Origin of the sequence: Acidipila sp. EB88 (genome assembly GCF_003858395.1) — a bacterium.
Taxonomy (GTDB): domain Bacteria; phylum Acidobacteriota; class Terriglobia; order Terriglobales; family Acidobacteriaceae; genus EB88.
Genome location: NZ_QWEV01000005.1, coordinates 3,803,924 through 4,034,609, shown reverse-complemented (window position 1 = coordinate 4,034,609; position 230,686 = coordinate 3,803,924). Strand labels below are relative to the sequence as shown.

The following is a 230,686-nucleotide window of genomic DNA, read 5'->3' as shown; positions in this document are numbered from 1 at the left end:
CACTCGGGGAGCTTCGTTCACGATGCCGGGCCATGCTGCGCCGGCAGGCAGCGCTGGTTCCTGACCGTGCGGCTGTTTCCCCGGTGCTCACCGTGGGCGCGCTCGCGATGGACCGCATGCTTCGCCGGGTCGCCATTGCCGATCGGCCCGTTCATCTCACGAACCTGGAGTTTGCCCTGCTGGAGCAGTTGATGCTCGCAGGCGGAAACGTCGTGACACGGAGTTTTCTCCGCGAAGCGGTGTGGCAGGACGCGGCACGCGAGACCAACGTGCTGGATGTCCACATGGGCACGCTGCGCCGCAAACTCAACAGCACAGGGAGCACGGTGCTGCTTGGCTCCGTACGCGGAGTCGGCTACTCCCTGCGCGTGGCACAGCCGCAGCCGGTGATGCCGCGGCACAACAGCATCGCACCGGCGCCGGTGCCGCTGGAACCGGTGATCCATCCGGGCGACTGGGCGGCTACGGAAGCACGGCAGCAGCGAGCGTATCAGCAAGCGTATCCAGGAGGATTGGCATGACCCCTTTCGACGCGACACGGATTTCCCAGGCACCCCTGCGCCATACCCCTGCTCTGGCGCCCGTGCCTGGGAAGAGTGGTTCCCGGCGCAGCGTCCTGCTGGTCAGTGCGGATGGTGCGGCGCGCTCTGCACTGGCGGCCGATCTGCGGATGCGCCGCTGGACCGTGCGTGAAGCAGCCGGGGCGGCAGCGATGTTCTTCCTTCTGGAGCAGGAAACTCCGTCCACCCTTGTGCTGGACGGGTGGCTGCCTGATCTCGAGGCGGAGGAGTGTAGCCGGCTGCTGACGGCGGAGTTTCCCGGGATGGATGTACTGCGGATGGATGGCACTGGCCCCGGCACGGCTGCGGCTGCCCCGCACCGGGCGGAGTTGCTCCATGTACTGCGCCACGCACAGGCCGCCCAGCAGGCGGCCCCGGTAGACGAGCCAGCCTGGGAGCGCACGGCAACCGCGGAAGTCGAGGCGATGCTGCCTCAGGACGCGGACCGGGCGATGGCGCAGGAGCCCGGGCGCGTTTGGGAAGGGAACCAGGACCCTCGCGATGCGGGGCGCGGTGCGGTGCCGGTGCAATCGTTCGCGCCGGCGTCGCTGACCACTCCCCTGGCGTTTGCTGCAGAAGCGGCACGGAGTGGGGACGGTCCTCCCGTCGCGCCGGGCCGCGGCAGTGCGCCTCTCCAAGCAGACCCCGGTGCGCCGCCGCAGGCACCTGCCGGCGAGGGCGACAACCGGGCGCAGGTCGCCGCTCAAGATGGCGAGACCACCGGCGCGGCGCAGGCGGCAACGGTCCCGCTCCCGGAGTTCATCGGCCGGGATACCCGCATGCTGGAAGTCAGCCGCAGGATCCGCCTGGTCGCCCATCGCAGCACGCCCGTGCTGGTGCATGGTCCAACGGGTACGGGCAAGGAGTTGGTGGCGCGGGCGATCCACCGGTTGAGCACACGCCATGAAGGCCGCTTCGTCGCCATCAACTGCGCCGCCATCCCCGAAGCCCTGGTCGAGGCAGAGTTGTTCGGGCATGCGCGCGGCGCGTTTACCGGGGCGGTGCACGCGCGGATGGGGCGCATCGAGGCGGCCGCGGGCGGCACCCTGTTCCTGGACGAAGTGGGTGAGCTGCCCCTGCCCGTCCAGAGCAAGCTGTTGCGCTTCCTGGAGAGCGGGGAGATCCAGAGAGTGGGCGAAAACGAGGCGGTCCGGATTGATGCCCGCATTGTGGCTGCGACCCACCGCAAGCTGGGAGCCATGGCGCTGGAAGGCACCTTCCGGACCGACCTGTTGCACCGCCTGGCAGTGTTCCTGGTGCACACACCCGCGCTTGCCGGGCGCATCGACGACATCGATGCGCTGCTTTCGCACGCGATGGGGAGACTGGGCAGGACTGAGCCTGCCAAGCAGCTCACTGCGGCAGCGCGCGCCAAGCTGCGCGCCCACGCATGGCCAGGCAATGTGCGCGAGTTGGAGCACACTGTGGAGCGGGCCTGGATCCTTGCAGGCGGCGCGCCGGCAATCGATGCAGAGTGCGTGGACTTCGGAGACTCGCTCCTGTAACTACGTCAGTGTGTGCCTGCAAGGGGCAAACGATACAGGGTGTTCCTGCCTGGTGCGCCAGGGTCGGAACGCTGTTTTGCTGCGTCTGTGTGACAGGTCGCGTTGTCTGCCATGACGACGCATGCCCCTGTAGGGACACGAAAGGGCCGCACAGCGTCCGCGGTGTTAGCCGCGGATGCAACCACGGATCCAAATCGCGGATGCAAACGTCTCCGCTGTCCCCTCCTCATGGCAGCCCGTCCGCAGCTGCTTCTCTGCGGCATGCCCCAACCATAGTTACAGATGCTTTCCGGCGTTGACGCCCAGCGCGGAAGCCGGGCGCTGAGCTACGTGGCCCGCGTCGTTGCAGCGATGCTGCCGGCAGCGTGTGCCCTGCAAAAACAGCCTGCTGGTATGCGCCGGAGCAGCTCGCTCGCGGGGGAACATGAAGTTTTCTTCATGAAGAAACCCCCAGGAAGCAGCGTCCTTGGCGGCCACTCTCTTGCACAAGTGTCCTGTCATAGGGCAGCGCAGCAGCAACATGCAGGCGAGCCCAGCGAAGCAACACGGGGGATGGGCGATGCAGGGTTTCAAGCGCAGACACAGGATCAGACACAGTCGCAGGTACAGGCGGGCGTGCAGCAGGCAGGGCTGTACCTCGGCACAGGCAACGCAGCGTCGGCAAAGCTGAAGCAGCTGCCGGCAGTGGGCGGGATGCCGGTGCGGGGAGGTCAACATACAGGCAGCCTCATGGTGGGGGGCAAGGTTCCCCAGGTGCAGCGTGTGACCGAGCCAGGCGCTCGCGGCCTCACCACTGCGCAGGAGCAGCTGTTGCTGGCGCACCTCCCGATTGTTCGCTTTGTGGCGCGCGCCATTCACGACCGCCTGCCGCAGCACGTGGAGCTGGACGAGCTGGTCAGCGCCGGTACGCTGGGCCTGGTGGATGCGGCGCGCAAGTTCAACCCGACCAAGAACGTGCAGTACCGTTCGTACGCGCAGTTCCGTGTTCGCGGAGCGATCCTCGACAGCCTGCGGGCGCTGGATTGGAGTCCCCGCGAGCTGCGGCGCAAAGGGCGTGCACTCCACGAAGCGGCGAACACGCTCAAGGCGAGACTGGGGCGCGAACCACAGGATGCAGAGGTGGCGGCTGCCATGGGGCTCTCGCTGCTGCATCTGCAGCAGCTCACGGGCCAGTTGCGGAGCCTTGAGATGGGCAGCCTGCAGACAGAGCGTGGCGGCGAAGACGGTGGCGATGAAGAGCTGCAGTTTCTCCCGGCCAAGGAGAGCGAGAACCCGCTGGCCATGCTGCTCGAAGGAGAGGCGCGCGACAGGGTTCGCACCGCGCTGGAAAGTCTTCCTGCACGCGAGCGGGAAGTGATGCTGCTGTACTACTTCGAAGAACTGACGATGCGCGAGATCGGCTCGATGCTTGGCGTGGTGGAATCGCGCATTTCGCAGATTCACCACATGGCCCTGCGACGACTCCGCGTTTCGGTAGCCGAGCTGCGCGGCAAGCCGCGAGGCTGCCCTGCACCGGCCGCGTACCAGCAGGAGCGGCTCGCGAGTTAGCTGCGACGTTCTGCAACGAGCAGAAACGGCCGCGGGCAAACGCGACACAGGCACTCGGTCGCCGGGCGAGTGCACGGCGAACAATCTTCAAGGGCGACGAACACAGGGGGAATGTGATGACAGGATGTATGCAGGGAATCGTGGCAACTGGAGCAACCGCCCGCGTGGTGAACACGTGGGCCCACCCAGGCTGCACAGGTATCGAGTATCAGGGGGAGACGAGCCCACCGCAGCCTGCGGCAGCGCCCGGAAGCGGACCCTGTGCGGTTGTCGCGTGCGCGGCCCAGGGGGTGTACCACTTCAACGGGCAGTGGGCCTGCAGCGTGGATTGTCTCGAGCAGTTGCTGCGTGCGGTTGTGATCGCAGAGCAGGCGCTGGCCGCTGCCGCTGCGCTCCATGCTGCTCCGCGAGTCAAGCTGGGTCGCATCCTGATCGAGCAAGGAATTATCAATGAAGCACAGCTGGAACAGGCGCTTCGTTCCCAGCGGTCCGTAGGTGCCGGCAAGCTCGGCTGCTGGCTGAAGCAGCAGGTGGAGTTGCCGGAGGCGGACTTTACGGCAGCCTTGTCGATCCAGTGGCAGCGTCCCGTGTTTCGGATGGGCGCATTCCAGGCTGCTCGCATGGTGAGCTATCTTCCTGCTGCCCTGATGGAAAAGCATGGTGCACTGCCGCTTCGGATCACCGGCGCGCCTGAGCGCCTTTCCATCTGCTTTGAAGACCACATTGACCTGGAGCTGCTGAGTGCGGCTGAGCGCATGCACGGGCTTTCCGTGGATGCCGGGCTGCTGACCGCAACGGAGTTCTGGCAGGTGACGCGCGAGTTGCTCGGCCAGAGACCGCCTGCCTGTGTGTCGGTGGAAGCCGCGAGCGTGCCCGGCATGACCGCTGCCATGTCCCAGTTGCTGTGCGATCCCGCAGTGATCACGTCACGTCTGGTCGCGGTCCATGGTTGTTACTGGTTGCGGGTGTGGAAGCAGGGCAGCACGGCTCATCAAACATTTGGTGGCTCTCTGGAACACGACAGCATGAGACATCACGGCATGCACGAAGGCGTCCTGGTCCCGTGCGACTTCCTGTGCAACCCGCAATGATGCACGGAGCCATCGCAGGCAGGGGAAGAACGGGAAGCTTGCTGCGGCAGACGCTGGCGGGTATCCGCTGAACGGAGCAGCGGCGGGCTCGCCCGGGCTCCGTGGGAGGGCTCAGGGCTCGTCGCTGAGTGAGCGTTCCGGCACCAGCATCGGCGCTTGTGCCGGCCGCGACCCGACCGGCGGCAGCTGCAGGGGCGGAGCTATGGATGCTGCTTCCTTATCGCTCTGAGCGGCAGGATGATCCAGCGGTACGGCTGCTACGCTGACCGGCCGATTGGTCGGCATGCTGGCGCCCTCCTCCAGGGAGGCCTTGCCCTTGCTCCGGGTACGCACTTTGAGCACGTCAGTCTGCCCCTCCTGTCGAGCAACGCGCGCAAAGGTGGCAGGGGAGTCGGGGTACCAGGTAAGGCGATGGAGATCCCGCTTGCGCACGTCCTGCACCGATTTCGGCTGAAAGCAAGCGAGGCACGTGCCGCCCGGGCGGCGGATGCTGGGATAAAGAACGCCTTGGGAGCCGATCTCCAGCAGGTGCACGGCAAGCTGCTGCGAAGTCACATAGGAGTCTGGCTGGAGACAGGCCAGCCTTACGGACGCCTCCGGTGCCTCGGCTGCCACCTGCCCGCTCGTAGCGTCGCCCCCTGTTACCTGCGGGCTGCGCAGGTCATGAAATGAACCGGCGAAGTTTGCCTGGTACTGGTCGTAATCCAGGATCTCGGGTTGATCCCAATGGATCTCGCGCAACTGTACGTCGCGATGGAAGAGCACTTCGGCCTTGGCAGTGGCCAGCTCAAACGCGGCATACCAGGCTCCGCGGAAAGGAGTCGAGAAACGCGCCCCCAGCGGGTGCGGATGAGCAAACGCTGCATTGATGATCCGGGCCGAGGGAACGCCCAGGGCAAGCTCACGCGCCGCCAGTCCCGCACGGTTGCCATGTTCTGCCAGCAGGCGCTCATTCGTGGCATTGTCGAGGGCGTAGAGCACCTGCAGATCCTCGTCCGAGTCTGCGAGACGGGTCAGCACGGAATCGCTGTAGCGCGCGGGCAGAAGTCTGGAGGCAGTTACCCGCTCAAGCACAGTGACGGGTGGGACGTAGCGCGCGAGCGGCAGCAGGCTGGGCGACGCCGGCCCACGGGCTCCGCGCAGCTCCTCGGCCATGGCCTGGAAGCTCTGCCGCCTTGCTGGCCGCACCTGGCGACGCGCGGACTTGCGTGCACCGCTGCGGGGACCCTTGGAAGTCCTGACTGTGTTGTCGTCGGCTGCTGCGCTCACGCGGCTTCGCTCCCTGCTTCAGCCGCCACGCCGGGCATCGAGCAGGCGCCGCACGGTCTCCATGGCAGGCGCTTGCCCGTGCAGCATGTACTCGAGCGGGGTGCGATTGCGAAAGATTTCGTTGGCGTTGGGCAGTTGTACCCAGCGATCCGCGAGCGGCGTGCTGAACAGGATATTGAGTGATTTGAAAATCCCAACCAGGTACGAGATACGCAGCAGCATGTCGGGTTTCAGCATGGGCGCTGTGCCACTCTTCCAGCTGTAAAACGTTCCATTGGAGACGCCGCCAAGCAGTCTCCGGGCGTCCTGATCCCGGATTCCCCAGTGCGCCATCATGTTGAAGAAGGCGCGAAGCGCAGCCGGCGCCAGCCGGCGACGCTCTTCCGCATCGCCCAGGTCCGGGAAGGCGGGCGGCGCATAGGAGCTGGAGGGATACACCGATGGGGCGGGATGGTTCGTCGACTTTGCCAACAGCTGGTTCGCCTCGCTCGCCTGAAACCTTCCGCTATTTTGCTCCAATTCTGGAGCTTTGTCACCCGGCCCATTGAGCCGGGCCGGTTTTTTCGGCTCTGTTTCGTTGGCACGCAGATGGGGATGCTGCCGATCGTCTCGGCCGCACCGCGACAGTGCTCGCGTGGTCCAGCCAGGGGCGCTGGATCTCGCCGCGACCGGGGCTGGCCGTGGTCATGTGACCGGCCCAGGGAAGCCGGAAGGGCTGATCGTCAGGGATGAAGAGTGCAGAGAACTGAAGACAAGGCCAACAGGCCAGCCGATGAAGTGGCCTGCGGTATCAATCGGTCGGATCAGGCCGGCGTGTGCTGACACGCCGAGTGATGGCACTGGCAGTTCAGCTCGGTCATGCCCTTGGTGTCACGGCAGTGATCGGAGCAGTACTTGTCGCCGCCCGGCACCATGCAGAAGCAGGCCGGGTGTGAGCACTTTTTCGGGCCTTCGGTCTTGCTGGATTTGCCAAACATAACAAAGCCTCCTGGATTCGGGCCGGCGGCATTGCCGCGGCAGCCACGTGAAGCAATATGCGCCCACGCCGCAACTCTGTGCAAGGCTCCGCGTACCAACATCTCTTAACTTTTGCCATGCCGCTGTGTGACAGTTGTCACTGCATTTTGCTGACGCTTGTGACTATCTCCAGGCGGCGACGACCCCCATACTCGGACTGTCTCTTCAGGGTCGCGGGTGCGTTCGACGCGGCGAACCAGAGAAGGGCGGAGGCATGGGCATGACGGCAATCGAGCGAGAGCTTGAGGTGCAACGATCCAGCATGGAGGAGCAGCCCGCGGCATTGCTGCAGAATGTGACCAAGCAGTACCCGGGCCACCGCGCACTGGACGGCCTTTCCTTTTCGCTGCGTGCCGGTGAGATCGTTGCCCTGCTCGGGCCGAACGGCGCCGGCAAGACAACCGCGATCCGCGTGCTGCTTGGGCTCACCTCGCCGACGAGCGGGGAAGCGCGACTGTTCGGACGAAGTCCACGGGTGCGGGCTGCGCGCACGCACGTGGGAGCGATGCTGCAGGTCGGGCGCATGCCGGAGTCGCTGCGAGTGTGTGAGCACATCGAGCTGTTCCGCGGCTACTATCCGCGGCCGCTTCCACTGCAGGAGATTCTGCGTATTGCGGGGCTGGCTTCTGTCAGTCAAAAGCTGTTCGGCGATCTCTCCGGTGGCCAAAAGCAGAGGGTGCTGTTCGCACTGGCGCTGGCTGGCGATCCGGATCTCCTGTTCCTGGATGAGCCGACGCTTGGCATGGACATCGAGGCACGTCGGGCCTTGTGGGCGGAGGTGCGTTCATTGGCAGCGCGGGGAAAGACCGTGCTGTTGACCACACATTATCTTGAGGAGGCCGAAGCCCTGGCCTCGCGCATCCTGCTGCTCAAGAACGGGCGCCTGCTGGTGGAGGGCACGCCGGGGGAACTGCGCGCCCGTGCCGGTGCTTCGCGCATCCGCTGCCGCACGCAACTGAGTGAACCCTTCTTGCTGGGTATGCCTGAGGTGAAAGAGTTGCGGCGCGAGGGCGACCGGTGGCTCCTGTGCACGGACGCGCCCGAGGCGGTGCTGCGCGTGCTGTTACAGGCAGACCAGGCGCTGAGCGGGCTTGAGGTCAGCCCGATGCCGTTTGAAGAAGCCTTTCTGTCGCTCACCGGGGACGCAGTTGCGGAACCAGCCGCTATGGGGCAGGGCGGCCTTGCTTAGCGTGCGTGGCTCTCGGGTCGTCTGCAGGCAGGGCGGCCGCTGGCGCAACGCACCCCTGGTGTCCGGCCGCGCTGACCAGGATATTGCCGAAATCAGATCCGAAACCGATGGAGGACAGAAAAATGCCTTTAAGTGGTGTCGCTGATTCTCTCCACGCTGGGCCCAACAGTAGGACGTTGCTCGCGCTATATGGCCGCGAGATACGCGCAGAGTTGGTGAAGATGCTACGCAATCGCGCGTACTCGTTCTCTGCCGTCGGCTTCCCGGTGATCTTTTACCTGCTGTTCAGTTCAATTAACCGCCATCCAGGGCCGGAAGGGCGCGAGACGGCGCGCTACCTGCTTGCGAGTTACAGCTGTTTCGGCGCCGTGGGCGCAGCACTTTTCGGCATCGGCAATGGACTCGCCTATGAGCGAGGCCACGGCTGGCTTGAGTTGAAGCGCGCAAGCCCCATGCCGCCCATGGCCTACCTTGTGGCCAAGCTGGCATCAAGTCTCGTGTTCTCGCTCACGATCTGCCTGTTGCTGGTGGCGCTTGGACCGCTTGTCAGCGGACGGATGCTCGCGAGCCCGGGAGAGATCGTGGACTTGCTCGGAGTGGTCGCGGTCGGCACCATCCCGTTCGCGAGCCTCGGACTGTTGTTTGGCCTCGCCGTGCCGCCGGGCTCGGGCCCTGGTCTTGTCAATCTCCTGTATTTGCCGCTTTCGTTCTGCGGCGGTTTATGGGTGCCAGTGGAACTGCTCCCGAAGTGGATGCAGAGCTTCGCACAGTATCTGCCGACGTTCTGGTTCTCACGTCTCGCGCTGCACGTGTTCGGCTTCACGGGCTACTCGATGCTGGTGGGCTATGGGGTGCTGGCTACGTATACTGTGGTGCTGCTGGGGATCAGCGCGCGTGTGTGGCGCGTGAGTGAAGCGAGGGCTTAACGTTGGGTCAAGCACCGCAGAGAAGCGTGCCGGCAGTGGCCTGGAAGCAGCGCCACGGTTTTTCGTGGAGCACGCTTGGCTTTCTTTCGCTGGACTCCATGCATCGGCTTCAACTTCTCTACGTCGGCTTTTGGATCATCGAGCCTGTGTACGACCGGTCGTTTCGTGGCTGGGCGCTGCTGGTGCTCGCATGCGCCACGTTCCTGCCACTGTTTACGCTTGCCCATGAGGGCAAGGCCTACCGAACGAAGGCAATCAGCACCCTGGGACTTTTGCTGCTCGCCTTCGTGTATGTGCCGTCAAACATCAGTGCGTTTGGCATCTTTGTGTATGTAGCTACCTCGCTGCCGCACCTGTTCCGGGGACGCAGCTTTGTGGCCGCCTTCCTCGCGCTGGAGAGCTGCATTTTTCTGCAGTACCGGCTGTTGCATCTGCCCCTCTGGGAGTTCTGGTCGGCCGTAGGTGCCTGCACCGTGAGTGGACTCACCGTGTATATGCAATGCAAGGCCGCCGCAGCAGATGCTCGGCTGCGCATGGCTCATGATGAGATCGAGCAGCTTGCCAAGACCGCGGAGCGCGAGCGCATCGCGCGCGACCTGCATGATGTGCTGGGACACACACTCTCGTTGATCTCGGTGAAGAGCGAACTCGCGGGGCGCCTGCTGGCGACAGACCCGGAGCGCACAGCGCAGGAGCTTGCAGATATCCAGGTCACGGCACGGCGCGCGCTGGCCGAGGTGCGGCACACGGTATCGGGATACAAGGCACAGGGTCTGCCAGCGGAGTTACAGCAGGCCGTGGCGACGTTGTCGGCGGCAGGCGTCGCGGTCACGCATGTGCCTGCATCGTTGCCCCGCCTGTCCGCGCAGCAGGAAGCCTCGCTTGCGTTGCTGCTGCGAGAGGCCGTCACTAACATCGTGCGGCATGCCGAGGCGCGCCACAGCACCATTTTGCTGGAGGCAAGGTCGGGCTGTGTGGAGCTCGAGATCGCTGACGACGGTCGCGGCATGCAGGGAGCCGAAGGCAATGGGCTGCGCGGCATGCGCGAACGGGTGCGTGACTTGGGCGGCACGATCATGCTTCGCTCCGGCCCCGGTCTTTCTGTGCGTATCATCGTTCCAGTTGAGCCTGCTCAACTGGAACCGTCGCCGCGTGAGCAAGCCCGGTCATTCGGAGTTGCCGCGGGCACTGTTTCTTTCCCGTAAACCTCCGCAGGGTCTCAACCGGTACTTTCCGCAGCCTCTTCCGGCACACCAACGGCTTCCGTGCTGCTGAACGCGGGAGGAGAAGCGGGACGCCCCACGAGGTAGCCCTGGAGATCCTGGCAGCCCGCGCATCGCAGCAAGCGCCGCTGCTCCTCGGTCTCGACGCCCTCGGCCGTAGTGGCTAAGCCGAGGCTCTGGCACAGGCCGGTGAGGGCCCGTACGATGGCCAGCGATTGCTCCGTCTTGCCGAGTTCCTGCACAAAGCTGCGATCGATCTTCATACGCGTGATCGGCAGCGTGCGCAAAAGGCTCAGCGAAGAGTGCGCCGATCCAAAATCGTCCACGGCAATCAGGATGTCTCTAGCGCGGAGCTCCTCCAGGGTGGCTTGCGCAGCGGCAAGGTCGCTGATGATCGCTGTTTCGGTGATGTCCAGCTCGAGGCGCCCAGGGGACACGCCGGTCCGTGCGAGCACTTCATCAATCCTCCGCACGAAGTCGGGCGAGCGCAGCTGCGCGTGCGACACGTTGATCGAGATGGAGAGAGTGTCCGGCCATCTTGACGCCTCGACACAGGCGGCGTTCAGGACCCAATCGCCGATCTCGACCATCAGGCCGTGCTGCTCGGCATAAGGGATGAAGTCAGCAGGGAGAACCTGGCCGCGCGTCGGACTGTTCCAGCGGAGCAGGGCTTCGTAGCCGGTCACGGCATTGCTGCTGGCGTGGACTACGGCTTGATAGTGCAGCGAGAACTCGTTACGGCCCAGAGCCGCGCGCAGATCGCTCTCGAGCGCCTTGTGCTGTGCGATCTCGATGTCCATGCCTGGTTCGTAGCGGCGATAGGTGCCGCGTTTTTCCCGCTTGGCCGCATAGAGTGCGAGGTCCGCGTTGTGAAGCAGCATTTCCGGAGTGCAGGGCTCTCCCCCGGCGAAGGCCACGCCTGCGCTGGCGCCGATTGTGACGGTAAGGCCATCGATCGAAATAGGTCGTTCAATCTCGCGGATCAGGCGTTCGCTGGCGGCGGCGGCATCCTGATCGCTTTCGCAGTCCACAAGAAGGATTGCAAACTCGTCGCCGCCCAGTCGTCCGCCCACATCAGTCTTGCGCAACTGTGCCGCGATGCGCTCGGCGACTACCTGCAGAACCTTGTCTCCTGCAAGGTGTCCCAGCGTGTCGTTGACCGGCTTGAAGCGGTCGAGATCCAGGTAAATCAGGACTGAGCATGAGTCCCGGCGCAGGGCTGCCTGTACCGCATCACGGAACGCGGCGCGATTCAGCAGGGTTGTCAGCACATCGTGATGGGCCAGGTGAGACATCTGGTCCTCGATCTTCTTCCTTTCCGTTACGTCGCGGGTGATTTTCGCAAATCCCAGCGCTGCACCCTGCTCATCGCGGATCGCATCGATCACAACGTGTGCCCAGAAGCTGCTGCCATCCTTGCGCAGTCTCCAGCCTTCGCCTTCGAATCGTCCGCTCTCCATCGCGGTCGCCAGCGCCTGTTCCGGCAGTCCCCGCAAACGATCTTCCGGCGTGTAGAAGCGGGAAAAATGCTGCCCGACGATCTCATCGGCCCGATAGCCCTTGGTTCGCTCCGCGCCGGCGTTCCAGTTGCTCACGATTCCGCCTGGGGACAGCATGTAAATGGCGTAGTCGGTGACGCCCTGCACCAGCAGCCGGAACGTCCTCTCCTGCTCAGCCACTCGGGACTCTCGCTCCCGCTGCTCGGTCAGGTCACGGACGATTTTGGCAAACCCGAAGGTTGTTCCGGCCTCATCTTTCACCGGCTGTAGCACGACATGGGCCAGGAAGCGCGAGCCGTCCTGCCGCACGCGCCAGGCTTCGGTTTCGAAGCCGCCGGTGTGCAGGGCCGTGCGGAGCGCCTGCTGGGGCAGATCCTGCGCGCGCTCCTCCTCGGTGTAGAAGATCGAGAAATGCTGCCCGATGATCTCGTCCGCCCTGTACCCCTCGCACCGTTGCGCACCGGCGTTCCAGTTCAGAACGAAGCCGTCCAGGGAGAGCAGGTAGATTGCGTAATCGGTAACGCTCTGGACAAGCAGCCGGTACATAACATCTTCAGAGAGTATCGACATGAGGGATTCGTGGGAGGCAGCAGCGTTGCCTGTTTTAGATAGGCATTAAACGCCATTCTTCCGGTAACTGGTAGTTATTTCCACATTCGCCCGGGGGACCATCCCGAAACAGAGTCGCCCATGCCGTATTGGCTCTTTCCGCCCGGTGTTGCGCCGATAGGGCGGCCGACGAGGCGGTTCCGAGGTGGGAGCTGGCGCCCCGAGCTGGACCCGGCAAACAGCCGCTACACTAACAAGGAATGAAGCATAGGGTAATCGAGCACTACGAACTGCAGCGACGCCTGGGCCAGGGCGGCAGCGGCGTCGTCTACCTGGCGAACGATACCGAGTTGATGCGCCCGGTCGTTTTGAAAATTCTGAAAAAGGGTGCGCTCACCTCGGAGCAGATGCGAAGCACCGTGCTGCGCGAGGCGCGGCTGGCTTCCGCCATCGAGCACCCCAACGTCTGCGCGATCTACGAGGTTGGCGAAGAAGGGGAAGAAGCCTTCATCGTCATGCAGTACGTGCCGGGGCAGCCGCTGGACAAGCTCATCGCGCGCGGACCAGCGACGATCCAGCTGGTGCTTTCGGTCGGGATCCAAATCGCCGACGGGCTCCATGCGGCGCATTCGCTCGGCATCTTCCATCGCGACCTCAAGCCGGCCAACGTGATTCTCACGGATGGCGGCCTCATCAAGATCCTGGATTTCGGCCTGGCGCGGCGGCTCAGCGTCGAAGATGCCGAGTTCGACCCGTCGGTGACCAGCACCCGCAAAGGCGGGCCGCTCGCCGCAACTTACACCGCGCGTGGCGGCACCATCGGCTACATGGCGCCCGAGCAGTTTGTGACCGGCCAGTCGAGCGTGAGGAGCGATCTTTGGGCGCTGGGCGTCATCCTGTATGAACTGGTGAGCGGCCGGCACCCGTTCAGCCGCCCCGACGGGGACGAGTTTCAGAGCATTCGCGCGATCCAGTTTGTGGATCAGCCGGCGCTTTCTCAATGTTGTCCGCAGGCGCCGCTGGAGCTCGAGTCCGTGATCAACACGCTGCTTGCCAAGACGCCGGCAGACCGTTACGCGAGCGCCGCCGACACCCGCGAGGCACTCAAAACCATCATGAAGACCATGCAGCTGGAGTCCGGGATTATTCCCGGGGAAGCTGCGGCCACCCTGCCGGTCTCTGCCGCGGAGACAGAGAAGCGCACCACGGGCTTCCTCTCGATGCTTGCTGAGCGCTTCCGCGACTCGCCGGACACGGCAGGTAAGCAGAACAGCATCATGGTGCTGCCATTCACCAACCTCGGGTCGGAACCGGTCGCCATCCTGTACGGGTCGGCGCTGGCCGACGCCATTGCGGCAAGGCTGGCGCGTATGCCGTCGATCGTAGTGCGGCCTTCGAGCGCTTTGCTGCAGATGAGCACGCCGCAGCAGCTTGCACAGATGGACCCGCTGATGATCGGGCAGAAGCTGCTGGTGCGGTGGGTCCTGGCCGGATCCTTCATGCGCTCCAAGGAGGGCTTCGACCTGAACTGGCAGTTGATCGACGTGCTCAACCAGAGCGTGGGCGGCGGCGGCGGGATCAGCGTGCCTTCCTTTGACCTGATCGCTGTGCAGAGCGAGATCTGCAATGACGTGTTCGCTTCGCTGCAGGGAATCGGGCAGCTCAAGATCGCCGATCGCTCGTCGCCGCGGGGCAGCCGGCTCACCGGCCAGGCCTCCGAGGAGTACTTGCAGGCTCGCGCCATGCTTTCCGCATTTATGCAGCGCACCGGCAGCCGCAGCGACCTGGACCGGGCGCTGGAGCGGTTCGAGCATGTGACCGGCGAAGACGCGCCGTTCTCGGCTGCGTGGAGCGGGTTGGGCATCACCCACCTGCAGTACGTGCGGCATGGCTTTGGCGGCCACATGCACGTCATCGCGGCGCGCAAGGCGTTTGACCGCGCGCTCGAGATTGACCCCGGCTCTGTGGAAGCCAACCTGTACCGGGTCTACATGCTGCTGTCGCGCGGCGAGAAGGAAAGCGCCCGCCACGGCATTGAGCACCTGCTGCATACCGCTTCCAACGACGCGCAGGTCCACATCATCGCCGGCATCACCATGCGGCTCGACGGCATGTATGACCACGCGCTGAAGCAGTTCAACGCGTCGCTGCAACTGGACCCGTCCAACGCGCCCATCATCTACAACCATCGCGCGCGCGTGTACCAGTACCAGAACCAGCTGGAGCTCGCCAGCGACGAGCTGGAAAAAGGCCTGGCGCTTGAGCCGAAGCACCCGCTGTTGCGGACCTCAGTGGCCTACCAGCGTATGCGGCAGAACGACACCGCTGCCGCGATCGACATCCTGGAGCGCGTGATCGAGGATGACCACAGCATGCGCCTGGCGTATCCGACGCTCGCCATGTGCTACGTACAGGCAGGCGAGCGCGAACGGGCAGCCGAGCTGATCGAGGAGAACTCCATCTCCGCAGCCGAAGCGGACAGCGAAATGGCCTACCGACTTGCGACGTACTTTGCCGTGGAAGGGGACGAAAGCGAAGCGCTGCACTGGCTGCGCCGGGCGATCTACCTGGGCAATGAAAACTACCCGTGGTTTGCGCAGAACCCGGCATGGAAGCGTCTCAGCGGCCACACGGATTTCGAACGGATTCTAGAGGATCTGAAGCGGTCGTTCCGCAAGAACCAGAAAAACTGGAAGCGGTTGCTGGACCGCATCCCAAGCTGAGGCGGCTCTGCTGGCTAACATGATCGGGCCGAACAAGCGGACTAGCCCGAGTTGTGCAGCGACTCCGCCTGCGCGACCCTGGCACTTTTCGCGTGCGCGTTGCTGTCCCACTTGCGCTGCAGCCTGACCCGCTGCAGCAGGCGGCTGAAGCGATCCCGCCAGCGACGGCTGCTTTCAGCCCGCAGCAGCGAAGTCACAAGCTGCGGATCGAAGTGCTTGAGCTTCTCGTGATTTGCCGTACCAACCTTGAGAAAGCTCTTAAGGTTGGGTTCGTGATGGATCAGGCTGCGCACAAAGCGCGTGCCGTGCAGCACCGGATGCACAAACATCTGCTCGCCCAGGCCGTCCAGAGCGGACTCCTCGAGAGGCGGCCACCAGTCGTAGTGCTTGTCCGGACCATACGTCGCAAGCGCTTCCATGTGCAGCCTGGCGTTGCGGATCTCGTTCGGTAGGAACGCCTCGTTGTTAGGCCAGAACGACAGCCTACCCGCGGCGAATGCCTTGCTCATGACCTGGCGCCGGGCCAGCAGCAGCGCCAGTGCGCGATGCGAAAACACGGCAAAGCAGGAAAGCGCAACCAGCATGTCCGGTCCGTAGATATCGAGGTGCGCGCTGTACCACGGCCACTCCGATGCCCGCTTGCGGATGGGAAAACCAAGGTAGTCAACCTCGTCGCGTGCGAGTGCGTCGATCAGGGTGTCAAGGGATTGGCGAATATTGGCGTCGAACTCGATGGTGACGTAGTAGTCGTAAGCCGGGAGCTTGGAAAAGGCAACGTAGTGCGGGTAATCGATGTTGTACCAGAGGATGGAGCCGTGCGTGGTGATAGGCGCGAGTTGCAGCGTCTCGATGTCCTGCCTGGTTACGCCCAGGACATGGTCGTGGGCGATCGGCGGGGCGGGCTGGAAGGTCTCATCCACCAGGACGTAGATATCGCCTCGCCCCACGACGGCTTTCAAACGATCGAGCTGCCGGCGGGTAAAGTCATCCCAGAAATGTGTTTTGAACAGCACCGCGTAGCTCTGACTCATCGAAGCATCCTGTGCTGCAATTTCTTGCCCCATCCCAGGACCGCGGTTCAGGCCGCATGCCGACAAGGAAGCTTGCACGAACAGCGTCGCTGCCTGTCTGCCATGCTGCAGGGACTCAAGGAACAGTTTCAGTATAGAGATTCATGCTTGCCAATTCCATGCCCAAGCATGTAAAACACGGGCGTCAGTTTTGCCGCTATGGAGGACTATAGCGATGGTTTGGGTAACCCCTGCCACATCTTTGGTGCGCACCCCTTGTGCTGCGTGGGGTTCCGTCGCGCTGCCGGGTTCAGAGCAGCACAAAGGCGCCCCGCGAAGGGCGCCTGCTTTGCTCGCGCACGCCGGTTAGTTGCGGGTGGGCAGCAATTCCATGGGCTCCGTCAGGCTGAAGACGACTTCCGACCCCTGCTCCACGTGTGCGGACTGGGGCTTCTGCAGCAGCATGTGCGTGGTCACGATGCCTGCGCCTACCAGCGCGCCTGCGCCTGCGCCCACAGGACCACCCAACACGCCACCAACGATCGCGCCGCCGCCAGCCCCGGCGCCGTACTCGGCCAGGTCCTTGGCCACGTGCATCGTTGGCTGAATGCCGCCTTCCTGGTCGGTCCGGGTGTTGGCCTGCGAGGTAGAAATGGCCTGTGCCATGAGGTGGTACGCGGTGCCATCCGGAAGGATCACGGCATCGGGCCGTAGCCGGATGGTGGCATGCGCACCGAGGCGATGCCCCTGGCTTACCTGCGTGACGCGGCCGCGCAGCTCGGAGCCGAGCGGGATAACCACCCTGCCGTCCTTGTAGACGTCGTTGGCGACCTGTCCACGGAAGGGCTCACCATCCTGTGTCTGCTGCGTGCTGAGAGCCTGCAGCAGGCGCACGCGGATGTTGGTTCCCTCGGCAAGCTGGTTGGCCGGGGATGGCACCATGCCGACAACGCCCTCGTCCGGATCGGTCGGGCGGCTGATCAGGTGTACCCCGTGATCGGCGTTGGCTGGCTGCGCATCACTGGTACTGGTGATTGGTCCGTAGTCAGGGTTCTCGGCCAGGGACCGGCTCACGGGCTGCGCAGCCACTGGGGGCTGCTGCTGCACCGGGGCAGGCGAGGGCGTACCAGGCAGCGGCTTGCTCGGTGCGGCGACCACGTCGTCGTTGGCCACGATCGTGTCATCGGACGGCGGGCGTGAGACGCCGGAATCCTGGTAGGCAGGTGCGGTCGAGGCTGACTGGGCGCGCAGGCAAGGCGCATATGTTGCGGCGCACAACAGAACGGCAGCCATTGCGAGCGGATGTGCGATCCGGGTTCGCGGCGAAACCGGGCGGAACATTGAAAGAAGAACAGACGTCATCGCAACACACTCCAGGAAGAGGGCGGCCCAAGGGCAGCGCACCATGCAGCGCCAGCCTACATGGTTGTTGGTGCGCCGCGCGAACAGAAGCGCGCCGACAGGCGGGATGCGAACCACAAAGGTAAAGTCGTGGCAGCAGAAGACTTGCTGACGCAGGCATTGCCTGTGCAGGTTTGTCGGAGCGTTCCGGTGCGTACCCAAGCCGACGAAGTTGCTTCGCTGGATAGCTGAAGCACGATCAGTTCGGAGGGCCACGCGCATGAAGATTCCGGCAATCCAAGGGTCGCCAGCACAAACGCGGTAGGTTCGTTTGTTAGAATCGGCATGTTTGCGGGGTGAAGTTGCCCTGCCGTATGCCAGAAACTGAGGGAGCTGCCCATGGCGGAGTTCATCGAGCACATTGGGAGCGCCAGCGAGGGGCAGACGCCGATCCGCGTGGATCGGCGGCCACGTCTGCCAGAACGCTTACAGCACTACATCACTACAAGGACACACATGACTGAGATTGTCGCCATTCACGCCCGGGAGATCCTGGATTCCCGCGGCAACCCCACGGTGGAAGCAGAAGTAGTTCTGGAAGGCGGCGTTCGCGGCCGCGCTGCTGTGCCCTCGGGCGCCTCGACCGGCGAGCACGAGGCCGTGGAGCTGCGCGACGGTGACAAGGGCCACTACCTCGGCAAGGGTGTTCTGCAGGCTGTTGAGAACGTGGAGAGCGCGCTGGCACCGGAGCTGACCGGTATGGACGCCTCAAACCAGCGCCTGCTCGACGCGACCATGATTGCAATCGACGGCACGGCGAACAAAAGCAAGCTCGGCGCCAACGCGATCCTGTCGGTGTCCATGGCCGCCGCACGCGCCTCGGCCACCGCGCTGCACCTGCCGCTCTACCGCTACCTGGGTGGCGTCAATGCCTCGATTCTGCCGACGCCCATGATGAACATCCTGAACGGCGGCGCGCACGCCGACAACAACGTGGACTTCCAGGAGTTCATGGTGATGCCGGTCGGCGCCGAGCGCTTTTCGGACGCGCTGCGCTGGGGCACCGAGGTCTTCCACACGCTCAAGGGCGTGCTGAAGAAGAAGGGCTACAACACCGCGGTGGGCGATGAGGGTGGCTTCGCGCCGTCGCTCAAGTCCAACGAGGAAGCGATCGAGCTGATTCTGGAATCGATCGAGCTGGCGGGCTACAAGGCGGGTGAGGATATCGCCATCGCACTCGACCCAGCAGCGAGCGAGTTCTACTCCAAGGAGTCAGGCAAGTACATCTTCAAGAAGAGCGATCGTCGCGAGCTTTCAAGCGAAGAGATGGCGCGTTACTGGGAGAGCTGGGCGCGCCAGTACCCGATCGTCTCGATCGAGGACGGCCTAGCGGAAGACGACTGGGACGGCTGGAAGTTCATGTCGGAGCTGCTCGGACCCAGCATCCAGCTCGTGGGCGACGATCTGTTCGTGACCAACACCGAGCGTCTGCAGCGCGGCATTGAAGAGGGCATCGCGAACTCGATCCTGATCAAGGTTAACCAGATCGGCACCGTCTCTGAAACGCTGGAAGCAATCGAGCTGGGCCGGCGCTACGGCTACACCTCGATCATCTCGCACCGTTCCGGTGAAACCGAAGACACCTTCATTGCGGATCTCGCGGTAGCCACGGGCGCAGGCCAGATCAAGACCGGCTCGGCCTCGCGTACTGACCGCATCGCCAAGTACAATCAGCTCCTTCGCATTGAAGAGGAACTGGGCCAGACTGCTGAGTACCTGGGCCTGGAAGCCGTCAACTTCGGCGAATAGTTTTACTGCTGAAGCACCGGGAGCAGGTGCGCTCGACCATGAGCGCACCTGCTTCTCCTGCACCGGTCCGCATCGATTCTGACCGGCGCCAACTCTTCTCGAACGGAAAACGCATTCCGCACTTCAGGAGTTTCTCTTTGCACAAGTTCGTCGTTGGCGCTGTTGCGCCATTTCTGCTCGCCGTCTCCGTGATGGCGCAAACCTCCGCCGCTCCTGCCGCCAAGCCCGTCCCGCCGCTCCCCACCGCTGGCTCGGCGAAGCCTGGGCAGCCACCGGCGCCCGCGCATCCACTGACGATCGAGCAGGCACACGAGTTGATGCAGTTGACTGGTGCAGACCAGACCAAGTCTCGCTTGATTGAGAACATCATGGCGTACTTCCAGCGCGCGTTCCCTCCCTTTGTGCCGGCGGATGTAAAGACCGACATGAAGGCGAGCCTCGACAAGATGGACATCGAAGGCCCGATCGTCACGACCTATCAGCGCTACCTTTCGACCGAGAACGCCACGCAGATCATCGCGTTCTACAAGACCCCGGCCGGTAAGGATCTGCTTGCGATCACGCCTTATCTCTCGAGCGAGATCCAGCAGACGGCTCTGAAGAATGGCCAGGACACCGCACGTGCGGTGATCGAACGCCACAAGGCAGAGATCGAAGCTGCGCAGAAGACCTACGAGCAGCAGCACGCTGCACCTGCGCCGACACTGGGCGCACCTGCGGCTCCGTCGGGCACCGCGCCGACTACCCCGAAGAAGCCACAGCAGTAACCTGAACCAAGAAGCCTGGCGGTTGGTGGCACCTATGCCACCTCGCCAGGCTTCGCTGCATCTGCAGTTTGTGCAAGGAGGCCTTCCCTATGTCCCTCAGCTCTGCTGGCTCCGCCTATAAGCGCCCGCTGGTTCTCGCCATCCTGGATGGATGGGGCATCAGCCCGCGCGAGGAGAACAATGCCGTCGCGCTCGCCCGCAAGCCCACGTACGATCGGCTGCTGCGCGAGTTTCCAAGCACACTGCTGCGAGCGTCAGAACACTTTGTCGGCCTGCCCGACGGGCAGATGGGCAACAGCGAGGTAGGCCACCTCAACATCGGGGCCGGTCGCGTGGTTGAAATGGACATCACCCGGATCGATGTGCTGGTGGCAGAGAATCGCCTGGCGCAGGAGCCAGCGATTGCTGCTGCGTTTGCCCATGCGCGTGAGCATGGCCGCGCTTTGCACCTGATGGGCCTTGTGTCGGACGGCGGCGTGCATGCGCACCAGAATCATCTGTACGCACTGCTGCGCGCGGCGAAGGAACAAGGTCTCGAGCGCGTGTATGTGCATGCATTTCTGGATGGACGCGATACGCTGCCCACCAGCGGTGCCGGGTATCTAGAGCAATTGCTTGCGAAGATCCACGAGTACGGCGTCGGCAGGATCGCGACTGTGTCGGGCCGGTATTACGCGATGGATCGTGACATGCGCTGGGAACGCGAGAAGAAAGCCTCCGACGCCATGATCGCGGGCGTGGCCGAGGGCGGTGCGTACGAGGACGCCGTGGCGCGCGTGCGGGAGTGTTACAGCAACAACACGAAGGATGAGTTTATCGTGCCGTTTGTGGTTACAGATGGAGGCAAGCCGACGGCCACCATCCAGTCGGGCGATGCCTGCATCCTGTTCAACTACCGGGCTGACCGGGTTCGGCAGATTACACGCATCCTGGCGCGCAACAGTGGTTTGACCAAGGATGACGGGCGCGAGCTGCCGCAAATCGCGGAGCAGGACGCCGCGATTCCGCGCAACGAGATTCCCTCGGACCTGTTCTTCGTCAGCATGACGCAGTACGAGAAGAACTTCTCCGTGCCGCGCGTGATCGAGCCGCAGTCCATGGATAATCTCCTGGCCAACCTGCTGGCCAAGGGAAATTTGCGCAACCTTCGCATTGCAGAAACGGAAAAGTACGCACACGTCACGTACTTCTTCAACGGCGGCATCGAGAAGGCGTTTCCTGGCGAAGACCGCGTGCTGGTGCCGTCACAGAAAGTGGCGACCTACGATCTGGCGCCAGAGATGAGCGCTGCAGGCGTTGCTGACGCGGTGATCAAGGCGATCGACGACACGGCGTTTGATCTTGTGGTCGTGAACTTTGCAAACGCCGACATGGTGGCGCACTCCGGCCAACTGGCCCCGACGATTCGCGGCGTGGAAACCGTGGACAGCTCGCTGGGCAGAATTTACCAGAGCCTGCGTGCGCGGGGCGGATCGATGCTGATCACGGCGGATCATGGCAATGCCGAGCAGATGGTAGACCCGGTTTCGGGGGGCCCGCATACGTCGCACACGACAAACCCGGTACCGTTCATTCTTGTGGATGAGCAGGCCAGTGAGTACACGCTGCGCGAGGGCGGCTCCCTGCGGGATCTTTCTCCGACGATCCTGGGCCTGCTCGGACTGGACCAGCCTCGCGAGATGAGCGGGTCTGATCTTCGCGTGCGCAAAGGGTAGTCACCTCTCTGCACGCGGTCGGCGTGGAAATGCAAACCTGCTCTTAGCTAAGTCGCAACGCAGCAAAGGCCCCGAGGAAGCTCGGAGCCTTCGTTTTTAGAACTGTTGCAGCCTGGGCGCTAGTACACGTCGAGCTGGTAACGCTTGTTCTTCTTCATTTCCGCAAGGTATGCCTGCGCATCGTCCGGGGTGGAGTTATGCCCCTTGGCGATGGAATCAAGCAGTGCAGTCTCCACGTCCTTGGCCATGCGCGTCGCATCGCCACAAACGTAGAAGTACGCGCCGCGCTCGAGCCACTGGAACAGCTCGTGCCCGTTCTCGGTCATGCGGTCCTGCACGTAGACCTTCTTCGGCTGGTCGCGTGAGAACGCCAGGTCGAGGCGTGTCAGCACGCCGTCTTTCACCATGCCTTCAAGGTCGTCCTTGTACAGGAAATCTGTCTCGCGGCGCTGGTCACCGAAGAAGAGCCAGTTCTGTCCCGTGTGTCCGTGTGCCTTGCGGTGCTGCAGGAACGCGCGGAACGGCGCAATGCCCGTCCCGGGGCCAACCATGATGACAGGTGCGGTGGGATCCTCGGGAAGCCGGAAGTTGTTGTTCGCATGCAGAAAGATCGGCATGCTTTCGCCTTCGGGTGCACGCTCGCCCAGGTGTCCGGAGCAGAGTCCCTGGCGATCACGATTGTGCGTGTGGTAGCGGATGACGCGCACGATGGTATGCACGGCATCATTGGCCATGGCCTGCGAGGAGGCGATTGAGTACATGCGCGGTGTCAGCCGCGCGAGCACGGTGAACAGCTGCTGCGGATTGGTGATGCCGCCCGGATACTCGCGCAGCAGGTCGATGAACTCGCGACCGTATACCCATTCATCCGCCTTGGAGCGATGTTCCGCCTGCGACAGGAGTTGCAGGTCCGCGTGCTGCACAAGCTTGCCGTACTGCACCACCGACGAGCGCGTAAGCTTGCCGATGGCCAGGCGCGTGCGCAGGGCTTCCTCGAGCGAGATCTCTTTCTTGTAGTGGTCGAGCACGCGCTCATCACCTGTGAGGTGCAGAGCCGCGAGTACCTCGGCCACTTCCGACGGGCGGTTTTCCGGAACGATGCCAACGGCATCGCCCGGGGTGTAGTCCATACCCGGTTCTAATGACAACTCGATGTGGCGGGTCTCTTTTTCAGACACGGGATCCGTCATGCGGCTGTTCACCAGCATGCGCGACATAAATGGGTTATTGCGCGTGTACTTCTGCTTCTCTGTGCTCATAGTTGGTCAGGCGCGCTCAGTGCGCATCCTTGAAATTATATGCGGCTCGCTCCTCGCGAGTGATCGTTTGGGTCAGAGTCGGGCCACTTTCAAGCGCAAATCATGGCTAAATGGCTTAGGCTGACAGGGAAGGAGCCTTTTCTGCATGGCTGACAACGCTCTTCTTGTACCGCCCGGACCGTTCAGCGCTTACCTGTTTGATCTGGATGGCACCGTGGCCGATTCCATGCCGCTGCATTACCGCTCCTGGTCGCAGGCAGTAGAGGAGCAGGGAAACACCTTTCCGGAAGACCTGTTCTACAACCTGGGCGGCATCCCGCTGCCGCGCACGGTGGAGATGCTGAACGAGCAGTTTGGCTATCACATGGCGCCGGCGGAAACAGCCCGCCGCAAGGAAGAGCTCTACCTGAGCATGCTGTCGGAGATGCAGCCAGTCGCCGCGGTGGTGGAGCACATCCACGCACAACACGGCAAGATTCCTTTCGCTATCGTCTCCGGGTCGCCCCGTGCGTCGATCTACAAAACGCTGGAAATCCTCGGCTTGCTGGACCATTTCAAGGTTATCGTCGGCGCAGAAGATTACACCCACGGCAAGCCGGATCCAGAGCCTTTCCTCACGGCCGCAGCCCGGCTGGGTGTCGCGGCAAAGGAGTGCCTGGTGTGGGAAGACGCGGATGCGGGCATTGCTTCAGCGGAGGCAGCAGGCATGCAGTGGGTGCGGATTCCGCACTCTTTGCTGCGGGGCGCCACTCAGTAAAGCAAGCAACATGAAACAAGCCTGCCGATGTTCAGGCAGGCTTGTTTTGTTTCAGGAGTTCTCAGGCGCCGGCAGTTCAGCGGGGACCGGGGCCACCGCGCATGATGTGTTGCACGCCTGCCTGGTATCCGCTCCGGAAGGCCGCGCGGTAATCGCGACGCAGGCGCCCGGGCACGTTGTCGGGATGGCGGTATTCGTCGCGGTTATTGACGTTCGGCTGGCGATGGTTCTCGAAATCCTTACGCGCGCCCTCAACGCCATCATGGAAGCCGCGCCGCTGGATGTCGCTGTACGCCTGGGGTGGAGCGTCCCAGCCGCCCTGTCCGTAGCCGCCCGGCCCGCCTGGTCCACCTGGACCCTGACCATAGCCTTGCGGGGGTGGCCCCTGCGGCGGTCCATACTGTGCGTGCAGGGCGGACGTGCCGCCTATGAAGCAAAATGCAAACCCGGCAATGGCAATACGGCGGAAAGTGTTCATCTGGTTTCCTCTCGTTCTCAACCGCAAACCCATGCATAGATGCATGCCGGGCAGTCAGTGTTGTCGGCAGGGCATTGCGTCTACCGGTCCGCATCGCAGGCGTCAGAGCCAGGCAGCGCGGAGAGCGAATCTGCGCTCTGGTCCGTGTGATCCTTGACGCTGGTGCCGCTGACGCCGGCGGCCCGGGCAGCATCCAGCAGGAAGTGCAGCTTCAACGCCGCCTCCGCATAGCCGAGGCCGGCAGCCCTGACATTGGAAATACAGTTGCGATCCGCATCGGTGAGCCCGGGCCGAGGCCTGTAAGTCATGTACAGCCCCAGGCTGTCCGGTGAGCTGAGCCCTGGGCGTTCTCCCAGCAGGATCACCACGGCTTCCGCCTTTCGCAACGCGCCGACCTCGTCCGCCAGCGCTACCCGCGCCTGGCTTGCCAGGATGATCGTGTCGATCGACCAGCGCGCTGCATGCGCGATGAGGCGCGAGCGGAGCGCACACAGCAAGGGCAGCGCATGGGTCGCAGCGGCGCGCGAGGAGAGCCCATCGGCGACCACCAGGGTCAGGCGCTGCGCCGACGTTGCGTCGCCCAGTGCGGGCGCAAGCGTGGCGCGGCAGTCGGGATGAAGCCTACGCCCCAGGTCGGGCCGTCGTACGTATTCCTGCCGCGTTGCCGCCAGGCTTTCCACTGCCGCCGTTGCAAAACCCGCCTGGCGGAGCGCCCCGGCAAGGGCGGCAAAATCAAGTGCGAGGTGCACCGCGTCGCGCGCCTGGGCATGCGCCATCTGGAAGTCCAGGACTTCTGCAGTGGGCAGGCTGGCGCCGGCACGGCCCAGTGCAATGCGGGCGGGTGTGTAGCGGCGCAGGTCCTCCCATGGGTCGGGCTCCACGGTGGAAAGTTCGCCTGCAGGCGAGAGTTTAGGAGCAGGCAGCTTGCCCACACGCGGGACAGGCAGGCCGCCACGCATCATCAGGCCAGGCCCCGAGGTCGCGACAGGTGCGGGAGTTCGCTGCCCAGTCGTGACCACAGTCCGCTCCTTGAACCCGGCACCAGCCGCCCGGTGCTGTCCGTGATGCCCATGCGTTGGAGCCATTGTTCGAACTCGGGCGCGCGTCGGCGATGCAGGACCTCGCGCACGTACAGCGCATCGTGGAAGGAGGTGCTCTGGTAGTTCAGCATCACGTCGTCTGCGCCGGGCACCCCCATGACGAAGTTCACCCCAGCCACGGCCAGCATGGTCAGCAGCGTGTCCATATCGTCCTGGTCGGCCTCGGCATGGTTGGTGTAGCACACGTCGCACCCCATGGGCAGTCCCAGCAGCTTGCCACAGAAGTGGTCTTCCAGTCCGGCGCGCAGGATCTGCTTGCCGTCGAACAGGTACTCCGGCCCGATAAAGCCAACTACCGTGTTTACAAGCAGGGGCTGAAAGCGCCTCGCCACGGCGTACGCGCGTGCTTCGCATGTCTGCTGGTCGACCCCTTGGTGCGCGTCAGCCGAAAGAGCGCTGCCCTGGCCGGTCTCGAAGTACATGACGTGGTCGCAGCCGCTTTGCCCGCGCAAAGGCGCGCGTGCCAGCGCCAAGGCTTCTGCCTGCGCCTGCGCGAGCAGCGCAAGGTCGACGCCGAAACTTCGATTCGCCTTCTCCGTTCCAGCTATGGATTGAAACACCAGGTCGACCGGCGCACCCTGTCGCATGGCCTCGATCGTATTTGTCACATGTGTAAGTACACATGTTTGCACCGGGATGTCGTGCCGCTCGCGGAACTCGTCCAGAGCGTGCAGCAGGCGCACCGTGCCGGGAACGTTGTCGCCCGCCGGATTGATCCCGATCACCGCGTCGCCGCTGCCGTACATCAGGCCATCGAGGACGGAGGCGAAGATGCCCCGCAGGTCATCGGTCGGATGGTTCGGTTGCAGGCGGGTGGCCATGCGGCCGGGCAGGCCCAGCGTGTTGCGATATTGTGTGACGACGCTGCACTTCTGCGCGACCAGCACCAGGTCCTGGTTGCGCATGAGCTTGCACACCGCGGCCGCCATCTCCGGCGTGATGCCCGGCGCAATGCTTCGGAGCGATTCGGCGTCTTGCGCGTACGCGAGCAGCCACTCGCGAAAGCCGCCGACGGTAAGGTGCTGTACCGGCGCGAAAGCGGCGAGGTCGTGCGTATCGACGATGAGCCGGGTGACCTCGTCCTGTTCGTAGGGGATCACGGCTTCCGACAGAAAATGCCGCAACGGAACAGCAGCCAGGGCCATGCGGGCCGCGACCCGCTCCTGCTCGGTTTGTGCCGCAAGACCAGCCATGGCATCGCCCGAGCGCAGCGGACTTGCCTTCGCCAGGAGCACTTTCAGGTCGGCGAAGCGGTAGGTGCAGCGATCGACGGTATGCGCGAAGGGCATAGGTTTGCCTGAGCCATCGTACTCGACGTTTGCAGGAAAAAGCTTACGGGTGCTGCTGCTGCTCTTCTGGCTGCGCCTGCCCGCCGCGGCCCGCGATTCGGAAATACAGGTAGCCAAGCGCGAGCAGGGCCACGAAGAGCACGGACACCACGTGGTTGTACCAGAGCAGGCTGGCCAGGCAGACAGCGGAACCGGCGAGCGCCCACAGCGGGAGCAGCGGGTAGCCAATCGCGCGGAACGGCCTTGACATCCGCGGCTCGCGCCGCCGCAGGCGAAACAGGGACAGCATGCTGACGATGTACATGACCAGCGCTCCCAGCACCGACATCGTTACGATGTTGGCGGTCAGCGGCAGTCCGCCAACTTGGAGGAAGGAATCGCTGAAGATTGCGGCGACGCCCACCGCGCCCCCGGCCAGGATGGCCAGCCAGGGCGTGTGCAGCCTTGGGTGGATGTTGCTGAGACAAGCGGGCAGGTAGCCAGCACGCGAAAGCGCGAAGATCTGCCGGGAGTAGGCCAGGATGATGCCGTGAAAGGAAGCGACCAGCCCGAACAGCCCCAGCCAGACCAGCATGTGCAGCCAGCCACTCCTGGCGCCGACCACCATCTTCATGGCCTGCGGCAGGGGATCGTTGATGTTGGCCAGAACGCGCCAGTCACCCGCTGCACCGGCGAACAGCATGACACCCAGCGCCAGCAGCACAAGGGTCGCCATGCCGGCCAGGTAGGCGATGGGGATCGAGCGCCTTGGCTGCCGTACCTCCTCCGCCGCCATGGCTACGCCCTCGATGGCGAGGAAAAACCAGATCGCAAAGGGCACCGCAGCGAACATGCCGGACCACGCATGCAGGCTGAAGTGCGTGGTGAACTGCCCAGTTTGCGCGTTGCTCCAGCCGCCTGCGGCGAAGTTGCTCCAGTGTGCCCCGGGCGCAACGACCGCCATAAACACCAGCAGCTCCGCAATGGCAAGCACCGTGACTACCATCTCGAAGCTCGCGGCAATCTGCACGCCGGCGATGTTAAGCGCCATGAAGACCAGGTATGCGCCGATGGCGGCCGTGCGTGGAGCAAGCGCAGGGAACTGCACGTTCAGGTACGACCCGATGGCGAGCGCGATCGCCGGCGGTGCGAACAGAAACTCGATCAGGGTCGCTGCCCCGGCCAGGTAGGCAACCTGCGGGCCGAACGCCCGCATGGCATACGCGAACGGGCCACCTGCCCTGGGAATCGCCGTGGTGAGCTCTGTAAACGAGAAGATGAAGGCACAGTAGATCGTCGCCACGAACAGCGTGGTGGCGAGAAAACCCAGTGTTCCCGCGCTCGCCCAGCCATAGCTCCAGCCGAAATACTCGCCGGAGATGACGAGGCCAACAGCGATGGCCCAAAGCTGGGCGGTGCCCAGTGTTGCATCGAGCCTGGCGTGTGGTTGTGGCAGGGTGGCACCTCGGTAAGTCTGTCGCTTGCTGCCGGCTGGCCCAATCGTATGACGAGTCGGGACGCTCGGCGCTTCCATTTCGAGTGGCTGCTCCGCACGATAACCAGGCTTGCCGTTGCCCGATGTCTGTTGGCAGCGGCAGCCTTCACCGGTGCGAAGAGCCGCCGCGGGTGTTACAGCGCGAAAAATCTTTTGCTGTAACGTTACGTTTTTGGCGAATCACGCGTTACGCAACTTCTACTCGTTTGCAATTGGTAAAAGCGTAATCGATGCAGTGTCTTTCGAGTTGCGGCGCTGAGCGTTGCAAAAGTTTCGTACAAAGACAAAAAAGCGCCAAAAATAAGGGTTCTGGAAAACGTTTGCGCGCTCTTGGTCACGCGCAAAACCGCACGATCTGCCTAGGCAAACCGCAAATGACGCTATAGGATGCGAGACAGAAACAAAATGATGCACAGGGTCGTGATTGCGATAGTGCTTGCGTCGTATTGAAGCGGCCTTCGGGAACGAACGTGGCATGTCTGTAACTACACCTGCTACGTATGCGGCTATCTGACTGTCGCGGCCAAATGGTCAAGGCGCAGCCTTGACCTCTACATAAAAGCTAAGGGGCACTTGCGGCGGCGTGCAAACCCGCGCCGATCGCATTGGGACCTCTTGCGTCAAAACTGATCCGCTGGGAACAAAACCCCTTTTTCGAGGCAGGTAGAACTGTGTCTACACACATCATTGTGAAATCGCTGACCTTCACTGCTGCTTCTTTCGCGGCGCTCTCCGCTTTCGGGCAATCCTCCAATCTGCCCGTCTTCAACGTGGCCGCTTATTCCGCCTCCGGCACCACGGGAACCAGTTCCTGCTCCGGTCAGGCAGGCAGCAACGTATTGACGAACTGCCAGTCGGGCAGTGCGAACTTCCAGGTCGGGCAGGGATTGAAGATCATCGGCGGTGGTATCGCTTCGCAGGTTTCCGCCGTGACCAGCGCTCCCACAGTGACCAAGCAGGGCACCGGAGCCTCCGGCAGCCACACCTACTGCTACGTGGTGGACACGGTAGATCCGCTGGGCGCCATCAGCGCGCCCAGCCCGCAGGCATGCGTCTCCGGCGAGCCAACACTCAGCGTAAGCACCACCTGGAACCTGCTGAGCACGCCCAACGCCACGGTCTCCGGACCATCGCCGGTCTTCCTGTGGTACGTCTCGCAGGACAGCGGCCCGTTCCAGTTAATTAGTTCAGCCGGGTTCTACTCGTACACGGACGACGTGGGGCAGCGCCCCGGCACGCGCGGCGGATGGCCGAACAACCTGCCCTCGGGCAATCCGAACATCGCCAAGAACGAAGACTTTTTCAGCTATGTGACTGGTTTCACGGACAGCGGAGCGACGCTGGGCGATACGCTCACCACTTCGTTCCAGAACCTGACTACGCAGCATGACGACACGCGCGCCGTGCAGAACGCCATCAATGCAGCAGCGGCGGCCGGCGGCGGCATCGTCCAGCTCAACAACGGCACCTACAATCTGCAGCGTCCAAGCTTTCCTTTGAACGGCACGGTGGACTATCCCACCTACACGACCAGCCTGGCATCGACCTACTGGTTCACGCCCTACAGCTACCTGCAGATCCCCAACAGCATCGCCGGACGGGTGCATATCCAGGGCAACGGCACCGCCACAACGCTGGTGACCACGCCGGATCTGAGCACGGCGGCAAGCCTTTTCGCGATGGGCAGCTATCAGCGCCCGACTATCTCTTCGGGTGTGCTCAAGATGAACGAAGTGCAGAAGGGAGCGACCCAGCTCACGCTGAGTGGCGGCACCGGCTCGCTGAAAGCGGGCGACGATATCTGGCTGTACACGGGTTCGTTCAACGGCACGCCGTGCCCGGATGTGAACGGAACGGCCGGTCAATGCCACTACTCCGAGCTGAACACCGTGGCTGCGTTGAGCGGCAACACGGTGACGCTGGCATGGCCTGCTTCCAAGCACTACTACGACGATGGCAGCAGCTCGTTCGGGCTGGTCAAGCTTCCGCAGACCGCGCACGATATCGCCCTGCAGAACTTCGCGGTCAACACCTACACCCCCATTCTTGGCACCGGCATGGTGTACTCGCTGCTTGTCAACAACGTCACGATCAACGGCTTTGTGAACCATGGACCGTTTGGCGGCGGCTTCAAGCGTGACGTCACCTTCGAGAACTCCACCTGGGGCTTTGGAGCAGGCGACGCCTCGTACGACAACACGGATGAGTACGACCAGTTCACGGACGTGTTGTTTCAAAACGACACGATCACGGGCTATGCGGCGACGGGTGCTGAATCCGTACAGGGCTCGGCACGCATCTACGGCACAGAAGGTTCCTCGCAGTTTGTTTTCAAGCAGAACCACCTGATTAATGCCTCGCTCTACTTTGACGAAACCACCGACGATGTGGTGTCCAACAACCAGTTCCTCAATGGCATGCTGCAGGTTGGTTCGGCGTATCGCTCCAGCCCGTTCGCAACTGGACCCGCACAGAACCCGGAGTTCGCATCCTTTGACTCGCAGGCTTCTGCGACGATCAGCGGCAATGTCTTCACTTCCACCCTGCCGTTTGCGCCGCCGCTGTTGTTGAGCGTGGGCCACTTCGACTCGGCGAGCGTGACCAACAATGTGATCACCTACACTGGCGCGCAGACCATGCTGCCCGCCATCACTGCCTACTCCGGCACCATCACCGGCAATGTCGTCACAATGACGAACACGGGCAGCAACGTCGGCATCGCGGTACTGCCGGATGAAAGCCCCAACGTCACAGCAGCAGCATTCCGCGTCACCAACAATGCTTTCACCGGCCTTGGCAGCACCTCCATCGGCGTCTACGTAGCAGATCCAAACTTCACCGACACGGCACAAATCTGTGTGGAGAACAATCTGGATGTGATCCTGCTGGGGCTACCGCTCTACGTCGCAAACAATGGAGATGTAAACCTCGGCTGCTCCTAGCGCGCGCATCCACAACTGAACCGCAGCACAACATGGCACCAGCCGGTACTTACGGCTGGTGCCATGTTGCTTGTGTACCGAGTGCATGCGCGTCAGAACTGTTTCAGGTGATGCGGGTACCAGGTGATCTCGCCCCACGCGCTCAGGTCCGTGTTGTTGCCGGTGCGATAGATCGGTGCTTTCCATGTCTCATACTGCGCAGCAATGTGGACCGACACATCCGGCGACAGACGTTTCACCAGGTCGCCCTTGTACTGGTTCTGGGTGGTGCCGCCCGGGATAAAGTCCTTCGCAGCCTTGTCGCCGCGATACGAGATCTGTAGCTGCTCCGAAGGGGAAGGGCGGTAGGTGAGCCATGCCTGCCCACCCTTGTTCTCGCGACCAATCGCATCGGTGAAGAGGAAGCCCTTGTTGGTGGTGCCCTGTTGCTGCACTGCTTCGTAAAAGTAAAAGCTGCCGTGAGTCGACCGCGACGTGACGGTGTCGGTTGACGCCGCTTCTACGCGGAGGTCGAGCTTCGGCGCGAACGGTACATGGGAGAGATACAGGCCGGGCCGGATCGCCGCACGTCGCGGTGCATCCACCGGGTTGATGTCGTCGTGGGCAAAGGAGTCGGTGTAGAGCGTCAGCCACTCGCGAGCAAACGGCAGCCGGTACGAGAAATCAAAAGCGCTGAAGCGAGCGCCCGGATCCTTGGCGGAAAACTTGGTGGCGTGGTCGGTGTTCTCGACGCTGAAAAACGAGCGGAGAAAGGTGTGCAGGGTGACCGGCTCGTGTGCTTTGCCGCCCCAGATCACCGTGCGCTCAATACCCATTTCAAGATTGCGCGTGGGGTGCACGCTGAGCTTTTCCGCATGCACGTACGGATGATTGGGAGCGGTGTGCCCCTGCAGCGAACCAATCAGGAAATCGTAGCGGATGGGACCAACGAGATAGTGCAGCAGCGGAATATATAACGGCTCAACGCGGTTGATGCCGAAGGCGTAGATGTTGTCGGCGTTGGTGCTCCAGGCAAACGCGCCGCCCTGGCCGGGGCCCCACCAATGATCTGTCTTGCCAAGAGAGATCTCGTGGTCGAGCGCGTGGTACGACAGGTTCGCCTCGATCACGCGCACATGGTTGACGGTCGCGAGCGGCCCGACGGGCAGCGAGTCCTGCTGCGGCACACTGTTGAAGGGAATGAAATCGACCTGCTCGGAAAGCAGCGCACCGAGCGCCGCCGAGTAGCCCTGCGCAGCGGGAGCATGTTGATACTCCACGCGACCGGCGAGCGCGAAGCGGCCTGCTTCTGCGCGACCGCTCAGGCCACTCACGTTGTTGACGCCAGCCTGGTAAGGCCGGCCGTAATCGTTGTAGACCGTCTGGCCAAGATGGTAGCTGTCGTTCAGCGGCGTGTTGGTGATGCCGAGAAAACGGGTGTACACGGTATCCAGCTCAGCATGCGCGCCGGTGAAGAAGCGATCTCCTTCCAACTCCCGGCGGATCGCCTGCTCGATCCGTTCGGCTTCGAAGCCTGCAGTAGTAGTGCTTCCAGAGATGCGATTCTCATCGTGATCCAGCATGTGCAATACGCTCAGTCGCGTCCAGGGCCGCAGCCCAAGAAAACCAGTATCAAGAAAGCCGAGAGAATGTAACCGGTCCAGTGCTGGATACATCCAGCTGTCCATGGGGATCTCTGCCGAGCCCTGGCCATCACGCTGCTGGGTTGGCCACGTCATCTGGAATGAGCGTGGCAACTTCAAGGGCGCTTGCCCGTCACCGGCATCCTGCTGTGCACCGGACACGTTCTGCGCCGCAGCCACGCTGAAGGCGCACGACGCTGACAGCAGGCAGAAGGCTGCGGCAACTTTCACGGTCACCTCAAGGCCGCGAATGGGCTTCAGCCACGCGCAGCGTTGCAGATCAACAAAGAGTTTGGGATGCTGGCCAAAGCCTAGATCAGGCGTTGCGGAAACACAAGGGGCTTCCGCAGTTCTCTGGTGCGCTGTCGGGTGAGAGGTGTTGCTAGGCTTCCGTGATCTCGCGGATCAGGCGCCGCTCGAGCGCACGGTGCCATGCTTTGGCAAAGGCTCCGCGCTTGCGCAACATCTGCTCGAGCCTCGCGAGGGTTTGCTCTGGCTGCGCCTTTGCACCGTGCGGCATCGCTGCGGCTGGCAACCCTGCCACCGCTACACACTGCAGATGGCTCGGGCCCGATGCGGAGCGTGCGCGGGTGCTGCATTCAAAAGCGACGCGGTAAATTGCAAGCGCGTCTTCCCGATCCACGGGGATGGTTGGATACAGCGGGGCGGGTTGTGCCGGGTTCGCTGCTTGTGTGCGCTGCGTGGTGGCGGCGTCGGTGATGAACAGCAGTGGTAGAGCATGCACAGCCGCATAGTGGGCGGCGTGCGCCCACGTGGTGGGGAACTGCTGCTGCTTGCTCTTACTCCCGCGCGGCTGCGAAGGCGATGCCCTCAGCGAACGCGGTGGCAGCACCACGCACACCAGCGCTCCATCCCGCTGCAGGGGCGCGGCCGTGGCCGCTCCGAGCACATACGCTACCGCGGCTGTTTCGCTCGTGGGGAGTGGCAGAACGCATGCAGCCTGGTCGCGGGCAAGTGTGTGCGCCTGCGAACGGTAGCTCAAGTCGCGCAGAGTCCGCAGAGTGCCAGCGCCACGCTGGGGCAGCACCAGCAGATCCGTCGGACGAAGGTTGGCAAACAACCCGGCTGCAACACCTGCACTGACGCCGCCTGGCACATCCGCTTGTGAGGACGCAAGTGAGCAACGAAGAGCGCTCGCGTACAACTCCTGCAACAGCTCATCCCGTACCCGCGCCTCCGCCTCTTTGCTCATCGTTTTCCCTTGACCACGATGCGCGTCGTTGCGCAAGCGGCAGTTTTCAACACAAATGTGAATAAAGCTGTGCAACGCAGGCCATCCTGGCACTTCCGCGCAGTGTTCACGCGGCTTTCACCATTCTGCACCATTCCTGCAGCAATGCTCTTCGAAAAAGTGAACTTTGCTGCAATGGTCGGCTGCCTGGAGGCCTGCATCACGACGAGTAGTCGGCGTTGATGTGCACGTATTCGGTGGTGAGATCGGTGGTCCAGAAACGGCAGCTTCCATCCCCGACGGCCAGATCAATGGCGATGGTGAAACGCCTCTCCGACATCGCTGCGTGCACCGCCGTCTCGTCGAAACGGGGCGAGCGTTCTCCCCGTTCGCAGACCGGCAGGCCTGCCAGCGTAATGGTGAGCTTGACAGGGTCTATCGCGACTCCACTGGCGCCGATGGTGGAAGCGAGACGCCCCCAGTTTGGGTCGTTGCCGGCCCAGGCTGTCTTGACCAGCGGCGAATGCGCAATGGCCTTCGCGACCACCAGCGCGTCCGCGTCCGACGGGGCTCCCGTGATCTCCAGCGTGACCACGTGTGTGACACCTTCGCCATCCTCTACGATCGCAAGGGCAAGCTCATGGCAGATGGCATCGAGGGCCTGCCGGAAGCCGGCGTGCTCAGCCGGCACCGGGATGCCCGCTGCGCCCGAGGCGAGCAGCAACACCGTGTCATTGGTGGATGTATCGCCATCGATCGAGATGCGGTTGAAGCTCGGCTCGGCGCCGCCCTGCAGCATGCTGCGGAGCGTGGCAGCGTCTGCGAGCGCATCGGTAAACAGGTAGACCAGCATGGTTGCGTGCGGCGGGCTCAGCCGGGGGTGAATCATGCCGGCGCCCTTGGCGGCGCCCGCAAGCCGCACGATCTTTCCGTCGATCACAACCGCGCGGTGCGCGACCTTGGGACGCGTGTCGGTGGTGAGAATCGCCCGCGCGAACGCAGAGAAGGCATCGGCGCCGGATGCGAGCGACGTCTGCAGTTGCGGCAGCGCGGCGAGCAGTTTATCTACCGGCAACGGGACCCCGATAATCCCGGTTGAGCTGGGCACAACCTCGGCAGCAGGGCAGGCGAACAAAGCAGCCGCGGCCTGGCACGTGGCTTCGGCCGCGGCCAGTCCCTGCGCGCCGGTGGCACAGTTGGCATTGCCGCTGTTAACGATCACGGCGCGTACCGCGCCGCGGCTCTCCACCAGGTTGCGGCGGCCCACTGTAACCGGCGCTGCGACCACCAGGTTGCTCGTAAACATGGCGGCGGCCGTGGTGCCGCCCGCCGCCTCGGCACAGGCAAGGTCGATGCGTCCACTCGGCTTGATGCCGGCCCGTGTTGCTGCAAACCGAAAGCCGAGGGGCACAGCATCGGCGGGAAGAAGAGGGTCGGTCTCGGCAGTGGCGGGGGTGGTGATATTGTGCATGGTCGCTCTACTCTAACGAAAGCGGCGGCCGCGCTGCACGGTGGCTGTCCCCCTCGATACACCGACGTGCGCGCCGCTCTGCGAAGATGAAAAGGTGACCCCAAGCGAACCCGCGCACTCGACCACGCACGATCCTGAGAGCTTTCTCTCCATGCACAACGTTTCCGTTGCCCGCGGGGACGCCATGGTGCTGCATGCACTTTCGCTGCAGATCCGCCTGGGCGAGCACATCGCGCTGCTTGGTCCAAACGGGTGCGGCAAATCCACCCTGATCAAAACGCTTACCCGCGAGCAATACCCCATGGTGCCGCTTCCCGGGGAGCCACCCATGCACCTGCGCCTGATGGGCAAGGAACGGTGGGATCTTTCGCAGCTGCGTTCCTCGTTCGGCGTAGTTTCGGCTGACCTCCCGGGGGAGCGTACGCCGCATACGCCGGGTCTCGATGCGGTCATCGCCGGCTTCTTTGGCGCCTCGGCGCTGTGGCCGAACCACGTGGTCACGGATGCCATGGAGACACGTGCACGCGAGGCGCTGGAGTTGATGCGCGCAACCCACCTCAGCAGCAAGCTCGTGGGCGCGATGTCGGCGGGCGAGCAGCGCCGCGTCATGATTGCGCGTGCGCTGGTGCATCGCCCTGCCATGCTGTTGCTGGACGAGCCTTCCAACGCGCTCGACCTGCGTGCGCAGCATGAATTGCGCCTGGCCATGCGCTCTGTTGCGCAAACGGGCACAGGGTTGATCCTGGTCACCCATCAGCTCGGCGACATCATCCCGGAGATCGAGCGGGTGGTGCTGATGCGGGCCGGGCGCATCCTCGCGGACGGCACCCGCGCAGAGCTCCTGCAGGAGCAGGTACTCACCGACCTGTTCGAGGTGGAACTGCGCCTGACGGAGCGCGACGGTTTTGTGCACGCATGGTGAGCAGCGGTTGGCAGGTGCGCCCGCGGGTTGGTTTGCGTGAGCCTAAAACCGTGGTCACAGCAAGGCTTGACCCGACGCGGAACCCGGCGCTAATCTCGGGTTACACAAGAAAGGAGGGCGATCCTATTCATGAAAAGTGACTGTTATTTGTGCACCATCGCAGTACGTGAGGTGACTGAGGCTTAGGGCTCCTTCCAGCTCTAGACCTGGCGGTAAAAGGAAGTACACGCCGAGGCCCATCTCAAGAGCCCGTTGCGCAGGATTGGGTATGCGCGGCTTGCTTGGCTTGAAGGATGCCTCAGGTCAATCTCAGCAGTGCACCGGCAAAGGGCCTGCTCCCAAGGGAGCGGGCCTTTTGTTTTGTGAGCAGCCACTGGAGCTGCTTTCCCGTTGAACAGGACCGGTGTCTCTTCGCGCTTTCGAGCTTTACAATGAATGCATGGAACCACTCGTCATCGCAGGCAAAGCCTTCCAGTCGCGGCTGATTGTGGGCACGGGCAAGTACAAGGACGGCGCAGAAACGCAGGCTGCGATCGAAGCCTCCGGCGCGGAGATTGTCACCGTGGCCGTGCGCCGCGTCAACCTCGACCGCACGCGCGAATCGCTGCTCGACTTCATCGATCCACAGCGCTACTTCCTACTGCCGAACACTGCCGGGTGCTACACCGCGGACGAAGCAATCCGCGCCGCGCGCCTGGGCCGGGAAGTTGGCTTGTCCGACTGGGTCAAGATCGAGGTCATCGGCGATCAGGCAACGCTGTACCCGGACGTGCAGGCGACGCTTGAAGCCACGCGGGTGCTGGCCAAAGAAGGCTTTACCGTGCTTCCGTATACCACCGACGATATCGTGTTCGCGCGCAGGCTGATCGATGCAGGTGCGGCAGCGGTGATGCCGCTGGGTGCGCCGATTGGATCGGGGCTCGGCATCTCCAACATCGACAACTTTCGCATCCTGCGCGAGTTGATCCACGAAGTGCCGCTGATCATCGATGCTGGGCTGGGTACCGCTTCGGACGCGGCGCTTGCCATGGAGCTTGGCGCCGATGCCATCCTGCTGAACTCCTGCCTCGCAGCCGCGCAGAAGCCGGTGCTGATGGCTGAAGCAATGCAGCATGCCGTGCTTGCGGGACGCCAGGCGTACCTGGCAGGCCGCATGCCGCGCAAGCTGTATGCCACGGCTTCGTCGCCGCTGGAAGGCATCTCCCGCTAGCACGCACCGCGCGCTACACTTGAGGCCACATGCGTGTCTTCGGGATTGACTGCGGTACAGAGTGGACCGGCTACGGCGTGGTCGAGGTAGAGGAAACGGCGCGGGAAAGTCGCTTGCGGCCAATCTGCGCCGGCGCCATCCGCCTCTCCAAAAAAGACACGCTGGCGGCACGGCTGGAGCGGGTACACCACGAGCTCTGTACCCTGATCGCCCGCCACGAGCCTGACGCCGTCGCGGTGGAAGAAGTCTTCCACTCTGTGAATGCCCAGTCGGCCCTGAAGCTCGGCCATGTACGTGGGGTCGCACTGTTGGCAGCGGCTTCGAGCAGGCTGCCGGTGTTTGAATACGCTCCGCTCAAGATCAAGTCTACGGTGGTCGGCTATGGCCTGGCGAAGAAGGAGCAGGTCCAGTTCATGGTCGCGCGCCTCCTGTGCCTGGCGGAGGTCCCTGAGCCTGCCGACGCCGCCGACGCCCTGGCAATCGCGATCTGCCACATTCATCATGCGCAAACGGAGGCAGGGATGCAGGCAGGTGGAGCGAACGCGGGCAGATCCGGCATGACTTTACCCGCAGTCCTCGTTGCTGCGCAGCCTGCAGCTATTCGGGCGAACCTCCTCACAACGAAGCGTGCAACGGCAGCGCGCCGGGCGCTGTGAAGGGCGCGATCGCTGCCACCCTGTTGCTTTGTCTGCCGGGCTCCATTGCCATGGCACAGCAGTCGGCCGACACTGCCTCGGTGTCTTTCTCCTTCAGTAACCCGGCGCTGCAGCCGCCGCAATACAGCTTCGTGGTCCACACAGATGGCACAGGGCGCTACCACGAGGGACCGCCTGGGAACATCGATGCTGCCGCCGCGGTACCTGGCAATTCAGACACGACAGATCAAGACGTGGTGATTGATGCCAAGCTAACGGCCCTGCTCTTCATGCTTGCGCATAAGCATCACCTGTTTGCCGAGCATTGTGAACTGAACCAGAAGAACGTGGCGTTCACCGGCACCAAGGTCCTGGGCTTTGCAGGTCCCGAAGGCTCAGGAAGTTGCTCGTTCAACTACGCCAAAGACGCACAGTTGCAAGCCGTGGCCACATCGCTCATTGCCGTGGCGTATACGGTAGCGCAGGGCAGGGTGCTGCAATCGCTGCTGCTGCACGACAAGTTGGGACTCGAAGCAGCAACGGCCGTGCTCGCCCAGCAGCAGGCCAATGGACAGGCGCTGGACATCGAGAACATTGCGCCTGTTCTGCGCGCCATTGCAGCGGACCCGAATGTACTGAATCGCACCCGCACGCGTGCTGCTGCGATGCTGACGATGACAACCACGCTCCGTGAACGGTAGGCTGGCTTCCTTGTGGATGAGCCCATGAACAGAGAGGGATATCTGAACAGGAGCTGCGCGACTCCGCACATGGTCCCGGGTTTATGTTGAGGGAATGCGAATTACCATGACGGTCGCTCGGCGGTGGCGCTCACAGCACAGGTTCAGGACGGCTCGCCGGCTTCACGCAGGGGCGAGCCTGGTGGGCTTGCTTACGCTCGGCTTTTTGCAGCAGCCGGCTTCGGGGCAGGTTGCCGTCGCTGCGATTGCTGACGACACCTCTATCCCCGGCGCCAGCTCGGTTGATGCGTCGGTTCCGGCCCAGGCCAGCCCGCAGCCTACCGCCCTGCCGGCCCGGTTGAGCCTTGTGGAAGGGCCGGTACGCGTGTTGAGCGTGCCGCCGCAGTCGACACCATCAACCGCATCACAAGGTACCTTGCCGCCGCCGCCACCTGCAGACGAACTGTTCCATGACGCCACGGCGAACATGCCCGTTCTTGCGGGCATGCAGGTGGAAACGGGGGACGATGGTCGGGCAGAGCTGCAATTTGACGACGGCAGCATCGTGCGTCTCACGCCCGGCAGTGCCGTTGTGATCGAGTCGCTCGCAGCAGGCGGCGAGCAACTGCGCGCGATGCGTGGCCTGAGCTATTACGAGCTGCCGGAGCAATCAGGCGGCGCGCTGTCCGTCCAGGTTGGCCCGGATGCCGTGCGTGTCCCGGCAGCCAGTCTTTTGCGCGTGGATCTCGACTCCACGCCGTACCAGGTGGCCGCGCTGCGTGGTTCCGCGCACGTCAACAGCCCCGGTTCAGACGTTGGTTTCGAGATAAGCATGGGGCAGACGGCCACGCTCGATCCCGCGTCCGTGACCGCATATGACCTGCAGCCGGATCTTGCCGCCAGTTCGTGGGACGCATGGAACACGGACCGCGACAGCGCGGTGGCACTGATGGCTGCCAACCAGACCAATGCACGGGTGGGCAATGGCGATGCTGCCTCCGCCTCGTGGAACGACCTGGACTACTACGGCACCTGGTACAACGTGCCCGGAGCCGGTATGGCCTGGGCGCCCGACGGCGTCGATGCCAACTTCGACCCGTATGGACAGGGCGCGTGGGGGTACTACACCGGCGTGGGCTATACCTGGATCTCGGCCTATCCCTGGGGCTGGCTGCCGTATCACTGCGGGGGGTGGAGCTACTTCAACGGGTTTGGCTGGTTGTGGCAGCCGGGTGGCGGCTGCGGCGGGTTTGGAGGCGTTGGATGGTACCCATACACCGGCGTCCATCATGCTCCGCGTGATTACCGGATGCCTAGGGGACCGCTCGATCCGCGGCTCCGTGCGCGCCTTGCCAGCGGCGTGCCCATTCCGCGCGCAATGCCGCTTACAACGGTCGAGCGCGGGCCCGCATTCCAGTTTCGGCAGCTTGGCGGTTCGCGTCCCGAGCCTCGCGTTCTGCCTCTCAATAGGAACCCCGACAGCGCCCCCGTCTACGCTGCAACTCTGCCTGTTGCGCCGGTCGGCACAGTGCAGGCGTATCGCAGCGGAGGCTCTGCTTTTGCAGGTGGCGGAACTGGCGCCTCGCCGGGGCCGCAGGCACAGCACACTGCGCCCTTCCACATGCAGTACACCCCACCAGGCATCGTGAGTCCCCCGACACACCTGGTGGCGCCCCAGGCGCGTGCCATTGCGCCCGCGCCGCACATCGAGGCCCCTCCGGCTCACGTCGCCGCGCCGCCAGCCGCGCGGCCTAAATAGAGGGCAGGGCAGCCCTGGTCGCTGGCATCCTGGCTTCGCTAAGACGCCGGAAGACGCCCACGAGTTCGGCAGGGCTCAGCTCTTCAGCACGCGTCGTGCCCCGGGCGGCGGTGCCGGGTTCCATAAGCGCGGCTTCGACAGAAGCCGGCTCGTAGCCGCCGGCGCGCAGGTTGTTGCCCAGCGTCTTGCGCTTTTGCGCAAAGCAGACGCGGATAAATCGCAGGAACGACTCGCGCTCCACTCCGAGTTCTGCCCAGCGTGGTTTGAACTCAAGCCGCACCACGGAGGAATGCACCGCGGGCGGTGGATCAAACGCGGAGGGTGGCAGGGTAAACAGCAGATCGAGCTGTGCATGCAGCTGGCACAGCACCGAGAGCGCTCCGTACTCGCTGTGCCCGGGCGTTGCACACATGCGCTCGGCGACCTCGCGCTGCACCATCAGCACCGCTCGCGAAAGCACGTCTTCGTGCGCGAACAGGTGCTGCAGGATGGGTGAGGTGATGTAGTAGGGCAGGTTGCCAATCACGGCGAGCGAGCGGGGGCGCCCCGCTACCAGCGCGGTGAGGTCCACCGAGAGTACATCCGCCACAACGATCTCGATCGCGGCCTGGTTGGCAAAGGACTTGCCGAGTGCCCCGGCGAGCAGGGGATCGACCTCCACCGCAATCAGCCGCTCCGCCTGCTCGGCGAGCAGCGACGTGATGGCAGCCTTGCCCGGGCCGATCTCGAGCACTGCGCCGCGCACCAGCGGCCCGAGTGCCGCGACGATCTGTTGCTGTGCTTGTTCATCCACCAGGAAGTTCTGTCCCAGCCTGGATTTCGCTTTTGCTTTCATCGCGGCTTGTTCTGTTTCCTTGCCCGTAGCGTTGTTGGTGCGCCGGAAGCCCCGCGCTGCACGCATCCTTTAGACTAAGCCTTCGCGCTGCTTCGCCATGCTGCCTGGTACGAGCCGAGCACAGCAGCCGGGAGGAACCGCACATGAGCAGTCACATGCACATCGTCTTTGCCGCGTCCGAGTGTGTTCCCTTTGTGAAGACCGGCGGCCTTGCCGATGTGATCGGTGCCCTGCCGGCAGAGCTCGTGCGGCAGGGGCATGCCGTCACGGTGTATCTGCCGCTGTTTCGTGCTGTTTCCACACAGCTCACCGCCAAGCGCCAGATCCTCATCCAGAGCCTGACCATCCCGTTCAGCGACTACAACCGCTTTGTATCCGTCGTGGATGGCGGCACTCGCGACGGGGTTCGCTTCCTGTTTATCGATTGCCCCGAGCTGTTCGACAGGGAAGCACTGTATGGCACGGCGGCCGGCGACTACCCTGACAACTGGGAACGCTTCGCATTGTTCTGCCGGGCGGTGCTCGAGAGCAGCAAGCAACTCGGTGTGCCGGATGTTTTCCATGCCCACGACTGGCAGGCCGCGATGCTGCCGGTGTACCTGCACACTGTGTATGCGCAAGACCCTGCGCTGGCGCGTTGCGGCAGCGTGTTCACGATCCACAACGCGGGCTATCAGGGCTGGTTTTCTCCCCAGACAACCGAGCGCCTGCTGCTGCCCTGGGACCTGTACCGCATGGACCGCCTGGAGCAGTACGACACCTTTAATTTCCTCAAGGGTGGCCTGGTGTTTGCCGACGCTCTCACCACGGTGAGCCGCAAATATGCGGAGGAGATCCAGACCGCCGAGTTCGGCTATGCGCTTGAAGCGACCTTCCGGCGACGTGCTGCGGATCTTCACGGCATCCTGAACGGCGTAGATTATGACCAGTGGGACCCGTCGCACGACCGGTTTATCGCCGCGCACTATGGCCCCGCGAATCTCGCCGGAAAGGCCCAGTGCCGCCGCGATCTGCTGCACGCCTTCGACGCGCCGGACCTGCCGGAGACTACCCCGGTCCTGGGCATCGTGTCCCGCTTTGCCACGCAGAAGGGGTTTGACCTGCTGGCCGAGATCGCCGAACGTCTCGCCGAGAGAGAGCTCTTCCTGGTTGCGCTGGGAACAGGCGAGCCGTTTTACGAGAACCTGCTGCGATCCCTGCAGGAGCGCTTTCCCCACCGCTTTGCAGTGCGCGTGCAGTATGACAACACGCTGGCGCACAAGATCGAGGCCGGCGCTGACATGTTCCTGATGCCGTCCCGCTACGAACCCTGTGGCCTGAACCAGATTTACAGCCTGCGCTACGGAACGGTGCCGGTGGTGCGCGCCACCGGCGGGCTGGATGACACTGTGGCTGAGACGGTCAATCCGGGCGAAGGCACGGGTTTCAAGTTCCACAGCTACGAAGCTGCGGACTTTCTCCATGCGATCGACCGAGCCCTGGGCTGCTTTGCCGACCAGGCAAGCTGGCAGCAGATGATGCTGCGCGGCATGGCCGTGGACTACAGCTGGAAGCAGCCTGCAGCGGAGTACATTGCGCTGTATGAGTCAGTGGTACGACGCAGGTCTTAGGAGGCTGGCTCGGGCCCTAGAAGTAGAGCTTGCTTGCCGCCCAGTGCGTCTGAAAAGACTGGAACCGCTCGTGGCACACGTAGATGTAACCCTGCTCCCAAGGCATGGCGTAGGGGCCCGTCAGCCGCTCTGCAACTGTGCAGCTGCGGTACCTAAGCTGCATGGCTGCGGGGGGCATGGTGGTAACCACAATCATCTCCTTGCCGGTGTACTGGCCCGGGCCCCACAGCCAGAAGTTCTGATGCCCGCTGATGACCGGGGGCAAGCCGAGCGGCGGACCCAGGATAGCGATGGCGCTGGCCTGTCCATAGTTGCCAGTAAGAATGCCGGTCTGCTGTTGTTCGGCGGGCGGCAGCGCGTGGTACACCCTGCTCACATCGTCCACCAGCGCCTGCCAGCCGAGTTGGTCGGCAAAGAACTCCGGCAGGGGCGTGGGCGCATGCTGCTCACTCTCAATGGGCGCGAAGTGCATGATGCGGGTGAACTGGACGTAATAACCCGGGGAGAGCACGGGCACGGCAAACGGGACGGTCAGGGGCACGGTCACCAGCAGCAGGGCCGCGTATGCACCCAGTGCCAGCCGCGCAACGCTGGAACCCGCAACCCACTCGGCCCAGAACACTGCGCCCGCGGCGAAACACAGGGGATAGATCGGAGCGAGGTAGTAGTCCTTGGCATGCAGAACAAACATGATCGCCAGAAACACCACGTAGAGCACGCCGGCGACGCGCCATGGGCGTGCGGTCCGCCCCGCCAGCAGCCACGCTACACCTGGAAGCCACAGCGCCAGGTGAAACGGCGAGAGCATCATCACCTGCGCAGATGCAAACTGCCAGGGGGGCAGCACCGCATCCTTGCTGCTGTGCTGCACGTCTTTGAGCCACTCGTAGGTGGGGAAGTGGTGAACCACCTGCCACCACAGGTTGGGCAGGGCGAGAAGCAGGGTGACCCCGACGGCCACGAAAAAACCGCGGCGGCGCAGCAGGTGCCGGGCCGGCGTTGCCGCTAATGCCATCAGGAGGGCGGCGATCAGGAACAGGGCAGACGCCTTGTTTTCAAGGCCCAATCCGGCGCTGCAACCGAGCAGCAGCCACCACGGCATCGCGTCCGGAACGGCCAGCAGCCGCAACACGGCAAGCACCGCGGCCATCCAGAAAACGGGATCCCAGGCGTTCATGGAGACGAAGCTCTGCGTCGCCAGGAAGACGGGCGCTGTGAGTACGCCGAGCATGGCAAGGGCCGCAGCCGCGGGGGTTCCACCGAGTGCCCTCGCGATCAAACCCGTGAGCATGATGGTCAGCGCGCCGGCGAAGCCTGGCAGCAGTCGGAACAGGACTAAATGCTTGTAGCCGAACAGGTGCTCCGCCGCCAGGGCCTGCAGCGCTACCAGCGGTGGCTGATCCACATAGCCGGCAGCCAGGCGGTGAGCGCACTCCAGGTAGTACAGCTCGTCGCGGTAAATGCCGTAACCGGCATGGACGGACAAGGCTGTGAGTGCTGCCTGGGCAAGCATTTTGAGCACTGCGAAAAAAAACAGCAGTGGCAGGATGGAACCGGCCGTCCAACGCGAACTCGACTCGTGCTCCGACAGCTTGCCGGACAGAAGTGGTTGCACACGAGTACTCATCCTTACGACTCTACCGGCCATCGGGTTCCTGTGCGAACGTTCTGGAGCGCCGGCGTGTCCGCCACACACGAAAGCTGCTCTCTTGGTGGTTGTGAACGGACAACCCGGCTGTCAACCGGGCAACACCGGCAGGATGCTTTCGCCGCCTGCCGCGCCAATCTCCTGCACGAGCTCTGAGACGCCCGGCGTTGCGTCGCCTTTACGGAAGTGCGCCACGATGCCCTCGGCCGTTTTGCGCGGCACCACGGCGGTCAATGCCTCAACGCCCGCAGCCTGCACCGCGCGGACGCTGCCGAAATGTTCCACCAGCCGGATGCGCGTGCGGGCACCCACGCCCGCGATCTCGAGCAGTTCTGAAGAGCGATCCCGCATCTCACGGCGCTTGCGATGGTAGGTGATGGCGAAACGGTGCGATTCATCGCGAATCCTCTGGATCAGGTGAAGCACGGGGGAGCGACGCTCCAGCACTACCGGCTCGTCTTCGCTGCCGTGCGCGTTGCCGTGGACGTAGATCACCTCTTCACGCTTGGCGATGGAGGCCAGCGGCTGCGTGGTAAGGCCCAGTTCCTCGAGCGCACCGGCTGCGGCATGCAACTGTCCCAGGCCGCCGTCCACGAGGATCAGGCTCGGCATGGGCCGGTTCTCTTCCAGCAGACGCTTGTACCTCCGGGTAATAACCTCGCGCATGGAAGCAAAATCGTCAACGCCTGTGACGGTCTTGATCTGGAACTTGCGGTAATCCGCTTTCTTCATCCCGCCCTGTTCCCACACGACCATGCTGGCAACGGTCTCGGCTCCCTGGATATGCGAGATGTCGAAGCACTCGATGCGGGTCGGTGTTTCCGGCAGCATCAGCACATCTTCGAGCGCCAGGGCAATCGCGTTCTCGCTTGGCTTCATCACGCGGAACCGCTGGTCATAACTCTGCTTGGCGTTGGTGCCGGCCAGGTCGAGCATGGAACGCTTCTCACCCCGCTGCGGCACGGCGATCTCGACTGGCCGGCCGCGCTTGGAGAGTGTGGACGCAAGCAGCGCCCGGTCCTTGAACTCGACCGGCGTGTAGATGAAGTGCGGCACGTACGGCTGCTCGAGGTAAAGCTGCTTGAGCAGCGAGGCGAAGAATGCGCCCGCATCGAACTCGCGCTTCTCTGTAGCGGGTGTGAGCATGGGCATGGACACCGTTGCAGCCCCGCCGGCAGCCCCTGCTTCGTCATCTTCGATCAACTCAAGGTCGGGAATATCTTCCCAGAAGAATTCACGTCGATCCACGATCTTGCCGGCGCGCACGTGGAAGAGATTGACCGCGAGCATTCCGTTCTCGTAGTGGTAGCCGAAAAGGTCCGCATCGTCCTCGTCTGCCGAGGCGATGCGCTGTTTGTCCTGGAGTTGATCCACCGTCGTGAGGAGGTCGCGATACTTGCCGGCAAGTTCATACAGTTCCTGGTCGGCTGCGGCGTGCATCCGGGCTTCGATCTGCTTGCCCAGTTCCGCGCCGCGCCCTTCCAGGAACATCTGCGCATCGCGCACACTTTCCCGGTACTGTTCCGTGGTTGTAAGGCCCTCCACACACGGCCCGAGGCAGCGCTTGATGTAGTACTGCAGGCAGGGGCGCGGGTGGTAGCGGTTCAGGTCGACCTTGCACGAGGGAAGCAGGAACGACCGGTGGAGCAGCTCGGCGATGCGGTAGGCCAGGTTACCTGGGAAGTATGGACCGTAGTACGCGCCGCCATCCTTGCGCAAGCGACGCGTCACAAACACCTTGGGGTGACGATCCCCCATCGTGAGCTTCACGTACGGATAGGTCTTGTCGTCGCGCAGCAGAATGTTGAAGCGTGGTTTGCGCTGCTTGATGAGATTGTTCTCAAGCGCCAGCGCCTCTCCCTCGTTGCCGACCAGGATGTAGTCCACGTCCACGGCGGCGCGCATCAGCGAGCCAGTCTTGGCGTGGGCCTGCGAGGCTTCGAGCAGGTAGGAGCGGACCCGCGAGCGCAGGTTCTTGGCTTTGCCGACGTAGATGACGGTGCCTTCTACGTCCTTGTACAGGTACACGCCGGGCCCGGTCGGGAGGGTCCGGATTTTGGCTTCTAAATCCATGGAGTACCTTCTATCCTAGCGCCGCGGCGAGCTGCACTGCCGATCAACCTTGCCAGGCAGGCGGAGTTGGCAGCGGACCGTTACAGTGCGGTAAAAACTACCTGCGCAGGGCTGCTTTTGGCACCCTTCGCGGGTGCTACCGCGCCGGCTCTCGCGCGCAAAGCCGGTGCAATCAACGCATGTATCCTGTGATCGGGTTTGGCATGCGAGGTGCATCATAAACTCCGCTCGCTGCCAACGATCGCATCGCAGCAAAGGATGGTTCGCATTGAAGGATCTCGCTCTGCATCAATTGGCCGCCCCAGGCCGCGTTTTCAAGACTCTGACGTACCCACTCGCATGCGTCCTGGTCCTCGGCTGCGTGTGCGGCTGCAGCACCAAGAAGTATGTGCGGAATCAAACCGCCCCGGTGATCCAGCAGACCAACGAGCTGGATGACAAGACCGCGGCCAACAACCGCTCGCTGCAGGACCTCGACAAGCGCACGGGAACTGGCATTGCCAATGCGCAGAGCAGTGCGGATAGTGCCCAGCAATCCGCAACTGGCGCGAGCACGGTAGCAAATCAGGCCCAGCAGAGCGCGCAGGATGCGGTGCATCGTGCCGGCAGCCTGAGCAGTGTTGTGGCCAACCTCGACACCTACAGCAAGGTTGACGACATCTCACTGAACTTCGCTTTCAACAAGGCTGAACTGAACCGCAGTGCCAAGGCTCAGCTGGATGAACTGGGACAGAGACTTGGATCCCAACGCTCCTACATCCTGCAGCTCACGGGCGGAACAGACTCGGTGGGAAGTGCAACCTACAACTACGAACTCAGCGACAAGCGGGCAGATGCCGTGGTGCAGTACCTTGCGTCGCGGTATGGTGTGCCTGCACACCGGTTCTACCTCATCGGACTGGGCAAGGACAAGGCTGTCGCGAGCAACAACACGGCAGCAGGCAGGGCTCTGAACCGGCGCGTGGAAGTGCAGTTGCTTTCCAATCAAACTTCTGCCGATGCCACCAGCAACTCCTCTACAGGAACGGCGGCAGGTCACCCCTAGGCTCCTCCCCCGGAGAGACGCAGCTGCCCTTACAAAGGCAGCTGCGCAACATGCGCCTTCCGCACGTCGTTCGCCGTGAAGAGAGCAAAGAACGGAGCGCCGCCCAGGGCAGCCTCGACTGCGCCGCGCCCGGCGGCCTCGGTGCGCTCCACTAAGCAGGCTGCGCCGATCACCTGGAAGCCTGCCGCGCGCGCTGCTTCGATGGCGTCGATGGTGGAAGCGCCCGTCGTGCAGACATCATCCACGATCACGACCGGGGCACCCGGCTCGAAGAAGCCTTCAATGCGGCGCTTCATGCCGTGTGCCTTTTCTTCCTTGCGCACCAGGAAGCCATGCACCAGCGGCTGCGTGCTGTCTTCGTGGCCGCGCTGCGCGCTGGCAATCGCGATAGCAGAAACCACGGGATCGGCCCCCATGGTAAGACCGCCCACCGCTGCCGGTCGCAGGCTGTGCGCATGCAGCAGGTCAAACAGCGCAAGACCACACAGGCGGCCACCCTCGGCATGCAGGGTGGTGATCCGACAGTCGATGTAGTAGTCGCTGGTTGCGCCCGAAGAAAGCTGGAAGCTACCGAGCTTGAAGGAGATTTTCGCGAGCAGGGAAAGCAGCTTCGTGCGCGGGTCGGCATCGCCGTGGGGATGCGCCTTGGTGTGTGTGCTGGTCACAATCGTGCTCCGGGGCTTGAACAGTATGGTGAAAGGTTAATGGGCCAGGCGATCCAGGTGGCGGAAACCGGAGGTCTGCACCAGGATCCCGGCAAACAGTGTGAAGTTGTAGGCGGAGTGCACCAGCGTGCTGCTGGCCAACGAGTCCAACCTGAGGCGCACCACGCACAGCACGAGCGAGATCAACCCGATCAAAGCGACGGGAGCCCAGGCGTGTGAAACCTGCTGGCTGTGCAGCAGCGCAAACGGCAGGCTCGTAAATACCACGGAAAAGGGAACACCGAGCCAGAGTACCGCCGATGGTGCCAGGTCTCCCTTTTGCGAGAGCCATCGAAAGGCATTCAGAAACGCCGGCAGCAGGAAGCCGCGGAATACCAATTCTTCGAAGAGTGGAGCGCCCGTGACCCCGAACAGCAGCATCATCCACGCGCCGGCCGGCGAGTGCATCATGTCCGCCATGATGGGCGGATCCTGCGGCATGGGCAGCTGGCTGCCCAGCAGCGCGATCAAACAGCCGCAGCCAAGCCCGCACAGAACAAGACGCCCGGCGTAGCGTTTTGCCACAGCTAGGTTCCAGTGCACCCCAGCAGCGAACCCCCGGTGCCACATGGCGCGAAAGATTGGCACCGCCGCGGCGAGCACCAGCAGGTAGCCTAATGCCTCTGACGGAATGAGCCAGCGCGCGTCATTGCGCATTAGGTCGGCATACCCGCGCAGAGAGTGGTGCCCTTCCACGTGCAGCTGCTGCGCCGCCAGCAGCGCAAGAAATTGGCCCGCTGATACCAGCACAACCGCGAGCACGATCAGCAGCAAGGCATGCCCCAGGTGCGGGCCAATCGCCACGATGCCTGGCGCATCTGCCTGCGGGAGAGGTTGCGGCGGGTGCTCCTCTGGCCTGGGTGGTGTCGCTGGTCCCTCGGGTGAGATCACTTCGTCACTTTCCGGGGCTTTGCGCTGCTTGGGAGTTTGGCCGCCGCTTTGGCTTTGACGTCCGCAGGCTTTGTCGCTTTCGCCGGTTTGGTCGGTTTCGTTGTGGAAACCGCTCGGCTGGTTCCGCGCGCGCGCTTTTGTGCCGGCGCAGCACCCGCGCTGACCGGCACGGCCTCGCTGTCCGGATCGATCTCTGGATTACCCTCTGCAACACTGCCTGCGGCCGGTTCCGGAAACTCTTCGATGTAGCGCTTCAGAAATGCGCCCGTATGCGACTCCGCAACGGCTGCAATCGCCGCGGGAGTACCCTCCGCGATGATGCGGCCGCCGCCCTCGCCGCCTTCCGGTCCCATGTCCAGGATCCAGTCCGCGTTGCGGATCACATCAAGGTTGTGCTCGATGATCAACACCGTGTTGCCGAGATCGGTGAGCTTGTGCAGGACCTCGAGCAGCTTGCGTACGTCGTCGAAGTGGAGCCCGGTGGTTGGCTCGTCGAGCAGGTACAGCGTCTTGCCCGTCTGGCGCTTGGACAGTTCGCGCGCCAGCTTCATGCGCTGGGCTTCTCCGCCGGAGAGAGTCGTCGCCGCCTGCCCCAGGTGGATATAACCAAGACCTACATCCACCAGCGTCTGGAGCTTGTTGCGCACCTGCGGTATGTCTGCGAGCACCGGCAGGGCGTCCCCGATCGAAAGCTCCAGCATGTTCGCAATGGAGTAGCCGTTGAAGCGAACGCTCAGCGTCTCCTGGTTGTAACGCCGGCCGTTGCAGATATCGCACAGCACGTACACGTCGGGCAGGAAGTTCATCTCGATGCGCTTCTGCCCATCGCCCTGGCAGGCTTCGCAGCGGCCCCCGGCAACGTTGAACGAGAAGCGCCCGGGCTTGTAACCGCGTTCGCGTGACTCCGGCAGCATGGAAAACAGGTCGCGGATCGCGGCAAACACCCCGGTGTAGGTGGCGGGGTTCGACCGCGGCGTGCGCCCGATCGGCGACTGGTCAATGCGCACAGCCTTGTCTATCTGTTCGAAGCCCTTGACGCGGGCGTAGCGCCCGGGCTCTTCGCGGGAGCCGTACAGCTCCTTTGCCAGCGCACGGTACAGCGTGTCGTTGACCAGCGTGCTCTTGCCCGAGCCGGAAACGCCCGTGATCACGGTCATGACGCCGAGAGGGATGCGCGCGGAGACATTCTGCAGGTTATGCGAGACCGCCCCTTCGATCGCGATCCACTTGCCGGCAAGTCCGCGCGGCGCCTCGCGATGCATTACGGTCGCCTGTCCGGACAGGTACCGGCCGGTGAGCGAGTCAGCGCTGGCCATGATGTCTGCCGGCTTGCCCTCGGCCACCACGTAGCCACCGAGTTTGCCTGCTCCGGGGCCAAGGTCCAGCACGTAGTCGGCATGGCGAATTGTGTCTTCGTCATGCTCCACCACGAGCACCGTGTTGCCGAGATCCCGGAGAGATTCGAGCGCAGCAATCAGGCGCATGTTGTCGCGCTGGTGCAGGCCGATCGATGGTTCATCCAGCACGTACAGCACACCGCGCAGGCGCGAGCCGATCTGCGTCGCCAGGCGGATACGCTGGCCTTCGCCACCCGAGAGCGTGGCGGCATTGCGGTTGAGGGAGAGATAGGAAAGACCAACCTCGTTCAGGAACTCGAGACGCTCCACCACTTCGCGCCGCAGGCGTTCAGCGATCAGCGCATCGCGCGATGAGAACTCCAGTGTTCGCGCGCTTTCAAGCGCCCGGCCCAGCGGCATGCCGGTGAACTCGGCGATTGAGAGGCCGCCCACTTGCACAGCGAGCGACTCGGGACGCAGCCGGCGGCCCTTGCAGGTCGAGCATTCGGAGGCCGACATATACCCCAGCATCCACTCGCGGTAGCTGTCGGAGCGTGACTCTTCCAGCGACTCGCGCAGCCACTGCAGGATGCCGTGGAACCCCGTGCGTGGTCCCTCGGCCTTGTCCGGTCCGTGCAGCAGGATGTCCTGCTGCTTCTTGCTCAGTGCTTCAAACGGCTGTTTCAGGTCGATTTTGTAACGGGTGGCGGCCAGCTGAATCAGCTTAAGCAGGTACTGGGACGAAGAGCCTGGGCCAAGCGCTCCGTCGAGCAGGGGCTTGGACCAGTCGGTTACGACCTTGACCGGGTCGAAGTCGTAGATCGAGCCAAGGCCGTTGCAGGCCGGACAGGCTCCATAGGTGCTGTTGAAGGAGAAAGAGCGCGGCTCGAGCTTGGGCACATCCAGGCCGCAGTTAGGGCAGGCCATCGACGAAGAGTACAGCTGCTCCTTGTTTGCGCCGGCTTCTGCCGTCGCTGAAGCGGAGCCAGCCCCGTGCACCTGGATCACCACCAGGCCGTTCGCCATCTGGAGCGCCTTGGCGATCGAGCCTTCCAGACGCTTGCGGTCCATCTCCGGCTTTAGCACTAGGCGATCGATCACCGCCTCGATGGTGTGATTTTTCCGGCGCTCCAGCGCGATGGGCTCGGCAAGGTCGCGCAGCTCGCCATCAATGCGGGCGCGAAAGCCCTGCGAATCAAGCGAATCCAGCAGGTCCTTAAACTCACCCTTGCGGCCTCGCACCACGGGCGCGAAGATCGTGACGCGCTCGCCCGGCGCCAGTGCCAGTACGCGGTCGGTGATCTGCTCAAGCGACTGGCGCGAAATAGCCAGACCGCAGTTCGGGCAGTGTGGGATCCCGACCGATGCGTACAGCAGACGGAGATAGTCGTAGATCTCCGTGATGGTGCCGACCGTGGACCGGGGGCTGCGGTTGGTGGTCTTCTGCTCGATGGAGATCGCGGGGCTCAGTCCTTCGATCGAATCCACATCGGGCCGCTCAAGCTGGTCCAGAAACTGCCGCGCGTAGGCTGACAGGGTCTCAACGTAACGACGTTGTCCCTCCGCGTAGATCGTGTCGAAGGCGAGCGAGCTTTTGCCCGAACCCGAAAGGCCAGTGATGACGGTGAGGGTGTTCCGCGGGATGCGGACATTGATGTCGCGAAGATTGTGCTGCCGCGCACCGCGGACGGAGATATGCGTGATCGCCATAATTTGTCGTGTGGAGATCAGATGCCCGGGAGGGGCCGAGGAAGCAAGGCACTGCCTGCGGTGCCTTCGGTGATCCCTCCCCAGCTTATTGACAGAGGTTTATACGGTCAATCCGGCGATTTCTGTGAGAATCCTCACAGGATAAACATTGGGATGGGCAAGCGTCAGATTTCCGGGGCTTGGCATCCTAAGCTTTGGGAGACAGTCACCTATGCAGGATCTTCTTAATCTCTTCATGCTGGTCTGTGCCATCATGGCTTCCCTCGGATTTGGCGTCTTTGTGGCGCACTCCCTTTGCCGCGCGGCTTTCAGCCTGTTGAAGCTGCATGCCGGATCTGTTGCGGAAGGCCGGATGAGCGCGAAGCTTGAAAAGGCATCTGCCCTCTAGGTTGACGCACGGGTCTCTGCGCCTGGCAGGCATGTAGCTGCCCGTGATCCTCTGCATCGCTCTCCCGGAGCGTCTCGCGCCAGGCCCGATTGAACCAGATCCAAACGCCAGGGCGCCTACTCCGGGATGGAGCTTGGCAGCGGCCTTGGATACTCCTCTTCAAACACAGTACGTACCCGCGGGAAGCGACCGCCGTTAGTCTTGGCTTTGCCCTGCGCATGCCCGATCACCAGCAATGCGACCGGTTCATAGCTGAGCGGCAGCTTAAGGCTGCTGCGAACGCGCGCCGAGTCAAAGCCTTCCATCGGTGCCGTGTGGTAGCCCAGCGACTCCGCAGCCCACATCATCGTGGTGAAGGCAAGCATTACCTGTCGGTTCAGCCACGCGCTGAGATTCGGATGATCCCGCAGGTAGGTCGGGACATTGCTGCGCACTTGTTCAAGGTAGCTCTCAGGCATGCCGCCCTCTCGCCCCAGGCGAAGCATCTCCTCCATGTCCCCATTGCGCCAGCCGTCCGCGTCCCCACAGGCAACGATCACGACCGGTGCTTCTTCAACCTTGCCCTGGTTGAAGCAGGCGATGCGCAGACGCTTCCTTCCTTCTGCGCTGCGTACAACGAAAAAACGCCAGGGCTGCAGGTTGTAACTGCTGGGAGCCTGCAGGCCGGCGCTGAGGATAGCCTGGAGGTCCTCCTCCGGCACGGGGGTGCCATCAAACGCGGGGGTAGAACGCCGCTCCGCGGCCAGCTGCAGAAAAGGTTTAGGGGCAGAGCGCATCACGGCAATACTAACGCGGACATAGGTTGTTCCACGGCAAAGGTCTGCCCGGCAGCTGTGCTTTCGTAGACCCAGAGACCGTGAAAGTTCGACCTGAGCTCGGGATGCTGCTGCAGCAGGGCGGTCATCAGGGTCAACGCGTCTTTACGCGCGGTTACCGGGTCGCTTACGCTCTCGACTTTCGCGTCGATCCGCAAGTCCAGCGCATGCAGGGTAGCGTCCGCGCGCAGGCCTGTGATTGCGAAGCTCCGGTCCCCGGCGGGCAGCATCATGGGGTTCTTCCCCGGCAGTCCGGCAGGCTCCACGGCGGCAGTCTCCCGGCTGAGCTTCTGCAGGTTGTTGCTGGTGAACAGATCGGCCGGCCGCGCGAGGTAGTCGGCGGCCTGGTCATAGAAAAACGCGCTCCAGGGCTGGTTCCTGCTCTTGAACACGCGCGCCTGCTGCCAGAACCATGTGCTGTCATGGCCATCCATGGTGAGCGGCCGCACGAAAAAGCCCGCAAGCTGCCAGTGTGGGGTAGCCGTGCCGGTGTTCTGCAGGATGAGTGCAAACTGCTGCGCCTGTGGCACGCCCGTGGCATGCAGAATCGCCAGCGCGAACTGACCTTTCGGCAGCTCGCTTAGTGTGACGGTGACCAGTAAGGGCGCGCCAGGAACACTGCAGAAGAACTGGACATCATCTTCGGAACCCTTGAGGTCGTCCGCGTTGAGCCCGTAGAGGCTGGTCACGGTGAGCGTCGCGCCCTGCAACTGCGCGGTCAACCCCTGTACGGTGGCGGCAATGCCGTCGAAGTTGCCGGCAACACTCGGAATGGTCGCAGCTTTCAGCGCCGCGGCATCTCCACGCAGCACTGCTCCGCCCAACTGGTGCGCCGCATCAAAAAGAGCGGAACGCTGGTCGCCGGCAAGGGCCGCGCCAGTAGTGCAGGACACTGCGTGCGCCGTGCGGCCATATGCAGCCGGCAGAAGCAGCAGCGCCAGCACCATGCCGACCCGCACCGCTGAGAACCTCCGCCCCTTGGTCACTTCGAAATACCTCACGCACGCTGATAACCGCCGCATTGCACTGCTAGTCTAGTACAGAGAAGCGCTGATCATTTTTTGCAACACCGGCGTCGCGTTCGGGTTCTCCGGAACTCGGCGATGCAGGATTGATGGCTCCCGTGAGTGAGCGTTTGGCTGCTCACGGCCAGCCAAATGAAAGCTGTATGGGAAGGACGAGCATGCGTCTGGGACCTCGTAGTGTTGCGGCAATCTGCTTTGCCGGCTGTCTGCCGGCGGCCCCGGTCCTCGCTCAGGTGCCGACTGCGCCCGGCTTGGCCCCTGCCACAGCGGTGATGCCGACCGCACCAGCACAGCCGAAGCTGCTGTCCATGCTCGACCAGCCTCCCACGCCGGCACAGATCGATCTCAGTTCCGGGCGCTTGACCATTCGGGCGACCAACAGCAGCCTGCTGTCGATCCTGCATACGCTTGAGAGCCAGACCGGAACCAAGGTTGAGGGTCTCGGCAGGGATGAACGCATCTTCGGCGTCTACGGTCCGGGGAACCCGCAGGATGTCCTTGGCGCGCTCCTGGATGATTCGGGCTACAACGTTCTGATCTCCGGCAGGCGGCCGGATGGTTCTCCGCGCGAAGTGATCCTGAGTGCGCGCACTACGATTGCCCCGGGCGCGGCCGCCGCGCGCACTCCGACCCAGGCTGCTGCCGAAGACGACGAACAGGAACCGGTCGAACAGCCCCCCGTGCCGCAGCCTTTGGCGAGCCCATTGCCCGCCGCCGCGGCATCGTCACCGCAGCAGATCAAGACTCCGCAGCAGATGCTGGAGGAGCTGCAGCGGCTGCGTCAGTCGGCCACACCGCAGCAGGGCGGAACCACAACACCGCAGCAGTAACCTCGTCTATCGCATGGGCGCGGCTTGAGGTGTGAGCACCGGCCAGTCGTCGCGCCACTCAACGTGCTCGACCCACAGGTTGAGCGCGCCCTGGTTGCGGCGGTCTAACGCATGGAAGGCGAGCCATACATCCTCGCCCTGAAGCAAGAGGCTGCCGCCACCCGGTGCGAGCCAGTGTTCGTCGCTGGTGAGCAGGATCGTGCCGCCGCCCCTGAGCAGCGGGCTGCCGTCCTCCGCAACAAACGGACCGTGCGGGCTGCGCGAGCGCCCCACGATCTGCTGGTAGGTATCGCGCTCAATAGGCATTGCACAACAGATCCCGACCGAGGCAAACAGGTAGTACCAGCCGTGATGTGCCACCATGGCACTGCCTTCGATTGCGCCCTCGCGGTCCGAGGGCTGCTCGGCCAGGTGGTAGCGAGTGCTGTTGGCCACCAGTCGACCGGTCGATGCTTGGACTTCCTGCTGGAAGATGCCATGCCAGAACGAGCCATACGTGAGCCAGATGCGTGCAGGGTCGCCGGGGTCCACCAGGATGGCAGCATCGATCGCGTTGAAGTCGTCGCCGGTGTGGGATCGCAGGATGACGCCACGATCTGTCCAGTGGAAACCAGGTGCTGCGGGATCGAGCGTAGGACTCGTGGCCAGTGCGATGGCGGAGTGCTGCGATCCGAGGCTTGAGACCGTGTAGTACAGGTGGTACTGGCCATTGAAGTAGGAAATGTCCGGCGCCCACAGGCCGACGGCTTCCGGAAACTCCTGCCTTGCCCACTCCGGCATGGTGGGAAATACGTAACCGCAACTGTGCCAGACAAGCAGATCGCGAGAGCAGCGCATCGCGAGAAGCTGCCGGCTGTGCAGGAACGGCAGGTCCGTGGTGAACGCGACATAGGTGCCGTCCGCCGCGCGCGCAAGGCTTGGATCGTGCACCGGGATCACGTCGCTACTCGCTGGATTGCTCGAGGCGAGCGGATTGTAGTATCGCGAAAGCCCCAGGGCAGCACCGTGCCGCAGGCGGTGTTCGCCATGGCCACAGCCTGACTGCAGGCCGATCAGCAGCAAGGCACTGCACGCGGCCAGCGAAAGATGCCGACGCGGCACTTACTCTGCTTTCCAGCGGTACATCTCCGGCTGTGGCAGCCCGAAGTGTGCCAGCACCCGAAACGCAAACTGCCGCGCCATCTCTGTTGAGTCGATAGGCCGGTTGTAGAAAGCGGGAATGACAGGGAAGATCACCGCGCCTGCATCCGCGGCGAGCGACATGTTGCGCAGGTGGATCTTGTTGAAGGGCGTTTCGCGCACGCACAGGATCAACGGCCTGCGCTCCTTGAGGCAGACGTCCGCGGCGCGGCCGATGAGGTTCTGCGCGAAACCGTTCGCAATGCTCGCAAGCGTGCCCATGCTGCAGGGCAGCACGATCATCCCGGCCGAAGGGTAGCTGCCGCTCGCGATGCCGGCGCCAATGTCATTCTCGACTAACTGTTCAATCTTGGTGGACGGGGCGCCGAGCAGCTTCTCAATCAACTGGCTGCGGCCGCTGAATCCCAGCTCCTCGGCGAGCACGCGCAGCGAGCTTTCACTCGCCACGCAGTGCACTTTGTCGACCCGTGCATCCTGCTCGAGCGCAAGCAGGAGTTGCTGCGCGAATGCCGCGCCGCTTGCACCCGTAATCCCGACCGTGACGTGCACGTTAGCTCCTGGCTTCGCTCACTTTGAAGACGCGAGAGAAGATAGCGTCCACGTTGCCGAGCTGTCGGTGGAGATCAAACGTTTTGGCCAGCTTCTCCGGCGAGAGCAACGCGGTGATCTGCGCATCGGTGGCCACGAGGTCACGGAAGACCAGGTCATCCTTCCAGGCGCGCATCGCGTAGCCTTGCACCAGCCGGTACGCATCTTCACGCAGCATGCCGGCCTCTGCAAGATCCAAGAGCAACTGGCCGCTGAAGATCAGGCCGCCGGTACTCTCGAGGTTGCGCATCATGCGTTCCGGGTACACCAGTAGCTGGTCGATCAATGTCGCTGTCTTGTTGAGCAGGTAGTCGGTGAGGATCGTCGAGTCGGGCAGGATCACGCGCTCAACCGACGAGTGCGAAATGTCACGCTCATGCCAGAGTGCGATGTTCTCGTAAGCAGCCTGTGCATTCGAACGCACTACCCGGGCCAGGCCCGAGATCTGCTCGGACAGGATGGGGTTCTTCTTGTGCGGCATCGCCGACGAACCCTTTTGCTTTTCCGAGAAAAACTCCGAAGCTTCTCGGACCTCGGTGCGTTGCAGATGCCGCACCTCGGTTGCAATCTTGTCGAGCGTCGAGGTGATGATCGCGAGTGTGGAGATGTAGTGCGCGTGGCGATCGCGCTGCAGCACCTGCGTAGCCACAGGCGCGGGCTCAAGCCCGAGCTTTGCGCAAATCGCTTCCTCGTGCTCCGGCTTGAGGTGCCCAAAGGTGCCCACTGCGCCCGACAACTTGCCTACGCGCATTCCTTCCGCGGCTGCGTCGAAGCGCACGATGTTGCGCTCGGTCTCGGCGTACCAGTTCAGCAGCTTCAGGCCAAATGTCGTGGGTTCGGCATGGACCCCGTGGGTGCGACCGATCACTGGCGTGTGCTGGAACTCGAGCGCGCGGCGCTTCAGCACGGCGGCCAGGGCGACCAGGTCCTCGCGAAGGATGGCCGATGCGGACTTGACCTGCAGTGCCTGCGCGGTGTCGACGATGTCGTTTGAGGTCAGCCCGTAGTGCAGCCAGCGCGACTCAGGCCCGATCTTTTCAGCGACCGCGGTGGTAAATGCGATCACATCGTGCCGAACTTCAGCCTCGATTGCTTCAATCCGTTCCAGCTCAAAGTCGCCCCGGTCACGAATGGCGGCAGCGGCTTGCTGCGGCACGATGCCTGCGTCCGCCAGCACTTCGCTTGCTGCAACCTCCACGGCAAGCCATGCGCGGTACTTGCTCTCATCCGTCCAGATCTTGCCCATCGCGGGCCGCGTGTAGCGTCGAATCAATGCGGGACTTCCTTCCTTGCAGCCTTGATTGTAGTGGGTGTTTTCCGGCGCAGCCGGTGGAACGTGCATCCTACGGTGGTGAGTTCGACACGCACAGGGGAGACGTTCATGGAAGAAGTAGTGACAGTAGCAAACTTCTCAGAGCCACTCGAAGCCGAGATGGCGCGAGGTCGCCTGGAGTCCGCGGGTATCCAGGCTTTTCTGTCCGGTGAGAATGCACGCATCCTCGAGCCCGGTCTCGGGCCGCTGCAACTACAGGTGGAAGCCAAGGACGAAGCCGATGCGATCGCGATCCTCAACGATGCCGGCGAAGAGCTCGCCGAAGCAGGGCAGGGCGTTGTGATCCACCCGAACGAGCTGCCGTAACCAGCACCGACAGGGCCGGGGTTAAGCGCGCCGAAACGGCGGCGCTTACTCCGGTACGCCGAACCGGGCGCTCATCTCCTCGTGTAGAAAGCCCTCGCCAGGCCGATAAGGCTGCACCCACTCGCCATCAATCACAAACTGTGGAATAGCGCGCTTGCCAACGCGACGCAGAACCTCGTCTGCAGCGCCAGGCGTTCGCTCAATGTCGATCTCGGTGTAGGGGATCTTGTGCTTGTCGAGGAACCGCTTCGCCTCGCGGCAATCCCGGCACCATGTGGCGGAGTAAACGAGAAGGTCCATGAAGCAGCATGATATACCGGGCCGCCCGAAAGTTCAGCCTTCGGCTTCCGCTGCTGTCGAGGTGAGGCTGCCTTTCAAGCTGCGCCTGCGCGCGCGGAAGAACTGCTGGAGCACCCCGCCGCATGCATCCGCCAGGATCCCGGGTGTAACCGGCAACTGGTGATTCAGCTCCGGATGATTCAACACCTGCAGCATGGAGCCGGCAGCTCCCGTCTTTGGGTCCGCGGCCCCATATACCAGGCGGCCTAAGCGCGCATGAATCATGGCGCCGGCGCACATGGCGCAGGGCTCCAGCGTGCAGTACAGCGTGCAGTTGAGCAGGCGATAGTTGCGAAGCTGCTGCCCCGCGATGCGCAACGCAACCACCTCGGCATGCGCCGTGGGGTCGTGGTCGCGCAGCACGCGGTTTTGGCCGCTGGCTAACTGCTGGTCGCCCAGGAACAATACCGCGCCGACAGGGACCTCGCCTGCTTCGGCAGCAAGGCGTGCCTCCGCGAGCGCCAACGCCATTCGTCCGAAGTCGAGGCGCTCAAGATCGAGGCGCTGCAGGGCGTCTGGTTGGGCGTCGTTGTGGATGTTCCCGGCCATCAGCCTGCGCTGGCCGCCCCGAGCACCGGCGGCTCGCGGTCAATCCACCGGCGGAACACGCCCACCAATCTTTCGACATCAAGCCCTTCGCCCTCGAAGTGCTGCCCGGACAGCGCGCACCTGAGCCACGCACCTTCAAATGAGCACACGGACATGCGCCGGGGCGCGTGTCCGGACGCCGCCGTGCCGCGCAGATCGATCCGCAATCGCCAGCCCGGTTCCCCGGGGCCGCGCGTGCTGCTCTCAATCGGCGGTAATGGCTCCAGCAGCATGCCCTTCTGGTGTTCCCATGTGCCGTTGCATTGTTGTTGGTACCACGTCCCCAGCCACTCCAAATCGTCGATTGCCACGGCCTCTATGTGCCTTTGTTGCCGGCGGGCTGCTGCTGCGTCATGCAGTGCAGCGCGCCGAGTCCCCAGATGAAGTCGCCGCAGTGGGTGCCCTGAATCACGTGAGCAGGGAACAACTCCGCCAGTGTTTGCAGGGCAATACGGTCGTTGGGATCGTTGAATGTTGGCACGAGCACCAACCCGTTCGCAATGTAAAAGTTGGCGTACGAAGCGGGAAGTCTCTGCCCTTCAAACACCACCGGCGCCGGGCATGGCAGCGTCGCGATGCGGAACGGCTCGCCATCGAGCGCGCGTGCTGCGTGCAGCCGGTCAAGGTTTTCAGCGAGCGGCAGGTGGTTCTCGTCGGCAGTGTTCGGCTCAACCACCGTCACGATCGTGCGCTCGTTCACAAAGCGAGTGATGTCGTCGACATGGCCATGCGTGTCATCGCCGGCAATGCCGCGGTTGAGCCAGAGTACCTGGTCGATGCCGAGGTAGTCATGGAACACCTGCTCGAGCTGAGCGCGCGACAGACCCGGGTTGCGTGCCTGGACATCACTCAGCAGGCACTCCTCGGTGGTGAGCAAAACCCCTGCGCCGTTGGTGTCGATCGATCCGCCTTCGAGCACGACGCGGTGCTCCGCGGCCTCCCCGTTTGCTGACATGGCGACGCGCGGCTGCCACTCAGGGAGCGCCAGCAGTTCGGCAGCGCGGCCCGGCAGCGCATCGTCCAGTTGCCAGTCGTTGTACTTGGCCCACGCGTTGAAGTGCCAGTTGGTGATGGCGACCTCCTGCTGCGCGTTCTGGACAAAGATCGGCCCGGAGTCGCGCGTCCAGATGCGATTGGTCGGCCACTGGTGAAAGTGCACCGCAGCAAGCTTGGCGCCGGTGCGCTTCAACAGGCTCCGGACGCGCTTTTCCGCGGCGGCATCGTTGACCAGGATGTGGACCTGCTCCACCTTTGCCAGGGCGCGCACAATGTCGCAGTATACCCATGGAATCGGCTGGAAGCGGCCCGGCCAGTCTTCCGGGTTATGCGGCCATGCGATCCAGGTCGCCTCGTGCGGCGCCCACTCGGCCGGCATGCGGAAGCCGGCCTGCTGCGGGGTTTCGAGCTCGGTCACTTCACATCTCCCAGGGTGGAGGCATCCAGAAAGCGATGCACGATTGGCTGGTACGAGTCGATGCGGCGGTCGCGCAGGAATGGCCAGTTGCGGCGCTGCTCTTCCATGCCCTTCATATCCACCTCGGCGATCAGCACTTCTTCCTTGTCGTGCGAGGCCTTGGCGATCACGCGGCCGAACGGGTCGGCGATAAACGAGCCGCCCCAGAACTCCAGGCCCGGGCCATCGACGCGGTTGCCGCGGATGTCGCCATGCTCGATGCCCACGCGGTTGGGCGCGGCCACGTACACGCCATTAGCGATGGCATGGCTGCGCTGGATTGTCTGCCACGCGTCGTACTGCGCGGCGCCATGCTCGGCTTTCTCATATGGGTGCCAGCCGATCGCCGTCGGGTAGAAGAGCACGTTCGCCCCCTGCAGCGCGGTGATGCGCGCACCCTCCGGGTACCACTGATCCCAGCAGACCAGCGTGCCCACGCGACCCACCGCGGTGTCAAAGGCTCGGTAGCCCAGGTCACCCGGCGTGAAGTAGAACTTCTCGTAGTAAAGCGGGTCGTCCGGGATGTGCATCTTTCGGTACATGCTGGTGATCTGTCCGTCGGGTCCCAGCGTGACCGCCGTGTTGTGATAAAGCCCGGCTGCCCGGCGCTCAAACAGCGAGGCGATGATCGTCACCTTTTCCTCGCGTGCTACCACGGCGAGCCGCTCGGTGCTTGGCCCTGGGATCGGCTCGGCGAGATCGAACAGGGCGATGTCTTCGCGCTGGCAGAAGTACTGCGCGCGGAACAGCTCCGGCAGACAGATGACCTGTGCGCCCTCACGGGCAGCCTTGCGCACCCACTCGGCGGCAAGCTCAAGGTTCTCGTCCGGATCGGGCGTGCAGTGCATCTGGACCAGGCCGATGCGGAAGTTCAGGGAAGTTGGCATTGTTACAAGTTCCTCCTGCTTGGACGATGCGAGCGAAACACTGCTTGCCGTACAACGCATGCGCTGGAATGAGCAAATGATGGGTGCATGCGCGCTCGCTCAAGAGGCAAGCCACGACAGGTGCAGCCGCGTTCTGGCCGAAGCCTTCGGACACCCTAGCACGCCCGGAAAACGAGCGCCCCAAGGGCCCATGAATTCAAAAGCCCCCACGCGCGGCGGAGTTGACAGGCCGCTGGATGCGTCGGGTCACAATCTCTTAATGTATCAAGCCTGACCACCCGGCTCCAGCGCCAGCCGGCTGCCGGGCGCTAGCGACGGCCAGGGGTATGGCGCGGCGGGCGCTGCATCAGGAACGGCACCGGCACCAGGCACACGATGATGACGCTGAGCAGCCAGAATGCATTTTGGTAGGAGAGCATGCTGCTCTGCCTTTGCAGCTGCTGGTAGGCCTGCCCCATCGCCACGTTGGCGCTGTTGGGGCGACCTACCATGTCGAGCCCTGCCTGCGTCTTCGCGATAAATCCCTGATAGGCCACACCACCGGCATACGCGTGCTCGCTCAGATTGGACTGGTGTGCCTGCGCAGTGCGCTCCAGGAACGTGGTCAGCATCGCGGTACCGAACGAGCCGCCCAGGTTGCGCGCGAAGTTCGAGAGCGACGAGATCTGGTTGTTTTTCTCCCGCGGCACCCCGACGTAGTTCAGCGTGCTGATCGGAATAAAGATGTATGCCAGGCCGATCACCTGCAACGCGCGCCACCACATCACAGTCTGGAACGAGACATCCAGATCGATGCGCGTGAGGTTGTAAAGACCTGCTGCTGTGAGCGCGTAGCCGATTGCAACAAGCCAGCGCGGATCCGGCACCTTGCCGACCACGAAGCCGGCGACGGGCATCATGGCCATCATGACCAGGCCAGCCGGAGACAGCGCCATGCCGGCACGCTCGGCCGTGTACCCCAGCAGCGCCTGCAGAAACTGCGGGATCAACACCGTGGTGCCAAACAGCACCATGCCGAGCACAAACTGCAAGGCGACCGAGGTGCCGAAGTTACGGATCCGCAACAGCTTCAGGTCCACAATCGGGCTGCGATGCCGCCACTCCCACACCACGAAAAAACACAGGATCACCACGGCCGCGATCGCAGCGGAGGTGATCTCCTGGCTCCCGAACCAGTCCTTCTCCTGGCCCTTGTCGAACACGAACTCGAGCATTCCCACGCCGACGGCGACGGCGACGAGGCCAACGAAATCGATCGACTGGGTCGCGGCAACACGCATGCGCGCAATCATCTGCGGAGGATCCTCGACCATGCGGGAGGTGAGCACCAGCGACAGGATCCCGATGGGCACGTTGATGAAAAAGATCCAGTGCCAGTTGTAGTTATCGGTAATCCAGCCGCCCAGCGTCGGCCCGATGGCCGGCGCGACCACCACGGCCATGCCGTACACCGCGAACGCCTGCCCTCGCTTCGCGACAGAGAAGGTGTCGGCAAGGATGGCCTGCTCGCTGGGCGCGAGACCGCCGCCGCCAAGCCCCTGCAGTACGCGGGCAAAGATCAGCAGCGGCAATGACGGTGCGAGACCGCACAGAACGGACGCGCCGGTGAACAGCGCCACGCACGTCATGTAGAAGCGCTTGCGCCCGAAACGATTCTGCAGCCAGCCAGAGATTGGCAGCACGATTGCGCTGGCTACCAGGTAGCTGGTCAAAACCCAGGTTGCCTCGTTGCTGCTCGCACCCAGCGAGCCGGCGATATGCGGAAGCGCGACGTTGGCGATGGAAGTGTCGAGCACTTCCATAAACGTCGCGATCGTAACGGTGAGCGCGATAAGCCATGGGTTATGTCGAGGCTGCCAGGCAAGCGTGTTGTCAGCGGAAGGCAAGGCTCAGCAAACTCTCGGGGGTGCAAAAGACCCAAATCAGGGTAGCAGGGATGGTTCGTGTCGCGGGCGAGCGCGGGTAAGGGCGACGCGACGGACGGCCAGGGACGGGCTGGCTTGGCAGAGGCGCCTTGGTGGGAAAACCTGCTTCAGTATGCGTGCACAAAACTAAACATTGGCTGCGCGGCTTGCACGAAGGGCCAGCAACAACTTTGCCGTGGTCACGGCCTGCCCCGCATGGCGCTGCGTGTGGTCAGCGAGGTGGACCAGCAGGCCGCCAAGTGTTGCCGGCAGGCCTTTCGCCCCGACCGCTCGTGGAGCTTCCAGTTGATCGAGTGGCAGCCGGCGGATCCGGCCCGCGGCCTCGCGCAGGGCACTCTCGAACTCGGCCAGCATTGCCTGCGTGCTCATGCCAGGCTCCAGCTCAACGGAAAGCGCGGCACGTTGCATCAGGTTGAGCGGCGCACCCTCGGCATAGGTCAGCAGTCGGTCCAGTGAGTGTGCCATATGCCGCACGTGAAACGCATACGGCGTGAGCCCAAACGGCGTCGCGTGGATCTCCTCGTCCGTTAGCTGCGGCGTCCAGTGTTCGACGTTCTCCCGCGCGAGTTCGAGAGCATGCAGCACGGCTCTCGGGACGGCGGGCACTGCCGACAGGGTGTTGCGCAGCCAGGGCTCCACCATCCGCTCCGGTTGGGTCGCATCTGCCATGTCCACCATTCTAACGATCGCGCCTGCCCTCAGAGCCCATGCTGCGAACGGAAGGCCCGCACCACTTCCACCACATCCCGGTGCTCGCCATCGACCTGTTCGTTCATCGCGCGCATGTCGTCTGCCGAGATCTTGCCGGCGAGATCTGCAAACGCCCCACGCAGCTGGGGCCAGTGCGCAAGCGCTGCCTGGCGAACCAGCGGCACAGCTTCGTAAGGAGGGAAGTAGTGCCGGTCATCAGCCAGCACCCTGAGGTGGTTCGCGGCGATCGGACCGTCGGTGGAGTTGCCGGCGATGATATCGACCTGGTGCGCGGACAGCGCGCGGTAGAGCAGCCCGAGATCCATGGTGCGCGGGTCGCCGGCAAACTGCAGCCCGTACGCCTGCTTGAGCCCACGCAGCCCGTCGGGGCGCTCTTCAAACTCGTAACCAACGCCAAGCTGCCACTGCGCCGCCGCGGACACGGCCTGCGACAGAGACCGGATCGAAGCAGCTGCATCCGGTCGCACGATCATCGCAAACGTGTTCTCGAAGCCAAGGGGCTCGGTCGCCACCACGTGGTAGCGCTGCGCATATAGGCGGCGCACAATCGCGAGTGAGGCGGCCTGGTTCTGTGCAGGGTCGGGCATATGCACGAGCGGCTGCTTCAAAATCGCGGTAAGCGCGGTGCCGGTGTATTCCACATAGGCATCGATGCGGCCCGAGATCATCGCCTGCTGCGCGATGTACGAGCCTGCCAGGTAGAACCGGCGCTCGACCTTGAGGCCGGTGCGCGCCTCGATGTGCTGCGCCAGCAGTTCGCCCAGCACTACCTGCTCGGTGAAGTTTTTGGCGCCGATCACCGGGCGGTCAAACCGTGGCGGGGCGCAACTGGCAAGCATCGCCAGGGGAACGAGCAGCAACCCCGCGAGCCCGGGCCTGTGAAGCTTCCAGCGTCGCATCACCTGTCCCGTCCATGCACCTTGTATTTAGACTCGGCCAGGCCCAGCAGCGTATCGGCGGCCAAGGCGAGCAGGGCCGCGGGGATCGCGCCGGCGAGCACTAGGCGGTTATCGACTGAGGCCACACCACGAAAGATGAACTCCCCCAGGCCACCGGCGCCTACCGCGGCTGCGATGGTGGCGATGCCCACGGCGGTTACGGTGGCGGTGCGCAGGCCCGCAAGAATCACGGAAGCAGCCAACGGTAGCTCGACCTTGATGAGTCGCTGCCAGCCGGTCATGCCCAGTGCATGCGCCACGTCCACGACTGCCGGTTCCACGGTGCGGATACCCACATAGGTGTTGCGCAGGATCGGCAGCAGCGCATAGCCGGTCAACGCCACGATCGCGATGCGGGATGCCCGCTCACCCAGCCAGGGCAGCGGCAGCAGGAAGCCAAAAAGCGCCAGCGATGGGATGGTCTGGATGATGTTGGCGGCGGCAAGGACTGGCTTGGCAAGTTTCTTGTATCGGGTCAGCAGGATGCCCAGCGGCACGCCGATGCCCGCAGCCAGCAGCAACGCCGCGCCGGTAAGCCACAGGTGCTCGAGCGTGAGCGTGGCTATCTCGGTCCAGTGTTCCTGGAGGAAGCCCGCGGCCAGCAAAGGGGCAAGGCCGGGCGCAGTCATGCCGTGACCTTGCGTTCGCCGCGGTGAAATGCGCAGACATATTCGGCAACCGCGTGTTGTTGCGAGTGCAGAAACTCCGCCGGGGCGAGGTCGGCCTCGATCCGTCCGTCGCACACCAGCACGATGCGGTCGGCGAGGTACATGGCTTCATCAAGGTCATGGGTGACCAGCAGAACGGTCTTGGGCTGCCCGCGATCACGCAGGCGTTGCAGCAAGCCACGCACCATGTCCTGCATCTCGGCGCGGGTCAGTGGGTCGAGCGCGCCAAACGGCTCGTCCATGAGCAGAATCGGTGGCTCCGCCGCGAGCGCACGGGCCAGGCCGACACGCTGCCGCTGTCCGCCGGAAAGCTGGTGAGGATGGCGCTTCGCGAAGCGTGCGGGGTCAAGCCCGACCGCGGTCAGCAGCTGCCGGACCTGCTCCGCGAAGTGCTGCCTGGGATGGCCGGACAGCTCGGGCACCATGGTGATGTTGCGGGCGATGGTCAGGTGCGGAAACAGGCCGGTGTCCTGGATGACGTAGCCGATGCCGCGGCGTAGCTCGACCACGCTCTTCTGGGCAACGTCTTCGCCGTGCACACGGACCGTACCGGAAGTCGGCACCGCCAGCCGGTTGACCATCCGCAGGAGCGTGGTTTTGCCGGAGCCACTGCGCCCGAGCAGTGCCGTGACGGTGCCTGCTTCAAGCTGGAGAGAGACGTCGTCGAGCAGGGCGCGCCCCTTATTTTCGTCGCCCGGTACCACCAGGTGGACACCCGAGAACTCGATCGCTGCCGCCACGTGCGCTCCCTTGCCTGGGCCGGCTGGAGCGTCGGAATTTTCCTCCAGCGCTCCGAAATCGGCTCTAAAGCTCGTCCTCGCCAGCAGGGTCGAAGCCCTGGTCTATCTCCGGGGAAGCTGGATCGTCCTGGCTCAGGTCGGCGTCAGTTGCCGCTGCCACGGCCGTGGATGGAGGCGCACCCTTGACCCGGACCACCGTGATTTTCGCAAAGCCTTCCTTGAAGGATGGTGGCCTAAGTCGTTCAGCCATCTTCTGCATTACGTCTTCCGACACCATGCGCTCGCGGCGGCGGTTGCGGTCCATGCAGACCTCGAACGGCACGTCGAAGAACACGGCGTGCACGTCGTAGCCAAAGCTTTTCGCCATCTTGATCCACTGGCGCCGCTCATGCGGAGAAAGGTTGGTGGCATCCACGTAGTTCCACGGCATCTTGGCAATGAGCCGGGCGCGCAGCAGCGAGCGCAGGGTCGAGAAAACGAGACCCTGGTAACGCTGCTCGGTGATGTCGTCGAACAGAATGGTGCGCAGCATATCGCTCGAGAGCGGCTGCACGGCGCGGCGCTTGAACCAGGTCGTCTTGCCCGAACCGGGAAGCCCGATGGTGAGAACCACAAAACCTCTTGGCGCCCTAGGGTTGGAAGCCTGCGCCGCCGGGGGCGGGGTGGAAGGTGAGTCCGGCTGCGTCTCATGCACCAGCTTTCCCTCCGGTTCTGCAAGCGCCTGTGCTCCTGCGGGTTCGTCGATCGCAGCCTCGTCGGCTGCCTCAATTTCAGCAGGAGCGTACGGTGCATCGGCAAACCGGCCCACCGGCTCTGCCAGCACAGGAGCCGGCGTCTGTGCCGGCTTGGCTGGTTCCGGCACACTGTCTGCATACGAGGGCCGTAGGGGCGCCAGCTGCCCCTGGGGCAGTTCCTGGCCTATCTTTCCTGTGGACTCCGATTCGTTCGGGCCCTTTTTTCCGCGTCGTCTCATGATTCGTTCGCGCCACCATTCGCGCATGCCTTGGATGGTACACAGGTCAAAACCGTGCTGCAATCGTTGTGCAATTTTGGGCGCCCGCCGCGCTCCACTGCCTGGCGGTTCCTGTGCACGGTTGTTGCTGCAACCCGTGCGGGTCTGTCATCTCGCACCGGGGCTGCCTGCGATGCTAGCATCAGGTTTGCAGTTTGACCGACGAGGAGCACATCGCAATGGCAGTGAAGGTAGGCATCAATGGTTTTGGGCGAATCGGCCGCAACGTCCTGCGTACCGCTCTTGGAAACCCAGAGATCGAGTTTGTCGCGATCAATGACCTAACCAGCCCAGTGACCCTGGCGCACCTTCTAAAGTACGACTCGATCCTGGGCAACCTCCCCAATGACATCCAGGCCACCGAGGGCGCAATCACCATCGACGGCAAGACCATCAAGGTGTTCGCCGACCGCGATCCACAAAAGCTGGACTGGACCTCGACCGGTGCCGAGGTGATCGTCGAGTCCACCGGCCACTTCACCGATGCCACCAAGGCCTGCCTGCATCTTGGCGGCAGTGTCAAGAAGGTGATCATCTCGGCACCGGCCACCAACGAGGACATCACCATCGTCCTGGGCGTGAATGGCGACAAGTACGATCCCGCGGCACACAACATCATCTCGAATGCGTCCTGCACCACCAACGGTTTAGCTCCGGTTGTTAAAGTGATGCATGAGACGTTTGGTATTGTCTCTGGCATTATGACGACGATCCACAGCTACACCAATGACCAGGTGATCCTGGACTTTCCGCACAAGGACCTGCGCCGGGCGCGCGCTGCCGGGCTGTCCATGATTCCGAGCTCGACCGGCGCGGCCAAGGCGTTGAAGCTGGTCATTCCCGAAATTGCGGGCAAGCTGGATGGGTTTGCCATTCGCGTCCCGACCCCCAACGTCTCGTTGGTCGATCTCACCTTTATCGCCGAAAAGCCGGTCACGGCTCAGTCTGTCAACCAGGCATTCAAGACGGCATCCGAGACCAATCTGAAGGGCATCCTTGGGTATGCGACCGAGCCGCTCGTTTCTGTCGACTACCGCGGCGACTCGCGCTCATCGATCGTGGACTCGGAGTTGACCAAGGTTGTTGGGCAGTCGGTCAAGGTCCTGTCCTGGTACGACAACGAGTGGGGCTACTCGAGCCGGGTGCGCGACCTAATCCTCTTCGTCGCAGGTAAAGGGCTGTAGCCCAACCTGCATCCATCCCGCAGAGGTTGCTGACGCGCCTCTGCATGTCTTTTCTGTCGGACTTTTCCCGTTTCGGAGTACACCGTTCTCATGCCCAAGCTTTCCATTCGCGATCTCGATCTCAAAAACAAGCATGTACTCATCCGCGTTGATTTCAACGTGCCCTTGAGCGAAGACGGCTCCGAGATCACCGACGACACCCGCATCCGAGAGACCCTGCCTACCATCCGCTACGCGCTCGAACACAAGGCAAAGCTGATCCTGGCCTCGCACCTGGGGCGTCCCAAGGGGAAGCCGAATGGCAAGTACAGCCTCCGCCCGGTGGTGGATCGCCTGCGCCTCCTGCTGGACCATTCCATCGGGGAGAAGATCAACGTAGCCTTTGCGCCGGACTGCGTCGGCGAGATCGCCGAGGAGCTTTCACGGCAGCTTGAGTCGGGGCAGGTTCTGCTCTTGGAAAACCTTCGCTTCCACCCGGAAGAAGAGGCCAATGACCCTGCCTTTGCGAAGAAGCTCGCCTCCCTTTGCGAGATTTACGTCAACGACGCGTTTGGCACGGCACATCGCGCCCACGCCTCGACTGAGGGCATCACCCATCACGTCAAGCAGGCGGCTGCTGGCCTGCTGATGGAGAAGGAACTCAACTATCTAGGCCGTGCACTCGGACTCGGCGACAGCGCCACGGTTCCAGCCAAGCCGTTCATCTCGATCCTGGGCGGAGCCAAGGTCTCGGACAAGATCGGAGTGATCGAAAACCTGCTCGGCAAGGTCGACGCCCTGCTGATTGGTGGCGGCATGGCGTACACCTTCCTCAAGGCCAAGGGGCAGAACATCGGCAAGTCGCTGGTGGAAGCCGACAAGGTGGAGCTTGCGGGCGAGATGCTCCGCAAAGCCGAAGCCAAGGGTGTTCGCTTCCTGCTGCCGACAGACCACGTGCTTGCCGACCGCTTCGCTCCGGACGCCGCAACGCAGATCTTCAGCGGCACCGGCGACTTTCCCGCGGAGTGGATGGCGCTCGATATCGGACCGGAAACCGTGAAGACCTTTGCCGCCGAGATCGCGGGCGCCTCCACGATTGTCTGGAACGGCCCGATGGGCGTGTTTGAACTGCCGAAATTCGCCGCCGGGACGACGGCGGTAGCCCACGCCGTGGCTGACAACAAGGGAGCCGTTACCGTGGTCGGTGGCGGGGACTCGGTGGCCGCGGTGCAGCAGGCCGGGGTCGCGAGCGAGATCAGCCATATCTCCACCGGTGGTGGGGCCTCGCTTGAGTTCCTCGAGGGCAAGAAGCTGCCCGGGGTAGAAGCGCTTACCGAGAAGTCCTAGTCCACGTACGGGTTGCCGTTGGAATGCAAAAGGGAGCCGTCTGACGGCCCAACGCCAGGAGAAGTCGAAATCGCTAGCACGCGCAAGCCGCTGATTGCAGCCAACTGGAAGATGTACAAGACGCCAGTTGAAGCCTGCGCCTATGCAGAGACGTTTCTGCCGCTCGTGGCCGGGCATACCCGCGACGAAATCGCGATTTGCCCGCCGTTTCTGGCACTGGAGCCTCTCGAGAAGAGCGTGCGAGGCTCGGGGATCTTTATCGGAGCCCAGGACATGCACTCGGAAAAAGAGGGCGCCTTCACGGGTGAGATCTCGGCACCGATGTTGAAGTCCATCGGGGTCTCGCACGTCATCCTCGGCCACTCCGAGCGGCGCCACTACAACTATGAGAGCGACTGGGATGTGAATCGCAAGCTGCACGCGGCGATCCGGCAGCAGGTTACGCCCATTGTGTGCATCGGCGAGGTGCAGGAAGAGCGCGAAGAAGGCCGCACCAATGACGTGCTGCTGCGCCAGATCAAAATCGGGCTCGAGGGCATCAAGCCTGACGAGGCTGCAACGATCGTCATCGCCTATGAGCCGATCTGGGCTATCGGTTCCGGCCAGTCAGCCTCGCCCGAAATTGCAGACGAGACGCATGCATTTATCCGCAGCGCTGTGCGGGAGCGGCTCGGCAACAGTGTCGCCGACGGCATGCGCATCCTGTACGGGGGCAGCGTCAAGCCGGAGACGACCGCCGCGCTGCTCAGCAAAGACGAGATCGATGGGGCGCTCGTGGGTGGGGCCAGCCTCGACCCCGAGTCCTTCGCGAAGATCGTCAAGTACTAGCAGTCCTGCTGTGGGTTCACCTTTGGACAGAAAGAGCGTCTGACTCGCGCGGGAGACTCGATCTTCCCGCAGCATCAGCTCTCGGTTTCGTCCAGCACGCCGCCAGCCGGGTCCACCGTGATCTCACCGATGCTGGGCCGAAGCGCTGCCGCCAAGTCGCGCGGATAGGCGGCTGCCGTCTCTTCCACAGCCAGAAGGTGACCCATCTTGTCACGCTTCACATCCAGGTAGTGCTCGAAGCTGTCTTCGACCGGAACGATCGCGGGCACGCGTTCGACCACCTGGATCCCGGCGCGCTCAAGCGCTGCTACTTTTTCCGGATTATTCGTAAGCAAGCGCACCGCCGGAACCTTGAGCTCATGCAGCATGGCCGCCTGTAGTTCGAACTCGCGGCAATCAGGCTTGAAGCCGAGTTCCACGTTCGCTTCCACGGTATCGCGCCCACGTTCCTGCAACTCATACGCCTTGAGCTTGGCCATCAAGCCAATACCGCGGCCTTCCTGCTGGTCATACAGAATGATCCCCGCGCCCCGCTCTGCAATGGAGCGCAGCGCAAGCTCCAGTTGCAGGCGGCAGTCGCACCGGAGCGAGCTGAACACGTCGCCCGTGAGGCACTGGGAGTGGATGCGGACAAGGGGCGGCGTGCTGTAGATGTCACCCATGATCAGCGCCACGGCTTCCTCGTGTTCTTTCAGAGGAGCAGGGCGCGACTCATCGCACGGGGTGTGTCCTGTGAGCTCGCCCGTGAATCCCAGAATGCGGAACTTGCCCCAGCGTGTAGGAAGAGCGGTGTCCGCAACCCTGGTAATTCGTCCTATCGACATCGCTTCATTATACGAGGCTTAGCCCGCGGGCCTTTGAAGCAGCGCGGGAGGGTAGAGTATTGGGATGGTGGACGCCAAGCTGATCCTTGTCACCCTGCTGATCAAGCTTGGTGTTGCGGCCGCTGTATCGAGCGCGCTGGGCCGCTCGCGGTCCTTTCAACGCATGCTGTTTGCCGAGAACCGGCGACCGGCGCAACAGCTGCGCCTGATTCTTGCAATCTGCGTTCCGCTTGCGCTGGGCGTCTGGATCCGCGTGACGGTCCCGAACTTCCTGGCGGCCGATATCGCGTTCGAGACCACCATCATTCTCGGGGTGCTGCTTGGGCCGCTTTCGGCGATGCTCGGCGCCATCCTGCTCTCCATCCCGGCCGAACTGCACAGCGAGTACCTGACACTGCCTTTTTACCTGTTGGTGGGGCTTATCTCGGGCCTGTTTGCGCAGGTAGCCGATGCCGAAGAGCTCTGGTCCTTCTCTCCGTTTGTGGACCTCAGTATCTACCGCTGGATCCGCCGCAACTTTCACCAGCCGCGTTTCGACCGGCAGATTCTTCTGCTGCTCCTGATCGTGACGCTTGAGGCGGCGCGGGAGTGGCTGGCGCACACTGCACCGCACCGGCTCTTTGCCCTGCATACCCCATCGTGGCTGCTGCGGGCCTGTGTGTGGGCTTCGGCGGCGATGGTGGTGGGCATCCCGCTCAAGATCTGGAACGCCATCCGCATCGAGCTGAAGTTCGAGGAGCAGAAGCGGCTGGTACTGGAGGCGAGGCTTGATGCCTTGCAGCGGCAGATCAACCCGCATTTCCTGTTCAATACGTTGAACTCCATCGCCACATTGATCCGTGTCCGACCCGAGCAGGCCAGGGAACTAATCGTGAAGCTGGCGAATATTCTCCGTGCCTTGCTCAAAGATCACGACTCCTACGTGCCATTTCGCGAAGAGCTCAGCTTTACCGAGGACTACCTGGGCATCGAGGTCGTGCGGTTCGGGGCGGAAAAGCTGCGCATTGTGAAGGAGATCGATCCGCACACGCTGGAGATCTCCGTCCCGAGCATGTTGTTGCAGCCGCTGGTGGAAAACAGCATCAAGCACGGGCTGGAGCCGAGGATCTCGGGCGGGACCATCACTTTGCGTTCCAGGCTGGAGCCGGGCCGCTTTGTGATCGAAGTCGAGGACGATGGTGTGGGGATTGCACCCGAGCGCTCGCTTAGAACCGGGGTGTTGACGCAGGAAAGCAACGGCATCGGCATGCGCAATGTGCGGGAACGTCTCGAGGTGCTTTACGGAGATGCCGCGGTGTTCGAGATCACCAGCCGACCGGGCCGGGGCACGCGCGTCACGATGCAGATGCCGCATCGTGACGTGCCCGGACGAAATTAGGCTTGATTTGTTCTAGGCAGCGCCACCGCCGGCGATGATGCGCTCGTAGAACGCTTCATACTGCGGAATGATGCGCGAGGCGCAGAAGTTCTGCTGCGCTGTCTGGCGCGCTGCTGTGGCCATCTGGTCGAGCAGCGCATCGTTCTGCAGCAGCTCGATCGACGCGCGGGCCATGCCATCGACATCACCTACGGCCAGCAGTCGGCCATTCCTGCCGTCGTCAATCAGTTCCGGCACTCCGCCCTGCAGCGTTGCCACCGTCGGCACGCGGCAGGCCGCGGCCTCGAGCGCTGCCAGTCCGAAGGCCTCGAGCTGGCTGGGCATCAACATAATGTCCGCCAGGGGAGCAGCCGGTAGACGTCGTCCTGCTTGCCCAGAAAGTGCACCCGCTGCTGCAGTCCGAGCGAGTGGACCAGGTACTCCGCATTGGGCCGGTCCGGTCCATCGCCCACCAGCAGCAGGTGCGAACCGACTTCTTTGGCCACCTGGGCGAACGTAAGCACCACATCCTGCACGCGTTTGACAGGCCGGAAGTTGGACAGGTGCAGCAGGATCTTTTCGCCGGGTTGCGCATAGCGGGCGCGCCCGGCCGCGCGATCGTCCTCGCTGAGCGGCTTGTAGAGGTCGCAGTTGACGAAGTTCGGCACCACCTCGATGGGGCGCTGAATCTGAAACTCCAGCAGGGTCTTCTCGCGCAGGTAAGAGGAGATCGCGGTGACGCCGTCGCTGTTTTCGATGGCATAGCGGGTCACCGGCAGGTAGGAGCGATCCTGGCCGACCAGGGTAATGTCTGTGCCGTGCAGGGTCGTGACGAATGGAAGCCGCCGGCCGCGTGCCTCCAGCATCTGGCGTGCGAGCAAAGCGCTGACTGAGTGCGGAATGGCATAGTGCACGTGCAGCAGGTCCAGGTCGTAGTACTCCCCGACCTCGCTCATGCGGGTGGCCAGCGCAAGGTCATACGGAGGGTACTCGAAGAGCGGGTACGTTGGTACCGCGACCTCGTGGTAGGAGATGCCCCGCTCGCGCCCGGACAGGCGAAACGGCTGCTGATACGTGATGAAGTGGATCTCATGTCCCTTGGCGGCCAGCTCAATCCCAAGTTCTGTTGCTACAACTCCCGAGCCGCCATAGGTCGGGTAACAGGTGATGCCAATCTTCATGCAGATCTCCAGGCGTAGTTCGCGCTTGCAGCATTGGACGCAAGGCAGGGAACGAAGCTCCAAAAGCTCTCGGCCGATAGCAACGACGTCACAACGTGGTGAAATCGATCAATGAATGTGCGCCCAAGGGGCCGGTTTCGTCAGGGATCACCTCGGCCAGCGCCGCGCGTTCCACCTCCCGGGCTCCTTGCAGCCGGGTACGCTGCGCCTGAAGTTCGGCGTCCACGTAGCCCGGGTGACAGACCAGCTCGTAGGCTGCAGTGGGTTCGCCCCGGCGGGCGAGCGCGGCAAGGACTGCCCGTAGAGTCGGTGTATCCAAGCTCCCCGTGGCGAGCACACCCAGCGCCCCGGAGGTGGTCCGCAGCCCGGCGCGCGTTACCTCTTTAAGGAAGACGTGCCGATAGCGGGCCAGGAGGCTGACTTCAAGTCGTCGCGTCCAGGGCGCGCCGTGCGTGGCAGCCCGAGCCCACTCCGGCTCAAACGGGTTGCGAACAGCCTTGACGCCGCATTGCAGTGCCGCACGCAACACCGGCCGGAGCACGCGCGGAAACATGTGGGTGTGCTTGTGCGTGTCCACGTGGGTCAGCTGGATGCCGCGCTGCTGCAGGGCCTGGATTTGTGCCACTGCTTCGGCTTCGATTTCGCGGTCACGGATGCGCCCCCGTTGCAGGTCGGCAAGAAACCGCAGAAGCGTGGGACGGAAAACTGGAAGCTCAGGGCAGTCCGGGGCCAGCAGGGAAGGAATTGCAGAGAGTTCGGCAGCAGGTCGGCCGTCTACCAGAACAATGTGGCAACCCAACGATACCCGGGTCGATAGACCTGAACCAAGGGCATTGCCGGTCGCCATTGCGGTGGCGGAGGATAGAGCTCCTAGGGTATGCAGCGCCTGCACTGCCCGATTGATGCCGCCGGTGTATCCATAATCATCGGCATTCACGATCAGGCGGCTCACTCCCCGAGTGTAGCAAGCTGCTTTTGCGAATCTTTTCGCCTGCAGCCCAGGAGGTCGCCTTCTTGCTGGTAAGATCAGCCGAGAGCGTCACGCTGGTCTCTCACGGCATCGGGCGGTTAGCTCAGTTGGTTAGAGCGCCTGCCTTACAAGCAGGATGTCGGGGGTTCAAGTCCCTCACCGCCCACCATCTCATGCCGCGGCTGACCTGGCGCAGTGCAATCCGCACTTGCGGCCACATCCGTCACCGCCGGTTTGCGGGACTGCCCTGTGTTTTCCAGAAGTGCTTGTCCACCCAGGCTTGATCGGGCGAGGCTTGAAACGGCATTTTGGGGAAGACAGACCGCACCAGGAAGGCCGTCGGAAACCATCAGAAAGCATTTTGGCGCGGCATCGTAAACCGCTTTTTGATGCACGGACAGATGCCCAGGGTGCTCTTATTGGTACAAGTATGTTTGACCGCCTTGGGCAACTTGGCTACACTCAGGTGGAACTAACGGCCTCCATGCTTCCAGAAGTGCTCGATCGCTAGGCTTCCACGCGGCAGCAGGAACCAGCGGTACCCAATGGCAGGTGCGTTGGTGGAAGGTACATGTTCCACCAGGCACAAAAACCTGCTTGCGATGGGGTCGAGGCAAGACTTGGAGCGATGCATGCAGCGGCGTAATGAAAGGCATAGGCATCTGGCGCACTCTTGGTACAGCACTCTGAAGCTCCTGGCACAGCGACCAGTGGCAGCGCACGATGATGGCGGCACCTCCTCTTTCAAATTTGCATTCCTCTCCCCCGAATGCTGCTGAGCCTTTTCAGTGTTCGCGCTTTCTCTGATCCTCTCGAGGTAACTGCAGGCAGTACGATCTTCCAGGAAATTGCCCGCTCGCGTTCCGCAGTTCACTGCCGCCGTCAACCCATGCACAGCAGTATCCACGCCCAAGGAGCTTACTAAGATGGAAGGCCCCGCAGTTCAACCCGAGCGGCAGGTTGCGGCTGGACCGCAACTCGCACCGGAACAGGCGATCATCACGCCGAGTGACATTCGCAAGATTCTGATCAAGCGCAAGTGGCTCATTCTTGCCGGTATCGTCGTCGGCCTGGCATTCGCCGCCGTCTACATCCTGACCACGATTCCGCAGTACGAAGCCATCGCCTTGATCGACATCAACGAGGGGCAGCAGAGCAACATCGGCATCTCGGAACTCGTGCAGCAGGAGCAGGGGGGCATTGAAGCGGACCTTACCCGGACCGCAACGGAAATCGCCATCATGCAGAGCGACACGGTCTCGCTCGACGTGATCAACTCGCTTGACCTGTACCACAAGCAGCCGTTCGCGCAGGTGTTCGTGCGTCAGCCGTACAACGGCAAGCTGACGCCCAACCAGCGCATCGAGATGCTCTCGATCTTCAAGGGCTCGACCAAGATCGCCACCAAGCCAGGCACACAGCTTGTGGAAGTGCGCTTCCGCAACCAGAGTCCTGCAGTTGCCGCCTCGGTTTCCAACGCGATCGTAGATCGCTACATGGACCGCAGCCGACGCGCACGCTACGAAGGAACCACCCGGATTTCGGAGTGGCTCGCCAAGCAGCTGGAGCCGCTAAAGAACCAGGTCACCGAGTCGCAGGATGCACTTTCCACCTATCAGAAGCAGAACAACCTGATCGGTGTGGACTCGAATGGTTCGGGGCAGGACCTCACCATCGAGGACATGCGCGTCGCCAACCAGCAGCTTTCGGAGGCCCAGGCGGACCGGGTTGTGAAGGAAGCGCGCTACCGCATGGCGATGACACGCAACCCCGAGTTGCTGCTGTCGGTCGCACCTTCGGCAACGCTGTCGCAGCTTCAGCAGCAAGCCGCGGCCCTGACCGTGCAGCAGGCGCAGCTCCAGTCGAAATTCGGACCGGAGTGGCCGCGGGTCAAGGAAGTGCAGGGCTCGCTCGTCCAGGTACGCAAGGCGATCGACGTAGAAATCAATAACATGCAGCAGCGCTTCCAGGTGGAGTATGAAACCGCGCTGAGCACCGAAAACCTGATGCGCAAGCGGCTTGAAGATGCCAAGCAGCAGGCATACCAGCAGAACCGCTCTTCGGCGGAATATCAGATTCTTCGCCACGGAGCCGACTCCGCGTCGGATCTCTACGATGCTCTGCAGACGCGCCTCAAGGAAGCCGGCATTACCGCTGGTCTCAACGCAACACAGATCGACATCGTGGATCGGGCCGTCACCCCGGCGCTGCCAGTGTTCCCGGTCAAGCGCAATGACGCGGCGATCGGCCTGGCTGCCGGCCTGGTTCTTGGCCTGGCCCTGGCGCTATTCGCAGAAACTATTGACGACACCATCCGCACGTCGGACGACGCGGAATCGGTTGTGGGTCTCCCATCGCTTGCGGTCATCCCCCACTTCGAGCCTGCACAGAAGAAGGGTGTTTCGGCGGCCGGCACTGCAGCGGCCGAAGCGGAACGAGAGCGCATGGCCCGAGTCTCGCCCGATCTCATCTCCTACACCGAGCCGCAGTCGTATGTGTCGGAGGGTTTCCGAACCCTCCGGTCCTCGATCCTGCTTTCGGCAGTGGACCGTGAGCCCAAGCTGATCCTCTTGACGAGCTCCTTCGCCACGGAAGGCAAGAGTACCTGCGCAGCAAACCTGGCGATCTCCTTCGCGCGTCGCTCGGCACGCGTCCTGCTGGTGGACACGGATCTGCGCAAGGGCACCTTGCACATGAAGTTCCGCACCTCGAACCGGTTCGGGTTATCCACCCTGCTGGTACGCGAGAACGAGGAAAGCTCGTACGAGAACCCTCTGCCTGACCTGCCGAACCTCACCCTGGTCACGCGTGGCCCCGTGACCGTAAACCCGGGTGAAGCCCTTGCATCCCGCTCCATGGAAGAACTACTGCAGCGCTGGCGCAGCGAGTATGACCACATCATCCTGGACAGCTCGCCCGTTCTGGCTGTGGCGGACACTCTCAGCATTGCGCCCCAGGTGGATGCCTGCTTTATCCTTGTGCGGTCCGGCGTGACCCGTAAGAAGGCCCTGCTTCGTACCCGGGAACAGATGCGCCGTGTGAACTCGCGCGTGCAGGGCATCATCGTCAACGACGTCGATCTGCGGCTGGAGAACTACTACACCTACTCCAAGCGCTACAACTACAGCTACAACTCGACCTATGGTGCGGGCTACGGCGGAGGCATGGATGCTGAACAGTAAACGGCTGCGGACCGCAACGCTTGCCTTGATGGTGGGCACGCTCTCCGTCGCGAGCCTCTATGCGCAGGTTCCCGCTGCGGCGACTCCGCTTCAGGGCAGCGCCATGGGTTCGGACGCGCAGATGGGCTCGGCCGATGGAGCCCCGTCCATCATGATCGGACCCGGTGACCTGCTCAACGTTGCTGTCTTTGAAACTCCCGAGGTAAGCACGTCGGTCCGCGTCAACCAGAACGGGGAAGCCAATCTCCCGATCCTGGGCCCGCTGCACCTTGCGGGTCAGACGACGAGCCAGGCCTCTGCGATGATCGAGGATGCTTATCGCACACGTGGGCTACTTCTGAACCCGCATGTGACTGTGTCCGAAACAGAGTTTGCCTCCCAGGGTGCTTCCATCCTCGGCGAAATCCGGCAACCCGGTGTGTATCCGACGCTGGGGTCGCGCCGCCTGCTGGATATGATCTCGCTTGCCGGTGGCGTGGCTCCCACAGCCGGACGTCTTGTTTCGATCGTGCACCGGAACGACCCGCAGCATCCGGTCCAGATCGCTCTCCAGCCGACACCCGCCTCGGTGCACGCGCAGGAGAACCCGGTCATCCTGCCGGGGGATACCGTGATCGTTGCCAAGGCTGGTGTGATCTACGTGCTGGGCGATGTGCTCAGGCCGGGTGGCATCCTGGTGGATAACAATGAACGGTTGTCCATCATTGAAGCCCTGTCTCTTGCCGGGGGCATGAACAAGACCGCCGCTCTTTCCAAGACCAAGCTGGTCCGCAAGCTACCAGCCGGCAGGGAAGAAGTGGACCTGGATCTGAAACACATCCTGTATGGCAAGCAGGCTGACGTCCTGGTCTCCGACGGAGACATCCTGTACGTACCTTCGAGCCTCGGCAAGACCATTCTGTACCGCGGGATCGAAGGCGCCTTCACGCTCGCTGCAAGCGGTGTGATCTTCACCCGATGATCGCAGTGCCAACGGTGACAGTTACGGGACTCGTATGATTCAGACCAACTCGCTTGTACAGGTAGGGCGGCGTACCTTGGTGCGGTATCCAAGGCCACGCCGCCTCGGCTCGCTGTTCATCCCACAGCGCCGCTCCTACCTGTTGATCATGCCGATGATCCTGCTGTCCGCCTCGCTGATCTGCTTTGCGACCGGCAGTGACTTTTCAATGATTCTAGGTGCGCTCACGCTCACAGGCGTGTCCGCATACCTGCTTTTCGATCTTCTCGGCCGCCGCGCTCCGCTGCGGGTCTCGCTCGTTCTGGCGATTACGCTGGGCCTGGCCTACGGGCTTGGCACGGTCAACACCTGGTACACGCTGCCGCGCGGCGACGCCACGCTCGGTGAGTTTCTGCACAAGGACACAGAAGACCTGGCCCATGCCATGGCCTTTATCCTGATGTCGATCGCCAGCCTTGTGGGTCTTGGGGAGCTGTTCGAGACCCCAATTTTCGGGGAGGACTTTGAGCTCCGCTTCAACAACCGTTCGGTGCTCTTCCTGACTCTCGGAACCGCCGTCCTGGGTGCGTCGTTCCTGCACGGATCAACTGGCTTCATGGGCGCCGCCACCGAAGAGGGCGCGGAAGCAGGGCGGCTCGGCTACCTCGCCAGCCTGTCAGAATGGCTTTCGGGTTCGCTGCTCGCGCTCGCCGTGTGCATGTCGCTGAACATTCGCGGTCGTTTCCTCAAGCTCTACACCCGCGCGCTAAGCATTCTTCTGTTCATCATGGTTTTCCCGCTGGGCCGCCGCATCATGATCTTTGCGGTGGTGCTTTCACTGCTGGCGCTCAGGCTGGGCAGGTACAAGATTCCTTATTCTCCGCTGAAGAAGATCGTCCTGCTTGGCCTTCTCGGTGGGGGTGTGTATTTTGCGACCATCGGGTTCTTCTATCTGCGCGTTGCGGGCTATGGATTGGCTCGCCCCACCCTGGCGCAACGCGTCAGCGCGGCGATCCAGTTGGCTCATGACAAGAGCTACGCCGATATCAAGGAGGATTTTTCCAAGAACGTGCAAACCCGTACCTTCCTTCTCGGCTTTATCGGGGATCTGGTCGGGTTCACCTCGGCGGAGCCGGGTGCACATGGGACTGACATTTCAGGACAGCTGCAGCTCGCCATCCCGTCTCTGCTGTACCCCGAAAAGAATTTGAACTTTTCCGAGGAAAACCTCGCGAACGAGCTGTTCGGCGCGCACTATCTCGATGAAGCCAACTCGATCTACAGCACCGGCGCAGTGGACTTCGGCTTCTGGGGCATCCTGTTCTATCCATTGGCTGCGGTGATCATGGTTCGCGCCTTTTTCGAGTTCATTGGCGAAGCCATGCCTTTGTTTGCCAGCAGCTTCGTGATAATCGCTTCGCTTTCTGTCATTCTTGAACCAGAGACTGCTGCGGACTCCTACTTTCTCCTGATCCGCAGCGGCATTCTGTTTGGCTCGGTGGTCTGGGCAGTGATGTCCCTGCCAGAGTTCCGAATCAAGAATGTGGGGCTGTGATGAAGAGGGCACTCGTTCTATCGCGCACGCGCATGCCTTTGCTGATGGTCGGGGGGTTCTTCCTGCTGCACTCCGTGGCGAAGGCCCAGCAGACGCCCACCTCCATCTCGGACGGTTTAAGCAGTCCCGTCGGTGATACGGATCTGGGTGAGGGCACGCAGATCCCGTCTGTAACATTTACTGGGAATGCAGAACATTCCAACGTTAACGACCCTACCCACTCCCAGCTGGAAGGTTCCCAGCTGAGTGCCACTGCGCTGAGTTCCGCGACTGTCTCCCCCTATGTCGATGCAACGCCGAACATAGGTGTTCTCACCGATGCGCAGTCCACCATGGACCGGGGCGGTGGTGGGGGTGGTCTGCGTAACCCGCTGTTTTCCAATCAGCCAAGCACGATGAGCGCCTTTGCGGCGCGTCCTCAGCTGCTGGGCTCCGCTGCTCGCGATCCCCGCAGTCCAGACGATCCTAGTGATCTCGGAAATATCTACGCCAGGCAGCGGCTGCCCGACTATGGCACCAACCAGGCGTTCTCGGGCGTGGGCGTTGTTGTGCCGACAACGCCGAGCGGTGTTGGTTACTCCTCGCTTTATCCCACTTCCGGTTCCACCGTGACCCAGGATGTGTACTTCCTGTCCGACCCGGTTATCAGCGGCATCGACAACGGGTACCAGGTGCATCCCGTGGTCACCTCCGACACCTTCGCGGAACCGAGCTCGCAGGTTGCGACCACGTTCGCCATGAACTCCGGCGATGCCACAAATTTCCAGTTCGACGACGGACAGAGCCCGTCGCTGCAGCCGCCCCTGCATGTGGGCGAGGTGCAGCGGTCTTCGCTGGAACCCGCCTACGTTTCCTCCCCGACAGGCTTCCCGGATTCCACCCGGGGCATGGCCGGCTCCCCCCTGGAGGCCACGTACGCGCATTCCCCGCTCGAGCCGAGCGCAAGCCCCTCGATCTCACCGTTTGCGCCCGTCAGCGGCGGAAGCTTTTACGGACAGCGCTACTCGTTCCAGCCCAGCCTGCACAAGGCGTCTTCAATTCTCGCGACCAACGACTTGTGGACCGCGGAGCGTGAGGCTCGACGGGATAGCATTACCAACGGCACGTCCATCATGGACAACCTGGAACGGGAGCGGCAGAGCACGCGGGAAGCCGAAAACCGCGCTGCGGGCCGCAGACATCGAAAGACTTTGCAGGAACTGGATACGCCCAACCAGCAGCAGGCCTATCCACGCCAACTCCTGCCCCCTCCGAAAATCCGTTAGGTTCCTGCGAACCTCCTCGCTAGAGTACTTGCATACCCGTAACGCACACGATGCTGGCTGTTTAAAGGAGTACCCGCTCGCATGAAGAGTCCTGTCTGTATTGCTGTTGTTGGTTCAGGCTATGTAGGTTTGGTGGCTGCCGCCTGTTTCGCCGAGATAGGCCACAAAGTTTTCTGCGTCGACAACGACGAAAGCAAGATTGCCATGCTGCAGGCTGGCGGTGTGCCCATTCACGAGGAATATCTCCGGGAGTTGCTGGAACGGCATCATCCGACCTCTATCACGTTCACGACTGATCTTGCCGGAGCCACCCGTGAGGCGCAGGCCATCTTTATCGCGGTCGGGACGCCCCAGAGCGGCACCGGCTCCGCCGATCTGTCGTACGTCGATGCGGTGGCCAGCGAGATCGCGCGATCCATCGACAGCTACAAGGTGATTGTGGAGAAGAGCACCGTTCCGGTGTACACCAACGAGTGGATCCGCCGGGTGGTGGAGCGCAATGGTGTGCCGCGGGAGTTGTTCGATGTGGCCTCCAACCCGGAGTTCCTCCGCGAGGGCACCGCGGTAGTGGACTTTCTGCATACGGATCGGATTGTGGTGGGCACGGACGCGCCGCGGGCTGCTGACCTCCTGAGCGCAATCTACGAGCCACTGACAGGCGGTAGCTACTACCAATGGGCCAACAGCGTGCCGGGCCACTGCCACGTCGGCAACCTGCCACCCATCGTGCATGTCTCGACCAAGGCTGCGGAGTTGATCAAGCACGCTTCCAATTCGTTCCTCGCGGTCAAGATCTCTTTCATGAACGTGGTCGCCAATATCTGCGAAGCAGTTGGTGCCGATGTACAGCAGGTGGCGTACGGTGTCGGCCTCGACGCCCGCATCGGGCCCAAGTTTCTGCAGGCAGGCGTCGGCTACGGCGGCTCCTGCTTCCCGAAAGATGTGGCGGCGTTCCGCTACGTGGCCGAGCAGTTCGGCATCTCGTTTGGCTTGCTCAGCGAGGTAGAGAAGATCAATGCCGAGCAGAAGCAACGTTTCTTTCAGAAGGTCCGTTCGGCCCTGTGGACATTCCGCGGCAAGAAGCTCGGCGTGCTCGGCCTTGCCTTCAAGGGCGGCACCGACGACATCCGCGACTCACCCGCAATCGAGATCGTGGAGAAGCTTCTGCAGGAGGGTTGCGCTATCGATGCGTACGATCCGGCAGCGATGGAGCGCACGGCCGAGATCCTGCCCCCGTCTGCAAACATGCATTACGTCGGCGATGCTTATGCAGCGGCTGAAGGCAAGGATGCTTTGTTGATCCTCACGGATTGGCAGGAGTTCGCCGAACTTGACCTGGAGCGTCTGCATCAGCGCCTGCGCTATCCGATCATCCTCGATGGCCGCAACCTCTACAAGCCTGAGCACATGGCAAGTCATGGCTTCAGTTACATGAGTGTCGGCCGCCAGGATGCCCAGCCCGGACGTGAGGTACTCGTCAAGGCAGGATCGTTCGTGGAGCCGAAGCGCGCGATTTAAACCGCGCGCGTGCTCTACGGAGAAGTCGATGGTTTGTAAAGCAGCCATTACCAAAGGCAAGCGGTTGCTTGACGCACGCTGCTGAGCCAAGGATACTGAGGCCAATCCTCCGGACTCCTCAGCAAGGCTGACGGACTGTCAAGAGTGTCAGCGAGATTACAAACAGTGCCGTCCAGCGCCAGTAGGCTGTGACATGGTGAACGAGTCAAGTTTCTTAACAGGGAGTAAAGGTCGCTTATGAAGCTCAAAAACGAAAAAGTAGTTGTCTGTGGTGCTGGCGGGTTCATTGGCGGCCATCTTGTGAAAGATCTTCTGGCGAACGGCGTGAACGTGGTCCGCGCGGTCGACATCAAGCCCCTGGACGAGTGGTACCAGACCAGTGACGGCGTCGAGAACCTGTCGCTCGATCTGCGTGACCGGGCGAACTGCCAGACTGCAGCTGACGGCACCGAAGTGGTTTTCCAGCTGGCTGCAGACATGGGCGGCATGGGATTCATCGAGAACAACAAGGCGCTCTGCATGCTGAGCGTGTTGACCAACACACACATGCTGATGGCCGCACGCCAGGCTGGGATTGAGCGCTTCTTCTTCTCATCGTCTGCCTGCGTGTACAACGGCGAAAAGCAGACCAACCCGGACGTGGTTGCACTCAAAGAAGAAGATGCGTACCCAGCACTGCCCGAGGACGGTTACGGATGGGAGAAGCTGTTCTCCGAGCGCATGTGCCGGCACTTCGAGGAGGACTACGGCCTCACCGCCCGCGTCGCCCGCTACCACAATGTGTACGGCCCCCTCGGAACCTACGAGGGCGGCCGTGAAAAGGCGCCCGCTGCGATGTGCCGCAAGGTCATCGAGGCCAAGCAGAGCGGCAAGCATGAGATCGAGATCTGGGGCGATGGCCACCAGACCCGCTCGTTCATGTACATCGACGACTGCACCAAGGGCACGCAGGCGATCCTGGAAAGCGATATCGATGAGCCGATCAACCTTGGTTCAAGCGAGCTGGTGACGATCAACCAGCTGGTTGACATCGTTGAGGACATCGCGGGCATCAAGCTTGAGCGCAAGTACAATCTGGGCGCGCCCAAAGGTGTCAACGGCCGCAATTCCGACAACACGCTGATCCAGAAGTACATGGGTTGGGAGCCGTCCATCAAGCTGCGTGATGGCATGGCAAAGACCTACGCGTGGATCGAGAGCCAGATGCTCGCCACCGTCGGCAAGTAAGGGACGGCAGAGCAATCGATCGCATGGCAACAGCCAACGCACTATCGGATCCGGCGGCACGCTCCCGCGTCCGCCGGATCCTTATCTATCGTCTTGGGTCGCTGGGCGATACCATGGTCGTCCTGCCATCCTTGCACCTTGTCGCACGGCTTTTCCCCAATGCCGAGCGGCGCATGCTTTCGAACCACCCTGTGCATGGAAAAGCAGCTCCGGCCTCCGCCATCCTCGACCACTCCGGCCTGATCACGGGCTACATGAGTTATGCGGTGGGCACCCGCAATCCGTGGACCCTCGCCAAAATCGCCCTTTCCATCCGTGTCTATCGACCTGACCTGCTGGTCTATCTCACCAAGCCTCGTGGCGAAGCCGTCATTGCACGCGATCGCAAGTTCTTCCAGTTGATTTGTGGTGTGCGCAACATCGTGGGCCTCCCGGTCGGCACGCTGGGTGAGAACCTGCCGCCGCAAGGCACGGGTGGACTGTGGGAGAGCGAAGCCGCGCGACTGGCACGTTCCGTCGCTGCGCTCGGCCCGCTCGATGTGAACGACCTGTCCAACTGGGATCTGCGACTTACTCCTGAAGAGCAGGCGAAAGCTGCACAGGCTCTCGCACCTTTAGCGGGGAAAGCGCTCATTGCGTGTGGACCCGGAACCAAGATGCAGGCCAAGGACTGGGGTGCGGCCTCCTGGCGTGCGCTGCTCGACAAACTGGCCGCGGCGCACCCAGAGCACGGCCTGATCCTCGTTGGCGCCAAGGATGACGCGTCGGTGAGCGATGAAGTATCGACCGGTTGGAGTGGTCGCGTTCTGAACCTCTGCGGTGCTCTCGCTCCCAGAGTAACGGCGGCGGCATTGGCGCGTACTGAGCTCTTCCTGGGGCCCGATTCCGGACCAATGCACTTTGCGGCGGCTGCTGGTGTGCCTTGTGCCATCGCGTTCGCCTCGCGGACGGAGCCTGGCATCTGGTACCCGGCAGGCCATGGACATCGGGTTGTGTATCACCCGTTGCCATGCTCAAACTGCGATCTCGAAGTCTGTACGGTCAACCAGAAGCGTTGCCTCACGAGCATCTCGCCGGATGAGATGTTTCAGGCCGCCGAGGCTGCCTGGCGGGATGGCCGGGCACGCTCCACGGCCGCGGCAGCGTACACGAACTAACGGGATACACCCCGGCGCAGCGCCGGGAGAAAGAAAGTCCATCATGTATATCGTCACCGGCGGCGCCGGCTTCATCGGCAGCAACCTCGTTCATGAACTCAATCGCATCGGCATCACCGATATCCTCGTAGTCGACAATCTTGCCGACGCCCGCAAGACGCTGAACCTCCATGGCGCGCGGTTTGTGGATTACATGGACAAGCATGAGTTCCGTCGCGCGCTTGCCGCGAACTCGCTCGGACTCCCGCGGGTGGAGGCGATCCTGCACCAGGGCGCCTGCTCCAACACTCTGGTCGACGACGGAATCTACATGATGGACAACAACTTCACGTATTCCAAGGAAGTGTTGCGCTATGCGGTCGCGATGGATGCGCCGCTGGTGTACGCATCCACGGCGGCTGTGTACGGGCTGAGTGGCCCGGGCAAGTTCTCGCCGACCCATGCCAACGAGAAGCCACTCAATGTTTATGGCTTCTCGAAGCTGGTGTTCGACCACTATGTGCGCGACCTGTTTCAGAAGGGCGCCGTGTCCACCACGGTTGTCGGGCTTCGCTACTTCAACGTGTATGGGCCGCGCGAACAGCATAAGGGCCGCATGGCCTCCGTCATCCACCACTTCACCAAGCAGATGCTGGAAATGGGCAAGGTTCGCCTGTTCGCCGGTTCCGGCGGGTACACGGATGGCGAGCAGCGTCGCGACTTTGTGTACGTGCGCGATCTATGCCGGTTGAACCTGCTCTTTGCGGGCATCGGCGTACCGGCTGCCGAGCAGAAGAAGTACCACGCCATCGTCAACGCAGGCTCCGGAACCTCGCGGACCTTTAACGAAGTCGCGAAGTCATTGATGGCGGTGCACGGAGAGGTGCCGATCGAGTACATCCCGTTCCCGCAGGACCTTGATGCACGCTACCAGCACTTCACCGAGGCTGACCTTGATGCGCTGCGGCAGACTGGCTGCACCCTCAAGTTCACGCCGCTTGAGGAGGGGGTCCGCGAAACCTTCGAGTCCCTGGCCGAGATCAACGCCTAGGGCTTTCGCGAACACGGTACAGCGATACCGCACGATGGAGCGAGAGCGGACCTGGCTCCGCTCCGCTGCGTAAGAACCCGCGCCAGCGCCGGGCGTGGGTTCTTGCTTACTGGTCGCGCAGGATCAACTCCACCGCCGCGCCAAGCGATGTGCTCACCGCATCAGCAAGCGTTCGTCCACGGTCTGCCCCGGGCTTTTGCCGTTCGGGCTCCCCTTCGATGAAGATGGTGCGCATGCCCGCGCGCTGCCCGGCCTCGATGTCTGACACGGAATCGCCGACCATCAGGCTGGTGGCGTAATCGATCTCTGGGTGCAAGGCACGCGCCTGCTCAAACAGCCCTGTTTTAGGCTTCCGGCAATCGCAGACACCCTTGTCGTGAGGGCAGTAGAAGAAGCCGTCGACCCGCGCATCGTGGGCGCGTAGGTCTTCCTGAAGCCGCGCATGCAAGTGTTCCACGTCGCGGGTAGTGTAGAGGCCAAGGGCAACGCCACGCTGATTCGTGACGACATATACGGCGATGCCGGCAACGTTCAGCCGGTGCAGCGCCTCCTCGATGCCAGGCAGCGGGTGGAACAGGTCCCAGCGGGAGACATACTCGCCTTCGGGCGCCTTGCGGTTGAGTACACCATCGCGATCAAGAAAGACTGTCTGGATACCTCTGTAACTAATTGCCGTCTTCACACGGGATATCATAGCGAAAGCGTCGCCCCGCGACACGCGGGGCACACGCAGCACGACCAGAAGAGGGTGTATGACGACGACGGAGCTGACGGGCGAAGCGGTTTTCAATCAGGCTTTTGATGAACATCTCCAGGTAATCCAGGACCTTAAGGCGCAACAGCCGGTGCTGGAAACAATCGCCCGCGAGATGACAGACGCGGTCATGGCCGGGAACAAGGTGTTGTGGTGCGGCAATGGCGGCTCGGCTGCCGATGCGCAGCACCTGGCAGCAGAGTTTGTCGGCCGCTTCCGCCGCGAGCGCAAGGCGCTTGCCTCGATCGCGCTCACAACCGACACGTCCATCCTGACCTCTATTGGTAACGACTACGGTTACGAACAGATTTTCAGTCGCCAGGTGATCGCACTGTGCGAGCCGGGCGATGTGGTGGTCGGTATCTCCACCTCGGGCAACAGCCCCAACGTTGTGGCGGCGCTGGAAGCAGCGAAGCAGGCTGGCGCGTATACCGTGGCGTTTACCGGCCAGGGTGGCAACAAGATGGCCGGCATTGCGAACGCGGCCATCTGTGTACCCACCAAGGATACGGCGCGCGTGCAGGAGGGCCACATCCTGTGCGGCCACATGCTGTGTGACTGGATTGAACTTGCCTGGTGCCAGCAGAGCGGCGCGAAGAAGGACGGGTAACTCGGATGACTGGTGGGTTGAGCGCAGACCGTATGGATGACCTGCACCCGATTGTGACCCGCGTGGAAGGCGACTGGCGCGAGACGCGTGTACTCGTGATCGGCGATGTGATGCTGGACCGCTATATCTGGGGCGATGTGGAACGCATTTCGCCGGAGGCGCCCGTGCCCGTGGTGCGACTGGCGCGCAGGAGCGAGCAGCCCGGCGGTGCCGCCAACGTCGCCATGAACATTGCCGGCCTCGGCGCCAAAGTGACACTTGCCGGGTTTGCCGGGAACGATGAAGAACGTTCTGTCTTAGAAGCCTGCCTCGACAGGGTCGGCGTGGATACACAGCTCACCATTGTTGACGGGCACCCTACCACCTCGAAGCTGAGAATCCTCGGCGGTCAGCAACAGATCCTGCGTCTCGACGTGGAGAAGACCAAGGGCTACCCGGAAGACGCCTACGCGAGCATGCTGCGGGGCATCATCGCGGTGCTGCCCGAAGTTCGCGCCGTGGTGCTTTCGGACTACGCCAAGGGCGTGCTGTCGGAACAGGTCTGCCGCGAGGTGATCGATACCGCCCGCAGGCTTGGGATCCCCGTGCTTGTGGATCCGAAGCATCGCGACTTCAGCCGCTATCGGGGCGCAACCACCATCTGCCCGAACCTCCAGGAGCTTTCGGTTGCAACCGGGATTCCGCCGAAGGAGATCGAGCCATTGCTCGAAGCGGCCACGGCGATGCTGCCCGCGCTTGAACTCGATTACCTGACCGTCACGCTGAGCGAAAAGGGGATAGCGGTCGTTCGCCCCGGCGGAACGGACACGTATCCGGCTGTGGCTCGCCAGGTGTTTGACGTCTCCGGCGCGGGCGACACGGTGATCGCAACCCTTGCACTTTCACTGGCCAGTGGCCTGCCGATCGAAGCCGCGGTACGCCTTGCCAACATCGCCGCAGGCGTAGTCGTCAGCAAGGTGGGCACCGTGCCGATCACCCGCGACGAGCTGATCACGAGCCTGATGCCTGAGATCGAGCTGCAGGCTTCGGAAAAGCTGCTGGAGTTGGCGCACCTGCAAACCCGCGTGGGTGCATGGCGCTCCAAGGGGCAGCGCGTGGTGTTTACCAACGGATGCTTTGACCTGCTGCACGTGGGGCACATCACGTTGATGGAAGATGCACGCCGCCAAGGCGATCGCCTCGTGGTTGCCATCAACAGTGACCGGTCCGTAAGTGAACTCAAAGGCCCGACGCGGCCGGTTGTGCAGGAGCGTGACCGTGGGCGCGTGCTGGCTGCACTTGCCGCGGTCGACGCCGTGATCGTGTTCGACGAGCCGACGCCGCTGGAGTTGATTATCGCGCTCAAACCGGATGTCATCGTGAAGGGTGGCGATTACGTCGAATCCACCGTGGTAGGGGCAAAGGAAGTGCGAAGCTGGGGCGGAGAAGTCAAGATCGTTCCGACGGTCGAAGGCTTTTCTACCTCCAAGCTCATCGCGAGGGCGGCCACACCTTCGCGCTAGCCGCGCGTGAACGAGCCTGCCTAAAGCAGGGCCGGCTCGTTCACGCCGTCGCGCTGAAACATCTGCCGCATGCACCGCAGGGCCTGCCGGGTGCGCTCCTCATTTTCGATCAGCGAGAAGCGAACATGCGCATCGCCGAACTCGCCAAACCCGATACCGGGGGAGACGGCTACCTTGGCTTCTTTCAGGAGCCGTGTCGAGAACTCGAGTGAGCCGAGCGGCACTGCATCTTCTTCATGGCTGCGGTATTCGCCGGTGCGGTAAGCCTCGGGGATCGGCGCCCACACAAACATCGTGGCCTTGGGCGATGTCACCTGCCAGCCCATTTTGTTCAGTCCGGAGACAAGGTAGTCGCGCCGCCGCTTGTAGATGCTGGTGATGTCGGCAACGCACTCCTGCGGCCCCTCGAGTGCAAGGATGCTGGCCACCTGGATCGGCGTGAAGGTGCCGTAGTCGGCGTAGCTTTTGAGCCGGGCCAATGCTGCGACCAGTTTCGGATTGCCGACCATGAAGCCAACCCGCCAGCCCGGCATGTTGTAACTCTTCGACAGCGTAAAGAACTCCACCGCGATGTCCTTGGCGCCCGGCACCTCGAGCACCGACGGAGCGCGGTAGCCATCGAACACGATGTCAGCGTACGCGAGATCGTGCACGAGGTAGATGCCATGCTCCCGGCAGAGCGCGACCACCCGCTCAAAGAAGGACAGCCCGACGCACTGCGTCGTGGGGTTCGCCGGAAAGTTCAGGATCAGCATCTTCGGCTTGGGGTACATGAGCGGGATGCTCTGCTCGAGCTCCGCCAGGAACGTGTCCGTATCGTGGATCGCAACCGAGCGGATGCTCGCGCCTGCGATCACTGGCCCGTAGATGTGGATCGGGTAGCTGGGGTTGGGCACCAGCACGATATCGCCCTTGTCGAGCGTTGCCATGCACAGATGCGCGATGCCTTCTTTCGAGCCGATGGTGACAATCGCTTCGGTGTTTGGATCGAGATCGACATTGTAGCGGCGGCCATACCAGTTGGTAATTGCCTTGCGCAGCCGCGGAATGCCCTTGGACAGCGAGTAGCGATGCGTTTCTGGCCGCTGCGCTGCCTCGATCATCTTGTCCACGATGTGCTTTGGCGTCGCGCCATCGGGATTGCCCATGCCAAAGTCGATGATGTCTTCACCGCGACGGCGCGCCTCGGCTTTCAGTTCGCCGGTGATGTTGAAGACGTAGGCAGGGAGGCGGCTGAGGCGCGGAAACTCGTTCAAGTCAAACTCCAGTACGGGAAAGTCCCTACCAGCTTACGACACGTCCGCTGCCTCGAAGCGGCCCGATCGTATCCTGGCAATGCGGGGGCTTCTTAACTTGAGTCGCCAGCAGCGCTGGATACGGCCCAAGGCATGAAAGCGGGCGAATGACGCCCGCTCCCTCTCAGCAGCGCACGATCTTGTCGCTTTCGATCCCCTTGGTAGCATTGCGCGTATCCACCACGAGCTGCGCCTCCGCCACGATCCGCGCGTAGTCATACTCGGAGTGGTCAGTGGCGATCAGCACGCAGTCGTACTGCCCAAGGTCGGTCAGGGGCGTGCAGTCCATGTTGAGGTCATACTGGCGACCGCGACCCACGTGCGCGAAAAATGGATCGTTGTAACTCACCATTGCGCCCCGCGCACGCAGCATCTCGATGATCGGTAGCGAAGGGGATTCGCGCAGGTCGTCGATATCGCGCTTGTACGAGAGGCCAAGCACCAGCACCTGGGAGCCATTCAGCGGCTTGCGGCGCTGGTTCAGCGCCTCCATGGTCTGGTCGATCACGTACTGCGGCATTGCCTCGTTCACCTCGCCCGCAAGCTCGATGAACTTGGTGCGGAAGTCGAACTGCTTCGCCTTCCACGACAGGTAGAACGGATCGATCGGGATGCAGTGGCCACCCAGACCCGGCCCGGGATAGAACGCCTGGAAGCCGAAGGGCTTGGTCTTGGCCGCATCGATGACCTCAAACAGGTCGATGTCCATGCGCTGGCAGAGCTGCTTCAGTTCATTGACCAGTGCGATGTTGACGCAGCGGTAGATGTTCTCGAGCAGCTTGGTCATTTCCGCCGCCGCCGGGGAAGAGACGGGGACGGTGGTGTTGAAGATGGTGCCGTACAGCGCCGCTGCCAGCTCCCCGGCGGGCTCGCCGTAGGAGCCGATGACCTTAGGAATGTCGCGCCGGGCGACTGTCTCGTTGCCGGGGTCCTCGCGCTCCGGCGAAAAGGCTACGTACAGCCCTTCCTGATCGCCGCGAACCACCTTCAGTCCGCCGGCTGCACCTGCCTCCAGCAGTGGAATCAAAACTTCTTCGGTGGTGCCGGGGTACGTGGTGCTCTCAAGCACTACTAGCTGGCCCGCTCGCAGAAAAGGAGCGATGGCGCTGGCGGTCTGCTCGATGTAGCTGAGATCTGGTTCGTGGTGCTCGGAGAGCGGCGTTGGCACGCAGATAATCACCGCATCCATTTCGCTGACAGCGGCAAAGTCGCCCGTGGCGCGGAAACCCGAACGCTGCGCCGCCGCGATCTCTGTTCCGGGGATACGCACGATGTAGGAGCCGGCTGCGTTGAGCGTCTCCACCTTTTTCGGGTCAATATCGAAGCCGGTTACCGCGAAGCGCTCTTCGGAGAACAGAAGGGCCAGGGGAAGGCCGACATAGCCCATACCAACAATGCCGATACGGGCGGTGCGATTCTGAACGCGATCGAGAGCGGAGGAATGGAGAGAATGGGTGCCGGTGAGGGTCGCGGCAGTACTGAACTGTGCCATAAGTGTCCTTCTCTCATCATACTTGCAGCACCGGTGCTCAGTGGCGGCGCGAAGCGGATCGCGGATGTCCGCGCATCCTGTTCAGCCGGCGTCCAGCGTAGCGGAGCCATTGCTCAAAACCGTACATCGCCTGCGTGGGGATGGACTCACCTGCCGGTGCTCCTCCCGGCCATGAATTGACGAGGTTGTTGCATGTCACGACGCGTCCTGCTCCCTTTTCTGCTTTCGGCGCTTTGCCTTCCGTCCGCCCTTGCGGTCGCCCAGCAGCCTCCCCAACCCGCACCGGCGCCCGATGCCAACACTATTCGCCTCAACGTGGTGGTTGCGCCGTCGAAGGGTGCTCCCATTGCCGGTCTGCACCAGCAGGACTTCACGGTCTTCGACAACAAGAGTCCGCAGACGATCACCGGCTTTCACGCCTACACGGGTCCGAACGCCCCGGTTGAAGTCATCCTGGTCATCGACGCGGTCAATACCAGTTACATCACCATTGCCTACGAGCGTGAGCAGATCGGCAAGTTTCTAGAGGCCAACGGCGGCCATCTGGCGCACCCCACTGCGTTGGCCGTGTTCAGCGATCGCGGCAACCAGGTGCAGCAGGGCTTCACCACGGACGGCAATGCCGTAAACACGGCCCTGAAGAGCTTCACCATCGGTCTGCGGGATATCCGCCGGTCGGCAGGGATTTATGGAGCCGATGACCGCCTGCAGCTTTCTCTCACCGCGCTGCAGCAATTGGCCGCCCGCGAGTCCGCTCGTCCCGGACGCAAATTGGTCTTGTGGCTCTCCCCCGGCTGGCCGATCCTGAGCGGCCCTGCCATCCAGCTCACCAACAAGCAACAGGACGCGCTGTTCCGCACCGCTGCGGATGTTTCCACCCAGCTGCGGCAGGCGCAGATCACCCTGTACGCACTGAACCCGCTGGGCGTGGGCGAAAGCCTGGGGCGCTCCCTCTACTACGAGGAGTTCCTCAAGGGTGTCGACAAACCCAGCAACATGCAGATCGGCAACCTGGCCCTCCAGGTGCTCGCCGTGCAGAGCGGTGGCCTCGCGCTCAACTCCACTGGGGTCGCCGATCTGCTGCAGCGCAGTGTGGCGGACGCGGAGAACTACTACGAGCTGGATTTCTCCCCCATCCCGGGAGAGCCGGACCACCCCTACCACCAGGTCGATGTGAAGGTCACCGAGGGTGGTGTGGAGGCAAGGGCGCGCACGGGGTACTACGCACGGCCCTGATCGTTGGCCGTGCTACCGGCTCGCGTCCACTGCTGCCGCGGCTACACTGGGGATTCATGAGCAATCCCCAGCCTGGCCCCACCAACGCACTCGCTTCTGCTGCTTCCGCGTATCTCCGCTCCGCCATGAACCAGCCCGTCCAGTGGCGGGAGTGGGGTTCCGACGCCTTTGCCGAGGCGAAGCGGCTGGACAGGCCCATCCTGCTGGATATCGGCGCGGTGTGGTGTCACTGGTGCCACGTGATGGATCGCGAGTCCTACGAGAATGCCGCGCTGGCCGCGGTGATCAACCGGAATTTTGTGGCGATCAAGGTCGATCGCGATGAGCGGCCTGATGTGGACGCGCGCTACCAGTCGGCCGTGCAGACCATGGCCGGGCAGGGCGGCTGGCCACTTACCGTGATCCTCACATCGGACGGGCGCCCGTTCTTCGGCGGCACGTACTTTCCACCCGGGGAGGTGGAAGGTAGGCCGGGTTTCCGACGCGTGCTGGAAACACTGGCCGGCGTCTGGCGGGAGCGCCGTACCGAGCTGCACCGAACGGCTGCCGAAGTGCTCGAAGCGGTAGAGGAAGGCGAGTCTTTCGCTGGGCATTCAGGTTCGCTGGGCCCCGGGCTTGTGGACGCGCTGGCCGGCAGCATCCTGGGCGACTTCGACCGGGAGCACGGGGGCTTTGGCAGCTCGCCCAAGTTTCCACACCCTGCCGCGCTCGACCTGCTGCTCGACCTTGCGGGGCGCACCGGCTCGAGCGAGACGCGCCACGCTGCAGCCTTTACCCTCGAGGCCATGGCGCGCGGCGGCATGTACGACCAGCTCGGCGGCGGCTTCCATCGCTACTCGGTCGACGAGCGCTGGGTAGTGCCGCACTTCGAGAAGATGCTGTACGACAATGCCGGCCTCCTCGCGAACTATGCGCATGCTTTCCAGTCGTTCGTGGAGCCGGAGTTCGCGCGGGTGACCGTCGACATGCTGCGCTGGATGGACGGCACGCTGAGCGACAGGGAGCGTGGCGGCTTCTACGCGTCTCAGGATGCCGATATCACGCTGGACGACGATGGGGACTACTTCACCTGGACGCGCGCAGAGGTGGAAGCTGTGCTCGAGGACGTGCCGGCCGAATCAAGCCTTGCCGTGACGTATTACAACGTGCGCACGCAGGGCGACATGCACCACAACCCGGCCAAGTGCGTTCTGCATGTGCCACGACCCTTTGCGGAGGTCGCCTCCACCGCGGGCCTCGAACCCCGGCAGGCCGCGGAGCTGCTGCGCGCGGGGCATGCCAAATTGCTGGCAGCGCGCGCGCAGCGTCCCGCGCCCTTTATCGATCGCACCCTCTACACCGGCTGGAATGCCATGGCCGTCAGCGCTTACCTGGCCGCTGCCGATGCCCTGGAACGCCCGGCAACCCGAGACTTCGCCCTGCGCACACTGGATCGGCTGCTCGACCAGGGTTGGGACGCAGCCGCGAAGCAACTGCGACACGTGGTCGCGTACGCTGATGGGCACACGCCGGCCCGCTTCGCCCCGGCAGTGCTGGATGATTACGCCCTGATGATCCACGCGTGCCTGGATGCCTGGCAGGCCACTGCCAGCCTGCGCTACTATGCCGCTGCGGAAGAGCTTGTGGCGAGCATGGTCGATCGCTTTGCCGACCGGGCAAACGGCGGGTTCTTTGACACGGCGCAGGGTACCGGGGAGCTGCTGGGTGCGTTGCGCACCCGCCGCAAGCCGCTGCAGGACGCACCCACCCCGGCTGGAAACCCCAGCGCTGCTGCGGCGCTGCTGCGGCTTGCTGCGTTGAACGATGACCAGAACCTGCGCGACCTGGCGGAAGACACTCTGGAATGCTTCGCCGGCATCGTAGAGCAGTTTGGTTTATACGCGTCCAGCTACGGGCTTGCCCTGGAAAGGCTATTACTGCCACCGGTACAGATCGTTGTTATCGGCGAAGACGAGCAGGCGCGCATCCTGGCTGCGGCAGCGTCGGCACGCTTCGCTATCAACAAGAGTGTGCTTCGGCTCAAGCGGGAGCAGGTGCGGGCCGAAATGCTGCCTCCTGTGCTTGCGGAGACGCTGCCGCACCTGCCACAGCTGCTGCAGGCGGCGAGCTTCGCCGTGGTCTGCCGCGGAAACACCTGCCAGCCTCCTGTCACGGACGCCGAGGCCCTGCTTGTTGCGTTGCAGGGTACTTAGAAAACACTTGTCGGCAGCGTGGGCGCCGCACAACCCACACCCCTCGCTTACATGCCTTCGCCTGTAAACGGATTGATGTCCTGTGGCTTGAGCGTGGTCGGATCTGGGGACCCCGCGGCTGCGTGGTGGTTCGTCGCCGGCTGGTTCCCGGCTGCCAGTGTGTGAGGCGCCTTGATGTTGTATACGCGGTTGGGGTCGCCGGGCAGCATGTCGTGCTCGACCAGCGCCGCGCGGATCCGGCGCTGCAGTTCGCGCTTGGCACCCCACTGCTGGTTGGCGAGCGTCTTGATAATCACGGGGTAGGTCACGACCGAACCCTTGACGCTGTCGACTCCGAGCAAAGTCGGGTCCTTGAGGAACGCGTCCTTGAACTCCGGATCATTGCGGACGCTCATGGCTGTCTCGGTCAGGACCTTGATCACTTCGTCCGAGTCTACCGAGAAGTCCACATCAACGTTGATTGTTGCGACTGAGAAGTCGCGGGTCTGGTTCGCAACCGTGGTGATCTGCGAGTTCGGGATGATATACAGCGTGCCATCGCCGTCCCGCAACATGGTTTTGCGCAGGCTCATCGCCTCCACCTGCCCGGAGAGCCCGGCGATCTTGATCACGTCCCCGACGTTGTACTGGTCCTCGACCAGCACCAGCATGCCGTTCAAACAGTCCTTTACGACGGTCTGGCAAGCCAGGCCAACAGCGACACCGGCGACGCCGGCCGAGGCAAGCAGTGGGGCCAGGTTGAAGCCGATCATGGGCAGAATCTGCAGCACGGCCAGAAAGCCGATGACGCCGACGCCGGTGGCACGCACCACCGACGAGAGCGTCCGGGCCTGCGAGATACGGGTCGCCGCCGCTGCATGCTTCTCGGCCATGCGTGCCATCCGGTCCGTGAAGTAGGTAAGCACCCGGATCAGCACCCAGGCAATCGCGACGATGATCGCGACTTTGGGTAGCACGTCGATCAACAGGTGTTGAGCCGTGTCAAAGAGCTTGTCGGGCGAAAAAAGGTCGGCGAGGCTGTGCCGCTTGTGGTCAGCCGAAGCTTCGGAGAAAAGGAGTAGCATGCGATTGTTTCTTCCTTCCCAGGTGGGTGCGCTATGCGCAGTGGCTCAAGTTTAGACGTACCGGTTGCACACTCGGGTCGCAAAGTCCGTCTGAGCAGATTCCGGAGAGGCGCCGTCCGCACCGCTGTCTGTGCCTTGCTCCTGAGCGGAGCAATGGGCGGACTCTTGCGATCAGACGGAGTGGCATATGCGCAGCAACCCAACAGCCCTGTGCCGCCGGACGGCTCTAATCCCACGATGCGGGCCGGGCGCAACGGCGACAGCGGGGGAGAGGGCCAGCATTTGCAGGAGCAGCTCGCCGACCGCCGAAACAGCGAGCGGCAGAAGGAGCTGGTGGCGGACACGGAAAAGCTCTTCCAACTCGCCCAGCAGCTTCGCGACGAAGTAGCCAAAAGCAACAAGGATCAGCTTTCGATCCCGGTCATCAAGCGTAGCGAGCAGATCGAGAAGCTCGCCCGGAGCGTACGGGAGAAGATGCGAGGTTACTGAAGCCTTGCTCGGGTTCGACCCTGGGCTGGCGTCGAGTTATAGACTGGAGCTTCGGCCAGGGTTCATCGAAACAGGGACCAGCCGGGTAACACAGGAGGAGCTGTATGGCGGTGGGAGAGATTGCGGTACGGGAGCCAGCCGGGGCGGATGCTGCAGGTGCTGCGAAACAGACAGAGCCTGGTCTGCACGGGAATGCCGGCGCACCGTGGGCCGGCCTCAGCCCCGAGCAGCTCGTCCACATCTACCGCTTCATGCTGCTGTCGCGTCGGACCGACGATCGCGAAATCCAGTTGAAGCGCCAGCAGAAGATCTTCTTCCAGATCTCCTGCGCCGGGCATGAAGCACTGCTGGTCGCCGCGGGCATGGCATTCCGTCCAGGCTATGACTGGTTTTTTCCCTACTATCGCGATCGCGCACTCTGCCTCACGCTGGGCTCCACCGTGGAGGATCTGCTGCTGCAAGGGGTCGGCGCGGCGGATGACCCATCAAGCGGCGGCCGGCAGATGCCCTGCCACTGGGGGAATCCGCGGCTCAATATTGTCTCTGCTTCCTCGGTCACTGCCACGCAATGCCTCCACGCCATCGGCTGCGCGGAAGCAGGCCGCTACTTCGCGCGGCATCCCGAAGCGGCGGCTTCGCACAAGGGCGACTACCGCGAGTTCAAGGACGTCACCTTTCATGGCGATGAGGTCGTATACCTTTCGATCGGAGAAGGCTCTACAAGCCAGGGCGAGTTCTGGGAGTCGCTCAACACCGCCTCCAACCAGAAGCTGCCGGTGGTGTACGTCATCGAGGACAATGGCTATGCCATTTCCACTCCGGTCGAGGTAAACACGCCGGGCGGCTCGATCTCGAAGCTGGTGCAGAACTTCCCCAACTTTTTCTTTGCAGAAGTCGATGGAACGGACCCGATCGCCAGCTACAGCGCCCTGGTGGGAGCCGTGGCATGGTGCCGGGCAGGGAACGGGCCGGCCTTCGTGCATGGGCACGTCGTGCGCCCTTACTCCCACTCCGAATCGGATGATGAGCGCTCGTACCGCAGCGCAGAGGAGATCGCAGCCGACGCGGCGCGAGATCCCTTGCCGCGTTTTCGCGAGCGCCTGCTGCGCGAAGGCATTGCCGACACGGCCACGCTCGAGGCGCTCGAACACAGCGTCGAGGTGGAAGTGCACGAGGCATCCGACCGAGCCGTGAATGCCGCGCTGCCGGAGATCAGCAGCATCCTGCGGCACGTCTATTCCGAGCGGTACGACCCGACCAGCCCTGGGCTGACGACTGTCTCGCAGGCGAGCGCGGACGCGAAGCCGCGCACTATGGCGGACCTGATCAACAGCTGCCTGCACGAGGAGATGCGACGCGACGAGCGCATCGTGATCTACGGCGAAGATGTTGCTGATGCTTCCCGCGAGGCGGCATTGCGCGCCGGCGAGATCAAGGGCAAGGGCGGAGTCTTCAAACTCACAGCTGGTTTGCAGACCGAGTTTGGCGGAGAGCGGGTGTTCAACTCACCCCTGGCTGAAGCCAACATCGTCGGCCGTGCGCTGGGCTATGCCGTGCGCGGCATGAAGCCCGTGGTCGAGATCCAGTTCTTCGACTACATCTGGCCGGCGCTGCACCAGATGCGGAACGAGCTTTCCAATCTCAGGTGGCGTTCGAATGGCACCTTCTCGGCGCCTCTCGTCATTCGCTGCCCGATCGGCGGCTACCTGACGGGCGGCTCCATTTACCACTCGCAGTCAGGCGAGGTGATGTTCACCCATACCCCGGGCATCCGGGTGGTAATGCCTTCCAACGCGCTCGACGCCAACGGGCTGCTGCGCACAGCGATCCGCTGCGACGACCCGGTGCTGTTCCTTGAACACAAGCGACTCTACCGCGAACCCTACGGGCGCGCGGCGGATCCAGGGCCGGACTACACCATTCCTTTTGGCAAGGCAGCAACCGTCCGCTCCGGCACCGACCTTACCATCATCACCTATGGCGCCGTGGTGCCTCGTGCGCTGCAGGCAGCGCAACGCGCCGAGCGTGAACTCGGGCTCCAGGTGGAACTGATCGATCTGCGTACCCTCAGCCCTTACGACTGGGACGCCATTGCCACTTCTGTTGTAAAGACCAATCGCGTGCTGGTCGCCTACGAAGACATGCAGAGCTGGGGCTACGGAGCCGAGATCGCGGCCCGTATTGGAGACGAACTGTTCGATGATCTGGACGCGCCCGTTCGGCGGGTCGCGGGCATGGACACGTTCGTCGCCTACCAGCCGCTGCTTGAGGACGAAATCCTGCCGCAACCGGACCGGATCTTTAAGGCAATCGTCGCACTCGCCAGCTATTAACCGCATGTGGGGTAGGAGCAGGCATGCTCCTTGTTGCATGTAATCCGTTTCATCGAAATGATTTAGATTCAGTTCTTGAAGCTTTGCTTGAAGGAATCACGGCAGTCAATAATCCGTAGCTGAAGAGAAGCTGGGCTGAGATCCCGGGCTGGCTAATGGAGGTGCCGCAGGATCACCGGCATGGTGATCAGAATCAGCAACACTGCCAGCAAAAGCACGATGCCGAGTCCCCCAGGATCCAGCTCAGCTTCACCTGTGGGGATGACTCGCCCGCAGGCGTCACAAAGCCGGTGACCCGTGTATCCGATGAACCGCGGCGCGACCTCGCGGGCTGCCGCCCGTTTGCTCGCGCCGCTTCGGCGGCGGTGAGTTTTCGAAGCCGATTACTCATCAGATAACACCTCGGCGGGAAGGTCACCCGCTGCGAACGTCCAATCAGAAAAGAGACTGCTATGCGTTTGGTTCATCTGTGTCGCTTGGATGAGGCGCCGGCTCCCGGCGAGCTCCGAGAGTTTACGGTGGAAGGCCGACAGCTGTGTGTGGCCAACGACGGCGGCAGGCTCGCCGCCGTCGATAACATCTGCCCCCACCGGCAAGGCCCACTGGCGGAAGGACAGCTGGAAGCAGGCAGGGTGCTGTGCCCCTGGCATGCCTGGGCCTTTGACCTGGTGGATGGCGTGGCTGAGCACAACTCCGCTGCGAGCGTGGAGGTGTTCCCGCTCGAAATTGAGGATACGGATGTCCTGGTCAAGCTTGCCTGAGTGGGGGAGGTAGGGCTCAGGCCTTCTTCTTGGCGGTGCGCTTGACGATCTGCTGCAAAGACACTTCGCTGAGCGAGCGAAGCAGTGCCGTTTCTGCGCTCGCGAAGCTGCTGCGGAGCTCATTGGCGATACGCTTCGCGTCGGCCCCGCTCACTGTTGCGTCATTAAACATGGAGCTCTGTTCCGCCGCACGGTAGATGTCGGCAAGGCTGATGCTTGCTGCTGGACGCACCAGCTCCGACCCACCGGACGGTCCCTTGTGGTTGCGCACCAGCGAAGCGAGCTGTAGCTGGGCGAGGATGCGACGGATAACCACGGCATTGGTTTGTAACTTGGCAGCTATCGACTCGGAAGAATGGAGTTGCTCAGGCTGCCTTGCCAGGAAGACCAGCGCATGTACGGCGGTTGCGAAACGTGTGTTTGTAGCCATTGCGGTTGCATCCTATAACGAACAATTATTGGGTTGAAGTTAGTGAGTTATAGCCTGAAGGTAAACCCAGATGAAGGCTATGTCTATTCATAACCGAACAGCTGCGCGGAGAACCCGTGTTCACTCGGGTGGGTCGTACGGGAGTGCCGTCGCCGTACATGCTAGCATCAGCTTTCAACTGTGATGGCACTGGAGGCATGAGCGTTGCGAATCCTTTTTGTCGGAGATGTATTTGGGCATGCCGGCCGTCATATCGTGCAGGAGCACCTGCCTGCGCTTGTGACAAATCATGAGATAGATCTACTAATCGTCAATGCCGAGAACTCTGCCGGCGGCTTTGGCGTCACTCCTTCGACAGCCAACGAGTTGTTTGATCTGGGCGCTCATGTGCTAACTACCGGCAATCATGTGTGGGATAAGCGGGAGATTATTGACTATCTGCAGAGTGTTCCGGCTGATAGTCACGATCGCCCGCGACGTGTGCTGCGCCCGGCAAACTACGTGGAAGGCACGCCCGGCTTCGGCTGGTACCAGGGCAAACTGGCAGACCAGCAGGCCTATGCGGTGATCAACCTGCAGGGGCGCGTCTTTATGGCTTCAAACGATGACCCTTTCCGGACTGCGGATCGACTGTTGCAGCAAATCACTGCACCGGTCATCCTTGTGGACTTTCACGCCGAAGCTACAAGCGAGAAGGCAGCCCTTGGCTGGTATCTGGATGGTCGCGTCACCGCCGTGCTTGGTACGCATACGCATGTGCCCACCGCGGATGATCGAGTGCTTCCAGGTGGCACCGCTTACCAGACAGATGTCGGGATGAGCGGTCCATATGGAAGCGTCATTGGAGTCGAAAAAGAAATGGTCCTCCACCGGTTTCTTACGGGCATGCCCGCGCGCTTTGAACAAGCCAAGGCAGATCCGCGTCTGAGTGCGACCCTGGTGGAATGTGACGGCATCAGCGGCAAGGCTCTCTCCACGCGCAGATTTCTTCTGGGCGAATGATGTGGAAAAGTGTGACAGCCACAGGCGCGATCTTCTGTTCGATTTCTTACACAGGTACACACAGAATAAGCGGCACAGGGGCAGGAGACTGCGCCATTGCGCCTGCAAGGTAACCCCGCGATGCCCGTCGGCCGGCGCAAAACACGGCACTCCGCATTAAGATCAAAACAATCTCGGAATGGTCTGCCACGACGAACCTCTCCAAATACAGGCTGAGTGCATGTGGGCAAGAAGGGTGGGACAGTGACGTTCAAACATGTCGATTCTGTTCCGCTCAGCCCAGCCAGCCGGGGCTCGCTGCTCGCGGTCATCCTTCTGGTTCTGCTCGCCTTCTCTGGGGGTGTGGCTCGTGCTCAGTCCTACACGTTCGCGCACTTCGGGCAGGAAGATGGCCTGCTGAACCCGGATGCAAGCGCCATCGTGCAGGACAAACGCGGGGTGCTGTGGGTAGGCACCGAAAACGGCGTCTTCCGCGCCGATGGTAACCATTTCGTCCAGGTGCAGAGTTTTGCCGACGCAGTATTTGGTGCTGTGCTCGCCATGCACGTGGATGGTGCAGGGCGCGTGTGGGTGATGGGTGCGAAACGGCTCGTTTACTTCGATAACAACGGCGCACTCCATGAGGTACCTGACCTGGCGCTGAACGTCGTGCTTGATGAGAGCGCGCGGCTTGCCTCGTTGCCTGATCAACCGAATACCCTTTTTATGTTGCACGGCGGCCTGTTGCAGGAAGTGCACAGCAACGACGGCAACACTGGCTGGACAGTGCAGACCGCCTTACCAGAAGCCCAACTCCACGATCTGCCGCAGCCCGCCGAAGTGCACAGCCTGGTTGCTGATCCCAAACGGCATGTGATCTGGGCAGGGTGCGGCAAGGCACTCTGCGCGCTCAGGCCGCCTGGTTCAGAGTCAGCGGATCCAGGTTCGCTGCTTGAGGTCTGGGATGGAAGGCGCAACATCCCCGCCGATACGTGGTCGCGCCTGTTGCTGGCGCACGACGGTTCGTTGTGGGCGCGCAGCGCTCACGATGTGATCCGGCTCGATCCAGAAACCTGGCAGGTTACACATTTCGGCAACCCTTCCCCGCATGTGGTCCAAAGCTTCAGCGAGCCGGCGCTTGTCGAGGACCCGGATGGCGGCATGATCGCCAACACCACGGACGGGCTCGCTCGCTTAACAAATGGCCATTGGCAGCAGCTTTCTTCCGCGAATGGTCTCCCGTCAAGCGAGATAGCCACCATGTTCTTCGATCGCAAAGGAGGCTTCTGGCTTTCTCCGGTCGGGCAGGGCATGTGGCGCTGGCTGGGCTACAAAAACTGGCAGAACTGGACCCGCTCAGCCGGCATGGCTGGGGATGTGGCCTGGTCCACGCTGCGCGACCCCAAGGGCCGGCTCTGGGCCACATCGACCAACGACGTCAACCTAATTGATGAGGCGGCAGGCCGCGTCATCCCGCAGAACGGGGGCAAGGCGGTCGGAGCCGTGCAGACCATGACGGCGGATGCCCGTGGCCACCTGTGGCTGGGCGGGAATGACGGTATCCTCATGGACTTTGATCCGGCGACCCGCCAGACCCGCTCCGTTGCACGAGACCTGGGCTACATCTACGCGGTGCGGGCAGACCTGGGCGGAGGCGCGGGCGTCGTTGCGGGTCAGCGAGTCTGGATCTGCACAGCTACTGGTGTCGGTTACGTTTCAAGTGAGGATGGGTGGACGCATACGCACATGCTGCATGGTGGTGGAGCTCCGCCCTCGAATGCCTGGAGTATGGCGGAAGCCAAGGATGGCACGTTCTGGTTCTCGGCTGCCGGAGGCCTGTATCGCCTCGTTAACGGGACGTGGAGCCACGTGGTGGTCCCGGATGGAACGAGCCTGATTGACTATCCCGCGATGTATGTGGCTGCCGACCAGACGCTGTGGATCCAGGCAGCGCTTCCTCATCCGTTACTGCATCTGCGGCTGGAAGGGAATCGTGCCGTCATCATCGGCTCGGTGTCTTCGGATATCGTGGCCACCGATGACCTGAGCTTTATCACCATCGATCATCGGGGCTGGATGTGGGTGGGCAGCGATCTCGGGATCTATGCTTTTGATGGCAAGCGCTGGGTGCATTGCACGCAGGAAGATGGTCTGCTCTCTGACGACACCGACACCAGCGGCGTCTACGAGGATCGCGACGGGTCGATGTGGTTTGCCACCGTCAGTGGTGTTTCGCATCTGCTGCACCCGGCACAGCTGTTCGACGTGGCGACGCCAACCATTGACGTGCAGGATGTTCGGATCAACGGGCACAAGCTGGAACCGGGCAAGAACCCCAACTTCAACCTGCGGGCGCCGGAGCTGAGTGTCGATCTCTTTTCCACGAACTACCAGCGTCCTCGAGCCGTTGTCTTCCTTTACCGCCTGTCGGGTCGCGAGGACGACTGGCAGGCAACCGGTCCGGGCACTCTGCACTTTTCTGGGCTCCGTGCCGGCGAGTACACCCTGAGCCTCCAGGCAATGGACAAGCGGGTGCATGCTTTCTCCACGCCGATCGAGTACTCCTTCACGGTGCTGCCGCCGTGGTATCGACGGGATCGCTCCAAGGTGCTGGCTTTGACGCTGCTGATGCTGCTCATCGCGGGCGGCTGGAGGTTGAGCCTGCGCAACCTGAAGCGCAATGAAGCGCTGCTGCAGCAGAAAGTCGACCTGCAGACCGCGCAGCTCCTCGCTGAGAAACAGGAACTGGAGCGAGCACAGTCGAGGCTGGTAGAAACAGCCCGGCGCGATGCACTCACGGGTTTGCTGAACCGGTCCGCAATCTTCGATGTGCTGGCCAGGATGCGGCGCGTGGCTCTGGCAGCCAAGACGCCTCTCAGCGTGGTCATGGCCGACCTCGACCACTTCAAATCCATCAACGATCGCTATGGACACACGATCGGGGACGTGGTGTTGCGCGAGTGCGCGGCACGTCTCCGGGAAACGCTCCGCCCCGGCGATGCCGTGGGTCGCTATGGCGGAGAGGAGCTCCTCATTGCTATCCCGGGGTTAGACGCCGAGCATGCGATCGCGCGCTTGGAAGAAGTGCGTGCGGCCATTGCATCCCGGCCCATCATCCACGGCGAGCTCGTGCTGTATGTCACATGCTCGTATGGCGTGGCCTGGGTAAACCATGAGCAGCGCGACCTGGAAGCCCTGGTGCATGCTGCGGACGAGGCCCTGTATGTGGCCAAGCAAAATGGTCGCAACCGGGTGGAGTTCGCTTCACCGGACAGCCCGCACGACTCTGTGCTTGGCCGCGAGCTACCCGGCAAGCTTTAGCGCGTTTCCGGCCGCAGCAGCGGAAACAGGATCACATCCCGGATCGATCGAGCGCCTGTCAGGATCATGGTGAGGCGATCGATGCCGATGCCCTCTCCTGCGGTGGGCGGCAAGCCGTAAGAGAGGGCGCGGATGTAATCCTCATCCATGGCATGGGCCTCGTCGTCACCCCGCGCACGTTCCGCCAGCTGCTGGTCGAAGCGGCGTCGCTGCTCGCCGGCATCGTTCAGCTCGGAGAATGCATTGCCGACTTCGAAGCCCCCGATGTAGAACTCAAAGCGCTCGACCCAGTCCGGCTCCTCTGGCTTGTTCTTGGACAGCGGCGAGACGGCAACAGGGAAGTCGTAGATGATCGTCGGCTGGATCAGGTGATCTTCCGCCACGGTTTCAAAGATGGTCGCGATGGTTTTCCCGGCGGGCTCGTCGGCCTTGCTGTCGACGCCGATATGAGCCTCGCGCAGGCGACGCACCAGCGTCTGCACCTTCTCTCCGGAGGCGAAATCCTCAAATGCTGGGGCGGCACCGCACTGCGTGGGCCAGAACGCGATGATTGCTTCGCGCATCGAGTATCGCTGCCACCGGGACAGATCAATGGTATGGCCGTTGAAGCGGCACACGGTGGTGCCGTTCACGGCCATCGCGGTTGAGGACACCAGCTCCTCCGTCAGAGTCATCAGGTCGTAATAGTTGGAGTACGCCTGGTAAAACTCCAGCATCGTGAACTCGGGATTGTGCTGCGTGGAAATGCCTTCGTTGCGGAAGTTGCGGTTGATCTCGTAGACCCGGTCCAGCCCACCGACTACGAGGCGTTTGAGGTACAGCTCCGGGGCAATGCGCAGAAACAGGTCAAGATCAAGCGCGTTGTGGTGCGTCGTAAATGGCTTTGCGGCAGCCCCACCGGCGACCGGCTGCATCATCGGAGTTTCTACTTCGAGATACCCGCGCTCATCAAAGAAGGTGCGCAGCGCACGCAGTACCTGGGCGCGCTTTACAAACACATCGCGGACGCGCACCGGATGCTGCGGGCTTTCTGCTCCATCGACGGTCGCTGGCGCAGTGTCCTGCGCCGCCGCCAAGACGGGAGGCTTGCCGGTCTCGTGCTTGTCGTGCTCGTTGTGCTCAGCGCCGGCGGCCGCGGTCTCAAGCTCTAGCTCGGTGTTCATGAAGAGATCCACGTAGCGCTGGCGGTAGCGGAGTTCTACGTCGGAGAGTCCGTGGTACTTCTCGGGCAGCGCGAGCATCGCCTTGCCCAGAAAGGTCAGCGTCTCTACGTGCACGCTGAGTTCGCCGGTGCGGGTGCGGAACAGGTAGCCGCTCGCCCCGATATGGTCACCGGCGTCCAGGAGTTTATAGAGCGCGAAGCCTTTCGGCCCCACTGCATCCTGCCGCACATAGATCTGCAGGCGGAGGCCGCCCTGCTGCAGATGAGCGAAGCCGGCTTTGCCCTGCGCGCGGATCGTCATCAGCCGGCCGGCTACCGCGACATGGATCTTCTCAGCCTCGAGCGTCTCAGCCGAAGCATCGCTGAAGCGAGCCCAGATTTCCGGCACGGTGTCTGTGGTGGCGTAGCTGTTGGGGTATGCCTGCTGGCCGAGCGCCACGATCTGCTGCAGTTTTTCCTGCCGAAGCGCGTAAAGACTGCGCTCAAATTCCGATTCCATCACGGAGTGTATGTCCTTCTGTCGAGAGGTCTAGGTCAGTATAGAGGGCGCCGCTGTATGGTCAGAGCGCGTCGGCGCGGACCTTGGTAGAGTTGAAGAGTGCCTGGTATGCCTTCATCGTCGTCACAGCCCGACCCGCCACGCAGGCAAAGCGGCAGCATGCAGGCGCTGGTCAAGGCTGAAAAGCTCTCGCAGGTTGCCTTTGCGCTTCCTGTCTCCGTGCTCGTTGGCTGGCTGCTGGGCGCGGGTCTCGACAAGCTGCTGCACCAGCACTGGATCTACATAGCAGGCCTGCTGCTTGGAGTCGTCGCCGGGTTCATCCAAGTCTTCCGCATGATCAATGAGCCGGGACTTCTCTCTGCCACGGCCTACGACAAGAGCGCGCCCAGGGGCCAGGGGTTCAGCGACAAAGAAGGTAAAGACGACTGGAAGCAGGACGCATGACAATGCCTGAGTACCCGGCACAGGAAACGCCCATCGTCGCAAGCCCGATCCCGCCTGAGATTACCGATGCTCACCTGCGCAGCGCTATGCTGCGCGCGATGCGCCTGGTAGCCATTTTTGGGATCGCGCTGGCAAGCATTGTGCTCCTCACCAGTGGCTGGCAAAGCGCCGTGCTGCTGTTGATCGGCGCCGCGATCTCGGTCAGTGGTTTGTGGGAATGGCAGAAGCTCATCGCCCTGCTTTCCGCCAAGCTGGACAACCAGCAGAAAACAGGGGGCGCCCGTGTCGTAGTGGGCTTTTTTGTTCGCCTGTTACTTGCCGCAGTCCTGCTCTATGGTAGCCTGAAGAGTCTTCATGGGGGCTCTGTGTATGCGCTGGTCGGTGGACTTGCGCTTGCGGCATTTGCCCTTGCCATTGAGGCGGCACGACTGGTTCGCACCCGCTAGTTCTGCTTGATTGTGTTGCCCGTGCACATTTCTGTTGCAAGTGAAGGATGCATGCTTTTTCTACTCGACGCCCTGAGCCGCTTTCTGAACGGGTTATTTGCCGGCCCTGTTGTTGCCCTGCTTCTACATTTCGGGATCCACCCGGCTAAGCCAAACACCCCGATCAGCAACGCGCTGATTCTGGAACTCGTTGTCGCGTGCGGGCTGGTACTCTTCTTCCTGCTCGTACGCGCCAGCCTCTCCGTGGAGAAGCCGGGTGTCCTGCAGATGACCGCCGAGGGCGTCTACAACTTTGTCGACGAGCAGGGACACTCCATCATCGGACACGATCACACGCGCTACATGCCGTTTGTGGCGACGATCCTGCTGTTCGTGCTGTGCTGCAACATGATCGGACTTTTGCCCGGCATCGATACACCTACCTCGAGTCCCGCGGTTCCGCTTGGCCTCGCCCTGCTGACCTTTGTGTATTACAACGCGGCCGGCCTCTTCACCCAGGGACCCTGGAAGTACTTCAAGCATTTCCTCGGGCCGGTGTGGTGGATCTCCTGGTTCATGCTGCCGCTGGAAATCATCTCGCATCTGGCACGCGTTCTGTCGCTCACGGTTCGTCTTTACGCCAACATGTTTGCGAGCGATCTGCTGACGATGGTGTTTTTCTCGCTCATTCCGATCGGCATTCCGATCGTCTTTCTGGCGCTGCACTTTGGCGTCGCACTGATCCAGGCTTACGTGTTCATGCTGCTGGCAATGATCTATCTGTCGGGCGCCACGTCGCATGAGGACGAAGGCGCCGTCTAAGGAAGCCCCTTAGCGCGCCAACAGGATTCCTGCCGGGGAGTGGCTTCCCGCCCTGGCGCACGGGGAAGGCTGACAGCGTGAGGGAGCAGGCCGCGCGCCTGCTTCAACCACCCACTGCCGGTTTGAAGATTCACATAGGGAAGCGACAAGGAGAACTACCCAATGAAGCAGCTACAGTACCTTTTCATGACCCTTTCCGTCCTTCTGCTGGCCTCGCCGGCATGGGCGCAGACTGGCAACGGCGGTGTTGCCTCGTTCGTTCCGCTCGGTGCTGGTCTCGGCATGGGCATCGCTTCCGGCCTGTGCGGTATCGGCCAAGGCAAAGCGGCAGCCTCTGCCACGGAAGCCTTCGCCCGCAATCCTGGCGCACGCGCCGGCATTCTGCTGTTCTACGTTCTGGGTCTGGCTTTCATTGAGTCCCTCGCACTGTTTACGCTCGTGATCGTTTTCGCCAAGGTCAAGTAACTCGAACGTTTCGCGACGCGGTGGAGATTCCACCTGTGGCGAAGTTGAAAAGGCTCCTGCACTTGCAGGAGCCTTTTCAATGCGCGTGACCCACCATCAGAAACAACTTCCAGACCATCCAATCGCCCATGGCTGCTCTGCTGCGGTTTGACCAGATAACGAAACGGTACGGGCGGCAGGTCGCCCTGGACTCCCTTACCCTCACCGTGGAAGCAGGCGAGATCTTCGGCTTTGTGGGCCCGAATGGCGCGGGCAAAAGCACGGCCATTCGCATCGCGATGGGTTTTTTGCACGCCAGCGCAGGCCGGGGAGAACTGCTCGGTGTCCCTTTTGCCCAGGCCCGCGCGGCACGCGCAGGGGTCGGGTATGTGCCGGACGCGCCTGTCTTCTTTGCATCGACGCCGCTCGAGGCGGTGCTTTTCGCAGGCCGCCTCAACTCTGAGGATGCCGGGCAGACCGATGCTGACTTGCGGACGCGAGCCCTGGAACTGCTGCGCTGGCTTGACCTGCCTGTGAGTTTCAGTGGGTGGCGAGCCGCAGGCAAGGCGGACGCCCGCAAACTGTCACGAGGCCAGCAACAGCGTCTCGCCATTGCGCAGGCGCTGGTCAGTCATCCGCGCCTGCTGGTGCTGGACGAGCCAACCTCTGCGCTGGACCCTCCCGGCGTGTCGCTGGTGCGGGAAGCACTTGTGCGCTCCCGGGCGGAGGGGACGGCTGTCTTTTTCTCTTCCCACCAGTTGCAGGAGGTAGAAACCCTGTGCGATCGCGCTGCGTTCCTGGCGGCGGGCAAGCTGGTGGCTATGGGCAGCATGGCGGAGTTACTCCGGGAGGGCGACTGCGTGTCTATCACCGTGCGTAGGCTGCAGCCGGAAGACCCATTTGTGCGGCTTCATGCATCTACCTTGTCGCAGGCGCACTCCATAGCGGTTAGTGGAGATCTTGTCTTCGTGGTGCCAGTGCACGAGCAACAGTGTTTTTTAGAGCAGGCTTGGCTGGCCGGAGCAGAACTGGTTGAAGTCGTAAGACAACGTCGGAGGCTGCAGGAACTTTTCGAGATGAACCGTCGGGCATCTGAGTCGGGGTACGTATCGGGCGCACAGAGTGACAATCCCACTGACGAACTGAGGGAGAGACCATGAGCACCGTGCATATACAACGCATCCTCTTGGTCGCAGGGATGTTGTTGCGGCAGAGCCGAATTCTGTTGCTGCTCCTGCTGGTTTGGCCCCTTGCCCTGTGTGCCATTCTGCTGGCGGCAGATCATGGAAAGCCCTCGAGCGAGGATGTATCCGCGATCCTGCAGCAAGAGCTTTTCTACGGCTTGGCGCTGATTGGGCTCGGCGCCAGTGTCGCCCTAGGCACCGAGCAGCGCGCTCACCGCACGCAACAGGTGCTCAGCCGTGCGGTGGGCCGGGCTGAATATCTGCTTGCCCTGGGCCTCAGCGCGTACCTGCCGTTTGCCGGCTATGTTGCTGTGTGGGCGCTGAGCGCTGCGTCGTTCGCCGTATTGCTGAAGACGCCGATGCCACTCTCCGCCATCGTTGCAGAGCTTGCGGCTGGTCTCCTGTTATGCGCGTCGGGTCTCTTTTTTTCCGTTGTATTTGCCCAGCTCATAGCTACTGCCTGTACCGGTGCCGTGCTGGCGCTGCTGATTCTGGCAGGGACCCATGGCATCGGCGGTCCCGCAGGGCTTTTCGGCTGGCTGGCGGATCAGCAGACCGGAAGCCCGCTCGCAGTTGCGCTGCAGAGCGCGGAAGTACTGGTTCTTGCCGCAGGGGTGTGCGCTGCCGCGTGCACTGTATTCGCCCGAAAGGACCTGCAACTCCACTAACGCAAAAGGCCCGGCAGACAAGCTGCCGGGCCTTTCACCTTGATTACAGTCACGAATCATTGCACCACTGTTGCCTTGGTTTCCACATCAAGCATCGGCGGGTGAGCCGTCGTCATGGACGATCCCTGGATGCCGAATGTCAGCGACGCCGCTCGTGCTGCGCTCAACACCCGGCCGGGCATGATGCCGAGCATGAGGGTTGAAACCACCGTCAAAAGAAGAGCGAACAGCATCGAGATCTGAATGCGTGGCATCTGCTCAAGCGGCATATTCTCGGATGGTTTCGAGTAGATCGCTGCCAGCAGGCGAAGGTAGTAAAACGCCGCCACGCCGGAATTGATCAACCCGATGATCGCGAGCCACACCAGCCCCGAGTGCAGCGCTGCGGCAAAGACATAGAACTTGCCAAAGAAGCCGCCGGTGAAGGGAATGCCGATCAGCGAGATGAGGAAGAACGCCATTGCGCCGCCCATCAGCGGAGAGCGATAGCCTAGACCACGGTAGTCCTGCACCGTGGTGAGCCGGTCTTCATAGCCGCCTACGTGCGAGATCACAGCGAAGATACCGACGTTCATCGCGGCATAGGTGACCGTGTAGAAGGCCGCCGCAGCAACGCCGTCCGTGGAAAGCGCAGTGAAGCCAACCAGCAGGTATCCGGCATTAGCGATCGAGGAGTACGCCAGCATGCGTTTGACGTTGCGCTGCTTCAGCGCACCAAGGTTGCCGATCGTCATGGACAGCACAGCCATCCACCAGACCAATGGCTGCCAGTGGGCGTACAGCGTGGGAAAGGAGACAAACAGGATGCGGAGGAGCACCGCAAATGCCGCCGCTTTGGGTGCCGTGGACATCATGCCGACGATCGGCGAAGGAGCTCCTTCGTAGGTATCGGGCGTCCACACGTGGAAGGGAGCCGCGGACACTTTAAAGCCGAGGCCGATCAGGATCATGCCCACGCCGAGCGTAGCGATCAGCGGGGTGGTGCTGCCCGGAAGCTGCGCCGCGATCAGCCCGATGCGGGTTGTGCCAGTTGCGCCGAAGACCAGTGCGATGCCATACAGGAAAAATGCCGTGGCAAAGGAGCCAAGCAGGAAGTACTTGATGGAAGACTCGGGCCCCTTGGCGGAGTGGCGACGGAAGCCGGCAAGGATGTAGGAGGAGATCGAAGAGATCTCAAGCGCGATAAAGATCAGCAGCAGCTCGACGGCAGACGTCATGAGCATGGACCCGACCGCGCCGAAGATGGTCAGCGCGAACAATTCGCCGAGGTTCTCCTGGTCGTTCGTCACTGTGTCCAACGTGACCAGGAGCGACGTGAGCACGATCCCGGCGATCAGGATATGGAAGAACCCGGAGAAAGCATCCGTCTGCACGGTGTTGAAGTAAGCCGTGCCAGGTGCGAGGTGCAGCTGTTGAATCGAGGCGAACAGCGCAAGCAGGGTGCCGAGGACGGCAAGCCAGCCCATGGACTTGCGGGTCGCAGCCCTGGGCATGATCGGGTCGATCAACATGATCAACACACCCGTCACCGTCAGGATGACTTCCGGCAGGATGCGGAGTAGCTGGGGGTTCATTTGGCCTCCGCAGTGTGCGTCGCCGGAGGCAACGCTGTGAATCGTACTTCGCTGTGTGCTGCGTAGTGGAGACCGAACGGGTTCGATGCAAGCCCGCGCACCGCAGGCTCAATCGCCTTGATCCAATAGGGAGACAGCGTACCCATGACGAGCATCAGCACCATGAATGGCCACACGGCAAGGTGTTCCCGCGCGTTGATGTCGCGGATGGTGGAGCGGCCCTGCACCAGCGCCGACTGCTTGCCGTAGAAGACGTTCTGCACCATGGTCAGCAGGAACGCAGCGCTCAGGATGACACCGGTGGTTGCCACCGCGGCCCAGCCTGTATGCGTGGCAAAGCTCGAAGAAAGCACCAGGAACTCGCCCACAAACCCGTTTAGCAATGGCAGTCCGGCCAGCGAGAGCGAAGTGATCACAAAGAACGCGACCATCCAAGGGAGGCGTGCAGCCAGACCACCATAGGCCGGCATCTCGTAGGTGCCGTAGCGCTCGTACAGGAACCCAAGCAGGAGCAGCAGCGCGCCTCCGGAAAGTCCCTCGTTCAGGGTCTGGTATACCGCACCATCAAGACCGGCTACCGAAAAGCAGAAGATGCCGAGGATGCAAAACGATAGCGCTGCCAGAGTAGCGAAGGCGGTGAGGCGTTTCAGGTCCTTCTGTGCCAGCGCGACCAGCGACCCGTACACGATGCCGATCACGGCAAGCGCGATCATCCAGGGAGCGAACAGGCGTGCCTGTGCAGGGAAGAGGCCCAGGTTGAAGCGCAGGATGGAGTAGAGCCCGAGCTTGCCGGCCACGACCATGGCCATCGCCGTGGGTGCTTCGGAGAACACATCACCAAGCCAGCCATGCAACGGAAACACCGGGACCTTGACCGCGAAGGCGAACAGAAATGCGAAGGCAGTCCATGCCAGTGCATTCTGTGTGATGCCGAGCTGTCCGGTGGCCAGCATGTGCTGCAGCGTGACGAAGTCGAACGTGCCGCTCTTGGCATAGAGGTACAGGATTGCGACCAGGAACAGCGCCGAAGGGATGAACGTGTACAGGAAGAACTTGATCGCGGCCGCCGGACCCTTGGTGCGTCCGAACATGGCAATCAGGATCGCCATCGGGATCAGCGAGAGCTCCCAGAAGCCGTAGTAGAGGAAGATATCGAGCGAGGTAAACACGCCCAGCATCGCCGTCTGCTGGAGCAGGAAGAAGAAGTAGAACTCCTTCGAGCGGGTCGAGATCGCGGTCCAGCTGGCCAGCACGCCGATGGGCGCAAGGAAGCCGGTCAGCACGACCAGCCAGAGCGAAATACCGTCGATGCCCATGTGGTAGCGGATGTTCGGGCTCGTGATCCAACTGTAGTCCTCTACGAACTGAAAGGAGCGTGTGCCGTAGTCGTAATGAGCCGGCAGGTGAAGCGTGAGCGCAAAGGTCAGCAGCGAGACCAGCAGTGCGCACCACTGGATCACTTTGCCTTGCCGCGGCAGCAGCGCGATCAGAATCGCGCCAAGTGCCGGGACAAAGGTCGTGATGGAGAGGATGTGTTCGTTCAGCACCAGTTCGTGTCCTTCCAAACGCTAGCGGGGCAGGTGAGTTCCAAAGCCAAAGAAAGTGAGTACCAGCAGGAGCGCTGCCCCGGCAGCGAGCCAGCCCGCGTAGGAGCGAATATTGCCGGACTGCATACGCTGTGCCACGGAGCCAAGTCCCTTGATGCCGGTCCCGAGCCCGAAGCCCGCACCCGTGATGATGCCGGTGTCGACCACGCCGCCAAGGATGTAGCGCGAGATAAACAGCACAGGGCGCACCAGGATCGTGTCATACAGCTCATCGATCCGGTACTTGTCGAGTAACAGCAGGTACAGCCCACGGAAGCGCGCGGCAAGCTCGCCGGGCAGTTCGGGACGCTTGAGGTAGAAGAAGTACGCCACAGCAAAACCGCTCAGCGCCGTCAGCGTAGAAATCAACGCAAGCGTGATCTCGAGTGCGCCATTCTCCGCCGCCTCGGGAGACCCGACAACCCGCAGTACGGGCGACAGGAAGTTGTGGAGGAAGTTGCCTTCGCCCGGCAAGCCGAGTGCGCCACCAACGACCGAAAGGATGGCCAGGATCACCAGCGGCAGCAGCATGACCCATGGACTCTCATGCGGCTCGCCGTGTGCACCATGCGGGTCGGGCGAGTGCACTGTGGCATGCGGGGCGGCGTGAGTGGTAGTCGCTTCCGCCATGCCCTTGGAGGCCTCAGGCGAGTGGGTTGGTTCGGGCGTATGGGGGTGAGCGAACTCAGCCCGGCTTGCACCGAAGAAGGTCAGGAAGTACAAGCGGAACATGTAGAAGGACGTGAGACCGGCAGTCAGCAGCCCGACAAGCCAGAGCAGCTTCGCTCCCGCCATGGGCGAGGTAAAGACCTGGTACAGGATCTCGTCCTTGGAGAAGAAGCCGGCAAGCGGCGGGATACCGGCGATGGCGATCACGCCCGCCGTCATGGTCCAGAAAGTGACGGGGATCTTGGAACGCAGCCCGCCCATCACGCGCATATCCTGCTCGCCCGACAGTGCGTGGATCACGGAACCGGCGGCGAGGAAGAGCAGCGCCTTGAAGAAGGCGTGGGTGACCACGTGGAAGATTGCCGAGGAGTACGAAGCGACACCACAGGCAAGGAACATGTAGCCAAGCTGTGACACCGTCGAGTAGGCAAGCACGCGCTTGATGTCGGTCTGCATCAGGCCGATGGTGGCGGCGAAGAAAGCCGTGGCGCAACCGATGATCGCGACGGTACCGAGGGCAAAAGGCGAACGGTCAAAGATCGGGTGGGTACGAGCCACCATGTACACGCCGGCCGTGACCATGGTCGCTGCGTGGATCAGCGCGGATACAGGCGTGGGGCCTTCCATGGCGTCCGGCAGCCATACATACAGCGGGATCTGCGCCGACTTGCCGGCGGCGCCTACCAGCAGGCAGAGCGCGATCGCCGTGAGCCAGCCGCCGTGCAGCGCGGGCTGGGTCGCCAGTTCTGCCAGAACAGCCTGAAAGCTCAGCGTGCCGAAGTGCAGGATGACCAGGAACATGGCCAGCAGGAAACCGAAGTCGCCGATACGGTTGACAATGAACGCTTTCTTGCCGGCGTTCGCCGCGGAGTCGCGATCGAAGTAGTAGCCGATCAGCAGGTACGAGGCCAGACCCACACCTTCCCAGCCCACAAACAGCAGCAGGAAGTTTTCAGCAAGCACCAGCGTCAGCATGAAGAACATGAAGAGGTTGAGATAGGCGAAGAAGCGCCAGAAACCATCCTCATGCGCCATGTAGCCAACGGAGTACAGGTGGATCAGGAAGCCCACGCCGGTGACCACCAGCAGGAACACCATGGTGAGCTCGTCGACCGAGAATGCGAAATCTGCGTGGAAGCCGCCGGCCACGATCCAGTGGTTCAAGTACTCCACGTGCGGCAGCGCGAGCGAATGAAACTGCAGCGCAATGTTGGCAACTAGGCAGAACGGAAGAAAGGTAAACAGGAGCGCGACGGCGGACACCACGGGACGCGAAAGGCGGCGGCCGATGGTGCCGTTCAGCAGGAAGCCGAGGAACGGCAGCAGTGGAATCCAGAGCAGGTGGAGCGAGGGGGTGCCGTTCATAGTTTCATCAGGTCCACTTGGTCGACGTTGAGCGTGTTGCGCGCGCGGAAGATCGCGATGATGATGGCGAGGCCTACCGCAGCTTCCGCCGCGGCGACCACCATCACAAAGAAGACGAAGAGCTGACCTGAAACCTCGTGTCGCTGATGCGAGAACGCCACAAACGCCAGGTTCACGGCGTTGAGCATCAGCTCAATCGACATGAAGATGGTGATGATGTTGCGCTTGACCAGGAAAGCGCCCACGCCGATCGAGAACAGGATGGCGCTGAGGACGAGGTAGTACGCAATAGGGACAGTCATGGGCTAGTTCTGCTCCTTGCGGGCCAGGGCCACGGCGCCGAGGATGGCGATCAGGATCAGCACCGAGGTGACCTCAAAGGGAAGCAGCAGGTCGCGAAACAGCACCCGCGCCAGCGCCGAGGTGGACACTAACTGGTCGCCCAGGGCGGTCGTGCCGAGGTGCACCTTCTCGGACAGGTACACATACGAGAGCAGGCACACCAGCGCGACTACGCCGGGAAAGCCTGCAGCAGAAGCGACCCGGCTCGTGCTCTTCGCGCGATCTTCTTCCCCGGCATTGAGCAGCATGATCACAAAGGTGAACAGCACCATGATGGCGCCGGAGTACACAATGACCTGGGCAGCGGCAAGAAACTCTGCGCCGAGCAGGAGATACAGCACCGCAAGCGACACCATGACCACGATCAGCGAAAGGGCGCTGTTAATAGGATGTCGCTGCAGCAGGAGATTGAGAGCGCCTGCTACACAGAGTGCGGCGAAGATGAAGAACAGGACAACGTACATGCTGGATCCACACTCACTACGCGATCGACTCGCAAGGTTTCTGCTGGTTGCGGTGCGGCCCTAATCGACCCTGGCCGACGTCGGTTCAAGCGAACTTGAGGAAATCAAATTGTAAACCACTCTGTTGCAAGGCGGCGCCTCACCCTTTTACGGGTGAAGCGTCGTGCGCCAGGCAAACCAGAGACTGGTTGCGACGATATTGAGAACCGCCAGGGGCATGAGGAACTTCCAACCGAAGCTCATCAGCTGGTCATACCGGAAACGCGGCAGCGTGCCACGCACCCAGATATAGAGGAAGAGAAATAGGAACACCTTGAACACGAACCAGCCGATCGGCAGCAGGGCAGCGATCACCGGGCCCCCCAGGTTGTCGGGGAGCAGGTGACCGAATGGGCTTGACCAGCCGCCGAAGAACAGCAGCGTCGCCACGCAGGCGACCGTGATCATGTTGGCGTACTCCGCCATGAAGAACATCGCGAACTTCATCGACGAGTACTCGGTGTGGTACCCGGCGGCCAGCTCGCTCTCTGCTTCGGGCAGATCGAACGGGGTGCGGTTGGTCTCGGCGTATGCCGCCATGAGGTAGATAAAGAAGCCGACAAACTGCAGGCCGCCAAAGAAGTTCCAGCTCAGCAGGCCGTGGGCGGACTGTACATCCACGATGTCGCGCAGGCGCAGCGAGCCGGCACGCATCACCACGCCGACCAGCGAGAGACCCAGCGCGAGCTCATAGGAGATGAGCTGTGCCGAGGCGCGCAGCGAACCCAGCAGCGAGTACTTGTTGTTGGAGGCCCAGCCGGAGAGCGCGATACCGTAGACGCCCACGGAGGTGACGCCCAGGATCACCAGCAGCCCGATGTTGACGTCGGCGATATCAAACAACTGCACGCCGTGGAACGAGGACATGCCGCCGAACGGCACCACCGCGATCGAGGTCAGCGCGCAGGCCAGAGCAATCACCGGCGCCGCGATATAGAGCGGACGATATACCTCTGTCGGCAGAAGGTCTTCCTTGAGGAAGAGCTTGAGCCCGTCGGCGAGCGGCTGCAGCAATCCGAAGGGACCGACACGGGAGGGTCCCCAGCGGTTCTGGATGCGGCCGACGACCTTGCGTTCAAGCAGAACCGTGTAGGCCACCGCGGTGAGGTAGATCACCAGCACCACGGCAATCTTGATAAGGCTCAACAGGGTAAAGATCAGGATCGTCGACACGCGTTTTGCCTTCCGTTCATGGTAAGTTTCAGAGCACTTTCAGCAGGGCTGTTGTTCAATCGGCCGCGGTTTCGGCCGGGCTTGTTTCGCGACTCTCCATGACCTCGTGCAGCACCTTGGAGTATCGCCCCAATGTACCTGAAGTAAACAGGGTGTCATTTGCCGGAAGCACCAGGTCGGCCCGATCGGCAGGGAAGTTCGCGATCTGCACCAGGTCTGTACGCATCGCCTTGTCCGCGCCCGAGAACAGCTCGAAGCGGGAAATGGCATACGACGGCACCAGGCGCTGGATCTCGTCAAACGTTGCGAACGGATCGAACGGGCTCAGCTTCGGCTCGTAGTTGTTGGCCGCGAGCCAGACCGCATGGCGGTCGGCCTCGCCGGACTGGGCGCCGCGCGATTGTCCCAGGTCCGCGCGCAGACCCTTGCCGAACGGAACCATGGACTGCGCACGCGCACCCATCTTATCCGCGATACGCACGATCATCTCGAAGTCCGTACGCACGCCCGAGGTGTCCGACGCCTTCTTGACCAGCTGGATGTCGCCGTAGGTGTTGGTCACGGTGCCGGACTTCTCGTATAGGTTGGCCGCCGGTAGCACCACGTCGGCGAGCAGCGCTGTTTCGGTCAGGAACATGTCCTGCACAACCACAAACGTGTTGGCAAGCACGGCAGGCTCGACGCCGTAGCGCGACACCGGGTTGGAGCCGACGACGTAGAGCGCGCCCAATTCGCCGCGTCCTGCTGCGTCCATCATCTGCACCAGGTTCATCCCCGGCTCGGTCGGCAACGGTGCGCCATACTCATCGGCGAACCCTGCGCCTTCTGCCGCGGGTGCGTACCCGGGAAGAAAGTCAGGCAGCACGCCCATATCCGCCGCGCCACGCGAGTTGACGTAATCGCCCAGCGCCGCAACCTTGCAGTTGGGCAGGGTGAGCGCCCAGGCGACCAATGTCTCGAGGTCGCGGCCGCGGAACTCGGAACCGAATGCGATTACCAATTCCGGCTCGGCCAAGAGGGCTTCGCGGAACTTCGTGGCTGTGTCGTTCGGAACAAACTCCGACTCCTGGCCCGCCAGGTAGCGGATCAGTGCGCCATACCCGTGTGCCGGGATCTCGATCGCCGCCTTGGCCTGCCGGCGGAGCTTGATGTCGGCATGGTTAGCAAGGTACAGCCGCGAACGGTTGGTGCGCACATTGGTGCGGATGTTCCAGGCGAGCGCCGGGTGCTGCTCGGTTGGATCGTTGCCCAGCACCAGCATGGCCGGCGCCTTTTCGAAATCGCGCAGGCTGGCAGCCTTGTTAGCCGCGCCACCCAGGGCCGCGAGGAGCGCCGGGTAGTCCGCGGTGCGATGGTGATCGATGTTGTTGGTCTGCAGCACCATGCGTGCAAACTTCTGCAGCAGGTAGTTCTCTTCGTTGGTGGTGCGGTTCGAGCCGATCACCCCAATGGCTTTGCCGCCGCGCGTCTGCCGCACCTCGCGCAGGCGCTTGCCGACATGCTCGATCGCCACCTCCCAGGTGGTGGGCTCCAACTTGCCGTTAGCCTGGCGCACCAGCGGCTGCGTCAGGCGATCTTCCCGGTTCGCAAAGTCGAACGAGTAGCGCCCCTTGATGCACAGGAAGTCGCCATTGATGCCGCTCTTGTCGCGGTTGTCGCCACGCACGATCTCGGAGCCGGCGTTGTCCTGCCGCGTGCCCAGGGTCGTCTTGCAGCCATCTCCGCAGTGGGTGCAGATCGTGGCCGTGTGGTTCATCTCCCACGGGCGGGTCTTGTAGCGGTATGCGCCCGAGGTAAGCGCGCCCACCGGGCAGATGTCGATGCAGGCGCCGCACTCTTCGCAGTCCAGATGGTCGCCGCCATTGGGCGCGATCACGGAGCTCGAGCCGCGGTTCTGCACACCCAGTGCCCACACATCCATGCCCTCGCCGCATACACGCACGCAGCGATAGCAGAGGATGCAGCGCGGGCGGTCGAAGAACACGACCGGCGACCACTGCTGCTCTTCCTTGTGGTTCTTGGTCTCGACGTAGTTCGAGCCAGACGCGCCGTACTTGAACGTCATGTCCTGCAGTTCGCACTGGCCACCCGCGTCGCAGACAGGGCAGTCGAGCGGGTGGTTGCCCAGCAGCAGTTCGAGGATGCCCTTGCGCGACTGCGCAATCTCCTCACTCTCGGTCGTGACAATCATGCCCTCCGCGACCGGCGTGGTGCAGGCGGTCTGCAGCTTCGGCATCTTCTCTACCCGCACCACGCACATGCGGCAGGCGCCCTGCAGCGAAAGACCCGGATAGTAGCAGAACGCGGGGATCTCGATGCCGACCGACTTGCAGGCATCGATCAACAGCGTGCCTGCCGGCGTGGTGATCTGCTTGCCATCAACGGTGAGATTTACTGTCTTTACTTCAGCCATGAATTTCCCTTTTTCGCAGTGCGCTTCTCTAGTGAGCGGCCAGCTGAACGAGGTTCGGCGCCTGCTGCAGAACCAGGCCGGGCGTCGGCGGGTTCTCGCTCAGGAACGCTTCGAACTCATCGCGGAACTTGGTGATGAACCCGATGGTCGGCATCGCCGCAGCATCGCCGAGCGGGCAGAAGGTGCGACCCATCATGTTTTCGGCCAGGTACTTGATGTTGTCCAGGTCCTTGGACACGCCATTGCCCTGGTAGACGCGCGTGATGGTCTTCTTGAGCCAGTCGGTACCTTCACGGCACGGAATGCACCATCCGCAGCTTTCGTGCTGGTAGAACTTGATGGTTCGCAGCGCAAATTCAACGATCGAAACAGTTTCATCCAGCACCACAATGCCGGCCGACCCTAGCATGGTGCCGGCCTTGGCCAGCTGGTCGAAGTCCATGCCCACATCGATCTCGTCCGCCTTGAGCACTGGCGTAGAAGAGCCGCCCGGCACGACCGCCTTGAGCTTCTTGCCGCCCTTGATGCCGCCAGCCACCTCGTAGATTGCCTTACGCAGCGAGTAGCCCATGGGCAGCTCGTAGACGCCAGGCTTTTCTACATGGCCCGAGATGCCGAACAGCCGTGTGCCGCCGTTGCGGTCCGTGCCGATCTTGGCATACTCCGCACCGCCGAGGCGCAAAACGTGCGGCACGCTCGCGATGGTTTCCACGTTGTTGATCACCGTAGGTCCGCCATACAGTCCAACCACAGCAGGGAACGGAGGACGGATACGCGGCACGCCACGTTTGCCTTCCAGCGACTCCATCAGCGCGGACTCCTCGCCGACCTCATACGCCCCGGCGCCCGAGTGCGACATGCAGTCGAAGTCAAGACCTTCGATGCCGAAGATGTTCTTGCCCAGGAAGCCCTTGGCGTAGGCATCGGCGATGCACTTATCCATGATGTCAAGCAGGTAGCGGTACTCACCGCGCATGTAGATGAAGCCCTGCTTGGCGCCTACGGCAAGGCCGGCGATGATGGTGCCTTCGATGATCGAGTGAGGATCGTACTCGCAGATCGGGCGGTCCTTGCAGGTGCCCGGCTCGCTTTCGTCGCCATTGACCAGGATGTACTTCGGGCGGTCCATACCCTTAGGCACAAACGACCACTTGAGACCGGTGGGGAAGCCGGCGCCGCCGCGGCCGCGCAGGTTCGAGGCCTTGACCTCGTTGATGATGGCTTCAGGACCCATATCAATCGCGCGCCGTGCCTGCTCGTAGCCGCCTAGCTCGATGTACTTGTCGATCTGCTCGGCACCCTGGCCGAAGCGGAATGAGATGACCTTGACTTCGTCGGGATGGGAAACCAGGTACATGGTGCCTCCGAAAAACCGTTACCACTCTTGAACACTACGAATGTTGCGCGCTGCTATCTCGAGCGCTCATTGGGGGCGTGCGAGCTGCCGGTACTTGTCGATCGCTGCATCCATGGAGGCAGGGGTCACGTCTTCTACGTAGTCGTAGTTGACCTGCACGGCAGGAGCCCAGCAGCAGGCTCCGATGCACTCCACTTCTTCAACGGAAAACAATCCATCGGGCGTGACGCCCTTGTTCTCGTGCACCCCCAGTTTGTGCTGGCAGTGCTCGAGGATCTCGTAGCCGCCCCGCAGCATGCAGGAAATGTTGGTGCACACCTGGATGTGGAACTTGCCGAGGGGCTTCTGTCGCAGCATGGAGTAGTACGACAGCACATTGCGTACATCAAGCTCGGTAATGCCAACCCGCACGGCGGCTTCTGCCACAACAGCGTCGGAGCAGTAGCCAATCTCATCCTGCGCATACAGCAGCATCGGGATCAGGGCTGACCGCTTTACGGGATACAACGTCACGAGGCGATCCAGGCGTGCGGCCAGTTCCGCGGAGAAGATGGTGGTGGGTGTGCTCATCGTTGGGATTCCTCTTCCACTTGTTGCCTAGCTTACAGCCATCATTGCCAGGGCTTCCGCAACCTGGTCCATCTCAAGCAGCCCTGTTTTGCCGCTCCACTCGAAACGTGCATCCAGGTGCATCCGGAAGCTGCCTTCATCGAGCGGTATAGCCAGGGCGTCCGGATCAAAAGCCGTGCGCTCGTTTGTGTCTGCAACGGCCGGGTACACCGACCAGGTTCCCTGGCCGGTCTCCGGATCCAGCGCCAGATTCACCGTGTGCTCTGCCGCCACAATCTGCAATGCAAGCGGGGAGCGTTCATGAAGCAGCGCGAGGGGTACATCTGAACCCTCGCCTGCCGCAGCCAGGTACGCCTGCAGCAGCGAGCGAAACGAAAGCCAGAGCTCTTCGCGTGTCGCCCGCTCGGTCGGGTTAACGATCAATTTCGCCCAGCACGATGTCGATGGAGCCGATCACGGCAACCACGTCCGCAAGCAGACGCCCGCGACACATGGTGTCGAGTGCCTGCAGCGTGGCGAAGGACGGGTTGCGCATGTGCACCCGGTAGGGCTTTGCCGTGCCGTCGGAGACGACGTAGTACGCCATCTCGCCACGCGGTGACTCGATCGCCTGGTACACCTCGCCGGCCGGGACAGGGAAGCCCTCGGTCACGATCTTGAAGTGATAGATCAAGGACTCCATCTCGGTCTTCATCTTTTCGCGGTCGGGCAGCACGATCTTGGGGGCGTCGGCGGTTACGGGGCCTTCCGGCATGCCGTCCAGCGCCTGCTGGATGATCTTGACCGACTCGCGCATCTCCTCAAGTCGAATCACGTAGCGGGCCCACACATCGCAGTCATGCGAGATCGGGACCTTGAAGTCGAACTTCTCGTACGAGGAGTAGGGCATGTCGCGCCGGAGATCCCAGTCCACGCCCGAGGCGCGTAGCGGGGGCCCGGTGACCCCCAGAGCGATGGCATCGGCGGCGCTGAGGTGGCCGACACCCTTGAGCCGGTCGACCCAGATAGGGTTACCAGTCAGCAGGTTCTGGTACTCGTCGATCTTGGAAGGCATGCGCTTGATGAAGTTCTGCACGATGGCAAAGAAATCAAGCGGTGGCTCGAGCGAAATGCCCCCAATCCGAAAGTAGGAGGTCATCATGCGCTGGCCGGCTACATGCTCAAAAATGCGGAGAATGTCTTCGCGCTCACGGAAGGTATAAAGAAAAACCGTCAGTGCGCCGATATCCATCGCATGCGTACCCAACCACACTAGATGCGAGTTCAACCGGGTCAGCTCGTTCAGCATGACGCGCAGCCACTGAGCGCGTGGCGGAATTTCAAGCTGCAGCAACTTCTCCACGGCCAGGCAGTAGCAGAGATTGTTGCTCATGGGGGACAGGTAGTCGATGCGATCGGTCAGCGGGACAACCTGCTGGTAGAACTTCGCCTCGCAGGTCTTCTCAATCCCTGTGTGTAGGTAGCCGATATCGGGGACGATCTTGATCACGGTCTCGCCATCAATCTCGACCACGAGCCGGAGCACCCCGTGCGTGGACGGATGCTGCGGGCCCATGTTCAGGATCATGGTCCTATCTTTGGTCGGATCTTCCGGACGGGCTGCGAGCAGCGAGGATGTTTCTGTGAACTGACTCATCAGCGATATCCCTCCACGGGGAAGTCCTTGCGTAGCGGGTGGCCTTCAAACTCGTCCGGCATCATGATGCGACGAAGGTTGGGGTGTCCGTGGAACCGGATCCCGAACAGGTCGAACACTTCGCGCTCGTAGAAGTCGGCCGAGGGCCAGACCGGCGTAATCGAGTCCGCGCCGCCGATGATCGAGTCGACGAAGATGCGGAGGCGTACGCGTTCTTTCAACGTGTGCGAAACGATGTGGTAGCTAACCTGGTAACGCGGTTCGGCCGGCAGCCAGTCCACGGCGGTGACATCTTCGAGGAAGTTGTAGCCGGCCTGCTGGACGGCGGCTGCGGCGGCGCGGATGTGTTCAGGCGCTACCGTCAGGGTCAGCTCGCCACGGTCGTACGTGGCGTCAAAGGCAGGGCTGGCCAGCATTTCAGGTGTCATGGAGCGCACGGCAGGATGGCTGCTCATGGAGGAGAGAACGGAGTCTTTGTCGAGCACAGGGATCGTCACGGTCTACAGGTCCGCCTTGTCTGAGGACCAATCGAGAATGCCCTTTTTCCAGATGTAAAAGAAGCCCACCATCACGAAGCCGAGGTACACCAGGATCTCCCAGAAACCAAACATGCGCGAGCCCGTAATCGCTGGCAGCTGGCGATAGATCACCGCCCAGGGAAGCATGAAGACTGCTTCCACATCGAACAGGATGAACAGCATGGCGACCATGTAGAAGCGCACCGAGAAGCGGCCGCGTGCGTCGCCCTCGGCCGGAATGCCGCACTCATAGGCAGCCAGTTTAGCCTTGCTGGCGCGATGTTTCCCAATCAGCCAGGAGCCTGTCGCCATGCTGCAGCCCATGCCGACCGCGATCAGCACCTGAATCAGCAGCGGAAGATAGTTCCAGAAGTAGTGAGGAGCAGAAGACACAGAGGGTCACCTTTTGTGCAGCCTTTCCTTCAATCTAGAAGGGTGGTCCCAGCGCGTCAAGGTGAGGCTGGCAACCACTTCTCTCCCATGAATGAGCGGCGTCCCGCTCGTTGGGCAAGAGCAGCCTCCATCCGGACGCGCACACTGGGTGGTGCACACGTCCCGTCGGGAAGAAGTCCGCAGCATGGGGTGCGACACCAAGGCGCCCTGGTGCCAGTACAGGAATCCATCGCAAAGCCCGGTCCGAAGTGGGGCGGCCCGCTTTTTTGCAAAGAAAGCTCTCGTGTGTTTGCAGGCTCAAGCCGATACAAGGGTTGACGGAAAGGAACAACACCGATGCCAAACACCCTGATGCCGCATGCACCCCAAACGCAACCTCTCGCGGAGCCTCAGCACTTTCTTCAGCAGCCAGCCCCGCTGAAGCGCACCCAGGTACGGCAGAAAAGCATGCAGGAACTGCTCGGCACGCCGAGCAAGGCTGAAGCGATCCACGAGGCGGAGGATGTGCCGGAAATGATGGCTGTTCCTGGTATCTTCCTCGGTTTGCGCGTGGCGCTTCTGTTCAACCTCGGCCTGTGTATCGCCGCCGCCGTCGGCTATGAAGTTTGGACGATCGCTACCAAGTAAGACGGCGAAGTCTACAGCCAGCAATGTGTGCCACTGCCTGCGAAGCAGCAGGCAGTCCCAGGCAGCAGCGTCGCTGCCGCAGCTGCTACGAGCCGCAAACTCGGCCGCTGCGGCACGACGGAGCCAGATGCAAACAGGCCGCGACCTACCTGTCTCACTTTACCGGGTCGCACGCTCCAGAGCACAAGCCCGGAGCATACTCTCAGCGCGGGCTGGGACGCGCTCCTACCATGGCCGCTTCCACGAGGCTTCGCACACCCAGAGCGCAGTTGCGCATCGAAAAGCGCTTTTCAAACGAAGCATCCGTTCGCTCGATAATCGCCGCGCGCTCACCAGCGCTCAAAACGAGCCAGCGCTCCATCAGCCGTACGGTGCCAGCCTCGGTGTCTTCCTCCACAAACCCCGTGCCATCCTCTGTCACGTAGTCCCAGATGTTGATCTTGTTTGAGATCAGCACGGGCAGACGGCAGGCGATCGCCTCCGCGATGGCGATGCCGAAATTCTCCTGGTGCGACGGCAGGATGAAGACCTCGGCCGCGTGAAACGCGCCCCACTTGAGATCACCCTGCAACATGCCCGGCCAGTGGATGCGGTCGGCAAACCCGCGCTCCTTTGCCACGGCCTCAAGTCCCGGGCGGAGCCCGTCCGGGTCCGGCCCAGCAACCACGAGATCGAGACCCGGATGCTGCGCTGCAATGCTGCAGAAGGCTTTTACCAGCAGGTCGCAGCCCTTTTTTTCGTGGATGCGGCTTAGGAACAGCAGAAAGCGTCGCCCGCGCAGCGCGGGAGAGGCTGTAAGAAACGCCTCACGCTGCGCACCAGGCTCACCCTCCGGCCGACTCGTACCAAGGGAGACCACCGCACTTTTCCACGTATGCGGCGAGAACGATTGCGGGGCCAGCTCGCGCTCGGCTTCGGTCGTGAAGATCACGCAGGCGGCATCACGAAGCACGGGGTACTGGAACAGCCGCCAAAAAATCAGCTTCTTGAGGTGTTTCAACGGGTACCGCTTGCGGAACCATGGGTCCAGCATGCCGTGCGGAAATACCAGGTACGGCACGCCGGCCGAGCGGGCCGCTTTGCGCGCAGCAATGCCGGGATACTGCCACAAGCCGTCGATGATCACAGCATCGTAATTTTTTGCATTTTGCTGCAGCCAGCGGCGCGCCGCGGCACTGTACCCAAAGGTGGACTTGACCGCGCCGACTGCGTGCACCGGGAATGGGTACCGGCCCAGATAAGGCGAACCCGCCGTATCCAGAGACAGCACCTCCAGCTCAACGCCTACCTCGCGATACCCCTTGGAGAGCTGGAGCAGGTTCTCCTGCGGTCCGCCCGCCGCCGGTGAAAGATCATGGATGACATGGAGCAGACGGATAGGAGATGTGTGCACGCTTCAGCCTTTATAGGGAGGTGCAGGGCACCAAGCGCCCTGCAGACAGGAAATGGGTAGCAGTTTGGTAAGGGTCCAGCCGGCGGTACCGGGTGCATCCATAGCGAAAGAATACCTGTGAACGCGCGCTTTAACCATGAAGGAGAGTACGACCGTGCGCGGCAATCACCAGGTCCTCCTCAGCACGCACGATGCGCACCGGAACTTTGCTGTTCGCCGTGCTGATGCAGTCCTCACTGCTGCCTGCGCCGTGACGCACATTTGCTTCTGCGTCGATCCGGATCCCGAAGGGTGCCAGCTTCTCCAGAACAGCAGCCCGTAGAGGGGCGCTGTGTTCGCCGATACCGCCCGCGAACACCAGCAGATCCAGTCCATGCAGCGATACCACCAGGCCAGCGATGGCTTTTGCTACTGCGATGGCAAACAGGTCGAACGCCAGTGCGGCTTCCGCGCGGCTTTGAGGGGTTCCGTCGGGAGCATGACTCTGCTTTTCGAGCTGCTGCATATCGCCCGAGCCGCCCGCGATCCCGGCAAGCCCGGCCTCGTGGTTCACCATCGTCTCGAGATCATCCAGGGACAGCCCTGCGCGCCGGGCCAGGAACAGCAGAACCCCTGGGTCCAGGTCGCCGGTACGTGTTGCCATCGGCACACCGCCTGCAGGCGTCAGGCCCATAGTGGTGTCCACGGAGCGCCCCCGGAGCACGCCGCACAGGCTGGACCCGCCGCCCAGGTGGGCGAAGACGATCCGCTCCGGCAGCGGGTCGCTTTCCGTCTGCAGTTGCCGCACCAGGGATTCGTACGAAAGCCCGTGGAAGCCATAGCGCTCCACGCCCTCGGCCGAAAAGCGCGATGGGATCGGAAGCTGCTTGGCCACCGCCGGCATGGTCTGGTGAAAGGCGGTATCGAAGCAGGCAATCTGCGGCACATCAGGAAACAGCGTGCCTGCCTGCTCCAGCAGTTCGATGGATGCGGGCAGGTGCAGCGGCGCGAAGTGGATCGAGGCCCGCAGCGTTGAGAGCACATCCGGCGTAACGCGGGTGTGATTTCGAAGTCTTGGTCCACCGTGCACGATGCGATGGCAGACCGCAGCCGGGTGCGCGCCCGGCTGTTGCGCCTGCAATGCCTGGCGCACCGCCTCAAGTGCCTCGGCCTGCGAGCCAAGGGCAGCTGCATTGGAGGCAATCTCCTTCCCCTCCCCATCGTGCAGCGCAAGCGAACCCTTGCCGGAGCCGATTCCGCTGGCTTCGGCGGTGAACAGGGCCCGCTCTCCCGCGAAGTTAACCCCCGCTTCGGGGACAAACAGCCCTGCTTTCAAGGAAGACGAGCCGGAGTTCAGCACCAGGATTCTCTGCGCCGATGGACTCACCTGTTCCCGGTGTTCTGCCGGAGCCGCACTCATGCGTTGTCGCCCCCGGTCTGCTCCTCGCTTGCGGATCCCTGGCTGCCACCGCTTACCGGCCGGTCGCCCCAGGACCAGTCGCGCACTTCTGGCATGTCTTCGCCGTACTCCGAGACGTAGAGTTTGTGCTGCTGCATCTTTTCCGAGTGGATCTGCTCCGCATCGGCGAAGTGCTCAGACAGCGATGGCGTGCGGCGCACCGCATCCAGCACCAGCGTGAATCGGTCGATGTGGTTCAGCACGCACATGTCGAACGGGCTGGTCGTGGTGCCCTCCTCGCGGAAGCCATGCACGTGAAAGTTCCGCTCATTGGCGCGGCCATTCACAAGCGAGTGGATCAGCGCAGGATAGCCGTGATGGTTGAAGATGACTGGCTTGTCTTTCGTGAACAGCCGGTCGAAGTCCTCATCAGGAATACCGTGCGGGTGCTCGCTCGGGTGCTGCAGCGTGAACAGGTCGACCACGTTGACGACACGCACGCGCAGTTTGGGATAGCGGTCATGGAGAATCGATACCGCTGCCAGGGTTTCCAGTGTCGGCACGTCGCCGGCGCAGGCCATCACCAGGTCGCACTCCGCGCCCGGCGTGCCCGCGCCGTCCGGTCCGGTGCTGCCATCGTTGGAAGCCCACGCCCACACACCCAGGCCTGCCGTGCAGTGGCGCACCGCATCCTCCATCGAGAGCCAGACCGGTGCCGGCTGCTTGCCGGCAATGATCAGGTTCACGTAGTTGCGGGAGCGCAGGCAGTGGTTGGCGACCGAGAGCAGGCAGTTCGCGTCAGGTGCCAGGTAGATGCGGACGACTTCCGCTTTCTTGTTGGCGACATGGTCGATGAAGCCGGGATCCTGATGCGAGAAACCGTTGTGGTCCTGCCGCCACACGTGCGATGAGAGCAGGTAATTCAACGAGGCGATCGGTTTGCGCCAGGGCAGTTCGCGCGACACCTTGAGCCACTTGGCGTGCTGGTTAAACATGGAATCGATGATGTGGATGAACGCTTCATAGCAAGAGAAGAAGCCATGCCGGCCGGTGAGCAGGTAGCCTTCCAGCCAGCCCTCGCACATGTGCTCGCTCAGCACTTCCATGACGCGGCCGTCTACAGCCAGGTTCTCGTCCACACCCTGGTACTCGGCGTCCCAGCGCTTCGGGGAAACTTCGTAGATGTTTTCGAGCCGGTTCGAAGCGGTTTCATCCGGGCCGAACACGCGGAAGTTGCTGTTCTTCAGGTTGGCCTTCATCACGTCGCGCAGGTAGGTGCCCAGCACCCGCGTCGCCTCAGCCTGCGTTTTGCCGGGCTCTGTGATCGCAACCCCGTACTCCTGGAATGACGGCATCTCCAGCGGTTCAAGCAGCAGTCCGCCATTGGCGTGGCGGCTCATGCCCATGCGCAGGTTGCCCTTGGGGGCAAGATCAGCGTAGTGCTTCTGGAACTGCCCGTGTTCATCGAACAGCTCTTCAGGCTTGTACGACTTCATCCACTCTTCCAGCAGCTTCAGGTGCTCGGGGTTGGTACGCACCCCCTCGAGCGGCACCTGGTGCGCGCGCCACGTGCCTTCAATCTGCTTGCCGTCGACCACTTTCGGCCCGGTCCAGCCCTTCGGTGTTTTGAGGATGATCATCGGCCAGCGGGGACGCGCCTGTTGCGCGGAGCCCTCATCGCGCGCTGCTTTCTGGATCGCGCGGATCTGCCCGTAGGCGTGATCCAGCGCGTCTGCCATCTTCTGGTGCATCTCCATCGGGTCGTCGCCTGCAACCACAACCGGGTCGTAGCCATACCCGACAAACAGCGACAGCAGCTCCTCCTGCGGAATGCGAGCCAGCACAGTGGGGTTGGCGATCTTGAAACCGTTCAGGTGCAGGATCGGCAGCACCGCGCCATCTGTCTTGGCGTTCAGGAACTTGTTGGAGTGCCAGCTTGTGGCAGCCGGACCGGTCTCCGCCTCACCATCGCCGACGACGCAGGCGACCACGAGCTCCGGATTATCGAACGCCGCGCCGTAGGCGTGCAGCAGGGAATAGCCGAGCTCGCCTCCCTCGTGAATGGACCCCGGGGTCTCCGGCGCCGCATGCGAGGGGATCCCGTAGGGCCAGGAGAACTGGCGGAACAGCCTTCGCATGCCGTCCTTGCTGCGCTCGATGTTGGGGTAGACCTCGGTGTAGGTGCCTTCCAGGTACGTCTGCGCCACGAAGCCCGGTCCTCCGTGCCCCGGACCCATGATGAACAGCATGTCGACTGAGTGCTCGCAGATAACGCGATTGAGGTGGGTGTAAATGAAATTCAGCCCGGTGGTGGTGCCCCAGTGCCCGAGAAGGCGCGGCTTGATGTCAGCCGGGATCAGTGGCCGGTCAAGCAGAGGGTTGTCCTGCAGGTAGATCTGGCCGACCGTAAGGTAGTTCGCCGCGCGCCAGTAGGCGTGCATTTTCTGGAGCAATTCCGGGTTTAATTGGGACATGTATCTCTCTCCACGGGCACTCTATGACCACTGCAAAGCATGCGGGTAGCATGCACCCCCTGCATGGACCACAGGTGAATTCAGCTGTCCGCCATCTGCCTGTTAGTGATGCAGAATGAACCGGATAGGGAGCCCAAGCGCCGATCTCTCGAGGTGTGATAGATTTTTTGAAGGCCGGAGAGATGGCAGAGTGGTTGAATGTACCGCCTTGGAAAGGCGGCGTACTGGAAACGGTACCCAGGGTTCGAATCCCTGTCTCTCCGCCATACGTGTGTTTAAATCCACGACCGTCGCGCTAAACTCCACAAAATGAGCTTCTTTAAAGAGCACGGAGCGCGTACAGCGCGTGTGGTGTCGTCCTGCGCGCCCGTGTGCACCCTGAATGTCTTGCAAAATCTAGGCTGTAGTGCAGCGTTGTATGACAACCAGGGGCTCTATCTTCAATTCTTGAAATCGTCTTGCAAGGACCTCGCATCGTCTGCGAAGCAGACGTACTTGTTGAGCAGTTTCGCCTCAGTCGAGTTCCTGGCGGTGTAGGCGATCTCGACGTCACGGAGCCTCTTCTTACAATAGTTCTCTACCTTGTCCCTGCCATGATCGGTCAGACGAGGTCAAGACCAACACTTCCAGTACACACTCATGGAGAATGCAGTCGCTCTTGGCCGCATACATCCTGTATCTTCCGGATTGTGCCTACCTCCCCAGGACGTACTACCTGGTTGTCATCGATGAGGAATACGGTAGCTTTTGCGGCGTCTAAGACCTCACCGATCTGGGGAAGGTCGCTGCATTGTCTGCTTTGGTAAACCGCTTGTTGCTGATCGCGCGTATCCGGTGAGCCTCGTCGCAGATCATCACATCGACGTCATTGTACTGAGCTGTTGGATAGCTGTTAAAAGAAATTGACCTGTTGCGGAGCGCGCGTTCCGACGATCTCTCCCGCACGGTCGTCATGACGGTCTTGGATCCAACCACGTAATAAACGCCGTAACGCAAGTTAATGATGTGCCAGGATTTGGATTCCATTCACTGGGGCGCGAACCTGGTCGTCGGTCGATTGGCCATGGATTGAAGTCAAGTGAAAGTTAGAGCCGGTGCAATCAGTAAAAAGCACGTAATTGCCTGTCGATCCTCCAGATGCCCGAGTGAACGTTCCTGAGAAGTCTACCCCTGCATCTGTCCCGCGAATGGTGCTACCTTCCTGCTTTTGCTCCTGACACCCGTGGATGACACCATCCGTTCCCATGCTTGTCAGCCGATACAAGGAGGAGCGACTGGGGCCTGGCTTACTGTCCGACCCTGCATTAGCTCCGTCGAAGTAAACAACCACATCGTAAATCGCGAAACTGGCAGGTAACCCGCTCACTGAAACTGAGTTTGGGAGGGTGTTGCTACTGTCTAGGTAGCCCCTCATCATACGATTGTTACCAGGTATGTTAGGGATGTTTATAGAGTAATGATACGGCGACCTCCAAGTGGCGACGGCTGGAGTGTTCGAACCATTTCGATCAATAAGGTCGGGGAGAATCCCCGCGATCGCCTGATTCCAGTAAGCTTGAGGAACGAACCCCGCTATCTCCGTACGAGCCATAAACTCGTCATCTGTTCCTATGAAGTTGATCCCGATGCTGTTGGTGAAGGGTGGATGGGGTGTTTCATAGTTAGTTCCTTGCACCGGAATGGCCTGGGAGAGGCCGATATGACCTTGCCATGTGAGCGCAGCCACAATCAGCAAGTGTGCGCCTGCCGGAATGTCGCGCCAAGTCAGAGAGTATGGTGCCTCGATCGAGATTGCAACGGGTTGGTCATCGACAAAGAGTCCAACCAAAGCTACTTCGTCGCTACCGCCGGCAACCACATTGACGTTTGGCAGTATGGTCAGTGAAGTGCCAGACGCGACTGTTTCACCGGGAGTGGGAGATGCAAGTGCTACGAGGGGCGCTGGGGAAACAGCACCTCTCGCAGGCAATGGGTTCGCAATCGACGCAAGCGCGCTTGCTACATTGCTGACTGCTCCGGTCTCGTTTGGCAATGCGGGACCATTCCATGCGGGATTCAGGACTCCATATGTCTCTTCACTGCCGCCGAGCCTTTCGGGATTGAGGCTGCCCGATTCGGTCCCGTTGATCGCCCACCAATCCCAGCTAATTCCTTTCTGCTGAATGTATTGCCGGATGCTCGCAAACCAAAGGCCGCTGGAGTTTGGCGCAGTGTCGGAAATACAGTTTGTCGTATCATGGCAGTTACCGAATTCGCCAATCCAGATAGGAGCGGTATAGGGCTGATCCGGGACCGCAATGTAGCCCCAAGCGATATCGAACTGTGCGGCTAGATCCAAAGCGCTTGCATAGTTGCTGTGATCAAACGGGTAATCGTGCGGTGAGTAAACAAGCCTGTTTGCGACAGGTAGCTTGATCGGAAGTGCAGCGACTTCGGTAAGATCTAGCGAGTAATTGATGCCCTCCACCATGATTAACAGGTTTGGATTGGTGGCAAGCACGGCGGCGGCACCTCGCTCGGCCGCCGCGTGCCAATCTGTCGTAGGATTACCGCCCCAAGTCGCCCTGATACGAGGCTCATTGCGCAGGTCCACTGCAATCACCCTAGGATTGTCTAGGAACCGAGTCACCATTCCCCTCCAATCGGCGATCCAAGAGCTCTCTGGATAGTCGCTGTTGTACCAGAGGTCATTTCCATCATCGCCGCAGCACCATTCAGCATTGCTATTGTGGTTGTCGAGAATGACGAGCAAGCCTTGCGCGGTCAAAGCCTGGACAACCTTGCTAAACACAGCTAAAGGTGTCAGCCCCTCTAATGCTGGATTCGCTGCAATCGCATACTGAGGGACAAAGGAGCTGTTTTCGTAAAGCTGATTCGACCAAGGGAGCCGGACTGCATTAAAGCCGAGACAGCGAATACGTTGTGCGATCGCTTCCAGCGGTTCGAGTTGTAGGCCGCCAACGACGGATTCTATGGTTTCGGCGCCATACCAGGCGACACTGCTCAGCCGAATGGGCATGCCGCCAGCATTCACTATTTGATTACCCTGGGTATGAAGTGGTAGATGTGGCTCCGGTTGACTGAGAGAACACGGTGGAGTGATTGTGATGTCGAGCGGTTCGGAAGATTGCGCCTGGGATGGGTAGCCAAGAACCAGAGCAACAAGGAGTAGTAGGATTATCTGCATAAGACTAGCCCGTGATAAAGTGTCGGAGATGAGAGCCCGCCTCCCAGATAAGCGCAACCTACCTAGCTTAATCAAGATATGTCTATGATTATTCTCATAGCTTCTCGATAAGGTGGAAGTGTACCGGGGATCTTGTCAGGTGTGTGATGCTCCCTCTGTAGGGACACGCCAGGAGGCGCTAGGGAGTTGCGAGGGTGGCATGTTGGTTCCGGCGGCTAAGATCGCAGAGAACTTAGCCAGAAAACGGCGGCAACGAATCCTGTAGCACTTTTACGAGGCGCTCTTCGTTGAGTAGATCTTTCACGGATTGCTCCATGGAAGTGCAAGGCCCAACGCCGTCTGGGGTTGCCCTGATGACGAGATCGGGATTGTCGACGAGGCAGCGTCTCGCAGGCTGACGGCTAGCGCCTTGCGTTCCTTCTCGAACTCTCACCGGTAAAGACCCTCGCAACCGGAAGCTAATGCAGGCGCGCTCTATCGGTTCTCGCAGGTGATGGGTGTGCCATTTGCTTCGAGCTAGTAAAGAGAGCCGACAGCGGCCAACCGAATCTTCCCCGTTACAGGCATGAGATCGCCAATGCGATGCTCCTCCTGTTCGGCTACAAAGCCATGTACGTCATCGGGCAGGCAATCTCGGTCGATGGCTGTAGGGTTAACCAACTCCACGAGTCGCACCGAGCTTCGAATGTTCAGCTTACGGAGGTTGCCGCTCCAGATTAAGGGTGTCCGAAGACAGCTCCATCAGCGCTGGTAAGCCATTTACGTGTCATGCCCGTCTTCACGCTGATGCCCAGCGGGGACTTACCCCCAAACCCTGCGGCCCGCGGATTTTAAGTTGATCTTGAAGCACGTCTGAACATCAAGCAGCGTTGGAACAAACCAGGATAAGAGTTGCACAGAGCGGATGTTAGGTTCACTGCCTGTCTTGCGTACAGATGCACCTAGATGCACATAACTGCAAGTGAACAGCCCCCGAACGAGGGGCTGTAGCCACCAGGCGCTCGGTAGGTTTCCGGGGGCCTTTTTTTCTACAGACAGCTGCTTCTTAGAACCCTACCTTCCCAGCTAGGTGGCCGGCGCGGAAAAGGTCACTTCTCCAGCGACTGAGCGCATAGATAGCCGATCAGTTGTTATGGCGCCTGCATCCTCCGGCAAGCGGTGACAAGCGTGATCCAGAGACGATCCGCACAGCGGCCGGCCCAGTGTTGTGTTCTGGCTTGTCCCTATTTCATTCCAGCCGACTAACGATGGGGCTACCTGCGGATCGCTGTAAATAGCCAAACATAGCTTCTGTTCCAGACAGTAGCGATTTGTGCTACGCGGAGGGATAGGGATGCAGCGGAAGGTGCGCCGCATTGCAATCTGCGCATCACGCCATGGTCACACGCTTGGGAGCAGAGACAATCCCGTGACTTCATCGTGACAAACGGAGTGCGTGGTTAAGTCAGACTCAATTGGTCGCATATCAGCACGTGCTGGTTTTAGCGCGCCTGGAATTTACGACTTAAGGAAGACCATGCCCCCTTTTAACACCAAAACCCTTGTCTTTGCCTGCATTCTGATCTTTTCCGCCTCGCTCTCCACCACTGCACAATTGGCTTCGGTCCATGGCGTCGTCGTCGATTCGTGTGGCCACGCGATCGCCGGCGCACGAATATCACTAAGGAACGATGACACAAAATTCTCCACGGTCAGCACCGCCGACGGCGCGTATGTGTATTCTCCACTCGAAGGCGGCATGTATACGTTGAGTGTCGAGAGCGCAGGCTTCTGGCGCGTTGAAGGCGCATCGCTCGACGTTGCTGCAAATGGTTCTATCAACCACGACGTTCAGCTGCAGCTTGAGTCTGCGTCGCAGACGGTCACCGTTCAGGGCAACGTCGATACTCTCGAGCAGGTGCCATCCGTTGGCAAAACAGGCACAATGCTCCAGGACATGCCGCAAAGCATCTCGGTTATTGGCCACACTCTTTCCGAGCAACAAGGGGATCTGGCCCTAAAGGACACGTTGCGCAATGCAAGCGGCGTTGTACAGGGCGGGAGCGATGGCTTCGGATTCGGTGACCGCTTCCAAATTCGCGGCCTGGAGGCCCGTATCTACAACGACGGCTTTTCGGATGGCGACGAACGCAATGGCATTCCACACTCTCTCAACGGAGTGGAACGGATCGAAATCCTCGAAGGGCCCGGCTCCGCGCTTTTCGGCAGCGGGCCGCCGGGAGGCACGATCAACCTGGTGCACTACACGCCCTCTCCGAACTTGCTCGCCGGCATGCAGTTTCAAACGGGATCCTTCGGACTCTTCTCGGGGTCGGCGTACATCACTGGCAACACCGCCGTACACGGTCTGAACTACCGAATCGATGGCATGGCACAGCACCTGGATGGCTTTCGATCCCTTGCTGCTTCGGACTACGAGCTCCGTCCCGTGTTCGGTCTGACCAGCGGCCACAACCTCCTGCTCCTGGCTTTTGATGGGCGCGATCTGCAGAGTACACCTGATCCTGCGGGCCTCATCTACGTCAATCACACGCCGATCACCAGTGTGGGACGCGATGCGAAATACTCCACACCATTCAGCTTTGCTAACCAGCCGATTGGCCGCTTCACTGCGTCCGATGTGTGGCAAGCAGCGCCTTCCGTGACGGTGAACAATCGCGTTTCCTACATGTATCGAAACCTGTCGATTCTTCGAAATGGGGATGGCGGCACAGTGGCTGGCACTGCTTTTACCGGCCGACAGCTGCGCAGTCAACATGACACGCTCCACGACTTCGATTACGAGATGGAACCGGTCGTCACCTTTAAGACTGGCTCTGTTCGCAACACGCTGCTAACCGGCGTGGAAGTGCAGCACCAGAACGTCGTTTCGAACCGCTCGACTGCAGACTTGTCGTCCATCACGAACATCTTCAAGCCTGTGATTCCTGAGTCTTCTCGCAGCGGCCTGACCTTCCTGCGTGATGCGAAGCACTCGGGCTTCCTGGATGGGCTCAACGCAAACTATCAAGGTCTTTACGCAACAGATCAACTAGACCTTACCAGACGCTGGAAGCTTCGCATCAGCGGCCGGCAGGACTGGTGGCAGACCGCGCTCACACCCAGGGTGAACGTGCCCGGCCGCAGCCTTGGCAATGGGCAGCTCATCGAACCGCCTGGCGTTTATGGCCGCAATGACACGCCATTCAGCTGGAACGTCGGCACCGTCTACCGCATACTGCCGGGAGTCTCGCCCTACTTTGGCGTAGCACACAGCAACCTTGTGAACTTCACTTCTGAGGCCACACAGAACGGCGTTGAGGCTCCCGAAACCGGAACGCAGTATGAGGCCGGGGTGAAGGTTGGGGCCATCAATGACCGCATCCTGGTGACAGCCGCGGCGTTCCATGTCATGCGCAACAACGTGTTCTCCCTGGTAGGCGATATCCCTGTCTTCAACGATCAGCTCACGCAGGGTGGTGAAGGTAACGTGGACTTGGCGCTTTCGCATCACTGGAGGCTCAATGCCAATGCGACCGGCATGCACGCGTCATTGAGCGAGAACCCCTCCAACCCTGCGGCTACGGGCCGTCGGCCACAGGGTGTACCGGATCGCATCGTGAACCTGTGGACGAGCTACGAGCTTTCGATGGGTACCGGTACTCACGTCACGCTGGCTGGCGGGTTCACCAATCGCAGCAGCATGTTTGCGGACCTGCTCAACACAAACTCCATCCCCTCGTACACCAATGCCGATGCGGTCGTGAATGTCACCGCACCGTGGTGGACCGGGAGTTTTGGTGTGCGCAACCTGGCGGACCAGCTCTACTTCACGGCTGCGAATGGAGCCGGTGGCTTCGTAGGCGACTCGCGCTCTTACTTTGGCAAAGTACAGTTTCACCTCAGGTCGGCAGGGGACCGGTGAAGAGATTGTGTTGGATTGTTCTCGACCATCCGTTGGCTGCGTTCGTATGACACTTTCCTGACAACTCCATGACATGCGGTGGCAGGTCTTGCTTGTAACGTCGAACAGGTTGGGGCCTCGTCTCCGGCAGCGGCGTGCGACCTGGACTCCGGGCACACCGTCAGGGAGGTACACATTGGCAAGCGGTTCTGGTCCCGCTCTTCGGTCAGCTACAGAGCCCACCGCAAAGCGTGCTGCGGTCACACTCCGTGTGGGCACTCCCAGGAGCGCGTCAGGTAAAAACGGAACACGGACACCTGGAGTCGCGAGCGCTCCCTGGTCGCATCGCGACAGCGACCATCAGATCCGGGAAGCAGCCCTCCTGAGCTTCTGCGACCCCATACCCGCCGCAGCAGCAGAGCTACTGCGACTGCGCTCTTCAGAGTGGCGGAAGCTGCTGACCTGGCTCGACATCAGCGGGCTGGCGGTTTACCTTCTCGATCGATTGGATGCGCTCGAATGGAGCACTTCTTTGCCTCCTGCTGTTCTGCAGGGACTGCGTCGTCGCATGGCAGAGAATGGAGCACGGACGCAAAGCATGATCAGGGAATCTGTTGCGATCCAAGAAGAGTTTCAAAGTGCCAGCATCTCCTACGCCGTGCTCAAGGGTGTCTCATTCTGTCCATCCTCTGTGCCACGCCCTGAGCTTCGGCACCAGTTCGATCTCGATTATCTGGTTGCTGAGGAGGATGTAGCCGACGCACGCCGCCTGCTCGAGAAAAGGGGTTACCGGCTCTACGCCGTCAGCGGCAAAAGCTGGGAGTTCAAGGCGAACGAGCGGCCCACCCTTTCGATCAAGGATCTATACAGGGCATCTCCGGGCTATGCAGTGGAGCTGCACCTCGAACAACGGAACCGGCATGGTGCTGGTCCTGCTGGACGGCTCAGCCGCGTGCTGCACAAGGAGTTGTACGGCATCAGCATGCCTGTCCTTGCGCCGGTGGACCTGTTCCTGGGCCAGGGCCTGCATGCTTTCAAGGATGTGTGCAGTGCCTTCTCGCGTACCGCGCACCTTCTTGAGTTTTATCGCCATGTGATGACACGCAGAACCGATGCCGCCTTCTGGGAAGAGCTTGCATCCACTGCCGCGGAGGATCGCAGGGCCGCTGTCGGGATCGGCGCCGTCGTATATCTGCTTACCGACATACTCGGCCTCTTCGCGCCTCCGGCGTTGACTTCCTGGACTGTAGACACCCTGCCTCCAAGGATTCGCCTGTGGGTGGATCGCTATGGCCGGCAGACAGCGTTAGGCCAGCATCCGGGTACCAAGCTGTATCTGTTGCTGCAGCACGAGCTTGAGGTAGCAGGTTTGCCTGCGGGTCGCTCCAGCCGCGCTGCGTTGTTGCCCTCGAAACTGCCCCCGCCCGTGATGAAGGCGCTCCAGGATGAGCCGACAGGCATTCGGATTGCCCGCTACCGGCTGCAGCTAGACGTTCTTTGCTCAAGGCTGCGCTTCCATCTTCTGGAAGGGGCACGCTATTCACTGGAGGCCTATCAATGGCGCAAATGCCTGAAGCAACACCACTTGTGAGAACAGAGCTACGTCCCGCAGCGCAGGCATTCGATGCGATCGCTCCGCTCTTTGATGAGCGCTTCGGTGCATGGGAAAGTGTCGCTGCTCAGCGCCGGGCTGTGCGCTCGCGATGGCTGCAACAATTTCCTGCTGGGGGCCGGCTGCTGGAGATAGGCGGAGGTACTGGCGAGGACGCATCCTTCATGGCACGGCACGGCTTCCGCGTGTTGCTCACCGACCCATCCCCGACGATGGTGACGCTGGCCACAGAAAAGCTTGTGGGCTTTGGCTCCACTGCGGAGTTGGTGGCAGCAGAGGATTTTCCGGAGTTCGCACGCGGGTACATCGCAAGCGGAAGGCCCTTGTTCGACGGTGCGTTTTCCAACTTTGCGCCGCTCAACTGCGTAATCGACCTTGAGCCCGTTGCTTCTGCCCTGGCGAGACTGTTGAAGCCCGGCAGCGTAGCCATGCTCGTGCTGTTCGGCACCCTGTGCCCGGGAGAGATGGTAGTGGAAACGCTGCGAGGGCGTCCGAAGCTTGCTTTGCGGCGCCTGAAGCGCGGCGTTGTTCCAGCGCGGCTCGCCAAGCATAACTTCGAGGTGATCTACCATCGCGCCGCCCAACTCGAACGTGCGTTTGTACCTTGGTTTGAGCTTGAGCGAAAGGTGGGCATAGGCGTGATGGTGCCGCCGAGTGCTGCGGAACCATGGATCTCGAGTCACCCACGTCTGCTGTCTGCGCTCGAGGCAATGGATCAAGCGCTTGCTTCGCCGCTCGCAGCCTTTGGTGATCATGTCTTGTACCAGTTCCGGCGAGCGACGTACACCGGGTGCCGCAAATGTAAGTCGTGAAGCGGCTTACCTCTTCTCTGCACCAACAAACCGACCACGGCATTGTCGAGGAACGCGGCAAAGGCTCGCTCCGAGCGACCCACAACTACACCTGTCCAGGCAACCTCAACAGCGTGCTGAAGGCTTATGACGATACAACACCTGGATCATCCACTCACCCTGATCAAGACCGCGGAAGTAAACCTTCCCACCCGGTGGGCCGACTTCAAACTGCTTGGCTTTGAAGACGCTCGCGGAAAAGAAACAGCGCCAGAGACAGCTCTGGCGCTGATTCTCGGGGACATTCACAGCACACCCTGCATCGTGCGCATACATTCGCAATGCACGACGGGCGATGTGTTCCATTCGCTCCGGTGTGACTGTCACGACCAGCTGCACCTTGCGCTGCGCACGATTGCCGAAGCCGGTCATGGCATGCTTCTGTACGAGCACCAGGAAGGCCGCGGCATTGGTCTCACAGAGAAGCTTCGCGCCTATGCTCTGCAGGAACAGGGGCTCAACACTATTGAAGCCAACCTGGCACTGGGCCATGCGAACGACCTGCGGGACTATCGATTCGTCGTCGATATCCTTCGCTACCTCAAGATCAATGCGGTGCGGCTAATGACGAACAACCCTGAGAAGATAGCAGCGGTAAAACTCGCGGGCATCAATATCGTCGAGCGCCTGAGCGCCGATGTGGGCTTTGGTGTTCACTCGGCCCGCTACTTCGCCGTCAAACGCGACCAGTTAGGTCACTTTCTCGAGCCGAGCGCCGTCACCTGAACGGAACTCGCTGCCAGCTCTCTAAATTCCGGTACAGATCTGTTCAAGACGATGATGCTGCGTAGATGCCTGCGCTTTGTGCCGAAGCGGCGAAACACCACACTTCATTTCTCCGGACAGCAAGCAAAGAGTGACATTGAGTTTACATCTCCGAGACAAAAGCAGCGCGCTGAGAAGCCTAGGCTTGGTCTATGAAGCGCATCTGTATCGCACCTGTGTGCACCGTGCTCTGCCTGATGCGGTGCCCATCGCGACAGCATGAGGTGAGCCTTGGCTAGTGTCCTGCTGACCCACTCCTATCATCTTCCCTACGACCCGAAACAAGTGCGTAAGATGCAGCCGTACACGCCGATCGGCACGCTCTACGCCGCGACCGCGCTGCGAGACCACGGGATCACCGTTGCGGTATTCGACACGATGTTGTTGGAGCCCGAGGTCGCGTTTGCGGACGCGCTTCGGCGGCACCGTCCGAAGATCGTGGTCGTCTACGAAGACGACTTCAATTTCCTCTCGAAGATGTGCCTGACGCGCATGCGCGACGTGGCATGGAGTATAGCGGCGGCCGCTAGAGAGACTGGCGCGATCGTGATCGTGCACGGCTCGGACTCTACGGATGACCCTGACCTTTTTCTCGGTCGTGGGTTCGATTACGTGTTGTGTGGCGAGGCAGAACAGGTGCTGGTCACGCTATGTTCCTCGATCCTAGGCGGGACGGAAGCTCCACCTTTGGATGGCGTGATGACAAATAGTAAGCAAGGCCACAGAGGGCAGGGGAGGGAGCGCCTGGCAAGAAACTCTGCGTGGGCACAGCTCGCGCGCCCTGCGCGAGAACTGATTGATCTGGAGCCGTATCGCGCAGCGTGGCAAGAAGCGCATGGCTACTTTTCCACCAACATGGTATCCAGTCGAGGCTGCCCATTTCAGTGCAATTGGTGTGCCAAGCCGATCTCGGGCAATCGCTTTCATCTACGTGCAGCTGCCTCCGTGGCCGAGGAGATGCGATCGTTGAAAGACGTCGGCGTTGAACACATCTGGTTTGGTGATGACATCTTCGCCTTGAATCGGCACTGGGTGCAGGTATTTGCGGCGCAAGTAGTGAAGCAGGATGCGCGGCTACCCTTCAAAGTCCAGTCGCGCGCTGACCTGATGCACGAAGACACAGTAGAACACTTGAAGGCATCCGGCTGTGCCGAGGTGTGGATGGGGGTTGAGTCCGGAGCGCAGACGATCTTGGACGCGATGGATAAGAATCTGAGACTTGAAACTGTCGTCATCGCGCGCGAACGACTCAGAGCAGCTGGCATTCGCGCGTGCTTTTTTCTTCAGCTTGGTTATCCGGGCGAAGGCTGGGAGGAACTGCAAAAGACCGTTGCCTTCGTGCGTAAGACGAGGCCCGACGATGTCGGGATCTCCTTCTCGTACCCGCTGCCGGGAACCGTTTTCTACAACCGTGTTCAAGCGCAGCTTGGGGCGAAGCGTAACTGGGCTGACAGCGATGATCTATGCATCATGTTTCAGGCTACCTACACCACCGAGTTTTATCGCGCGGTACGCGACGCCATTCACGCTGAGGTGGACTCCTGGAAGGCCCGCTCGGAGGGAAGTCACGTGGTTGCCGACGTCGACGCTCTTTGGCGTGCGGTCGAGACTTCGGAAGCTGCAAGTCGATGCGAGCAACCGTTCGTCTTTACGGATTCAGCAAATGCAGCCGGTGTGGTCCACATCCTTCCCCTGGATCAGCTCGCCGGCTCAAGGGAAGCCTGATGTCGAGAGCAAACGCCAGCGTGGAAAGTGCAAGCCTGCACTTTTTGTCGGAGGAACGGGTGCGGGGAATATCCCCCCTCGATCTCAAGCTGCAGTGTCCCCGCTGCGGCACATCGCTCGCAGGGCTCCAGTGCAGGATCTGCGCTCTTGATCTCAGCCCTGTAAAGGGAATCACCCCCGCGTTGCCGCCGGAGCGTGCCGCCTACTATGCTCGTTTTGCAACAGAGTACGAGCGTATCCGTGCAGCCGAGGGACGGGGCAGCCAGAGCGAAGCCTTCTACCTTGCATTGCCCGACAAGGACCTAAACGGACATAACAGCGGGCAGTGGAGGATTCGTGCGGCAAGTTTTCGCTGTCTCAAGCAGCACGTGCTGAAGAACTCAGCAGACCGCTGCGCTGTGCTCGACCTTGGCGCCGGCAACTGCTGGATGAGCTTTCGCCTGGGCCAGATAGGGTACCAAACCGTCGCAGTGGACCTGCTTGTCAACGAGAACGACGGTCTTGGCGCCGCGAAGCACTACGAACGTTATCTCACCACGCCAATCCGATGCTTTCAGGCCGAAGCGACCCATCTACCTTTCTGCTCCGCACAGTTCGACTATGTTCTCTTCAATGCCTCATTTCATTATGCGGAGGACTATGAGGAGACCCTGAGGGAGTCACTTCGCTGCCTCAAGGTTGGGGGCAAAATCGTCATCATCGATACGCCCTGGTACTCGCGCGAACAGAGCGGAAAGCAGATGTTGGCAGAACGTCAGGCCACATTCAAGCGCCGGTTCGGGACGGCTTCGGATGCTGTGAGAAGCTTGGAGTTCCTGACGGACGAGCGCCTCGCCCATCTTGCAAAGAGGCTCGATCTTGCCTGGGAACAGCACTCGCCAGACTACGGCTGGAAGTGGGCCATCCGGCCATGGATCGCGAAGTTGCGCGGTCGGCGCGAGCCTTCTCGCTTTCGCATTTATGTGGCCACGAAGCGTGCTTGAACAAGGTAGCTGCAGACCATCGAGCAACGCAGGCTGGATTCACGGAGCACGGTGGTGTTTCAGTGCCCGCGAGACAAACCCCGCCACGCTGCAGATCAAGCAAGGGCGAATCGCTCAGATCAGGAAGGGTGCGGCCGCACCACGACGCACAAACCAGGCAGATCGCGACCTTGATCTGGCCGGTATGCTCATCCTTCCCGGGCTCATCAACGCACATGATCACCTGCAGTTTGCCCTTTACCCGAGGCTGGGTGGAGCACATTACCAGGATTACGTTGAGTGGGGCAAAGACATTCAACAAAGGCATGCGACCACCATTGCGCAGCAGCATAGGTTGCCCAAGTCGGTACGCCTGTGGTGGGGAGCTCTGCGAAACCTTGTCTGTGGTGTAACAACCGTAAGTCACCATGACGCCCAATCGCCTGAGTTCGAGAGAATAGATTTCCCGGTGCGCGTGCTGCAGCGCTTTGGTTGGGCGCACTCCATAGCGCTTGGTGGCGATCTGAGGCGGGCATGGCTCGCGACGCCACGTGGCGGCCCGTTCATCGTGCACGCCTGTGAAGGTGTCAGCAAGGAAGCGAGTGATGAATTGCTGGCGCTCGATCGCCAGGGATTGTTGGACAGCAGCACTGTTCTGGTCCATGGTCTGGCCCTTGATGACGAGCGACTAGCGGTTCTGCAGGCGCGGCAGGCATCGCTGATCCTGTGTCCGTCCTCGAATGAATATCTCTTCGGGAGGCTTCCGGCGAACAGGCTTTTCTACCAAGGAGAGAAAGTAGCCTTGGGCAGCGACTCGCCACTTACCTCCGCCGGCGATCTCCTGGACGAGGTACGCTTCGCCATGCTGCGCTGCGCAGTTCCAGCCGAACGAGCCTATGCAATGGTTACCGACACGCCCAGATCGATACTGCGCCTTGAAAACGGCGAGGGAAGCATCCAGGTAGGCGGGGTCGCAGACCTGATCGGCATCCGCGATACGGGAAGCGATATCCTGGATCGGCTAGGCACACTCTCCAGCGATGATGTCGAGTTGGTGATGCTCGGCGGTTGCGTGCAGCTTGCATCTGACGAGCTCTACCGGCGTCTTCCAATGGTGTCGACAAGGGGTTTGGAGTCTCTGCGCATCGGAGGCAGCATCCGCTGGCTGCGCGCGCCGGTAGCAGAGATGGTGCGAAGTGCGGAAGCTGTGATGGGTTTCGGCAAACTGTTGCTTGGCGGCAGGCCGATCGAACTTCCGTAGAGCCTTTTCGCTCGCCTGCCGATCTACCGCTGCAAGGAGCCACCAGTCCACAGCAGAGGCGATATCAAGCCATCCTGCGAAACAGATATGCGGCCACCAGCTTCAATCCTTTGTCTTTCCGGTACGCCTTGAGCCCGATACCCTGCGCATAGAAGCGGCGCACGGATGTCCCCACCGCTCCTTCATCAGAGGCAACAAGCGACAGACCAGTCGCCTGCGCGATGCCTATATGGTCGCGGTGCACGTAGTGCTCGATCTCGTGCACGACACCCGCCTGGTCCGTAAAGCTCCTGCGGTGGCCGGCTGCTGCAGCGTCCGAGTGGAAGTCCGTGACGAACACGTGGCCGCCAACGCAGCACACCCGGGCAAGCTCCTGGTACGCGTTCGTCGCATCTGGAAGGTGCCCCAGCACGAGGCGGCACCAGACCATATCAAAGCTCTCGCTCGGAAAAGGCATCGCTCTTACATCCCCTGCAACTACGTTCCGCGCGCCGCCCGCGGCCAGCATCTCGGGACTGGCGTCGAGCCCCACGGCGTCTGGGATCGCAGCGATGCGCCGCCCGACGCCACAGCCGGCATCGAGAAGCCGCCTGCGTGAAAGCTGGCCAAGCATCCGCTGCGCAAGCTCTTCATCGAGACAGCTCGTAGCCGTTTCAGTTCTATAGGTGGAAGCCCAGTGCCGATAGGCCTCCCGTGCCCCGAGAGGCGTCACGCTGGTGTGGGCCCGTATCCGTCGCGGCGCGAGGATGCCGAGGCTGCGAAGTGTGCTGCTGATGGCATTCCGTGGATCCAGCATGAGCCCTGCCCTCGTGCGCGCTTTGCATCTTCGGACCTCGCTCACTTGCTTTTGCAGCGGAGACAACGAGGCGACAAGCCAGAAGGGAAGAGCAGCACAGTTGCTATTGTGCGAGTGATCCAGCGTGCCTGTTTCACCCGCATGTCATTCCATTGTCACGATGATGCCGATGCAGGGATTGCAGGTTGGTATGGTGATCGCCAAGGACTACGCTTGGAACATGCTGAAGTTGACGGGAGCGCGGCGGTCTCACTTCGGAGTGCTGTCGTTCGCAGGCACGGGTCACCTGAACCCCATCATGACGCTTGCGCGTCATCTTGTCAGGCGCGGCCACCGCGTCACCTTCTTTCACACGTCCGATCTTGAAGAGAAGATCCTGCAGAATGGTCTGGAGTTTGCATCGATTGGCTCTGTCGAGGATGCGGGTGTGCGGCTGATTCGCCCGGCCCGCAAGGCGGGAGTCGCGGCCCTTCGCTATCGGGTTCATCGTACCGTTGCAGAGATGGAACAAGTTTTGCGAGGTGCGCCGGAAGCCATGCGGCGCGCCGGCGTGGACGCTCTGCTCATCGATGAGATTGCGATGGCCGGGCCCACCGTGGCGGAGATCATGAAGCGGCCGTACTTCATCATTTCGACCTCGGTGCCTCACAACTTTGGGTGGTCGTCTCCAAATCGCTTCACGCCGCGACTGTCATGCGTAGCTCGTTTGCAACGCGCATTGCTGGAGGTCTCGACGGTCCGCATGCAGGGGCCCGTGCGTTTCCGCCTTGATCGATTCAGGGGCAGTGTTGGTTTAGATTTAGTGGCCAGGATGAAGAATACTCATCCCGCGCTGGCGCATATCACCCAGTTGCCCAGGTGCCTGGACTACCCACGCAGTGTGCTGCCCGAGAACTTCTACTATTGTGGTCCGTTCGTGGACGATGCGCGTGCACCCGCAGACTTTCCGTGGCATCGACTCGACGGCAGGCGACTGGTCTATGCATCGCTTGGGTCGACACTGAAAGGAGATGCCGCAACCTTTCGCATGATTGCGGAGGCGTGCAGCCGAACGCAGCTCCAGCTTGTGCTCTCGCTCGGCGGTCGCCGCGACCCACAGATGTTCCAAGATCTTCCTGGCAGTCCCGTTGTGGTAAGCGATGCACCACAGCTCGAGATCCTGAAGAAAGCTGAAGTAGTCATCACGCACGCCGGGCCGAATACCGTTTTCGAGACGCTGTTACAGGGTAAGCCGATGATTGCGTTACCGACCGCGTTCGACCAGCCGGCTGTGGCCGCTCGGCTTGAGCGTGCGGGCGCCGGCATCGTTCTACCCATCGCAAGACTCTCCTCTGCCAAGATCGCGGGCGCGATTCATAAGGTACTAAGCGAGCCGACCTTTCGCACGGCCGCCCAATGTTTGCAGAGGGAGATGCTCTCGGTACAAGGGTTGAGTCTCGCTGGAGACATCATTGAAACGGCGTTGCAACAGGATGCACACCGGCGCGCTATCAGCGCCTAATCGTCTTCGTCGATACCCGCTGAGGCGGACACGTCGATGACGAGCGCCTGACATGCCCGTGACATTGCTGTCCGACAAACGGACTATTGTGAATCGTGACCTTCAAGCAAACTAGAAGTGTGTCTTGGGCAGAGCGCATCGCTCTCTGCTTAGCGGTGTTGTTCCTCGGACTCCATACATTGCCACGTGCCTGGATGACGCTCAACACAGACTTTCCGAACTACTATATGTCGGCACGCCTGGCGCATGAAGGCTTCGACACGTCACGCATGTACGAGTGGCCGTGGATCGAACGTGAGAAGGATCACAGGGGCGTGGACATCCGAGTGATCGGCCTTCTTCCAATCACTCCATTTTCCACGCTTGCGGTCTGGCCGCTTGTCTGGCTGCCGCCTCTTACTGCGAAGCATCTATGGATCCTCTTCAATCTTGCACTGCTTATTCCAATCGGCTGTATGCTGCGCTCCATTGCAGGTTTGAGCTACCAGCGCGTCGCGCTGATTCTGGCACTCAGCTTCCCGCTGCAGCGCAACCTGCTTTTCGGGCAGTTCTACATAGTCCTGCTTTTCCTGATCGTCGCGGCATGCTGGAGCTATTTGCGTGGTCACCGCGCTCGGGCGGGCGCTCTGATCGCACTCGCTGCCGCCTGTAAAGTCTTCCCGGTGTTGCTGCTCCTCTTCATTTTGCAGCGCCGAGACTGGAGAGCACTCGTCGCTGGCATCGTAACGGGTCTTGCTGCCGTTGTAGCCTCTATATCCGTGTTCGGACTCGCGGCGCACCGCACGTGGCTTGAGGAGATCCTGCCGTGGGTCATGCATGGAGAAGGGCTTCAGCCCTACGCACCAGCTGCTTCCATCACGGGGGTGCTGCACTGCCTGCTCTTGTCCGAACCACAGTGGAACCCGCATCCTTGGCAGGACTCTCCACTTGCCTACGCTTTACTCGCGCCCGCGTCGCAGATGCTTCTGCTCGCTCCAGCGATACTGATGATCCGCAAGCGTGCTGCCAGCAGGCAGCGGATCCTTCTGGAGTGGTCCGCCCTGCTCACAGCAGCGCTCACTATCTCCACGATCCCAGCCTCTTACAACTTTGTCCTGATTGCGTTGCCGATCTGTGTCCTTGCCGCGGTCATGATCGAGAAAAAGCAGCGTGGCTCACTGATAGCCTTGGCCGCTATCTACCTGGGCATCGGCTTTCCTATGCCCAGTCCGCACGGCCCGCCCGGCCCGCTTTGGCTGCTGTATGAACCGAGACTGCCGTTGATGCTGATCCTTCTCGCTTGGATCTACTTCCGGATGTGGCGAGATCGGCCAGCAGGGCTGGACGCCCGGGATTGGAGCCGCTACGCCTGGGCTGCGGCTATGCTTGCCTCTGTCGTGCTGGGTACACGGTCAACGCTTCACCGCGAACGCGACGAACGTCTAGAGTACGCATATCGTCTCCCTGTTGCAGCGCAGGGCTTTGCCAACGCGCAACCTCAATCTTTCCGTGGCGGCGTGCTCTACTCGGCATTCTCGTTCGATGGTTACCGCCTTGTTGCGCAGAAGGGAAGCGGCCGGAGTTCTCCGTCGTTTGGCGATGCGTCGTATGACTACCTGTCGTTCACTGGTCTCGGGCGTCAGGTTCTAGCGGAGAAAGCATCGGTCGCAGGCTCGCAGATTGTGGATCCGCACGATCCCTTGCATTCACTCGTCCAAAACGCACGCGACCCCATGTACTCAAAGGATGCAAACACCCTTGCCTACATTCAGGACGAACGCGGGCGCGGCCGCTTGCTGTCTCGTTCCGTCGCCACGGCTGATAGTGGAGCAGGGAGGGCGTTGAGCCCGGAAGGTTACAACGTCTTCGAAGCATCCTTCTTATCGCCGACCGAGTACGCCTTCTCGGCAGTACAAGGTTCAGAAGAACCACGGATCTATCTTGAAGAAACATCGCGACTACATTCGCCGGTGCGGTTGAGTGACGCTCGCTATCCTGCACTTTCTCCGGACGGACGATGGCTCGCCTACAGTCATCTCGAACAAGGATATTGGAACCTCTGGCTGCTTAACCGCGACACAGGACAGCGCCGACGGATCGCTGACGTTCCGTGCAACCAGATCGAACCATCCTGGGAGCCTGACGTAAAGACGCTGCTGTACGGTACTGACTGCGGGCGAAGCATCTGGTTTACCGCCGTTGCCCGCAGGCAGGTGATTCCTTAGCGAGAGACAGCTGCTAGTGCTTGGCGAATAGCAAGCTCAAAGGCCCCTGGCGAGCTGGTCCACTTGTGCAATTGCAGCAGGCAGTTCGCAGTACTCGAGCGAGTACGTCGGCACGTTGGTAAAGATCTCAAGTTGTTTCGCATGGCGGGCGCGTAGGTCTCCGGCGGAGAAGAGATCCTGCTGCATGCGCTCGGTGGCGGTTCCTTTTGGCAATGCTGCGAGCCTGCCCTGCGCGCCAGCAAACCTGTTGAGGTAGATGATGGCATCTATGCGAGCATCCGTGGACGTGCTGTGCAACGGGAGCTCCGCGACCGGGAGCTCAATCGAGGGCTTGCCTTCCATGCGGGGAGTGGCCTCTCGATCGGCGAGCTCGGGGAATAACTCTCTTGCGGTCGGACGAAAACGTACCCGGTGTGCGTGCCCGGTGACAAGCGGGTATTCCAACCCATTGATCAGGTAGCTCGTGTCATCCGATGTGTAGCACCAGCCCGCACGCGCGCAGGCATACGCCAGGGTCGACTTGCCCGCCCCCGAGTCTCCGCACAACAAGATGCCCCTGCCGAAGCGGCTCACGCATGCTGCGTGGACATCAGTCACGTGTTTTGCACCCAGCAGCAGGTAGACGATTTTCTCGAGAAAGTTCGTGCGCAGGTAGCCTGGGTTCATCAGGGCGGCTTCAGAAAGCCACGCGAAGTTGATGCCGGTCTCTAGATCGAGCAGTGCCTGATTGTGTGTATCTGCTACCAGTGAGTAGAGATGGTTGTACTCGCGCCGCGTCGGTTCAGAAGGCAGGAAAGCGTCACCCCCTCTGCTGATGCCGACTCGCACCTGCAATTGCGTCGTAGCGCGACAGGAGGAGATGTGACCAAAGCACTCGATTGCTGCTCTCAGCACTGCCGGGTGATTCGTAATGACTTCGACTGCGAAGCCTAGCGGGTAAAACGTCTTGCTTAGCGGTAAGTCCATGCTGGAGCGCAGCGCATCCTGCGGTCTCGAGGCTTGTGGTGCATCTGGTTTACTCACGATTGTCGCTGCTGCCGTCGTACGCACTTGATCCTCCTGCAGTTCCTGGTGTGCAGTGGCGCTTTCCTCCGCTTCGTTGAGGGCAGAAGATACCTCCCTGTGTGGGTTCTGCGTGCGCATTTCACCTTTGCTGCGGTGAGCTTACCGAGACTGCTCACAGGACTTGTCACTCGGTCGTAAAGCAAATGTCACTGCCCGATGCGTGTGGCGCCTCGCAGGCAGACTGTCGGGCCCTTTGATCGTCGTGGGACAAGGTCCACCCTGTCCATGACATTCCTCTGACAATGAGCAGAAGATCCCGAGACACATGCACGCGCTGGAAAACATATCGTGATAACTGTGTAGCGCTGAATCCTAGCGACATAAAGGGAATCCACATGCAAGCATTCTCCGCGATCGAAAGTGCACACCTCACGCGCGAGACTCTGCGGTCTCAGCTGGCACAGGATGGTTATGCCCTCATCCGCCAAGTATTGCCCAAAGCTGCAGTACGCGCGGTATTGAGTGATGTTGCGAGCGTCCTCTACGCCGCCGGCTGGCTTGAATCACAGGCTGACCCTCTTGAGCGAATCGCCAAGGAAGGTGCAGCGTGCGGAGACCCGGACCCGGCTTTCAAACGCACCTACCAGCAGGTGTTTAACTTGGAAAAGCTTCACGCTTTGCCGCATGAGCCTGCGCTGCGCCGGGTCATGGATTTGCTTGTAGACGAACAGGTCCTTGTTCATCCGAAGCCAATTGCAAGGCTCATCTTCCCAAATTGCGAACGTCTCGTCGTGCGTCCGCATCAGGATTATGAATTCATGGGCGGCGATCCTGAGTTCTACACGGCATGGATCGCTTTGCATGATTGCCCGGTCGAAGCAGGGCCTCTGCGGATACTCGCAGGTTCGCATCGGTTTGGTATTCAGTACCATGAGCATGGGAACCTGCATGTTCCCGAGATCCCCGCGGAGCGGGCAGCTGGCGACACGTGGGTAGGTGGCCAGGTGAACGCTGGCGACGTTCTTATTTTTCACAGCCTGACGGTGCATGCCGCCTCGCCGAATCTGTCGCAAAAGCTTAGGCTTTCCCTGGATTGTCGCTTTCAGGATGCGACGCGCGTCCTCAACCCATCGAACCTCGTCTTCGCTGGCCAATCCGGAAAATCCTGGGGGAAGACGTACTCAGGGTGGCAATCGGACGCTTTGCAGTTTTATTGGAAGCGACTGCCTTTGCGACTCAAACCGACGAAGGCTGAGCTCGAAGCCCTGGCGCAGACAGCCGGGCAAGACGCAGCCCGTGAGAAATACGCACGCATGGCGAGCCAGCTCGCGTAAACGCCAACGTAACCTGACGAGTGCTGCAAATGCAGAAGGTGCGATGGCAGCCGCCTCGCACCTTGGGTCCCGCTAGACACCAGCCGCCCAGCATCGCAGCTATCATCCAGTCCTTTCCGGTGCCGCGTACTCAGTAGGTCTCGACCATTCGCCTGTTTGTTATGCCTGCAGGCGTTCGAACCCCCAGCAGTAGTAAGCGAAAAAGCGCAGGGCTCCTGACACAAGCAGCCTTACGCTTTGACGTTTCCGCTTATGGATTCAAAAAGCGCAGCACTGCTTCTGCATCTGTCTGGCTGAGTTGTGCGCGAACGCGCATGTGGCGCAGCACGGTTCCAGCGATACGTGGCGACACGCTTTCAGGTGCCCTGTGACACCGGGAGCAGTTCTGCGCGAAGATGAGGTCGCCGTTGTCAGCATCATGCGAGGCTGATGCTTTCGCCGGCGTGTTTGGAGGCGGCGCCGTCTGGCTGGGCGCTGGCGGGGATGGACGCGCCTGCGCCTGCATCGCTGCAGCGGTTGCTACGAGAAGCAAACCGACCAGGAATACACCACCCGAGAGATAATTCGGTTTCATCGTTACTTTCCTTTCCAGGTGGGGAACAGGAAACGGTAGACGATCCCTGTCTCCCATAGGTTGCTGTTCCCAGCGGCCGAGAAGACTCGCGAGTAGCTCGTGAGGATTCTGGTGTTATGTGGCAGATTGTAGTTCAGTCCGAAATCAGCTCGCTGCGTGTTGGTAGCCGGTAGCGTGTCGCTGGCAGCGTTGTCTCGACGGAACGTCTGCTGAAATCGGAAGATGGGTTCGATGCGACCTACCCAGCTATCCAGACCGCCAAATGCCTGCGAGCGATAGTCAACCCCGACCCAGTACCCTTGCGCATGATGGCCGCGCGCATACTCTGAGCGCAGGCGGAAAGCTGTGTCCTTTGGCTCCCACCACGCGTGGGCGCCGTAAAAGTTCTCATGCACGCCTTGGAGCTGGCGTGTGTAGGAAGCGCCAACCTCGAGCCGCTTCTCCGGCAGATACAAACTCAACCGCCCGCCGGCAGCCCGCCCGGCATTAAACTGCTGGTTGCTACTACGCGCAGAAAAGTAAGCAGCATAGTCGAGCGAATACTTGCGACGCGAGAGAGCCGAGCCACGCAGTTGCGCACCAAGGCTGGTACCGCTCGAAAAGTCAGCGATGCTCTCGATCAGTGGACCATCCTGAAAAGGATTCACCCATATCTGCGAGAGCCGTTCATTGAACACATTGAACGGCGTAAGGAAGCTGCCTGCCACCACGGTCAGGTGCCTGGACGCGAGGTAGTCAAGCTGCAGGTACTGCAGAGCTATGAACTCTGCATGGTCGTAACCATGCACGCTGGGGTTCGGGAAGAAGTCCTCACTCAACAATGCCCTGGACTCGATGAGGAACTTCTTGCCGATTGGTGCGGCCAGCACGGGTTGAATCTCGGGTAGATAGCTCGTCTGGCCGCCGGGGGTGTTGGAGAAAAAGCCGGCACCTCCAGAAATGAGAGGCGTGTCTTGCGCGTGCGCAGGCTTAGCCAGGCTGATTACAGCGAGGGCCAGAGCAGCAGCCTTTGCGAGTCGCGCCATCTGCGGAGAGGGTCTGAAGTGCGGAAGCGTTCGCGCCATGTATGCAAGGTAGCGAAACGTGTTGGATGACGTGTCTCCGGATCGTCGGCCTGCTGTAACTCTATTGTCACCGTTAGATCGTCGGGTGTGCTGCTGCCCTTGCGCGCTCCTGCGCCGCAGAAGGCGTCCGCATCCATGAGTGACAGTCGCGCCGCGCAGTGACCGCAGATGATGCTGCACTTAGCCCGGCGACCAAAACAATGGAATGACAATTTGCAGACCGACGCATGACACCGCGCACCGCAGTCCTACCTAGGGTCAAAAGGAGGCGCCGGGTGCTCGTCATCTCGGCCGATCGGACCGGTGTATTTATATGCTCGCGAAGCGATTCATCCTTTTGCGCCATTGCTCTCCACGCGCTTGTATCTTCTCCCTGACGTTTTCCCTCGGTGCGATCTGCCTCTCAACATGCCCCGCGGGTGCGCAGGTGCTCACGAGTTCTGACTCAGCGCAGACGCCGTCACCCTCGTCCTCATCTACAGGCGAAGATGCGAGCGCCTCGTCGGTTGCATTCGGAGGCAGCTCGGACACGGTGGATGACCGTGCCACGGCTGGTGCCTCCAGCAACCTGGATGCACCGGGTGCAGCGCTGCCGGCAGACAGGATCATCACCATCCTGCAGCAGAACCCAGACCTGCTCATGGAAGTCAAAGGGCAAGTCGCCGATCATCTGCAGCAGCAGGGTGCGCAGATCGAAGCAAGCAACATCAGCGATGATCAGCTCTACAACCAGATCTCGTCGAATGTCAGCGTGCGTGCGCAGATCACCACCTTTCTGAAGGCGAAAGGTGCGATCCCTGCGGGCAGCCTGCAGAGTGCCGGAGTAGCAAGTGACGCCTCGGATCCTTCTACGGCGACAGCGCGCTCTTCTTCCGAAACGCAGATGATAAGGGCACAGGGGGCGAACGACGCGGCGGCGTCCGGTGCTTCCAACCTCGTGGCAGATGCCGAGGCCCTGCCGGCAGACTCGACCCAGATGACGATCCGCTCGCAAAGGGACGTGCTACGTGGCCGCGAGGAAACAACCGCGTCGACCGATGCGCCCAGGACGCTTCATCAGCCAACGCCGTACGATCTTCGCTCCATGCACGACCTGTACACGCAGATTCCAGAGCAATCGACGCCTCTGAAGCGGTTCGGTTCTGAGGTGTTCGTGGCGCGCTCTCTCTCGCCAATGGGTCGAGGCACATCGAGCGGCGATGCGCCGCTCGATGTGCCGCTTGGGCCGGACTACGTCGTTGGCGCAGGCGACGCACTGACCATCAACCTATGGGGCGGTATGACGCAGAGTCTGACGCGCGTCGTTGATCGCGAGGGCCGCGTGCTTCTTCCAGAAGCCGGCTCGGAGCAGGTTGCTGGGCTCTCGCTGGATCGGGCGCAAAGCCTGATTGAAGGCGCTCTCAAGGCGCAGTACCACAACGTCCAGGTCTCCGTGACAGTCTCCCGGCTGCGTTCTATTCGTGTGTATGTGGTGGGTGACGTCCAGCGGCCAGGAGGCTATGACATCAGTTCACTGGCGACGCCGCTGAGCGCACTGTATGCGGCAGGCGGCCCAACCTCCGTAGGGTCGCTGCGCACAGTGCGCCACTACCGTGGCCAGACGCTGCTGGAGGATGTGGATCTCTACGACTATTTGCTGCACGGCGTGCGCAAGGGTGATGCGCGTTTCGAGAGCGGCGACACGCTACAGATCCCGCCTGCGGGCCCGCAGGTTGCGATGTCGGGGGCTGTCAAGCGGCCTGCCATTTACGAGCTGCGACCTGGAGAAAGCACACTTTCGTCCGCCATTGAAGACGCGGGTGGGCTTACTGCCGCTGCCTCGCTCAGCCACGTCACCATTGAGCGCATTGACGCGAACCGCCAGCGCGAGACAGTGACACTGAATGGTGCGAGCGGGACTGATACGGATGCAGACCGTGCCGCAGCGGAGAAGTTTCCTGTGCAGGACGGCGATCGCGTGCACATTGCGCAGATCCTTCCATACAGCGCGCGCGCCATCTATCTGCAGGGTCACGTCGTGCGCCCTGGTCGCCTGCCTTACAACGACAGCATGCGCCTCAGTGACGTTTTGCATAGTTATCGCGACATGTTGCCGGAGCCTGCGACTCATGGTGAAATTGTGCGCCTTGTGCCGCCGGACCTGCATGCCGTGACGATTGCCTTCAGTGTTCCTGAAGTGTTAATTGGCAACGAGAACCAGGCGCTGCAGCCCTTCGACACGGTGCGCATCTTCGGCCGCTACGAGGTCGACGCACCCAAGGTCACGATTCACGGCGAAGTTCTGCGACCCGGCACCTACCCGCTTTCCCAGGCAATGACGGCGGCGGAGCTGGTCCGCATGGCCGGAGGCTTCAAGCGTGATGCGCTGCTCGACACAGCCGACCTCACAAGCTATGGAGTGCAAGGCGGCAACCGCATTGCCGGCGCATTGACTACCCTTCACATCGGGGCGGCCGTGGCCGGGACAGAACCTGCAGCCGACGTACCGCTCAAGCCGGGTGACATCCTCACTATCCACCAGATCACGGGATGGAACGAGATTGGTCAAGCTGTAACCGTGGAAGGTCAGGTTCGCTTCCCGGGCAGCTACGGCTTCAAAGAAGGTGAACGGCTGAGCTCAATGCTGCTGCGTGCGGGCGGCATTCGCGACACCGCTTACCCGGAAGGCGCGGTGCTGATCCGCGAGCAGGTGCGCGAGCTTGAAGAGAGCAGCCGCGAAGAGCTGATCAAGTCCATCGAGACGAATTCTGCCGCAGCGCGCCTGGGACCGGCTCTCGGTGCAGGCGACACAGGGGGTACGCTTTCGCTCATCAAGGCGCAGCAGGAGCAGGCAGTCGCACAGCTGAAGAGCCACCCAGCGACTGGACGTATGGTGATCCATATCAGCGCTGACATTCGAAGTTGGGCCAACACGGATGCAGACATCGAATTGCGAAGAGGCGATGTGCTTACGATTCCGAAACGGCCCGGATTTGTGCTCGTAAGCGGCCAGGTCTACAACGCGACAGCACTTACCTTCACGCCTGGCAAAACGGCGGCTTGGTACCTAAGCCACGCAGGCGGCACCAACGGCACAGCCAACCGGGGCGAGATCTTCATCGTTCGCGCGAATGGTTCAGTGGTCGGGCGTCATTCGGGCGGGTGGTTCGATGGCAATGTGCTATCCACCAGACTGGATCCAGGCGACGTCGTGGTGGTGCCGCAGAAGATCCTCGGCGCTTCGCTCCTGTGGCGAAATCTTCTGGCAACAGCACAGATTGCTTCTTCGATCGGCATAACAGCCGGTATTGCCGCAGCGGCCCTGTAAGCGCGATGAGGCGTCAGCACCTGCACACGTTTTTCATGGTGATCCTATTGGCACTTGCAACTTCACACTCCGAGGCACTCTCAGGACTGCAGGATGAGCTTGGACGGGACCCGGCCAACATGGCTTCCTCCTACGTTCCTATCGATAGCTGGGTCTATCCCGCGTTCGAACTCCTTGCGGCGAAGGGGCTTATGCAAAGCGCCTTCTTTGATCTTCGTCCCTGGACACGCCTCGACTGTGCTCGCCTCGTCGAGGAAGCAGAGGCTCTGGCGGAAGATCAACACATCAGCGACGACACGACCGGGACGCTACACAGCCTGCGGCAGGAGTTTGTCCTTGAGCTTGCGCGAAGGACTGGCGATCGAAACGCGGAGCTTAAGGTCGAATCGATGTATCAGCGCTCAACTTCGATCGCGGGCAAGCCGCTTACAGACGGCTACCACTTCGCGGAAACGCTGGTGAATAACGATGGGCGGCCTTTCGGACAGGGGACCAACCTGTATTCCGGCATCGTGATGCGGGCGACGGCGGGTCCATTTGCCGCTTACCTGCGGACCGAGGCGCAGCGTGTTTCCCTTGCTTCTGCTCCCAACGCGCAGACGCTGCAGCAGATTGCTGTTGCCGACTTCACGCCGGCTGGTGCTGCGGGACCGGTATCGGGCTTCTTTCGGAGCAGGCTGCTCGATGCGAACGTCTCCTTCGCCTTCAAGAACAACCAGTTCACATTCGGGCAGCAGACGTTATGGTGGGGGCCAGCAGGCAGCGGCGCCACGCTCTTCACCAACAACGCCGAGCCGGTCAACATGCTGCGTTATGATCGCCTGCGACCGATCGAGTTGCCCGGATTTCCTCGCCTGCTCGGCCCCATTCGCGGACAGTTTCTCGTCGGTCGTCTCGCGGGCGCTCAGTACGTGCACACCGCGGAAACAACTTTCGGAACACCGGGTAGTGCACTTGGCAATCAACCGTGGATCCACGGCGAGAAGATCACCTTTGAGCCGACACCGAACTTTCAATTCGGCGTCTCGCGAACAGTTCTCTTCGCGGGCAAGGGTGCTCCGCTCACCACGTCGACGTTTTTGCGCAGCATGTTCTCTACCGGCAATGCGAGCGAGCAGAAGGACCCCGGCGACCGGCGGTCTGCCTTCGACGCGCAGTATCGGATTCCAAGACTGCGGCATTGCCTGACCGGATACTTCGACGGCTTCACGGATGACGAGCCTTTTCCTCTGCTCTACCCATCGCGTAGCGCGTGGCTCTCCGGGTTCATGTATCGCTGCGTTCCCGGTTTACCACACGTCACCGTGCGCGCCGAGGGACTGTTGTCCCCGCAGAGGAGCCTGTTCCCCGGCTATTACTACTTCAACGTCCATTACCTCAGCGGCTACACCAACAACCGCCAACTACTCGGCAGCTGGATCGGCAGGGAAGCACAAGGTGAGCAGATCTGGACCACCTGGCAGATCACGCCGCGTTCCTCCGTTGAACTCAGCGGCCGCAGCATGAACGCTAGCAGCGATTTCCTCCATGGTGGATCGTTGCGCGACCTGCGCGCGACTGCGGAATTAGCCCTCGGCGCTGAGTGGCAGCTGCACGTTGAAGATCAGGTGGAGCAGTGGCACTTTCCGCAGCTTCAGGCGCAAACACAGCACAACAACGAAGTCACCCTGCAGCTGTCATACAGGCCGTCTGGACATGGGAAATGAAGACAGAAGCTTCCGTAGTTTTGCTCAAAGAGGACAACGCCCCGATACCAGCACACTGGGCAGTGCGAGCCATGCTCCTCTGGCAGCACCGAAGGCTGCTGCAGCGAGTGGCCGTTATCTCGCTCGTCGCCAGCCTAACGATCGCCTTCCTTATTCCGAAGCAATACAAAGCAACCACCAGCATTATGCCTCCCGATCAGCAGAGTTCCGGCGCAATGATGCTGGCTGCCCTGGCTGGTCGCGGGGGTGGGTTGGGCTCGCTTGGCAGCCTTGCCAGTGGGCTGATCGGCGGACATGCGACCACGGCCTTGTTCGTAAACCTGCTGCACAGCGGAACCGTAAGCGGGCACTTAATCGACAGATTCAACCTGCAGCACGTGTACCACTCTCGCTACCGCATCACGACTGCCAAGCACCTGGCGCGCCAGACCAAGGTGGTCGATGACAAGAAGAGTGGCGTCATCACGATCGAGGTGGAAGACACAGACCCTGTGCGCGCTCGCGACCTGGCGCAGGCCTACCTCGACGAGTTGAACCAGCTTGTCACCCGGACCAGCACCTCTACCGCGCGCCAGGAGCGGATCTTCATCGAGCATCGCTTGCACTCTGTCGAGAGTGACCTTGAGAAAGCGCAGCTGGAACTGAGCGCGTTCTCGAGCAGGAACAGCACCATCGATATCAAGGAGCAGACACGCGCCATGGTCGATGCTGGCGCGCGCGTGCAGGGCGAGTTGCTGCTTGAGCAGTCTGGTCTGCAGTCCCTGCGGCAGATCTACGGCGAGGGCAATGTGCGCGTGAGGGAAACCGAAGCGCGGATCGCTGCTCTCCAGAAAGATTTGACACAGATGACAGGCTCCTCTGCGCCGCTGGCGCCGGCAGACTCTGTTTCGGCCCTAGGGGGAATCTACTCCGGAGCGGGCGACAAGGGCGAACTCTACCCACCACTTCGCCAATTGCCTCGTTTAGCCGTGCCGTACGCAGATCTCTATCGCCGGGTGAAAGTGCAGGAGACCGTCTTCGAGCTCCTCACGCAGCAGTACGAGATGGCGCGCATCGAGGAGGCCAAGGACGTTCCTGCCGTCAGCGTGATCGATCCGCCTGGGGTGCCGGAAAGAAAGGCCTACCCTCCGCGCTTGCTGCTGACGCTGTTGATGACCGCGTTCTGCTGCGCCGTCACTGCTGGGTTCATCCTGCTGCGCGAAGGCTGGTCCAACCTGAGTGCAACTGATCCGCGGAAGGCGCTTGTAGCCACGATCATGCCCGTGATGCACGGGCGGCTTGTGCCCGACTCTTTGCGCAGAAGGGTGGAAGTATGAACAGGAACGCCACCAATGCGTTCTATGGCGTGCTTGACTACGCGTCGTACCCGCTTGGCATGCTGGCGGTTGCGCCGCTCGTCCTGCGCCACTTGGGCGCAGCGGAGTACGGGCTCTGGATGGTCAGCACCTCCATCATCAGCGCAGGCGGCATCATAGCCTCCGGCTTTTCCGATGCAGCCATCCAGCGGATCGCAACGCTTCGCAGCGCAAACCAGATCATGCAGATCGGGGACGCCGTTCGCACCCTGTTCGCGGTCAACCTGACACTGGCCTGTGCGCTTTCGCTGGCGCTCTGGCTCGCCGCCCCTACCCTCAGCGAGCATCTTGCGAAATCGCCGCTCACCGATATGGAGGAATGTGTCGTGTGTCTGCGCATCGCGAGCCTGGTAATGCTCATGCGCGGCATAGAAACCGTCAGCGTCAGCACGCAGCAGGCGTTGCAGGAGTATCGCGGCACCGTACAGGTCAGCACTGCCGTGCGTATCCTGACACTTGGCTCTGCCGCGGGACTTGCTCAACTCGGGCAGCGAACCGGGAGTGTCCTAGGCGCCACAGCCGTAATTTTTGCGCTCGGGACCTGCACGCAGTTCTGGCTGCTTCGCAGGTTTTTACCCGCCGTCATTCTCTTGCCTCGTTTCGCTTCAGGCGAGTGGCAGAAGCTGCTGGCTTCCGGGGTGTTTGTCTGGCTCCAGGCTGTGGGCAGCGTTGTGTTTCGGCAGCTCGATCGCATTGTTCTTGGCGTCGCCCTGGGTGTGCGCGCCGTGGCGCCGTACTCCGTGGCCATCCAGATTGCGGAACCGCTGTTTGGCCTCACCGCATCCGGGTTCAGCTTCTTCTTTCCTTACCTGTCGGAGCGCTCAGGCACTCTGTCCGGCGTCTCACTGCAGCGGCTCGTGCTCAAGGCGTTTTTCGGCAATCTGCTGATGGTCTCTACAGGCGCAGGTTTGCTGTTTTGGCTTGGCAGCCGCTTTCTGCAATCCTGGATTGGCCCTGCCGTTGCAAAGAATGCCATCTCCATCCTTCCGCTGATCGTGATCGGCGCTGCTCTTTCAGGGCTCAGTGTGACGGGCACGTATGCTATGCAGGCGCTCGGTCTATTCCGCACCGTGGCGTGCATCAGCCTTGGCAGCCGGGCGCTTTTGTTGCTGCTGATGCTTTTTATGCTGCGCACGCATGGCCTGCGTGGGCTCGCCGTTGCCCGCACATGCTACGGGGCTTTGTCGCTGCTGGTATACGTTCCGTTGCTCTGGACGCTGAACGCACGCGCAAGAACAAGGCGCACCTTGGCTTCTTCGGCTGTACTCCTGCAGGAAGGAGTGTCCCGGTGAAGGTCGCCATCTCCGCGGTACAGTTCTCATCCCAAATGTCGGGCGTGCAAAGACATGCCGCCAATGTCGCGCGTTGCCTGATCTCGCTGCCTGACGTGGAGTTGGTGCACTTCGTGATCGGTCCATGGCAGAGGGCTGCTGTTGAGGACAGCAACCTGGCCACGATGCCGCGCGTCGAGCTCCACACCGCTGATGTCAAGCAGAGCCTTGTGGATCGCAATCTCTGGCACTACCAACGCCTGCCTGACCTTGTAGGCCGGCTGCAGCCCGATGTGATGCACCTGGCCTTCCCGGTGCCCGTGCAGTCTGCAGCCTTTGCTTGTCCGCTCGTGGTAACGCTCCACGACGTTTACCCGTATGAAATACCCGGCAACTTCGGCTTTCCCAAGGTGCTGTTCAATCAACTGATCCTGCAACAGTGTTTGCGCAGTGTGGACGCGATCGCTTGCGTCTCGAACACGACCGCCAGCCGCCTGCCGCAGTACACGCCAGCATCGGTCTGGGCAAAAGCGATCCGCATTTACAACTGCGTGGAGCCGGAGAATACCTGCGCAACCTCGTCACCCGTCTTTGGATTGAGCGGCAAACCCTTCCTGCTCACGGTCGCCCAGCATCGCAAAAACAAGAACATCCCATTGCTGCTGCGAGTGCTGCACTGCCTTCTCGCCCGGCGCAGTGTCGATCAAGGCATGAAGCTGCTCGTCGTCGGGATCCGCGGCCCAGAGACGCAGACGATTCAAAGGCTTGTGACGACCCTGCATCTCGAAGACCGCGTCGTATTTGTCGAGGGAATCAGTGATGCCGAGTTGCAGTGGTGCTATCGCAACTGCGAAGCGCTGCTTGCTCCCTCGGAAACAGAAGGGTTTGGACTGCCAGTCGCTGAAGCGCTCCTGGCTGGTTGCCGCATTGCTTGTTCTGACATTGCAACCTTTCGCGAGATTGATCCCGGCGCTCACTGCCTGTATGTCCCGTTAGGGGCCGGGGCCGAGGCGCGCTTTAGCGACGCCATCCCGCGTCTGTTGCAACAACCTTTGCCAGCGCCCCTGCCACTACCTCAGTTCTCTGCGGGCGTCCTGGCCGGGCAGTACCTCGCGCTCTACAAGACGCTTTTGGCTGCACCTTCACGCTTCAGGGCTTGCACAGCCGCAAAGAGAGCAAGTCCTATCGGCGTAGCTGCGAGCGAGGGGCCCTGATGTGAAAGCAGACAAGACCCGAACCGGGCAGAGAAGAGACGTACACGACGGCCCATCGCAGAGCCGCTTCATGCCGAGCGCTACGGTATAGAACCAGTACACACCACGCAGCGCAGCCCATGGATTGCTGCCCTGCTCCAACAATCTTTCATCATCTCTCAACGACGCAGGAGGCATTCCATGCAGAACACACTTTCTCTCGATTACAAGGTTGAGACCATCACGCATGAGCGCGACAGTACGCTGCCCTCCAGCCAGCAAAAATGCCTCGATCCGTCGCAGGAGTTGTGCAAGCATGCGCATGCCGATGTGCTCGGCATCCATGTCTCCGCCATTGACATGCGCCGTGCACTGGAACTGTCCCAGCGATGGATTGAACGTGGGCGTCCCGGGTACATCTGCGTGACCGGGGTGCACGGCGTAATGGAAGCGCAGAAAGATCAGAAGTTGCGGGCTATCTTGAACCACGCGATCGTCAACACGCCCGACGGCATGCCGATGACCTGGGTAGGACGATTGCAGGGCTTCTCCGAGATGGACCGCGTCTATGGTCCGGGATTCATGGCGGAAATGTGCCAGATGTCAGTCGAGAAAAACTATCGCCACTTCTTTTACGGTGGGCAGCCGGGCGTGGCTGAGGAACTGAAGGCAAGCCTCATGGCGCGGTTTCCCGGCTTGCAGGTCGTCGGGACCTATACCCCACCGTTTCGCGCACTGAACCTGTACGAAGAAGAAGCTTTGCTTGCGCAACTGCGCAGTTGCAGGCCACATATCCTGTGGGTGGGCCTCAGTACCCCCAAGCAAGAGCGCTTCATGGCTGAGTATGTGGATCGGTTGGGTGTGCCTCTTCTGGTCGGTGTCGGCGCCGCTTTCGATTACCACACGGGTCGTGTACGCGACTGTCCCGAGTGGGTCAAGCGCGCGGGCCTGCAGTGGTGTCACCGCTTAGCGCAGGATCCCCGGCGCTTGTGGCGCCGCTACCTCACCAACAACCCAGCCTTTCTGTGGAAGATCACGCGCCAGCTGCTGAAGTCCCAACCTACCGAGCACGTCTTGTAGCGCTGCGGTGCGGGATCGCACTAAGCAAGCGCATCACAGCGACGCTGAGACAATCTCCTGACAATTGGCTAACCAACCCATGACATCTGCAAGGCCGCCTGCCACCTACTCTAAAGCAGCCGGGTAAGTTGTTTCCGGGACGCACAGGAGCACCCTAGAAGGCCTGAGCAGGTCACTCGTTTAACTACACATACAGGTTTAAGGAATATTCATGAAAGCTAGATTTGTGTTGCTGGTTCTGCTTGCCGGGGTCTTCACTGCAGGACTGTTCTCGACTCACAAGGTCAAGGCGCAGGCAGCTCCCAAACGCATCGAGATCACGGCAAAGAAATTTGCCTTCGATCCGGGAACGGTCACGCTCAAAAAGGGCGAGCCTGTGGTGCTCGTCATTAAGAGTGCGGATGTCGCGCATGGCCTCCGCTTCCGCGAGCTCAACCTCAATGTCAAGGTCGGCAAGGGTGGCACTGCCGAACTGCCGCTTACGCCGGACAAAACAGGCGACTTTGTAGGACACTGTTCTGTGTTCTGCGGTTCAGGTCATGGCGAGATGACAATGACTCTGCACGTGGTGGATTGATAATGCAGTTCGCGAGGGGAGCTTTGTCCGCTCTGTGCCTCGTGGCAGCCCTGTCTGGCTGCAAGGCCGATGCTCCGAGTGGCCTTGAGACAAGGACTGCCACCTTCGCCAAACACCATATCTTTATTCGCAATGCAAGCCAGCGCAACCCACAGCAGTACACGCATGACAGCTGGCAGGATGGCAAAGAGGCATTCTCGCACTACTGCGTCGCATGCCACGGTGCAGACGGGCAGAACACCGGCGTTCCCTTTGCCACTCATCTTTCCCCGCCGGTTCCGTCACTGGCCTCGGCAGAGGTGCAGAGTTACACCGATGGGCAGCTCAAGTACATCCTCGACTACGGCATTCGACCCTCGGGTATGCCGAGCTCCAAGGGTACGCTCAGCGACGACGAACTCTGGTCCATCGTGATCTTCCTGCGCCATCTCCCCAAGTTGGGCAGCCAGGGTGTTCCTGATATGTACACGCATTGACGAGGGCATTCGCCCGAAATGGCCAATGGTATGAGGGGCATGCATAACAGCGAGCACAAGCGCGAAGCAGTAAGCACGCTGGCAGGCCTGTCTGGAGCACGGGACATGGCTGCCATTGCGGGCTTCTTTTTCGCCCTGCGTCTCGCCACCACACTCCTCTGCGTTCGTGTGTTCGGGCTCTCACCGCAGGCTGCTGCCGGGGCCAAACTGGGCCTCGGCTTCCTGCTCCTCTTCCTTGTTGCGCTCACTACGCTCGGTGGCAGTGACCATGGCTGGCGTTCGATACTGCGGCCGTCGAGCGTGCGATGGGTGCTCGTGTTCCTCGCCTTCTCGGCGAGTAGCCTGCTGTGGAGCGAGACCGGCAGTCTCGCTACCTCACTCCTGTACTGGTGCGGTACCGCCGCCGATGTTACAACCGTGTTGCTGCTTCTGCGCTCTGGCAACGTCGAGGACACCGCGGCGTCCCTGATGGAAGGCTACATCTGTGGTGGCTGCCTGATCGCTTTATGCGGCTGGTTGATGCCGACCCAGTACGATCTTCGGCTTGGCGACGAAGACTACTTCAACTCCAACTCCATCTGCAACGTGTGCGTCTTTGCCGTCGTCTTCGCGCAATACCTCATGCGCACCCGGCAGGCAAGGTGGGGAGTTGCCACTTTGTTTCTCGTGCTGACGATCCTTCGCAGCCTCAGCAAGTCCACCATCACGGCCTTCCTGGTAGCGGAGATTTACCTCGTCCTCAGCGATAATGCTATGAGTCGCCGCACAAAGAAGTGGCTGACCATCGGGGCAATCGCGGCGGCACTCATCTTCTGGGGACTCTTCAAGGCGTACTACGACTTCTATACCACCAATGGCAATCAGGCCGAAACCCTCACTGGACGCACCGCGATCTGGACGTTTGCCGCCGCCGGTGTGCTGGAAAGCCCTTGGATCGGGCATGGCTTCGACTCCATGTGGAACGTGGTTCCGGCATTTGGCACATTTGAGGCAAGGCACGCCGAGAATGAGCTGCTGGAGCAGCTCTATTCGTACGGTGCGGTAGGGCTGCTCGTGCTTTGTGGCGTGTACGGCGCGCTCTTCCGCAACATACGGCGGATGGGTTCGCCAGCATCCAGAGTCATTTGGGCGTGCATGGTGGTGTTTGTGGTAGTCCGGGGCCTTGCGGTGGCAGACGCATTTGACCTGCTGCTGCCGGTATGGACCGTTACGATGACCGGCCTGCTTGTGCAGGCTCAAAGAGCTGGCAGCGAGTCAGCGTCGCCAGCACTTCGACGGGCCACAACCCCGGCAGCACACGCTTTGCCGACGATCTGACCTGTGCCGCCCACACTGCAATCGTCATGCGGCGTGTATTTGTCGAGTTTTCACTGGCGCGTCGACAGACGGATCAAACAGAATGGGAAAGGGTTACCCATGACCATGGATATTGAAACGAGTGAGTACGTACTGGACCCTGCACCCGCACAACCAGAGAACCTCGGCACGATTCTGGTGATTGAAGACGATCCGCGCATGCAGAAAGTTCTTCGAAAGATCTTTGTGGACGAACGCTACGCCGTGGTTGTCGCCGGCGATGGTCACACAGGTCTCGAGCTGTTTCGCAGCGAGCGGCCGATTGCAGTCGTGCTGGACCTCATCCTGCCTGGAATCTCCGGGCGGGAGCTTTGCCAGACACTCAAGAGCATCTCGAGCCAAACACCCGTTATCATCCTGAGCGCCATCAGCGAGGTCGTGGACAAGGTTCTGCTGCTCGAGCTTGGCGCCGATGACTACGTGACCAAACCCTACAGCCCGCGCGAGTTGATGGCGCGCGTGCAGGCAGCGATCCGGCGACAGAGAAAGCCGCCCGTCGCAAGCACCTTCCGCTTTGGCAGCTGCGAGGTCGACTTCAAGAGCATGACAGCCTGGCGCAGTGGCACGCCTGTGGTGCTCACCGCCCACGAGTTCAAGCTGCTGAAGTTCTTTACGGAGAACCTGCACCGCGTGCTCACGCGGGAAGTGCTTCTGAATGAAGTCTGGGGCTATAACGCCTATCCGACAACACGCACCGTGGACAACCAGATCCTGAAGCTCCGGCAAAAGCTCGAAACCGATCCCGCCACGCCCAAGCACCTCCTTACGATCTATGGCGCAGGATACAAGTTTGTTCCCTGAGCGCCTGCTTGCGCGGTCTACCTCCGCGGAGTTGCGCACCCTTGGAAGCACTCCACACGCTCGCCCGGGAATCCGCACGCAGGTGCTGCTCGTCCTTGCCATGGCCATCGTCACCGTCACTGTCACGGCCATGTGCCTGTTCCTCATCCGTCAACGTCTGCGCGCCCAAGTCACTGATGATCTCTCGCATGACCTAAGCCACTCGGTAGTGGCCTTTCACAACCTGCAGGCCGAGCGCCTCTCGGCCCTTGAGCGGGAGAATGCACTACTTGCCGAGCTGCCGACCCTGAAAGCGCTCATGACGAGCGGCGACGACCTGACGATCCAGGACGGTGCCACCGATTTCTGGCAGCTAAGTGGCGATGACCTGTTCGCGCTCGCCGACCCGGGCGGCCGCACGATCGTCGCTTACGCCAGGAACGCTGCCGCGGACGAATCCATGCGTGCCGCGATCCGGTCGCTCATCTCCTCGCCCGGGAAGCACTACCTCATCCACGGCACGTCGCTCTACGCCTGTTCTGCCAAGGCTCTGTACTTCGGCAGCGACGAAGCAGGGACCTTGCTGGGCTACGTCATCAGCGGACTGTCCATCGACCGTGCTGTGCGGCAGATCAGCCAGCCGACCAGTGTCGAGGCCACGTTTCTCAGCGGTGGACGGGTTGTTGCGAGTACGTTGAACGCGGCTGACGAGGCGGCCCTCATAGCCGCACCAGTTACTCCGGGCGCCAGTACGAACCCGCACATGGTCCGCCTCGCCCGGGCCCGATTCCTCTCCGCTGTCGAAGATCTTTCCCCACAGGCCACATTACCCCTGCAACTGGTCGTCCTCAAATCGTTAGAGCCTGCTGAGCGCTGGATCGTACGCGTTGATCGCACCATCCTGAGCACCGGGCTGCTGGCTCTCTTTTCAGGCACAGTGCTGATGATCATTCTTTCTCGGCTTCTCACACGTCCGCTGGAAGAGTTATCCACCGGCGTTCGCGCCTTTGGCCTGGGCGACACGGATTTTCGCATTCCCCGGCACGGCACCCGTGAGGTGCGACAGCTCAGCGAAGCCTTTGCCGCTATGTGCGCAGAGATCGAGCAGGCCAACCGGGCGCGGCTTGAGTCCGAACGGCTCGCAACCATCGGGCGCATGGCAAGCTCGGTGTCGCACGATCTGCGCCATTATCTCGCGGCGGTTTACGCTAATGCAGAGTTCCTAGCCTCCGACCGCCTCTCGCTCGAAGAAAGGGAAGAGATCTTTGCCGACATCCGCACCGCGGTGCTTGGAACCACGGACATGATCGAATCCCTGTTGACCTTCAGTCGTACCGGCAAGAGCTTGCGGAGTTCGCCCGAGCTAGTGACGACCTTACTTGAGAGTGCAACGACGCTGCTGCGTGCGCACCCCGATTCGCAGGGGGTCAAGCTCATCGCGCATCTCGGGGAACCAACCAACACTGCGGCTTTTGTCGACGCGAAGCAGATCGAGCGGGCTCTTCTGAACCTGCTGCTGAATGCGTGCCAGGCAGCCCGGATCGTGGGCAACAGCGCTATGGTAGAAGTCACCCTTGAGGTGCAGCCTCAGTACCTCTCTGTGTATGTCAAAGACAACGGAATCGGGGTGCCGGAGGGGATCCGTGAGAGCCTGTTCGACCCTTTCGTAAGCGAAGGCAAGCAAAAGGGAACTGGCCTCGGCCTCACCCTGGCGCACCGCATCGCGGTGGAGCACGGTGGAGGCGTCACTCTGTTGCGGAGCGTCCCGGGCGAAACGATCTTTCAACTTAAGGTAGCGCGTGTTCTTCAACATGACGACGACCCTGCTTCACCCAGCGCTGCCTCGCAGCGATCAGGTCACCGGCTATGAGAAGTTTCAGAACTAGTCGAAGGGAGTCCGCCTTGCGTAACAAGTGGGTATGGCTGCGTTCGCTGTCGCTCTCTTTCTGGTTGCCTTTGCTATCGCCGCTTGCGGTGGGTATGCCAGCGCAGGTGATGCATGCGCAGGCCGCAAACCAGGTTGACAGCAGCAACCTGGCGGTGCAGGTGCAGTTGTTGACCCGGGCCATGGAGCACGCGCAAGCCCAGCTCGAGCAATCACAACAACAGCTGCAACAGATTCAGCAACAGCTGTCCGGGCTTCGTCAGCAGATGGCGCTGCACGGTTCCGCCGGCACGGCGCCTGCGGGCAGGTATAGTGCTGGCACAGATGCAGCATCAGGTGCGGATCCGCAGGAGGCGCAGAGCCCCGAGGCGGCCGCACTCGCAAAAGCGGTGGATGACCTGCGCGAACGCCAGGAGATGCAGCAGGCGCAGATTGCGGCGCATGAGCAAAGCAAGGTGGAGAGTGAGTCGAAGTATCCGGTGCGCATCACGGGCATGCTTTTGCTGAATGGCTTCGTAAATACACGGAACGTCGATGTAGCTCCGACCCCCACGCTTGCGTTGCCGGGCGCGGGCAGCACCGGTGCCTCCGTCCGGCAAACCGTGCTGGGCATCAATGCGCAGGGGCCCCATGTTTTCGGCGCGCGCAGCTCGGCCGAACTCCGCGTCGACTTCAGCGGCGAGTCGCAACCCAGCAGCGCCGCTACACCCAACTATGCGGGCTACTACAGCAGCAACGCCACCTTCCTCAGGCTGCGCACCGCACATGCCGGCCTCCAGTGGGCGCATACCGAGGCTTTCTTCTCCCTGGACAAACCACTGTTCAGCCCTGACTCGCCAACCTCTCTCACTGCGGTCGCTGAACCTGCGCTGGCCTGGTCGGGCAACCTGTGGACGTGGAATCCCCAACTCGGCGTCACACGGGATGTCCCCTTCGCCCGCTCCCGCGACCTCCGGTTGCAGGCAGGACTCATCGATGTCGGCGATGCGCCGCTTCCTGCGGTGACGACGACCGCGGTGATGCAGGGGCAGGCGCCATCATTGGCGGAGCGAAGTCGCTGGCCCGGTCTGGAAGCCCGAGTCGCACTCCTTAGGTCCACTACACCTGAGCAAGGCAGCCATATCGGGTTCGGCGAATACTTCGCGCCTCATCTTGACCCTAACGGCCACCGGTTCAATGCCTGGGCTGGAACCCTCGATGGGCGTTTGCAGCTGCCCTTGGCATTCTCGCTCAGCGGGAGCTTCTACCGGGGGCAGGCACTGGGCGGACTGGGCGGTGGTGCATACAAGGACCTCACCTACTCCGTGGGCCAGACCTCAGGCAGCGCATACTACTATCCTCTCAGCGATGTTGGCGGCTGGGCTCAGCTTAAAGAACGGGTAAGCGAGAGGTTCGAATGGAACGTGGCTCTCGGCATTGACGACGCTTTTGCCAGCGAACTGCGACGCTACGCGGAGCCGGGCGGAACGATCTATAACTCGCTCGCGAGAAATCAAACCTACACTAGCAACGTGATCTACAGCCCGAGCACCTACGTACTCTTTTCCATCGAGTTCCGTCACCTGGTAAGCTCACCGATCGATGGTGGTGCCGCAGCCAGCAACGTCATCGGGCTCGGCGCAGGATACCGCTTTTGATGGGCAGGCTACTTATCCCGTGGTTGCTGGTTTCCTCCTTGTGCCTGCCAGCGCCAATGGCCGCTGCACAGAGCCGCACATTGGCCGCCTCTTCGGCCGAGCTGCACCTGCGGATCGTGTCACCAAACGGCAGTCCTCAGTCGAGCGTACCGGCGGCGGTGTGGCTCATGCCACTGGAAGGAACCCCAGCGCGGCCATTTTTGCCGCATGGCCCGTACACACTGCTGCAGAAAAAACGGACCTTCCTGCCGCACCTGCAAGTCATCCCGGCAGGGAGCGTCGTTCAGTTCCCCAACGCCGACCCGTTCTTTCATAACGTCTTCTCGCTTTTTGATGGCAAGCGCTTCGACCTCGGCCTCTACGAAGCAGGCTCTAGCAAGTCCGTGACGTTTTCACGCGTAGGCGTTTCCTATATCTTCTGCAACATCCATCCTGAGATGAGCGCGGTTGTGCTAGCACTCTCCACGCCCCTGTATGCGCTGGCCGACGCCAGCAACGCAGTCGATCTTCGCGATATCCCGCCTGGTGACTACAGTCTCAACTTCTGGATTGAAGGTGTGCCTCAAATGGCGCTCAGCAGGTTGAGTCAGCAGCTGCATCTAGCTCCCGGTAGGACCGATCTCAGGGACCTGAAGGCGCCGATCAGCCGCAAAGATGCTATCCAACACTCCAACGAGTTCGGTATGCCTTACGTCCAAGAGCCAGAGAAGCCTTACTAGAGCGACTATCCCGCAGACGCGTGGCAACTAGGCGCTAGCCGTTCCAAGCGCGGCAGCAAGGGTCCACTGGATGGAAGCAGTGAGGTCGGTTAGCATCTCCACGTGTCGCTTGCGCGGCCGACTATGCTCCTAAGCGGCGCTGTCGCGGTTACCGGGTTGATCGTCTGAGAGCGATGGCGGGCTGACCGAATGAATAGACCGGATGGCCAGCCTGCAGTCTCCTTCCTGCCCCTTACGGTTGCACCTCTATCAGCTTTCTCCCTCGAATGTCCGCCGAAGAAGCTCCCACCCGCAGCTCCACCCGGTCGGGCTCCAGCGTCCACCCATGCGTCACCTCATTCCAGTACCGTAAGTCGTCCGCCTTCAGCGGTATCGTCACCGGCACAGTCTGCCCAGTCGCCACATGCACCCGCTGGAAGCCTTTCAGTTCCTCCAGTGGGCGCGCAACCTTCGATCCCTGGTGCGACACATACAACTGCACTACCTCATCCCCGTCACGGCTTCCCGTGTTTGTCACATCGACTGTGACATTGTCCGTCTCGCCAGTACGCATTGTTGACTCGCTTACCCGCAAGTTCCTGTACCTGAAAGTTGTGTAACTCAAACCAAACCCAAAAGGGTACAGGGGCGTTCCCTTGCTGTACATGTAAGTTCGCCCATCCCGGATGTTGTAATCCATCATCGGCGGCAGCTGATCTTCACTTGCAGGCCAAGTCGTCGTCAGGTGCCCCGCCGGGTTGTACTCTCCAAAGATCACCTTTGCCAGTGCCGTCCCCTCATCCTGCGACGAGTGCGTCATGTGCAAGATCGCCGGAACGTACTTCTGGCTCCAGTTGATTGTGTACGAAAACGAAGAGACCAGCACCATCACCGTCCGCGGATTCACTGCAATCACCTGCTTCACCAGCTGCTCTTGCTCCAACTGCAGCGACTCGCGATCCCGCCCTTCGCGCCCATCGCTTGGTGTCGAGCAGGCCAGCGTTCCCCCGCCATCCACCGTTGCATGCCAGTCGCGCCCCATATCGGCTCCGCATGTCGGATCATTACCCACTACCACAATCGCCACATCCGACATCCGCGCCGCATTAATTGCCGCCTGGTTGTCCTCATTCGCCGCGTAGTTGACCCGCACATATGGACCCAATGCTGCCTTGATACCATCGAGCGGCGTCACCGCATAGGGCGGGGTCCCTCCATACCAATCCCAACGTACCGAGTCTGCAAGCGGCCCGATTACCGCGATTGACTTGATAGACTTCCTCTCCAGCGGCAGCGTTCCACCCTCGTTCTTCAACAGGGTCACGCTTTCCAGCGCCATTCGACGCGATACATCGCGATCTTTCTCGCTGTCCCAGGGCTCGGCTACCGACTCCGCTTGCGAGGTCGCCTTTGCATTTGCAGAGGCAGGCACCCCCGCCGGCGGCGTTCCGTCCGCATTCATCTCCGTCGGAGCCACATACTCCACGCCCGGGTCCAGCAACCCCAGCTTCAACGACACCAAAAACTTTCGTCGCAGGAGCGCATCCAGTTCGGCCTCGGACACCGAGCCTTCCTTTACCGCTGCCGTTGTCTCATCCTTCCACTGGTCCAGAAATTGATTAATGCCGGCATGAAGACACGCAATCACCGCACTCTTCTGATCTGGATACTTCTTGTGATCGGTCCACAAGAGCTTCACAGCCCCACCATCGGAGGACAGTACGTCCACTCCCCACTTCTCCTCCACAATCGACTTCAGAATGGGGTTGACCACCATCGGTGTTCCATTCCACGCGTTATAGCTTGCCATCACTCCGCGCGCGCCACCCTCAGTAAAGCCCATCCGGAACGGCACTGAGTAGTACTCCCAGAAAAGCCGCTCATCAAATATCGAGTTCGACTTCGTCCGCAAGTCCTCGTTAGAGTTCGCCAGAAAATGCTTCAACAGCGCCGCCGCCTGCCAATGGTTTGGGTCCGGCCCCTGGAGCCCCATCACGAAATGCACCACCATCGACCCGTTCAAGAATGGGTCCTCGCCATACACCTCTTCAGTCCGTCCCCAGCGCGGATCGCGAGCTAAATCCGCCTGCGGCCCCCACAACATCAGCTTTGGCTCGTTGTACTTGGGGGAGTCAGAAATAAATCGCCCCTCGGCCCCTTCTACCCCGGCAGCCTCTTGCACCAGCGCCGGATCCCAAGTCTCTCCCATCCCCGGCGGCTGTGGAAACTGCGTCGTCGGGATCATCTGCCGATTCTTCCTGTAGTCCCCGCGTTCCACGACTCCGTGAATTCCCTCCGATGAACCGAAGCTGCGAATCTTTAACCGGGGCACCGATGTATTTGTTCCAAGGCAGGCGATCTTTTCCTCGAGCGTCATCTGCTTCAGCAAATCATCAATCCGGGTTTCCGGCGCGAGCGAGACATTCCGAAAAGCCGGCTCGCTACCATCAGCTGTTTGCGCCGTCAAGGGCGCACAGGAGAGGGAAGCAGCACATGCAGCGACTAGCATCAAAGCTTGCATCTTCAAAGTGATTTTCCTAAAGACAGAGATTTTGGCCCATTCTAGGGTCCGCGATAGATAGGGATCAACTCCCCGCGGCTGCCACTTTAATCACGCAAAAGGAGACCCCAGAAGGTCTCCTTTGCGTAAAGAATACTTGCGGATTAAAAGTTGTACTTAAGACTCAGCTCCAGGATACGACGACCCTCCCGTAGGGGCGAGTAGCCGAAGTTTTTTGTCGAGGGCGAAAGAGTTGCAGAGTTTTCCTGCGTCGTCTGCGTGTTGTTGCTCAGATTCAGCGTGGTTTCGTTTCCATTTACATCCGAGTTATTGAAGCTCGAATTTGCATGGTTGATGAAGTTAAACGCCGCGATGCGAAGCTGCACATTCTGCGACTCTGCGATCTTGAAGTTCTTGGTGGCGGTGAGATCGGTGTCCGTAAATGCTGGCGCGTGGATGTACGGGAACACGTACTGCCCATTCACGCCAGGGCGTGCCGGCAGTGCAAAGCACGCGCTGTTGATGGTTTGATGGGGAGCGGTCTTGATCGACGGATCGCATGTCAGGACGGGCTGCAGGAGGTAATCGGGAGTTCCAAGCAGTGCGGCGGCGCTGACGTTGGTTACGGCCGAAGGCTGTACGGAGGGGTCACCCAGTCCACCCCCCAGTCCGAAGTTGGGGCTAATGACGTCCTGAGCGTTTTGCCCTGCCTGGATTTGCGTGATGCCCGAGATTTGCCAGCCGTTGGTAGCGCCGCCGATGTAGCGGTTTTTCACAAGACGACCGAAATCGTAGGAGTAATTGGCATTGAAGATGTGGGTGCGGTCGAAGCCGAGCGCGCGGTAGTTGTTGTGCACGTTGATCGGGTCCGCGGGGGATGAGGTTTCGCCATCAGCGCCGACCGAACCCAACGCCTTGGAGAAGGTGTAGTTCAAGCTGTAGTTCAGCTTGCCCTGCTGCTTGGCCCAACTTACTTCAAGGGCGTTGAAGTTTGAGTAGAGTCGATGGCTCGCTGCCTCGATGTGCGTGTAAAAGGGGTACTTGCGAAATGCATTCTGCTGAGCGGTGCTTAATGCGCCGGCAGCGATCGTAGCCGGGCCGACGTTGGTCGGAATATTGCCGCCAAATAGCGCTCCGATCGGCAGCGCGTTCTGGTCGTCGACATACACCCCATTGTTAGCTCCGCTGTCGAGCAGATGGTCAGAACGGTTGCCGACGTAAGAGATCTCAAGCGTGCTGTTGAGGGCTAGCTTCTGATCCACGGCAAAGTTATAGGTGTACACCTGAGGCTGCTCGCTGTCTCCTCGCAGGAACGCAGAGGGTGAGCTGTTCTGCGCGCCGCCGCCACCCGAGGCGATCGGCAGATTCGTCGCACTGATGGTGGACAGCAACTCATAGTTCGCAGTGCTCAGATATTGCCCTTCGGAGGTCCCTATGCCCTCGGTTGCGTCGTTGAACGAGTCGTGCGCGCGGTAGATGCCGTAGCCGGCGCGTACCACGGTCAACCCCGTTCCACGCGGATCCCAGGCGAGGCCAACGCGTGGCTCGTAGAAGACGGCACGCGTGCCCAGGCCACCCTTGGGGATGCTCGGATCAATGCCGTGCCACAGAAAGCCCGGCAGCGGCGCCGCGGCCGTGGGCACGCCCGACCCATAAGCTGTTGGATCCCAAACTGGCACACCATCGTTGCGCGTGTCGGTAAAGGGCGTGAGGTGCTCCAGCCGAAGTCCGATGTCAAGCGTCAGGCGCGGCGAGATGCGCCAGTGATCCTGCCCGTAGCCGGAGATGTTCCAGAAGTACAGATCAGGATGCACGTTGATGTTCTGCTGGGTGAAGGTTGCAACATGCCCTTCGAGGAAGTTGGCAAGGTTGTTGCCGACATTCGTGCTTGCCGCATCGTTGGCGGTTGCGGGACCGGTGTTGTGCACCAGGCCCGCGACCGGATCGGTAAACGCATTGAAAGGAAATGCCGTGCTGCTGATTGTGCCGTTCGGGGTCTGGAAGGCGTTGACTTCGTTGTTGTTTGTCAGCTCGGTGAAAAAGCCAATGCGTACCGTGTGTGCTCCAAACAGAGCTGTCAGGTTGTCGCCGCCGCCGCGGATCCATTTCTTGGCATAGATGCCGCCGTAGGAGGTATCGGGCGTGCGGTTAACGGGCAGATTGCCGTAGTCCTCGAGTGTCGGATACTGCACATCGCCATTGGCGTAAATGCCGTGATACGGATAGCCGATCGAAGCAGAGTTGAAGAGACTCTGATCTTTCGCCACGAAGTTCTGCAGCAGATATGCTCCCTGACCATATAGCTCGTTTGTGAGCTTGGCATTGACGATGGTGGTCAGGTTGAAGGAGCCAGTTTCCGAGTTGATGGTGCTCAGCAGCCCGCCGCCAGGAAGGTTAGTCCCGCCGAATGTACCGCGAGCCGAGTAGTACTCGTTCTGCGGAACGCCGCTGCTGCCTGCTTCCTTGGTGTAGACGAGGAACAGGCGGTTCTTATCGGAGATTTGATCATCGACACGCGCATGCGCTTCCCACAGGTTGTTGTCAGTGAGGTTGGTCGTGATGTAGTTGTAAGTGCCGTTGCTGGCCTGGTTCGGCAGCGGCAGCGTGTTGTACAGCGCCTGCGCGCCGGGATCAATGAAGTTAGCCGGGATCTGGCCGTTGGTGATGGCCCCGCCATTCGGGGTCTGCTGTGGAATGGCGCAAACGCCCGCGTAGGTGCCGTTCTGGCAGGCCGATCCATTGCCCACCGGGGTGTAGTTCTGCCCGAGATACTGCTGAAGCTGGGCAGCGCTGAAGTCGCCGGTGCGCATGCCGGCGGTGGGCACAAGGGCTGTCAGCACTGCTGAGCCTGCGCTGCCGTATGCGTAGACATTCCGCTGGGCATAGTCTTCCGCGCCGACAAAGAAGGTCAGGTGCTTGCTCTTGTTGAAGTCAAGGCCGGGAATGGCAACCGGGCCTCCGAACGTGAAGCCCGGGTACACTTGGCGGTCCGGCGGCTGGGGCTGGGCGGTGTAGTTCGAGATCCAGTCATTGGAGTTGAGCTGGTTGGTGCGCGCGTAGGTATAGAGCGAGCCATGGAAATGGTCGCCGCCCGACTTGCCGACTGCATTGATGACGATTGGACCGTGCGCTGTGTCCGCGCTGAAGCTCGAAGTCTGTGCCTTTACCTCGGCCACGAACTCGTAGTTGATGTTCTGGATTGCCGCACCAAAGTTGCCGGGGTCCGTCACGTCCGCACCATCCGTAAGAATGGCCACTCCATTGAGCGGGGTTCCGTTGCCGGAGTACGAGCCCGCGGCCCCGTTCACGCTGACCTGCGAGGGATCATACGCGCGGTTGTCCGTGCCTGTGGTGGCAATCGCAAAGCCAGGCAGTGTCTTGAACAGCTCTGTTACATCTCTGCCTTCGACAGAGAGGTGCGCGATCTGCTCCGCAGAGATCAACGAGCTGATCTCGCCCGAGTCGAGGTTGATCTGGGTATCCGCGGTGACCGTGACGTTCTCTGCAGGTCCTCCGCCGGCACCTAGGTGAATGTCGCGCAGCGACCGCTGATCGCCTGGATCCACGTGGACGCCGTTGGCCGTGTAGTTCTGGAAACCGGCCACTTCGATCGTGACCTGGTAGTCGCCGGTCGGGATGGACGGAAACGAGAATAAGCCTGCGCCGTCGCTCTGCACGGTGCGCGTCTGGCCATTCAACGTGTTCTTGATCGTCACCTTCGCGTTCGGGATGACTGAGTTGGCCGTGTCCTGCACCGTGCCGGAGATGGTCGCGGTGGTGACCTGAGCCAGGAGACCAGTGAACGACGAGAGGAACACGGCGGTGGATGCCGCAAAGAGTCGAATGCGGTAATTGGAACGCGGCCGTGAGGCGGATCGGATGGTGTATTGCATCATGGAACTCCTTGAAGTCGCTCTGCGTCGGCCAGAATTATGGCTCCGACTTCTAAAGCAAGCGATGTTATCTGCTTGCAAAAGCATGCAGCGAGCGAACCGGACTCGTCGTTCGAGCGCGTGATCGCTGCGGGTAGCAGGTTTGTTTGTTATTCCAACAATTTGCCAACGAGACGATAACATCTCAGGGCAAGACTTGGAAAGACAGGCTGCTGCTCCATTGCAGGTCGTAGCGTCGGATCCCTTGATAAAAGACCTTGGACGAGTCAGGAATTCCAGCGCAGCCGATCAATCTTGCAATGGCCCTTGCAATAAGCAGGCAAAGGACGAAGACTCGCCCCTATGAAGCAGGGACTCGGTCCATCTCTCGGCTACGAAGAACTCCTGGAAGATCTGAAAGACCGCATCCGCGAAGCTCAGGTTAGGGCGGCCATGGCCGTAAGCAGGGAACTGGTCTTGCTCTCTCGGACCGTCGGTCGCGAAATGAACAACCGCTTTGGGCAGCAAGAGTGGGGCATCAGGATTATCGATCGGCTCGCTGGCGACCTACAAGATTGATTTTCATGCGTCGAAGGGTCTAGTCCGCGCATCTTCGATCCATGCGTTCGCCCTGCCGAGGCTTAGCCGGAGCCCGAGATCTTGCAACAGCTAATTGCAATGCTGCTCTAGGGCCACAATGTCCGTGTGCTCGAACAGATAAAGAACCGCGCCACGCGCGAGTGGTAACTTCGCGCTGCGCTCGCATACGGTGAGTCAAAGCATCCGGTCACTCAGATTGACACGCGGTTGCACGAGCGGGAAGCGGAGGTACTCACCGACTTCCAACGCACCCTGCCGCCGGCTCAAACCTGCGGAACAAGTTCCCAAGCTTCCCGAGGCCAAGTCCGTCGATACAAGCTTGTCTAGACTTAGCTTTACTATCAAACGCTTCAGCTTTCAGGACTCCTGTTCCGGTTCCTTCAGCCGCTTCGCCTGGTCCACCTACAGCCCGCCGTACTCCTTTGGCCAACGGAGTACGTCTGCTCCACAATCCCTGCTTCCTTGCAGGCTGGTGCTATCGTCTTCCCGTTCGATATGGCCATTTCGATCTAGCGCAGCATGTTTATTACCTGCTCACGCTGGTACTCTTGCCTCGTCCCTATGCTCTCCTTGTCCAGGGTCTCTCTTATCCACTGGCATCTTTCAAGCCGGGCACTCCACATGCACTTTGACCGACAGCAGACCACAAGCTAGCTGACCGTTCCTGCTCTGCGCTTCTTCCGCAATGTTTCTTCGCTGAAGAGCGAATTCATCTTTCCCTATAACCCGAACAGAAGTGCCACCCGCTCTGCCGTTGTCTTGAACGTGCGGCCAGATGCAGCATCGACAACGCGATCCAGTGCATTTTAAGATTCGCCAAATTCAGCGGCATTGAAATAAAGTCGTAGAGACTTGCAAGATTCAAACCAGGATGTAGCTTGCGTTCTCGAAGATGGCCTGAGTCGCTACCTTTATCAGTCCCGCGAGGCTCGCCGTTGCGATCCGGCTGCGGCTCATAGTCATTGCTGGATCGGTCCACTTCCAGCAGCTCGCAGGCCCGGCGTTCACGCAGACCATGTTCGGCCTGCACGAACGCCACCTCAGCCTTAAACCGGCAAGCTCCACCCGTTTTTTCTTGTGACCGATTTCAGCGCTTCCTTGTCCAGGGTTAGGTCCGCCACCAGCTGCTTCAACCGCCGGTTCTCATCTTCCAGGCCCTTCAACCGCTGAACCTCGGCCACTTCCATGCCGCCGTACTTCGACTTCCAGGTATAGAGTGTCGCCGTGCTGATCCCATGCTGCGACACAGACCCAGCCTTCAAATCTGCCTCGTGCCGCTTCAGCATCCCGATGATCTGCTCTTCACTTCATCGACTCTTGTTCATCAAAAAGTCCTCTCGTTTAAGCTATGAGAGAACTCCAGTTTTAACTGGCAGAGATTATCGGAGGCACGTCAGCAGGAATTACTTTCGATCAGGCTTTTCGCGTAGTCGTTGCCCAAATCACGCATCACGGTGTGAACGTGTAACTTGTATCCCCCTTGATTGCCTTGTGGGGCGTGTTCAACCAGGAGAGTGGGGCCATGAAGACGGAAGTAAGATTCACCATTCATATCCGACTCATGTGTTGTCGGACCGCTCCAGGCAAACCGTGTTTCAGGCAATGATCGACGAATCTCTTCCAGGCGTTGAGCGCAGTGTGCCTCGTTGAGTACGCCCACCCACTCACTGGCAAGACTGAACAGAATCGCCCGCTGCGCTTCCGATAAAGAAGAACCCAGCACCCCTTGAGGGACGAGCTTTGCGTCCGCGTGGCCAGGTCCAAATACCAGGTCGCTCACATCGTGTTCGATCCTGGCGGCTTTCAACTGCTCGGGTGTGAGCGTGGCCACAAGATCAAATGCCTTATCATTCTCGCGTCCCAGACCTCGGATTGTCTTTCCGTTTTTGATGAACTTCGAAGGCAGGATGCCTGTGTGGAGCGGTGCGCAAACCGCCCTGTTGCCGACGAACGTGATATTGAGACCAAGATGATGGCCGCCGAACTGAAGCATCCATGGCGAGGATGCGACCGGCTGCCCGAAGAGTGCTACCGTGTACGCACCGTACCCGGATGCGTAATTTGTTCCTTCATCGCTTAGTTCCTGATCGGCGGCCATGATGTCCAGCACCTTCTGATAGCCCATCGGGCTAAGGACCGCTTTAAGCAGCCCGTGAACAGAATCCCGCTCAGGCCCCGCTAGTTCCCCCATGCGAAGGCCTGGACGTGGCACATCGCTGACAGGGAAATTCGTCCACATGGACTGGCCGTACTTCTCACCGACGAAGGCGAAACCCGCAGGCCCACCTCCACCCGGGGGGCCGCCCGGACCGCCGCCTTGGCCAGCCGGGCCTGCTGGCGCTCCTGCTGGTCCGCCCGGGCCAGCAGGGCCACCTGCCCCACCCGGACCTCCGTGCCTTACGAACTTAGCGAGCGTTGGGGTCTCCTTCCGGGGAAATGGAAAGAGTATGCGAGCTTGCCGCTCCGGTCCAAGCGTGTGCAGAAGGAGCGATGCCGCAACACGAACCGTCTCGGAGCGTTCTGAAGGGCCCGCAGATGAGCCAGCGGGCAACAAACCCTGACCCATTGCTAAACGCCGGAGGAGAAAAGAGCTTCCTGCGGCTGCCGTGGATGTTACGAAGAGACGTCGATCCATAGGGTTCTTTCTCGTGGCGATTTCGAAGCACACAGCACACAGGTGCGAACATGCGGCGGTTTGTCAGTCCAACTTCTTCCTAGGATAGACAGGTACTCTCGAGGCAAGCTTACATCGCATCCTGCATTGGCTTGGATTACAGTTCACCAGTAAGGTGTCCGCGATTTTGATAAAGGCTTACGCCTGCACCCCACTGCATCGCCTTGAAGAAAGGGAGCACCAAGGCCCTTAAAGATGCCTGTGCGACAGACGGCAACCTTGGGCGGAAGACGAGGAGCGAAGCCTTCCGAAATTATGCGAAGAGTTTCTGCCGAACGTATGACAGATATCATTACGGCTGTCGGTCTCGCAAGGCCGCTGTATCAAGCAAGTAGTTTCCATCAAGCGCAAGGTCCATCATCATGCGGTAAGACAATCGAAAACTTTAGCGATGACCTTCCTGATGGATCTCTTGGTCATAAGGTGAGGGTCAAACTCCGATTCAAGCAGCAAAGCGGAAAGCATTGGAAACACTGAATGAAAGGCTAAAGCCCTGCTGATTGAACCTTTTCGGTCGCCCGCAGCCCCAATAATCTTCGCGTATTCAGCCTCTCGGCTGAGATTCGACGACCACTCTAGGTTCTTGTAGCGCTCTTTCGATTCCGGATGGCGCAGCATGAACAACTTGAACTCCAACTGCAGAAGCGCCCAGTCTTTATCGTCAGCGCGGTTCATCACGAACTGCCGCATCAACTCGATATTCTTCTTCATGTCGCTCGACCACGACTGTCTCAGTCCATCCCGATACACCTGCCGGTGATCCACAATCAAGGCTAGAAAGATTTCTTCTTTGCTCTTAAAATGTCCGTAGATTGCGCCTTTGGTGCGGCCTGCGAGCTCTGCAATCTCTTTTAGATCCGCTCCCTCGTATCCATCACGCACGAAGATGGTCTGGGCGGCACGCATGAGGAGTTCGCGCGTTTCTCTCGTTCGGAGTTCCTGTCTGCCTATCTTCAAGGTTGCCGGTCGCTCGAGTGCCACCACCGCGCCATCACTCACAAGAAGCTCCTTTGTCTACGCTCATCATGCTTTGGCCGCCTCGGATGTTCCAGGCGCTTTTTTGTCGGCGGCCTTTAGTGCTTTTTCGTATTTCTTCTCGAGCGACTTCGCCACATGGTCCGCAACATCCGTACTCTCGCCTTCGCCTCGCAGCGTGGATTTGACCGCTTCATTGATCGCCAACTGGCCGGTTCTATCCGTCAGTTGCGCATTGAAGGCGATCTGCGTTGTGCCCACAAACATTCCGATAGGGCCAAGCTCCGCCCGCTTCACGGAATTTCCTTCCTGGAACGCGGTAACACGAAGATGCACCGTGTATTGCGGGCAGAGACCCGCTGGCATCGTTTCTCCCTCACGGTAGACGCGGGTGACGCTCTGAGCTTTCTTAAACCGTTCCATAACGTGCTCGTACACCAGACCCTGGTAAACAGCAGGAACTTTCGCGCCGTCCCAGTCGGGAACCAAGACAAGCATGCTGCCCGGTTCTGTGAGCCCTGCACCACAATCGGAAGCAATGGGTATCCGAGTTAATTTCGGAGCAAGTGCGAAACTCTCAAGGGCACCATCCGCCTTTCCTGCTCCGAGGAAGAACACGGCGGAGTGAGCTCCGCCTCGCGAATCGTTGAACTCAACGGTCAATATATCGATGCGGTGATGCGCAACGGCTGCAACAGCAAGACCCCCTCCGTCCGGGATTGCCATGCGCATAATTCTGCCGGTCACTCCCCAAGCTCCACTCGCTGATCACCGGCACTGACAGCTGTAATGGTGCTACGTGGAATGGTCGCGGTGCTCCCTTTTCCTGTGAAGGTGAGGCCGCTTGCGCTTAACGTCAGAATTCCCGTCCTGTGCGCCTTGACGTCTGGCAGACCGTAGATGTGCTGGGCCTTGTCTGAGGTCCACGTAGAGCCTGTTCGGTCAAGCTGGACGTTTGGCGATGGTTTAGCTGCCGGGGAAGTCTGTGCCGGTAGCATCGTAGGTGCGGAGAGTATTACCGTGTAGAGAATCGCACGAAGAGTGGTCCGGGGATGCTGAGACATAGGGACTCCTTGCCATAGCATATTCCGACAGGAATATATCTACCGGCAGGAATATATTCGCATGCGTAGCCTTACGGCGCAAGGGTCTCCGCTCTGGCTTATCGAGGTCTTCGCGGCCACGTAACCTACAGACAAGCACTACGTTCGCAGGGAAGGGCTATAAGCGGTCCTGTCTCGCCTCCGCCAACTTCGCGTAGTGACGCCACGAACGCGCACAGGCCAGATACGAGAAATCACGAGTCGCAGGGGAGCGCGGTGGCGGCAAAAGCGGCGAGGCGATCAAGCACCAAGTGCAGCGGATCGGCACAGGCAAGGCGACTGCTGATCTATGCGAAATCGGGAAGTGTGAGACCAGCGTCGAACCTAGCCATGGTCGAATGAGACGCGGAAGGGCGACGCACGTACGGCACCGGCCAGCGGCAAGCCAATGCTTGACGCTCGCCGCTGCCTCATCACCGGAGAGTCTACGTCTGGCGCTTGCGCGTCGTAACAAGGTTGTGCTCTCTTCTGAGACTCTGTCGGATAATGATCCTATGACCCCCACCTCGCAGGCGAGCGCTACTATTCTGGACGTACTGGAGGCGCGGATCCAACTCCTTTTGCCGCCGATATACCAGCAGACTTACAAAGACGTGTCGCCTCGCTCCATGGGCTCCGCCGCGCTGCGATATGGAGCCGATGGGCGCGTACGTTGGAACGAGATCTGGGGATCTTTCTGCGATCTTGCCATGGCTGGTGGACCACCACATCGTGGTACGTTGCTCGAGCCTGCCAGTGTGCAGGAGATCGCATTGGTAGCGGCGCAGTATAACGAAGTCGTCAGCGAAGTGTGTCGTGGTCTCCGGCTTGTCACGGGCCTGCATGTGTACCCTGCGCAAGTGCCCGGCTGGGTCTCGATCGACTGCACCAGCGTGGCGATGGCCGCTTGGTTAGCACGTGCCATCGTGATGGAGAATGTTGCAGCACGAGCTCGGGCCTTGTTCTGGAGGTGCCAGCCGCGCCTGCTTATCGACTGGAGAAAGAGATTAAGAACGTAATCACCTCGGTCGCGAAGTGCATGCACTATTGGTCTGAACACATGTCGTATGAGCAGCAGGGCAGAGTGGGCGACTTGCTGCGGACCATGCAAGACGAGATGCCACTGGTAGAGCCGTCGTATGCAGAATCTCACGGGGACGAGCAGCAAAAGCTCTTGAGTGTTCGAGTTGCTGAAAATATCCTTCAGCGCACCGGGCTGCGCAGCTCTCTTCGGCACTGTGCACGTTGGCTCAGCGTTGGCTGCGATGACGCGTCACTTGCCATTTCCATGATGCGGCTGCTGGCGGTTCGGAATGTTGTGGTGCACTGCGAGGGCACGCTGCTCTATGTTCCGCTCAACACATCGGTCGACCCGTCGGGAACGATGACCGCCGCCCTCATCACTTCGACTTATCAGATGGCTCGTTGAAGGCGCCGATCCTCAAAGCGGACCGATGACTCAAGCCGGGGGACCTTGGCCCCTCGGCGGTCATGATCTCTGCCGGTGTCACCGCGGCGGTGCGCCTGTTCCGCGAGCCATGCATTGAGCGTCTCAATGCTTGGACTCGGCTGTCAGCGAGACAGTGGGTCTACCACTCGCGGTAGAGCTGCGTTTGGCACTGACGATAACTCACGGGTTGAGCCTTCTGGCCGGACACTACTTGGAATGATTAGGGTCAGCGAGCACCTGAGTCGAACCTTGCTCTGCCAGGGTTCTCCGAAGGTCCTCTGCCAGCAGGACCGCTTCGGCGATTTCGCGCATGGATTTACGTCGCTGTCTGCTTTCGCGTTGCATGGTTCGGTAGGCGTCTTCTTCAGAGAGGCCGAGGTCGCGCTGCAGAAGACCCTTTGCGCGATCGACTGTCTTGCGAGTTTCAAGTCTATTCGTCAGTTCGGAGTTTTCCGTTTCAAGACGTGCGCGCTCGATCTCCGCGCCAACCAAAAAGCCGATCGTCGAGAGCAGCCGAATCTGCAGGTCGCTGTGTATGTAGGCTTCGCGATGCTGCAGGTTGATGACGCCGACCACCCGATTAGCGCACAGGATCGGCGTGGAGAGGATTGCCTCGAAGCGGTCTTCTGGCAGGTTGCCGAACGATGAAAAGCGCACGTCTTCAGAAGCCCGGGTGGAGATCGCAACCGGTTCGCGATGCTGCGCCACCCAGCCGGTCACACCCTCGCCGAGCGACATGCCAAGCTTGTCCAGCAGGCTGGCATGCGGGTTCTTCGAGGCGCGCAGAATCAGCTTGTCCTCTTCGCGCGTGTAGATAAAGCACGAATCGCAGGGGATGACGGTGGCGACAAATGCGACGACGCGGTCAAGTACCAGGTGCAGCGGGTCAGCAGAGGCGATGCGGCTGCTGATCTCATGCAGGATGTCGAAGTGTGCGAGGCCATCGCGAAAACCCGCCATGGTGGGCGTAGACGGGGAAACCTGGCGCACCGGTCGCACGGCGCGAGAGCGGGTAAGCGATGGTTGACGCTCGCCCGGCGCCGCATCGCCAGAGTGAAATTCTGCGTTGTCTCGGCGCTCCCGCTTCTCAAGCACGACCCGCCCGGCGTACTGGGCTGCCTCGTTGACCAGAAAACCCATCTTGGGGCGCGAAGGCTCAAAATCAGGCTTGATGCCGTAGTGCTCGAGCTCTTCGGTGGTAGTTGGCCCAATCGACAGCACCGCTATGCCTTGTAGCGCCATGCGCAATTCGTTGCCAAGCGCCATCTGTTCCGCGATGAGGAAGAGATGAATCACCTGCACGGCTGTCATAAAGAGAGCTACGTCCACCATGCCATGGATTACTGCCAGCACTGTCTCGCGCAGGGGGCAAGGTCTTCCGGCAGGCCCCATTGGTATACCGGCACCTTGGTGACCGACGCACAACGCTCGGCCAGGGCGGCGATCAGTTCGGGATTGGTCGCGCCGTACTCCTGCACGGCCACACGCATGCTCGCGAGGGATGGACCGAAAGCAGACTCCACGGCCTGCATCAGCTCCCGCCAGGTGGTCGGCTCGGCGGCTGTAGCTGCAATCGGGATGTCGAGTTCGCGCAGAGCCGCCTGCGGCTTTACGCCGCGCGCTGCTACTGGCGTCGTGCGCAGCGCAGCCACAACCTGTTCGCGGTCGAAGCGCGTAGCGATGATGTCGAGCATGGCGCGTACTCCCACGCCGGTGAGAAAGATGACGAGATCGAACTGCCGCCCAAGCAGCTTCTCCGCAAACTCAAAGCACGGCTGGTTCGACGCAAGCGGAAGCTCGCGCATGGCAGGCACCACAAAGGGCTCGCCGTTGTATGTGCGAATGAGCTTCTCGACTTCCCTGGCTCTGCGGGACTCCAGCGACAAGACGCGGAGCCCTTCAAAACTTGCATGTGGCATCGCGAATCCTTCAAGCGGGCAGCCCGATTGTGAAGCGTTGACCGCCTGCTACGACCCGGCGTAAAAAACCTGCCGCAGGAAGCATGGCGAAGCTGGCATGAATGCAGAATCGTATGCTGGCTATCGTATCGCGAGTCGGCGCGAAGGAGAACTGTTCTTGTTTGCCTTTGTTTGTCGCTCTTGCGCCGGGCCTCTGCGGCTTTATCCATGCGTTCAACGGATGGTTGAAGTGGCACACCGCCTTGAAGTGTCGCAACTGCGCGTTCGTCGGGCGCGGATGGATAGATCGCCTTCACCACGGACCTGCCCACCGCTCGTCCGTAGTAGGCCAAAAGCGTTACGTGCGGCTTGACGGGGTAGTTGGGGCTGGTGTCGTAGAACGTCCAAAAGCTGGTATGGCCGTCGCCAGGGCGCCCTGGCACAGAGATTGCCTCCGGAGGTGAGTTGCAAGGACTGCAGACCGACGCTGAGCCTGGGGTTGGCGTTCATGTTGTACACCCCCCCTGATCGGTGCGGGCGACCCATGCGGTGAGGTCCCAACGCCAGCCACCTGGTTGTGCGTCTGCACCGTCACACGATCGTTGTCCATTACAAAAGCCGAAACTAGCAGTCAGTCTTTGCCCAACGCGGTTCGACTGGAGCTACTGCAGCGTGGCGCTCGCCGGCAAGGTTTTCTGCCCGTCAAAGAACTCAAACCTGCCAGGGCGCAGCGTGTTGGCGTCGCGACAAGAATGGTAGCGCAGGTGGCCTTGTTAGAACGAGGCAGCGACCGGGCTGGTGTCGCTCGCGTTGCTGGCGTAGAAGGTGCCTCCCAGCTCAAGCTACCAGTCAGAATGTCGCAACCGCTGTTGCAGGCGAGCCGCAGCAGCGATCCACGTGGCCGCATGCGGGGTAGCTACGAACCACTCCCACGCCTCTACGCGGGTTCCGTCACACACGGTGGCCCTAAGAGGCATGGCGACCGGTGGCGAAGCAGGAGCAGGGGATTGCCAGTACGCGACATCAGAAAGGAGAAAACAGAAAACAAGCACGCAAGGGCGCCACAAGGAGAGCTCCGAAAAGTAAAACAGAAGGCGGCCGCAAAGCAGGAATGGGCATGCGCGGGCATGCAGCCGCAGCCTGCAGTTTCGCCGAGCCCGCGCATCAGGTCGCGACCGAGTTGTTGTTTGACAGAGAACAGGGCTCGTGACGCACCGGGCGCGCGGCTTTGAGGCAGGTCCGAGGTCTCTTTGTACTTGGTGCATCGATGTTTAACACAGGATCCTTTTGCCCACAACGAAAAGCTCGGGCGCCTGCTGAACCGCACCACAAACCGCGTGACGCGTCAATCGCATCGTCCGCTTTTTGACCTGCTCGTAATTGCAAAAGTGGTCTTGCGCCGCCCAGAGACTGCTCCTATACTCAAGGCTCCGAAACACACTGCAGCCTGGATTGCCGCCTGTGTTCGGATGCGGGTGCCCCGACGCACCCATCGCAGATCCTGTATCGCCCAAGCTCCGCGACGAGCCTGAGTCCACTGTGTACCCGGTGTTGATCTCGGCTGTTGCCTGCGTGCTCATCTTCCTGCGCTTGTTCCTGCCCTGCACATCGTTCAGCACACACCGTGGCTCAGGCTCTGTTGCCTACCTCTGCCCTCTATCTGCGCCGCATCGAGGTTGCTGTATGTCTTCATTGTCTGACCATCCACCGGCGTCTGCGCCGCAGCCGTTCAGCGCCGAGCAGACGCAATACCTGCAGGGTTTCTTTGCAGGCGCAATGCAGCGGGGGGCACTCCCCTTTGCCGGGCATCTACCAGGGGGTGCCATCACTAACGATCCTGCGACCGGCGTTGCCAACGCTGCCGTCGAGGCCGAACCCACCGTTTACGGCACGCCTGTGAGTGACCTGTGCCGCGAAGAGCAGTGGAAGTACGAGCGCAACCCGCTTGACGCGTGGGATGAACTGTTGGCGCATGCTGCGGAAGATCGCGCACCGGATCTTGAACACACCTTTCGCTTCAAGTTCCATGGGCTGTTCTATGTCGCGCCGGCGCAGGATTCGTTCATGGTGAGGCTTCGCATCCCGGGGGGTGTCCTCACCTCAGCGCAGGCGCGCGGACTGGCAACGATGGCTGAGCAATGGGGTCCCGGGCGCTGCGACATCACCACGCGCGCCAATCTGCAAATCCGCGAGATCGCCCCGCGACATATTGTGGATGTGCTGACGACGCTGCAGGCCCTCGGACTCGGCTCGCGTGGCGCCGGCGCAGACAACATCCGCAACATCACCGCCTCACCGACCAGCGGGTTGGACGCACAGGAGTTGATCGAGACGCTGCCCTTCGCCACCGCGATGCAGCACTACATCTCCAACTCGCGCGACATGTATGGGCTGCCCCGTAAATTCAATATTGCGTTCGACGGCGGCGGTGCTATCACTACGCTGGCAGACACCAATGACATCGGCTTCGTCGCAGTTCGCGTTTCCATGGGACGCGGGGTGCCGGCAGGGGTGTACTTTCGCGTGCTGCTGTGCGGCATCACCGGGCACCAGCAGTTCGCCACAGACTGCGGTCTGCTGCTGCGCCCCGACCAGATAGTGGCAGTGGCAGCCGCGATGGTGCGCCTTTTCGCCGAGAACGGCGACCGCACCGATCGCAAGAAGTCGCGGCTCAAGTACCTGGTGGACCGCTGGGGCGTGACCAGGTTTCTTGAGGAGACCGAGCGCCGCCTGGCTTTCCCGGTCATCCGTTTCCCTGCGGAGGAGTGCGAAGCGCGCGGCCCGATCGATAGGGCGGGCCACATCGGCGTACACGCACAAAAGCAATCAGGCCTGCAGACTGTTGGCGTGGTGGTGCCGGTCGGCCACCTGGCGGTCGCACAATTGCGCGACCTTGCCAAGATTGCCGACACGTGGGGCACGGGCGAGCTACGCCTCACCGTTTGGCAGAACCTGCTGATCCCTAACATCCCCTTTGCTTCGCTCGCAGCGGTTGAGCAGGCACTGCTGGCCGCTGGGCTCGACTGGAAAGCCGGTCGCTTCCTGAGCGGAACCGTGGCCTGCACCGGCAATCAGGGCTGCCGCTTTGCCGCCGCCGACACCAAGCGGCATGCAGTCGAGCTTGCCCGCTCGCTCGATGCACGCTTCACCCTTGCGCAGCCCATCAATCTCCACGTCACCGGATGCCATAACTCCTGCGCGCAGCATTACATCGGCGATATCGGGCTGATGGGCGTCAAGGTCGAAGGAGAAGAGGGCTACCAGGTGAATCTTGGCGGCGGCGCAGACGGCGACCAGGGTATTGCCCGCGAATTGTTTGCGGGGGTGAAGTTCACCGAACTGGTGCCCCGCATGCATGGACTTTTTCACACCTTCGAAAGCCGCGGCACAGCAGACGAAAGCTTTCTCGCCTTCGCCCGTCGGCACAGTGTCGACGAACTTCGCGCGATGTGCACGGCACAGGAGCCGCTATGACCACTGCAACGGTTCCGTTCATTCCTGACAACGCCCCATTCTCAACAGAGCAGCGCGCATGGCTCAACGGCTTTCTGGCAGGTCTCTTCTCGCAGGCGCCCGCGCAGCAACCGGCCCCGTCGCCCGCGCTTTCGCTCACCGTGCTGTATGCGACGCAGGGCGGCACCGCAGAGCGCCTGGCCAAGAAAGTTGCGAAAGAACTCAAAGCGAAAGGACATACGACCGAGCTGTTCTCGCTGGAAGACATGCCGCCGGCCACACTCGCCGACAAGGAACATGCACTGATACTCGCCAGCACCTATGGTGAAGGAGATCCGCCCGATGCGTGCCGGCGTTTCGCCGATGCCATGTCTGCACCCGACGCCCCGCGCATGGAGAAGCTGCGCTACTCCGTGTTTGCTCTCGGCGATCACTCCTACGAGCATTTCTGCAAGTTTGGCGTGGACCTCGATGAGCGACTTGCCGCACTTGGTGCGGAGCGGCTCATGCCTCGCGTGGAAAGTGGCGTAGATGTGGATGCGCCGTTTGACCAATGGAAAAGCAGTTTGAGCAGCCGCCTGGCTGAACGCGTCGCGGGATCGAGTGGCAAAAGTGCGCCGGCTTCCATGGTCGCCACGGCAACATCCGCTGTAGCACCGGGCGTGGGCGCAGCAAAGATTGAGCCACTCCACACGCGTGACCATCCCTTTCTCGCACCATTGCGTGCCCGCACGCCGCTTACATCCGGCCACTCCTCCAAGGTAACGATGCACCTCGCGTTCGACATCGAGGACGCGCAGATCGAGTACGCTGCGGGAGACTCCTGCGGCGTTGTCCCGACCAACGACCCAGTCTTGGTGGCAGACATTCTTGAGGCGCTGGCCTTCGACGCAGGCGCAAGCATCGCGTTACCCAAAGTCGGCGAGGTATCGATGGAGCAGGCGCTGCTGCACCATCTGCAGCCGACGCGTCTCACGCGCAAAATCGTCCAGGCCTTTGCAAGCAAGTCTGGCAGCAAAACGCTTACCGCACTGCTGCCGGCCGAGCAGTCGGCACACCTTGAAAGCTTCATGTACGATCGCGGGCTGATCGATCTATTGCTCGAGTACCCCGGGCTCATCACGGAGCCTGCGGAGATTGCGGCGATGCTGCCACGCCTGTCGCCGCGCCTGTACTCCATCTCTTCAAGCCCGGCCGCGCATGGCCGCGAGGTGCACACAACGGTGGCGGTAGTGCGCTACAAAGCGCACGGGCGCGAGCGCGGCGGTATCTGCTCCACCCTGCTGGCGGATCGAACCGGGGTCGGTGCGCGGTTGCCGATCTACATCCAGGCCAATCCCAAATTTCGCATTCCTGAGAACAACCACACGCCAATCATTATGGTTGGCCCAGGCACAGGTATCGCACCGTTTCGCTCGTTCCTGTACGAGCGCCGCGCACTGGGTGCAAGCGGTAAAAACTGGCTGTTCTTTGGAGAGCGCAGTGCGAGCACGGACTTCCTTTACTGCGAGGAGCTGCGTGCCATGGCAGCCGACGGTCACCTGACGCGTCTCGACACTGCGTTTTCACGTGACCAGGAACACAAGATCTACGTGCAGGACCGCATGCTTGAGCGTGGGGCCGAGCTGTGGCACTGGCTTGGCGAAGGCGCAGTGTTTTACGTGTGCGGCGATGCTTCGCGCATGGCCAAGGATGTGGATGCCGCACTGCATACGGTCGTTGAACAGCATGGCGGCATGGATCGCGACGCGGCCAGGGAGTACATCAGCCAGTTGCACGACGAGCACCGCTATCACCGCGATGTGTACTGAGACGCCGGAAATCAGGAGTGTTCCCGGGTAGAGTTCCTGGCCATCTTTTTTCATTATGGTCACCGCAAAGAGCGCGCGATCAGCAGCAAGACGCATATCGGAGATCCACTTGGCCCTGCCACTCCACGAACGCGCTCTCGAATCCGACAGTGAAGAGCTGGTGCGGATGACGCTGCTCGAAGGCGGCGCGTCCCCGCAGTTGATCAATCTGCTGATCCCCCGGCGGCCACTTGCGCCCGGCGAGCAGTACCGCTTCCACTTCGACATGACGAAGTGTGTCGGGTGCCGGTCATGCGAAGTCGCATGCAACGAACAGAACGGCAATCCCGCTGACATTAAATGGCGGCGCGTGGGCGAACTGGAAGGGGGCACGTGGCCCGACACCCAGCGAACCTATCTTTCGATGGGCTGCAACCACTGCCTCGATGCGAGCTGCCTGAAGGGCTGTCCCGTCAACGCTTACACCAAGGATGCCACTACCGGGATCGTGCTTCACTCGGCCGAAGCCTGTATCGGCTGCCAGTACTGCGTATGGAACTGCCCATACGGGGTGCCGCAGTTCAACGAGGATCGTGGCGTCGTGGGCAAGTGCGACATGTGTCGCGGCCGCCTGGAAGATGGCTTGGAGCCGGCCTGTGTCAACGCCTGCCCTGAAAATGCGATCGAGATTGAAATCGTGAACAAGGCAGAGTGGCGCGCGGAGCACTCACTCGGCGACGCGCCCGGCATGCCTTCGGCCGACCACACAATCTCGACCACTCGCATCACGCTGCCACCAAAAGCGCCCGCAGCCATCGACGATCCAAATCCGTCCGAGCTGGAGCGCGTGGACCGCTACACTGTGAGCCCGGAGCACGGGCACCCCACGCTCGTCGTGATGACCACGGCGATGCAGGGAAGCTTCGGCGCATGGACTGCAGCGCTGCTGCTGCACGCGCTGACCCCGCTGAATGCCACACTGCTGCTTGCAATCACCTTTGCCGCGATGAACGTCGCGGTGCTGCACCTGGGTCGCCCCGCGTATGCATGGCGTGCGCTCAAGATGTGGCGGCGTTCGTGGTTGAGTCGCGAGGTTTTGTTGTTTGGATTGTTCTTCGGCGCCATGCTTGTCTCGGTCGCGTGTGCCTGGGGGGCGGCGTTTCAAGTGCCGCACGCAGCAAACTTGTTGTTGTTTGCAGGCTGGTCCACGGCGTTGCTGGGGCTCGCGGGCACTGTTGCGAGTGCGTTCATTTACCTGGTGCCGGCGCGGCCCGCCTGGAACATGAAGCAGACACCTTTGGATTTTGTGCTGTCCGGGGCCATGATCGGCGCTCTGTTGCCCGCGGTGCTTGCCCGCGTGACCACTCCGCTCGTGCCACTGGTGCCCTGGTTGCTCTCCTGGATGGTCCGTTCTGCGCAAGCTTTAAACAACGTGTTCATGCCTGATCGGCTGCAACATGTTCTCACTCGCCTTGTTCCTAGCATGCAGCCGCACGGTCTGCTGCTATCACTGAATGGCCCTGCATGGGATGCACCACTCGGGGCGGCGACTGCACTCTGCGTATCCTGGATCGCCAACCAGCTTTGGCGTGCTGGTGCCCTCGCAAAGTCGCCCATCATGGAATCGCGCGCAAGCTGGCGCCTGCTGCGATTGCCGCGCTTCAGCAGGCTGCTGATCACTGCGCTCGCGTCTGCGGCAGCCGCGCCATTGCTAGTGGCCATAGGCCTGCCCATCGTCGCGCTGCTTGCAGCTGTGCTCGCGGTGGCCAGCGCGCGCTACCTGTTCTTCGTCTCCGTGGTGCCTCGCAATATGGGCCTGACCTTCTTACGCACGAGGCACACATGACACTACTCGGCAAACTCGGCCGCACGCTCGGCTTCGATACCAACCGTGCAAAGTACCGCTACAGTAAAGATCCGCGCTTTGGCTACGTATCGGAGTCGCGTGTTGCGGACACCTGGACCCGCACCACCTGCGGTTACTGCTCCGTCGGCTGTGGCATGCTGGTTGGCACGCGCGACGGCAAAGCCGTTGCAGCGCGCGCCATCGATACGCACCCGGTAAATCGCGGCAAGCTTTGCCCCAAGGGCCTGAGCGAACACCACATTCTGGCCGCACCCGGCCGCGCCACCACGCCTCTGCTGCGCAGGCGACGAGGCGACGAACTGGAAGCTGTCTCATGGGATGAAGCGCTCACGGTAATGCTCTCCAAGGTCGCCGGCGTGCAGGAGCAGTACGGGCGCGAGGCATTCGCGGTGGTCAGTACCGGCCAGCTTCTGACCGAGGAGTTCTACACGCTGGGCAAGCTGGTGCAACTTGGCTTTGGCACTTCGAACTACGACGGCAATACCACCCTGTGCATGGCCAGCGCGATCTCCGGCTACAAGCTCTCATTCGGTTCCGATGGGCCGCCCGGCTCGTACGCGGACATGGAAGTGGCCGATGTCATCCTGATGATCGGCTCGAACATCGCCGACAATCATCCGATTCTCTGTCAGCGCCTGGGCAAGCATCCGGGACAGGTCGTGATCGTCGCAGACCCACGCGTGACCAAGACCGCGATGATGGCTGACATTCACCTGCCCGTTAAACCCCGCTCCGACATCGCGCTGGTGAATGGCATTGCGCACATTCTCATTCGGGATGGACTGGTGAACCAGGCTTACATCGACGAGCACACTGAAGGCTATGAACAGTTCTGCCGCTTTGTGGAGGACTTCACCCCGGCGCAGGTAAGTGAAACAACCGGTCTTCCGATTGCCTCAATTGAGCGGGTTGCACACCTGTACGGCACGGCCAAGGCAGCCTTCATCACCTGGACGATGGGTGTGAATCATTCTGCGCAAGGTGCAGTCACGGTAGCCGCGATCAACAATCTCGCGTTGATCACGGGCAACATCGGACGCGCTGGCGCGGCACCTTTCTCGATTACCGGACAGTGCAATGCCATGGGCTCACGCGAAGCTGCGTTCACCTCGTCGCTGCCCGGCTATCGCTCCTGGGAAAAAGCAGAAGATCGCGAGGAGCTTGCGGGCATATGGGGAATCGACGCAGACCGCATCCCGACAAAGCGCGGCCTTGCGTATCCCGACATCATCGCCGCGGCGGCCGACGGACAGATCAAGGCGATGTGGTTCATCGCGACCAATCCCGCTGTGTCCTACCCCAACTATCGCCTGCTTGAGCGCGCGATGCGCGCGGCTGAGTTCGTCATCGTGCAGGACGGCTTTCATCCCACGCCCACCGCTGTTGAGTTCGCCGACCTGGTATTGCCGGGCGCAATCTGGGGCGAGAAACAAGGCACTTACACCAATTCGGAGCGACGCATCGGCAAGGTCAACCCGGTGCTTCCGCCGCCCGGGGAGGCGCGTGCCGACTTCGATATCTTTCTTGACATTGCGCATAGGCTTGGGGTGAAAGAGGAACTGTTTCGCGGCTGGACCAGCACGCATGATGCCTGGCTGGAGTGGCAAAGGGCTTCGGCTGGTCGCATGTGTGACTACAGTCCTTTTACCTGGCAGGCGTTGGAAGACGAAGGCGGCCAGCAGTGGGGTGGCGAGCGACTATACGCGGACGGCATCTTTCCCCGGCCCAATGGCCGCGCGCTGCTGCACTGCGTGCCGTGCCTGCCGTTCTCTGAGCAGCCCGACCGCGAATTCGATCTCATTCTCAACACCGGCCGCACTGTAGAGCACTGGCACACACGCACCAAGACCGGCGCCGTGCCGATGCTGCACGGCATGGTGCCGCACGCATGGCTGGAGATGAATCCGGAGGATGCGCGGCGCCTGCGGCTGGAGCCGCACGACCGGGTCACCATCCGCTCGCGGCGCAGCGCCGTGCCCGATGTGGAGCTGCGCGTCACGGGCATCGTGGCTCCCGGACAGGTCTTCATGCCGTTTCACTTCACTGAGTGGAACTCCAACCTTGTGACGCTCGACGAGTTTGACCCGATCTCGCGCGAACCCAACTTCAAGCAGTGCGCCGTACGCGTCGAGCGTTACACGCCGCTGTCCTAAGCCCCGGAGTTGCGCGAAGCGCTTCAACACTATGCAGCACAAACTATGCAGCACAAGCGGCCACGCCGCCGCCGCACTGCACAGCACGAAAAAGGGTTTCAGGGCGCCCCAGGACGCGCGCTCTCCCCGGCAGCAATCAACTTTTCCTCGGAGAGCTATCCATGGCGAGCACCAAGATCTTCCTCAAGTCAGGCCACCCACCCACGTTGCTGGCCGCGTTTCTTTACTTCGACTTCTCGTTTGCCGTCTGGGTTCTCAATGGCGCGATGGGACCGTTCATCTCAGAGCAATTCCATCTAAGCCCTTCGCAAATCGGTCTCATGGTTTCGGTTCCGACGCTCGCCGGCGCATTCATGCGCTTTCCTCTCGGTGTAATTTCGCAGTACATCGGGCGAAAAAATGCAGCGATCGTGGAGATGTCATCGATCATCATCGCGCTGCTCTATGGCTTCTTCTTTGTGCACACGTTCAACAATGTACTCGCCATGGGCGTGTTGCTTGGCATCGCGGGAGCTTCGTTCGGTGTTGCACTTTCGCTCGGCTCCGGCTGGTTTCCGCAGCAATATAAGGGTCTCGCTATGGGGATCGCCGGCGCCGGCAACAGCGGCACTGCGCTGGCTGCGTTGTTCGCTCCCCGCCTGGCGATGCATTTTGGCTGGCAGCATGTGTACGGCTTTGCCGCAGCGATGATGCTGTTGCCTCTTCTTGTTATGGCTATCTTCGCCAAGGAGCCGCCGGATGTGGAGCATCAGTCGCTCGGGCAGCACCTCAAGTGCCTGGTGGAAGCTGACGGCTGGTACTTCAATCTGATCTACATCATCACCTTCGGCGGCTTCATCGGCCTGGCGACATACCTGCCGTCCTTTTTCTACGCGCAGTTCCACGTCACCAAGGTGCAGGCCGGCACCCTCACCGTGCTGGCGACGCTTACTGGCTCATGCACCCGCGTGCTGGGCGGCTGGGCAGCGGATCGCATCGGCGGCATTACAACGCTGTCGGTCGTGTTCCTGATCGCGATTGCCGCGCTGTTTTCTCTCACTGCCACGCCGTCGCTGGTGCTCACCACCGCTCTGTTCATGCTGTGCTTCGCAGCACTCGGCGCGGGCAATGGCGCAACCTTTCAGCTGGTGCCCTTGCGCTGGCCGGTCACTACGGCGGTAGCCGGCGGCATGATCGGCGAGATTGGTGCGCTTGGGGGCTCGATCCTTCCAAACCTGCTCGGCCTGTCGAAGCAGCATACCGGGTCTTACGCGAAAGGGTTCATCGCTTACGCATTGTTGGCGACCGGGATCCTGGTCATGCTTCGCATGGTGTCACGCTCTTGGACCAGGCGGTGGGTGGGGCCCGGAGGCAGAGCGCGCATCGCATCCCAGGCGCTTGACTCCGTGAGTGGGGTAAACCACGAAGTTGAGTCTGGCCGGGCGTATGTCTAACCTTCGATTAGCCAGGTTTCCGGATTAAATACGCGAGCGTCCCCCGGAAAGTCATAATACGCGTCCAGCATTTCGCACTGGCTCACGGGCAGAGAGCCCTGTCCAACCCCGACCCGGGCTCTCTGCTTTGCTACGCAACGGCGGCGGCAGGTGGTCGCCCTTTTGGATCTGCGCTGGCACAAGCCAGAGGATCTGCACTGATCCGCAAGGCTGCTCTGGTGTCGGCATCTCAAGTGCGTCATCCAGTGGAAAAGGGTAACGCCGTTTGCGTTGCCGGCTTTGTGACCACTTCGCCGAGCAGGGTGTTAACACTCAAGGATGCCACGACGAGCCTTGCTGGAGTCGCCATAGGTCGATGGCATACAAGTGCCAGCGCCACCACCAGAGACGTAGCCTGTGAGCCTGGCGATGACGAGTGGACAAGATGGCGAGCCTGCTTCTCACGGCAGCTGAGGGTGCAATCGACAACCTTTTTCGGTAGCGTCGTAGTCAAGGTGCTCCATTCGCACAGCATGAAGAGCCAGTCCCCAGGCGTGAGTTCAATCGTGGTCGATCGCGTCTGCACGGTGCTCTGCCTGCAGCCAACTCAGTCTGCAGCTGCCGCACGGTATCGAGCATTCTCTCTGCTACAACTTCGTCAAAGCAGCAGCCTCATCCGGATACAGCGTCGCGTACTTGGTGATGCCGACCATCGTGAAGACCTTGGTGAAGTGCGGCGTCAATCCCGAGATCGCGATCGTCTGACCCGCGTTGCTCGACGCGATCAGCACCTGAATCACCAGGGCGATGCCCGACGAGTTGAGATAGTCTACGCCCTTGAAGTCGAGCAAGATCTGCCGATGCGTGCCCTTATCGAGTGCTTCATAGCGCCCCAGCACCGCATCCCTTGACGAAGACGAAACATCCCCGGAAAAGCGCAAAACAGTCACGGGCTGACCGCTTGAGCCGGCCAGCTGCTGCTCGGATACCTTGGTGGTCGCCTGCATCGTCCTGCTGCTCCTGTAGGTTACTTGGCTTGCTGCTCCGGATTCATGCGAATCACGAGCCGCACAAAGCTTTGGCCAACGGGACTCGGTACCCACTCGGCTTCATCCACCAACGCCTGGATCAGAAACATGCCCATGCCGCGTGCGTCTTCTTCTCCGGTCATTTTGCGGTCGATGTCTGGAACAGGGGCCGGCGAGGTCATCCCCGCGCCGTCATCGTGTACTTGTACTTCGAGTTCGCTGCCATGCATTGACAGCACCACGCCTACCGGCAGGGAAGGGTTGTGACGGTTACCGTGTTCGATCGCGTTGATGCAGGCTTCTGCGATTGCGGTCTTTAGATCTTCGACGCGATCCTCGCTGAACCCCATCAGCCTGGCCATGCTTGCCGCCGTGCCCATAGCGACTTTTTCAAAGCCGAGTCGCGAGGGGATAAGGACTTCCACGTTGCTGCCTGCAAACTTCCTGCTTGTTGTCATGCGCTCTCCTGCAGCGTGCCACCGCCGGTATGGCCAAGTGCGATCGCGGACATGTCATCTCCCTGCGGCGTATGCCCGGTAAACTCCAGCAGCTCCCGCCAGATAGTGGACAACGTTGCCTCGCAACTGTGCCCGGAGCAATCCGCGAAGAGCTGCGCAAGTCGTTCCGCGCCAAACTCCTCTTCTGCACAGAAGGCTTCGGTGAGTCCATCTGTATACAGCAGCATGCGCCCTCCGAGCGGAAAATCGAGCTGCTCGCTTTCATACTGTGTACCGCTCAGCATGCCGAGTGGTGTGCCGCTTGCCTTGATCCAGCGCGAAGTGTTGTTTGGCGCAAGCAGCAGCCCTGGATTGTGCCCTGCATTCACACACGTGATCGTCGCAGCCGCAGGGTCGAGCCGCACAAAGATCGCCGTCACATAGCGTCGACGTGCTTCCGCGCCTTCTTCCCAGTGCTGCTGTGAGAGCCTTGCGGCCAGATGCTCGAGCGGCAGCCCCTGCAACGCGAGCGCGCGGAAGGCAGCGCGAAAAACCATGCAGATCAGCGCCGAGGCAAGGCCCTTGCCCGCCACATCCGCAACTACAAGCAGCAGCGTGCCCGCGGGCTCCGGAATGACATCGAGATAGTCGCCGCCCACCTGGTAACACATGCTGGAACGTACAGCCACCGCATAGCCTTGCAGAGCGGGTAACACCTGCGGCAAAAGGCTTTGTTGGATCAGCCTTGCTGCATCGAGGTCCTGCGTAAGCCGTGCGTACTCCAGATTGCGCTTGTGGTGCAGGGCATTCTCCGCTGCGAGCGCTGTCTGGAGCATCAAGCCCTCGAGGAAGTCCGACTCGTAGAGTGTAAGCGCGCGGCCTTGCGGCGGCGCAACCACTAACTCCGCGATGAGCTCACCGGCAGGGGTATGCACGGGAAAGCGCGGATAGTCGCGCGAACCCGAAGCCTGCTGAGGCAGCATGTCTCCGGCACTTACTTCGGCGCAGTGCTCGCAGCCAACAAACCTGGCGCCTTCAAGTTCAAGCTCAAGTATCGCAATCCGGAGCGCTTCGCGCAGTACCTGGTCAAGCAGGATCGTGGAGTGGACCCGCCGCGAGGCCTCGAGCAACGCCTGCAGGCGCACGACCTGCTGCTCGAGCGCGAGCGTGGAACCGTCGGGTAAAAGGAAGCTGGAGGCTGGCGTCATCGGCATTCCGATTCGTGTGGGCCATTCTATGGGCGGACCGACTAAGTCGTCAGAAAAAATACAACACTCCTTCCAGTGCGTCAGCAGGAGAAGAGCCGCATGCGGGCGTTAGGACAGACTGTGCATGCGCCCGCGCAGCACGGATGCGAAGGCGAGGCCTCCGCTGGGCCAGAGTACCGACGTGAGCGAGGTGACGTGACGCAATCAGCGCTGGCCGTTCGGCTCCGGCTTCAAGCCACACGGCCGCCCGCCGTCCGCTCCCAGGTGCGCTCTATCCACTCAATGCATCCTTGGGTGGCGAGAGTGCCGGGAATGCTCTGGCGCACGCGCGGTGTTTTGTTGATACTGGGCGCGTCGTCGGAGGAGCTCATGCAGAAGAGCCGGTTCCGCTCACGCCTAAGTGCGATCTTCGCCGCCATCGCGATCCTGTGGCCCGGATGCCTGGGCACTCGCCTGAGCGCGCAGGCCATTGACCTCGATGCTGGTCGCTTTCCCATCACCTCGATCGCGAACAACTGGCGCACGCACCCGGGCGATGATCGCCGCTGGGCGCAGCCGGACTTCGACGACAGTCACTGGAAGGTCATCCAACCTGATCGCGACTGGATTGCGCAGGGGTATGCCGAGCAGAACAACCTGGCATGGTTCCGCTTGCGGTTGTCGGTCCCGGCCCACACGGACTCGCTCGTGGTGCAGTTGCCGCGCCTCGAGAAGAGCTACCAGCTTTTCGCCGACGCCCGGCTTATCGGGCAGACAGGCCGCCTGCCGCCGCAGCATGCGATTGCTGTTACAGGGTCCGCGCGCGTATTTACCGTGCCGGTCCACCCCTCTGACAGGCGGCAATTTGTCACCCTTGCGCTCCGCCTGTGGCAGTCTCCACAACTCGTCGGCATCAGTGCGAACGTCCTTGCAGGCCGTGCTTACGCGGGAGATGCCGCGATCGTGCTGCGACAGTTTGCCCAGGTCAAGGCAGCCGCACTGCTCAGCCGCGGCAGCGCGTACACGCAGGAGATCATCGTGCTGATCGTAGGTGCTGCCACGCTGCTGATGTTCTGTCTTACGCGCCAAAGCTTTTACTTATGGTTCGCCCTGAATATGTTGTTCTCGGCATGTGATCTGCCCATGCACCTTCTCTCACAGCACTTTGCCTGGGGCTTTCTGCATGTTCTCTATGGGTACATGCTGCTGGATCTCCTGTTGTTCGCGACCTTCGCGTTGTTCGTGCTCCGCGCCTTGAACCTCAAGAGCCATACGCTTTCCGCGGTATGCCTCGCGCTGTGCCTCGCTTCCGAGACAGGGCCACTCCTGCTTCTCGTCAACCGGGCCTCGCTCGTCTGGGCAGACGGTATTTACGCGCTGTGCAGCACTGCCCTAGACCTGCTGTTGTTCCTGCTGCTGATACGCGGTTGGCGCACGGGTTCGGCCGATGCAAAGCTGCTGCTGCTGCCGTACACACTCGGAGCCTTGATCGGTGCTTCCGGCAATCTCGGCCACTGGTTTGTGGACCTGCACGTACCGCATGCCGATGCCCTGATCTCCGCTGACGTTGAGCTGCTGCGGGAACCGTTCGCCGTCAGCCTCAACGATATCGGCAACATCGTCACGCTGCTCGGGTTGCTTACCGTTCTCGTCTACCGTTTCGCCCAAACCTCCCGCGAAGAGCAGCGACTTGCCGCCGCCCTGCAGGCTGCGCACGATATCCAGCATCGGCTGGTCCCCGTGGACCTGCCCCAGCTCGGTGGCCTGCACAGCGAGATCGTCTATCTCGCAGCCGAGGAGGTGGGTGGCGACTTTTGCCAGGTTCTGCCGCGGCCCGACGGTTCGATCTTCATTGCAATAGGCGATGTCAGCGGCAAGGGACTGCAGGCGGCGATGCTGGGCACGCTCGCGGTGGGCGCGCTTCGTTCCATGGCCGATGAAGACATCGGCCCTGCAGCGGCCTTGCGCCGACTCCACCACGCCGTGCTGCGAACCGGAAGCGCCAGCTTCATCACCTGTCTTTGCCTCAAGCTTGCACCTACCGGCGAGGTGTTACTGGCCAACGCCGGTCACCTTTCGCCCTATCTCAACGGGCAGGAGGTTGCGACTGCCGCCGGGCTGCCGTTGGGCGTGCTGGCGCAAACTGAGTACCTGGAAACAACACTGATGCTGCCGGCAGTGGCCCGCCTCACGCTTCTTTCGGACGGAGTGGTCGAGGCGCGCTCGCGCAACGGCGAGCTCTTCGGCTTCGATCGCACCATGCGCATCAGTCAACAGCCCGCGTCAGACATAGCCGCGGCCGCGCACAGGCATGGCCAGGAAGACGACATCACTATTCTCACCCTGGACTGGTGTCAGCCGACATTGGCATCCGCGTAGCGGAGCCGTGCGCAGCGTGCGGCGGTACGACGCGACTGATGCAGATCGCAGGTTCAATCTGCCGAGCACCCGTGCAGCGGTTTCTTCCAGGCCTCGCCATCGTCAAGGCCCGCAGCAGCTGGTGCGGCTGGCGAAGCTCACGGCTTGGCTGCTTCGGCCGTATGTCGCCGAGATCGCAGACGCGAGCAGGACGCGTTCCTGAACCGCGGCGCACTGACACACGCACGAGGGTTGCGATGCTGAGACATGCCGTGTGCGCGGCATGTCTCAGCGTCCATTACTGCTGTTGAAGGAAGCCGCTTAACAGCGTGGAGCTGCCGTGCGGGTCGGTGGACAGGAGATACAGCTTGTTGCTCCCCACGGCGTAGCCAACGAAGGTTTTCGGGCTGTCTGAAGGAAGGCCGCTGCTTTGCACTGTGAAGCTGTAGCGTCCGCTGGGGTCGGGACCTCCAAGTTGCGCGGCGAAGTTAAGTGTTGCGGCAACCGTGCCGGCAGAGTTTTCAACCACGCTGCCGCTGCCGCTATAGCCCGGGTAGCCGTTGATGGTGAAGCCGGCGGGGGAGACGACCACCGAGCCCAACAACGAGACGGCACCGGAGGCGTGGCCAGCCGACTGGCAGGCCGCTGGCTGGCAACCTGTTTGCCCTTCGAGCGCAAGTGTAAATCCGGCACTGTTCAGCGTTGGGTTGGTGGAGGTGACGAGCTCGGCCGTTCCCTCGCCACCGATGCCCTGCGGGCCATAGGGCAGCAGGGTCAGCGTGTGGGCGACGCCCTTGGTATCAAAATCGCCGAGGGTCATGAAGAAGTCCAGGAGCAATCCCTGGGCATTGCGAACGTGCAGTGTGCCGCCATCCGGGTTCAAAACGGAGTAACTCCCAGTAATGGCTGACTGCGCAACCGAGAGCGAGGGAGCGTTGATGTCTTCCTCACCGGTGAGACCGCCGGCGCCGTCTGCTTTCAGCACGCCAACAACAGCACCATCCTGCGCGACCCCTGCAATGGTGGCGGATAGGCGGGAACGGAAGGCGTAAGTTCCTGCAAGGCTGCCCTGCTGTGGCCCTGCAGGGGTCACGGTGATCTGGCTGGAGCCCGTTGCTGACAAGAAGGGCAGGTTGTCAGCGAGCTGCGCAAAGATGGCGTAGGAGCCAGCAGGAAGGCCCGTGGTGGTGAGACGCGCTACACCATTGGTGACAGTGGCGGACAACTTGATGCCCGGCCCGGCAGCTGGGCCGCCGCTGTAGGTGACAACCTGCCCATTCTCGGAGTAGCCGTCAGGCGTGGTGGAGGGCGTGATGGTGGCAGACAGCGTAACCGCCTGGCCGGCTGCCACACTTTGCGGGGAGACTGAAAGGGTAACGGTGGGATCAACCGTCTGCCCGGTGACCGCGATGGTCGGCGAGATGCTGGGCAGGTAGTTGCTGTTAGCCGTGGTGAAGGCCGCAGTCAAGGGCAGGGTAGTACCGGCAGGCATCTGCACATTGTTAATGGTCACGGAAGCCTGCTGGTAGCCGGAGCGATTCAGCAGCACCAGTCCTCCTGCCTGGGAGTAAAGAATATCGGGGCGTCCATCACCATTCAGATCCCCATTGAGGCTGGGGGACATGGGCACTTGCTCGCCAGGAGCGAACACGGAGAGGATGGTGTCCGAGGTGCCGTTAGTTGGTTGGATCAGGATCTGCGGTTTGAGCGCATTGCTGGAGACGTCAGGAACGGTGCCCACCAACAGGATGTCGGAAAGCCCGTCACCATTGACATCCAGAGTGTCGAGGGAATAAATGCCTTCGCCTCCCGCGTCATAGGTGAAGCCAAAAATGCGCCCCGGGCTGAATCCGCCATGGCCATCTCCGTTAAGCGCCTGACCATAACTCCCTGATCCGCTACTGGCCAGCAGGGCCAGGTCTGCGATGCCATCGCCGTTAAAGTCACCCAGCGCAATCAGTCCAGGTGTGAAGCCGGCAAGGGTGTCTGGCATGGGGATGATGCTGGCTGCGAAGTTGCCATCGCCCTTGCTGAGGTAGGTGGAGAAGATGGGCTGCTGGCTACCCTGCACGTAGCTCGTGCAGACAAAGTCGGCCTTGCCGTCGCCGTTGTAGTCGGCTGCGTAGATGAGGGGGTTAGACGGCAGCAGGTTGGGCGATGCAAAGGTGGTGGGGTAGCTCAATTGAAAGCTGCCATCGACCCGCTGGAGCGCCACGGCGAGCGCCGGTGTCGCGGTGCTCCCCACATAGACGAGCAGATCTGGAAGGCCGTCGCCGTTGTAGTCTGCGACAACTAACGAGGCCATGCCGGTGCCCACAGTGAGGGCCACGTCGATGGGGCTGCTGCTTTGGAAGGTGCCATCGCCCCGACCCGTGGCGAAATGCAGCTGGTAGTTGTTGGTCAGCTTTTCCAGGGTCACGAGATCCGCGTGGCCATCGCTGTTCCAGTCCGCAGTGGCAAGGGCCACGCAGGAGGTTGCGCACAGCCCCGGCACCTTGTTGGCGGCAGTCGGGGAAACAAAGGTGCCGTCACCATTGCCGGCGGAAAAGGAGACGGAGGCCTCTGTGGTATCAGTGAGCGCCAGGTCCGGTACGCCGTCTTCGTTGAAGTCCGCCAGTACTCGCCCTGAGCCGCTGACTACCCTGGTGCCGCGCTCGAGCGCGTCCGAAGCCGGCGAGCCTGAGGTGACGCTTTGCGAGACCACGGGGAACTTGCCGGATGGCGTCGCGGCAGTGATGGCCACGGTACCGCCGGGGAATGGCTGCCCCGGAGGAGTAGATACAGTCGATTGCAATGTGTAGACCGACTCAGTAAATGTGCCTTGTGGCGTGAGGCTGACGCTGGTGGCGAGATGCGTGGTGGCAGCACTGACCGCAACACGGACGAGAGAAGAGCTACTGGTTGCCGCAGTGGTGGTGCCGAGGAAGCGGGCGACCAGGCTGTGCGTGCCTGCGCCGAGCCGCAGCTTGAGCCTGGCCTGCGACGCGGTGGTGAGTTGTGCGAGCCCGAGGAGGTTGGCACTTGCTGCACTGCAGACGTTGATCTGCGTGGTATCGCAAAAGGCAACCTGCCCCCCCCGCGACGCGGGCAAACCTGTGACAGCGGCGGTAAGCACCACCGGTGCGCCTTGCGCGACACTTGCAGCACTAGGAGTAAGCACGGTTCGGGTAGCGGCGACCTGTGCCCGGAGGCTTGCAGTGAGGGCGGCGCCGACAAAGACCACGGCTACGAACAAACGGAGACGAGACACGAAGGGCAAACCCATGAGGAAACCTCAACATAGCGGCTTGAACAGGTAGGGAAGGTAGAGACTGCGCGAGCACAAACGCTTTTCGGACCAGAAAAGGCAGGTGTAAGTATGGTGGCTCGATCCCTGCCGTACGGCTGTAACTTCTATCCATGCATAGGCCTTGCCCAGCGTGTGGATGGATGGCAGCTACCCCTAGGCAGCTATCCGTAAGTCGTTGGCTGGGGTCGATGCGCACACTGCCCGTGCACCCGGGGCCCTCAAAGCGCGGTCAGCTCTGTATTCCCTGTGCGAGCTGTGCTCACAGCCATCCCCGGACGAGACAGGCGACTATCGTGTGAACGAGCAGGACGCCTCTCTTTCTGGCTTAGCCACTTAGTGACTGCGGACTCTTACCAGCTCGGGAAGAGATAGACGCCTCTTACACGGGCTGTAGGTGCGACGAATGAGACCAGGGCAGCCATCATACCCCAACGCACCATGAAGGTACGACGCGACACGATGCGGTAGGCATGCGCGGTCGCCTCGGGCACTCTGGTGCAGATTCTGACTGGGACAAAGCGCCTGCATGTCGCGCGGCGGGGTGCCCTCACAGGTTCTTTGCTTCAACTTCCTGGGTCTGCCGGCTTGCCAGTATCGGGGCCATGGTTTCAAACACGCCATCTTTGCGTACAAACTTATGAAAGAGCAGGGCGGCCGCATGCATCAGGATCAATGCATAGAAGGCAAGGCCGAGACACATGTGCGCCCGGCGTAGCCAGGCGTACTCCTGGGCATCGACTGGCAAAATCGGCACGAGATGAACGTTGCCGAACAGCAGCACCGGATGCGAGGCCGCGGACAGCATGGCCCACCCGATGAGCGGCATGGCGATCATCAAGGCGTAGAAGAGATATTGCGAAAGATCGGCAGCGAGCCGCATGGGCGCAGGCATATCCGGCGGCAGGGATGGAGCGCCGTACACAAAGCGCAGGGAAAGCCGGGCAAGTGCGAGCACGAGAATCGCGATCCCAAGCGGCTTGTGGATCTGGATCAGGACCAAGTACCGGGGAGCAATGGTCGAGACCATGCCGACACCGATGAACAGCATGGAAAGAATACAGACGGCCATGAACCAGTGCAGAAATCGCTGGGGTGCAGCGAAGCGCCGGGGGGCGGTCATTGCCGGGCTCCAGCCGCCGTGTGCGGGTAGTCCTTCTGTTCTGCCATACGGCGGTCGAACGACACGCGATAGGCCGCGGAGCGGGCCGCAGGGAAGCCGTCGTCGGAGGTGCTCATCCCGGAGGGAAGCACCGCAGGGTCGAAGTTGATGTCACGACACGGACCATCGGCCTCTGCTTCGATCTGCTGTGCTGTGAGCGTTCCAACATCCACGGTTCGGCGATTGGCCGGCCACGGCTTTGTGGGGTCCGCGGTGGGGTCTCCCGCGTCTGCAACCGCGACCACCAACTCCCAATGCTGAGGGGCTGCGTCGACCCGCTGGACGATGTCCTGTTGCAGGAAGTCAGGAGCGCGCTTGGACAATTCGTCGGGAGGCAGGATGACGGGTTTGTTCGCTGGGAGCAACGACCAGCGAACAACGCGCTTCGTTCCCGCTGCGTCCGCAAAGACGAAGGAGTTCAGGCTATTGAATCGATCCTCGGTCCAGCTCTCTGTACGCGGGTGACTCTTTGCCCATCCGACAAAGCGGAGCGTCTCTGGGTGGGCACCGAGATAGCGCTTGATCGCGTTGGGGTCCTTATCAGCAGCGGCGCTGATGAAGTGGAAGAATGCGTCGGGCGTCGCAGCCGCGAAGGCAGGTGCATCAATCATTGCGCTGCGCCACTCCTGGCCGTCCGGCGTAGTGATGCGGAAGCTGAAGCCACGCACTTGTGCCATGGCATCGGGCATGCGTGGATCGCCGCCGGCAAGGTTCAGGCGGCCTACCACGGGGTAGCTGCCCTGCGTGAACACCATGGCTTTCGAGAGAGCGCTACCGGCGCCATTGGCGGTGAACGTTCCGGTGAAGCATATCCCCTTGATGTGATTGCGGCGATGCCCCAGCGCCGGACCGGCGGGAGGCTGCAACGCCGTGACCACCCTCTGCGGGGTGATGCGGTGCGGCGACAACCAACCCGCGGTGTACGCAAATGCTGTAGCAGCCACGGCCACCACCGCCGCGATGCCAAGCAATGGACCTGTCGGTAACGTGGTACGCCCCGCGCGCGTGAGACTCAAAAAAACCTCCGAGAGACTGTGGTCGTTTACAAGGTGCGTCGCAATGTTGCGCACCGATCGTCCTCGCCGTGCCGGAAGCGAGTAAGCAGGGCCTGTCCAGCGACTCGACCAACACCATAGATGATGGTGTTCAGTCGCGCAACCACCATTCCGCAACGCCGGCGTGAGACTGGATCCCCTGTGTATCGATGATGAAGCGCAACCGTGAACGGCGCGAGCCGTTTCGTCGCGCGCAGTGCGGCTCCACGAGTGCTCTGCTCCGCCTCAGCCGTGACAATGACCGTTTGCCTTACAGATTGCAGTCTACGGCAAGGACGCGTTCTGTTCTTTTCTGTTCCTCCGCGCCCAAAGCCGGCGTCTACTCAAGTACAGGAGATTGATCGATGCGTTCAAGGATGCCGCGTAGCTTGCTGGCGGGTTTAGCTTCAGCAATCGTGTTGTTAGCCGTTCCGCAAATTCGAGCCCAGGCCGCAGCGCACCCGGTGTTGCTGGCACTCTCGAAGTCGGACCATACGCTGGCCATTGTCGATCCGGCAACGCTCAAAGTCATCACCAGGATGCCCGTTGGGCCGGATCCCCACGAAGTGATAGCGTCTGCGGATGGAAAACGCGCCTGGGTTTCCAACATGCTCAACAGCCAGGGCCACGAGCTGGATGTGCTCGACCTGATGAACCACAAGGCACTGCCCAGCATCGATACCGCGCCCATGCTCGGCTTGCATGGACTGGACTTCCAGGGCGGCAAGGTCTGGTTCACGGCCCAGGGCGCCAAGGCGATCGGACGCCTGGACCCCGCGACCGGCAGGACGGAGTGGATCATGGGCACCGGGCAGGATTTCACCCATCTCATCCGCGTCAAGCCTGACGGCCAGACCATCTTCGTTTCCAACGCGCATTCGGCCAGCGTCAGCATCCTCGAAAACCGCGTGGTGCCTCCGAACCCGATGCATCCCGGACCACCCGGCCCCCCACAGCGCGACTGGACCGTCACCACCATTCCGACCTCGTGGGGTACCGAGGGCTTCGACGTATCGCCGGACTGGAAGGAGTTGTGGACCGCCGCGGCGAGTGACGGCAAGCTCTGGATCATCGACACTGCGCACCGCCGGGTAGCGGCATCGATCGATGCAAAGCTCAATGGCGCCAATCGCCTCAAGTTCACGCCCGATGGCAAACGCGTGCTGATCTCCATCCTCTCAACCGGCGACCTGTTTGTGTACGACGTGGCGTCGCGCAAACAAGTCAAGCGGGTAAGCCTGGGGAAAGGCTGCGCCGGCATACTGCTCGATCCCGACGGCTCACGCGCGTTCGTGGGCTGCACCGCGGCGAACTACGTGGCGGTCGTGGATTTAAAGACATTGACCGTGACGAGCCACCTGGACGTAGGCGGCGGACCCGATGGTCTTACCTGGGCGAAGCGTCCTTGATGAAAAGAGCGGTGTTGTTTAGGAGGTCGTTGTGAGAAGGCGAGACTTCATGGCGGGGAGCCTAGCGGCTATCTCCGCTACAGCGACGTCGTCGGGCACCAGGCTGGGCGCCGTTTCTGCTCCCCACCTTTCAATGACCGAGCAGCCTGGACACTTTCTGCTGTCACTCGTGCGTTATGCGCGGCCCCTCGCAGGAAAGCTGCCCGGAGACCAGTAAGGGGACGCCGACGTATTATCATCAGGCCGGAGTGGCGAGAAGCGCATTTCACGCGAACTGCACTCAGAAGGCGGAGACGGGGACGCCCTCCGCCTCTGTGCGCCTTGCAGGAGGCCAACATAAGCTTCAGACATCCAACACATGACTGATGCCGGACTCATCAGCGAGTCAGGTCTTCGCTTTGTGGTGTGTCGTCGGCTTCGCGCCCCAACCGGCAGCCTCGCATACTCTCTTCAGCCTCGGTTAAGCTTGGCCGCATACGATGCGGGTATGGCTCCTGCTACGAAGAAGTATCTGAAGGGGCTCTGTCTCAGCCTCCTGTCGCTCACCGCCCTGCACACTGTTCGGGCGGCAAGCCTTACGGTCACAGCGCAATTGATCAGCGAGGCGGGTGCTCGCCAGGCCGTGGATACTGCCGAGCGGCAAGCTGTGGCGTTGCACGCGCCGTGCGCCGTCGCCGTGGTGGACAGGAGCGGGATACTGGTCGCTTTTTTGAAGATGGATGGCGTACGCGATGGCAGTCCCGAGCTTGCGATCGGCAAGGCGAGAACATCTGCACTTCTGCAGCGCCCCAGTGGAGAGACCGAAACCAATGTCAATCAGGGCCGCATCGCATTTGTGACCGCCGGCTTCATGACCCTGCGCGGCGCCGTTCCACTTATGAGTGGCCACGAGGTTGTTGGAGCGATCGGCGTCGCCGGCCTGAACAAGGACACAGATGTGACTATCGCGGAATCAGCAGCGGCCGCATTTGCCGCCGCTGCCACGCACACGGAACCTGCAGGGCCCCCACGCTAGCTACCAGCAGCCCACCACATTTGCAGTCAAACGCAGGCGGAACGAAGCATCTCCGCCGTTAGTACAGGCGGCCTGCTCCCGCCGTGCAAGTGCGCCTTTTATACATCAGACTTCCGTGCTCTACCTGTGTCGCCCCACCGTCTACGTCTAGGACAAGCGTGGCGCGACAGGCGCGGTTCTTGGCTGCCTGCGCGTCCACTGGTAGTACAACGCCGGCGTGAGCAACAGGCTTGTCGGCACCGAGAACAACAAGCCACCGACCACGGCAATTGCGAGCGGCTGCAGCATCTGCGAGCCGGCGCCTATGCCGAGCGCAAGGGGAGCCATGCCGCACATCGCCGCGACTGCGGTTGCGAGGATGGGCCGCAAGCGCCGTCGTGCGGCTTGGACGATGGCATCGCGGGGCGACAGTGCTTCCTCACGGGCGCGCTCGTCCGCATCAAGCAGCAGGATACCGTTCTTGGCTGCGATGCCGATCACCATGATGAGGCCCATAAAGCTGGCCACGTTGAAGTCAGTACCGGTAACGGCCAGTGCGAACAAGACGCCGGTGATCGAGAGCACGGAGCTGACGAGTATGGCAGACGGAGCGGCAAAGTTGCGGAACTCTGTGAGCAGCACACCAAACACAAGGGCAAGCGCGAGAAGAAGCACCCGGGCAAGGTCGGAGAAGGATCGCTGCTGCTCCTGGTATGTGCCGCCGAACTCGACTCGTACCGAGGCGGGGAGATGCATGCCGGCGATTGCAGCCTTGACCTTTGCCATGGCGCCACCGAGGTCCGAACCTTCAAGGCGACCGCTGACGAGGTCAACCTGTTCTAGATTCTCGCGGCGGATTTCATTCTGCGGCGGCAGTTCACTGATCTGAGCAAGATCGCCAAGGCTGGCGGTATGGCCGGCCACGGACCTGAAGAGAGTGTTCCGGATCGCGTCGAGTGAAGCACGGTGCTCACTGCCCAGTCGCACGCGGATAGTGTAAGGGCGCCCGTCCATGATCAGCGGCGCGTTGGTCGGCAGGCCGTCCAGAAGGGAGGTGGCATCTTCCGCGACCTCCTGCGGCGTGAAGCCAAGCCGGCCCGCAATCGATGGGTCCACCTGGAAGTACGTAGCGGGTCCGCTGAGCGTGTTGTCAATGCCGTTCTGCGTGTCCACCACGCCCGGGATAGCTGCTATCGCCTCCTTCACCCTCGGAGCGAGTGTGTGGAGCAGTACTGTGTCGTTCGAGAAAAGCTTGATCTGGATGGGCTCGGGTGAGTTCGAGAGATCGCCAATCATGTCTTCCAGCACCTGCACAAACTCCACATCGAGCTGTGGCGCTTGCCCGTTGATCTTTGCGCGCAGGTCGCTGCTGATCTGTTTGAAGCTGCGGCGATGGCCTGGTTTCAGGCGTACAGAGATGTCGCCGGTGTTGGCTTCGGTGACTGCCGCGAGGCCGAGTTGCAGACCGGTGCGTCGGGTCGTGATCAGGACGTCCGGATCCCCATGCAGCACACGATCCACCTTGTCGAGGACCGCGGTCGTGGTAGCGATGGAGCTGCCTGCGGGCATGATGTAGTCGATCACAAAAGCGCCCTCATCCATCGCCGGCAGCAGGTTGGAACCGAGCCGCCCGTACGCAAAGTAGCCAGATACCAACAGCAGCGCGGCGATAGCCAGGATGGCCAAGGAGCGATCCAGAAGCCGCTCAAGCAGCCAGCCATGCACGCGAAGAGTGCGTCGCATGATCGCGCCGTGCGTCTCGGTTCGCACGCCTGTTGCCATGCGAGCCCCAGACTCGTGCAGAAGCACGAGCGAAAGTGCCGGTGTGAAGCTCAGCGCAAGCAGGAGCGAGGTGAGCAGGGCAGTGCCCATGGTCATGGCGAGCGCGCGAAAGAAGCTGCCGGTAACGCCCGTGACACCGATGAGAGGAAGAAAGATAACGATGGGCGTGATGGTCGAACCGATCAGCGGAACCATGATTTCGCGCAACGCAAGACGAACGGCTTCGACCCGGGACTCACCTTCATCACGGTGCACCACGATGTTTTCCACGACAACGATTGCATCATCAATGACGAGACCAATGGCTGCGGCGAGGCCTCCCAGGGTCATGAGGTTGAAGCTCTGCCCGATCGCCCAAAGGAAAAGCACGGTAATAGCCACGGTTACAGGAATGACCATGCCCGCGACCATGGAGGCGGCCCAGTCACCGAGGAAGAGCCAGAGGACTACGCAGGCCAGCAGGAGGCCGGCGAGGATCGCATCGCGGACGCTGGCGATACTTTCGTGGACCAGTTCAGACTGATCGTAGAATGCCGTGAGGTGAACGCCTGCAGGTAGCGTCCTGCTCAGGGAGTCGACCTGCGTGGCCACCGAGCCAGCTACCGCCACGGCGTTGCTGGAAGGCTGCCGCGTGATGTTGAGCAGCACGGCTGGCCGTGCATCTGCGGCCACGGCCGTGTACGCAGGAAGCGTTCCTGAAGCGACCGTGGCTACGTCGGCCAGGCGAACCGGATTGCCGCCGGCGGTGGTCTTCACGATGAGTTGGCCAAGCCCGTCCGTGTCATGCGCCTGGGCGCCTACCAATCCCAGGATGAGCTGGTGATCGGCTTCATACAATCCAGGAGAGTCGATGATGTTGGAGCTCTGCACAGAGTTCACGATGTCCGGAACGGTGGCGCCGGTAATCTGCAATTTGCCGAGATCGGGGATGATGTGGAACTCCGGGACCTGGCCACCTTGCACGCTCACTGTGCTGACGCCCGGGACACGGCTCAACGATGGCTTCAACTGATAGGTGGCCATCTGCCACAAAGCTGTCTGGGAGACGCTGGCTCCTCCGCGCTCGTCCGCGGTGAGCGCATAGGCAACGATAGGGAATGTGGCAAACGTCAGCCGGTTCGTTGTGATCTTCGCAGTAATGGGCAGTTCAGACTGCACCTTGGACAGCGCGGCATCGGTGAGTTGAAGGGTTTGGAACATGTCCACATTCCAGTCAAAGAAAAGGCTGACCTCTGCGGAGCCCCTGCTCGTAGTGCTGCGTACCGTCTTCAGTCCGGGCACGGTGTTGACGGCTTCTTCAATGGGCCTGGTGATTGTGACCTGCATCTGCTCGACAGGCATGACGCCGTTATCGATGCCGATCACGATGCGGGGAAAGGTGGTTTCGGGAAAAACAGAGATAGGAACCTGGAAAGCCGCGTAGATGCCGGCGGCCGTGAGCAGGACCAGGCAGAAGAAGAGGGGCTTGGCTGCCTGGATGAGCCAGAACTGCCGGTTGGACGGGGGCGTCATGCTCATCTTTCTGTTCCCGCCGATGGCTTCTCTTCGGACCTGCCTGCAGGGCTGTACGTGACCCTGGTTCCGTCGTCGAGCCCGTAGCCTCCGGATGTGATCACGAGGTCGCCTGCGATAAGTCCGTCGGTGATCTGGGCGTGCTGACCGTCGATAATGCCGACGGTGACATCGCGGCCCTGCGCGGTTCTGTCGGCTGCGATCACCCGCACCATCGATCCGCCACTCTCCGCGGAACGCTGCACCGCATCTTTGGGTACGAGCATCGTCCGCACAAAGGTGCGGCCCTGGATCGTGGCATGCACTGCCGTTCCGACCTTGAGCGTTCCGAGGGGATTCGCAACCTTGAGCCACACTTCAACGGTGGTACTGCCTGGGTCGATAGCCGGACTGATGAGAGCAACGCTCGCGTGCACGGGCTCTACCTCGCCGGGCACCGCGATGGCCGCTTCTGCGTTGAGCGTTATCTGCTGCGCCTGCCCCTGCGGGATGTGTAGTCTCGCGAGCAGAATGGACGTGTCCATTACTGTGACGAGAGCAGAGCCGGCCGCAGCGGTTTCGCCCGCGAAGAGGGGGCGCTCCGTCACCACGCCCGAAATCGGCGTGCGAAGGACAGCATAGCCGAGCGCGGCTTCTGCTCCGAGATACCTGCCCTTGGCGGAGGTGAGTTGCCCTTCCGCGGTTTCGAGTAAGGCAGCCCTGCCGACCCGCCGGAGGGATGCAAGCTTCTGTTGCGCAATACTGACGGCGGCTTTCGCCTGCACCACGGCAGCCGCGGCGGTGTCGACATCGCGGCCGGGAGTGGCGCCTTGCGCGAACAACTCGGTGCGTGCATCGAGCACGCTCTGAGCCAGCGCGAGCGTCGATTGTGCCTGTTCCAGATTGAGGCGAGCCTGGGTCTCCTCCTGCGGTACCTGCTGCTGCGTTGTGGCGGTGTAAGCGCCTTGCGCGGCGGTCAAGCTTCCTTTGGTATCGAGCGCTGCAGCGGCAAGGTCCTGGTGCTCCAGAACAGCAACCACCTGGCCGGCCCTGACCTTCTGTCCGCGTTCCACATAGAACGCCTTCACCGGAGCGGTCACCCGGGCCTGCAGGGCTGCCTGGGCCTGCGGAGCCAGTACCGCGTCGGCGTGGATGATCTCAGTAATCGAGCCTTCGGTCGGGTGCTCTGCCGCTACCGCAACGACCTTGTTCCCGGCATCTGCGGGCGCCGCCTGTTTGCAGCCACTGAGGGGAAGCAGCAAAGCTAACAGCAGGGCTGCAGTCGACCAGCAGCGCAACCCGTACGCAACGTCTTTGATCATGATGGAAGTGTCCCGGTAAGCAGTTGCAGATCTGCGAGGGCTTGCTGATAGCGGAGCGTGCCGTCTGCCTGTGCAATCTCGGCCGCGGTAAGTGTGCCCTCTGCGTCCACAACTTCAAGCACAGTGGACTCACCCGCGGTGTAACGCAGGCGCGTGAGTCTTAGACTTTCGCGTGCCGTGTCTACCGAGACCTGGAGCGACGCGAGCTGTTGTTGCGCCAGCGAAGCCTCGTTGTACGACTCATCCAGTTGTGCAATCAGCGTTCGTTGTGCGGAACTGAGTGCGACACGGGCGGAGTCACGCAGGATCTGTGTCTGCCGGATCCGGTGCTGTGTGGAGAACCAGTCCCAGACCGGTATGTCGAGCGTAGCGGAAGCAGAGTAGCCAAGGTTTCGGACGCCACCCGGACCGTTCACTGCAAACTGCTCCGCATCGATGCCGTAGGTGTAATTAAGCGCAAGATCCGGAAGATAGGCGGCCTGGGCTGACTTGATGTTGAGATTGGCAGAGCGAAGGATTGCAAGTGCGCTCTGGAGCTCGGGGTTGCCGGACTCGGCTGCAGCTTCCACGTCGGCCCTCGTCGGCAAAGTCGCAGGCGCTGGGCTGATCATTTCGTAGGGCGTCCGCGGGTCAGGGAACAGGAGCACCGCGAGCACAACGCGAGCTTTCTCGGCCGCGAGCACAGCGTCGGCCAGGTCGCGCCGGCGTTGCTGCTCGGTGAGTTCGGCCTTGAGCACGTCCGCATGTGCCCCTTCACGCTGGGCCTCACGCTGCACGGTGAGCTTCACAAAGCTAGTGGCTTCATCCGCTGCTCGCTGCTCGACCGCAGCTTTGTCGCGAGCCGTTGTGGCTGTGTAAAAGAGTGCAACCACGGTGGCAGTGAGGCCGCGGCGGCTGATCTCAAGCTCCGCACTTGCTATGGCGGCGGCAGCAGCGGCACGGTTCACTTCGTTCAGCTGCGCAAGCCCGATTGTCTCGCTTACGACCGCCTGGCTCGAATACTCATGCACGGCATTGTTGGCGATGAACCTGGGCGAGGACTGCGAGCCCACAGGACCTGCCTGGTTGTGCGAGCCATTCGCCTGCGTAAAGAGGTAGGCGTTGTGGTAAGTCACCGTGGGCAGCAGCGCCGCCCTAGCGATGGAGCGATCGATCGCGGCGTTGCTGCTGGCAGCCCTCGCTGCGGCGAGCGCCGGTTCGCTGCGGCGGGCGCGCGCGATGGCTTCATCCAGGGTGATCGCGGCGGGAGCAGCAGTGGCCTGCTGTGCGACAAGGTTTTGCCCCGCATACGAGAGGAATGTCAGGGCTGCGAGCAGGATCGAGAAGTGACGCATGCGCGCGCCTATCGACCCACAACCAGCACGACGAAGGAGCCGGCGAGTGGCGTTGGTCGCGCCTTGGGAGTCGCTGGATCAACTGGCGCAAACTTGGCAGTGACGAGATAGACCTTGCCATCACCCGGGTCAAAGCACATGGTCCTTGCGCCCTTCTCTGTGGCGACAGTCTGGAGAACGGGATAGCCTGCCTTCTCGGCATCGACGATAGTTAGCGTGCCTTCGCCGTTCGACGAGAAGGCGAGCTTTCTCTTCGCGTCGTAACCCGCCGCGTCGGGACCGTCGCCGATCGGCGGCGTGGCGAGATTGCTGCCTGTGGTCGCGTCGGTCACTACCATCTTTTCACCGTTGCACACGGAGAAGAGGCGCATGCCAGCCCTGTCGATTGCCATGCCGGATGGAGAACTACAGCCAGCCAGCGGCCAGGTCGCAGTGATCTTCATCGTCTTCGCGTCCAGACGAACAATCTCATTCTTGTCCTCGATATTGACGAAGATGTTGCCCTTTCCATCCGCCTGCGGAAACTCGGGCTTACCCGGCAGTGGGATGGTGCCGACCGGCTTCTTGAGCACTGCGTCGATAGCTGTCACATCGCTGCTGCGGCCGTTGAAGGCCCACACTGTCTTCGTCATCGGCTCATAGGCAATGCCGTCAGGGTTCGTGCCTGCTGGAATGTGTGCAGTGGCAGCCAGGGTCGTCGTCTCAAACGCAACGACCTGGTTCGCACCGCCGTCTGTGATGAAACCGCTTGTACTGCCAGGGATCAGCGCGACGCCGTGGGTCCTGGTCAGGCCCGCAATCTGGCCTACGACTTTGCCGGTGCGTGTGTCCAGCACTTCCACCCTGTCGGTGTGCGTCAGGTACAGACGATGATTTGCCGGGTCTGCGGCAAGGTAGTCCCAGCCACCCGCACCGCCAACTACCCAGCGCTTTTCGACGTGGAACGTCTTCGCGGCCGAGACAGCGCCGCAGCTCACGGCAGCAAACAGCAAGGTGCAAAGAAAGCGAGAAGCAGCACAGCTGCGCATGCATAGTCTCCAGGCAGGGGAAACCTCCTTCCTGCGCTTTTGACTTTGCCATAGGCAACCTTAAGAAAGGCTGAAGCAGCCTGCTGTCCCAATCAGTCGCGAGCGCGCAGGCCACGAAAGCCTGCGCATCAACGGTGTGCACCCTCGTGCTTCGGCAGCCCCGCGATCAGTGTCACAGTGACGAGGGTGCCGTGTTCCCGGGAGCTTTCAATCGAGATCTCGCCTCCGGCTGCTTCTGCGATGGCCTTGCAGATAGACAAGCCGAGCCCCGTCCCGCCAGTGTTTCTTGATCGCGAACGATCCTCCCGGTAGAAGCGTTCAAACACGTGACGCAGGGCTTCCGGCGCGATGCCCGCACCCGCGTCTCCGATCTGGAGCAACACCTTGCCTGTGCGGCCCACCTTCGCGGAGACCGTGACACATTGGCCTATGGAGCTATGCTGCACCGCGTTCACCACCAGGTTCGATACCAGGGTGATCGCTCGCTCGTGCGCAAGCTCAATCCACGTGCCTTGCGGACAATCTGCGGATAAGGCAACATCGCGCGCTTCAGCCAAGGGGCGCAGTTGTGCAAGTGCCTCGGCAATCAACCCGCTTAACTCGACAGTCGCTTCGCAGGAGGTAGACTCCGCTTCTGCGCTGGCGAGTTGCAGCATTTGCGCAACCAGTGCTTCCACACGGGTGTTGTCTTCGAGGATCCGCTCGAGCCCGGCAACGTACTCGTCGGCCGTTCGCCGCCGCAACATCAGCAACTGCACCGACGAGCGGACCACCGCGATGGCTGTCTTGAGCTCGTGTGCAGCATCCGCAACAAATCGTTGCTCCCTGGCAAACGCTTCACGAAGCCGGAACACCGTATCGTTCAGCGCCTCGGCCAGTGGACGCAACTCAAGCACCTGCATGACGCCGGCAGGTGCTGTGAACACCAGCGCTGGTGGTGAGAGCTGGGCGGCAGCATCAGCAAGCTCCGTCAGTGGCCGCAGCGCCCTCTTGAGAAGCATTGCGACGAACAACATGCTCCCCGTGGTGGCCAATGCGATGGCAAGCAGGTAGAACCGCGCCGCTTCCAGGACCTCGTGCCAGAGTTGTCCTTCGGGTGAGGCGTACAGGATTGTGACCGGCCGCTGCAGTCCCTTCCCGTTGCTCTCTGCACGGTCGATCACCCGCAGTGCTTCCCGCTCCAGGATGCGATAGGTGCTTCGGCCAGATTGCGCGTCGCGGTACTGATCACCATGCCTGCTGATCAACGCAGGAGGCGCCCCGGGAGAGCTACCCAGCAGTCGACCGCCCTGGTTATAGACGGCATACACGTCGTCGTTCGGCAACCGCAGTTCCGACGGGTCGATCAGCACATTATCGTTCGGGTCTTCCGCATCCTGGATGGCTCCCAGCAGGGAATCGGAGCGGCCCTGGAGCCTGACGTCAAAGGCGTGCAGACGTACCTGGCGCTCATGGAGCAGCGCTCCTCCTCCGAGCAGCGCCCCGCAGAGCAATTGGGAGACCACCACGATTCCGACACTTTGCCGAACGAGCGAGCGGCTACGCAGAAGCGTCACGCCCTGCCTACCAGCCGGTAGCCCCGTCCGCGCAGGGTTTCCAGCACCTCGGCTTCAGTCGCTGCGCGGAGCTTTTTGCGGAGATTGGAAACGTGCGCTTCGATCACGTTGGAGTGATGCTCCCAGGTGAAGTCATAGAGATGCTCGAGCAGTTCCCGCTTGGAAATCACCAAGCGGGGGCGGAACATCAGGTACTCAAGAATTCTGTACTCGATGGGCGACAGCTCGATCTTGCGGCCGCCATGCGACACACTCTGCTCGCCCGTATGCACCTCGAGATCGCCGAATCGAAGAAGAGGTTCGCTCACTCCTTTGCCGCGCCGAATCAACGCGCGAGCACGCGCAATAAGCTCCCCAAGGTCGAAGGGCTTGGTCATGTAATCGTCCGCGCCTGCATTCAACAGGTGGATAGTGTTCCCGGTCTCACTCACAGCCGTGAGCACAAGCACCGGGGTGCGGTTCCTTGCGGCACGAAGCTGCCGCACCACTTCCGCTCCGCTCAGCCGTGGGATCATCAGGTCAAGTACGATCAGATCGTAGTCGGCCGCCGAGCAGAAGTGAAGCGCATCTTCACCATCACGTGCAATGTCCACCGCGAAACCCGGACCCTCGCGCAGACCATCGGCGATGTTCTCAGCCAGCCGGGTTTCGTCTTCCACTACCAGAACCCGCATCGGGTGGACCTCCTGCAGCGTAAGCTGCATTAAAGCAGAGCAGGAAGGCTCGGGTGCAGACAACATGACATGGTTGCTTTGGGCTGTGCTCTCAGCGATATTCGCAGCCGCTACCGCGCTGCTCGCGAAGCTCGGCGTCGCGAACATCGACCCAAACCTGGCCACCGCGGTGCGCACCACAGTCGTTGTTGTGTTCGCGTGGGTTGTTGCTCTATCGCTCGGTACGCATGGCGGGCTCGCGCATATCGAGCGTCGAAGCTGGTTATTTCTGGTCGCTTCCGGCGTGGCAACCGGGCTTTCATGGCTGTGCTACTTTCGAGCGCTTTCCATGGGCCAGGCTTCCAAGGTCGCACCGATCGACAAGCTCAGCGTGGTCTTCGTCATCATGCTCGCTGCACCCATCCTCGGGGAAGCGATTACCACCCGTAAGCTGATCGGCGGTGCGCTGATCGCGGTGGGCGCCATCGTGCTTGCCTGGGTATGACGATCGCGCTGCGTCGGCATCGCCGTCAATATGGCGCGTGGAGTGCTACCGCGAGACCGGCTTTAGCAGCACTGTGCGTGCAGTGGCGCGGGGCGCTCGGCCGGAGTGGGCTTTTCAAGCTTCAGGATAGTCTCGCCTGGAGTTGTGCCACTCCCAAACTGACAGTCCGCGTACGCTCGAACTGCGCTTTGTACCTGCGCAGCCTGACCAGCTCATCGATGTCTTCAGTGCTGCCGTAGTAGCGGTAAACTTCTCCCGCTTCGTCAAAGACGGCGCTGCCGCGTGAGCGTACCCAGCAGGTTTCACCGCTCTTGAGCACTACTCTCCATTCAATGTCCATGTCTGTCTTGTGCGCAATTGCATCGCGCACGTAGCTGACCACGCGCTCCCGGTCTGCAGCGTAGATCGTCTCCAGGTAGCCGGAGGCTAGGGTGGTTTCTCGGGTGTAGCCGGTGAGCCTTTCCCACTGCACACCCACGTCGAGCACATTGCCGTCGCGATCAAAGATCCACGGTGTCTGGGGATTGCGATCGATCAGGGTGCGGAAACGCTCTTCACTGCTACGCAATGCTGTTTCGTCCTGCTTGCGCAGCGTGATGTCCACCAACGCCATGGAGATGCCGATGACCTCGCCGGCCTCGTCCCTGGCCGGCGAGTACGAGATTAGGATGGTTTGATCAACGTCGCCCGGCACGAGCCCGGGGCGCGTCACTTCAAGGCCGCTCAACGCCTCGCCTGCGAGCGCGCGCTTGAGGTAAGGCTCGTAGAGCGGGAACCAGCGAGGAAAAACGCTCTCCACGGTTTGCCCGATCATGTCGGAGGCGGATGTCTTGTTGATTTCGGCAAAATGCTGGTTGAGGTTCAGGTAGCGCAGGTCGCGGCTCAGCAGGCACAGACCGACTGGTGCGCCGTCGTAGATAGCCTGCAAGTGCGCCACGCGCTGCGTCGGGCTGGCCTCAAGGCTGGCCAGGTGCTGGTCATTGCCGGCGACGGACCACTTCGCGCTAAGCTTGGGCTGCGGTGCGTGCACCACCTCCCCGATCTTTGCCGCCGGCGTGGGCCGGCCATAATGCCACCCTTGGCCCACGTCGCAGCCGAGATACAGCATCAGGCTTGCCTGCTCCTCACACTCGATACCTTCGGCAATAGTGGTGAGATTCAGGCTTTGCCCTAGCCCGACGATGGCCGCAACGATCTTGCGGCTGTCGCGCGAGTGGAGCACATCCGATACGAAGCTCCTGTCAATCTTCAGACCGTTGAAGCCGAGCTTCTGCAGGTGTCGAAGGTTGGAGTAGCCGGTCCCGAAGTCGTCGAGCAGGAGCCGGCAGCCCAGTTCTTTCACGCTGCCGAGATTCTTGCGCGCGCTCTCGAAGTCATCCACCAGGGCGGTCTCCGTGATCTCGATGCTGAGTCGACGCACCGAAAAATTCATCTCCGCAGCCGTGTCCGCAATCAGGCAGCAGAGCCCGGGATCCTTCAACTGCGAAGGCGAGATATTGACGGCGAGGCGCAACGGGTCAGGCAGGTCGGCGCTCGCTCGCAGCGCCTTGCTTAGGACCTGTCGGGTCAGCTCGGCAAGCAGGCCGCTCCGCTCGATCGTCTCAATGAAGGAGTGAGGAAGGATGGAGCCGAGTTCCGGATGCTGCCAGCGAGCCAGCAACTCGAAGCCCAGCAGGCGTCCGCTGCGCAGCTCGCGCAGCGGCTGAAAAAACGGCACTACTTCGCCGCGCTCCAGAACCCCTTCGACGACCTTGCGAGTGATAAGCATGCGCCTCCAAAACAATCCAGCCGTGGCTGCGACGCAGAAGTGGCTTCGCAGCTGAGCCTTGCTGCTCGACCCTTGTAACTCACGAGCTGGAAACAAGTACGACGAGGCAGTTTATCTACGCCGTAAGAAAGCTGCGCGCAATGTTCAATAGCAGACACTTGCCAAGCCGTTGCAGGCGGCTAACATGCCTGCCATGACGTTGGTGGTGACTCTAACTGACGCACTATGCTTTATCAAGTTCCGCTGGTTACATTGGTGAAGAAAACCGATCCAACTTATTGGCGGAACAGGAATCAATTAGGCTTCCGGGACGTTGCGCGCGTATTGGATGCTTGAACCGCGCAGATCATACGCGCAAAACGTCGATCAAGCACGTCGACGCATGTCTGGCACTGCTCACGCGGGCGGCTGGATGTCTGGTTAGTTGTCGGAAGGTTTGGCGACCCGGTCGACCACGATCACATCGACCGACGCTCGCCTTGCTGACAACCGCAGTCCCAGTTGTTCCTGCATCGCCGTAAAGACGTCCGGCAGCGCATCCGCGTCCTGCGCGGCAGCAGGGGCATCCGCCGGATGCCACCTAAGCCTGAGATCAAAGCGCCCCGATAGCCCGGTCTGGTCGATCACCGGGCGGTCTACCACGCCCTGCTGCATCGCTTCGGCCACCTGTGCCATCGTTGCATTCGTCGCCCCCATGTTGCCTGGTCCGAACCCAAGCATCGGAATCTGGCTGGCATCGGCTTCGCTCCTGGTGAACTTCGGGCCGCCTTTCGCGACGGTCAGTGCATACACGGCCATCTCACGCTTCTCGTTGTGAAACCTGAGTTGGAAGCGATCGGCCATAAGCTTTCTCACCATGACGCGCCACTGCTGGATGCTAGGCTCCCCGTTGCCATTAGGTTGGGCCGCAATATCGTATGTCGCTGTGCGGAACCAGTCGGGCGCACCCGCTACCTCTTTTTCCTGCACGCTGTACGCGAACTGCACCAGCTGATCCAGCGTTGCAGCCACTACGGAGAACCGGCGATGATTGAACATGAAGCGGGGACCACGTTCTTCAGGCCTGCTCGGCTTGATCGTGAAGACTTCAAACTCGGGATTCGAATCGGCAGCCATAGCAGCCGGCTGTGGCGGCGGCACCGGGATTGCCCACGCTGTTGACGGGCTTGCGCGCAGAAAGATCAGCGGCTGCGGATTGGGTCCCTGATGCCATTTGCCAGTAATCGAGTTTCCGTCGGGCCCGAGACTTCCCTCAAACATAGCGAAGCCAAAGTCCAACTGCAGCAGCGACCCATTCAAAGTGGTGGAGAAACCAGGCGAGCCTCCTCCCGGCTCAGAGAGGTTGTAAAACGTAGACCGCAGGCGCCCGTTCGAGGTACTGGTGATCTTCACAACAAAACGGTAATCCCTGTCCGTGTGCAGGGTACCCTGCCAGGTAGCGGCGATGCTGTCCGTGGCGCCGGCGGACTTTGCTTGGGCGCGCACGTCCGACGGGCGCAGCACACCCGACAGCACAGGCACCGAGAGCATCGCAATCAATGCAGCGCTCAGCAGGAGCTTGCCTCCTGCGCTTAGCCTTGTACCAGCCCTGTTCGTTAGAATGCGGACAATGCGCTGCTTCAGTTCAGAGCCTGTTACGCCGGACACGCAGACCAGGGGAGACTCGGCGTAAAACTTGCACACGTTGAGAATTCCCTCGGCATATACCTCCGCCTCATTCCCAAGCTGCAACACCGCTTCATCGCATGCGGCTTCGCGCTCAGCGATGAGTCGTCGTTCGATCCACCAGACACCGGGGTGAAACCAGAACAGCACTTCCACCAGCATGTGGACCGCGCCGGTCAGGTTATCCCGTCGCTGCACATGACACACCTCATGTGCCAGGATGGCATGTAGCTGGTCTTCTGGCAGGCGCTTGTGTATCTCCAATGGCAGCAGGAGCTTCGGTTGGAAGAGCCCCACGACTGCGGGACCGATTCTCCGCGAAGTGAGAAACACCGGGACTGCGATCGGAAACAAAGCAGGAGCGGCATCGCGTAGCGTGACATGCATCTCCCACCAGTTTCGCAGCCAGCGCAGGAGCAGCAGCACCGCACCGCATAGCCACAACGCCATGAGTACCTCCAAGGCCGAAGATCCATGGTGCTGAACCTGCGCAGAGGAAGTGGGCGGAGATAGCCACATGCCGAACGTGTCTGCCCCGTGCGTGGGCAGCTCGGCGGGTTGCTCCACTTTCACGATCACGTTGCTCCACGATGGGTGCGGCATCGCTGCGGCGCTCGCAGGTAGAACCCACCTTCCCAAGGCCGCTAACACCGAGAAGGGAAGCAGGAACTTCAGAGAAGCCGCCATCCAGATCCAGTAGCGAGTCCCCGCCCGGTTCTTTCGCAGCCGAAGCGCGAGCCCCCACGCTACCAGGACCACCAGTGTCGATTGCCATACATGGTTCACCACCTGCGCTGACCACGCATCACTCCACGCGCTGCCCACCATAACTATTTCTCCTTGGGGAGACCTTGCGCAACATCTTTTCCGCTTGTTTCACATCCTCGAGCGACAACTTGCCGCCCTCGATCAGGTGCGCCATCAACAACTGCGAGCGACCGCCGAAAAGTGCCAGTAACTCATCCACCAGTCGGCGCTGCGCCGCATCACGCGTGATGGCCGCGGCAAACAGGTGAAAGTTGCCGACCTTTCTGACCCGCCGTAGGATCCCTTTTGCTTCCATCCGGTACACCGTTGTTTGAATCGTGGTGTACGCCGGGCGGCCTTTCTCCGGAAACGTCTCCTGGATCTCGCGCAGCGACGGTTCACCCATCGCCCACAGCGCTTCCATGATCTGGTACTCCAGTTTCGATAGCTTCGGGGTAGACACAACTGCCTCCTACACACGCTTGTAGGTTTATTTACTACAGCTGTGTGCGATCGTCAAACCGGAACTTCAATGCAGCGCGCAGTTCCCCGGGCGCAGGGCATTCTCGCCGCGACGCAAAGGTCGCGGGGATCTTGGTGCTACTCCGCATCAAGCCTGGTCTCTCCGTTCGGCAGCGAAGAAATCGTGAGGCGGTTGCGTTCTGCTGAAGCTCGGCATAGCTCAGCAGCCCAGGATCATGGAAGCGTCGCGCCGTTTGCGCACGGAGGCGCGGCGCTCTCGTTCGGGTGTGGCTTCTCCCAGCTTGGAAGAGTGTCGACGTTGCTGACAACAGCCGGCGCCGGACTCCTTGCCCGCAGGTATGCGTCTGCAAGGTGAAGCTTCGCGTTTCCGACCTGGCACAATGCGGGTTTCTAGCCGCCTCCAAGGAGGAGCTTGCCAGCAACCGCACTCAGGTTTGCCGGGTGATACGAGGCGTTGGTAAAGCTCACATTCCAACTCGTTGCGAGTGTGAGGATGAAAAGGGCTGGCGCACAAAGCCCGGGTAGCGTGAGGCTCTGCGTAAGGTCGGTCGCCGCCGTGCAGCTAGCCAAGGTGCAGGGCTCGCAGGCCTTCGCATGCGAGCCGCAGCTGCGGTGTCGCGGGGATGCCGCTTCCTCGAGCAAGCGGGACCTCCAGCAAGCCCCCGGCGAGGCAAGCCAGAGGCGGCGATCTTCCTCGACAAGAATCGAGGCTCCAGGCAGCTCGTGTGCAGATCCAAGCCGCAGGGTGTGCAGCGAGGCTAAAGACCCCCGCGCACGATCAATGCGCCAGGTGGTCATAGTCGCATGATCCTGCGTAATGCCTACCGAGTACACAACCCCGGCCGTAGGGTGGCAGGCCATCGCTGTCACCGGCGTAGGTAAGTCATGTTCAGCAATAGAAACAAGAGCCTGTTCAGCTCCTCCCGCGAAGGCATGGAGATGCAGCGCCGGACGACGTTGGGTCGCGGTTACCAGTAGACCTGTGCGCGGCTCCACGGCGAGCAGCGAAGGTGCTGAGCCGGGCGGCAACGCGACCCTCTGCACTGTGCCGAACTGCCACAGCCCGTGCGACGGGGTTACTTGGAAAGTGGTGAGTCGGTCCGCTCCGTAATCGCTCGCGATCAGCAGGCCCGACCGGAGCATGCCAACGATGGTGTGGGGATGTGCGGAGCCCTGCGTTTGGGCATGGAGACCACAGCCTGTCTCCTTCATTGCCGCCGGGTGCGGTAGCAGATCTCCTGCTGCATTGAGCGCAAAGGCGTTGCATGCTCCGCCATGAAAGGCCGAGACAAGCAGGTGTTGCGCGTCGGCAGAAAGCACCAGCGAACGAGGGCCTGTGGCGGAGAGTGCAAGCGGGAGCCGCGCGACGGACCGCAGGCGGAGTGTCTCCGTGTCGATATCGAAGCACTCGATCGTGGCGCGGGGCTGGTGCCTCCAGGAAGAGCAGTCATTGGCCACGTAGAGGCGAGGCAGGTACGGGTGAGCGACTATTGCGGCCGGCTGGTCTACCTCCACATCGTTCAACACCCCGATGTGATCGCCGGCGACCTCAAAGGATCGCAGGAAGCCGCCTCCATCACGGCTGTTCCCGATCGCGTAAAGGATGGTGCGCTTGTTGCTCTCGGCAGCGTGCGGCAGATACGCGGATGCCAGAGCACTCGCACCGGATATCCCAACGGCCGAAAGGAAAGTTCTGCGGCTCCAATGCCTGTTGCCCATCATTATCGTCCCTGTCTGCTGAAAGAGCGTGTTACGTGGTGCGAACACTCATGGAGTGATGAAAGATGTTGTTGGGATCGTACCTGCGCTTAACACTCTGCAGGAAGGGATAGAGTCCATCACGGCCGTGGAAAAGCTCCGGCCAGTAAGCGTGTCGCAGCATGTCGGCGTCGGGGTAGTTCATGTAGCAGCCTTCATAGCGGTCACCCCATGGCGTGCCTTGGTGTCGCGCGTCCACATGGTCCCCGGTGTAAACAGAGGTGAAGAATTCGTCCAATTCGCGCAGGTGGATCTCGTCCTCACTGTCGTCGCGCCAATAGCATTGCCACTGCAGTTTCAGAATCGAGCTTCGCTGCGCAATCGCCGTCTCGCGCGCAAGACCTGGCTTGTTAATCGCTCCACCATAGGAGTCCATGGAGATGACGGAAGACTGCGCGGTGACACTGCCGCTAGAGAAGAAGCGATAGATAGCACCTGCTTCAGCAGCGGTGAAAGTACGCTTCATGTAAGCGGACTTGTACTTCGCACGAATGCCACTGCCCGATGCGCCGCCGGCAAGTGTAGCGTCGAGCCATGGGCGAATGGTCACAGAGTAGGGCGTCGGCGCAGGTTTTTGCGAAGTGTCCCGCTGCAGTGCATCAACAGCGCTTTTGCCCGTCACCTGTCGCGACGAAAGCGTCACCACGGGACGGAAACTGCTGAAGCGCGCGAAGAACTCATGCAGCACGGAGAGATCGCTGGTAGTCCCGTCCGGCTGGCAAAACTGCGCATGCATGCTGAGGCGCCCGTTGGGTCCGCGCGTGCCTACGTTGAAAAGCACGAAGAGGCCCCACGTGTCCGGATCACGTCCGCGCGTGTCCCAGTACTCGCCGTATGTCGCCAGCAACTGCGCGAACTGCTCCTCTGAAAGATCGTTCCACGGGAACACAAGGCTTGCCTCCGCCACCTCGCGCGGCGCGGCGGGCAACGCGGCAAAACGAAAGCTCGTGATCACTCCAAAGTTGCCGTTGCCGGCGCCACGCAGCGCGCGAAACAGGTCCGGCTCTTGATGGCGATCGACGCGTCGCAGCTCGACGTTGCCATGAGCATCGACCGTCGCGATGTCGACGGCGGTGAGCCAGTCGGAGGTGAGACCGTGCAGGCGCGAAAGCAGGCCATAGCCGCCGCCGGAGATGTGACCGCCTGCGCCAACCATGTAACAGCTTCCGGCTGGCAGGGTGAGACCATAGCGCTTGTACAGAGCACCGTACACTTCACCCAGCAACGCGCCGGGTGCTATGCAGTAGCTGCCGTCTGCAGGATCACGCGTGATGGTGTTGAACAGCGAGAGATCAAGGATGGCACCCCCGGGTTATTCGTTACAAAGTCCTCGTAGCAGTGGCCGCCCGAGCGCACGGTGGGCCGCAGACCGGCGGAGACGATTGCCTGCAGCGCCTGAGTGGTTTCTTCCTCCGAACTGCAAAGGATAATCTGCCCCGCGGCCTCCCCCGCCTCTATAGGGAAGCGCGTGTTGTGGCTTTTCTTGAGCGACTCAAAGCGAGAATCGTTCCTGTTGACTGTGACAGACATGCGCGACTCCTGAAGGCGGGACGAGGAAGCAAACGTTAGGACTAAGCAGACCAACCACTCTTCGTCCGGGCAGAGCAGCGGCTATGCGGAGAAAACAAGGCACTGCGGACTGGCGAGGGGCGTCGTGTGCACAGGTGCGGAGAGCATGCCGGTCTGCGGATCGCGTGCGAGCACAACAATAACGCCCGAGTCCTGGTCAGCAATCAGCAACCAGCGCGCGGAGGGATCCAGCGTGACGTGACGCGCAGTCCTGCCGCCGTGTGGCGCCAACTGCTTCAACGTCAACGCTCCGGTTCCCGGGTCGACCATGAACATGGCGATCGTTTCGTTGCGGCGATTGCCGACGTACACAAAGCGTCCATCCGGGGAGACCACGATCTCGGAGCAGAACGCGGTGTGCGGTGGCCAGTCCGCGGGCAGGCTTGACACAAAACCCTGCGCCGCCATCATGCCATTGCGCGCGTCCCAGTACAGCAGGTCGACGGTGGAATCCTGCTCGTTGACGTTGTACAACCAGCGTCCATTCGGATGAAAGACCGTGTGCCTTGGTCCAGAACCAGCACGCGCAGCCCAGGCTGCCGGCACATTAGGAGTAAGCAGCGCGGTCTTGGCATCCACGTGATAGACCATGATGCGATCAAGGCCAAGATCATTCACAAGCAGCCAGCGACCATCGGGCGAAGGCAGAACACAATGTGCGTGCGACTGCTTGCCCGGCTCGGTGTAAGTAAACCGGGAGACAGCTGTTGAGAGTGCTCCATCTGGGTGCAGTGCATAGGAAGCAATACTGCCACCCCCGTAGTTCGCGACAAACACAGCACCCCCGCCCGGGTGCACCGAGATGTGCGCTGGACCACTGCCGGCGGACGGTTGCTGATTGATCAGCCGCAGCTCTCCGGAAGCATCGGCATGAAACCCGTATACCTGGCCTTCCTTTGTTTCGGACGAGGCATACAGCGCAGTGCCTTGGGCGTTGCGCGCAAGAAAGGTAGGGCTCGCCAGCTTGGCGGCGAGGCGTGGCAAACCAACTAGGCCGGTAGTTGCGTCCCAGTCCGCCAGGTAAATGCCCGTGCTGCCGGTACCCTCCGTGCCGGTGCCGATCCATAGCCTGGCGGGTTGGCCAGCCGCCGATGCCATCGGTACGAGAGAGCTGAGGGCTGTGGCCGGCGCCAATCGCATGGAGGTGTGAAGCAGAGTACGTCGCGTCAGTAGCATGCTTTCCTGATTCGTCGTTGGAACCGCGTGGCTCAAACCGAAATGCCTAGTGGGTGGGCGCGCCTTCGTTTGCAGGCGTGGCTGCATCGGGTTTGGTCTGCTGGAGCGTCCAGCGCCGGGCCTGCTTGTAATCGCTGGTGGGCGCTTGGTGCCACGTGTCTGAGCTCATACCATTGAGGTCATACACGACCTTGCCGTCATGAATGGTGAGCTCGCACTCCAGCTTCTTCGTCCCATCTTCGCGCGCGTTGTTCATGTCGATAAAGCCGAAGCTGCCCGGCTCCACGCGCAGCACCGCGATGTCCGCCGGGCTGCCTACCGAGAGGTTGCCGAGCTCATCATGCCGGATCTCGTGCGCAGGCGCAGCCGTCATCTCCTCGATCACCTGCGGTACGGTCTGCCCAAGAACAAGCAGCTTGTCGGCGACGTTGAGCATGTCCTTCATCCCGGCATTCATGCTTGTGATGTGCAGGTCGGTCGAGATGGAGTCGGGCGTAAAGCCGGCTTTCATCAGCGGCGCAGCCACGGACCAGTTGAAGCTTCCACCGCCGTGGCCCACGTCGAAATAGATGCCGCGCTTGCGGCCGTTCAGCATGGCCTGGCTTGGCCCCCTGGTCTCAGGGTTCTGTTCACCACGCAGGCCCGAGTACATGTGCGTGTAGATGTCGCCCTGGCGCAGCTTGTTGGTGAGTAGTTCATACAGCGGCCGCTCGGGGCGGTTCGCGCCAAAGTCGATCATGATCGGCACGTGCGCGAGATTCCCGGCGATCAGCGCCTGGTCATACGGTTTCCACTCCGGCCCGTCGAAATGCGCGCTCTTGATCCCAATCAGGATCTGCGGGTACTTCTCGATCATCGCGGCCGTTGCCTGACCATCCATGTCGTCGAGGTTGTCCTCGTACTTCGGTCCGCGCATCCCGGCACCCACAATATTGAGGAACGCAAGCACCCGGGTGTGCGAGCGATCGATGACGCGCTGCTTGAAATCTTCAAAGCTGCGCCAGCCGGAACTGCCGGCATCGACCACCGTGGTCACTCCGTTGCGAAATGTAAAGCCGTCCGGGTAGACGCTGTTGTCGCCCGCGTAGGAGTCCTTCTCGCCCGTTCCCGCATACACGTGTACGTGGATGTCGATGAGCCCTGGCGTCACGTAGAGTCCGTGCACGGCGACGCTCTTGACTGCAAGCTTCGGATCGATGTGCGGGGCAACCTCCGCGATCCGACCATCCTTCACCGCAACATCCATCATGCCATCGCGATGATTCTTCGCATCGAGTACATGGCCGCCCGTGAGCACGAGGTCGTAGCGGGGCACATCTGGCTCCGCTGGCGCTGCCTGCATGCTGCGCAGCGCCAGGCACGAGAGCAACGCTGTGCCGAACAGAACGGATCTGATTGTTCGCGAGTAACGGCAGGTAGATCCTGGCATGGCGAAGTCCTTTGGGTAGAAGTCTGCTGTGGCCTGCAACAGTTCCAGATCACACATCGCT

185 protein-coding genes and 2 tRNA genes (1 of these 187 only partly in view) are annotated in these 230,686 nt (G+C 61.5%); 90 read left to right on the top strand and 97 right to left on the bottom strand.

Features of this window, described 5'->3' with window-relative positions:
- From D1Y84_RS16910 to D1Y84_RS16895, 4 genes are all read left to right on the top strand, one after another.
- Window positions 1-521: the 3' portion of a response regulator transcription factor gene (locus D1Y84_RS16910; RefSeq protein WP_158615541.1), read on the top strand. 304 nt of this gene lie to the left of the window's left edge; 521 of the gene's 825 nt are visible here — the last part of the coding sequence; its start codon lies beyond the left edge, outside the window; the stop codon is at window positions 519-521.
- On the top strand, window positions 518-2,065 hold the full coding sequence (locus D1Y84_RS18730; protein ID WP_305000443.1) for a sigma 54-interacting transcriptional regulator: 1,548 nt from the start codon (window positions 518-520) through the stop codon (window positions 2,063-2,065). Before D1Y84_RS16910 ends, D1Y84_RS18730 begins: the two co-directional genes overlap by 4 nt.
- Window positions 2,066-2,617: 552 nt before the next feature.
- The gene (locus D1Y84_RS16900) at window positions 2,618-3,613 is read left to right on the top strand and encodes a sigma-70 family RNA polymerase sigma factor (RefSeq protein WP_233581505.1); all 996 of its coding nucleotides are present in this window, start codon (window positions 2,618-2,620) and stop codon (window positions 3,611-3,613) included.
- Between the two features lie 140 nt (window positions 3,614-3,753).
- On the top strand, window positions 3,754-4,704 hold the full coding sequence (locus tag D1Y84_RS16895) for a hypothetical protein (RefSeq protein ID WP_158615540.1): 951 nt from the start codon (window positions 3,754-3,756) through the stop codon (window positions 4,702-4,704).
- Between the two features lie 111 nt (window positions 4,705-4,815).
- On the opposite strand, the gene D1Y84_RS16890 is transcribed toward D1Y84_RS16895, so the two are convergent.
- From D1Y84_RS16890 to D1Y84_RS18025, 3 genes are all read right to left on the bottom strand, one after another.
- Window positions 4,816-5,973, bottom strand: a complete 1,158-nt coding sequence (locus tag D1Y84_RS16890) for an RES family NAD+ phosphorylase (protein ID WP_199726435.1) — start codon at window positions 5,971-5,973, stop codon at window positions 4,816-4,818.
- 18 nt (window positions 5,974-5,991) lie between these two features.
- Window positions 5,992-6,444, bottom strand: a complete 453-nt coding sequence (locus tag D1Y84_RS16885; protein ID WP_199726434.1) for an MbcA/ParS/Xre antitoxin family protein — start codon at window positions 6,442-6,444, stop codon at window positions 5,992-5,994.
- Window positions 6,445-6,776: 332 nt separating this feature from the next.
- Window positions 6,777-6,950, bottom strand: a complete 174-nt coding sequence (locus D1Y84_RS18025; protein WP_158615539.1) for a hypothetical protein — start codon at window positions 6,948-6,950, stop codon at window positions 6,777-6,779.
- 254 nt (window positions 6,951-7,204) lie between these two features.
- On the opposite strand from D1Y84_RS18025, the gene D1Y84_RS16880 reads away from it, so the two are divergent.
- From D1Y84_RS16880 to D1Y84_RS16870, 3 genes are all read left to right on the top strand, one after another.
- Complete coding sequence (locus D1Y84_RS16880; protein ID WP_370245792.1) at window positions 7,205-8,179, top strand: ABC transporter ATP-binding protein; 975 nt, start codon at window positions 7,205-7,207, stop codon at window positions 8,177-8,179.
- A gap of 107 nt (window positions 8,180-8,286) precedes the next feature.
- The gene (locus D1Y84_RS16875) at window positions 8,287-9,105 is read left to right on the top strand and encodes an ABC transporter permease (RefSeq protein ID WP_124849724.1); all 819 of its coding nucleotides are present in this window, start codon (window positions 8,287-8,289) and stop codon (window positions 9,103-9,105) included.
- A 26-nt stretch (window positions 9,106-9,131) separates the two neighbouring features.
- Window positions 9,132-10,310 carry a sensor histidine kinase gene (locus D1Y84_RS16870; protein ID WP_124849723.1) on the top strand — a complete coding sequence of 393 codons (1,179 nt, stop codon included), beginning with the start codon at window positions 9,132-9,134 and terminating at the stop codon, window positions 10,308-10,310.
- Between the two features lie 14 nt (window positions 10,311-10,324).
- On the opposite strand, the gene D1Y84_RS16865 is transcribed toward D1Y84_RS16870, so the two are convergent.
- Window positions 10,325-12,397 carry a bifunctional diguanylate cyclase/phosphodiesterase gene (locus D1Y84_RS16865; RefSeq protein ID WP_124849722.1) on the bottom strand — a complete coding sequence of 691 codons (2,073 nt, stop codon included), beginning with the start codon at window positions 12,395-12,397 and terminating at the stop codon, window positions 10,325-10,327.
- Between the two features lie 239 nt (window positions 12,398-12,636).
- On the opposite strand from D1Y84_RS16865, the gene D1Y84_RS16860 reads away from it, so the two are divergent.
- Window positions 12,637-15,099, top strand: coding sequence for a serine/threonine-protein kinase (locus D1Y84_RS16860; RefSeq protein ID WP_124849721.1), 2,463 nt, complete (start codon window positions 12,637-12,639; stop codon window positions 15,097-15,099).
- Between the two features lie 41 nt (window positions 15,100-15,140).
- Here D1Y84_RS16860 and D1Y84_RS16855 read toward each other — a convergent pair whose 3' ends face one another.
- Together D1Y84_RS16855 and D1Y84_RS16850 are read right to left on the bottom strand one after the other, a co-directional pair.
- Window positions 15,141-16,130 (bottom strand): hypothetical protein, encoded by a 990-nt coding sequence (locus tag D1Y84_RS16855; RefSeq protein ID WP_124849720.1) that lies wholly within the window; start codon window positions 16,128-16,130, stop codon window positions 15,141-15,143.
- A 345-nt stretch (window positions 16,131-16,475) separates the two neighbouring features.
- Window positions 16,476-17,471 (bottom strand): hypothetical protein, encoded by a 996-nt coding sequence (locus D1Y84_RS16850; RefSeq protein WP_124849719.1) that lies wholly within the window; start codon window positions 17,469-17,471, stop codon window positions 16,476-16,478.
- Window positions 17,472-17,531: 60 nt separating this feature from the next.
- On the opposite strand from D1Y84_RS16850, the gene D1Y84_RS18020 reads away from it, so the two are divergent.
- The 4 genes from D1Y84_RS18020 (at window position 17,532) to gpmI (ending at window position 21,741) form a co-directional block, all read left to right on the top strand.
- Window positions 17,532-17,702 (top strand): hypothetical protein, encoded by a 171-nt coding sequence (locus D1Y84_RS18020; protein ID WP_158615537.1) that lies wholly within the window; start codon window positions 17,532-17,534, stop codon window positions 17,700-17,702.
- Window positions 17,703-17,966: 264 nt separating this feature from the next.
- Window positions 17,967-19,259 (top strand): phosphopyruvate hydratase, encoded by a 1,293-nt coding sequence (gene eno / locus D1Y84_RS16845; protein ID WP_124850232.1) that lies wholly within the window; start codon window positions 17,967-17,969, stop codon window positions 19,257-19,259.
- A 137-nt stretch (window positions 19,260-19,396) separates the two neighbouring features.
- Window positions 19,397-20,026 carry a DUF2059 domain-containing protein gene (locus D1Y84_RS16840; protein ID WP_158615536.1) on the top strand — a complete coding sequence of 210 codons (630 nt, stop codon included), beginning with the start codon at window positions 19,397-19,399 and terminating at the stop codon, window positions 20,024-20,026.
- A gap of 89 nt (window positions 20,027-20,115) precedes the next feature.
- Window positions 20,116-21,741, top strand: a complete 1,626-nt coding sequence (gene gpmI, locus D1Y84_RS16835; RefSeq protein WP_124849717.1) for a 2,3-bisphosphoglycerate-independent phosphoglycerate mutase — start codon at window positions 20,116-20,118, stop codon at window positions 21,739-21,741.
- A gap of 119 nt (window positions 21,742-21,860) precedes the next feature.
- Here gpmI and D1Y84_RS16830 read toward each other — a convergent pair whose 3' ends face one another.
- A complete protein-coding gene (locus tag D1Y84_RS16830) occupies window positions 21,861-23,000 on the bottom strand; it encodes a sulfite reductase flavoprotein subunit alpha (protein WP_124849716.1) in 1,140 nt (379 codons plus the stop codon).
- A gap of 145 nt (window positions 23,001-23,145) precedes the next feature.
- On the opposite strand from D1Y84_RS16830, the gene D1Y84_RS16825 reads away from it, so the two are divergent.
- Window positions 23,146-23,757, top strand: coding sequence for an HAD family phosphatase (locus D1Y84_RS16825; RefSeq protein ID WP_124849715.1), 612 nt, complete (start codon window positions 23,146-23,148; stop codon window positions 23,755-23,757).
- 76 nt (window positions 23,758-23,833) lie between these two features.
- Here the strand turns inward: D1Y84_RS16825 and D1Y84_RS16820 are convergent, their stop codons facing one another.
- The 4 genes from D1Y84_RS16820 to eat form a co-directional block, all read right to left on the bottom strand.
- On the bottom strand, window positions 23,834-24,235 hold the full coding sequence (locus D1Y84_RS16820; RefSeq protein WP_199726433.1) for a hypothetical protein: 402 nt from the start codon (window positions 24,233-24,235) through the stop codon (window positions 23,834-23,836).
- A gap of 80 nt (window positions 24,236-24,315) precedes the next feature.
- A complete protein-coding gene (eutC, locus tag D1Y84_RS16815; protein WP_233581504.1) occupies window positions 24,316-25,254 on the bottom strand; it encodes an ethanolamine ammonia-lyase subunit EutC in 939 nt (312 codons plus the stop codon).
- Complete coding sequence (locus D1Y84_RS16810) at window positions 25,197-26,624, bottom strand: ethanolamine ammonia-lyase subunit EutB (RefSeq protein WP_124849714.1); 1,428 nt, start codon at window positions 26,622-26,624, stop codon at window positions 25,197-25,199. Before D1Y84_RS16810 ends, eutC begins: the two co-directional genes overlap by 58 nt.
- A 43-nt stretch (window positions 26,625-26,667) precedes the next feature.
- Entirely contained in the window at window positions 26,668-28,137 is a 1,470-nt protein-coding gene (gene eat / locus D1Y84_RS16805) for an ethanolamine permease (RefSeq protein ID WP_124849713.1), read from the bottom strand.
- A gap of 632 nt (window positions 28,138-28,769) precedes the next feature.
- Here eat and D1Y84_RS16800 point away from each other — a divergent pair.
- Complete coding sequence (locus D1Y84_RS16800) at window positions 28,770-31,040, top strand: hypothetical protein (protein WP_124849712.1); 2,271 nt, start codon at window positions 28,770-28,772, stop codon at window positions 31,038-31,040.
- Window positions 31,041-31,132: 92 nt separating this feature from the next.
- Here D1Y84_RS16800 and D1Y84_RS16795 read toward each other — a convergent pair whose 3' ends face one another.
- The 3 genes from D1Y84_RS16795 to argJ form a co-directional block, all read right to left on the bottom strand.
- Window positions 31,133-32,893 (bottom strand): capsule assembly Wzi family protein, encoded by a 1,761-nt coding sequence (locus tag D1Y84_RS16795; RefSeq protein ID WP_233581503.1) that lies wholly within the window; start codon window positions 32,891-32,893, stop codon window positions 31,133-31,135.
- Between the two features lie 151 nt (window positions 32,894-33,044).
- A complete protein-coding gene (locus D1Y84_RS16790) occupies window positions 33,045-33,875 on the bottom strand; it encodes a hypothetical protein (RefSeq protein ID WP_124849711.1) in 831 nt (276 codons plus the stop codon).
- Between the two features lie 199 nt (window positions 33,876-34,074).
- Entirely contained in the window at window positions 34,075-35,325 is a 1,251-nt protein-coding gene (gene argJ, locus D1Y84_RS16785; RefSeq protein ID WP_124849710.1) for a bifunctional glutamate N-acetyltransferase/amino-acid acetyltransferase ArgJ, read from the bottom strand.
- Between the two features lie 94 nt (window positions 35,326-35,419).
- On the opposite strand from argJ, the gene D1Y84_RS16780 reads away from it, so the two are divergent.
- The 5 genes from D1Y84_RS16780 to D1Y84_RS16760 all read left to right on the top strand — a co-directional run bounded on the left by D1Y84_RS16780 (window position 35,420) and on the right by D1Y84_RS16760 (window position 40,531).
- Window positions 35,420-36,247, top strand: coding sequence for an ABC transporter ATP-binding protein (locus tag D1Y84_RS16780; protein ID WP_233581502.1), 828 nt, complete (start codon window positions 35,420-35,422; stop codon window positions 36,245-36,247).
- 439 nt (window positions 36,248-36,686) lie between these two features.
- Entirely contained in the window at window positions 36,687-37,457 is a 771-nt protein-coding gene (locus D1Y84_RS16775; protein ID WP_124849709.1) for a thiazole synthase, read from the top strand.
- Window positions 37,458-37,486: 29 nt separating this feature from the next.
- The gene (gene ruvC, locus D1Y84_RS16770; RefSeq protein WP_124849708.1) at window positions 37,487-38,113 is read left to right on the top strand and encodes a crossover junction endodeoxyribonuclease RuvC; all 627 of its coding nucleotides are present in this window, start codon (window positions 37,487-37,489) and stop codon (window positions 38,111-38,113) included.
- Entirely contained in the window at window positions 38,110-38,793 is a 684-nt protein-coding gene (locus D1Y84_RS16765) for a hypothetical protein (protein WP_124849707.1), read from the top strand. Before ruvC ends, D1Y84_RS16765 begins: the two co-directional genes overlap by 4 nt.
- Before the next feature lie 181 nt (window positions 38,794-38,974).
- Window positions 38,975-40,531: a FecR family protein gene (locus D1Y84_RS16760; RefSeq protein ID WP_158615535.1), complete on the top strand. Its 1,557-nt coding sequence runs from the start codon at window positions 38,975-38,977 to the stop codon at window positions 40,529-40,531.
- Here D1Y84_RS16760 and rsmA read toward each other — a convergent pair.
- Window positions 40,524-41,432: a 16S rRNA (adenine(1518)-N(6)/adenine(1519)-N(6))-dimethyltransferase RsmA gene (rsmA, locus tag D1Y84_RS16755; RefSeq protein WP_233581501.1), complete on the bottom strand. Its 909-nt coding sequence runs from the start codon at window positions 41,430-41,432 to the stop codon at window positions 40,524-40,526. The genes D1Y84_RS16760 and rsmA overlap by 8 nt on opposite strands.
- 77 nt (window positions 41,433-41,509) lie before the next feature.
- Here rsmA and glgA point away from each other — a divergent pair, with 77 nt between their 5' ends.
- On the top strand, window positions 41,510-42,976 hold the full coding sequence (gene glgA, locus D1Y84_RS16750; protein WP_370245791.1) for a glycogen synthase GlgA: 1,467 nt from the start codon (window positions 41,510-41,512) through the stop codon (window positions 42,974-42,976).
- 16 nt (window positions 42,977-42,992) lie between these two features.
- On the opposite strand, the gene D1Y84_RS16745 is transcribed toward glgA, so the two are convergent.
- Together D1Y84_RS16745 and uvrC are read right to left on the bottom strand one after the other, a co-directional pair.
- A complete protein-coding gene (locus tag D1Y84_RS16745; RefSeq protein WP_158615534.1) occupies window positions 42,993-44,591 on the bottom strand; it encodes a glycosyltransferase family 39 protein in 1,599 nt (532 codons plus the stop codon).
- Between the two features lie 123 nt (window positions 44,592-44,714).
- Window positions 44,715-46,697 (bottom strand): excinuclease ABC subunit UvrC, encoded by a 1,983-nt coding sequence (gene uvrC / locus D1Y84_RS16740; protein WP_124849704.1) that lies wholly within the window; start codon window positions 46,695-46,697, stop codon window positions 44,715-44,717.
- A 388-nt stretch (window positions 46,698-47,085) separates the two neighbouring features.
- Here uvrC and D1Y84_RS16735 point away from each other — a divergent pair, with 388 nt between their 5' ends.
- On the top strand, window positions 47,086-47,742 hold the full coding sequence (locus D1Y84_RS16735) for an OmpA family protein (protein WP_233581500.1): 657 nt from the start codon (window positions 47,086-47,088) through the stop codon (window positions 47,740-47,742).
- A gap of 29 nt (window positions 47,743-47,771) precedes the next feature.
- Here the strand turns inward: D1Y84_RS16735 and pyrE are convergent, their stop codons facing one another.
- The 3 genes from pyrE to uvrA are packed head-to-tail and all read right to left on the bottom strand — an operon-like array spanning window position 47,772 to window position 52,384.
- Window positions 47,772-48,407: an orotate phosphoribosyltransferase gene (gene pyrE / locus D1Y84_RS16730; RefSeq protein WP_124849703.1), complete on the bottom strand. Its 636-nt coding sequence runs from the start codon at window positions 48,405-48,407 to the stop codon at window positions 47,772-47,774.
- A 36-nt stretch (window positions 48,408-48,443) separates the two neighbouring features.
- Window positions 48,444-49,337, bottom strand: coding sequence for a CPBP family intramembrane glutamic endopeptidase (locus D1Y84_RS16725; RefSeq protein ID WP_124849702.1), 894 nt, complete (start codon window positions 49,335-49,337; stop codon window positions 48,444-48,446).
- Window positions 49,334-52,384: an excinuclease ABC subunit UvrA gene (gene uvrA / locus D1Y84_RS16720; protein ID WP_124849701.1), complete on the bottom strand. Its 3,051-nt coding sequence runs from the start codon at window positions 52,382-52,384 to the stop codon at window positions 49,334-49,336. The genes D1Y84_RS16725 and uvrA overlap by 4 nt, the downstream gene beginning before the upstream one ends.
- Window positions 52,385-52,595: 211 nt before the next feature.
- Between uvrA and D1Y84_RS18015 the strand changes: the two genes are divergently transcribed.
- Window positions 52,596-52,772: a hypothetical protein gene (locus tag D1Y84_RS18015; RefSeq protein WP_158615533.1), complete on the top strand. Its 177-nt coding sequence runs from the start codon at window positions 52,596-52,598 to the stop codon at window positions 52,770-52,772.
- A gap of 116 nt (window positions 52,773-52,888) precedes the next feature.
- On the opposite strand, the gene D1Y84_RS16715 is transcribed toward D1Y84_RS18015, so the two are convergent.
- The gene (locus tag D1Y84_RS16715) at window positions 52,889-53,548 is read right to left on the bottom strand and encodes a nitroreductase family protein (RefSeq protein WP_124849700.1); all 660 of its coding nucleotides are present in this window, start codon (window positions 53,546-53,548) and stop codon (window positions 52,889-52,891) included.
- Window positions 53,548-54,588 carry a hypothetical protein gene (locus tag D1Y84_RS16710; RefSeq protein WP_124849699.1) on the bottom strand — a complete coding sequence of 347 codons (1,041 nt, stop codon included), beginning with the start codon at window positions 54,586-54,588 and terminating at the stop codon, window positions 53,548-53,550. The genes D1Y84_RS16715 and D1Y84_RS16710 overlap by 1 nt, the downstream gene beginning before the upstream one ends.
- Before the next feature lie 182 nt (window positions 54,589-54,770).
- Here D1Y84_RS16710 and D1Y84_RS16705 point away from each other — a divergent pair, with 182 nt between their 5' ends.
- The gene (locus D1Y84_RS16705) at window positions 54,771-55,442 is read left to right on the top strand and encodes a hypothetical protein (protein ID WP_148092696.1); all 672 of its coding nucleotides are present in this window, start codon (window positions 54,771-54,773) and stop codon (window positions 55,440-55,442) included.
- A gap of 6 nt (window positions 55,443-55,448) precedes the next feature.
- Here the strand turns inward: D1Y84_RS16705 and D1Y84_RS16700 are convergent, their stop codons facing one another.
- The 3 genes from D1Y84_RS16700 to purB are packed head-to-tail and all read right to left on the bottom strand — an operon-like array spanning window position 55,449 to window position 58,443.
- Window positions 55,449-56,543 (bottom strand): arabinan endo-1,5-alpha-L-arabinosidase, encoded by a 1,095-nt coding sequence (locus D1Y84_RS16700; RefSeq protein ID WP_124849697.1) that lies wholly within the window; start codon window positions 56,541-56,543, stop codon window positions 55,449-55,451.
- Complete coding sequence (locus tag D1Y84_RS16695) at window positions 56,544-57,131, bottom strand: UbiX family flavin prenyltransferase (protein WP_124849696.1); 588 nt, start codon at window positions 57,129-57,131, stop codon at window positions 56,544-56,546. It lies immediately after the preceding gene.
- Window position 57,132: 1 nt separating this feature from the next.
- Window positions 57,133-58,443 (bottom strand): adenylosuccinate lyase, encoded by a 1,311-nt coding sequence (gene purB, locus D1Y84_RS16690; RefSeq protein WP_124849695.1) that lies wholly within the window; start codon window positions 58,441-58,443, stop codon window positions 57,133-57,135.
- Window positions 58,444-58,551: 108 nt separating this feature from the next.
- Here purB and D1Y84_RS16685 point away from each other — a divergent pair, with 108 nt between their 5' ends.
- Window positions 58,552-58,809, top strand: coding sequence for a DUF2007 domain-containing protein (locus D1Y84_RS16685; RefSeq protein WP_148092695.1), 258 nt, complete (start codon window positions 58,552-58,554; stop codon window positions 58,807-58,809).
- Between the two features lie 45 nt (window positions 58,810-58,854).
- On the opposite strand, the gene D1Y84_RS16680 is transcribed toward D1Y84_RS16685, so the two are convergent.
- The 11 genes from D1Y84_RS16680 to D1Y84_RS16630 all read right to left on the bottom strand — a co-directional run bounded on the left by D1Y84_RS16680 (window position 58,855) and on the right by D1Y84_RS16630 (window position 67,920).
- The gene (locus D1Y84_RS16680; protein WP_124849693.1) at window positions 58,855-59,109 is read right to left on the bottom strand and encodes a glutaredoxin family protein; all 255 of its coding nucleotides are present in this window, start codon (window positions 59,107-59,109) and stop codon (window positions 58,855-58,857) included.
- A 33-nt stretch (window positions 59,110-59,142) separates the two neighbouring features.
- Complete coding sequence (tadA, locus tag D1Y84_RS16675) at window positions 59,143-59,619, bottom strand: tRNA adenosine(34) deaminase TadA (RefSeq protein WP_124850225.1); 477 nt, start codon at window positions 59,617-59,619, stop codon at window positions 59,143-59,145.
- A gap of 77 nt (window positions 59,620-59,696) precedes the next feature.
- A complete protein-coding gene (locus D1Y84_RS16670; protein WP_158615532.1) occupies window positions 59,697-60,047 on the bottom strand; it encodes an Imm53 family immunity protein in 351 nt (116 codons plus the stop codon).
- Between the two features lie 5 nt (window positions 60,048-60,052).
- Complete coding sequence (locus tag D1Y84_RS16665) at window positions 60,053-61,111, bottom strand: agmatine/peptidylarginine deiminase (protein ID WP_124850224.1); 1,059 nt, start codon at window positions 61,109-61,111, stop codon at window positions 60,053-60,055.
- 35 nt (window positions 61,112-61,146) lie between these two features.
- A complete protein-coding gene (locus D1Y84_RS16660; RefSeq protein ID WP_124849691.1) occupies window positions 61,147-62,076 on the bottom strand; it encodes a carbon-nitrogen hydrolase in 930 nt (309 codons plus the stop codon).
- A 308-nt stretch (window positions 62,077-62,384) separates the two neighbouring features.
- A complete protein-coding gene (locus tag D1Y84_RS16655; protein WP_233581498.1) occupies window positions 62,385-63,962 on the bottom strand; it encodes a DHA2 family efflux MFS transporter permease subunit in 1,578 nt (525 codons plus the stop codon).
- A gap of 165 nt (window positions 63,963-64,127) precedes the next feature.
- On the bottom strand, window positions 64,128-64,670 hold the full coding sequence (locus D1Y84_RS16650) for a DinB family protein (protein WP_233581497.1): 543 nt from the start codon (window positions 64,668-64,670) through the stop codon (window positions 64,128-64,130).
- 29 nt (window positions 64,671-64,699) lie between these two features.
- Window positions 64,700-65,611 carry a glycine betaine ABC transporter substrate-binding protein gene (locus D1Y84_RS16645; RefSeq protein ID WP_124849690.1) on the bottom strand — a complete coding sequence of 304 codons (912 nt, stop codon included), beginning with the start codon at window positions 65,609-65,611 and terminating at the stop codon, window positions 64,700-64,702.
- Window positions 65,611-66,279: an ABC transporter permease gene (locus D1Y84_RS16640; protein ID WP_124849689.1), complete on the bottom strand. Its 669-nt coding sequence runs from the start codon at window positions 66,277-66,279 to the stop codon at window positions 65,611-65,613. Before D1Y84_RS16640 ends, D1Y84_RS16645 begins: the two co-directional genes overlap by 1 nt.
- Window positions 66,276-67,058, bottom strand: coding sequence for an ATP-binding cassette domain-containing protein (locus D1Y84_RS16635; RefSeq protein WP_124849688.1), 783 nt, complete (start codon window positions 67,056-67,058; stop codon window positions 66,276-66,278). Before D1Y84_RS16635 ends, D1Y84_RS16640 begins: the two co-directional genes overlap by 4 nt.
- 64 nt (window positions 67,059-67,122) lie before the next feature.
- Complete coding sequence (locus D1Y84_RS16630; RefSeq protein WP_233581496.1) at window positions 67,123-67,920, bottom strand: ATP-binding protein; 798 nt, start codon at window positions 67,918-67,920, stop codon at window positions 67,123-67,125.
- A 329-nt stretch (window positions 67,921-68,249) separates the two neighbouring features.
- Here D1Y84_RS16630 and gap point away from each other — a divergent pair, with 329 nt between their 5' ends.
- From gap to tpiA, 3 genes are all read left to right on the top strand, one after another.
- Window positions 68,250-69,254: a type I glyceraldehyde-3-phosphate dehydrogenase gene (gene gap / locus D1Y84_RS16625; protein WP_124849686.1), complete on the top strand. Its 1,005-nt coding sequence runs from the start codon at window positions 68,250-68,252 to the stop codon at window positions 69,252-69,254.
- A gap of 90 nt (window positions 69,255-69,344) precedes the next feature.
- The gene (gene pgk, locus D1Y84_RS16620) at window positions 69,345-70,580 is read left to right on the top strand and encodes a phosphoglycerate kinase (RefSeq protein WP_124849685.1); all 1,236 of its coding nucleotides are present in this window, start codon (window positions 69,345-69,347) and stop codon (window positions 70,578-70,580) included.
- A gap of 18 nt (window positions 70,581-70,598) precedes the next feature.
- Window positions 70,599-71,408, top strand: coding sequence for a triose-phosphate isomerase (tpiA, locus tag D1Y84_RS16615; RefSeq protein ID WP_370245790.1), 810 nt, complete (start codon window positions 70,599-70,601; stop codon window positions 71,406-71,408).
- 74 nt (window positions 71,409-71,482) lie between these two features.
- On the opposite strand, the gene ribA (D1Y84_RS16610) is transcribed toward tpiA, so the two are convergent.
- Window positions 71,483-72,232 (bottom strand): GTP cyclohydrolase II, encoded by a 750-nt coding sequence (gene ribA / locus D1Y84_RS16610; RefSeq protein WP_124849683.1) that lies wholly within the window; start codon window positions 72,230-72,232, stop codon window positions 71,483-71,485.
- A gap of 64 nt (window positions 72,233-72,296) precedes the next feature.
- Between ribA (D1Y84_RS16610) and D1Y84_RS16605 the strand changes: the two genes are divergently transcribed.
- Window positions 72,297-73,610: a sensor histidine kinase gene (locus tag D1Y84_RS16605; protein WP_124849682.1), complete on the top strand. Its 1,314-nt coding sequence runs from the start codon at window positions 72,297-72,299 to the stop codon at window positions 73,608-73,610.
- A 12-nt stretch (window positions 73,611-73,622) separates the two neighbouring features.
- Here D1Y84_RS16605 and D1Y84_RS19030 read toward each other — a convergent pair whose 3' ends face one another.
- From D1Y84_RS19030 to D1Y84_RS16595, 3 genes are all read right to left on the bottom strand, one after another.
- Window positions 73,623-73,940, bottom strand: a complete 318-nt coding sequence (locus tag D1Y84_RS19030) for a glycosyltransferase (protein ID WP_370245789.1) — start codon at window positions 73,938-73,940, stop codon at window positions 73,623-73,625.
- The gene (gene bshA, locus D1Y84_RS16600) at window positions 73,934-74,770 is read right to left on the bottom strand and encodes an N-acetyl-alpha-D-glucosaminyl L-malate synthase BshA (RefSeq protein WP_370245788.1); all 837 of its coding nucleotides are present in this window, start codon (window positions 74,768-74,770) and stop codon (window positions 73,934-73,936) included. The genes D1Y84_RS19030 and bshA overlap by 7 nt, the downstream gene beginning before the upstream one ends.
- An 88-nt stretch (window positions 74,771-74,858) precedes the next feature.
- A complete protein-coding gene (locus D1Y84_RS16595) occupies window positions 74,859-75,722 on the bottom strand; it encodes a ChbG/HpnK family deacetylase (RefSeq protein WP_124849681.1) in 864 nt (287 codons plus the stop codon).
- A gap of 110 nt (window positions 75,723-75,832) precedes the next feature.
- Between D1Y84_RS16595 and D1Y84_RS16590 the strand changes: the two genes are divergently transcribed.
- The 9 genes from D1Y84_RS16590 (at window position 75,833) to rfaD (ending at window position 87,614) form a co-directional block, all read left to right on the top strand.
- A tRNA-Val gene (locus D1Y84_RS16590) sits at window positions 75,833-75,909 on the top strand.
- 757 nt (window positions 75,910-76,666) lie between these two features.
- Complete coding sequence (locus D1Y84_RS16585) at window positions 76,667-78,922, top strand: polysaccharide biosynthesis tyrosine autokinase (protein ID WP_124849680.1); 2,256 nt, start codon at window positions 76,667-76,669, stop codon at window positions 78,920-78,922.
- Window positions 78,909-79,883, top strand: coding sequence for a polysaccharide biosynthesis/export family protein (locus D1Y84_RS16580; protein WP_158615531.1), 975 nt, complete (start codon window positions 78,909-78,911; stop codon window positions 79,881-79,883). Before D1Y84_RS16585 ends, D1Y84_RS16580 begins: the two co-directional genes overlap by 14 nt.
- A gap of 34 nt (window positions 79,884-79,917) precedes the next feature.
- Window positions 79,918-81,417 (top strand): hypothetical protein, encoded by a 1,500-nt coding sequence (locus D1Y84_RS16575; protein ID WP_124849678.1) that lies wholly within the window; start codon window positions 79,918-79,920, stop codon window positions 81,415-81,417.
- On the top strand, window positions 81,417-82,682 hold the full coding sequence (locus D1Y84_RS16570) for a hypothetical protein (protein ID WP_124849677.1): 1,266 nt from the start codon (window positions 81,417-81,419) through the stop codon (window positions 82,680-82,682). The genes D1Y84_RS16575 and D1Y84_RS16570 overlap by 1 nt, the downstream gene beginning before the upstream one ends.
- Before the next feature lie 81 nt (window positions 82,683-82,763).
- Window positions 82,764-84,200 carry a UDP-glucose/GDP-mannose dehydrogenase family protein gene (locus D1Y84_RS16565; protein WP_124849676.1) on the top strand — a complete coding sequence of 479 codons (1,437 nt, stop codon included), beginning with the start codon at window positions 82,764-82,766 and terminating at the stop codon, window positions 84,198-84,200.
- A gap of 237 nt (window positions 84,201-84,437) precedes the next feature.
- Window positions 84,438-85,427, top strand: a complete 990-nt coding sequence (locus tag D1Y84_RS16560; protein WP_124849675.1) for an NAD-dependent epimerase/dehydratase family protein — start codon at window positions 84,438-84,440, stop codon at window positions 85,425-85,427.
- Between the two features lie 23 nt (window positions 85,428-85,450).
- The gene (locus D1Y84_RS16555; protein ID WP_124849674.1) at window positions 85,451-86,584 is read left to right on the top strand and encodes a glycosyltransferase family 9 protein; all 1,134 of its coding nucleotides are present in this window, start codon (window positions 85,451-85,453) and stop codon (window positions 86,582-86,584) included.
- A 43-nt stretch (window positions 86,585-86,627) separates the two neighbouring features.
- Complete coding sequence (rfaD, locus tag D1Y84_RS16550; protein WP_124849673.1) at window positions 86,628-87,614, top strand: ADP-glyceromanno-heptose 6-epimerase; 987 nt, start codon at window positions 86,628-86,630, stop codon at window positions 87,612-87,614.
- Between the two features lie 106 nt (window positions 87,615-87,720).
- On the opposite strand, the gene D1Y84_RS16545 is transcribed toward rfaD, so the two are convergent.
- Window positions 87,721-88,296, bottom strand: a complete 576-nt coding sequence (locus tag D1Y84_RS16545; protein ID WP_233581495.1) for an HAD-IIIA family hydrolase — start codon at window positions 88,294-88,296, stop codon at window positions 87,721-87,723.
- A 70-nt stretch (window positions 88,297-88,366) separates the two neighbouring features.
- Between D1Y84_RS16545 and D1Y84_RS16540 the strand changes: the two genes are divergently transcribed.
- On the top strand, window positions 88,367-88,978 hold the full coding sequence (locus D1Y84_RS16540; RefSeq protein ID WP_124849671.1) for an SIS domain-containing protein: 612 nt from the start codon (window positions 88,367-88,369) through the stop codon (window positions 88,976-88,978).
- Window positions 88,979-88,983: 5 nt separating this feature from the next.
- Window positions 88,984-90,480, top strand: a complete 1,497-nt coding sequence (gene hldE, locus D1Y84_RS16535) for a bifunctional D-glycero-beta-D-manno-heptose-7-phosphate kinase/D-glycero-beta-D-manno-heptose 1-phosphate adenylyltransferase HldE (protein WP_233581494.1) — start codon at window positions 88,984-88,986, stop codon at window positions 90,478-90,480.
- 20 nt (window positions 90,481-90,500) lie between these two features.
- Here the strand turns inward: hldE and alaC are convergent, their stop codons facing one another.
- Together alaC and D1Y84_RS16525 are read right to left on the bottom strand one after the other, a co-directional pair.
- On the bottom strand, window positions 90,501-91,736 hold the full coding sequence (gene alaC, locus D1Y84_RS16530; RefSeq protein ID WP_124849670.1) for an alanine transaminase: 1,236 nt from the start codon (window positions 91,734-91,736) through the stop codon (window positions 90,501-90,503).
- 163 nt (window positions 91,737-91,899) lie between these two features.
- Window positions 91,900-93,267, bottom strand: coding sequence for a nucleotide sugar dehydrogenase (locus D1Y84_RS16525; protein ID WP_124849669.1), 1,368 nt, complete (start codon window positions 93,265-93,267; stop codon window positions 91,900-91,902).
- A 192-nt stretch (window positions 93,268-93,459) separates the two neighbouring features.
- Between D1Y84_RS16525 and D1Y84_RS16520 the strand changes: the two genes are divergently transcribed.
- Both D1Y84_RS16520 and D1Y84_RS16515 read left to right on the top strand, forming a co-directional pair.
- Window positions 93,460-94,503, top strand: coding sequence for a VWA domain-containing protein (locus tag D1Y84_RS16520; RefSeq protein WP_124849668.1), 1,044 nt, complete (start codon window positions 93,460-93,462; stop codon window positions 94,501-94,503).
- Window positions 94,504-94,559: 56 nt separating this feature from the next.
- Window positions 94,560-96,695: a thioredoxin domain-containing protein gene (locus tag D1Y84_RS16515; RefSeq protein ID WP_124849667.1), complete on the top strand. Its 2,136-nt coding sequence runs from the start codon at window positions 94,560-94,562 to the stop codon at window positions 96,693-96,695.
- Between the two features lie 47 nt (window positions 96,696-96,742).
- On the opposite strand, the gene D1Y84_RS16510 is transcribed toward D1Y84_RS16515, so the two are convergent.
- Window positions 96,743-97,759 (bottom strand): mechanosensitive ion channel family protein, encoded by a 1,017-nt coding sequence (locus tag D1Y84_RS16510; RefSeq protein WP_124849666.1) that lies wholly within the window; start codon window positions 97,757-97,759, stop codon window positions 96,743-96,745.
- Between the two features lie 210 nt (window positions 97,760-97,969).
- Here D1Y84_RS16510 and D1Y84_RS16505 point away from each other — a divergent pair, with 210 nt between their 5' ends.
- The 3 genes from D1Y84_RS16505 to D1Y84_RS16495 all read left to right on the top strand — a co-directional run bounded on the left by D1Y84_RS16505 (window position 97,970) and on the right by D1Y84_RS16495 (window position 101,342).
- Entirely contained in the window at window positions 97,970-98,248 is a 279-nt protein-coding gene (locus D1Y84_RS16505) for a hypothetical protein (RefSeq protein WP_124849665.1), read from the top strand.
- A gap of 104 nt (window positions 98,249-98,352) precedes the next feature.
- A complete protein-coding gene (locus D1Y84_RS16500; RefSeq protein ID WP_124849664.1) occupies window positions 98,353-100,581 on the top strand; it encodes a thiamine pyrophosphate-dependent enzyme in 2,229 nt (742 codons plus the stop codon).
- Window positions 100,582-101,033: 452 nt separating this feature from the next.
- Window positions 101,034-101,342: a Rieske (2Fe-2S) protein gene (locus D1Y84_RS16495; RefSeq protein WP_124849663.1), complete on the top strand. Its 309-nt coding sequence runs from the start codon at window positions 101,034-101,036 to the stop codon at window positions 101,340-101,342.
- Between the two features lie 16 nt (window positions 101,343-101,358).
- On the opposite strand, the gene D1Y84_RS16490 is transcribed toward D1Y84_RS16495, so the two are convergent.
- Window positions 101,359-101,772 (bottom strand): Rrf2 family transcriptional regulator, encoded by a 414-nt coding sequence (locus tag D1Y84_RS16490; RefSeq protein ID WP_124849662.1) that lies wholly within the window; start codon window positions 101,770-101,772, stop codon window positions 101,359-101,361.
- Window positions 101,773-101,976: 204 nt separating this feature from the next.
- Between D1Y84_RS16490 and D1Y84_RS16485 the strand changes: the two genes are divergently transcribed.
- Complete coding sequence (locus D1Y84_RS16485; RefSeq protein ID WP_124849661.1) at window positions 101,977-102,774, top strand: TIGR00282 family metallophosphoesterase; 798 nt, start codon at window positions 101,977-101,979, stop codon at window positions 102,772-102,774.
- Between the two features lie 243 nt (window positions 102,775-103,017).
- On the top strand, window positions 103,018-106,074 hold the full coding sequence (locus tag D1Y84_RS16480; RefSeq protein WP_158615530.1) for a ligand-binding sensor domain-containing diguanylate cyclase: 3,057 nt from the start codon (window positions 103,018-103,020) through the stop codon (window positions 106,072-106,074).
- Here the strand turns inward: D1Y84_RS16480 and lysS are convergent.
- Window positions 106,071-107,735, bottom strand: coding sequence for a lysine--tRNA ligase (gene lysS / locus D1Y84_RS16475; RefSeq protein WP_233581493.1), 1,665 nt, complete (start codon window positions 107,733-107,735; stop codon window positions 106,071-106,073). The genes D1Y84_RS16480 and lysS overlap by 4 nt on opposite strands.
- 108 nt (window positions 107,736-107,843) lie before the next feature.
- Between lysS and D1Y84_RS16470 the strand changes: the two genes are divergently transcribed.
- From D1Y84_RS16470 to D1Y84_RS16445, 6 genes are all read left to right on the top strand, one after another.
- Complete coding sequence (locus tag D1Y84_RS16470) at window positions 107,844-108,179, top strand: AtpZ/AtpI family protein (RefSeq protein WP_124849658.1); 336 nt, start codon at window positions 107,844-107,846, stop codon at window positions 108,177-108,179.
- Window positions 108,176-108,625, top strand: a complete 450-nt coding sequence (locus D1Y84_RS16465; protein ID WP_233581492.1) for an ATP synthase subunit I — start codon at window positions 108,176-108,178, stop codon at window positions 108,623-108,625. The genes D1Y84_RS16470 and D1Y84_RS16465 overlap by 4 nt, the downstream gene beginning before the upstream one ends.
- Before the next feature lie 51 nt (window positions 108,626-108,676).
- On the top strand, window positions 108,677-109,426 hold the full coding sequence (gene atpB / locus D1Y84_RS16460; RefSeq protein ID WP_124849657.1) for a F0F1 ATP synthase subunit A: 750 nt from the start codon (window positions 108,677-108,679) through the stop codon (window positions 109,424-109,426).
- 162 nt (window positions 109,427-109,588) lie between these two features.
- Window positions 109,589-109,891, top strand: coding sequence for an ATP synthase F0 subunit C (locus tag D1Y84_RS16455; RefSeq protein ID WP_124849656.1), 303 nt, complete (start codon window positions 109,589-109,591; stop codon window positions 109,889-109,891).
- A gap of 128 nt (window positions 109,892-110,019) precedes the next feature.
- Window positions 110,020-111,030: an ABC transporter ATP-binding protein gene (locus tag D1Y84_RS16450; protein ID WP_124849655.1), complete on the top strand. Its 1,011-nt coding sequence runs from the start codon at window positions 110,020-110,022 to the stop codon at window positions 111,028-111,030.
- Window positions 111,027-111,722: a hypothetical protein gene (locus D1Y84_RS16445; protein WP_124849654.1), complete on the top strand. Its 696-nt coding sequence runs from the start codon at window positions 111,027-111,029 to the stop codon at window positions 111,720-111,722. The genes D1Y84_RS16450 and D1Y84_RS16445 overlap by 4 nt, the downstream gene beginning before the upstream one ends.
- 56 nt (window positions 111,723-111,778) lie before the next feature.
- Here the strand turns inward: D1Y84_RS16445 and D1Y84_RS16440 are convergent, their stop codons facing one another.
- From D1Y84_RS16440 to D1Y84_RS16380, 13 genes are all read right to left on the bottom strand, one after another.
- Window positions 111,779-113,296 carry an NADH-quinone oxidoreductase subunit N gene (locus D1Y84_RS16440; RefSeq protein WP_124849653.1) on the bottom strand — a complete coding sequence of 506 codons (1,518 nt, stop codon included), beginning with the start codon at window positions 113,294-113,296 and terminating at the stop codon, window positions 111,779-111,781.
- Window positions 113,293-114,843: a NuoM family protein gene (locus tag D1Y84_RS16435; RefSeq protein WP_124849652.1), complete on the bottom strand. Its 1,551-nt coding sequence runs from the start codon at window positions 114,841-114,843 to the stop codon at window positions 113,293-113,295. Before D1Y84_RS16435 ends, D1Y84_RS16440 begins: the two co-directional genes overlap by 4 nt.
- Window positions 114,844-114,864: 21 nt before the next feature.
- Entirely contained in the window at window positions 114,865-116,916 is a 2,052-nt protein-coding gene (nuoL, locus tag D1Y84_RS16430) for an NADH-quinone oxidoreductase subunit L (protein ID WP_124849651.1), read from the bottom strand.
- A complete protein-coding gene (nuoK, locus tag D1Y84_RS16425; protein ID WP_124849650.1) occupies window positions 116,913-117,218 on the bottom strand; it encodes an NADH-quinone oxidoreductase subunit NuoK in 306 nt (101 codons plus the stop codon). Before nuoK ends, nuoL begins: the two co-directional genes overlap by 4 nt.
- A gap of 3 nt (window positions 117,219-117,221) precedes the next feature.
- Window positions 117,222-117,722 (bottom strand): NADH-quinone oxidoreductase subunit J, encoded by a 501-nt coding sequence (locus D1Y84_RS16420; RefSeq protein ID WP_124849649.1) that lies wholly within the window; start codon window positions 117,720-117,722, stop codon window positions 117,222-117,224.
- A 147-nt stretch (window positions 117,723-117,869) separates the two neighbouring features.
- Complete coding sequence (gene nuoH, locus D1Y84_RS16415) at window positions 117,870-118,934, bottom strand: NADH-quinone oxidoreductase subunit NuoH (protein ID WP_124849648.1); 1,065 nt, start codon at window positions 118,932-118,934, stop codon at window positions 117,870-117,872.
- Between the two features lie 55 nt (window positions 118,935-118,989).
- Window positions 118,990-121,347, bottom strand: a complete 2,358-nt coding sequence (nuoG, locus tag D1Y84_RS16410; RefSeq protein WP_124849647.1) for an NADH-quinone oxidoreductase subunit NuoG — start codon at window positions 121,345-121,347, stop codon at window positions 118,990-118,992.
- A 28-nt stretch (window positions 121,348-121,375) separates the two neighbouring features.
- A complete protein-coding gene (gene nuoF, locus D1Y84_RS16405) occupies window positions 121,376-122,704 on the bottom strand; it encodes an NADH-quinone oxidoreductase subunit NuoF (RefSeq protein WP_124849646.1) in 1,329 nt (442 codons plus the stop codon).
- Between the two features lie 66 nt (window positions 122,705-122,770).
- On the bottom strand, window positions 122,771-123,274 hold the full coding sequence (nuoE, locus tag D1Y84_RS16400) for an NAD(P)H-dependent oxidoreductase subunit E (protein WP_124849645.1): 504 nt from the start codon (window positions 123,272-123,274) through the stop codon (window positions 122,771-122,773).
- A gap of 27 nt (window positions 123,275-123,301) precedes the next feature.
- Entirely contained in the window at window positions 123,302-123,697 is a 396-nt protein-coding gene (locus D1Y84_RS16395) for a hypothetical protein (RefSeq protein WP_124849644.1), read from the bottom strand.
- A complete protein-coding gene (gene nuoD / locus D1Y84_RS16390) occupies window positions 123,687-124,910 on the bottom strand; it encodes an NADH dehydrogenase (quinone) subunit D (protein ID WP_124849643.1) in 1,224 nt (407 codons plus the stop codon). The genes D1Y84_RS16395 and nuoD overlap by 11 nt, the downstream gene beginning before the upstream one ends.
- The gene (locus D1Y84_RS16385; RefSeq protein WP_233581491.1) at window positions 124,910-125,407 is read right to left on the bottom strand and encodes an NADH-quinone oxidoreductase subunit C; all 498 of its coding nucleotides are present in this window, start codon (window positions 125,405-125,407) and stop codon (window positions 124,910-124,912) included. The genes nuoD and D1Y84_RS16385 overlap by 1 nt, the downstream gene beginning before the upstream one ends.
- A 3-nt stretch (window positions 125,408-125,410) precedes the next feature.
- Entirely contained in the window at window positions 125,411-125,821 is a 411-nt protein-coding gene (locus D1Y84_RS16380; RefSeq protein ID WP_124849642.1) for an NADH-quinone oxidoreductase subunit A, read from the bottom strand.
- Window positions 125,822-126,268: 447 nt separating this feature from the next.
- Here D1Y84_RS16380 and D1Y84_RS16375 point away from each other — a divergent pair, with 447 nt between their 5' ends.
- Complete coding sequence (locus tag D1Y84_RS16375; RefSeq protein WP_124849641.1) at window positions 126,269-126,448, top strand: hypothetical protein; 180 nt, start codon at window positions 126,269-126,271, stop codon at window positions 126,446-126,448.
- A gap of 202 nt (window positions 126,449-126,650) precedes the next feature.
- On the opposite strand, the gene D1Y84_RS16370 is transcribed toward D1Y84_RS16375, so the two are convergent.
- From D1Y84_RS16370 to D1Y84_RS16360, 3 genes are all read right to left on the bottom strand, one after another.
- A complete protein-coding gene (locus tag D1Y84_RS16370) occupies window positions 126,651-127,841 on the bottom strand; it encodes a glycosyltransferase (protein ID WP_124849640.1) in 1,191 nt (396 codons plus the stop codon).
- Between the two features lie 130 nt (window positions 127,842-127,971).
- Window positions 127,972-129,240: an acetate/propionate family kinase gene (locus tag D1Y84_RS16365; RefSeq protein ID WP_124849639.1), complete on the bottom strand. Its 1,269-nt coding sequence runs from the start codon at window positions 129,238-129,240 to the stop codon at window positions 127,972-127,974.
- Window positions 129,237-131,693, bottom strand: a complete 2,457-nt coding sequence (locus D1Y84_RS16360) for a phosphoketolase (RefSeq protein WP_124849638.1) — start codon at window positions 131,691-131,693, stop codon at window positions 129,237-129,239. Before D1Y84_RS16360 ends, D1Y84_RS16365 begins: the two co-directional genes overlap by 4 nt.
- 176 nt (window positions 131,694-131,869) lie before the next feature.
- Between D1Y84_RS16360 and D1Y84_RS16355 the strand changes: the two genes are divergently transcribed.
- Window positions 131,870-131,959, top strand: a tRNA-Ser gene (locus D1Y84_RS16355).
- 371 nt (window positions 131,960-132,330) lie between these two features.
- Here D1Y84_RS16355 and D1Y84_RS19025 read toward each other — a convergent pair.
- The 3 genes from D1Y84_RS19025 to D1Y84_RS16345 are packed head-to-tail and all read right to left on the bottom strand — an operon-like array spanning window position 132,331 to window position 134,712.
- Window positions 132,331-132,543, bottom strand: coding sequence for a DNA/RNA helicase domain-containing protein (locus D1Y84_RS19025; RefSeq protein WP_124850218.1), 213 nt, complete (start codon window positions 132,541-132,543; stop codon window positions 132,331-132,333).
- Entirely contained in the window at window positions 132,450-132,719 is a 270-nt protein-coding gene (locus D1Y84_RS19020) for a DNA/RNA helicase domain-containing protein (protein WP_370245787.1), read from the bottom strand. The genes D1Y84_RS19025 and D1Y84_RS19020 overlap by 94 nt, the downstream gene beginning before the upstream one ends.
- Entirely contained in the window at window positions 132,691-134,712 is a 2,022-nt protein-coding gene (locus tag D1Y84_RS16345) for a cellulase family glycosylhydrolase (protein ID WP_158615529.1), read from the bottom strand. Before D1Y84_RS16345 ends, D1Y84_RS19020 begins: the two co-directional genes overlap by 29 nt.
- A gap of 1,684 nt (window positions 134,713-136,396) precedes the next feature.
- Here D1Y84_RS16345 and D1Y84_RS16340 point away from each other — a divergent pair.
- From D1Y84_RS16340 to D1Y84_RS18010, 7 genes are all read left to right on the top strand, one after another.
- Complete coding sequence (locus D1Y84_RS16340; protein ID WP_124849636.1) at window positions 136,397-138,784, top strand: TonB-dependent receptor; 2,388 nt, start codon at window positions 136,397-136,399, stop codon at window positions 138,782-138,784.
- Window positions 138,785-139,034: 250 nt separating this feature from the next.
- Window positions 139,035-140,354 (top strand): nucleotidyltransferase family protein, encoded by a 1,320-nt coding sequence (locus D1Y84_RS16335; RefSeq protein ID WP_370245786.1) that lies wholly within the window; start codon window positions 139,035-139,037, stop codon window positions 140,352-140,354.
- Window positions 140,321-141,187 carry a class I SAM-dependent methyltransferase gene (locus tag D1Y84_RS16330; RefSeq protein ID WP_124849634.1) on the top strand — a complete coding sequence of 289 codons (867 nt, stop codon included), beginning with the start codon at window positions 140,321-140,323 and terminating at the stop codon, window positions 141,185-141,187. The genes D1Y84_RS16335 and D1Y84_RS16330 overlap by 34 nt, the downstream gene beginning before the upstream one ends.
- A gap of 126 nt (window positions 141,188-141,313) precedes the next feature.
- Window positions 141,314-141,952 (top strand): GTP cyclohydrolase II, encoded by a 639-nt coding sequence (gene ribA, locus D1Y84_RS16325; protein ID WP_124849633.1) that lies wholly within the window; start codon window positions 141,314-141,316, stop codon window positions 141,950-141,952.
- Window positions 141,953-142,222: 270 nt separating this feature from the next.
- A complete protein-coding gene (locus D1Y84_RS16320; RefSeq protein WP_124849632.1) occupies window positions 142,223-143,716 on the top strand; it encodes a B12-binding domain-containing radical SAM protein in 1,494 nt (497 codons plus the stop codon).
- Between the two features lie 182 nt (window positions 143,717-143,898).
- Entirely contained in the window at window positions 143,899-144,699 is an 801-nt protein-coding gene (locus D1Y84_RS16315) for a class I SAM-dependent methyltransferase (RefSeq protein ID WP_233581489.1), read from the top strand.
- Window positions 144,700-145,147: 448 nt separating this feature from the next.
- A complete protein-coding gene (locus D1Y84_RS18010) occupies window positions 145,148-145,939 on the top strand; it encodes an amidohydrolase family protein (RefSeq protein WP_158615527.1) in 792 nt (263 codons plus the stop codon).
- 64 nt (window positions 145,940-146,003) lie between these two features.
- Here the strand turns inward: D1Y84_RS18010 and D1Y84_RS16305 are convergent, their stop codons facing one another.
- Window positions 146,004-146,735 carry a class I SAM-dependent methyltransferase gene (locus tag D1Y84_RS16305; protein ID WP_124849629.1) on the bottom strand — a complete coding sequence of 244 codons (732 nt, stop codon included), beginning with the start codon at window positions 146,733-146,735 and terminating at the stop codon, window positions 146,004-146,006.
- Between the two features lie 220 nt (window positions 146,736-146,955).
- Here D1Y84_RS16305 and D1Y84_RS16300 point away from each other — a divergent pair, with 220 nt between their 5' ends.
- Both D1Y84_RS16300 and D1Y84_RS16295 read left to right on the top strand, forming a co-directional pair.
- Entirely contained in the window at window positions 146,956-148,236 is a 1,281-nt protein-coding gene (locus D1Y84_RS16300; protein WP_158615526.1) for a glycosyltransferase, read from the top strand.
- 194 nt (window positions 148,237-148,430) lie between these two features.
- Window positions 148,431-150,440 carry a glycosyltransferase 87 family protein gene (locus tag D1Y84_RS16295; RefSeq protein ID WP_124849627.1) on the top strand — a complete coding sequence of 670 codons (2,010 nt, stop codon included), beginning with the start codon at window positions 148,431-148,433 and terminating at the stop codon, window positions 150,438-150,440.
- Window positions 150,441-150,476: 36 nt separating this feature from the next.
- Here the strand turns inward: D1Y84_RS16295 and D1Y84_RS16290 are convergent, their stop codons facing one another.
- Complete coding sequence (locus tag D1Y84_RS16290; RefSeq protein ID WP_233581488.1) at window positions 150,477-151,463, bottom strand: aldolase; 987 nt, start codon at window positions 151,461-151,463, stop codon at window positions 150,477-150,479.
- A gap of 377 nt (window positions 151,464-151,840) precedes the next feature.
- Between D1Y84_RS16290 and D1Y84_RS16285 the strand changes: the two genes are divergently transcribed.
- Window positions 151,841-152,779, top strand: a complete 939-nt coding sequence (locus D1Y84_RS16285) for a phytanoyl-CoA dioxygenase family protein (protein WP_124849625.1) — start codon at window positions 151,841-151,843, stop codon at window positions 152,777-152,779.
- Window positions 152,780-153,355: 576 nt separating this feature from the next.
- Here D1Y84_RS16285 and D1Y84_RS16275 read toward each other — a convergent pair.
- Window positions 153,356-154,378: a hypothetical protein gene (locus D1Y84_RS16275; protein ID WP_124849623.1), complete on the bottom strand. Its 1,023-nt coding sequence runs from the start codon at window positions 154,376-154,378 to the stop codon at window positions 153,356-153,358.
- A gap of 466 nt (window positions 154,379-154,844) precedes the next feature.
- On the opposite strand from D1Y84_RS16275, the gene D1Y84_RS16270 reads away from it, so the two are divergent.
- The 13 genes from D1Y84_RS16270 to D1Y84_RS16210 all read left to right on the top strand — a co-directional run bounded on the left by D1Y84_RS16270 (window position 154,845) and on the right by D1Y84_RS16210 (window position 171,759).
- Window positions 154,845-157,724 carry an SLBB domain-containing protein gene (locus D1Y84_RS16270; RefSeq protein WP_233581487.1) on the top strand — a complete coding sequence of 960 codons (2,880 nt, stop codon included), beginning with the start codon at window positions 154,845-154,847 and terminating at the stop codon, window positions 157,722-157,724.
- 38 nt (window positions 157,725-157,762) lie between these two features.
- Window positions 157,763-159,430: a capsule assembly Wzi family protein gene (locus D1Y84_RS16265; protein WP_370245815.1), complete on the top strand. Its 1,668-nt coding sequence runs from the start codon at window positions 157,763-157,765 to the stop codon at window positions 159,428-159,430.
- Window positions 159,427-160,746, top strand: coding sequence for a GumC family protein (locus D1Y84_RS16260; RefSeq protein ID WP_124849620.1), 1,320 nt, complete (start codon window positions 159,427-159,429; stop codon window positions 160,744-160,746). Before D1Y84_RS16265 ends, D1Y84_RS16260 begins: the two co-directional genes overlap by 4 nt.
- On the top strand, window positions 160,743-162,077 hold the full coding sequence (locus tag D1Y84_RS16255) for a lipopolysaccharide biosynthesis protein (RefSeq protein WP_124849619.1): 1,335 nt from the start codon (window positions 160,743-160,745) through the stop codon (window positions 162,075-162,077). Before D1Y84_RS16260 ends, D1Y84_RS16255 begins: the two co-directional genes overlap by 4 nt.
- Window positions 162,074-163,270, top strand: a complete 1,197-nt coding sequence (locus D1Y84_RS16250; protein WP_124849618.1) for a glycosyltransferase family 1 protein — start codon at window positions 162,074-162,076, stop codon at window positions 163,268-163,270. Before D1Y84_RS16255 ends, D1Y84_RS16250 begins: the two co-directional genes overlap by 4 nt.
- Before the next feature lie 180 nt (window positions 163,271-163,450).
- Entirely contained in the window at window positions 163,451-164,329 is an 879-nt protein-coding gene (locus tag D1Y84_RS16245; RefSeq protein WP_124849617.1) for a WecB/TagA/CpsF family glycosyltransferase, read from the top strand.
- 211 nt (window positions 164,330-164,540) lie between these two features.
- Window positions 164,541-164,906 (top strand): cupredoxin domain-containing protein, encoded by a 366-nt coding sequence (locus D1Y84_RS16240; protein ID WP_124849616.1) that lies wholly within the window; start codon window positions 164,541-164,543, stop codon window positions 164,904-164,906.
- 2 nt (window positions 164,907-164,908) lie between these two features.
- A complete protein-coding gene (locus tag D1Y84_RS16235; RefSeq protein WP_124849615.1) occupies window positions 164,909-165,382 on the top strand; it encodes a cytochrome c in 474 nt (157 codons plus the stop codon).
- 105 nt (window positions 165,383-165,487) lie between these two features.
- Window positions 165,488-166,699 carry an O-antigen ligase gene (locus D1Y84_RS16230; protein WP_158615525.1) on the top strand — a complete coding sequence of 404 codons (1,212 nt, stop codon included), beginning with the start codon at window positions 165,488-165,490 and terminating at the stop codon, window positions 166,697-166,699.
- A 99-nt stretch (window positions 166,700-166,798) separates the two neighbouring features.
- On the top strand, window positions 166,799-167,539 hold the full coding sequence (locus tag D1Y84_RS16225) for a response regulator transcription factor (RefSeq protein ID WP_370245785.1): 741 nt from the start codon (window positions 166,799-166,801) through the stop codon (window positions 167,537-167,539).
- Entirely contained in the window at window positions 167,529-169,388 is a 1,860-nt protein-coding gene (locus D1Y84_RS16220; RefSeq protein ID WP_158615524.1) for a HAMP domain-containing sensor histidine kinase, read from the top strand. Before D1Y84_RS16225 ends, D1Y84_RS16220 begins: the two co-directional genes overlap by 11 nt.
- Window positions 169,389-169,420: 32 nt before the next feature.
- Window positions 169,421-171,040 carry a hypothetical protein gene (locus D1Y84_RS18005; protein ID WP_233581485.1) on the top strand — a complete coding sequence of 540 codons (1,620 nt, stop codon included), beginning with the start codon at window positions 169,421-169,423 and terminating at the stop codon, window positions 171,038-171,040.
- A gap of 56 nt (window positions 171,041-171,096) precedes the next feature.
- Window positions 171,097-171,759, top strand: a complete 663-nt coding sequence (locus tag D1Y84_RS16210) for a hypothetical protein (protein ID WP_233581484.1) — start codon at window positions 171,097-171,099, stop codon at window positions 171,757-171,759.
- A gap of 232 nt (window positions 171,760-171,991) precedes the next feature.
- On the opposite strand, the gene D1Y84_RS16205 is transcribed toward D1Y84_RS16210, so the two are convergent.
- On the bottom strand, window positions 171,992-174,259 hold the full coding sequence (locus tag D1Y84_RS16205; RefSeq protein WP_124850214.1) for a glycoside hydrolase family 3 C-terminal domain-containing protein: 2,268 nt from the start codon (window positions 174,257-174,259) through the stop codon (window positions 171,992-171,994).
- A 143-nt stretch (window positions 174,260-174,402) separates the two neighbouring features.
- Window positions 174,403-178,134, bottom strand: coding sequence for a carboxypeptidase-like regulatory domain-containing protein (locus D1Y84_RS16200; RefSeq protein ID WP_158615523.1), 3,732 nt, complete (start codon window positions 178,132-178,134; stop codon window positions 174,403-174,405).
- Between the two features lie 339 nt (window positions 178,135-178,473).
- On the opposite strand from D1Y84_RS16200, the gene D1Y84_RS16195 reads away from it, so the two are divergent.
- Window positions 178,474-178,689 (top strand): DUF1016 family protein, encoded by a 216-nt coding sequence (locus D1Y84_RS16195; RefSeq protein WP_124849611.1) that lies wholly within the window; start codon window positions 178,474-178,476, stop codon window positions 178,687-178,689.
- A gap of 730 nt (window positions 178,690-179,419) precedes the next feature.
- On the opposite strand, the gene D1Y84_RS16190 is transcribed toward D1Y84_RS16195, so the two are convergent.
- The 5 genes from D1Y84_RS16190 to D1Y84_RS16170 all read right to left on the bottom strand — a co-directional run bounded on the left by D1Y84_RS16190 (window position 179,420) and on the right by D1Y84_RS16170 (window position 183,085).
- Complete coding sequence (locus tag D1Y84_RS16190) at window positions 179,420-179,749, bottom strand: hypothetical protein (RefSeq protein ID WP_148092694.1); 330 nt, start codon at window positions 179,747-179,749, stop codon at window positions 179,420-179,422.
- 7 nt (window positions 179,750-179,756) lie between these two features.
- Window positions 179,757-180,005, bottom strand: coding sequence for a transposase (locus D1Y84_RS16185; RefSeq protein ID WP_305000445.1), 249 nt, complete (start codon window positions 180,003-180,005; stop codon window positions 179,757-179,759).
- Between the two features lie 98 nt (window positions 180,006-180,103).
- Window positions 180,104-180,949 carry a DUF3500 domain-containing protein gene (locus tag D1Y84_RS16180; RefSeq protein ID WP_199726431.1) on the bottom strand — a complete coding sequence of 282 codons (846 nt, stop codon included), beginning with the start codon at window positions 180,947-180,949 and terminating at the stop codon, window positions 180,104-180,106.
- Between the two features lie 795 nt (window positions 180,950-181,744).
- Window positions 181,745-182,383, bottom strand: a complete 639-nt coding sequence (locus D1Y84_RS16175) for a TetR/AcrR family transcriptional regulator (RefSeq protein ID WP_124849608.1) — start codon at window positions 182,381-182,383, stop codon at window positions 181,745-181,747.
- Window positions 182,384-182,407: 24 nt separating this feature from the next.
- The gene (locus D1Y84_RS16170; protein WP_124849607.1) at window positions 182,408-183,085 is read right to left on the bottom strand and encodes a hypothetical protein; all 678 of its coding nucleotides are present in this window, start codon (window positions 183,083-183,085) and stop codon (window positions 182,408-182,410) included.
- 871 nt (window positions 183,086-183,956) lie between these two features.
- On the opposite strand from D1Y84_RS16170, the gene D1Y84_RS16165 reads away from it, so the two are divergent.
- A complete protein-coding gene (locus tag D1Y84_RS16165; RefSeq protein ID WP_124849606.1) occupies window positions 183,957-184,460 on the top strand; it encodes a hypothetical protein in 504 nt (167 codons plus the stop codon).
- A 65-nt stretch (window positions 184,461-184,525) separates the two neighbouring features.
- The gene (locus D1Y84_RS16160) at window positions 184,526-184,870 is read left to right on the top strand and encodes a hypothetical protein (protein ID WP_124849605.1); all 345 of its coding nucleotides are present in this window, start codon (window positions 184,526-184,528) and stop codon (window positions 184,868-184,870) included.
- 228 nt (window positions 184,871-185,098) lie between these two features.
- On the opposite strand, the gene D1Y84_RS18570 is transcribed toward D1Y84_RS16160, so the two are convergent.
- Together D1Y84_RS18570 and D1Y84_RS18565 are read right to left on the bottom strand one after the other, a co-directional pair.
- A complete protein-coding gene (locus D1Y84_RS18570; protein ID WP_255424363.1) occupies window positions 185,099-186,244 on the bottom strand; it encodes an ANTAR domain-containing protein in 1,146 nt (381 codons plus the stop codon).
- Entirely contained in the window at window positions 186,232-186,810 is a 579-nt protein-coding gene (locus tag D1Y84_RS18565) for a uroporphyrinogen-III synthase (protein ID WP_255424362.1), read from the bottom strand. Before D1Y84_RS18565 ends, D1Y84_RS18570 begins: the two co-directional genes overlap by 13 nt.
- Before the next feature lie 964 nt (window positions 186,811-187,774).
- Here D1Y84_RS18565 and D1Y84_RS16150 point away from each other — a divergent pair.
- From D1Y84_RS16150 to D1Y84_RS16125, 6 genes are all read left to right on the top strand, one after another.
- Entirely contained in the window at window positions 187,775-187,999 is a 225-nt protein-coding gene (locus tag D1Y84_RS16150) for a hypothetical protein (RefSeq protein WP_124849604.1), read from the top strand.
- Between the two features lie 473 nt (window positions 188,000-188,472).
- Window positions 188,473-190,263: a NirA family protein gene (locus D1Y84_RS16145; protein WP_124849603.1), complete on the top strand. Its 1,791-nt coding sequence runs from the start codon at window positions 188,473-188,475 to the stop codon at window positions 190,261-190,263.
- The gene (locus D1Y84_RS16140; RefSeq protein ID WP_124849602.1) at window positions 190,260-192,053 is read left to right on the top strand and encodes a sulfite reductase flavoprotein subunit alpha; all 1,794 of its coding nucleotides are present in this window, start codon (window positions 190,260-190,262) and stop codon (window positions 192,051-192,053) included. The genes D1Y84_RS16145 and D1Y84_RS16140 overlap by 4 nt, the downstream gene beginning before the upstream one ends.
- 109 nt (window positions 192,054-192,162) lie before the next feature.
- Window positions 192,163-193,878, top strand: coding sequence for a DmsC/YnfH family molybdoenzyme membrane anchor subunit (locus D1Y84_RS16135; RefSeq protein ID WP_124849601.1), 1,716 nt, complete (start codon window positions 192,163-192,165; stop codon window positions 193,876-193,878).
- Window positions 193,875-196,052, top strand: coding sequence for a molybdopterin oxidoreductase family protein (locus tag D1Y84_RS16130; protein WP_124849600.1), 2,178 nt, complete (start codon window positions 193,875-193,877; stop codon window positions 196,050-196,052). Before D1Y84_RS16135 ends, D1Y84_RS16130 begins: the two co-directional genes overlap by 4 nt.
- A 161-nt stretch (window positions 196,053-196,213) precedes the next feature.
- Window positions 196,214-197,485 carry a NarK/NasA family nitrate transporter gene (locus D1Y84_RS16125; RefSeq protein ID WP_124849599.1) on the top strand — a complete coding sequence of 424 codons (1,272 nt, stop codon included), beginning with the start codon at window positions 196,214-196,216 and terminating at the stop codon, window positions 197,483-197,485.
- A gap of 626 nt (window positions 197,486-198,111) precedes the next feature.
- Here the strand turns inward: D1Y84_RS16125 and D1Y84_RS16120 are convergent.
- Genes D1Y84_RS16120 through D1Y84_RS16110 form a run of 3 tightly spaced genes read right to left on the bottom strand, consistent with a single transcriptional unit; the run spans window position 198,112 to window position 200,143 of the window.
- Window positions 198,112-198,471: an STAS domain-containing protein gene (locus D1Y84_RS16120; RefSeq protein WP_124849598.1), complete on the bottom strand. Its 360-nt coding sequence runs from the start codon at window positions 198,469-198,471 to the stop codon at window positions 198,112-198,114.
- 20 nt (window positions 198,472-198,491) lie between these two features.
- Entirely contained in the window at window positions 198,492-198,950 is a 459-nt protein-coding gene (locus D1Y84_RS16115; RefSeq protein WP_124849597.1) for an ATP-binding protein, read from the bottom strand.
- Window positions 198,947-200,143 carry a PP2C family protein-serine/threonine phosphatase gene (locus D1Y84_RS16110; RefSeq protein ID WP_233581482.1) on the bottom strand — a complete coding sequence of 399 codons (1,197 nt, stop codon included), beginning with the start codon at window positions 200,141-200,143 and terminating at the stop codon, window positions 198,947-198,949. The genes D1Y84_RS16115 and D1Y84_RS16110 overlap by 4 nt, the downstream gene beginning before the upstream one ends.
- A 363-nt stretch (window positions 200,144-200,506) precedes the next feature.
- Between D1Y84_RS16110 and D1Y84_RS16105 the strand changes: the two genes are divergently transcribed.
- Entirely contained in the window at window positions 200,507-202,495 is a 1,989-nt protein-coding gene (locus tag D1Y84_RS16105; protein ID WP_158615522.1) for a PP2C family protein-serine/threonine phosphatase, read from the top strand.
- Between the two features lie 277 nt (window positions 202,496-202,772).
- Here D1Y84_RS16105 and D1Y84_RS16100 read toward each other — a convergent pair whose 3' ends face one another.
- From D1Y84_RS16100 to D1Y84_RS16090, 3 genes are all read right to left on the bottom strand, one after another.
- On the bottom strand, window positions 202,773-205,739 hold the full coding sequence (locus tag D1Y84_RS16100; protein WP_124849595.1) for an FG-GAP-like repeat-containing protein: 2,967 nt from the start codon (window positions 205,737-205,739) through the stop codon (window positions 202,773-202,775).
- Window positions 205,740-206,310: 571 nt separating this feature from the next.
- A complete protein-coding gene (locus D1Y84_RS16095; RefSeq protein ID WP_124849594.1) occupies window positions 206,311-206,883 on the bottom strand; it encodes a cytochrome b in 573 nt (190 codons plus the stop codon).
- The gene (locus D1Y84_RS16090) at window positions 206,880-207,938 is read right to left on the bottom strand and encodes a catalase family peroxidase (RefSeq protein ID WP_199726430.1); all 1,059 of its coding nucleotides are present in this window, start codon (window positions 207,936-207,938) and stop codon (window positions 206,880-206,882) included. The genes D1Y84_RS16095 and D1Y84_RS16090 overlap by 4 nt, the downstream gene beginning before the upstream one ends.
- Before the next feature lie 434 nt (window positions 207,939-208,372).
- On the opposite strand from D1Y84_RS16090, the gene D1Y84_RS16085 reads away from it, so the two are divergent.
- Together D1Y84_RS16085 and D1Y84_RS16080 are read left to right on the top strand one after the other, a co-directional pair.
- Window positions 208,373-209,365 carry a YncE family protein gene (locus D1Y84_RS16085; RefSeq protein WP_233581481.1) on the top strand — a complete coding sequence of 331 codons (993 nt, stop codon included), beginning with the start codon at window positions 208,373-208,375 and terminating at the stop codon, window positions 209,363-209,365.
- 487 nt (window positions 209,366-209,852) lie between these two features.
- Window positions 209,853-210,380 carry a heme-binding protein gene (locus tag D1Y84_RS16080; protein WP_158615521.1) on the top strand — a complete coding sequence of 176 codons (528 nt, stop codon included), beginning with the start codon at window positions 209,853-209,855 and terminating at the stop codon, window positions 210,378-210,380.
- Window positions 210,381-210,527: 147 nt separating this feature from the next.
- Here the strand turns inward: D1Y84_RS16080 and D1Y84_RS16075 are convergent, their stop codons facing one another.
- The 6 genes from D1Y84_RS16075 to D1Y84_RS16050 form a co-directional block, all read right to left on the bottom strand.
- Window positions 210,528-213,653 (bottom strand): efflux RND transporter permease subunit, encoded by a 3,126-nt coding sequence (locus D1Y84_RS16075; RefSeq protein ID WP_370245814.1) that lies wholly within the window; start codon window positions 213,651-213,653, stop codon window positions 210,528-210,530.
- Between the two features lie 2 nt (window positions 213,654-213,655).
- Window positions 213,656-214,954 carry an efflux RND transporter periplasmic adaptor subunit gene (locus D1Y84_RS16070; protein WP_124849590.1) on the bottom strand — a complete coding sequence of 433 codons (1,299 nt, stop codon included), beginning with the start codon at window positions 214,952-214,954 and terminating at the stop codon, window positions 213,656-213,658.
- On the bottom strand, window positions 214,951-216,288 hold the full coding sequence (locus tag D1Y84_RS16065) for a TolC family protein (RefSeq protein WP_124849589.1): 1,338 nt from the start codon (window positions 216,286-216,288) through the stop codon (window positions 214,951-214,953). Before D1Y84_RS16065 ends, D1Y84_RS16070 begins: the two co-directional genes overlap by 4 nt.
- 8 nt (window positions 216,289-216,296) lie before the next feature.
- A complete protein-coding gene (locus tag D1Y84_RS16060) occupies window positions 216,297-217,316 on the bottom strand; it encodes a YncE family protein (protein ID WP_233581480.1) in 1,020 nt (339 codons plus the stop codon).
- 128 nt (window positions 217,317-217,444) lie between these two features.
- A complete protein-coding gene (locus tag D1Y84_RS16055) occupies window positions 217,445-218,872 on the bottom strand; it encodes a cell wall metabolism sensor histidine kinase WalK (RefSeq protein WP_233581479.1) in 1,428 nt (475 codons plus the stop codon).
- Window positions 218,869-219,546, bottom strand: coding sequence for a response regulator transcription factor (locus tag D1Y84_RS16050; RefSeq protein WP_124849588.1), 678 nt, complete (start codon window positions 219,544-219,546; stop codon window positions 218,869-218,871). Before D1Y84_RS16050 ends, D1Y84_RS16055 begins: the two co-directional genes overlap by 4 nt.
- A gap of 64 nt (window positions 219,547-219,610) precedes the next feature.
- Between D1Y84_RS16050 and D1Y84_RS16045 the strand changes: the two genes are divergently transcribed.
- Window positions 219,611-220,030, top strand: coding sequence for an EamA family transporter (locus D1Y84_RS16045; protein ID WP_124849587.1), 420 nt, complete (start codon window positions 219,611-219,613; stop codon window positions 220,028-220,030).
- Window positions 220,031-220,151: 121 nt separating this feature from the next.
- Here D1Y84_RS16045 and D1Y84_RS16040 read toward each other — a convergent pair whose 3' ends face one another.
- From D1Y84_RS16040 to D1Y84_RS16010, 8 genes are all read right to left on the bottom strand, one after another.
- A complete protein-coding gene (locus tag D1Y84_RS16040; RefSeq protein WP_124849586.1) occupies window positions 220,152-221,798 on the bottom strand; it encodes an EAL domain-containing protein in 1,647 nt (548 codons plus the stop codon).
- Between the two features lie 420 nt (window positions 221,799-222,218).
- On the bottom strand, window positions 222,219-224,291 hold the full coding sequence (locus D1Y84_RS16035) for a TIGR03435 family protein (RefSeq protein ID WP_124849585.1): 2,073 nt from the start codon (window positions 224,289-224,291) through the stop codon (window positions 222,219-222,221).
- Window positions 224,269-224,673: a BlaI/MecI/CopY family transcriptional regulator gene (locus D1Y84_RS16030; RefSeq protein ID WP_124849584.1), complete on the bottom strand. Its 405-nt coding sequence runs from the start codon at window positions 224,671-224,673 to the stop codon at window positions 224,269-224,271. Before D1Y84_RS16030 ends, D1Y84_RS16035 begins: the two co-directional genes overlap by 23 nt.
- A gap of 410 nt (window positions 224,674-225,083) precedes the next feature.
- Entirely contained in the window at window positions 225,084-226,415 is a 1,332-nt protein-coding gene (locus tag D1Y84_RS16025; RefSeq protein WP_124850208.1) for a beta-propeller fold lactonase family protein, read from the bottom strand.
- Between the two features lie 28 nt (window positions 226,416-226,443).
- Window positions 226,444-227,724, bottom strand: a complete 1,281-nt coding sequence (locus D1Y84_RS16020; protein ID WP_233581594.1) for a BBE domain-containing protein — start codon at window positions 227,722-227,724, stop codon at window positions 226,444-226,446.
- Entirely contained in the window at window positions 227,688-227,981 is a 294-nt protein-coding gene (locus D1Y84_RS18560; protein WP_233581478.1) for a hypothetical protein, read from the bottom strand. Before D1Y84_RS18560 ends, D1Y84_RS16020 begins: the two co-directional genes overlap by 37 nt.
- An 81-nt stretch (window positions 227,982-228,062) precedes the next feature.
- Entirely contained in the window at window positions 228,063-229,196 is a 1,134-nt protein-coding gene (locus D1Y84_RS16015; RefSeq protein WP_124849583.1) for a lactonase family protein, read from the bottom strand.
- A 46-nt stretch (window positions 229,197-229,242) separates the two neighbouring features.
- Entirely contained in the window at window positions 229,243-230,538 is a 1,296-nt protein-coding gene (locus tag D1Y84_RS16010) for an amidohydrolase/deacetylase family metallohydrolase (protein WP_233581477.1), read from the bottom strand.
- Window positions 230,539-230,686 lie beyond the last annotated feature (148 nt).

Excerpts from the sequence above, each read along its gene's own strand:
- D1Y84_RS16295 (WP_124849627.1), top strand. The coding sequence starts at position 148,431 with ATGACGCTCAACACAGACTTTCCGAACTACTATATGTCGGCACGCCTG.
- D1Y84_RS16115 (WP_124849597.1), bottom strand. The coding sequence starts at position 198,950 with ATGACAACAAGCAGGAAGTTTGCAGGCAGCAACGTGGAAGTCCTTATC.
- D1Y84_RS16825 (WP_124849715.1), top strand. The coding sequence starts at position 23,146 with ATGGCTGACAACGCTCTTCTTGTACCGCCCGGACCGTTCAGCGCTTAC.
- nuoD (WP_124849643.1), bottom strand. The coding sequence starts at position 124,910 with ATGAGTCAGTTCACAGAAACATCCTCGCTGCTCGCAGCCCGTCCGGAA.
- D1Y84_RS16510 (WP_124849666.1), bottom strand. The coding sequence starts at position 97,759 with ATGCTACTCCTTTTCTCCGAAGCTTCGGCTGACCACAAGCGGCACAGC.
- D1Y84_RS16490 (WP_124849662.1), bottom strand. The coding sequence starts at position 101,772 with ATGGCTACAAACACACGTTTCGCAACCGCCGTACATGCGCTGGTCTTC.
- D1Y84_RS16470 (WP_124849658.1), top strand. The coding sequence starts at position 107,844 with ATGCCTTCATCGTCGTCACAGCCCGACCCGCCACGCAGGCAAAGCGGC.
- D1Y84_RS16865 (WP_124849722.1), bottom strand. The coding sequence starts at position 12,397 with ATGTCGATACTCTCTGAAGATGTTATGTACCGGCTGCTTGTCCAGAGC.
- D1Y84_RS16665 (WP_124850224.1), bottom strand. The coding sequence starts at position 61,111 with ATGCCGGCCGAGTGGGCGCCGCACGAGGCGACCTGGATCGCATGGCCG.
- D1Y84_RS16210 (WP_233581484.1), top strand. The coding sequence starts at position 171,097 with ATGGCCGCTGCACAGAGCCGCACATTGGCCGCCTCTTCGGCCGAGCTG.
- D1Y84_RS16100 (WP_124849595.1), bottom strand. The coding sequence starts at position 205,739 with ATGGGTTTGCCCTTCGTGTCTCGTCTCCGTTTGTTCGTAGCCGTGGTC.
- D1Y84_RS16205 (WP_124850214.1), bottom strand. The coding sequence starts at position 174,259 with ATGCAAGCTTTGATGCTAGTCGCTGCATGTGCTGCTTCCCTCTCCTGT.
- D1Y84_RS16515 (WP_124849667.1), top strand. The coding sequence starts at position 94,560 with ATGAGCAATCCCCAGCCTGGCCCCACCAACGCACTCGCTTCTGCTGCT.
- D1Y84_RS16580 (WP_158615531.1), top strand. The coding sequence starts at position 78,909 with ATGCTGAACAGTAAACGGCTGCGGACCGCAACGCTTGCCTTGATGGTG.
- eno (WP_124850232.1), top strand. The coding sequence starts at position 17,967 with ATGACTGAGATTGTCGCCATTCACGCCCGGGAGATCCTGGATTCCCGC.
- nuoL (WP_124849651.1), bottom strand. The coding sequence starts at position 116,916 with ATGAACGGCACCCCCTCGCTCCACCTGCTCTGGATTCCACTGCTGCCG.
- D1Y84_RS16070 (WP_124849590.1), bottom strand. The coding sequence starts at position 214,954 with ATGATCAAAGACGTTGCGTACGGGTTGCGCTGCTGGTCGACTGCAGCC.
- D1Y84_RS18565 (WP_255424362.1), bottom strand. The coding sequence starts at position 186,810 with ATGCCACATGCAAGTTTTGAAGGGCTCCGCGTCTTGTCGCTGGAGTCC.
- D1Y84_RS18025 (WP_158615539.1), bottom strand. The coding sequence starts at position 6,950 with ATGTTTGGCAAATCCAGCAAGACCGAAGGCCCGAAAAAGTGCTCACAC.
- D1Y84_RS16180 (WP_199726431.1), bottom strand. The coding sequence starts at position 180,949 with ATGTGGACGAATTTCCCTGTCAGCGATGTGCCACGTCCAGGCCTTCGC.
- D1Y84_RS16365 (WP_124849639.1), bottom strand. The coding sequence starts at position 129,240 with ATGAGTGCGGCTCCGGCAGAACACCGGGAACAGGTGAGTCCATCGGCG.
- D1Y84_RS16465 (WP_233581492.1), top strand. The coding sequence starts at position 108,176 with ATGACAATGCCTGAGTACCCGGCACAGGAAACGCCCATCGTCGCAAGC.
- D1Y84_RS16260 (WP_124849620.1), top strand. The coding sequence starts at position 159,427 with ATGAAGACAGAAGCTTCCGTAGTTTTGCTCAAAGAGGACAACGCCCCG.
- D1Y84_RS16525 (WP_124849669.1), bottom strand. The coding sequence starts at position 93,267 with ATGGCACAGTTCAGTACTGCCGCGACCCTCACCGGCACCCATTCTCTC.
- ribA (WP_124849683.1), bottom strand. The coding sequence starts at position 72,232 with ATGTCGATAGGACGAATTACCAGGGTTGCGGACACCGCTCTTCCTACA.
- D1Y84_RS16715 (WP_124849700.1), bottom strand. The coding sequence starts at position 53,548 with ATGCGCTCTGCCCCTAAACCTTTTCTGCAGCTGGCCGCGGAGCGGCGT.
- D1Y84_RS16225 (WP_370245785.1), top strand. The coding sequence starts at position 166,799 with ATGACCATGGATATTGAAACGAGTGAGTACGTACTGGACCCTGCACCC.
- D1Y84_RS16305 (WP_124849629.1), bottom strand. The coding sequence starts at position 146,735 with ATGCTGGATCCACGGAATGCCATCAGCAGCACACTTCGCAGCCTCGGC.
- D1Y84_RS18020 (WP_158615537.1), top strand. The coding sequence starts at position 17,532 with ATGGTTGTTGGTGCGCCGCGCGAACAGAAGCGCGCCGACAGGCGGGAT.
- D1Y84_RS16230 (WP_158615525.1), top strand. The coding sequence starts at position 165,488 with ATGGCTGCCATTGCGGGCTTCTTTTTCGCCCTGCGTCTCGCCACCACA.
- pgk (WP_124849685.1), top strand. The coding sequence starts at position 69,345 with ATGCCCAAGCTTTCCATTCGCGATCTCGATCTCAAAAACAAGCATGTA.
- D1Y84_RS16200 (WP_158615523.1), bottom strand. The coding sequence starts at position 178,134 with ATGATGCAATACACCATCCGATCCGCCTCACGGCCGCGTTCCAATTAC.
- eat (WP_124849713.1), bottom strand. The coding sequence starts at position 28,137 with ATGGAAGCGCCGAGCGTCCCGACTCGTCATACGATTGGGCCAGCCGGC.
- D1Y84_RS16855 (WP_124849720.1), bottom strand. The coding sequence starts at position 16,130 with ATGAGTCAGAGCTACGCGGTGCTGTTCAAAACACATTTCTGGGATGAC.
- D1Y84_RS16660 (WP_124849691.1), bottom strand. The coding sequence starts at position 62,076 with ATGCCAACTTCCCTGAACTTCCGCATCGGCCTGGTCCAGATGCACTGC.
- D1Y84_RS16035 (WP_124849585.1), bottom strand. The coding sequence starts at position 224,291 with ATGGTGGGCAGCGCGTGGAGTGATGCGTGGTCAGCGCAGGTGGTGAAC.
- D1Y84_RS16650 (WP_233581497.1), bottom strand. The coding sequence starts at position 64,670 with ATGGCAGATGCGACCCAACCGGAGCGGATGGTGGAGCCCTGGCTGCGC.
- D1Y84_RS16095 (WP_124849594.1), bottom strand. The coding sequence starts at position 206,883 with ATGACCGCCCCCCGGCGCTTCGCTGCACCCCAGCGATTTCTGCACTGG.
- D1Y84_RS16420 (WP_124849649.1), bottom strand. The coding sequence starts at position 117,722 with ATGTACGTTGTCCTGTTCTTCATCTTCGCCGCACTCTGTGTAGCAGGC.
- D1Y84_RS16540 (WP_124849671.1), top strand. The coding sequence starts at position 88,367 with ATGACGACGACGGAGCTGACGGGCGAAGCGGTTTTCAATCAGGCTTTT.
- D1Y84_RS16500 (WP_124849664.1), top strand. The coding sequence starts at position 98,353 with ATGGCGGTGGGAGAGATTGCGGTACGGGAGCCAGCCGGGGCGGATGCT.
- D1Y84_RS16360 (WP_124849638.1), bottom strand. The coding sequence starts at position 131,693 with ATGTCCCAATTAAACCCGGAATTGCTCCAGAAAATGCACGCCTACTGG.
- D1Y84_RS16275 (WP_124849623.1), bottom strand. The coding sequence starts at position 154,378 with ATGGCGCGACTCGCAAAGGCTGCTGCTCTGGCCCTCGCTGTAATCAGC.
- ribA (WP_124849633.1), top strand. The coding sequence starts at position 141,314 with ATGACGATACAACACCTGGATCATCCACTCACCCTGATCAAGACCGCG.
- D1Y84_RS16330 (WP_124849634.1), top strand. The coding sequence starts at position 140,321 with ATGGCGCAAATGCCTGAAGCAACACCACTTGTGAGAACAGAGCTACGT.
- D1Y84_RS16560 (WP_124849675.1), top strand. The coding sequence starts at position 84,438 with ATGAAGCTCAAAAACGAAAAAGTAGTTGTCTGTGGTGCTGGCGGGTTC.
- D1Y84_RS16820 (WP_199726433.1), bottom strand. The coding sequence starts at position 24,235 with ATGAACACTTTCCGCCGTATTGCCATTGCCGGGTTTGCATTTTGCTTC.
- D1Y84_RS16790 (WP_124849711.1), bottom strand. The coding sequence starts at position 33,875 with ATGAGCAAAGAGGCGGAGGCGCGGGTACGGGATGAGCTGTTGCAGGAG.
- D1Y84_RS18560 (WP_233581478.1), bottom strand. The coding sequence starts at position 227,981 with ATGTCTGTCACAGTCAACAGGAACGATTCTCGCTTTGAGTCGCTCAAG.
- argJ (WP_124849710.1), bottom strand. The coding sequence starts at position 35,325 with ATGCACAATATCACCACCCCCGCCACTGCCGAGACCGACCCTCTTCTT.
- D1Y84_RS16300 (WP_158615526.1), top strand. The coding sequence starts at position 146,956 with ATGCTGAAGTTGACGGGAGCGCGGCGGTCTCACTTCGGAGTGCTGTCG.
- D1Y84_RS16060 (WP_233581480.1), bottom strand. The coding sequence starts at position 217,316 with ATGCGCAGCTGTGCTGCTTCTCGCTTTCTTTGCACCTTGCTGTTTGCT.
- D1Y84_RS16125 (WP_124849599.1), top strand. The coding sequence starts at position 196,214 with ATGGCGAGCACCAAGATCTTCCTCAAGTCAGGCCACCCACCCACGTTG.
- D1Y84_RS16685 (WP_148092695.1), top strand. The coding sequence starts at position 58,552 with ATGGAAGAAGTAGTGACAGTAGCAAACTTCTCAGAGCCACTCGAAGCC.
- D1Y84_RS16045 (WP_124849587.1), top strand. The coding sequence starts at position 219,611 with ATGACATGGTTGCTTTGGGCTGTGCTCTCAGCGATATTCGCAGCCGCT.
- D1Y84_RS19030 (WP_370245789.1), bottom strand. The coding sequence starts at position 73,940 with ATGTTGATGCCCAGCCAGCTCGAGGCCTTCGGACTGGCAGCGCTCGAG.
- D1Y84_RS16165 (WP_124849606.1), top strand. The coding sequence starts at position 183,957 with ATGACCCCCACCTCGCAGGCGAGCGCTACTATTCTGGACGTACTGGAG.
- D1Y84_RS19020 (WP_370245787.1), bottom strand. The coding sequence starts at position 132,719 with ATGGAATCCAAATCCTGGCACATCATTAACTTGCGTTACGGCGTTTAT.
- D1Y84_RS16555 (WP_124849674.1), top strand. The coding sequence starts at position 85,451 with ATGGCAACAGCCAACGCACTATCGGATCCGGCGGCACGCTCCCGCGTC.
- gap (WP_124849686.1), top strand. The coding sequence starts at position 68,250 with ATGGCAGTGAAGGTAGGCATCAATGGTTTTGGGCGAATCGGCCGCAAC.
- D1Y84_RS16830 (WP_124849716.1), bottom strand. The coding sequence starts at position 23,000 with ATGAGCACAGAGAAGCAGAAGTACACGCGCAATAACCCATTTATGTCG.
- D1Y84_RS16105 (WP_158615522.1), top strand. The coding sequence starts at position 200,507 with ATGCAGAAGAGCCGGTTCCGCTCACGCCTAAGTGCGATCTTCGCCGCC.
- nuoF (WP_124849646.1), bottom strand. The coding sequence starts at position 122,704 with ATGTACCTGGTTTCCCATCCCGACGAAGTCAAGGTCATCTCATTCCGC.
- D1Y84_RS16010 (WP_233581477.1), bottom strand. The coding sequence starts at position 230,538 with ATGCAGGCAGCGCCAGCGGAGCCAGATGTGCCCCGCTACGACCTCGTG.
- D1Y84_RS16640 (WP_124849689.1), bottom strand. The coding sequence starts at position 66,279 with ATGACTGCGCCCGGCCTTGCCCCTTTGCTGGCCGCGGGCTTCCTCCAG.
- D1Y84_RS16445 (WP_124849654.1), top strand. The coding sequence starts at position 111,027 with ATGAGCACCGTGCATATACAACGCATCCTCTTGGTCGCAGGGATGTTG.
- D1Y84_RS16850 (WP_124849719.1), bottom strand. The coding sequence starts at position 17,471 with ATGACGTCTGTTCTTCTTTCAATGTTCCGCCCGGTTTCGCCGCGAACC.
- D1Y84_RS16570 (WP_124849677.1), top strand. The coding sequence starts at position 81,417 with ATGAAGAGGGCACTCGTTCTATCGCGCACGCGCATGCCTTTGCTGATG.
- lysS (WP_233581493.1), bottom strand. The coding sequence starts at position 107,735 with ATGGAATCGGAATTTGAGCGCAGTCTTTACGCGCTTCGGCAGGAAAAA.
- D1Y84_RS16195 (WP_124849611.1), top strand. The coding sequence starts at position 178,474 with ATGAAGCAGGGACTCGGTCCATCTCTCGGCTACGAAGAACTCCTGGAA.
- D1Y84_RS16235 (WP_124849615.1), top strand. The coding sequence starts at position 164,909 with ATGCAGTTCGCGAGGGGAGCTTTGTCCGCTCTGTGCCTCGTGGCAGCC.
- D1Y84_RS16440 (WP_124849653.1), bottom strand. The coding sequence starts at position 113,296 with ATGAACCCCCAGCTACTCCGCATCCTGCCGGAAGTCATCCTGACGGTG.
- D1Y84_RS16645 (WP_124849690.1), bottom strand. The coding sequence starts at position 65,611 with ATGCGACGCTGGAAGCTTCACAGGCCCGGGCTCGCGGGGTTGCTGCTC.
- D1Y84_RS16680 (WP_124849693.1), bottom strand. The coding sequence starts at position 59,109 with ATGGACCTTCTCGTTTACTCCGCCACATGGTGCCGGGATTGCCGCGAG.
- D1Y84_RS16015 (WP_124849583.1), bottom strand. The coding sequence starts at position 229,196 with ATGCTACTGACGCGACGTACTCTGCTTCACACCTCCATGCGATTGGCG.
- D1Y84_RS16880 (WP_370245792.1), top strand. The coding sequence starts at position 7,205 with ATGGGCATGACGGCAATCGAGCGAGAGCTTGAGGTGCAACGATCCAGC.
- D1Y84_RS16245 (WP_124849617.1), top strand. The coding sequence starts at position 163,451 with ATGCAGAACACACTTTCTCTCGATTACAAGGTTGAGACCATCACGCAT.
- D1Y84_RS16860 (WP_124849721.1), top strand. The coding sequence starts at position 12,637 with ATGAAGCATAGGGTAATCGAGCACTACGAACTGCAGCGACGCCTGGGC.
- D1Y84_RS16170 (WP_124849607.1), bottom strand. The coding sequence starts at position 183,085 with ATGGCAATCCCGGACGGAGGGGGTCTTGCTGTTGCAGCCGTTGCGCAT.
- bshA (WP_370245788.1), bottom strand. The coding sequence starts at position 74,770 with ATGAAGATTGGCATCACCTGTTACCCGACCTATGGCGGCTCGGGAGTT.
- nuoK (WP_124849650.1), bottom strand. The coding sequence starts at position 117,218 with ATGACTGTCCCTATTGCGTACTACCTCGTCCTCAGCGCCATCCTGTTC.
- tadA (WP_124850225.1), bottom strand. The coding sequence starts at position 59,619 with ATGGCGTTGGCGCTCGCGGAGGCACGCCTTGCTGCCGAAGCAGGCGAG.
- D1Y84_RS16075 (WP_370245814.1), bottom strand. The coding sequence starts at position 213,653 with ATGACGCCCCCGTCCAACCGGCAGTTCTGGCTCATCCAGGCAGCCAAG.
- gpmI (WP_124849717.1), top strand. The coding sequence starts at position 20,116 with ATGTCCCTCAGCTCTGCTGGCTCCGCCTATAAGCGCCCGCTGGTTCTC.
- D1Y84_RS16080 (WP_158615521.1), top strand. The coding sequence starts at position 209,853 with ATGGCTCCTGCTACGAAGAAGTATCTGAAGGGGCTCTGTCTCAGCCTC.
- D1Y84_RS16040 (WP_124849586.1), bottom strand. The coding sequence starts at position 221,798 with ATGCTTATCACTCGCAAGGTCGTCGAAGGGGTTCTGGAGCGCGGCGAA.
- nuoG (WP_124849647.1), bottom strand. The coding sequence starts at position 121,347 with ATGGCTGAAGTAAAGACAGTAAATCTCACCGTTGATGGCAAGCAGATC.
- D1Y84_RS16340 (WP_124849636.1), top strand. The coding sequence starts at position 136,397 with ATGCCCCCTTTTAACACCAAAACCCTTGTCTTTGCCTGCATTCTGATC.
- D1Y84_RS16130 (WP_124849600.1), top strand. The coding sequence starts at position 193,875 with ATGACACTACTCGGCAAACTCGGCCGCACGCTCGGCTTCGATACCAAC.
- hldE (WP_233581494.1), top strand. The coding sequence starts at position 88,984 with ATGACTGGTGGGTTGAGCGCAGACCGTATGGATGACCTGCACCCGATT.
- D1Y84_RS16345 (WP_158615529.1), bottom strand. The coding sequence starts at position 134,712 with ATGCCCATTCGGCTGAGCAGTGTCGCCTGGTATGGCGCCGAAACCATA.
- D1Y84_RS16145 (WP_124849603.1), top strand. The coding sequence starts at position 188,473 with ATGTCTTCATTGTCTGACCATCCACCGGCGTCTGCGCCGCAGCCGTTC.
- D1Y84_RS16705 (WP_148092696.1), top strand. The coding sequence starts at position 54,771 with ATGCGTCTGGGACCTCGTAGTGTTGCGGCAATCTGCTTTGCCGGCTGT.
- glgA (WP_370245791.1), top strand. The coding sequence starts at position 41,510 with ATGAGCAGTCACATGCACATCGTCTTTGCCGCGTCCGAGTGTGTTCCC.
- D1Y84_RS16110 (WP_233581482.1), bottom strand. The coding sequence starts at position 200,143 with ATGCCGATGACGCCAGCCTCCAGCTTCCTTTTACCCGACGGTTCCACG.
- D1Y84_RS16810 (WP_124849714.1), bottom strand. The coding sequence starts at position 26,624 with ATGCCCTTCGCGCATACCGTCGATCGCTGCACCTACCGCTTCGCCGAC.
- D1Y84_RS16520 (WP_124849668.1), top strand. The coding sequence starts at position 93,460 with ATGTCACGACGCGTCCTGCTCCCTTTTCTGCTTTCGGCGCTTTGCCTT.
- D1Y84_RS16775 (WP_124849709.1), top strand. The coding sequence starts at position 36,687 with ATGGAACCACTCGTCATCGCAGGCAAAGCCTTCCAGTCGCGGCTGATT.
- uvrA (WP_124849701.1), bottom strand. The coding sequence starts at position 52,384 with ATGGCGATCACGCATATCTCCGTCCGCGGTGCGCGGCAGCACAATCTT.
- D1Y84_RS16025 (WP_124850208.1), bottom strand. The coding sequence starts at position 226,415 with ATGATGGGCAACAGGCATTGGAGCCGCAGAACTTTCCTTTCGGCCGTT.
- D1Y84_RS16875 (WP_124849724.1), top strand. The coding sequence starts at position 8,287 with ATGGAGGACAGAAAAATGCCTTTAAGTGGTGTCGCTGATTCTCTCCAC.
- D1Y84_RS16900 (WP_233581505.1), top strand. The coding sequence starts at position 2,618 with ATGGGCGATGCAGGGTTTCAAGCGCAGACACAGGATCAGACACAGTCG.
- D1Y84_RS16605 (WP_124849682.1), top strand. The coding sequence starts at position 72,297 with ATGGTGGACGCCAAGCTGATCCTTGTCACCCTGCTGATCAAGCTTGGT.
- D1Y84_RS16240 (WP_124849616.1), top strand. The coding sequence starts at position 164,541 with ATGAAAGCTAGATTTGTGTTGCTGGTTCTGCTTGCCGGGGTCTTCACT.
- D1Y84_RS16140 (WP_124849602.1), top strand. The coding sequence starts at position 190,260 with ATGACCACTGCAACGGTTCCGTTCATTCCTGACAACGCCCCATTCTCA.
- rsmA (WP_233581501.1), bottom strand. The coding sequence starts at position 41,432 with ATGCGTGCAGCGCGGGGCTTCCGGCGCACCAACAACGCTACGGGCAAG.
- D1Y84_RS16585 (WP_124849680.1), top strand. The coding sequence starts at position 76,667 with ATGGAAGGCCCCGCAGTTCAACCCGAGCGGCAGGTTGCGGCTGGACCG.
- rfaD (WP_124849673.1), top strand. The coding sequence starts at position 86,628 with ATGTATATCGTCACCGGCGGCGCCGGCTTCATCGGCAGCAACCTCGTT.
- D1Y84_RS16455 (WP_124849656.1), top strand. The coding sequence starts at position 109,589 with ATGAAGCAGCTACAGTACCTTTTCATGACCCTTTCCGTCCTTCTGCTG.
- D1Y84_RS16575 (WP_124849678.1), top strand. The coding sequence starts at position 79,918 with ATGATTCAGACCAACTCGCTTGTACAGGTAGGGCGGCGTACCTTGGTG.
- D1Y84_RS16255 (WP_124849619.1), top strand. The coding sequence starts at position 160,743 with ATGAACAGGAACGCCACCAATGCGTTCTATGGCGTGCTTGACTACGCG.
- uvrC (WP_124849704.1), bottom strand. The coding sequence starts at position 46,697 with ATGGATTTAGAAGCCAAAATCCGGACCCTCCCGACCGGGCCCGGCGTG.
- D1Y84_RS16285 (WP_124849625.1), top strand. The coding sequence starts at position 151,841 with ATGCAAGCATTCTCCGCGATCGAAAGTGCACACCTCACGCGCGAGACT.
- D1Y84_RS16375 (WP_124849641.1), top strand. The coding sequence starts at position 126,269 with ATGCAGGAACTGCTCGGCACGCCGAGCAAGGCTGAAGCGATCCACGAG.
- D1Y84_RS16450 (WP_124849655.1), top strand. The coding sequence starts at position 110,020 with ATGGCTGCTCTGCTGCGGTTTGACCAGATAACGAAACGGTACGGGCGG.
- D1Y84_RS16065 (WP_124849589.1), bottom strand. The coding sequence starts at position 216,288 with ATGCGTCACTTCTCGATCCTGCTCGCAGCCCTGACATTCCTCTCGTAT.
- D1Y84_RS16120 (WP_124849598.1), bottom strand. The coding sequence starts at position 198,471 with ATGCAGGCGACCACCAAGGTATCCGAGCAGCAGCTGGCCGGCTCAAGC.
- D1Y84_RS16050 (WP_124849588.1), bottom strand. The coding sequence starts at position 219,546 with ATGCGGGTTCTGGTAGTGGAAGACGAAACCCGGCTGGCTGAGAACATC.
- nuoE (WP_124849645.1), bottom strand. The coding sequence starts at position 123,274 with ATGAGCACACCCACCACCATCTTCTCCGCGGAACTGGCCGCACGCCTG.
- D1Y84_RS18015 (WP_158615533.1), top strand. The coding sequence starts at position 52,596 with ATGCAGGATCTTCTTAATCTCTTCATGCTGGTCTGTGCCATCATGGCT.
- D1Y84_RS16565 (WP_124849676.1), top strand. The coding sequence starts at position 82,764 with ATGAAGAGTCCTGTCTGTATTGCTGTTGTTGGTTCAGGCTATGTAGGT.
- D1Y84_RS16495 (WP_124849663.1), top strand. The coding sequence starts at position 101,034 with ATGCGTTTGGTTCATCTGTGTCGCTTGGATGAGGCGCCGGCTCCCGGC.
- ruvC (WP_124849708.1), top strand. The coding sequence starts at position 37,487 with ATGCGTGTCTTCGGGATTGACTGCGGTACAGAGTGGACCGGCTACGGC.
- D1Y84_RS18730 (WP_305000443.1), top strand. The coding sequence starts at position 518 with ATGACCCCTTTCGACGCGACACGGATTTCCCAGGCACCCCTGCGCCAT.
- atpB (WP_124849657.1), top strand. The coding sequence starts at position 108,677 with ATGCTTTTTCTACTCGACGCCCTGAGCCGCTTTCTGAACGGGTTATTT.